This is a genomic window from Hymenobacter rubripertinctus (assembly GCF_003583925.1).
Classification (GTDB): Bacteria; Bacteroidota; Bacteroidia; order Cytophagales; family Hymenobacteraceae; genus Hymenobacter; species Hymenobacter rubripertinctus.
Genome location: NZ_QYCN01000012.1, coordinates 1 through 182,136 on the forward strand (window position 1 = coordinate 1; position 182,136 = coordinate 182,136).

157 protein-coding genes and 3 tRNA genes are annotated in these 182,136 nt (G+C 61.8%); 91 read left to right on the plus strand and 69 right to left on the minus strand.

What is annotated here, in order from left to right:
* Positions 1–129 precede the first annotated feature (129 nt).
* Entirely contained in the window at positions 130–513 is a 384-nt protein-coding gene (locus D0T11_RS09285; protein WP_147374588.1) for a hypothetical protein, read from the minus strand.
* A 29-nt stretch (positions 514–542) separates the two neighbouring features.
* Between D0T11_RS09285 and D0T11_RS22090 the strand changes: the two genes are divergently transcribed.
* Positions 543–1,061, plus strand: coding sequence for a hypothetical protein (locus D0T11_RS22090; RefSeq protein WP_147374589.1), 519 nt, complete (start codon positions 543–545; stop codon positions 1,059–1,061).
* Between the two features lie 292 nt (positions 1,062–1,353).
* Here the strand turns inward: D0T11_RS22090 and D0T11_RS09290 are convergent, their stop codons facing one another.
* The 5 genes from D0T11_RS09290 to D0T11_RS09310 all read right to left on the minus strand — a co-directional run bounded on the left by D0T11_RS09290 (position 1,354) and on the right by D0T11_RS09310 (position 6,915).
* Complete coding sequence (locus D0T11_RS09290) at positions 1,354–2,673, minus strand: SIR2 family protein (RefSeq protein ID WP_119655515.1); 1,320 nt, start codon at positions 2,671–2,673, stop codon at positions 1,354–1,356.
* Positions 2,674–2,829: 156 nt separating this feature from the next.
* Positions 2,830–3,210: a glycoside hydrolase family 92 protein gene (locus D0T11_RS09295; RefSeq protein ID WP_262681973.1), complete on the minus strand. Its 381-nt coding sequence runs from the start codon at positions 3,208–3,210 to the stop codon at positions 2,830–2,832.
* Complete coding sequence (locus D0T11_RS09300; RefSeq protein ID WP_119655517.1) at positions 3,153–3,692, minus strand: nuclear transport factor 2 family protein; 540 nt, start codon at positions 3,690–3,692, stop codon at positions 3,153–3,155. Before D0T11_RS09300 ends, D0T11_RS09295 begins: the two co-directional genes overlap by 58 nt.
* A 143-nt stretch (positions 3,693–3,835) precedes the next feature.
* On the minus strand, positions 3,836–5,575 hold the full coding sequence (locus D0T11_RS09305) for a M3 family oligoendopeptidase (protein ID WP_119655518.1): 1,740 nt from the start codon (positions 5,573–5,575) through the stop codon (positions 3,836–3,838).
* Positions 5,576–5,805: 230 nt separating this feature from the next.
* Positions 5,806–6,915 carry a ferredoxin--NADP reductase gene (locus D0T11_RS09310; protein WP_119655519.1) on the minus strand — a complete coding sequence of 370 codons (1,110 nt, stop codon included), beginning with the start codon at positions 6,913–6,915 and terminating at the stop codon, positions 5,806–5,808.
* A 200-nt stretch (positions 6,916–7,115) separates the two neighbouring features.
* Here D0T11_RS09310 and D0T11_RS09315 point away from each other — a divergent pair, with 200 nt between their 5' ends.
* Positions 7,116–7,802: a peptidoglycan DD-metalloendopeptidase family protein gene (locus D0T11_RS09315; protein ID WP_119655520.1), complete on the plus strand. Its 687-nt coding sequence runs from the start codon at positions 7,116–7,118 to the stop codon at positions 7,800–7,802.
* Between the two features lie 115 nt (positions 7,803–7,917).
* On the opposite strand, the gene D0T11_RS09320 is transcribed toward D0T11_RS09315, so the two are convergent.
* Positions 7,918–9,132, minus strand: coding sequence for an ABC transporter permease (locus D0T11_RS09320; protein ID WP_119655521.1), 1,215 nt, complete (start codon positions 9,130–9,132; stop codon positions 7,918–7,920).
* Positions 9,133–9,183: 51 nt separating this feature from the next.
* On the opposite strand from D0T11_RS09320, the gene D0T11_RS09325 reads away from it, so the two are divergent.
* From D0T11_RS09325 to D0T11_RS09335, 3 genes are all read left to right on the plus strand, one after another.
* Entirely contained in the window at positions 9,184–10,428 is a 1,245-nt protein-coding gene (locus D0T11_RS09325) for an exo-beta-N-acetylmuramidase NamZ family protein (protein WP_119655522.1), read from the plus strand.
* A gap of 151 nt (positions 10,429–10,579) precedes the next feature.
* Positions 10,580–11,524, plus strand: a complete 945-nt coding sequence (fmt, locus tag D0T11_RS09330; RefSeq protein ID WP_119655523.1) for a methionyl-tRNA formyltransferase — start codon at positions 10,580–10,582, stop codon at positions 11,522–11,524.
* 304 nt (positions 11,525–11,828) lie between these two features.
* Positions 11,829–12,314 (plus strand): dihydrofolate reductase, encoded by a 486-nt coding sequence (locus D0T11_RS09335; RefSeq protein ID WP_119655524.1) that lies wholly within the window; start codon positions 11,829–11,831, stop codon positions 12,312–12,314.
* A 392-nt stretch (positions 12,315–12,706) separates the two neighbouring features.
* On the opposite strand, the gene porU2 is transcribed toward D0T11_RS09335, so the two are convergent.
* Complete coding sequence (gene porU2, locus D0T11_RS09340) at positions 12,707–17,278, minus strand: putative type IX secretion system sortase PorU2 (protein WP_119655525.1); 4,572 nt, start codon at positions 17,276–17,278, stop codon at positions 12,707–12,709.
* Positions 17,279–17,343: 65 nt separating this feature from the next.
* Positions 17,344–18,441, minus strand: a complete 1,098-nt coding sequence (locus tag D0T11_RS09345; protein WP_119655526.1) for a putative type IX sorting system protein PorV2 — start codon at positions 18,439–18,441, stop codon at positions 17,344–17,346.
* Between the two features lie 445 nt (positions 18,442–18,886).
* Between D0T11_RS09345 and D0T11_RS09350 the strand changes: the two genes are divergently transcribed.
* Positions 18,887–19,255 carry a PadR family transcriptional regulator gene (locus D0T11_RS09350; RefSeq protein ID WP_119655527.1) on the plus strand — a complete coding sequence of 123 codons (369 nt, stop codon included), beginning with the start codon at positions 18,887–18,889 and terminating at the stop codon, positions 19,253–19,255.
* A gap of 47 nt (positions 19,256–19,302) precedes the next feature.
* Positions 19,303–21,951 carry a PspC domain-containing protein gene (locus D0T11_RS09355; RefSeq protein WP_119655528.1) on the plus strand — a complete coding sequence of 883 codons (2,649 nt, stop codon included), beginning with the start codon at positions 19,303–19,305 and terminating at the stop codon, positions 21,949–21,951.
* Between the two features lie 514 nt (positions 21,952–22,465).
* Here D0T11_RS09355 and D0T11_RS09360 read toward each other — a convergent pair.
* From D0T11_RS09360 to mce, 6 genes are all read right to left on the minus strand, one after another.
* On the minus strand, positions 22,466–23,476 hold the full coding sequence (locus tag D0T11_RS09360; protein WP_119655529.1) for a DUF4249 domain-containing protein: 1,011 nt from the start codon (positions 23,474–23,476) through the stop codon (positions 22,466–22,468).
* Between the two features lie 155 nt (positions 23,477–23,631).
* The gene (locus D0T11_RS09365) at positions 23,632–26,037 is read right to left on the minus strand and encodes a TonB-dependent receptor (RefSeq protein WP_119655530.1); all 2,406 of its coding nucleotides are present in this window, start codon (positions 26,035–26,037) and stop codon (positions 23,632–23,634) included.
* A 390-nt stretch (positions 26,038–26,427) separates the two neighbouring features.
* A complete protein-coding gene (locus D0T11_RS09370) occupies positions 26,428–27,843 on the minus strand; it encodes a CCA tRNA nucleotidyltransferase (protein ID WP_119655531.1) in 1,416 nt (471 codons plus the stop codon).
* 97 nt (positions 27,844–27,940) lie between these two features.
* The gene (locus D0T11_RS09375) at positions 27,941–28,210 is read right to left on the minus strand and encodes a hypothetical protein (protein WP_182888319.1); all 270 of its coding nucleotides are present in this window, start codon (positions 28,208–28,210) and stop codon (positions 27,941–27,943) included.
* A 95-nt stretch (positions 28,211–28,305) separates the two neighbouring features.
* Positions 28,306–28,887: an L-threonylcarbamoyladenylate synthase gene (locus D0T11_RS09380; RefSeq protein WP_119655532.1), complete on the minus strand. Its 582-nt coding sequence runs from the start codon at positions 28,885–28,887 to the stop codon at positions 28,306–28,308.
* 166 nt (positions 28,888–29,053) lie between these two features.
* Entirely contained in the window at positions 29,054–29,482 is a 429-nt protein-coding gene (mce, locus tag D0T11_RS09385) for a methylmalonyl-CoA epimerase (protein ID WP_119655533.1), read from the minus strand.
* 158 nt (positions 29,483–29,640) lie between these two features.
* Between mce and D0T11_RS09390 the strand changes: the two genes are divergently transcribed.
* The 4 genes from D0T11_RS09390 (at position 29,641) to D0T11_RS09405 (ending at position 32,327) form a co-directional block, all read left to right on the plus strand.
* Positions 29,641–30,855 (plus strand): IscS subfamily cysteine desulfurase, encoded by a 1,215-nt coding sequence (locus tag D0T11_RS09390; protein ID WP_119655534.1) that lies wholly within the window; start codon positions 29,641–29,643, stop codon positions 30,853–30,855.
* 108 nt (positions 30,856–30,963) lie between these two features.
* On the plus strand, positions 30,964–31,380 hold the full coding sequence (gene iscU, locus D0T11_RS09395; protein ID WP_119655535.1) for a Fe-S cluster assembly scaffold IscU: 417 nt from the start codon (positions 30,964–30,966) through the stop codon (positions 31,378–31,380).
* 114 nt (positions 31,381–31,494) lie between these two features.
* A complete protein-coding gene (locus D0T11_RS09400; RefSeq protein ID WP_119655536.1) occupies positions 31,495–31,905 on the plus strand; it encodes a hypothetical protein in 411 nt (136 codons plus the stop codon).
* A gap of 95 nt (positions 31,906–32,000) precedes the next feature.
* Positions 32,001–32,327, plus strand: a complete 327-nt coding sequence (locus D0T11_RS09405; protein ID WP_119655537.1) for a HesB/IscA family protein — start codon at positions 32,001–32,003, stop codon at positions 32,325–32,327.
* A gap of 204 nt (positions 32,328–32,531) precedes the next feature.
* On the opposite strand, the gene D0T11_RS09410 is transcribed toward D0T11_RS09405, so the two are convergent.
* The 5 genes from D0T11_RS09410 to D0T11_RS09430 form a co-directional block, all read right to left on the minus strand.
* Positions 32,532–36,125 (minus strand): T9SS type A sorting domain-containing protein, encoded by a 3,594-nt coding sequence (locus D0T11_RS09410; RefSeq protein ID WP_119655538.1) that lies wholly within the window; start codon positions 36,123–36,125, stop codon positions 32,532–32,534.
* A 118-nt stretch (positions 36,126–36,243) separates the two neighbouring features.
* Positions 36,244–37,572 (minus strand): DNA/RNA non-specific endonuclease, encoded by a 1,329-nt coding sequence (locus tag D0T11_RS23105; protein ID WP_119655539.1) that lies wholly within the window; start codon positions 37,570–37,572, stop codon positions 36,244–36,246.
* A 346-nt stretch (positions 37,573–37,918) separates the two neighbouring features.
* Positions 37,919–42,106, minus strand: a complete 4,188-nt coding sequence (locus D0T11_RS09420; protein WP_182888320.1) for a lamin tail domain-containing protein — start codon at positions 42,104–42,106, stop codon at positions 37,919–37,921.
* 950 nt (positions 42,107–43,056) lie between these two features.
* Positions 43,057–46,182, minus strand: coding sequence for a beta strand repeat-containing protein (locus D0T11_RS09425; RefSeq protein WP_119655541.1), 3,126 nt, complete (start codon positions 46,180–46,182; stop codon positions 43,057–43,059).
* 853 nt (positions 46,183–47,035) lie between these two features.
* Positions 47,036–47,112, minus strand: a tRNA-Ile gene (locus tag D0T11_RS09430).
* 275 nt (positions 47,113–47,387) lie between these two features.
* Between D0T11_RS09430 and D0T11_RS09435 the strand changes: the two genes are divergently transcribed.
* The 3 genes from D0T11_RS09435 (at position 47,388) to D0T11_RS09445 (ending at position 50,106) form a co-directional block, all read left to right on the plus strand.
* On the plus strand, positions 47,388–48,026 hold the full coding sequence (locus D0T11_RS09435) for an HAD family hydrolase (protein ID WP_119655542.1): 639 nt from the start codon (positions 47,388–47,390) through the stop codon (positions 48,024–48,026).
* A complete protein-coding gene (locus D0T11_RS09440) occupies positions 48,010–49,308 on the plus strand; it encodes a site-2 protease family protein (protein WP_245990706.1) in 1,299 nt (432 codons plus the stop codon). Before D0T11_RS09435 ends, D0T11_RS09440 begins: the two co-directional genes overlap by 17 nt.
* Before the next feature lie 147 nt (positions 49,309–49,455).
* Positions 49,456–50,106 carry a hypothetical protein gene (locus D0T11_RS09445; protein WP_119655543.1) on the plus strand — a complete coding sequence of 217 codons (651 nt, stop codon included), beginning with the start codon at positions 49,456–49,458 and terminating at the stop codon, positions 50,104–50,106.
* An 89-nt stretch (positions 50,107–50,195) separates the two neighbouring features.
* Here D0T11_RS09445 and D0T11_RS09450 read toward each other — a convergent pair whose 3' ends face one another.
* Positions 50,196–51,389: a phosphoglycerate kinase gene (locus D0T11_RS09450; RefSeq protein ID WP_119655544.1), complete on the minus strand. Its 1,194-nt coding sequence runs from the start codon at positions 51,387–51,389 to the stop codon at positions 50,196–50,198.
* A 228-nt stretch (positions 51,390–51,617) separates the two neighbouring features.
* On the opposite strand from D0T11_RS09450, the gene D0T11_RS09455 reads away from it, so the two are divergent.
* From D0T11_RS09455 to D0T11_RS09515, 13 genes are all read left to right on the plus strand, one after another.
* Positions 51,618–54,428, plus strand: coding sequence for a D-alanine--D-alanine ligase family protein (locus D0T11_RS09455; protein ID WP_119655661.1), 2,811 nt, complete (start codon positions 51,618–51,620; stop codon positions 54,426–54,428).
* Positions 54,429–54,536: 108 nt separating this feature from the next.
* The gene (locus D0T11_RS09460; RefSeq protein ID WP_119655545.1) at positions 54,537–55,322 is read left to right on the plus strand and encodes a PASTA domain-containing protein; all 786 of its coding nucleotides are present in this window, start codon (positions 54,537–54,539) and stop codon (positions 55,320–55,322) included.
* 130 nt (positions 55,323–55,452) lie between these two features.
* The gene (locus tag D0T11_RS09465) at positions 55,453–57,315 is read left to right on the plus strand and encodes a T9SS type A sorting domain-containing protein (RefSeq protein WP_119655546.1); all 1,863 of its coding nucleotides are present in this window, start codon (positions 55,453–55,455) and stop codon (positions 57,313–57,315) included.
* A 93-nt stretch (positions 57,316–57,408) separates the two neighbouring features.
* Positions 57,409–57,708 carry a rhodanese-like domain-containing protein gene (locus tag D0T11_RS09470; protein ID WP_119655547.1) on the plus strand — a complete coding sequence of 100 codons (300 nt, stop codon included), beginning with the start codon at positions 57,409–57,411 and terminating at the stop codon, positions 57,706–57,708.
* A gap of 168 nt (positions 57,709–57,876) precedes the next feature.
* On the plus strand, positions 57,877–58,335 hold the full coding sequence (locus tag D0T11_RS09475; protein ID WP_119655548.1) for a MarR family winged helix-turn-helix transcriptional regulator: 459 nt from the start codon (positions 57,877–57,879) through the stop codon (positions 58,333–58,335).
* A 43-nt stretch (positions 58,336–58,378) separates the two neighbouring features.
* A complete protein-coding gene (locus D0T11_RS09480) occupies positions 58,379–58,816 on the plus strand; it encodes an organic hydroperoxide resistance protein (protein WP_119655549.1) in 438 nt (145 codons plus the stop codon).
* 122 nt (positions 58,817–58,938) lie between these two features.
* Entirely contained in the window at positions 58,939–59,934 is a 996-nt protein-coding gene (locus tag D0T11_RS09485) for an NADP-dependent oxidoreductase (RefSeq protein WP_119655550.1), read from the plus strand.
* Positions 59,935–60,035: 101 nt separating this feature from the next.
* A complete protein-coding gene (locus D0T11_RS09490) occupies positions 60,036–61,193 on the plus strand; it encodes an iron-containing alcohol dehydrogenase (RefSeq protein WP_119655551.1) in 1,158 nt (385 codons plus the stop codon).
* Between the two features lie 142 nt (positions 61,194–61,335).
* Positions 61,336–61,653: a putative quinol monooxygenase gene (locus D0T11_RS09495; RefSeq protein WP_119655552.1), complete on the plus strand. Its 318-nt coding sequence runs from the start codon at positions 61,336–61,338 to the stop codon at positions 61,651–61,653.
* A gap of 49 nt (positions 61,654–61,702) precedes the next feature.
* Entirely contained in the window at positions 61,703–62,383 is a 681-nt protein-coding gene (locus tag D0T11_RS09500; protein WP_119655553.1) for a type 1 glutamine amidotransferase domain-containing protein, read from the plus strand.
* 269 nt (positions 62,384–62,652) lie between these two features.
* Positions 62,653–62,883, plus strand: coding sequence for a hypothetical protein (locus tag D0T11_RS09505; RefSeq protein ID WP_119655554.1), 231 nt, complete (start codon positions 62,653–62,655; stop codon positions 62,881–62,883).
* Between the two features lie 358 nt (positions 62,884–63,241).
* Positions 63,242–65,164, plus strand: a complete 1,923-nt coding sequence (locus D0T11_RS09510) for an ABC-F family ATP-binding cassette domain-containing protein (RefSeq protein WP_119655555.1) — start codon at positions 63,242–63,244, stop codon at positions 65,162–65,164.
* Positions 65,165–65,316: 152 nt separating this feature from the next.
* The gene (locus tag D0T11_RS09515) at positions 65,317–65,841 is read left to right on the plus strand and encodes a DUF2911 domain-containing protein (RefSeq protein WP_119655556.1); all 525 of its coding nucleotides are present in this window, start codon (positions 65,317–65,319) and stop codon (positions 65,839–65,841) included.
* A 75-nt stretch (positions 65,842–65,916) separates the two neighbouring features.
* Here D0T11_RS09515 and D0T11_RS09520 read toward each other — a convergent pair whose 3' ends face one another.
* The 3 genes from D0T11_RS09520 to D0T11_RS09530 all read right to left on the minus strand — a co-directional run bounded on the left by D0T11_RS09520 (position 65,917) and on the right by D0T11_RS09530 (position 68,315).
* Positions 65,917–66,645 (minus strand): hypothetical protein, encoded by a 729-nt coding sequence (locus D0T11_RS09520; RefSeq protein ID WP_147374590.1) that lies wholly within the window; start codon positions 66,643–66,645, stop codon positions 65,917–65,919.
* Between the two features lie 103 nt (positions 66,646–66,748).
* A complete protein-coding gene (locus tag D0T11_RS09525) occupies positions 66,749–67,096 on the minus strand; it encodes a DUF952 domain-containing protein (protein WP_119655558.1) in 348 nt (115 codons plus the stop codon).
* A gap of 832 nt (positions 67,097–67,928) precedes the next feature.
* On the minus strand, positions 67,929–68,315 hold the full coding sequence (locus D0T11_RS09530) for a hypothetical protein (protein ID WP_119655559.1): 387 nt from the start codon (positions 68,313–68,315) through the stop codon (positions 67,929–67,931).
* A gap of 201 nt (positions 68,316–68,516) precedes the next feature.
* On the opposite strand from D0T11_RS09530, the gene hppD reads away from it, so the two are divergent.
* Together hppD and D0T11_RS09540 are read left to right on the plus strand one after the other, a co-directional pair.
* Positions 68,517–69,650, plus strand: a complete 1,134-nt coding sequence (gene hppD, locus D0T11_RS09535) for a 4-hydroxyphenylpyruvate dioxygenase (RefSeq protein WP_182888321.1) — start codon at positions 68,517–68,519, stop codon at positions 69,648–69,650.
* Positions 69,651–69,830: 180 nt separating this feature from the next.
* The gene (locus D0T11_RS09540; protein WP_119655560.1) at positions 69,831–71,567 is read left to right on the plus strand and encodes a phospho-sugar mutase; all 1,737 of its coding nucleotides are present in this window, start codon (positions 69,831–69,833) and stop codon (positions 71,565–71,567) included.
* A 101-nt stretch (positions 71,568–71,668) separates the two neighbouring features.
* Here D0T11_RS09540 and D0T11_RS09545 read toward each other — a convergent pair whose 3' ends face one another.
* The gene (locus D0T11_RS09545) at positions 71,669–71,875 is read right to left on the minus strand and encodes a hypothetical protein (protein ID WP_119655561.1); all 207 of its coding nucleotides are present in this window, start codon (positions 71,873–71,875) and stop codon (positions 71,669–71,671) included.
* Between the two features lie 194 nt (positions 71,876–72,069).
* On the opposite strand from D0T11_RS09545, the gene D0T11_RS09550 reads away from it, so the two are divergent.
* Positions 72,070–72,600, plus strand: a complete 531-nt coding sequence (locus D0T11_RS09550) for a hypothetical protein (RefSeq protein WP_119655562.1) — start codon at positions 72,070–72,072, stop codon at positions 72,598–72,600.
* A gap of 21 nt (positions 72,601–72,621) precedes the next feature.
* Here the strand turns inward: D0T11_RS09550 and D0T11_RS09555 are convergent, their stop codons facing one another.
* The 8 genes from D0T11_RS09555 to D0T11_RS09590 form a co-directional block, all read right to left on the minus strand.
* The gene (locus tag D0T11_RS09555; RefSeq protein ID WP_119655563.1) at positions 72,622–73,689 is read right to left on the minus strand and encodes a hypothetical protein; all 1,068 of its coding nucleotides are present in this window, start codon (positions 73,687–73,689) and stop codon (positions 72,622–72,624) included.
* Positions 73,690–73,891: 202 nt separating this feature from the next.
* Complete coding sequence (locus D0T11_RS09560; protein WP_119655564.1) at positions 73,892–75,580, minus strand: ABC1 kinase family protein; 1,689 nt, start codon at positions 75,578–75,580, stop codon at positions 73,892–73,894.
* Positions 75,581–75,702: 122 nt separating this feature from the next.
* Positions 75,703–76,218, minus strand: coding sequence for a phasin family protein (locus tag D0T11_RS09565; protein WP_119655565.1), 516 nt, complete (start codon positions 76,216–76,218; stop codon positions 75,703–75,705).
* 180 nt (positions 76,219–76,398) lie between these two features.
* Positions 76,399–77,334: an alpha/beta hydrolase gene (locus D0T11_RS09570; protein ID WP_182888322.1), complete on the minus strand. Its 936-nt coding sequence runs from the start codon at positions 77,332–77,334 to the stop codon at positions 76,399–76,401.
* 43 nt (positions 77,335–77,377) lie between these two features.
* Complete coding sequence (locus D0T11_RS09575; protein WP_119655567.1) at positions 77,378–78,562, minus strand: lysophospholipid acyltransferase family protein; 1,185 nt, start codon at positions 78,560–78,562, stop codon at positions 77,378–77,380.
* 77 nt (positions 78,563–78,639) lie between these two features.
* Positions 78,640–79,920, minus strand: a complete 1,281-nt coding sequence (locus D0T11_RS09580) for an aspartyl protease family protein (protein ID WP_119655568.1) — start codon at positions 79,918–79,920, stop codon at positions 78,640–78,642.
* A 69-nt stretch (positions 79,921–79,989) separates the two neighbouring features.
* Positions 79,990–81,060: an o-succinylbenzoate synthase gene (locus tag D0T11_RS09585; protein ID WP_119655569.1), complete on the minus strand. Its 1,071-nt coding sequence runs from the start codon at positions 81,058–81,060 to the stop codon at positions 79,990–79,992.
* A gap of 139 nt (positions 81,061–81,199) precedes the next feature.
* Positions 81,200–81,430 carry a con-10 family general stress protein gene (locus D0T11_RS09590; protein WP_119655570.1) on the minus strand — a complete coding sequence of 77 codons (231 nt, stop codon included), beginning with the start codon at positions 81,428–81,430 and terminating at the stop codon, positions 81,200–81,202.
* 274 nt (positions 81,431–81,704) lie between these two features.
* Here D0T11_RS09590 and egtB point away from each other — a divergent pair, with 274 nt between their 5' ends.
* The 6 genes from egtB to D0T11_RS09620 all read left to right on the plus strand — a co-directional run bounded on the left by egtB (position 81,705) and on the right by D0T11_RS09620 (position 88,113).
* Positions 81,705–83,033, plus strand: a complete 1,329-nt coding sequence (gene egtB, locus D0T11_RS09595) for an ergothioneine biosynthesis protein EgtB (protein ID WP_119655571.1) — start codon at positions 81,705–81,707, stop codon at positions 83,031–83,033.
* Positions 83,034–83,170: 137 nt separating this feature from the next.
* Entirely contained in the window at positions 83,171–84,187 is a 1,017-nt protein-coding gene (gene egtD, locus D0T11_RS09600; protein WP_119655572.1) for an L-histidine N(alpha)-methyltransferase, read from the plus strand.
* Positions 84,188–84,459: 272 nt separating this feature from the next.
* Complete coding sequence (locus D0T11_RS09605; protein ID WP_119655573.1) at positions 84,460–85,566, plus strand: pyridoxal phosphate-dependent aminotransferase; 1,107 nt, start codon at positions 84,460–84,462, stop codon at positions 85,564–85,566.
* Between the two features lie 97 nt (positions 85,567–85,663).
* Positions 85,664–87,043: an MATE family efflux transporter gene (locus tag D0T11_RS09610; protein WP_119655574.1), complete on the plus strand. Its 1,380-nt coding sequence runs from the start codon at positions 85,664–85,666 to the stop codon at positions 87,041–87,043.
* A 62-nt stretch (positions 87,044–87,105) separates the two neighbouring features.
* Positions 87,106–87,660 (plus strand): DUF922 domain-containing protein, encoded by a 555-nt coding sequence (locus D0T11_RS09615; RefSeq protein WP_119655575.1) that lies wholly within the window; start codon positions 87,106–87,108, stop codon positions 87,658–87,660.
* A 120-nt stretch (positions 87,661–87,780) separates the two neighbouring features.
* On the plus strand, positions 87,781–88,113 hold the full coding sequence (locus D0T11_RS09620) for a tRNA-binding protein (RefSeq protein WP_119655576.1): 333 nt from the start codon (positions 87,781–87,783) through the stop codon (positions 88,111–88,113).
* Positions 88,114–88,220: 107 nt separating this feature from the next.
* On the opposite strand, the gene D0T11_RS09625 is transcribed toward D0T11_RS09620, so the two are convergent.
* Positions 88,221–88,607: a DUF4296 domain-containing protein gene (locus D0T11_RS09625; RefSeq protein WP_147374591.1), complete on the minus strand. Its 387-nt coding sequence runs from the start codon at positions 88,605–88,607 to the stop codon at positions 88,221–88,223.
* 37 nt (positions 88,608–88,644) lie between these two features.
* On the opposite strand from D0T11_RS09625, the gene D0T11_RS09630 reads away from it, so the two are divergent.
* The 5 genes from D0T11_RS09630 (at position 88,645) to D0T11_RS09650 (ending at position 93,036) form a co-directional block, all read left to right on the plus strand.
* Positions 88,645–89,544 (plus strand): DUF58 domain-containing protein, encoded by a 900-nt coding sequence (locus D0T11_RS09630; protein ID WP_119655578.1) that lies wholly within the window; start codon positions 88,645–88,647, stop codon positions 89,542–89,544.
* Positions 89,537–90,487, plus strand: coding sequence for a hypothetical protein (locus D0T11_RS09635; protein ID WP_147374592.1), 951 nt, complete (start codon positions 89,537–89,539; stop codon positions 90,485–90,487). Before D0T11_RS09630 ends, D0T11_RS09635 begins: the two co-directional genes overlap by 8 nt.
* A 118-nt stretch (positions 90,488–90,605) precedes the next feature.
* Positions 90,606–91,643, plus strand: a complete 1,038-nt coding sequence (locus tag D0T11_RS09640; protein ID WP_245990708.1) for a vWA domain-containing protein — start codon at positions 90,606–90,608, stop codon at positions 91,641–91,643.
* Positions 91,644–91,807: 164 nt separating this feature from the next.
* Positions 91,808–92,470 carry a YggS family pyridoxal phosphate-dependent enzyme gene (locus tag D0T11_RS09645; protein ID WP_119655580.1) on the plus strand — a complete coding sequence of 221 codons (663 nt, stop codon included), beginning with the start codon at positions 91,808–91,810 and terminating at the stop codon, positions 92,468–92,470.
* Between the two features lie 188 nt (positions 92,471–92,658).
* On the plus strand, positions 92,659–93,036 hold the full coding sequence (locus D0T11_RS09650; RefSeq protein WP_119655581.1) for a DUF423 domain-containing protein: 378 nt from the start codon (positions 92,659–92,661) through the stop codon (positions 93,034–93,036).
* Between the two features lie 80 nt (positions 93,037–93,116).
* Here the strand turns inward: D0T11_RS09650 and D0T11_RS09655 are convergent, their stop codons facing one another.
* The 3 genes from D0T11_RS09655 to D0T11_RS09665 all read right to left on the minus strand — a co-directional run bounded on the left by D0T11_RS09655 (position 93,117) and on the right by D0T11_RS09665 (position 95,815).
* The gene (locus D0T11_RS09655; RefSeq protein ID WP_119655582.1) at positions 93,117–93,653 is read right to left on the minus strand and encodes a DUF1573 domain-containing protein; all 537 of its coding nucleotides are present in this window, start codon (positions 93,651–93,653) and stop codon (positions 93,117–93,119) included.
* Between the two features lie 144 nt (positions 93,654–93,797).
* Positions 93,798–95,222 carry an ATP-dependent DNA helicase gene (locus tag D0T11_RS09660; RefSeq protein ID WP_119655583.1) on the minus strand — a complete coding sequence of 475 codons (1,425 nt, stop codon included), beginning with the start codon at positions 95,220–95,222 and terminating at the stop codon, positions 93,798–93,800.
* A 164-nt stretch (positions 95,223–95,386) separates the two neighbouring features.
* A complete protein-coding gene (locus D0T11_RS09665; RefSeq protein WP_119655584.1) occupies positions 95,387–95,815 on the minus strand; it encodes a PaaI family thioesterase in 429 nt (142 codons plus the stop codon).
* Between the two features lie 127 nt (positions 95,816–95,942).
* On the opposite strand from D0T11_RS09665, the gene D0T11_RS09670 reads away from it, so the two are divergent.
* The 4 genes from D0T11_RS09670 (at position 95,943) to D0T11_RS09685 (ending at position 98,647) form a co-directional block, all read left to right on the plus strand.
* Complete coding sequence (locus tag D0T11_RS09670; RefSeq protein WP_119655585.1) at positions 95,943–96,449, plus strand: NUDIX domain-containing protein; 507 nt, start codon at positions 95,943–95,945, stop codon at positions 96,447–96,449.
* A gap of 83 nt (positions 96,450–96,532) precedes the next feature.
* The gene (locus D0T11_RS09675) at positions 96,533–97,420 is read left to right on the plus strand and encodes a DUF3822 family protein (protein WP_119655586.1); all 888 of its coding nucleotides are present in this window, start codon (positions 96,533–96,535) and stop codon (positions 97,418–97,420) included.
* Positions 97,421–97,573: 153 nt separating this feature from the next.
* Complete coding sequence (gene coaD, locus D0T11_RS09680) at positions 97,574–98,044, plus strand: pantetheine-phosphate adenylyltransferase (RefSeq protein ID WP_119655587.1); 471 nt, start codon at positions 97,574–97,576, stop codon at positions 98,042–98,044.
* Between the two features lie 63 nt (positions 98,045–98,107).
* Positions 98,108–98,647, plus strand: a complete 540-nt coding sequence (locus D0T11_RS09685; RefSeq protein WP_182888323.1) for a helix-turn-helix domain-containing protein — start codon at positions 98,108–98,110, stop codon at positions 98,645–98,647.
* A 223-nt stretch (positions 98,648–98,870) separates the two neighbouring features.
* Here the strand turns inward: D0T11_RS09685 and D0T11_RS09690 are convergent, their stop codons facing one another.
* Positions 98,871–99,350, minus strand: a complete 480-nt coding sequence (locus D0T11_RS09690) for a hypothetical protein (RefSeq protein WP_147374593.1) — start codon at positions 99,348–99,350, stop codon at positions 98,871–98,873.
* A gap of 25 nt (positions 99,351–99,375) precedes the next feature.
* On the minus strand, positions 99,376–100,083 hold the full coding sequence (locus tag D0T11_RS09695; protein ID WP_119655590.1) for an NUDIX hydrolase: 708 nt from the start codon (positions 100,081–100,083) through the stop codon (positions 99,376–99,378).
* A gap of 188 nt (positions 100,084–100,271) precedes the next feature.
* Here D0T11_RS09695 and D0T11_RS09700 point away from each other — a divergent pair, with 188 nt between their 5' ends.
* A complete protein-coding gene (locus tag D0T11_RS09700; protein ID WP_119655591.1) occupies positions 100,272–100,787 on the plus strand; it encodes a metallophosphoesterase family protein in 516 nt (171 codons plus the stop codon).
* A 184-nt stretch (positions 100,788–100,971) separates the two neighbouring features.
* Here the strand turns inward: D0T11_RS09700 and D0T11_RS22505 are convergent, their stop codons facing one another.
* Positions 100,972–101,142, minus strand: coding sequence for a hypothetical protein (locus D0T11_RS22505; RefSeq protein WP_176900016.1), 171 nt, complete (start codon positions 101,140–101,142; stop codon positions 100,972–100,974).
* Between the two features lie 100 nt (positions 101,143–101,242).
* Between D0T11_RS22505 and ltaE the strand changes: the two genes are divergently transcribed.
* From ltaE to D0T11_RS09730, 5 genes are all read left to right on the plus strand, one after another.
* Entirely contained in the window at positions 101,243–102,268 is a 1,026-nt protein-coding gene (gene ltaE, locus D0T11_RS09705) for a low-specificity L-threonine aldolase (RefSeq protein ID WP_119655592.1), read from the plus strand.
* Positions 102,269–102,350: 82 nt separating this feature from the next.
* Positions 102,351–103,613 carry a cation:proton antiporter gene (locus tag D0T11_RS09710; RefSeq protein ID WP_119655593.1) on the plus strand — a complete coding sequence of 421 codons (1,263 nt, stop codon included), beginning with the start codon at positions 102,351–102,353 and terminating at the stop codon, positions 103,611–103,613.
* A gap of 147 nt (positions 103,614–103,760) precedes the next feature.
* Positions 103,761–104,420: a metallophosphoesterase gene (locus D0T11_RS09715; RefSeq protein WP_119655594.1), complete on the plus strand. Its 660-nt coding sequence runs from the start codon at positions 103,761–103,763 to the stop codon at positions 104,418–104,420.
* Positions 104,421–104,444: 24 nt separating this feature from the next.
* Positions 104,445–105,071: a DNA-3-methyladenine glycosylase family protein gene (locus D0T11_RS09720; RefSeq protein WP_119655595.1), complete on the plus strand. Its 627-nt coding sequence runs from the start codon at positions 104,445–104,447 to the stop codon at positions 105,069–105,071.
* Between the two features lie 254 nt (positions 105,072–105,325).
* Positions 105,326–106,672, plus strand: a complete 1,347-nt coding sequence (locus D0T11_RS09730) for a YfcC family protein (RefSeq protein WP_119655597.1) — start codon at positions 105,326–105,328, stop codon at positions 106,670–106,672.
* Between the two features lie 95 nt (positions 106,673–106,767).
* Here D0T11_RS09730 and D0T11_RS09735 read toward each other — a convergent pair whose 3' ends face one another.
* On the minus strand, positions 106,768–107,157 hold the full coding sequence (locus tag D0T11_RS09735) for a DUF6960 family protein (protein ID WP_147374594.1): 390 nt from the start codon (positions 107,155–107,157) through the stop codon (positions 106,768–106,770).
* Positions 107,158–107,387: 230 nt separating this feature from the next.
* Between D0T11_RS09735 and D0T11_RS09740 the strand changes: the two genes are divergently transcribed.
* From D0T11_RS09740 to trpS, 7 genes are all read left to right on the plus strand, one after another.
* Complete coding sequence (locus D0T11_RS09740; RefSeq protein ID WP_245990712.1) at positions 107,388–109,205, plus strand: alpha-amylase family glycosyl hydrolase; 1,818 nt, start codon at positions 107,388–107,390, stop codon at positions 109,203–109,205.
* A 139-nt stretch (positions 109,206–109,344) separates the two neighbouring features.
* A complete protein-coding gene (locus tag D0T11_RS09745) occupies positions 109,345–111,189 on the plus strand; it encodes a glycosyltransferase (RefSeq protein ID WP_119655600.1) in 1,845 nt (614 codons plus the stop codon).
* A 56-nt stretch (positions 111,190–111,245) separates the two neighbouring features.
* Positions 111,246–112,076 (plus strand): DUF4198 domain-containing protein, encoded by an 831-nt coding sequence (locus D0T11_RS09750; RefSeq protein ID WP_119655601.1) that lies wholly within the window; start codon positions 111,246–111,248, stop codon positions 112,074–112,076.
* A gap of 101 nt (positions 112,077–112,177) precedes the next feature.
* Positions 112,178–112,552, plus strand: a complete 375-nt coding sequence (locus D0T11_RS09755) for an STAS domain-containing protein (protein ID WP_119655602.1) — start codon at positions 112,178–112,180, stop codon at positions 112,550–112,552.
* A 173-nt stretch (positions 112,553–112,725) separates the two neighbouring features.
* Positions 112,726–113,643, plus strand: a complete 918-nt coding sequence (locus D0T11_RS09760) for a ribonuclease Z (RefSeq protein WP_119655603.1) — start codon at positions 112,726–112,728, stop codon at positions 113,641–113,643.
* Positions 113,644–113,762: 119 nt separating this feature from the next.
* Positions 113,763–114,512, plus strand: coding sequence for a queuosine precursor transporter (locus D0T11_RS09765; RefSeq protein ID WP_119655604.1), 750 nt, complete (start codon positions 113,763–113,765; stop codon positions 114,510–114,512).
* 103 nt (positions 114,513–114,615) lie between these two features.
* Positions 114,616–115,593, plus strand: coding sequence for a tryptophan--tRNA ligase (gene trpS, locus D0T11_RS09770; protein WP_119655605.1), 978 nt, complete (start codon positions 114,616–114,618; stop codon positions 115,591–115,593).
* Between the two features lie 72 nt (positions 115,594–115,665).
* Here the strand turns inward: trpS and D0T11_RS09775 are convergent, their stop codons facing one another.
* The 5 genes from D0T11_RS09775 to D0T11_RS09795 all read right to left on the minus strand — a co-directional run bounded on the left by D0T11_RS09775 (position 115,666) and on the right by D0T11_RS09795 (position 119,135).
* Positions 115,666–116,523, minus strand: coding sequence for a hypothetical protein (locus D0T11_RS09775; RefSeq protein ID WP_245990714.1), 858 nt, complete (start codon positions 116,521–116,523; stop codon positions 115,666–115,668).
* Positions 116,524–116,659: 136 nt separating this feature from the next.
* Entirely contained in the window at positions 116,660–117,778 is a 1,119-nt protein-coding gene (locus tag D0T11_RS09780) for a CaiB/BaiF CoA transferase family protein (RefSeq protein WP_119655606.1), read from the minus strand.
* A 133-nt stretch (positions 117,779–117,911) separates the two neighbouring features.
* Positions 117,912–118,583, minus strand: a complete 672-nt coding sequence (locus D0T11_RS09785) for an ATP-binding cassette domain-containing protein (protein WP_182888324.1) — start codon at positions 118,581–118,583, stop codon at positions 117,912–117,914.
* Positions 118,583–118,918, minus strand: coding sequence for a hypothetical protein (locus D0T11_RS09790; RefSeq protein WP_119655608.1), 336 nt, complete (start codon positions 118,916–118,918; stop codon positions 118,583–118,585). The genes D0T11_RS09785 and D0T11_RS09790 overlap by 1 nt, the downstream gene beginning before the upstream one ends.
* Before the next feature lie 141 nt (positions 118,919–119,059).
* Positions 119,060–119,135 (minus strand) — tRNA-Lys (locus tag D0T11_RS09795).
* Positions 119,136–119,330: 195 nt separating this feature from the next.
* On the opposite strand from D0T11_RS09795, the gene D0T11_RS09800 reads away from it, so the two are divergent.
* Complete coding sequence (locus D0T11_RS09800; RefSeq protein WP_147374595.1) at positions 119,331–119,930, plus strand: SH3 domain-containing protein; 600 nt, start codon at positions 119,331–119,333, stop codon at positions 119,928–119,930.
* Positions 119,931–120,010: 80 nt separating this feature from the next.
* Here D0T11_RS09800 and D0T11_RS09805 read toward each other — a convergent pair whose 3' ends face one another.
* A complete protein-coding gene (locus D0T11_RS09805) occupies positions 120,011–120,817 on the minus strand; it encodes an SDR family oxidoreductase (protein ID WP_119655610.1) in 807 nt (268 codons plus the stop codon).
* A 219-nt stretch (positions 120,818–121,036) separates the two neighbouring features.
* Here D0T11_RS09805 and D0T11_RS23455 point away from each other — a divergent pair, with 219 nt between their 5' ends.
* From D0T11_RS23455 to D0T11_RS09830, 5 genes are all read left to right on the plus strand, one after another.
* The gene (locus D0T11_RS23455) at positions 121,037–123,277 is read left to right on the plus strand and encodes a GEVED domain-containing protein (protein WP_119655611.1); all 2,241 of its coding nucleotides are present in this window, start codon (positions 121,037–121,039) and stop codon (positions 123,275–123,277) included.
* 69 nt (positions 123,278–123,346) lie between these two features.
* Positions 123,347–128,446, plus strand: a complete 5,100-nt coding sequence (locus D0T11_RS09815) for a T9SS type B sorting domain-containing protein (RefSeq protein ID WP_147374596.1) — start codon at positions 123,347–123,349, stop codon at positions 128,444–128,446.
* Between the two features lie 197 nt (positions 128,447–128,643).
* Positions 128,644–130,053, plus strand: a complete 1,410-nt coding sequence (gene rlmD, locus D0T11_RS09820) for a 23S rRNA (uracil(1939)-C(5))-methyltransferase RlmD (protein WP_182888325.1) — start codon at positions 128,644–128,646, stop codon at positions 130,051–130,053.
* Positions 130,054–130,110: 57 nt separating this feature from the next.
* Positions 130,111–130,392, plus strand: a complete 282-nt coding sequence (locus D0T11_RS09825; RefSeq protein ID WP_119655613.1) for a GIY-YIG nuclease family protein — start codon at positions 130,111–130,113, stop codon at positions 130,390–130,392.
* Between the two features lie 113 nt (positions 130,393–130,505).
* The gene (locus D0T11_RS09830; RefSeq protein WP_119655614.1) at positions 130,506–130,880 is read left to right on the plus strand and encodes a hypothetical protein; all 375 of its coding nucleotides are present in this window, start codon (positions 130,506–130,508) and stop codon (positions 130,878–130,880) included.
* Between the two features lie 155 nt (positions 130,881–131,035).
* Here D0T11_RS09830 and thiL read toward each other — a convergent pair whose 3' ends face one another.
* Positions 131,036–132,055 carry a thiamine-phosphate kinase gene (thiL, locus tag D0T11_RS09835; RefSeq protein ID WP_119655615.1) on the minus strand — a complete coding sequence of 340 codons (1,020 nt, stop codon included), beginning with the start codon at positions 132,053–132,055 and terminating at the stop codon, positions 131,036–131,038.
* Positions 132,056–132,292: 237 nt separating this feature from the next.
* Positions 132,293–133,366 (minus strand): T9SS type A sorting domain-containing protein, encoded by a 1,074-nt coding sequence (locus tag D0T11_RS09840; protein WP_119655616.1) that lies wholly within the window; start codon positions 133,364–133,366, stop codon positions 132,293–132,295.
* A gap of 224 nt (positions 133,367–133,590) precedes the next feature.
* Here D0T11_RS09840 and D0T11_RS09845 point away from each other — a divergent pair, with 224 nt between their 5' ends.
* The 8 genes from D0T11_RS09845 to D0T11_RS09880 all read left to right on the plus strand — a co-directional run bounded on the left by D0T11_RS09845 (position 133,591) and on the right by D0T11_RS09880 (position 139,952).
* Positions 133,591–134,181, plus strand: coding sequence for a TetR/AcrR family transcriptional regulator (locus tag D0T11_RS09845; protein WP_119655617.1), 591 nt, complete (start codon positions 133,591–133,593; stop codon positions 134,179–134,181).
* A gap of 134 nt (positions 134,182–134,315) precedes the next feature.
* Entirely contained in the window at positions 134,316–135,305 is a 990-nt protein-coding gene (gene paaA / locus D0T11_RS09850; RefSeq protein WP_182888326.1) for a 1,2-phenylacetyl-CoA epoxidase subunit PaaA, read from the plus strand.
* Positions 135,306–135,461: 156 nt separating this feature from the next.
* Entirely contained in the window at positions 135,462–136,085 is a 624-nt protein-coding gene (locus D0T11_RS09855) for a phenylacetic acid degradation b (protein WP_119655618.1), read from the plus strand.
* Between the two features lie 140 nt (positions 136,086–136,225).
* Complete coding sequence (gene paaC, locus D0T11_RS09860) at positions 136,226–136,975, plus strand: 1,2-phenylacetyl-CoA epoxidase subunit PaaC (protein WP_119655619.1); 750 nt, start codon at positions 136,226–136,228, stop codon at positions 136,973–136,975.
* Between the two features lie 318 nt (positions 136,976–137,293).
* Positions 137,294–137,779, plus strand: a complete 486-nt coding sequence (gene paaD, locus D0T11_RS09865) for a 1,2-phenylacetyl-CoA epoxidase subunit PaaD (RefSeq protein ID WP_119655620.1) — start codon at positions 137,294–137,296, stop codon at positions 137,777–137,779.
* Positions 137,780–137,900: 121 nt separating this feature from the next.
* On the plus strand, positions 137,901–138,488 hold the full coding sequence (locus D0T11_RS09870; RefSeq protein WP_119655621.1) for a hypothetical protein: 588 nt from the start codon (positions 137,901–137,903) through the stop codon (positions 138,486–138,488).
* A gap of 141 nt (positions 138,489–138,629) precedes the next feature.
* Complete coding sequence (locus D0T11_RS09875) at positions 138,630–138,947, plus strand: ArsR/SmtB family transcription factor (protein WP_245990717.1); 318 nt, start codon at positions 138,630–138,632, stop codon at positions 138,945–138,947.
* 369 nt (positions 138,948–139,316) lie between these two features.
* A complete protein-coding gene (locus D0T11_RS09880) occupies positions 139,317–139,952 on the plus strand; it encodes a class I SAM-dependent methyltransferase (protein ID WP_119655622.1) in 636 nt (211 codons plus the stop codon).
* Positions 139,953–140,025: 73 nt separating this feature from the next.
* On the opposite strand, the gene D0T11_RS09885 is transcribed toward D0T11_RS09880, so the two are convergent.
* The 11 genes from D0T11_RS09885 to D0T11_RS09935 form a co-directional block, all read right to left on the minus strand.
* Positions 140,026–141,555, minus strand: a complete 1,530-nt coding sequence (locus tag D0T11_RS09885; RefSeq protein ID WP_147374597.1) for a carboxypeptidase regulatory-like domain-containing protein — start codon at positions 141,553–141,555, stop codon at positions 140,026–140,028.
* A gap of 66 nt (positions 141,556–141,621) precedes the next feature.
* The gene (csgH, locus tag D0T11_RS09890) at positions 141,622–141,984 is read right to left on the minus strand and encodes a curli-like amyloid fiber formation chaperone CsgH (protein ID WP_119655624.1); all 363 of its coding nucleotides are present in this window, start codon (positions 141,982–141,984) and stop codon (positions 141,622–141,624) included.
* A 142-nt stretch (positions 141,985–142,126) separates the two neighbouring features.
* On the minus strand, positions 142,127–142,711 hold the full coding sequence (locus tag D0T11_RS09895) for a hypothetical protein (protein WP_119655625.1): 585 nt from the start codon (positions 142,709–142,711) through the stop codon (positions 142,127–142,129).
* Between the two features lie 342 nt (positions 142,712–143,053).
* The gene (locus D0T11_RS09900; protein WP_147374598.1) at positions 143,054–144,007 is read right to left on the minus strand and encodes a hypothetical protein; all 954 of its coding nucleotides are present in this window, start codon (positions 144,005–144,007) and stop codon (positions 143,054–143,056) included.
* 220 nt (positions 144,008–144,227) lie between these two features.
* Positions 144,228–145,634, minus strand: coding sequence for a CsgG/HfaB family protein (locus D0T11_RS09905; protein ID WP_119655627.1), 1,407 nt, complete (start codon positions 145,632–145,634; stop codon positions 144,228–144,230).
* Between the two features lie 18 nt (positions 145,635–145,652).
* Positions 145,653–146,087 (minus strand): curli production assembly/transport component CsgF, encoded by a 435-nt coding sequence (locus tag D0T11_RS09910; RefSeq protein WP_119655628.1) that lies wholly within the window; start codon positions 146,085–146,087, stop codon positions 145,653–145,655.
* A 41-nt stretch (positions 146,088–146,128) separates the two neighbouring features.
* The gene (locus D0T11_RS09915) at positions 146,129–146,752 is read right to left on the minus strand and encodes a CsgE family curli-type amyloid fiber assembly protein (protein WP_119655629.1); all 624 of its coding nucleotides are present in this window, start codon (positions 146,750–146,752) and stop codon (positions 146,129–146,131) included.
* A gap of 285 nt (positions 146,753–147,037) precedes the next feature.
* Complete coding sequence (gene murI / locus D0T11_RS09920; protein WP_119655630.1) at positions 147,038–147,874, minus strand: glutamate racemase; 837 nt, start codon at positions 147,872–147,874, stop codon at positions 147,038–147,040.
* Between the two features lie 111 nt (positions 147,875–147,985).
* Positions 147,986–149,914 (minus strand): RecQ family ATP-dependent DNA helicase, encoded by a 1,929-nt coding sequence (locus D0T11_RS09925; protein WP_119655631.1) that lies wholly within the window; start codon positions 149,912–149,914, stop codon positions 147,986–147,988.
* A 109-nt stretch (positions 149,915–150,023) separates the two neighbouring features.
* Complete coding sequence (locus D0T11_RS09930; RefSeq protein WP_119655632.1) at positions 150,024–150,827, minus strand: hypothetical protein; 804 nt, start codon at positions 150,825–150,827, stop codon at positions 150,024–150,026.
* 467 nt (positions 150,828–151,294) lie between these two features.
* On the minus strand, positions 151,295–151,957 hold the full coding sequence (locus tag D0T11_RS09935) for an ABC transporter ATP-binding protein (protein WP_119655633.1): 663 nt from the start codon (positions 151,955–151,957) through the stop codon (positions 151,295–151,297).
* Between the two features lie 138 nt (positions 151,958–152,095).
* Between D0T11_RS09935 and D0T11_RS09940 the strand changes: the two genes are divergently transcribed.
* The 3 genes from D0T11_RS09940 (at position 152,096) to D0T11_RS09950 (ending at position 155,711) form a co-directional block, all read left to right on the plus strand.
* Positions 152,096–153,223 carry a glycoside hydrolase family 113 gene (locus D0T11_RS09940; protein WP_147374599.1) on the plus strand — a complete coding sequence of 376 codons (1,128 nt, stop codon included), beginning with the start codon at positions 152,096–152,098 and terminating at the stop codon, positions 153,221–153,223.
* Between the two features lie 274 nt (positions 153,224–153,497).
* The gene (sucC, locus tag D0T11_RS09945) at positions 153,498–154,700 is read left to right on the plus strand and encodes an ADP-forming succinate--CoA ligase subunit beta (protein WP_119655635.1); all 1,203 of its coding nucleotides are present in this window, start codon (positions 153,498–153,500) and stop codon (positions 154,698–154,700) included.
* A gap of 126 nt (positions 154,701–154,826) precedes the next feature.
* Positions 154,827–155,711: a transglutaminase-like domain-containing protein gene (locus D0T11_RS09950; protein WP_119655636.1), complete on the plus strand. Its 885-nt coding sequence runs from the start codon at positions 154,827–154,829 to the stop codon at positions 155,709–155,711.
* 96 nt (positions 155,712–155,807) lie between these two features.
* On the opposite strand, the gene D0T11_RS09955 is transcribed toward D0T11_RS09950, so the two are convergent.
* The gene (locus D0T11_RS09955) at positions 155,808–156,260 is read right to left on the minus strand and encodes an organic hydroperoxide resistance protein (RefSeq protein WP_119655637.1); all 453 of its coding nucleotides are present in this window, start codon (positions 156,258–156,260) and stop codon (positions 155,808–155,810) included.
* Between the two features lie 150 nt (positions 156,261–156,410).
* Between D0T11_RS09955 and D0T11_RS09960 the strand changes: the two genes are divergently transcribed.
* From D0T11_RS09960 to D0T11_RS09970, 3 genes are all read left to right on the plus strand, one after another.
* A tRNA-Arg gene (locus D0T11_RS09960) sits at positions 156,411–156,482 on the plus strand.
* A 169-nt stretch (positions 156,483–156,651) separates the two neighbouring features.
* Positions 156,652–157,377, plus strand: a complete 726-nt coding sequence (locus D0T11_RS09965) for a fasciclin domain-containing protein (protein WP_317127262.1) — start codon at positions 156,652–156,654, stop codon at positions 157,375–157,377.
* A 190-nt stretch (positions 157,378–157,567) separates the two neighbouring features.
* The gene (locus D0T11_RS09970; protein ID WP_119655638.1) at positions 157,568–159,898 is read left to right on the plus strand and encodes an endonuclease; all 2,331 of its coding nucleotides are present in this window, start codon (positions 157,568–157,570) and stop codon (positions 159,896–159,898) included.
* Between the two features lie 107 nt (positions 159,899–160,005).
* Here the strand turns inward: D0T11_RS09970 and D0T11_RS09975 are convergent, their stop codons facing one another.
* Positions 160,006–160,884 carry a universal stress protein gene (locus D0T11_RS09975; protein ID WP_182888327.1) on the minus strand — a complete coding sequence of 293 codons (879 nt, stop codon included), beginning with the start codon at positions 160,882–160,884 and terminating at the stop codon, positions 160,006–160,008.
* A 292-nt stretch (positions 160,885–161,176) separates the two neighbouring features.
* A complete protein-coding gene (locus tag D0T11_RS09980; protein ID WP_119655640.1) occupies positions 161,177–161,455 on the minus strand; it encodes a GNAT family N-acetyltransferase in 279 nt (92 codons plus the stop codon).
* 153 nt (positions 161,456–161,608) lie between these two features.
* On the opposite strand from D0T11_RS09980, the gene D0T11_RS09985 reads away from it, so the two are divergent.
* From D0T11_RS09985 to D0T11_RS09995, 3 genes are all read left to right on the plus strand, one after another.
* Positions 161,609–162,088 (plus strand): hypothetical protein, encoded by a 480-nt coding sequence (locus tag D0T11_RS09985; RefSeq protein ID WP_119655641.1) that lies wholly within the window; start codon positions 161,609–161,611, stop codon positions 162,086–162,088.
* A 45-nt stretch (positions 162,089–162,133) separates the two neighbouring features.
* Positions 162,134–162,427, plus strand: coding sequence for a hypothetical protein (locus tag D0T11_RS09990; RefSeq protein ID WP_119655642.1), 294 nt, complete (start codon positions 162,134–162,136; stop codon positions 162,425–162,427).
* 254 nt (positions 162,428–162,681) lie between these two features.
* The gene (locus tag D0T11_RS09995; RefSeq protein WP_182888328.1) at positions 162,682–163,503 is read left to right on the plus strand and encodes a universal stress protein; all 822 of its coding nucleotides are present in this window, start codon (positions 162,682–162,684) and stop codon (positions 163,501–163,503) included.
* A 326-nt stretch (positions 163,504–163,829) separates the two neighbouring features.
* On the opposite strand, the gene D0T11_RS10000 is transcribed toward D0T11_RS09995, so the two are convergent.
* Positions 163,830–165,944 carry a TonB-dependent receptor gene (locus D0T11_RS10000; protein WP_119655644.1) on the minus strand — a complete coding sequence of 705 codons (2,115 nt, stop codon included), beginning with the start codon at positions 165,942–165,944 and terminating at the stop codon, positions 163,830–163,832.
* Positions 165,945–166,063: 119 nt separating this feature from the next.
* Between D0T11_RS10000 and D0T11_RS10005 the strand changes: the two genes are divergently transcribed.
* The 3 genes from D0T11_RS10005 to D0T11_RS10015 all read left to right on the plus strand — a co-directional run bounded on the left by D0T11_RS10005 (position 166,064) and on the right by D0T11_RS10015 (position 168,845).
* Positions 166,064–166,756, plus strand: a complete 693-nt coding sequence (locus D0T11_RS10005; RefSeq protein WP_119655645.1) for a hypothetical protein — start codon at positions 166,064–166,066, stop codon at positions 166,754–166,756.
* A gap of 37 nt (positions 166,757–166,793) precedes the next feature.
* A complete protein-coding gene (dctA, locus tag D0T11_RS10010; protein WP_119655646.1) occupies positions 166,794–168,044 on the plus strand; it encodes a C4-dicarboxylate transporter DctA in 1,251 nt (416 codons plus the stop codon).
* A 252-nt stretch (positions 168,045–168,296) separates the two neighbouring features.
* Entirely contained in the window at positions 168,297–168,845 is a 549-nt protein-coding gene (locus D0T11_RS10015) for a hypothetical protein (protein WP_119655647.1), read from the plus strand.
* A gap of 87 nt (positions 168,846–168,932) precedes the next feature.
* On the opposite strand, the gene D0T11_RS10020 is transcribed toward D0T11_RS10015, so the two are convergent.
* A complete protein-coding gene (locus tag D0T11_RS10020; RefSeq protein ID WP_147374600.1) occupies positions 168,933–169,415 on the minus strand; it encodes an energy transducer TonB in 483 nt (160 codons plus the stop codon).
* Positions 169,416–169,604: 189 nt separating this feature from the next.
* On the opposite strand from D0T11_RS10020, the gene D0T11_RS10025 reads away from it, so the two are divergent.
* Entirely contained in the window at positions 169,605–169,928 is a 324-nt protein-coding gene (locus D0T11_RS10025) for a hypothetical protein (protein ID WP_119655649.1), read from the plus strand.
* A gap of 52 nt (positions 169,929–169,980) precedes the next feature.
* Here D0T11_RS10025 and D0T11_RS10030 read toward each other — a convergent pair whose 3' ends face one another.
* A complete protein-coding gene (locus D0T11_RS10030) occupies positions 169,981–171,168 on the minus strand; it encodes an alginate lyase family protein (RefSeq protein ID WP_119655650.1) in 1,188 nt (395 codons plus the stop codon).
* Between the two features lie 298 nt (positions 171,169–171,466).
* On the opposite strand from D0T11_RS10030, the gene D0T11_RS10035 reads away from it, so the two are divergent.
* The 4 genes from D0T11_RS10035 (at position 171,467) to D0T11_RS10050 (ending at position 174,893) form a co-directional block, all read left to right on the plus strand.
* Positions 171,467–172,426 (plus strand): alpha/beta fold hydrolase, encoded by a 960-nt coding sequence (locus D0T11_RS10035; RefSeq protein ID WP_119655651.1) that lies wholly within the window; start codon positions 171,467–171,469, stop codon positions 172,424–172,426.
* Between the two features lie 146 nt (positions 172,427–172,572).
* Complete coding sequence (locus tag D0T11_RS10040; protein ID WP_119655652.1) at positions 172,573–173,658, plus strand: sensor histidine kinase; 1,086 nt, start codon at positions 172,573–172,575, stop codon at positions 173,656–173,658.
* 104 nt (positions 173,659–173,762) lie between these two features.
* Positions 173,763–174,497 carry a LytR/AlgR family response regulator transcription factor gene (locus D0T11_RS10045; protein ID WP_119655653.1) on the plus strand — a complete coding sequence of 245 codons (735 nt, stop codon included), beginning with the start codon at positions 173,763–173,765 and terminating at the stop codon, positions 174,495–174,497.
* Between the two features lie 132 nt (positions 174,498–174,629).
* Complete coding sequence (locus D0T11_RS10050; RefSeq protein WP_147374601.1) at positions 174,630–174,893, plus strand: hypothetical protein; 264 nt, start codon at positions 174,630–174,632, stop codon at positions 174,891–174,893.
* Positions 174,894–175,032: 139 nt separating this feature from the next.
* On the opposite strand, the gene paaN is transcribed toward D0T11_RS10050, so the two are convergent.
* Positions 175,033–176,703 (minus strand): phenylacetic acid degradation protein PaaN, encoded by a 1,671-nt coding sequence (gene paaN, locus D0T11_RS10055; protein ID WP_119655655.1) that lies wholly within the window; start codon positions 176,701–176,703, stop codon positions 175,033–175,035.
* A gap of 282 nt (positions 176,704–176,985) precedes the next feature.
* On the opposite strand from paaN, the gene D0T11_RS10060 reads away from it, so the two are divergent.
* Both D0T11_RS10060 and D0T11_RS10065 read left to right on the plus strand, forming a co-directional pair.
* Positions 176,986–179,793: a S8 family peptidase gene (locus tag D0T11_RS10060; RefSeq protein ID WP_182888329.1), complete on the plus strand. Its 2,808-nt coding sequence runs from the start codon at positions 176,986–176,988 to the stop codon at positions 179,791–179,793.
* Positions 179,794–179,996: 203 nt separating this feature from the next.
* On the plus strand, positions 179,997–180,245 hold the full coding sequence (locus tag D0T11_RS10065) for a hypothetical protein (RefSeq protein WP_119655657.1): 249 nt from the start codon (positions 179,997–179,999) through the stop codon (positions 180,243–180,245).
* A 179-nt stretch (positions 180,246–180,424) separates the two neighbouring features.
* Here D0T11_RS10065 and D0T11_RS10070 read toward each other — a convergent pair whose 3' ends face one another.
* Together D0T11_RS10070 and D0T11_RS10075 are read right to left on the minus strand one after the other, a co-directional pair.
* The gene (locus tag D0T11_RS10070) at positions 180,425–181,141 is read right to left on the minus strand and encodes a carbonic anhydrase (protein WP_119655658.1); all 717 of its coding nucleotides are present in this window, start codon (positions 181,139–181,141) and stop codon (positions 180,425–180,427) included.
* A 71-nt stretch (positions 181,142–181,212) separates the two neighbouring features.
* Positions 181,213–181,914 carry a TIGR02117 family protein gene (locus D0T11_RS10075; protein WP_119655659.1) on the minus strand — a complete coding sequence of 234 codons (702 nt, stop codon included), beginning with the start codon at positions 181,912–181,914 and terminating at the stop codon, positions 181,213–181,215.
* Positions 181,915–182,136 lie beyond the last annotated feature (222 nt).

The window sequence follows — 182,136 nt, forward strand, 5'->3', positions numbered from 1 at the left end:
GTGGCGGCCCAGCGGATGAGGTTTGGGCGTGTGCACGGGCAGCAGGGGCGAGAGGCGCGCCCAGAGCGTATCGGAAATCGTGAATTCTTGCGTCGTGGCCATGCCGCGAAAGTACCACTTCTTTAACTCCTATTCGGATAGACTCTTAAGCACTTCGGCCCGCACCTTGGCCAGTTGGGCGGCTACGGCCTGGGGGTTGTTGTAATCGAAGCCGTGCCGCTCGCGGGCCACATCGAGGCCCAGCATCACGGTGAGGCCGTTTTGGCGGGCTTCGGCCAGCACCTTCTCGGCTCCGTTGGTGCTCCAGGTGCGCAGCGAGTTGCCCCCGTAGGCCCGCACCCGCTCGGGAAACTGCCCCCCACCCGCGCCCTTGATGAAATACGGCTGCCCCCCGCGCCGCAGCTCGTAGCGGCCGTTGGTCTGCCGCACCTCCACCTTAACGGGGCCGGTTTGAGCGTAGGTGGCAGTGGTGAGGGTGAGTAGGGCGAGGGTGAGGGTGAGGAGTGGTTTCATCATTATCAAGAATTCCGTATTTTTGCTATATGAAAAAGGCACTTTTTATTCTAATTCTACTCGTTGTAACAGCTAATGTTAGCATTGCGCAAAAAAGTATGCGAGATGAGCTTGCCAATATTCCAGCACTACCAGATGCCATCACGCTTATTCCATCATATTTAAGTATGAGTTTACCCGACTTACTATGCTACATACCTGAAGCTGGGCTATTCAAATTCGACCATGCTCTAAAAGGTGATGCGATGAGCCCTAATCAACATATCATCATATTTACTTCTGAAAAATTTACGTTAAGTATCTTTTTAGATAACCAACATGTGTTCGGCGCAACACTATATCCAGGTGGAAAAGACGAGGCACTGCAAGTATTCAAATACTTATATGAAAATGGCTTCAAAGTTGAGAACGAAAGCGCGTATATACTGCGCGATGTAAAAGTTAGCATGGCTATCGAATCAGATGGTGCGGCGTCATATAGTTATTTGAAAGTCAATATGGTTAAAGAGCCTCTAGTGAAAAAGCCACAGGTAAGACGCTTAAAATAGATTACACCACTCCCACACTCACGCCTTTTTCACCATTCCATATACCAATCATCTTTCCTATGTCACCTTATTACGGATTATTTTATTTTTATTTTAAATTTATAACTACGTTTAGAAAATAATCTAAGAGAAATCAGTGCTTCTTATTCAATGCGTTCAGGTGTGCTTGATACACCAAATAACTCATCTTCAAGGTCGTTGAAGGCAATTATTCCTAAAGGGGATTCCTGATATGTTATCAATTTAGCTGACTTCTTTTTAGCAGTACTCATTAGATTTTTTGATGAAATATTTAAGAGCCTGCCTTCAGCAGCGTTTCTAGTTCCGAAAAATCGTAATCTTCTAAGCCGCCGGAGCGGAACATAGCAGGTGTTACGGCTGGGAAGTATTCAGGCATCTCGCGACCGATAACAACTACTTTCTTTTCGGGGTCGTTTAAGCTGGGCATTATTAGCCGGTTAATGCCTTCATCGCGAAAGCCATAGCCAACAATTACCAGTATGCTGGAATCAGATAGATTGGTTTCAAACAGTTTCAGCAGTCTACTAAAAAGTATTGGGTCGGTGTACTGTTCTAATTTAGCAGTGGTGCCACTTAGGAAGAGCGAATGTGAGTTATGGAAGTCGCGTCGATAGCAGAAGGCACCGTTGGATTCGACCTCTCGATAGAGATTTAGATGCGGAATCCAAGGTTGCTTGCGTATCACTTGAGGTTCATACAGGCCGCTATCGTGGCTTTCAACTCCAAAACTCCAGTAATCTAAGCTGCCATGTAGCTTCAAAAGTTGCACCGGGCTATCATACTCGCCGGTGTAGCGAGGCATTCGCACATTTGCGTAGTTAGGCCGCTTACGGAGATAAATAGGAAGTTCGTAACCAAAGTCCAAGCGACCATAGTAAGGCGAGCCAAATTCGCTGAACCCGTCACTGTAGGTAATGGCTTCTACTCCATTCTCGTCATGCAAATAATCCTCAACCAATTCGTCATGGTTGAGAGTATGGATACAGAATTCATGGCCTAATTTAGGTTCGTCGAATATACTTTGGGATGGGCGAGGAACATTATTTCGTATCAGATTAAAGAAACGTTGATAAGCCTCGCCCGCACCTGGCGAGGCAGCAGTTGGATTCAAAGCAAGCAGCTGCTCAAGGAGTTGTGGAAACAGCCGAAATGCTGTAGGTAATGCTTGATACAAATGATTTTCGTGACCTTCACGAGTTGGATTGATATGCAGACCACGCTTCTCGTACTCCCGCACAAACTCTGGCGCATTTATGAGCCGGGGTTCCATCTGGTAATATGTATAAAGTTCATCGTAAAAATCCTCATAATTAGTGAGTTCGTGGGTTAGGCCATACGTAACCAGAACAGCTTCCAAGGCCATAACACCTCCCCTGTGTGACCAAGTAAAATCATCATCGGCTTGAATGAATTCTGACTCATTTCCTACTTTCAAATGAGCTAAGAATTCGGGACGCAGCCGTGCTTGTCCATTAGTATAAGTAGCAATGCCACTGGCCTGAAGACGCAGAATTTGGCTGCTTAATTCAGAAGCCAGAGGATAACCCGCAGGCCGAGAAAAACCAGCACCCAACAGAAACGAAACCTTCATGATTGATACAAAAGAGCAAGTTCAATAAACTTCATCCTGCATAACGTCCAAAAGCGTATTTCGACCTAATATTCCGCGTCATATCTACAGAATTGCCAAGTTGTCATTATTAAACAGTATAAAGAACTTCGCTATAACGACACTTAGACTTCTACCTCACGGCTTTCCCGCCATCGTGAACACCAACTCCCCGCCATCCACAATGGCCTGGTGGCTTAGAAACGGGCGGGTTAGCCGTTGGCCGTTGAGACGGGCTTCCTTGACGTAGACGTTTTTGGCGCTCTGATTTTTAACCCGGATGCGGAAGGTTTTGCCATTTTCGAGGCGCAGGGTGGCGGCGTGGATGGCGGGGCGGCCAAGGGCGTACTGGGGCGAGGCGGGCGCCACGGGGTAGAAACCCAAGGCCGAGAAGATATACCAGGCGCTCATCTGGCCGCAGTCGTCGTTGCCGCCGAGGCTATGGCACTTCGCGCTACCCCTCAATGCCCATAGCTCACAACCCGCGTTACCTGCCAGCGGCCCTCTTTCAGCCGCCACACCATCAGGTTCTTGAAGGTGCCGCAGTCGTCGCGGCCGTTTTCTACGTGGCAGAAGCGGTGCTCGTAGGTTTCCACGGCCCCGTAGCCGTTGATGGGAAAGACTTCCAGGGTGCCGGGCACGAGTTGGCGGTTCAGGCCCGTGGTTTTGTTCTGGTCGAACATGCGGCGGAAGGCGTCCATGGTCTGCCGGAAATCGGATAGGCCGCCTTTGTCGTGGTAGAACTCCAGGTCTTCGGCGAAGTAGGTTTGCAGCTTGTCCGCGTCGTGCTCATTGAAGGCCACGAACATGGCACTATCGAGCCGGGCAATGGTGCGGTAGAGCTCCGGCGAAACGGACGCTTTGGCCGCTGCCGCTACTGCGGGAGCCGGTGGTTTTACCGTGGTACAGGCGCTGCTTCCAGCCAGGGCCACGGTTGCCAGGAAGGTGCTGAGACGGCTGAAGTGGTTGCGGCCGGTTGGGGAGTGCAGGTGGTTTTGCATGGCGCAAGAAAAGGATTCGAAGGCAATTGCGTCCTCCTATCCTTTGCTTCCCGACTCACCTGGTAGTTGACGGAACCGCCCATAAAAGAAGAAGCGGCGCCCGAATCATTCGGTCGCCGCTTCTGCGTTAATCGGTGGCAGGCTCAGAGCTTGTCCATTTCGTCGCGCACGAAGTCGGCGAGGGTGCGCAGGTATTCGGTGCTAAAATCGAAACGGATGTCGGCGGCGGCGTAAATGTCGCCGATGGGCGCGGTGTAACCCAGGGCCAGGGCGCGCTGGTAGCCAGCGAGGGCTGCCTGCGGGTTCTGGCGGTAATTGCGCCACACGGCAATGGCTCCGAGCTGGGCCATAGCGTACTCGATGTAGTAGAAGGGCACTTCGTAGAGGTGGAGCTGCTTCTGCCAGAGGAAGGGCTTGATGTGCTCCAGCCCCTGCCAGCTCACGGTGCGCTGGTTGAACTCATCAAACAGCTGCACCCACTGCTGGTGGCGCTCCGCCTCGGTGTGGGTCGGGTGCTCGTATATCCAGTGCTGAAACTTGTCGATGGTGGCCACCCAGGGAAAGGTTTCGAGCACGCTTTCGAGGTGCGTTTTTTTGGCCCGGCGCAGCTCATCGGCATCGGTAAAAAACACGTCCCAGTGGTCGAGGCTGATGAGCTCCATGCTCATGGAGGCCAGCTCGGCCACTTCGGAGGGCGGGTGCTTGTCGGCGGCCAGGGGCAGGCGGCGGGTCAGGAAGCTGTGCACGGCGTGGCCGCCCTCGTGGAGCATCGTCACCACGTCGCGCAGGGAGCTGGTGGCGTTCATGAAGATGAAGGGCACCCCCGTTTCATCGAGCGGGTAGTTGTAGCCGCCCGGGGCCTTGCCCTTGCGGCTTTCCAGGTCGAGGTTGCCCATCTGGCGCATCGTGCGCAGGCACTGGCCCAGGAAGGGGTCGAGGCGGTCGAAGACGGTGATGGTTTTTTCCAGCAGCTCCGCCCCCGTTTCAAACGGCCGCAGCGGGGCCTTGCCCGACACGTCCACGTCGAGGTCCCAGGGACGCAGCTCGGCCAGGGCCAGGTCCTGGCGGCGCTCCAGGTCGAGGTTATCGATGAGCGGCACCACGGTTTCGCGGATGGCGCGGTGGAAGTCCAGCGTATCCTGGGGCGTGTAGTCGAAGCGGCCGAGGGCGGCGAACATGTAGTCGCGGAAGTTGGCGAACCCGGCATTCAGGGCCACCTGATGGCGCAAACCGATGAGGCGGCTGAACAGCTCATCCAGCGGCTTCGCGTCCTGGAGGCGGCGCTCCTGAATGGCCCGCCAGGCGGTTTCGCGCACGGTGCGGTCGGGGCTCTTGAGGCGGTCGGCGGCCCGGGGCAGCGTTATTTCCTCCCCGTCGAGGGTCACCGTCATGGCCCCGGCCAGGGCGGCGTACTGCTGCTGCTGGGTGCTGATTTCGGTTTTGAGCGGAATATTCTCGGGCCGGTAGATAGCCAGGGCCTGGCGCACCGAGCGGATGAACACCCGGTAGCGCGCCGGGTCGAGGCCGGGCAGCAACTCGGAGGCCATCATCTTCTCGTTCAGGGCGTGGTCGTAGGGAGCCACGTTAGGCTCGATTTCGTTCACGAAATACTGAAACGCCTCGGTACGGCCCTGGTCCTGGGTGTCGCAGGTCATGCGGATGTAGCGCCAGGCCAGGTCCTCGCTCAGGGCGGCTTCCAGCTCCGAGCGGCTGAGCAGCCACCGCTCCAGCTCCGCCGCCGACCCGATTTCCCGGTCGCGCAGCTCCATAAAGTAGGGCTCAATGGTGGCCCAGTCGGTCACGGTGAAGGTCTCGGGCAGGTAGTGACGGGGCGGGCGCTGGGTATCGGTGGCCAGGTCCGGGGATGGAGCAGTAGGAGTCATACTGGGGAAGCTAGTAAGAATTGGCGTAGCCGTTGGGAAAGTAATACCTGAAAAGCTACGGCTGGATTGGCAAAAGAATCGACGGCAACGAAACTGGCGGAAACCGCACTGTCATTCCGACGCAGGAGGAATCTGGGGTAAGCCATTGAACTTTCCGTTCGCTGACGTTGACCCAGATTCCTCCTGCGTCGGAATGACAGTGCGGTTTCCGTCAAACTTCCTGCCAGCAGTTACCCGATTTCAATCACCACGTCGGCCGTGAGGGGGTGGCCTACGCAGGTGAGCACGTAGCCCTGGTTCATTTCGGAGTCCGAGAGACCCTCGCGCTCATCAAGGTGTACTTTGCCCGAGAGGCACTTGCCCCGGCAGGCGGTGCACAGGCCGGCCTGGCAGCTGTAGGGCAGGTCGATGTCCTGGTCGAGGGCGGCTTCGAGAATCGTCTGGTTGGGCTCCACGGCGAACTGGTACTCCGAGCCCTCGTAGTGAATGGTCACGGTGCGGGTGCCATCCTGGCCCTCATCCTCGGCGGCCGATACGTCACCGTGGCCGTTGGGCTGACCGGCGGCAGTTTCGGCCGACTCGGCGGCGGCCACGAAACTCTCGCGGCGGATGCGGCTGGCCGGCACGCCCAGCAACTCCAGGGCCGACTGTGCCTCCACCATCATGCCATCGGGGCCGCAGAAGAAATACTCGGCCTGGGCCGCCGGAAACTGGTGGCGCTGCTCCAGAATGCGCAGCAAGGTGGTACGGTTGAGGCGGCCGGTGTGCTTGTGCTCCGACGACGGGCGCAGCGGCTGGCTGAACACGTGCTCCAGCTGGAAGCGGCCGGCATACTGCTGCTCCAACTGGGCCAGCTGAGCGCCGAAAATCACCGAATCCTCGTTGCGGTTGCCGTACACGAGCAGCACGTGGCTCTTGGGCTCCTCGGCCAGAACGGCTTTCAGCATGCTCATGAGCGGGGTGATGCCCGAACCGGCGCCCACCAGCACAATGGAGCGGGCGGCATTGGGCTGGGGCGCGAGCGTGAAGTTGCCCAGCGGGGCCATTACCTCCAGCTGCTGGCCCACCTGCACGGTATCGAGCAGGTAGTTGCTCACCAGCCCGCCCGACACGCGCTTGACCGTGACGGCCAGGCGCGGGGCTTCGCCGGGGGTGCTACTCAAGGAATACGCCCGGCGCTCCTTCTTGCCGCCGGGGCCGCAGGGCAAAATCAGGGTCAGGAACTGGCCCGGCTGACAGGCCACCGGCTGGCGGTCGGCCCGCTCGAAATGGATGGTAACAGCATCAGGCGTTTCCTGGGTGAGCTCAACAACATTCAGCGTCAGGTAAGGGCTACTCATAGCGGGAATCGGGGCTTGCGGGTGGATTTCAAAGACAAAGTTCGGTATTCATTGTTCGTTTTTCGTTGTTTGTTTTTCGTTGCGCGGTTTTAAGAAGCGTAAAAGATACCGGTGGTAGCTGCTGCTTTCCGCCATTGCAGTACGAATGGCACAAAATCCAGTCAACGAAAAACGAGAATCAAACACCGAAAAACGAATAAATGCTCGCTGATCTGCTCCGCCGCCACCAACCCGAATTCGGCCCCGTGCTACCCCTTGACCTGAGCGCGCCCGACGTGGCCCGCCTCGATTTCACGGCCGCCAACCCCGCCCTCCAAAACGCCGACCTGCGCGACACCACCGCTTTTGAGGCCCTGGTCACGCGGCTGCTGGCCGCCCAAAACGCGCGTATCGGCGTGGGCGGCTACCTCGAAAACCGCGTCATCTACCGGCGCAGCCCCGGCCTGTTCGGCGACCCGGCCGTGCCCGCCCGCTCCCTCCACCTGGGCGTAGACGTGTGGCTGCGCGCCGGCACCCCCGTGCTGGCCCCGCTCGACGCGGTAGTGCACAGCGTGCGCGACAACGCCGGTTTCGGCGACTACGGCCCCACCGTCATCCTCCAGCACGCGCTCGACGGCACCCCGTTCTACACCCTCTACGGCCACCTCAGCCGCCGCGAAACAAACCTGCTCCGCCCCGGCCTGACCATTGAAAAAGGCCAGACCTTCGCCGAAGTCGGCCCCGCGCCGGAAAACGGCGACTGGCCGCCCCACCTGCACTTCCAGATAATGGCCGACATGCAGGGCCGCGTAGGCGACTTCCCCGGTGTAGGACTGGTTGCGGAGCGCGACACCTGGGCCGCCCTCTGCCCCAACCCGAACCTGATTCTGCAAAGCCGCTGGCTCTAACGGGTTCCCGCAGAGGACGCAGAAGAAAGCGCAGAGGGCGCAGTGCCGTTATTTGAACAGCACTGCGCCCTCTGCGCTTTCTTCTGCGTCCTCTGCGGGAACCCGCTACCAGAACCTAATCGAACTTAATGGCCGTAACGGGCTTGATGCGCGATATCAGGTAGGTCGGAATCAGCACGGCCAACAGCGACGTGACGAAGGTGGCCACGTTGAGCACCACGATGATGAACGGGTCCCAGTGAATTGGCACGCGGTCCATGTAGTAGTTCTCGGGGTCGAGGGGGATGGGATGGAAGAAATACTGGATAGCGCAGAAGCCCAGCCCGATGACGTTGCCGTAGAAAATACCGCGTATTGCCAGACTCATGCCCCGGAAGAAGAACATACTCCGGATTTGATTGTCGGTGGCCCCAATAGCCTTGAGTACCCCAATCATGTTGGTGCGCTCCAGAATCATGATGAAAATGGTGGCCACCATGTTAAACGTCGCCACGAAAATAATCAGGATCAGGAAGATGACCACGTTGCGGTTGAGCAGCTGGAGCCAATCGAAGAGCTGGGCGTACTGGTCCGTTATTTTATCCAGCTTGAGGTCGTAGCGCAGGTTCTCGTAAAGGTTATCAGCCACTGGATCGAGGCGGTTGAAGTCCTTGAGCGTGATTTCCATGCCGCCCACCAACGAGTCGGGCCAGGCGTTCAGGTCGCGGATCTGCTGGAGGTCGCCGATGACGTAGGCTTCGTCGAACTCGTCGAGGCCGGTCTGGTAGATGCCACTCACGGTGAACTGGCGCACCCGGGGTGGGTTCTGGATAAAGTAGAACAGGGCCTTGTCGCCGGGCTTCAGCCGCAGTTTGTCGGCCACCTTGCGCGAGAGCAGGATGTCGTTGCTGGCCGCCGAATCGTTGAAGGCAATGAACTTGCCGGCCACCAGGTTCTGGCGCATCGAGGACGGACTCAGCTTCTCATCTACGCCCTTAATCACCACGCCCAGCACCTCATCCTTGGTTTTGATGATGGCCGTTTTGCGGGCGAAAGCCTGCATAGACGCTACCTGCGGGTCGCGGCGCAGTTCCTGCACCAGGCGCGGCCCGGCAATGGGTTCCACTTCCAGCGAGTTGTTGGTGTCGTACTTGCTGATTTGCAGGTGGGAGCCGAAGGAGAAAATCTTGTTCTGGATTTCATTCCGAAACCCTTCCAGAATAGCAAAGGACACCACCATCACCGCCAAGCCCATGGCAATGCTGATGATGGCTATCTTTGTCACCGACGAGGTAAACGAACCCGCGTCGGCCCCGTCAATCTTATTGGATATGTACTGCGAGACGTTCACTGGCGTAAAGCTAGATGAATCCCGTTAGTTTTCCCGTTCTCGTTCCGCGCCATGTCATCTTTCCTTTCCGTGGGCCTCATCAGCCTCTCCGTTTTCCTGGCCGACTGCACCCGGCCGTCCCAGTCGGCCCCCGCCGCCGCGCCCGATACCACGCTGCGCCAAACGGTGGCCTCGCCCCCGCAGGTGCTGCTGCCGGCTGCCGCGCCACTCCAGGTAGGGGCCGCCCAATTCGATAAATACCTGCCCCTGCTCCGGGGCAAGCGGGTAGGACTGGTGGTAAACCAAACGGCCCGGGTGGGCGCGGCTTTTCTGGTGGATACGCTGCTGACCAAGGGTGTGGCGGTAAAGGTGATTTTCGGGCCGGAACACGGTTTTCGGGGCGAAGCGGCCGACGGGGCCACCATCAAGGACGGCAAGGACGCCCGCAGCGGATTGCCCGCGCTGAGCTTATACGGGGCCACCAAAAAACCGACGCCCGAAATGCTGCGCGACGTTGATGTGCTGGTCTTCGATATCCAGGACGTGGGCGCGCGCTTCTACACCTTCATCAGCACGATGCACTACGTGATGGAGGCGGCGGCCGAGCAGAACAAGGAAGTCATCATTCTCGACCGGCCCAACCCCAACGGCTGGTACGTGGATGGGCCGGTGCTGGAGCCCAAGTACAAAACCTTCGTGGGTATGCACCCGATTCCGGTGGTCCACGGCCTCACGGTGGGCGAGCTGGCCCAGATGATCAACGGCGAAAAATGGCTGGCCGGCGGCCGGCAGTGCCGCCTGACGGTGATTCCGGTGGCCGGCTACACCCACGCCACGCGCTACGCGTTGCCGGTGCGCCCCTCCCCCAACCTGCCCACCCCGCACAGCGTGGACCTCTACCCCAGCCTCTGCCTGTTCGAGGGCACCGACGTGAGCGTGGGCCGGGGCACCGACCGGCCGTTTGAACTCATCGGGGCGCCCACCCMGCCCGCCAGCCGCCCGTTCAGCTTCGTGCCCCGGCCCAACCCCGGCTCCACCACCCCACCCCAGAACGGCCAGCGCTGCTACGGCCAGACCCTGGAAGACGTGGGCGAAATCGGCTTCACGCTTTCGTATTTAATTGACTACTACAACCAGAGCACCGACAAGGCCCACTTCTTCACCTCCGGCTTCGAGCGCCTGATGGGCACCGCCGACACCCGCCGGCAAATCATAGCCGGCCAGTCGGAAGCCGATATCCGCGCTTCCTGGGAGCCCGCGCTGGGCCAGTACAAGGCCCTGCGGAAGAAATACCTGCTGTATCCGGATTTTAACTGAGTTGGTGAACCTCTGAACTGTCATTCCGACGAAGGAGGAATCTGGGTTAACGATACCGAACTTCATCGTTCAGTAACGTACTCCGGATTCCTCCTTCGTCGGAATGACAGTCCCTCTACTCATTCACCGGCTCACTCATTCACTCCTTGTCATGCTGAACATCATCTTCATGGGCACCCCCGAATTCGCGGTGCCCACCCTCGACGCTTTGGTGAACTGGGCCGGGTGCCGGGTGGTGGCCGTGGTAACGGCCCCCGACAAACCGGCCGGCCGCGGGCGGCAGCTCCAGGGCTCGGCCGTGAAAACCGCCGCCGAAGCCCACGGCCTGCCCGTGCTCCAGCCCACCAACCTCAAGGCCCCGGAGTTTCAAACGGAGCTAAAAAGCTACGCCGCCGATTTGCAGGTGGTGGTGGCCTTCCGGATGCTACCCGAAACCGTGTGGAACATGCCCCCGCGCGGCTCCATCAACGTGCACGCCTCCCTGCTGCCCCAGTACCGGGGCGCGGCCCCCATCAACTGGGCCCTCATCCACGGCGACACCCAAACGGGCGTGACCAGCTTCTTTCTGCGCCACGAAATTGACACCGGCAACCTCATTTATCAGGATGCCGTGGACATTGCCCCCGAGGACGACTTCGGCTCGCTCTATGAGAAGCTGAAAGCCGCCGGCGCGGCGCTGGCCCTGCGCTCGGTGCAGGCCATTGCTGCCGGCGAGGCCCCCAGTATTCCGCAGCCGGAGCTGCCCGAGCTGCGGCCCGCCCCCAAGCTGACCAAGGAAACCGGCCGCCTCGATTTCACCGAATCGGCCCCGGCGCTGGCCAACCGGGTGCGGGGCCTCTCCCCCATCCCCACGGCCTTCACTCAGTTCCCCGACGGCCGCACGCTCAAAGTCTTCAAGGCCCAGCCCTTCAGCGACGAAGAAGCCAGCGGCCCCGACACGGGTGGCGCGGGTCACTGGTTCACCGACGGCCGTACCTACCTGCGCGTGCAAACTGCCGACGGCCTCCTCGACCTGCTCGACGTGCAGCTCGAAGGCAAGAAGCGCATGCCCGTCCAGGATTTCCTGCGCGGGTTTGACGCGAAGCTGCTGGGTTGAGTTGCCGGTTGCCAGTTGCCGGTTGCCAGTTGCCGGTTGCCGGTTGTCAGTTGTCAGTTGTCAGTAAAAAGAACGTCATTCCGAGCAGAGGCGAAGCCGGAGCCGAGGAATCTCGCGTGCTGACGTTGTAATGGTAACCAGCTAGTTTCGCGTGCTGATGCTACTATGGCAACCTGACAGCAGGATTAGTTTGGCAACGTCAGCACGCGAGATTCCTCGGCTCCGGCTTCGCCTCTGCTCGGAATGACGCTCTATTAATCCCCAACCACACATTCACCACTTCACGCATTCACCACTTCACCGCATGACCGCACTCGTTGTAGCCGTGGCCGATAACGGCGTAATCGGGGGCGAAAACCGCCTGCTCTGGCACCTGCCCCTGGACCTGAAGCATTTCAAGCAGCTCACCCAGGGCCACCCCATCATCATGGGCCGGCGCACCTATGAGAGCATCGGGCGGGCCTTGCCTAACCGGCGCAACATCGTGGTTACGCGCCAGGCCGACTGGCAGGCGGAGGGTTGCGAAACGGCCGCTTCCGTACCCCAGGCCCTGGAGTTGGCCCGCACTACCGACGAGGATATCTTCGTCATCGGGGGCGGCGAAATATATCAGCAAGCCCTGCCCGCCACCGACGTCGTGTACCTGACCGAAGTGCACCACGCCTTCGAGGGCGACGTGACGTTCCCGGACCTGCACCCCGGCGAGTGGCGCGAGGAAGCCCGCGAACGGCACGAGCCCGACGAGAAACACGCCCACGCCTTCAGCTTCGTCACGCTACGGCGGCGGTAAGAGCCGCCGGTGGCGAGACGCCGCTAAACGTTTTTGGGGTTCCCAACTCTTCGCCGCTGTGGTCGGCTGACAGGGGTAAACAATTTTGGGGTAAACAATTTCAAATTGTTTACCCCAAAATTGTTTACCCCTGTCAGCTAACTGTACAGTAGCCCCCGAAGTGGGGTGGGCACGCACTTGTTCGTGGAGGAGAAAACGTCGCGGCTGACAACGGTAGCCCCCGAAGTGGGGTGGGCACGCACTGACATGGCGCAGCCTGAACGCTGCCAGCGTCTCCCCCATACCCAGACAAAGCCCCTGACGAGTACACGCCAGGGGCTTTGTCTGTACAAGGATTGCGTAGCGGGAGTAGCCCGGGCTACCCCGTTCTTCCCCCGCATTAGTCGCTTGCCTTACTTGAGCAGCACCAGCTTGCCCCAGTCCTTTTTGAAGGCTTTATCAGCGGCAGTTTTGCGCTGCTTGAACTCGCCGTCGGGGTCATCGAGGACGACGCGGTAGAGGTAGGTGCCGTTGGCCAGCCGGTCGCCGAAGTCATCGGTGCCGTCCCAGGCATACTCCGTGATGTTGTTGCCGATGCGCAGCGGCCCCATATCGGCCATCATGATTTCCTTCACCACGCGACCCGTGAGGCTCACGATCTGGATTTTCATGTTGCGCGGTGGGGTTGAGCCGGTGAGCGTGAACACGAACTTGGTCTTGCTCGTCACCGGATTCGGGTACGGGAACACGTGGGTGATGCCGGAGCTGGTGATAACCTCAAACGTGATGCGGTAGGGCTGCGTGCCGGCCAGATTGCCCGCGCCGTCTTTGCCCTGTACTTCCAGCGTGTACACGCCCGCGGTCAGCGGCTTGTCTTTGCCCGGCTGGTACTCCAGCCGCGCCGTGCCCTGGGCCGAGTCGGCCACGAACACGATGCCGGCATCGTTCAGGTTGACGGCCGTGCCCGCGCCGCCGGGGCGGGTGAGCACGAGCAGGAAGTTGTTGCGGTCGGTGATGGGGCGCAGCTTGTCCACGTCGCGCAGCTGCACGCTGATGACGGGCTGGGGCGACACGATTTCGCCGTTGAGCAGGTGGCGGCCGTCGAAAGCCACGTCCAGCACCGGCGGCGTATCGTTGCTGACGACCTCGAAGGCCGGAATACTGAGCTGGTTGTTGAAATAGTTCTGCTCCAGCTGGCGGCGGGGGTTGAGCACCACCTCGCCCGAGAGCGTGCCGGAGAGCCCGCGCACATCCAGCGTAACCGGGAAGGTTTGCTGGGTATGGGCCAGCAGCGCCGGATTGGGCAGCGGGTAGTACCGTTCCCGGGGAGCCCCGGCCGAGCCGGAGCGCAGCACGATGTAGCCCACCAGCGGGGCCTGGAAGTTGAAGTCGGCCACGTTCTGGAAAGGCACCTGGATGGTCACCTTACCCGTCTTCTGAGCCTGGTCGGTGAGGTCGGCGGCAGCCAGCGGAGTAGCCGGCGGGCGGACCACACCCTCGGGCACGCCCTGGTAGGTCACCAGCCACTGCTCCAACTGGGGCGGGGTAGCGGCCAGGGCGTCAGTAAGGGTAGCTTCCAATTGCAGATAGGGGTATTTTTTGGCCGATACCGCGCTCAGCGGCAACGCCCGGTTGGTCACGTCCGGGTTCAGCACTGTGGTGCCCCCCAACGTATCAATGCCCAGCAGGCGCAGCGTGTAGCCGCCCGTGGCGCTGGTGCGGATGGTGTGGTAAAGCGTTTCCCACTGCCGGGCCGGCCCGACGCGGGTGGAGGTGACGGTGCCCTGCTGGCGGGTGGCGTCGAAGGTCCACTGCCCGCCGGGCACGGCTACTTCCACGCCGTTGCGCTCGTCGCGGCGGAACTGGCCCGGGTGGCTCTGCGACCAGCCGCCCTGGGTGCGGCCGGTGATGACGCGGAAGGAGCTTACGGCCCAGTCCGGGCTTTCGTCGCCCTGGGGGGCGTGCAGGCGCACGCGCCAGTACCACACCACGCTGTCCTGGCCGGGGGTGGCAGGCAGTGTGGGCGTCCATTCGGGCACCATCACGGCGCTGAGGCGCGTCTGACGAAGCGGGTTGGTGAAGGTCTGGGTCGTGTCCAGTTCCAGGTCGTACTCCCGGCTGGTGCTGGTGGCCACGTTGCTCTGAGCCACCAAACGTACAGCGTTACTACCCACGATGGCAAATTCCGGGGGGCTGAGCGTAGTCACGCCGCCGGTCAGGAAGGTGTAATTGAGGGTAGCGCGGTTGTTCGTCTCGTCGAGTTCGGCAATCAGGTTATCGGGGTCGATATCAACCTGAAACGTGTTCTGGCCGGCCACGCTGCCGGTGGCCGGGTTGGCCAGGGCCAGCGTGTAGGTGGTATCCTGGCGGGCCTGGGGCACGCTGAAGTTGAATATGGTGGTGGTGCTGCCCACCGAGCGCGTCACGCGGATGGCCAGCGGGCCGGTCGTGATTCTGCCGGGGTTGCTCACGCCCAGTTTCAGGCTGAACGGCGTGCCGGGCAAAGCCGGCACCACGGCGGGCGCAATCTGCAAGCGGCTATCGGCGGTCTGGAAATCGGGCTGAAGCGGCGAGAACAGCTTCAGGGCAGGGTCGCCCTGCCAGATAGTGTTCATCATAGCGGCTATTTTACGATCCGTTAAGCCCTGCGTCTGCAAACGGCGGACCGCCTCCTGCTGCACGGCTGCCACCGGTTTGCCATACCAGGTATTATCGGCGAAAAGCAATTTTGCTATTTCGGCGTGCAACTCATGCAGATCCGGATCGAAGCCCAAATCAGAATCAGCTAGAAATCCGATAATCCCTTTTTCGGCAGCTAATAAGTAATTCTCGCCCCCAAATGAGCCAGCGGCTGTGAACGAATTACCGGCGGAGCAGCCACTCACATACCAGACTGGGTATTTCCCTTTGTTATCAAACCCTGAAGCAGCTTGGCGGATATCAGGAATTGTGAATTCTAGCGTGTTTGGCCCACCGTGTCCGAAATAGGAGATAAATCCTACCCCTGCATTGAAGTCAGGGGCCAGATTCAGGAAAGCATCACCGGGTAAAGTTCCGGGGAAATTCTCGCGTCGGTATAGTTTGATAACCTTGCCGGCGAAAGGAGGCTTCTCTACATAATTGGCGTATGTGTTCAGATAACCGGTAAACAATGCATCTTCAAAAGAATCCCCTTTTTTGCTGCCAGCTATGTGAATCACGTTCTTCCGCCACGCAGCATATCCCAGACTCTCGTGTTCCTTCAATTTATTGAGGTAGTTCAGAACTTGTTGCGCCGATTGAGCCGCAATCCGGCCCGTTATCATGCGCGGTTGATAGTCGCCGGATTGCCAGTTGGCGGTGAAGAATATGTCCGAAATGCCCCGGGTACTGGCCGGCACCAGATTTAGGACCGGATTCGCGCCCGAACAGTCGCCGTACAGTCTGGGATATTGGCGATAGTAGGCTGCACCACCCGGTACGCTACCACAGCCCGTTGCTTCCCCAACGCCAATCCCTTTCCCCAGCAACAGCAACGACTGCGGCCGACTGCTGCCGGCCAGCATCCACTGCGCAAACTGGCGGATAGCCAGTGCTGACCGCTCCCCGTAGTGGAACTGGTCGTAGAGCTGTTCAGAGGTAACGACCAGCGTGTCCCMCCCCCCCCCGAGCGTAGACGCCCGGTAATCCGCGTAGGCCCGCACCGCGTTGGCAGCAGCAGCAGGGCCGCTACCGGCGGGCTTCATCAGCACCCGGCTGGTTACGATCAGAAAGTTGTGGGCCGCCGGCGAAATCGGGCGAAAAACTACCTGGCGGGCTCCTTCCGGCACCAATAGCCGTTGGGCGTCGGCCAGTAGCAGGCGGCGGGTGCGGCCGTTGGCCTCCGCGAAAACGAAGCGCCGCTGCGTAGCCGTTGGGCCCGCTGTTCCTTCCACCCGCTGCACGTTGTAGGGGTCCGTCACGTCGTAGCCCCGCACGGTGGCCGGAATTGAATCCAACTGGTAGTACGCCGGCCCCGCCAGGGTGGAGTCGTTGGCGAAAAGCAACTGGGTCTGGGCCTGGGGCCAGTAGCTGGTTTGCGCGTAACTCACCCGCAGAAAGGCTACCCGGGCCTGGTCGCCGCGTGATTGGTTGGACGTATTGCCGAGCAGCTGCTTAACCAGAATGGTCACCCGGCCATTAGCATCCCGGTCGGTCGGCAGCAGCGTGTAAGTGCCGCGGGCATAGTCAAATTGGGCATAGTTCAACGTTCCGAGCACCCGCGAGCCGCCGCCGGGCAACGATACGCTTACCTGGCTGCTGTGCTGTCCGGTCGTGGCGCCCACCACCTGAATCTGCGCCTGCATCGCCTGACCAGCCGGGGCTACCTTCCATACCGAGTCGATTGCGAACGTGGCATCGGAGCCTGCGAAGTTGGCACTCATAAACCCCTCTCCCCGCTCCGCCCACGCCTGATACGTGTTGCTTTCGTCGTTGACAACATTGTAGCGGAACGACTGCACCTGTAAGGGCTGGCGGACGCGGCTGGCGTGGGGCGTGGTGGTGGCGGCCGGGTTGGTCTGGGCCATGCGCTTGCCCTGGGCCGCGTTCGATGTGGTCAGGAAGTAAGAGGCCGTATCGGTGAACAGGCTGTAGTACGGGTTGGCCTGATCGGTGGCGTTGATGTACATGCCCCGGTCCAGGGCCGCGTCGTTGCGCTGGCCGAAGAACTCGATGACCGTGGTGGCGTCCAAGGCGCTGGCGTTACCGCCCACGTGAATGGCTACTTCCTTGCCGCGCCGCCAGAGCTGGAGGCGGCGGGGGTCGGTGCTGCGGAGGCCGGCCTGTTGCAGGTACTGGTAGTCGAGACGGTAGAGGCCGTCGCGGGCTACTTTGATTTTATAGTACTGCTGGCCCGGTACAATCCACTCGTTGCCGTAAGGACCCGACTGGGCCAGCGCCGCCGGGGCACTCAGCAAGCCAAGGAGAACTACCAGCCAACGGAGGGTTTGGTATGCCTGTTTCATAGATAGTGCTTAAAGGATACTCTGATGCACGGCCGTCCCCCAAGGGCAGCGGCCGGCGTTAGCTGTTACTTAAGGCCGTAACCCAGCGAAACAATGATGGAGGTGGGCTGGGAGCTTTGGCCCAGCTTTTCCACGGCCAGCCGGGCCAGGGCCAGATCGAGGCGCAGTCCGCTCAGGGCCACGCCCACGCCCAGGCTGGGCTGGGCTTTCCAGGCCTCGGAGCCGGTGAAGGTTTGCACCTGCTGCACGTTGCCCACGCCCCCGCGCAGGTACACCAGGTTCTTGTAGCCCAGCTCCAGGCCCGCGCGCGGATCCAGGTTCAGGGCCTTGCCCGAAACGAGGGTGTTGCGCTGACCGTCGGTGCTGAGCTCCACATCCAGGGCCGCCAGGGCCGTAAACTCGCCGGGCAGCTTGAACAGGCGGCTGCCCCCGAACACGAAGAGGGGCAGCGTGATTTCGGTGCTGTTTTCAGGAATCTTGTCCAGGGCATTGGCCGAGCCCTCGAACTGGTCGCGGTGGATGGTCCAGACGTTGTAGGTAGTCGTGATGTCGCGGGCCATGAGGGCCAGTCGCCAGTTGTTGCGCTGGTATTGCAGGCCGGCATCGAGGCCGAAACCCCAGGCGTCGGCGAAGGAGCCGATGTTGCGGTACACCACTTTGGCGTTGGCCCCCACCTGCAAGCCTTCCACGCTCCCGATCTGGCGGGCGTAGGAGAGCAGCACCGCGTAGTCGGCCACCGAGAAGTAGCGGATTTTGTCGTAGTCGATGTAGCCGTACTCGTTCACCAGGTTGCGGGTGTCGGCAATATCATCCACGCCCAGCCGGATGAGGCTGGCCCCGAGGGCGCTCTTCTCATCGAGCTTCATGCTGAAGGCGGCGTAGTCGTTTTTCACGATGCCCGAAAACAGCTCGGAGTGCATCAGCACGCCGTCGTACTTGGTTTTCTGGTTCACCAGGCCGGCCGGGTTCCAGTAGCCGGCCGTGGCGTCATCCGCCAAGCTGACCTGTACTTTGCCCATGCCCAAGGCCCGGCCGCCCACGCCCACGTTCAGAAATTCGTTGCTGTACTTGGGCGTTTTGGTTTGGGCCAGGGCCGGATTCAGGGCCGATACACTCAGGCCCAGACCCAGCAGAAGGGCGGCGCTACGGAAAAAGTGGGGCATAGAGGGTAAAGCCAAATGCAAACGTAGAGAAGAAGAGGACTGACGCGGCTGCAACGCAAGATACTTGCTAATAGTGCGCTTCGGATTCAGGTTATCGATTCACCGGTAAGTACAACGGCCAAAGATACGCCGCTTTCCGGGTCATGCATAACCGAAATAGCGTCTTTGTCCCGCCTTGGGGACGGGCGCAAAATCGGCTCCGATTAAGGGCCTGGACCTAGACTACGCCATTCCACCAGCTGCTCCGCCCGGCCGGCTCCCTTATCCGGAGTCAGTGCAGGAATCCAAGTACCCAAAAATGCGCTGGATATACTGCTAGTTGATCTTCAAATAGGCTTAAAGGACCGGGAAACGCGACTTTAATAATTATTTCTAACAGTACCTTGCGTCGCATAGTACCTTTTGCTACCTTTGACTTATTCTTCACCGAAATCTGCCTCAGCCCATGAAAGTCGAGAACACCCAAGTGCAGATGCGGAAGGGCATCCTGGAGTTCTGCATTCTGGAAATCATTGCCCGCGGAGAGGTCTATGCGTCAGACATGCTCGAAGAGCTCACCGCGGCCCGCATGATTGTGGTCGAAGGGACGCTCTACCCGCTCCTGACGCGCCTCAAGAACGCGGGCCTGCTGGACTACACCTGGAAGGAATCGACCAGTGGCCCGCCCCGCAAGTACTACACCCTCACCGAGGCCGGCCAGGAGTTTCTCCACCAGCTGCGCCTCACGTGGGAGGAAGTCCAGGACTCGGTCCGCATCATCCGCCAGAAGCCCCACGCCGGGGGCAGCGCCCCCCTTTCGGAACCGCCGCTTTAGGCCCCGCTTCCGCTTCCCGTTATTGTTGAATTGTTGCAGCAACTGAGATGAAAAAGAACATCAGCATCAACCTTCAGGGCATGATCTTCCACATTGAGGAAGACGGTTACGAAGTCCTGAGCCGCTACCTGGCGGAGGTGAAAGCCCACTTCAGCGGCTACCGTGGCCACGAGGAAATTGTGGCCGACATCGAGGGCCGCATTGCCGAGCTCTTCGCCGCCCGCCTCTCCCCCCTCAAGCAGGTCATCAGCCTCGACGACGTGGAAGCCATGACGGCCAAAATGGGCCGCGTCAGCGACTTCCAGACGGCCGACGAAGCGGAAGACGACGAGGACCTGCTGGCCGCCGCCGTTGCCAACGGCAGCGCCGAAGGAGCCTATACCGGCTACTCCGGCAGTTCCCGCAGCACTGGCTCCGTGCCGCCGCCCACGCCCGAAGCAGAGGCAGCGCCCGGCACCAAGCGCCTCTACCGCGACATGGCCAACCGCAAAGTGGCGGGCGTGGCAGCCGGCATTGCCCGCTACTTCGCCGTCAATCCGCTCTGGATCCGGCTGGGTTTTGTGGCGCTGCTACTCATCAAGCCGCTGGTGCGGGGGGCCTTCGATTTCGACGGCGACGACTTTCACGTGCGGGGGTTTGACTTCGGCGGTTTCGCATTCCTGGTGTACGTAGTACTCTGGATTGCCCTGCCCAAGCGCTACGACGCCACGCCGGCCGACGAAGACCCCACCTTCAAAAAGCTCTACCGCGACACCGACAACGGCAAAGTGGGCGGCGTATCGGCCGGCCTGGCCGCTTATTTTAAGGTCGATGTGGTGCTGGTGCGGATTCTGTTCCTGGTCGGCCTGTTCGCCGGCGGCTTCGCCTTCCCGCTCTACATCGTGCTGTGGGTACTCTTGCCGGAAGCCAAAACGGCTTCCGACAAGCTCCGCATGCGGGGCAGCGCCGTTACGCTCTCGGCCCTCGACAGCAACCTGCGCAACAACCCGTACGCGGCGGGCTCCGAGGAGGGCACGCCCAATAACCGGCCCGTGGGCATGTTTCTGGAAGAATCGTTCAGCAATATCCGACCCCTGCTTAACGGCGTCGGCAGCATCATCCGAGCCGTGGTGGGCGGCATTCTGGTCCTGACCGGGTTCAGCCTGCTACTGGCCATTCTGATGGGCGTGGGCGTGGGTGTAGGCCTCATTTCCTCCCCCGACCGGGTTGATTTCGGCCCCTTGGAGCCCTTCCTGCTCTTCAACGACATCTCCCTGTGGGCAGTACTTTCCTTCTTCCTGCTGGTGGGAATTCCGGCCCTGGCTTTGCTGCTGACCGGCCTCGGGTTGCTGCTACGCCGCTCGGTATTGTCGCGGGCCGCTAACCTCACCCTGCTGGGCCTCTGGCTGCTGGGCATGGTGGGCAGCATGGTGGCCGGCATTCGGGTGAGCCGGGAGTTTCAGCGCGAATCGGAAGTAACCCAGACGGCTTCCCTCAGCGGCCTGACCCGCCCCCGCCTGCTGCTGGAGCGCCGCCAGCTCGATAATGACCAGTGGGTGGACCTCGATATGATCGGTATCGATAGTGCGCAGGCCCCGCGCCTGGAGCGCATCATCTCGGCCAAAGGCGCCACTGATTCCCTGGCTCGTCGCACTGCCGCCACCTCCACCGTGCACCAGTTGCGGATGCTCAACGACTCCACCCTGAGCGTGGATGACCACTTCACCTACCAGCCCAGCGCCCGCCTGCGCGACCAGCAGATGCGCCTGCGCCTGCTCATGCCCCGCGACCGGACGTTCCGCATGACGGAGGATTTTGCCACTTGGCTCAACGACGACGACTACCTGAATGGCCGGGAGCCCTACCAGCCCGAAAATTATGTGTACCGGATGCGGGGCAACAAGCTGGAGTGCCTGAGCTGCGCCGATGCCGATCTGCGCAGCGGCAACGACGATGAGCGCGAAAGCGACCGGGAAGACGGCGACGACTACGAGGCCGGCCGCTCCGACGTGAACATCCACCTCGATTATGGCCAGGTACGCCCCTTCGACACGAATGAGAACAGCTACGGCGCGGCCCGCCGCACCTACGACGAATCGGACTTCGACCACATATCGGTGGCCGGCCCTTACCGGGTGGTGGTGCGCCCGGGCAGCCGCTACCAAATCAGCGCCGCCGGCTCTGATGAGGACCTGCGCAACCTGGTAGTGGAGCGCGATGGTGGAGAACTGACCGTGCACCCCCGCAACCGCAACGTATTCAGATTCGGCCGCCGGAACAACACCAGCCACGTGCTGGTGACCATTGAGATGCCCGAGCTCAACCACCTGGAGCTGGTGGGCGGTACCCAGGCCCAGGTAAGCGGTTTCCGCACCGGCGACCTGCGCGTGGAGCAGGCCGGGGCCAGCCGGCTCAGCCTGGACGGCCGCTTCGACGAACTGAACCTGGAACTGGCCGGCGGCTGCCGCGCCGCTCTCAAAGGCGCGGCCGACGAGCTGAAGATAGATGCCGCCGGAGCCTGCGAAGTAGCTGCGGCCGACTTCACGGCCCGCCGCGCCGATGTGGGCGCAGTAGGGGCCAGCAAGGTGCGCCTGCGCGTGACCGATGAGCTGAAGGCCGACGCCGTGGGGGCCAGCGTGGTGGAGTACAGCGGGCCGGTGCGCAACGTGCGGCGGAACTCGGTGGGCGCTTCCAGCATCCGGGCGGTGCAGAACTGAACCGGACAAGCAGGCACACTACCCGTCCGCACACCGGCGGCCGGCCCGCCAACAATATCTTTTGGCGGGCCGGCTAAAAAAAACAGAAACGAATCGGGCGGGCACCAGGCCGTTTTCCAGGGCCTGATGCCCGCTTATCCGCCCTGACAGTCCGGCAGTTAGCCACTTACTGGTGTAACCCTCAGCCAGTTCATTCGTTTCATATCACAGAGGCATCAGGTTGTCGGCACGCTTTTCGTGAGGCAACCGTGGTCCGGCTTTTCGCATTCAGTAGTTCGAAAGCAAGGCGCGCATACAAGGGTCCATTTGTGAGTGAAAAAGGTGAGACCCGAAGGAAGCCCTGGCCAGTACTCCCGCTGCAACGGGATGGTCGGAGCTTCCTTCATTTTGTTTTTGGCTGGCTCCGCCGCTACAACGTCCACGGCCCCCGAACGATACTCGTTTGGGGGCCGTGGACGTTGTAGCCAATGCATCTTCATCAACTGCTTCCGGCAGCTTTTGCGGTAGGGCAGCGCTACAGCTTGATGCGGTACACCACGTCGGTAGCTCCGCCGAACAGGCCATAACCGGGGCGGATGTTGGAGTGCAGCGGGGCAGGCTCGGCGAAGGGGTTGCCATCGGTATCATAGTAGCGGCCCAGCGACTGGTAGAAGCGGTAGGTATCGGGCGTGATGCTGCTGACGATGACCTCCAGGTAGCCCGGCTCCGGCGGGGTGGGGTTGTTCGGGTTGTAGCCGCCCTGGTAGAACAGGCGCACATCCGTTCCAAACGCCACGCGCTGCCCGTTGCTGCCCGCGTCGCTGTACGGATACTGGCCATAGGAGCTGCCGGGTTCCGAGAGCTGGAGGCGGCTCAGGTTGATATCGGTGCCGGAGCGGTTGTAGTCGCGCGCAACGTTGCCCCAGTAGTTGCCCTGCCGGTCGAGCACCCGGGCGTAGGTCAGGTAGTAATCGGTGGTGGCGGCGTTGTCGGCGATGCTCACGCTCAGGCGGCCGGCGTTGTACGTGTACCCGCCGCCGCCATTGGGGTTGCCGGGCTGGGCCACGTACCCGGCCGATTCGATGACCGGCACCGGGGGCAGCGTGAGCGTGGCTTCTACGGCCGCAACGCCCGGGGCCGAAGCCCGGAGCGTGTAGGTGCGGCCGGGCACGCCCGCAAAGCCCCGGACTGGCACGTAGTTTCCGTAAACGCTATCGGTTTTCGAGCCCGAATACGAGTAGCCCGGCTGCGCCTTCGAGCGGAACAGCTCCACTAGCTGCCCGCTGTCATCAAAGAGCTGCACGATGGCGTCGCCGCGGCCCCGGGGCTCTTTGGTTTCAAGCACGCCCTGGCTGGTACTCACGAACAGATTACGGACGCTGAAAAAGGATTGGCTGGTCGCCGCCGGCGAATTGCTGAGCGTGTAGCTCAGCGCCAGCCGGGGCACATGCGGCGGCGCATCCACATCCACAATCGTCTCGCACCCGCTCACCCCCACCACTCCGGCACTTAAGGCAACCCCCAGAAATAACGTCAGATTTTTCATAATACGAAATCAAAAAAGTCCTATCAAAAAGAAGAGCATCAGCACCAAAATTCCCCGGTATCAGGCAGGGCAAAAACCACCGTTAGCAACGAGTAATTCTCCTGGATGAGTGGCTAAAAGTCAGCGGTGTCGTTGCCGTCAGCGCCCATTAGTGCTCAAAACTTAAATGCCTTGCTAAAGGAGGGAATGATGGGAAACAACGACACCTGGCGGTAGGTGGGTTTTTCCCGCACGTTGCCCTCGAAGTCGGTGTAGCCGCGCTGGTAGTAGAGGTAGTAGGGGTTGCGGCGGCTGTACACGTTGTAGATGCTGAAGCTGTTCACGATTTCACCCCACTTCTTTTTCTTGGTTTTGCTCAGGTCCAGGTCGAACCGGTGGTAGGCCTGCATCCGGAACGAGTTCCGGTCGCCGTAGTCGTCGAACTCCTGCCCTCCCCCCAGCAGAAACCGCCCCTGCGAAAGCGTGGTGGCGTTGCCGGTGCCGTACACCCAGGTGCCCGACAACGTGAACGTAGGGCTGAAATGGTGGATGGCCACCACCGACACGTCATGGCGCCGGTCGTATTTGTAGGGGAAGATGCGCCCCTGATTGAGGTCGGGGAAGCGGCGGGTGCTCCAGGCCAGCGAGTAGCCGATCCAGCCGGTGGTGCGGCCGGTTTTCTTCTGCAAAAACAACTCACCGCCGTAGGCCCAGCCTTTGCCGCTGGTTACCTTGGTTTCCCAGTCGCTGTCTACGGTGCCCAGGAAGCTGGCTCCCTCGCGGTACTCAATGAGGTTGCGCATGGGCTTGTAGTAGGTTTCGAAGCTCAGCTCGTAGTTTTCGTCCTTGAAATTGAGCGTGCGGGCCGCGCCCAGGCTGAACTGCTGGGCCCGCTGGGGCTTGATGAGCGGCGTGGCCGGCACCCACAAGTCGGTGGGCAGGCCGATACCGCTGTTGGTGAGCAGGTGGATGTACTGGGCCGTACGGGCGTAAGCAGCCTTCAGCGCCCACTGCTCGGTTAGCAGGAAGCGGGCCGCCAGGCGGGGCTCAATACTGGGGTAGAACGTGCCGCGCACCAGAAAACCGTTCAGGCGCAGGCCTCCGTTCACTTTCAGGCGCTCGGTCAGGCGGTAGTCATCCTCGGCGTAGAGCGACATTTCGCTGGCCAGCGTTCGGGTGCCCTGGTTGAGCTGGTTGTTCTTGCCATCAAAATTATCCTTCTGCTGCAAGGCTCCGGGCCGGAACGAGTGCAGAATGTACTGGCCGCCGAACCGGATGTAGTGGTCGGGCGAGGGCGCGTAGTCGAGGTCGGTTTTGAGCGTCAGGTCGCGGATGTTGGAGAAGTAGCGCAGCGTGTACTTCTCGGTGCGGTTCTGGCCGTTGCTGCCGGTGTAGCGCTGCTCGTCCTCCTGGCCCACGTTGAACTGGTACTTGCTGTAGGTGAAGTGGGTGTTCATGAACAGTTGGTTGTTGAGCACCCGGTTCCAGCGTAAACCGGCCGTCAGGTTGCCCCAGCCCAGGTTAGCGGCCGTGCGGCTGTAGTCGCGGCTGCTGTTGGGCTGCTCGCGTACCCGGGCGTAAAACTTGTCGTAGCCGGTGTAGGCACTCAGATACAGCCGGTCGCGGCCGCTGAGCTTCCAGTTGAGCTTGGCGTTGAGGTCGTGGAAAAAATAGCCAATCGAGCCCTTACTGCCCTCGGCCGATAGCTGCGACTTAATGAAGGGCTGAGCCAGCACGTCGAGGTAAGTGCGGCGGGCCGAAATCAGAAAGGAGGCCGTATCCTTCTTGATGGGTCCTTCCAGGGTGAGCTTACTGGCCACAATGCCCACGGCCCCCTCGCCATGAAACTCCTGCATGTTGCCCTCTTTCATCGAAATATCGAGCACCGATGAGAGCCGGCCGCCGTAGCGGGCCGGGAAGCCGCCCTTGATCAGCTCTACGTTGTTGAGCGCGTCGGCATTGAACACCGAGAAGAAGCCGAACAGGTGGGAGGCATTGTACACCGGCGTGCCATCAAGCAGAATCAGGTTCTGGTCGGGCGAGCCGCCCCGCACGTACAGGCCGGTCTGGCCCTCGCCCCCGCTCTGCACCCCGGGCAGCAGCTGGAGCACCTTGAGCACATCGGTTTCACCAAACAGCTTGGGCAGGCTCTTGATCTGGGCAATGGGCACATTGATGGTGCTCATGCGGGTACTGCGCTCGATGCGCTCCTCCCCGCCCCGGTTGCCCACGATTTCCACGCCGCCCAGCTCGCTGCTGATGCTGCGGAGCCGGAAGTTGTGGCTGACGTTGGCCGTGCCGGGGGCCGCCCAGCGGCTGCGCTCGTAGCCCAGGTAGCTCACCAGCAGCCGCACCGAGTCGGTGGGGGTAGGGAGCGTGAGCGAGTAGAACCCGTACGTGTTGGTGGCCGTGCCCTCACCGGTGTCGGGGTTCACTACGGCTACCCCAATCAGGTTTTCGCCGGTAGCCGCGTCGCGCACGTAGCCGCTGAGGGTGATTTTGGCCGTTTGCTGGGCCTGGGCGGCCCCACTGACCCCTAGCACCGTGCCGGCTAGCAGCAACGGGCGAAATAAAAAACGCATAAAAGTTGGGTTATAACAGAAGATTCAGAAACAAAAGCAATAGCCAAGACGACCCTCCAGGTACCGGTCAGGATTCGCGCTAACCGGAAAAAGTTGCAAAATCGTCTCAAAGCCGGGAACAATTTTTCGGCCACACTCGTTGAGGCGGCCCTTTTTTCGCGGCTATACTTTCAACTAACTGACAATGAAGATAAATATTGTGCGTCTTAGGTTGGGCAGCTGAAAATAAAGTAATGCGTTGCTGCTGGTTTGCTGGTTTCTGCTGGCCGGGCTTCCGGCAAGCCGCCAGTAGCTCTACTACGGTTTCGCAAGCGGTAGGCTTTACCCCATTCGCAAAACCGCTTGGGGTTCTGCGACTCTAGTTTGTGCTTTGCTGGGGCTTGAAGCGCCCTATTCTGCCGCCACGAGGCCCTTTTGCCGGCCTAGTTCCAGCAGCAGCGCGTAAGCCTCCTCATACTCGTTGCGGACTTTGCCCTCCAGAATAGCCTCCAGCAGGGCCTCCTTCAATTCGCCTACTTCGCGGCTCGGCCGCAGGCCAAAAGTTTCCATAATGATTTCGCCGGTTATCACGGGCTTGAAGTTGCGCAGGTGGTCCTTTTCCTCCACTTCCTTGAGTTTCTGCTCCACCACATCGAAGTTGCGCAGGTAACGAGCCACGCGCTGGTGGTCCTTGCTGGTGATGTCGGCCCGGCAGAGCAGCATGAGGCGGTCCACGTCGTCGCCGGCCTCGAACAGCAGGCGGCGCACGGCCGAGTCGGTCACGACTTCCTTCACCAGCGCGATGGGCCGCAGGTGCAGGCGTACCAGCTTTTGCACCTGCCGCATTTCTTCGCCCAGGGGCAGCTTGAGGTCGGTGAAAATGCCCGGTACCCAACGCGCACCCTTGTCCTCGTGGCCGTGAAAGGTCCAGCCCACCCGTTTGTCGTGGCGCTTGGTGGCGGGCTTGGCAATGTCGTGCAGGATGGCCGCCCAGCGCAGCCACAGGTCGCCGCCAGCGGCCACCACATTATCGAGGACCTGCAAGGTGTGGTAGAAATTATCCTTGTGGGCATGCTGGCCCACTTTTTCCACGCCCTGGAGCTGGGCCATGCGCGGGAAGATGAGGTGGAGCAAACCGCAGCTAAAGAGCAGCTTGAAGCCATAGCTCGGCTTCGGAGCCATAATAATCTTGTTCAGCTCGGTCGTGATACGCTCCTGCGACACGATGCTGATGCGCTCCTTGTTGCGGGCCAGCGCATCAAACGTGTCGGGGGCAATATCGAAATCGAGCTGGGTGGCAAACCGGATGGCCCGGAGCATCCGCAGCGGATCGTCGGAGAAGGTAATATCGGGGTCGAGGGGCGTGCGGATGAGCTTACGCCCGATGTCGCCCAGGCCGTCGTAACGGTCCACAAGTGTCCCGAAATCAGCCGGGTTCAGGCTCAGCCCGAGGGCATTGATGGTGAAGTCGCGGCGGGCCAGGTCCTCTTCCAGGGTGCCTGCTACCACTTCGGGCTTGCGGCTCTCGGCGCGGTAGCTTTCCTTGCGCGCGCCCACAAATTCCACTTCGATGTCGGAGGTGGGCAGCATGGCCGTCCCGAAGTTCTTGAAGACCGTTACGCGGGGTTTTCCGGGCAGGCGGCGGCCCACTTGCTGGGCCAGCTGAATGCCGTCGCCCACGCACACCACGTCCACATCCTTGCTGGGTCGCCCGAGCACCAAATCCCGCACGTAGCCCCCGATTACGTAGGCCGGGTAGCCCAACTCGCCGGCAGCATCGGCAATGGTTCGGAACAGGGGCAATTCGGGCAGGCGCGGGTTTTCCATGCCGCAAAGGTAGCACGGGGCAGAATACAGGCCCGCAAAAAAGCTCCCCCGGAAATCATCCGGGGGAGCTTTTTCAACTGTTGGAGCGGGCTGGAGCCTACTTCTGGGCGGGCATCTCCTCTACCATTCCGTTGGTGGTGCGGTTCTGCACAACGGCCGTATCACCGGGCTCGGGAGCCATTTCGGCGGCGGCGTTGTCGGCCGTGTTCTCAATGGCGTTGCCGGCTGCATCCGTCGCGTTGGCCGCGTCGTTGGCCGCGCTTTCGGCGGTAGCCTCAGCGTTGTCCTGGGTTTTCTCGGAGCACGAAGCCAGGGCGAAAGGAGCGAAGGCGGCCAGTACGAGCAGGGATTTGAACGAGAATTTCATAATCAAAAAGCAAAAATGTGGAGGATGGATTTGCCCTTTATACCGGTAAAGCTGAAAAGTAACCCCCTGTTAAGCTTAGTTTTCTGGCATGCGGTTCACGCGCGCAAAACGGCCAGCGTGCCATCTGCCAGCACCCGCACTACCCGCGACGGGGCGGCCCGGGTGGTGTCATCCTGCCGCCAGCTCACCACGTAGCCGGCCTCCCGGCTGATTTCCGGCGCTATCTCACTGTAGATGGCCGCAGTGGGCTGCCCGCTCTTGTTGGCCGAAGTGGAAACCAGCCCGTGACCCAGCCGGCGCAGCACCAGCCGGCAGAACTCGTCGTGGAGCACTACGCGCAGCCCGATAGTACCATCGGGCGCCAGCAGATTGGGGGCCAGATGGCGGCTACCCGGCACCACGTAGGTAGTGGGCCGCTCTTGGGTGGCCAGCAGCTCCGGCAGGCTGGGGGGCACCACGGCGGCGTAGCGGGCAAACATGGCTTCGTCGGCTACCAGCACGATACAGGCCTTTTCGGCGGGCCGCGCCTTGAGCTGGTAGAGCGCCTCCACGGCCCGGGGCGATTCTGCATCGCACCCCAGGCCCCATACCGTGTCGGTAGGATACAGAATCACCTCTTGCAGCAGCAGCGCATCCACGGCGGCGTCGGCTTCGGAGCGCAGGAATTTATGGTTCATAGTCGGGGGCTTGGAAAACTGGTTGGATCGGAACTAGGGATGGGCAAAGGCAGGATCACCCTGGGCAGTGAAAAGGTCGTTGCCGGTTTGAAGCCGCTTGGAATAACTGACCCAGACAGAACCTGACAACGCTCTTTGCCTTGCTAAAAATGACGGCGCATCATCCCTAATGCTCAGTTTGCGGGTGCTCTGCCCCCACCGACTGGCATAGCTCAATCAGTACGCCGGTAGCCGATTTGGGATGGATGAAACACACAAGCTTATTGTCGGCGCCGCGCTTGGGCTCCTCGTTGAGCAGCACGAAGCCTTCGGACCGCAGCCGCACCATTTCAGCCCGGATATCGTCGACCTCAAAGGCCACGTGGTGAATACCTTCCGGCTTTTTGGCTAGGTATTTCGTGATGGCACTGTCGGGCGAAGTGCCGGCCAACAGCTCGATCTTGGAGCCGCCGACCTGGAAAAACACCGTGTCCACGGCTTCGGAGGCTACGTGCTCCCGCTTGTAAGGCGGATTTCCCAGCAGGCTGGTGTAGAGGGCCGTAGCCGCTTCGAGGTCGTTGACGGCCAGGCCGAGGTGTTCGAGGTTGGTAAACATGACGGGAGGGTGAAAAGCGCCGGCTACGGCATAGCGCAGCTTGTTTGGATTTGTTCTACTTTTGTAGCTACAAATGTGGGAAGAATCGTAAACCTGTTTCCCGGTTCGCGTGTTCTACCCGCGAAAGATTCTCCGCTGCAAAACCAGAACTCCGAGCCATGCTCAAGCTACCTATTTACCTCGATAACAACGCCACCACGCCCCTCGACCCGCGGGTTCTGGAGGCTATGATGCCGTACCTGACCGAGGTATTCGGCAACGCGGCCTCCCGCAACCACCCCTTCGGCTGGGCAGCTGAAGAGGCCGTTGATTACGCCCGTGAGCAGATTGCCGGCCTCATCAACTGCGACCCGAAGGAAATTATTTTCACTTCCGGTGCTACCGAATCCGACAACCTGGCCATCAAGGGGGTGTTCGAGATGTATGCTCAGAAGGGCAACCACGTCATCACCACCACCACCGAGCACAAAGCCGTGCTCGACACCTGCAAGCACATCGAGAAGCTGGGCGGCAAGGTAACTTACCTGCCCGTGAATGCCCAGGGCCTCATTAGCCTGGAAGAGCTGGAAGCCGCCATGACGCCGGAAACCATTCTGGTGAGCATCATGTACGGCAACAACGAAACCGGTACCATCCAGCCCATCCGCGAAATTGCCGCCATTGCCCACAAGCACGGCGCGCTGTTCATGACCGATGGCACCCAGGCCGTAGGCAAGATTCCGGTAGACGTTATTGCCGACGGCATTGACCTGATGGCCTTCACGGCCCATAAAATGTACGGCCCCAAAGGTGTGGGAGCCATGTACGTGCGGCGCAAGAACCCGCGGGTGAAGGTGACTGCCCAAATGGACGGTGGCGGCCACGAGCGGGGCATGCGTTCCGGCACGCTCAACGTGCCCGGCATTGTGGGCCTAGGCAAGGCCTGCGAGCTGGCCAAGAAGGAAATGGCGGCCGACGCCGAGCGTCTGAGCACCATGCGCGACCGGTTGGAAAAAGAGTTGCTGAATCTGGAAGAAAGCTACGTGAATGGCTCGGTGGAACGCCGCCTGCCCCACGTGGCCAACATCTCCTTCAAATACGTGGAAGGCGAAGGCCTGATGATGGGTGTAAAAGACCTGGCCGTATCGTCGGGTTCGGCCTGTACTTCGGCTTCGCTGGAGCCTTCTTACGTACTCAAGGCCCTGGGTCTGAGCGACGACCTGGCCCACAGCTCCCTGCGCTTCGGCCTGAGCCGCTTCACTACCGACGAGCAAATCGATTACGCCATCGGCCACGTAAAAGAAGCCGTGACGAAGCTCCGCGAAATGTCGCCCCTCTGGGAGATGTTTAAAGAAGGCATCGACCTCGATAAAATCGAGTGGGCCGAACATTAATAGTGTCTGGGGCTTAGTTGTTAGTGCTTAGTTGATTCTAGACATTAATAGTTAAGCATTTTCCTGGGTACTAAGCACCATCAACTAAGCACTAACAACAACAAAGCCATGGCTTACTCCGATAAAGTAATCGACCATTACAGCAACCCCCGCAACGTGGGCACGCTGGACAAGAGCAAGAAAAGCGTGGGCACGGGCCTCGTGGGTGCCCCCGAGTGCGGCGACGTAATGCGCCTGCAAATCGAAGTAGACGAAGCCACGAATACCATCACCGACGCTAAATTTAAAACCTTCGGCTGCGGCTCGGCCATTGCTTCCTCGTCGTTGGCGACGGAGTGGTTGAAAGGCAAAACCGTGGATGAGGCCCTGGCCATCGACAACATGGAAATTGTGGAAGAGCTGGCGCTGCCGCCCGTGAAAATCCACTGCTCGGTACTGGCCGAAGATGCCATTAAGTCGGCCATCAACGATTACCGCGTGAAAAACGGTCTGCCCGAGCTGGAAACGGCTAAGTCGCACCACTAATTTTTCAGCGACCAGCCATAAGCTGCAAGCGGTAAGAGCTCACTCCGGTTACTGCCGGGCTGAATTCTTACCGCTTGCAGCTTATGGTTTGTAGCCAACTAACCTTGCAAGCACATGGACCTCTCCCCCACCGACGTACACGTAGAAAGTGCCCGGATTCAGCGGCAGATTGAGCATTACCTGGGGCTGGGCGCAGGTAACCTGGTCTTTGAGTTCCGGCAGCTCGACGGGCTCACGCGCCTGGACCTGATTACGGTGAATCCGCGTCATCACCAGAGCTTCCTGTTCCGCTACGAAAGCGGGCACGACAAGCTGGATGCCCTGCGTAAGATGCTCGCCTATGTGCAACGCTACCGCGACGAGGAAAGCTCTTACACCATCCAGTGGCGCACCCGTGGCGACAAGGAGCTACAGACCTCCTATTTCCGGGCCCACAACGTGTTCGAAGCTCTCGATAAGCTTTATTATGGCCGTGACCTGAACACGATTACCGTTTTTAGCGTGGTGCTAAATCCCAGTTCTTAGAATGTTTCTGAACAAGCACTGTATCTTTGGTGTTCTGTTGCTGAAATATCCCGCTGTCGGCCGTCTGGCCGCCGCTACGTCTAGCCTCCCGCGCCATGATTACCGTTTCTGATAAAGCCAAGGATAAAGTTGAGAAGCTCATGCATGATGCGGAGCTGGACGAAACCTACCGTTTGCGCGCCTCGGTGGCCGGCGGCGGCTGCTCGGGCCTGAGCTACAAGCTTGACTTCGATAATGAAGTAAAGCCGATGGATCAGGAGTTCGAGGACAAGGGCGTGCGGGTAGTGGTAGATATGAAAAGCTTCCTGTACTTAGCCGGTACTGAACTCGACTTTTCGGATGGCCTCAACGGCAAGGGCTTTTACTTCGATAACCCCAACGCTTCCCGCACCTGCGGCTGCGGCGAGAGTTTTTCGGTCTAGCTTCTTCCCTTTCTGCCATCAAGCCCGCGCGACGTTTCCCAATTCGGGGAACGCCGCGCGGGCTTTTCCAGCCTAGTTACTACTGCTAAGGCTGGAATCGGACCAGAGCAATGTGCCTTACCAACTACTCCGGCATGGCTATAAAACAGCAGGGCCACTCGATTACGAGTGGCCCTGCTGTTTTGCGGCTGACTTGTAAAACGATTAACGGATGAGCAGCAGGCGGGTCTGGAGGGGCTCTTCGCCGCCGGTAATCCGCACCACGTACACGCCAGCCGGTAGGGTAGCTGGTAGCGTCAGCGGCACCTGCGCCGCGTTGGTTGCCGGGCGGAATGCCTGCGTAACCTGCACCCGGCCCAGATTATCGAGCACCGTGAGCTGCAGCAACTGGCCGGCCCGGCCCGTAACCGTAAGGTGCACCGGGGCTCCCACCGTTACCGGGTTGGGAGCTGCCACCACGGTGGCCGCCGAAGTGGCCGGCCCGACTAGCACGACGCTGCTGTATGCCAGCGTACCGTCTTCATCCACCTGTTCGAGGCGGTAGTAAATGGCCCCGGCCATAACGGGCGGCACATCCTGGGTGGCGTAGCTGTGGGCCTGGTTGCTGGTACCGGCTGCCGCCACGGTGGCTACTGTTCCGAAGGTGCGGCCATCCGTGGAGCGTTGCACCCGGAAGGCACGGGCGTGGAGCTCCTGGGCCGTCTGCCACCGGAGTTGCACAAACGCGTTTTGCCGAACGGCCGTGAAGCTGGTCAGCTGCACGGGCAGCGGCGCGGACGCGGTGGGCCGCACCAGGCTGTAAGCCGTGGCGACCCGCAGCTCGTCCACCGTCATCGGCGACTGGTTGCTTCCCTGGCGCAGGGCCACGCTCCCGATATTACCGGGCGCGAGCGAAGCAGCATCCGTGGTAGTGGCATCGGGAGTGGTGGGCTCCGTGGCGGGCGGATTCACGTAGAGGCGGGTTTCGGTACCGGCCGGGCCGAATACGTAACGCATAACCAGCTGGTAGGTCATGTTCACATCATATTCGGCGGCGGCATAAACTGGCGTAGCCCCGCTCCCGCTCACGCCAAACTGCACTTTACCACTGGTGGCAGCCGCTTTTACCAGCAGCCGGACCCGGTACGTAGTTCCCAGCGGACTCGGGCCCAGGTGGAAGAAGTAGTCGGCGGAGTTAGCCGTGCGCACATTTACCAGCAGGGAGGCGTAGACCGGCGTATCGGCCTCAACAGCCGTGAACGAGCGGTTTACATCTTCGCCCGTAGCCGTGAGCTCAGCGGCCCCGCTGCCGGCGGCGGGCCGGTTCGTACCCCGCGTGAGGGTTGTGGCACTCACCAGAATCGGGTTGCTACCGGCACCGCTGTGGGCAGTCCAGCCGTGGTTGGTGAGCCGGTCGCCGGCGGGGTAGTTGAACAGTTCCTCTACCAGCAGCTGCGCCGGCATAGCCGGGGTGACCAGCGTAAGTTTACCCGGGTTCAGCAGCAGGTAGTTCTCGGCTCCGGCCGTATCGTCATCATTATATTCGAAGACGGCAAACGTGTATTCCGTAGCCGGCTGCAAGCCCGTTACGGCAATGCTGCGGGCCGTACCGGCCTGCAACACCGTAACCCCGGTTGCCAACTGGTCGCCTTGGCCAAAAGCAGGGTTTCCGACGTAGGTGGCGCGGTCGGTGGGGGCGGCCGTGAGGTCCGGGGCCGCCGTGGCCAGCACCAGGTGCTTGCTGCCGTCGCCCCCGTTCAGGGTCAGCGTCAGCGAAGTATAGGACACATCGGTGGCGGTAAGCGTAGCCGAGGTGGTGGGTTCCGCCGCGAGGGGCAGGCTGAGCGTCTGCAACGTCTTTTCGTTGCCGTACACGGTGCCGGCCGCATTCACGGCGTAGGCGCGCACGTAGTAGGTGCTGGCCGGTTGAAGTTGGCTGAGGTCAACAGAGAAACTCACGGAGCCGCTGCCTTCCACCACGCTGTTGTCGGCGAGGGTAGGCGTGGCGTTGAGCGCGTACACCACGCCCCGTTCCGTTACCGCGCTACCGCCATCAGCGGTTATGCTACCGCCGGCCGTGGCGGTGGTAGCCGTTAGGTTGGAGGGGGTAGCGGTGGTGAGCGTGGCCGGATACACGGGGGCCAGGCCCGTACCGGATACGGCTACCGGCGCCTGGGAAGGCTTATCAGTCGTCGTCACGGCAATATTATCGGCGTAGATCTGGGCCACCGTGGGCACGAAACGCACGTCGAACGTAGTGGCCGTCAGCGTCCCGGCCTGCGGCGTGAACGTGAGGGCGCAGGCCGCGAAAGCGCCGCTGCCGGTTCGCACCTCGAAACCGGCGGGCGGCGTAACGGTTACCGGCTGGGTCAGGTACCGGCCGCTCAGGCTCACCGATTGGGAGCCCGAAGCCGTTCCGAGATAGAAGGTACCGAAGTCCGGCAGGGTCAGCGGGCTAACCGTCAGCTCCGGGGCTGGGGCCGCAACCGTGACGGTAACGGGGGCACTCGTGCCCACTACGCCACCGCAGGTACTGGTAGCGCGGGCCACCAGGTAATACGTACCCGCGCCCGCGAAATCACTACCCTGGAGCACGTAGCTAGCGGCGGTAGCCGTGCTGATAGTGGAGCTGAACGGGCCACCGGCCGCCGTACCGTACGCCCAGGCATAGGTCGAAGGAGCTTCGGGCGTAGCCGTGAGCGTGGCCCCGGTTCCGGTGGTGGTCAGGGATTGGCTACCCGCGGGCGAAACCGTTATGCTATTACTCGCGGGGGGCGCCGTTACCACCAGGTCCTGTCCGTTATCGGAGCCCGCCGTGGCAGAGGCCACGTGCACGACCCGCACCCGGTAGCCGGTGCCCGCCGCCGTACCGGCCGGCAGGGTGGCAGCCACTGGCGAAGCCGTGCCGGTGCCGATGCTATTCTGGCTCAGGTCAGCGGAAAAGCTCCCGGTGGCGCTGGAAAGCTGTGCGCTGAAAGTACCCGTGAGCCCCGTGCTGGTGAAGGGCACCGCTACCGCTGTGCCGGTACCCGCTGGCACGCAGAACGGGCTGCCGATGATGGTGCCGGTGCTGACAGTGGGTGTGGGGGGAGTAGATGAGAGGGTGGGCGTCAGGACCAGATTGTCCAGGGCCAGGCCCTGCCCGTTGGTGCTGCCCCCACTCCCGACGTAGGACCAGCGCAGGTACAGTAGTTCGCCATCGGGCAGATTCAGGTTGTTCAGGGTAACGCTTTTGCTACTGGTAGTTACTGGATTTACTACCGCATTGGCCCCATCAGCCGCGAAGCTCTCACTTGCCGCCGTTTCCTCAGTCCAAGTAGTTCCATCCCTGCTGGTGTAGCACTGCCAGCTAAAGGCGCGGGTACCGCTACGGTATTTTTCGATGTCAAACGCAATTTGCAGGCTGGCAATGCCAGTGCCCGACGTATTTTTCAGTGCCAGCAAGATATGGCGGGGCGAGGGGTACCCCGAGGAGGAAAGAAAGCCGAGGGCCCGGTCGGTGGCCGAAGCCGTTAGGCCGGGGGCGAAGTTGTACGCTCCCCCGGTGGAGCTGCCCGTGATGGCCCCCGTGCCGGAAGTACCGGCCGCCTGGGTTACTGCCGCCGTGTTGGCAGCGGCCCCGTAAACCGGGGCCGTACCGTTGGCAAGCTGGAAACCGGCGGGTAAGCTCGCCGTGCTACTACTGGCGAGGGAGGCAAACGTTTCAGAAATGGGGTTCGCGCTGGGTAGGGCCAGTTGGGCGTGCCCCACCAGGGGCAGCAGCCCTCCCAGCAGCAACAGCAGCCGGAACGGGTTCAGTAAAAAGAAGCGAGAAAACATGGCAGAGTGGGCCCGATGGGCCGCGCAAGAAGGTGTGTGGAGATGAGCAGACGGGCGCTTCGCCAGGCAGCGAAAGCAACTGACACAGCCGAACCGGCCGCGGGAATTGGCCGGAGCCCTACTTGGTGGGGCCGTTGTCGACTTTGGCCTCAACGGCTTCCTGCACGCTCAGCGGCAGGGCCGACAACAGGTCGAGGCCGGTAGCGGCTTCGATGGCATCCACGCTCACGCGGTACTGCCCCCAGTCGGTGGTAGCACTCTGGTCGTTGGGCGCGTCAATGGCAATAATGCGGGTGCTACTCGAAACCCGGCTCACGTCGTTGGTGCCCACGGGCAGCACCACTATCACCTTCCACACCCGGTTAGGCACCCGAATCCGGCCACCGTCAATGGTTGCAGCGTACCCGTTCGTGCCCGTGCCGCCCAGGCCGTAGCTGCCCATGATGATGTAGAGCTCGTTGCCGGCGTCTACCAGCGTGCGGCTATAGCCCTCCTGCGTCGCCCACGTTTTCTGGTTATTGGCGGGCGACTGGGGAATCATGTTGGTCATCAGGAACGTGGCCGAGTTGTCGGCTACCGTGCTGGTGCGGTCGGCCGAGGGGCAGTTGTGCCCCCGGTCGAAGCCGGAACCGGAGTAGCTGCTGCTCCCCACCTGGTACCAGCCGGCGGGCAGGGTGTTATCGGTCCGAAAATCGTTCTGGCGGGCCGCCGTTCCGGTCCACACGTCGGCCAGGTACCAGCTCACCCAGTTAGGCTTGCCCTGGTCGCGGTTGTAGCTCACCGCGTACTGGGGCTTGCTGAGCAGGTAGTTGGTGGGCTGATTGATGTCGGCCACGGCCCCGCTGGGGTTGCCCATCGTCAGGTGGTCGTTCTCTGGCCCAGTGGCCGGGGGCGGCGGCGGTGGGGTGCTGGCAAAGGGGGCAACCACAAAGTCGTCGAGGTTGAGCCGGGCCGTGCCACCCGATACCTTGCGCAACTCAAACCGCACCTGGCCGGGCACGTTCACGGCGAAGGAAGCCGTCTGCAAATTAGGGGCGTTGGTGATTACCGTACCGCCCACCTTAATCCAGGTGCCGGGGCTGCATACCTGGCTCTGATACCAAAGCTCGAAGCCGCTGCCGCCATCGGTGCCGTAAAGGGCGTGGCGCACCGTTACGGTAGCAGCCCCGTCGGGCAGAAAAAACTCCATCGTGAGCCGCCCGGCATTGCGGATGCGGGCGGCTTTAACACCAGCAACGTGGTCGTTGGCATCACTGCCCAGCAGAGCATCATCGAAGGTCCAGGACCCGGAGCTGAGCGTTACGGAAGCCGCCGCATATCCGGCTTTGGAGCCCGAATCGAACGATTCGGTCGTGGTGGTTTGGGCCAGTGCTGCCGGTGCAGTCAGGCAAAGGCCCACCAGCAACGTCCATACGCGGACGCGCCAGCTAGTGGTAAAAAGGAGCATTGAACGGGCAAAAGGTGTGTAAAGAGGTAGTGCAGAAGCAGATCGTATCCCAAATCTAGGGTTTTATCAAGGATTTATCACTTTATATATATATCAGTTAACCTAATGGAAGCATTGCCCGCCCACGGCTTCCGGGCTGGTTCGTCAGCCTGAATAACGCAAGCCGCAAGCTCCACCGTAGCTTTTCTGGTCCGTCCGAAGCTGGGCCCGCTTTTTGGCGGCCTGGCCCCTGGTCCGGCAGTGAAGTTGGGACTGTTGCCAGGCGCTAAAAAAAGGCAAGGGCTCCGCTGGTTTACCAACGGAGCCCTTGCCTTTTTTTAGCGCCTGCCTACTTGCGGCGGCGGGCTTACTGCTTGATAAACTTCCGCATGCTCCAGCCGCCTTCCGTAGTTACTTCCAACTGGTAGAGGCCGGTGGGCAAACCAGTTACGTCGAGCCGGGCGGCCCCGTTGGTTACGGCGCCTTCCAGCACGGTGCTGCCCAGCACACTGATAACGCGGTAGCGGACCGCCGTAGCGGGTACCCGCAGGTTCAGTTCCCGGGTAGCGGGGTTCGGATACAGCACCAGCTCACCCGGGGCCGTTACGGCCACCACTCCCGAAAAGGCTTCCTGACCGTCGGCATCTACCTGGCGCAGCCGGTAGTAGCTGGTGCCGGGCAGCGGCTGCCGGTCGAGGGTGGTGTAGGCGTGGGCGCTGGCAGTGGTACCCTGCCCTGCTACCGTCGCCACGGCATCAAACTGCTGTCCGGTTGCGGAGCGTTGCACTTCAAAGCGGGCATTATTTCTCTCCGAAGCCGTGGCCCACTGTACCCGTACGGCTGCGCCCTGCCGTTCTGCCGTGAAGCGAATCAACTCTACGGGCAGCGGATTGGTACCGGGCGTCTGGTTGCCGAGCGTAAAAATGTTCTGCGCCACGAAATCCTGGGTGAGCAGCCTGGACGTGATGCTGCCCGACGGGGAGCCTGAGCCGCCCGTAGTAGGCCCTTCATCAGTATAATCCTGCCCGTTGCGGGAGTTCAGAATCCGCAGATATGCCGGGTCGTTTACGCCATCATCCGCCCCGTAGCTAAGGCTGATCTGGCCGCTGGTGGCCGTGGGCGTGCCGGCAATGCGCTCCACTACGTAATAGCGGATCTGCGAGCGGCGGGTGATGTTGGTGGGCAGCGCGTAGGCCGGCGCGGGCTCGTTGAGCAGTTCCAGGCGGTAGGTTCCCACGCCCGATTGCGCGATGTTGAGCGTAACGGGCCGAAATACGCCGTCGCGCCCCAGCGGAAAGGTATTGGTCTGGTTATTCAGGTACTCCCAGGCCAGTGGGCCATCTACAAAACTCGCGGCAGTACCGGCGCTGGTGGTTGCGCTGTTGCGCAGTGTGAGCAAACTGGCGGCCGTGGTTACCAGTACTCCCTGGGTAAGCGTCAGCTGACTTTCAATCTGCACTTTGCCCGCCACGGCCACGGTAGAGGCAGCCGTGGGCAGGTTGATTTCAACATCATAATAATTGCCTGCCTTCAGGCTGAACTGCTCATCGATGAAGCGGGGCCGCCCAACCACGGCTCCCCMGCCCGTACCCACCCGCAGGCCATCTACTACAAGGCGCTGGGAGCTGTTGTATTGGCGCAGCAGTACCGCCGCCGGGTTGATTTCAGCCTGGATGCCGGGGGCCATCAGGTCATTTACTTCGGGCACGAGCGGCTCGGTTAGCGGCGTGGTATTGTCGAATACGTAGAGCCGCACCTGGTCATCGGCCGCGTCGGGCAGTTTGCGGTAACGCATCACGGCCAGGTATGTATGGTTGGCCTCGTAGTCGATCAGGGAGCCGCCCGCATCGGTGGCGTACACCGGCGAACCACTCGTGAAGCTCAGCCCGATATTGATGCGGCCGGCCGTGGCCGGACTGTTTCGGACGACGACCCGGCCCGCGTAGCTGTTGACATTACCGCCGGGTGTGAGGGCCAGGAAATACTGGTCGTTGCTGCCCACGTCGGCAATCTGCACCTCGAAGGCCACATACACGTCGCCGCCCGCAACAGCCGGCGCAAATTCCCGAATAACGTCTTCGCCGGTATTTACCAACGAAGCCGCCAGCCCTACGGTGCTGGGCGAACCGTACATGTTGGTAGCCAGCGAACCACTGGCCGCCTGCACCGGATTGGTGCCGGCCCCGGATACCGCCTGCCAGTTGCCGGTGCTGGTAAGCACCGTACCCGCCGGGTAGTCGAAATCTTCTTCCAGCAGCAGTTGGCCCGGGCCGGTAGTAGCTACGGCCGTTGTGGTAGTGACACTGTTCACGTTGGTGGTCGTGGTTTGGTAGTTGGTGGTGCCGCCACTGCCATTGTACTCGTAGAGTTTGAAAAAGTACTGCGTACCGGGCACCAGTCCGGCCACCGTAACGCCGGCCGCCCCGCCCCGGAGCACCACGTAATTCAGGGTACCGATTTCACTTCCGGCCCCGTAAGCCGCGCTGGCCGTGTAGGTAAGGCCATCCGCCGGGTCGGCATCTATGCTACTCCCCTCCCGCACCACCAGCAACCGCCCCGAACCGTCGCCGGCCGTTACGTTCACCCGAATGGAGTTAGCCGTAATGGTGCCGAAAGATATGGTACCGACCGTCGTGGGCTCGGTGGCCAACGAGCCCGTAGTTACGGTGCCGCTCAGGGCCACGCTTCGCGCCAGTGCACCACTCACGTTGGAAACTCCGCCGGAGTAGGAACCAGTGCTCAGATTGTCGCGCAGGCGCACGTAGATGGTAGCGGCAATTGCGCCGCCGCTCAGGGGCAGCTGTAGCGTGGAGGCGTACGGGCCACTCACGGCCGTGGCCACTTCGTAACCCACCGGAGCCGCAATAGCTACGGCATCAGTCAGGTTGCTACCCATCAGTTGGTAACTCTGGGAAGGCGAATTCTGCCCAACGGTGGCGACGAAGCCACTCAGCGAAGCGGGCGAAACGGTTAGCGTACCAGCCGGCGTTACGGAACCCGATACCGCCACCAGTACCGTGGCGGCAATGGCACTCGTGTTTTCCACGTTGCCGTTGAAGGCACCCTGATTGGTCCCCGTGAGGCGCACATAAACAGTGGTGGTGGGCACGTTGCCCGCGTTGTTCGGGGCCAGCGTTTGGGTAGCCGCATAGCCGCTGGCTGCACTCAGGCTGACTTCGTAATTGGCGGGGGCGGCTACCGTGAGGTTGGCAGTGCCCAGGCCGTCGCCCCGCACCGTGTAGCTTTGGCTGGCCGAAGGCGTGCCCTGCATGGAGCCAAAGCCCGTCAGGCTCGTGGGGGCCGCTACAATGAGCGGAGTCGTCACGGTGAATACCGGGCCAGGATACGTGGCACTCCCCGCCGTAAGCGCGACGGCTCCCGTAGTGGTGCCCGCACTCACGGTGGCCGTGATGGTTGTGTTGGCGGCATTAGTGGTAAAGCTGGCCGCTGGAGTACCGTTAAAATTCACTCCCGTGATGGTGCCGAAGTTAGCTCCGGTAATGGTTACTACCGTTCCGATGGGGCCGCTGGTGGGCGTAATAGCGCTGATAACCGGATTGGTTGATACCGAGCCGCAAGGCGCAGGAGCTACGGCCGAGTTGCGTGGGGCAGCCGCTGCCACCGCAAAATCCGCTGCATTATCGTCGGTATCCTGGCAGCCGTTGCTTTTTCGAAGCGCCGCCGTGGAAGCAGCCAAACCGGCCGTAGGGGCTGTCCCTTCAGAACAATCAGCCGTACCTACGCCCACGAAATCCACTGCCAAAGCTTTGGGGCAGCCGCCCGTCAGCGGGGTCGTCGTATTCATCAGGGCCACCTTGAAAGCCCCGGCTGCCATGGAGATGGTTCCAATAGCATCGGGCGCGGGTAAACTGGTGGTTCCGCCGTTGCCGGCGGCCTCCTGAATCAAATAGTACCCTCCGGCCGGAATGGTTACGTTCGTCAGCGGCGTCACTTGCCAGGTGGTACCCGTAGCCGACGCATACTGCACCGACCAGCCCGCCAGTGAAACCGGTGCGCTGCCCCGGTTAAACAGCTCAATAAAGTCGTTTTTGTACGTGCTGCCTGCGTTTCCGCCCCCACCGTACACCTGGCTTATCACCACCAGATCAACGGTGAAGCTGGTGGTGGTGGTCGCCGTATTACTGCCGACCGTGACGGTAACCGGCCCACTGGTGGCCCCTACCGGTACCGTAGCCAGCAGTTGGCTGGCACTCACGAACGTGACGGAGGTTGCGGCGGTGCCATTGAACCCGACGGTTGCCGTGTTGGTAAAGCCCGTTCCGTTGATGGTTACACTACGCCCGACCGGACCATTAGCCGGGGTGAAGCTGGTAATGGTGGGTACGGGAGCCATGAGGGTGGTTACCGCTACTTTACTTGGGCCGGCCTGCAGATTTGGCACTGCATCCTCGGCCACCAGATATACCTCGTACGCCGTATTGGCCGCGAGGCCGCTGACGACGGCCGTAGCGGCAGCGTTGGCCGTCGGGTTGGCAATGCTGCCCCTCAGGTTAACGGCTACTTCCGTCCCGGCATTATTCTGTCCGGCTTTCACCTGCGTCGCAGAAGGGGCCGCCGCACCGTTGGCTAGTACAACGAAGTACGTTTTGCCGACCTCATCAAGGGCAGAAGAAAGCGTGAAACCGTCGCTGCTGACTCCCAAAACAGCGGGAGAGCCATTGGCGAATACGGGTGGCGTCGTATCGGAGCTGGTAGTTGCTGCCAGCTGCACGTTATCAAGCCCAACGTTGGTACCGCTAACCTTAATGGAAAGAATAAAGCGGATGTACCGCGTCGTACCCTTCGGGCTGCCGGAATACGGCGCGCCACTCGCGGCCGTTGATGGGTTGCCAACGCTTACCAGCGTGGTATAGGTAGTGCCATCATCAGATTCTTCTACCGCGAAAACAGTACCTGCTCCGCCACCGTTTGATTTGGCTGAGAAGCTCAGTGACGCAGCCGGTACAGAAAAGCTTATAACCAGATTATCCCCCTGCGTATCGAATTTGGCGGAGCCGCCCGAAGTGCTGCCGACCAGCTCTGTAGTATAATCAGCGCCTAATCCGGTCTGGGACCATCCAGCAGGCAGGGAGTTGCTGGCCGCCCACGGACCCTGATGAGCACTTGGCAAAGAAGCCTGGGTCCACCCCGTTAGAGGCAACCCAAAAGCCAATAAGCAGCAGAACCACCGCAGTAAGGCCAACCGGCGGCGGTACAGGGAGGAAGCAACGTAAAGGTTCGCCATAGCACAATTAGTTAGTTGATACCTGTGGGCAGTCAGTCAGCAGAACCTCCACAAAGCTGCACGCTGCATGAAGTTGGGCGGTGTTCTTTCCAGTAGCTGCCTATATTTTGTGGCACAGCGCTACAGATTGAGCAATAGTGAATCTAATAATTTCAAGGCTTATATCATATTTAAACTGGATTTAGCAATAATTATATAAACGCAAAAAAGGCCTCCCGGTAACGGGAGGCCTTTTCGCTGAGGCAATCAATACGGGGTGATTACTTCTTCACAATGCGGCGAGTGACTTTTGCTTCACCCTGACCAACGGTTACCAGATAGGTACCGGTCTTCAGGCTAGCCATGTCGAGCGTACCGTTGGCGGCCAAGGCCTGCGTGGTAATTACACGGCCCATCATGTCGGTCACCGTAACCTGCATTCCTTCGGTAGCACCAGCCAGGCTGATGGTCAACTGATCCTCTACCGGGTTAGGGTACATCGTCAGCTCACTAGCCTTCAGGAAGCTAATAGTTACCACGCTGCTGTAGCTGAACGTTCCGTCCAGATCTACCTGCTTGAGGCGGTAGTACGACACGCCATTCAGCGGGCTGTTGTCAGCTTCGTTGTAAGTAGAAGACGAATTGGTGGTACCCTTACCGGCAAGAGTCACGATGGTTTCAAATGCGCGGCCATCACGGCTCCGCTGAACTTCAAACTGCTTGTTGTTCAGTTCGGCAGCCGTAACCCAAGTCAGAGCTACCTGCGTGCCCTTCACTTTGGCAGTGAAAGAAACCAACGTAACCGGCAATGGCGAAGGCGCGATGATGCCTCGGATAATCTGCGGAACAGGAGGAGTCAGGTAATTCTCCGCACCACTGATCTGCACATTGGATGCATCATCAATGTTGTTATACTCGAACGTGTAGAAGTAGTACGTGGTCCCGAGATCCAAGCCGTCAATGACCACGCTATTGTTGGATCCTGAGTAAACTACGAAGTAGCCAGGAGCAATTTCCGGACCGGCACCATACGTCTGGTTACCCGTCTGGTAAGACACACCGTCTTGAGGACGAACCATTGTAGGGAAAGTCGAACGCTCACTGGCCACAATCAAACGGCCTTCACCAAAGCCAAGAGAGGCATAGTTAGCGGGCAGGTTGAACGTAACCGTGGCCGTCGTATTGTTCCGGGTTACGGTCGCCGTGCTGCGCTCAGTTGGCTCAGTGTCAATGGAGCGACCCGTGAGCAAATCATTTACGCCAAACGACTGGGTAGAATTATTGGAGAAGTCGTTGCTCTGGAATTGCAGCGTAGACTGGCCCGTGCCCAAGTAAGTTGGGGCATACCGAACATAAATAGGCTGGTCGATTCTGTAAGTAGTAGAATTAGGCGTCAGCGTAACGGAACTCGAGAACGTTACATCGTCCAGCGACAATTCGAACTGCTGAGTTCCACTTGGGTTAAGCGGGTTGGACGTAAGCAGCTTGGTGATGGTGATAGGCTGCAATACCCGCTGGGCATTAATAGTGAGGGCCTGCGAATCCGACTTCGTATTGATAACTACGGTGCGTACTTCCTGGAAGGCGTTAGCAATCTGAATAGTAGGCTCGCTGGTACCGTTCACCTGAATAGCCTGCGAAGTAGCGGGGCTGCTCGAGTTCACGATGATCGACGTAGTGCTCAGGGCAGAAGGGGGCAGGAAACGAACGTAAATCGTAGTAGTCGGAACATCACCGGCCGGTCCCTGAGCAATCACAAAGGAATTACCCGTTCCCGTCACGCCTGTGAAGTTAGCGTTCAAAGAAACCTGGAAGTACTGGGGAGCAGCTACCGTAATACCTTGCAGCAGGTTAGTACCCGAAACAGTGTACGTCTGTACATCAGAAGCAACACCCGGTACGGTAGAAAACTGGTTGAGAAGGCCCGAAACGTTAATCGTGGAATTTCCACCCGTGCTGTTAGCTGTAATGGTTACGACTTTATCAGCAGCGCCTGCACTGGAAGCAGTGATGGTTCCAGTGAATGTACCGCTGCCCACTGGAGCAACCAGCCGTACCTCAATGTCGCGGATGGATACAGTTCCATCAGGAGCAGGCGTGATGGTAATTGGACCGTTAACGAAACTCCCACCGGCCGAAGCATCCCGGAAAACAATGTTGTTGTTGGAACCTGTCAGCACCAACGGGGCCGTCAGGTTACCCGCGTTGATGGAGAAAGCGAGGGTTTGGGCGGAACCACTGTTGGATACCGTACCGAAATCCAAAGCTGAAGGATTTACGACAATAAATGGACCCGTAGGAGCTGCAGTAGCAGTACCCGTGACGGCAACTCCCGTCGAAGCTCCACCATTACCCGCGGTAGTCGCCGTGATAGTAGAGTTGTAGTTGCCCGCCGACGAAGGAGCGAAGCGCGCCTGGAACGTAGCATTTACCGAGTTATTGACCGGGCTGACCACAATAGTCTGAACGAAGTTGCCCGAGGTACCCTGACGAATCAGGTAGCCATTAGGAGCGCTTACTGTTACGTTAGAGGTGACGTTGCTGCCGGTAATGGTGAAGGCCTGGGTAGCAGATACCTGCCCGGCCTGAAGAGTACCGAAGTTCAGTTGCGTAGGACTGGCCGACAACGAAGCGGGTGGCAAGGTACCAACGCCTGAAACACCCACATTGCGGGTTGTGGCACCGGTGCTGGCAAACGTAACCTGACGCGAATACTCTGTCGCTACGGTGGGCACAAACTGAACGTTTACTACAGCATCGGTAACGCCACCCGCACCATTCAGCGGAATTGAAGCCGTAGCACCATAAGCACTACCATTGTAGCTGACCTGAAAACCATCAGGAGCGGTAACTGTGATGGGGGCCGTCAGCGAAGTAGCATTCACGGTCACGCTCATGGCCGAGGAGGTAGTGTTGACCTGCTGACTGCCAAATGCAAGCGCCGTTGGCATCACGCCAATCATTGGAGCACCGGCAGTACCGGTACCGCGGAGGTAGATATTCGTGAAGGCAAACCCACCGTTGTTGTTAAAGAGAAACAAATTCTCATCTACCTGACCAACTGCGGAAGGTTTGAATCGCACGAAGAAAGTGCCTCCAGTAGCTGGAATCGATACGTTCTGGCTGTACGTATTACCGTCCGTGCTGCCTTCAAACGAAGGAGCATTGCCAAAACTCACAATAGTAGGCCCATTAAAACCGCTACTTGTTACGGTATACTGCACAGGTGTGCTAACAGTGCCAACAGCAACAGAACCATAATCAGTAGGACTGGCTGGGGTAGAAGCCGGAGTTACTACCAAAGTTTGTGCCTGCGTGATGAATGGGGCAAAGAGCCCAAACAGCACCATTAACCACACCCACGGGCGGTTAACGAGAGCATTTCCATTCAAGTAAGGTTTTTTCATGATTATGATAAGAAGAGAAAGGTTCTGAAGAAAGTTGAAAGGGTTCGGGCAGGTGAATTAGCTACCGTCCGAGTTGGTGAGCTTTACGAAAAAACTTGAAGCCCGGATTATGATTTTTTGTAGTTGACGTATGATTAATTAAATCATACGTCGTTCAATAATCGACATGACGATTTTTCATCATAATTCGTGCCATTAAAATCCTTATATTAAATATTAATCATTTACATTGCTGTTTAGATGCTCTACATCCTCCTCCAAGGGGTGCAACAGGTATGTTGCGGTTGGGCTATTCGAGCAATTATCCGCGTAAAATTACTTCGCAAACCTGATACTTTAGCTTAATAGTTCATGTCAGGCAATCTATCTTTGGTTATGCCCTGTTCCTGCAAGCATAACAGGAGTGTAAACTCGGAACATACTTGGCAATAAGCAGTGTCCATATATCTCACAATCAGACATATAGGTATATTATAGCTATCCGACACTCGTCAGGATGATGTAGTGAAATCGTGATACTGATTTTTGTTGATCAGTATATAATTTTACATATACTTGACATGATGGGGATGTCCCAGAGGTGGGCAGCAGGTAGACAGGCTATTGTAAGCTTCCCGCTGAGTGGTCGAGTAGAGAACGGAAGTGAGGCTAGTCGTGCTCATAAAGTGGAGCGCTTGGTGCGGGCGCAACCAATGCTCATAGCTGGCTCCGATAACCTCATCGTCGCAGCCGATTCTGGCCCGTACAGAACCGCATGAACCAACGCAATACCCTGGACTTACACTGCTCTTTTGCCCATACAACGACAAACAAAAAACCGGACTTAATACCTCAGAAGGCACTAAATCCGGTTTGGTGGGCCCAACTGGAATCGAACCAGTGACCTATTGATTATGAGTCAATTGCTCTAACCAATTGAGCTATAGGCCCTTGCGAAACCGACGGGTTAAAATAATTGGTTTCGACTCCACAAACTTCGAGGTTCGCAGGCATATTTCCAACCTTACCGCTAATCGGCTCACCGATTTCGCGTTTCCTGGACGCGTGGCGAATCGTTCAATGGCGTAGGGGCGGGCCCTTTTGCGTCTAACTGTTGCCCGGTAACCGCTCTGCTAATAGCTGTACCGGCAGCGGCTGTTCAATGCCGAAACGCGACCCTTCGCATTTGAGCGGTACGTTTCCCGACTTCTTCAATACTTTACTACATGCCCCACAAGCTTCCCCATCTGCTGTTCGATTTCGGCGGCGTCATCATCAACATCGACTACAACCGCACCCTGGAGGCCATGCGGCAGCTGGGCAGCGGCATCGAATTCACGCAGGCGGCCCAGGCCAAACTGTTCGATGAGTTGGAAACCGGCCATATTTCGGCCGACCAGTTCCGGGCCGGGTTGCGGGCGCACTACGGCCTGACGGCCACCGACGCGCAGCTAGACGAAGCCTGGAACGCCATGTTGCTGGATGTGCCGGCCGGGCGGCTGGCCCTTATTGCGGAGTTGCGGGTCCAGGGCTACCAGACGGCATTGCTCTCCAATACCAACCAGCTGCACATCACCGAAATCAACCGGCGCCTTAAGGAACAGTACGGCTTGCAAAATGGTATTGCCGACTGCCTCGACCGGGTATTTTACTCGCAACACGTGGGCCTGCGCAAGCCGGGCGAGGAAATATTCCGGCACGCGCTACGCGAAATGAACTGGGAGGCCGCCGATACGTTATTTATCGAAGATAGTCCCCAGCACATTGAAACGGCCCGCCGGCTGGGGCTGCATACGCTTTTCCTGACTCCGCCCCTAACTTTGCAGGACGCCCTGCCCGCCGCCCTCCGTGCCTTTCCCGCCTGACCCCATTCGGCCCGAGCCGACCTCTTCTGACCAATCCTGCCCCCTACCCCTGCCGTTCCCCGATACGGCCGGGCTACCCGCCTTTTCGGCCGCCAGGGCCGCTGCTGATGCGCAGGGGGGGGGTCAACGATATGAGCGCCCGCCCTGGCCCCGGCCAGCCCGGTACGGCCTGCACCTGCTGCTGTTTCTGGTAACGTTGCTGACTACTACGCTGGCAGGCGTTACGCTGGCACGCAACACCTTCCTGAGTGCTTACCTATTGCCTTTTGAGCTGCTGAGGCAGCCCCTGGCGCAGGTCTGGTTGGCGTTGCGGCCGGGACTGTGGTACGCGGGACCATTTCTGGCCGTCCTCACGGTGCACGAGTTCGGCCATTATTTCACGGCCCGCTACAACCGTATTGGGGCGACGCTGCCGTACTTTATTCCGCTGCCGCTGGGCTTCGGCACGTTTGGGGCCGTTATTCGCATTAAGGACCGGATTTACTCGCGGCGCGAATTTTTCGATGTGGGGCTGGCCGGGCCGCTGGCCGGGTTTGTGGTGGCCGTGGCCGTGCTGGCGTATGGCCTCACGCACCTGCCACCGCTGGATTACCTATTCCGGATTCACCCTGACTACCGGATCTATGGGACCGAATATGCCCGCCACGCCTACCAGAACCTGCCGGCCGGCAGCGTCCTGACGCTGGGGCAGCCGCTGCTGTTTCAGGGCATGGCAGCCCTGCTGGCCGACCCGGCCCGACTGCCCCACCCCAACGAGGTGCTACATTACCCGGTGTTGGTAGCGGGCGTGTTTTCGTTGTTCTTCACGGCCCTCAACCTGTTGCCCATCGGCCAGCTCGATGGAGGGCACATCGTTTACGGTTTACTGGGGACCCGCCGGGCGGCGCGCGTATCCTTGGTACTGTTCGTGGGCTTCATTTTTTATGCGGGCCTGGGGCTGTTTTCCCTGACTTCGGACACCGACACCTGGCTCTACGGAGCCGGGCCGTATGCCCTCTACCTGTGGGCGGTATTGCGGCGGGCCATGCCCACGGCCCGCCGGGCGTTGCTGCTGGCGGCGGCCGTGTGGCTGGGGCAGATTGCCTTGTCGTCGGGCTTTCCGGGGTTGGAGGGCAACCCGGGCTGGCTACTGTTCGGGCTGTTGCTGGCCCGGGCCACGGGCATCTTCCACCCGCCCGCCCCCGATGAGCGGCCGCTTTCTGCGGGCCGGAAAGTACTGGGCTGGGTAATGCTGGTTATTTTTGTGCTTTGTTTCGCTCCTTCTCCTGTCGTAATCCAGTAAGTTATTCCGGGAAATGAGCCCGGAAGTGAGTTCTGGCAAGTTCGCCAAGCCCTCAGCTTGCCCCCATTTTTACCGGTATACCACCTTGCCCCACTTCCCGCTTTATCCTGGCCGGCTAGCGTTGCGTACGGGCTTCGGCTCTTCTGAATGACTGCACCTCAATTCGCCCAAACCCACCTGCTGCGAGGCTCTACGCTGCTGCTATTCCGGCAGCACGGTTTGTATGTGAGCCAGCGCCGGCGCAACGGTACGGCGTGGCTGGAAACTGAAATCCCGTACGAAGAACTGCTGCCCGTAGGCCTCGAATACCAGACGGCGGCTCCACTCCGCATTCCGCCGGCCGGTATGTGGGTAGCCATCTGGGTGATCTTACAGGGCCTGAGCCGCTTGCTCAGCAAACAAGCGGGCCTCTCTACCGAGCTATGGGTGGCCTGCGGCGGTTTTCTGCTGGGGTTGCTGGGCGTGTACGTCGCCCGCCGCTACTGGGGGCGCACCGTTACGCTGGCCACCAACCGCATCCGGCTAAGCCTGCACGACCGCCCTGGCCAGCACGATGCCCTGGCCACCTTCACCGATGCCCTGCGCCTACGAGCTCATGCCTACCTGCGCGAGGAGTACGCCCAAGTGAACCCCCTGGGGCCTATTGAGCTGCAACTACACCGCCTGCACTGGCTCCACAACCTGAATGTGCTCAGCGAACAGGAGCTGCGCATCCTCAGCACCCGCCTCACGGGCCGCCTCTCCCTGGAGCCCGTCAAGCTCATGGGCCAGGACCTGGAAACGCCTTATTTGAATTAGCGCTTTGCCGCTGGTACATGGGGCGAGGAAAAAGAACGTCATCCTTCCTTCGTCAGGATGACGTTCTTTTTCTTGAAGCGCTGGGCTCTCTATTCCGCCTCCAGCGCGGCCACGCCAGGCAGTTGCTTGCCTTCCATGTACTCCAGCAGCGCGCCGCCGCCAGTGCTGATGTAGCTCACCTGGTCGGCGAAGCCGAGCTGGTTGACGGCCGCCGCTGAGTCGCCGCCGCCGATGAGGCTGAAGGCTCCCGATTCGCGGGTAGCGTCGGCAATGGTTTGGGCTACGGCCGTGGTGCCTTTGGCGAACGTGGGCATTTCAAACACGCCCATCGGGCCGTTCCAGAGGATGGTTTTGGAGTTGCGCACCACCTCCGTGAAGGCTTTGATAGACTCGGGGCCGAGGTCGAGACCCAGCCAGCCGTCGGGAATCTGGTCGTTGGCGGCCACTTTGGTGCTGGCGTCGTTGGCGAACTTGTCGGCAATGAGGCTGTCGGTGGGCAGCAGCAGGTTTACGCCTTTCGCTTTAGCCTTCTCGATGAGCTCCAGGGCCAGGGGCATTTTGTCTTCTTCGAGCAACGAGCTGCCGATGCTGCCGCCCTGGGCCTTGGCGAAGGTGTAGGCCATGCCGCCCCCGATGAGCAGGTTATCGACCTTATCGAGTAGCTGTTCGATGATGAGGATTTTATCGGAAATCTTGGCCCCGCCCATGATGGCGGTAAAGGGCCGCTCGGCTTTTTCCAGCACCTTCTGGGCATTGTCCAGCTCGCTCCGGAGCAGGTAGCCGCCTACCCGGTCGGCGGGCGCGAAGCTGCCGGCCATGATGGCCGTGGAGGCGTGGGCGCGGTGGGCCGTGCCGAAGGCGTCGTTCACATACACGTCGCCGAGCTTAGCCAGCCGGGCCGCGAATTCGGGGTTGCCTTTCTCTTCTTCGGGATAGAAGCGCACGTTTTCTACCAGCAGCACCTGACCGGGCTTCAGGTTTTTGGCCTGCTCTTCGGCTTGCAGGGCATCATCGGCAAACTGCACCGGCTGGCCGTATTCCTGGCTCAGGCGGCTCACGATGTGGCGGAGCGAGTACTTGTCCTCGGGGCCGCCTTTGGGCCGGCCCAGGTGGGAAAGCAACACCACGGAGCCGCCGTCCTGGAGGATCTTCTTGATGGTGGGCGTGGCGGCTCGGATGCGGGTGTCGTCGGTGATGGCGAAGCTTTTGTCCAGCGGCACGTTGAAATCTACGCGCACCACGGCGCGCTTGCCGGCGAAGTTGTACTGATCGAGGGTTTGCATGGAATGGAAATAGGGTTGGCGGAGGGACGAAGATAGGTGGTCAGGGAAGAAAGAACGTCATTCAGAGCGCAGCGAAAAATCTCGCTTGCCATGCCAATTCTGGCGTCTGGCCAGCATTACAACGTAGGCAGGCGAGATTCTTCGCTGCGTTCTGAATGACGTTTCCCCCCATTCCCCCCAATGGCCGCTTTCTCCTGCAAGCCCCAAAGTCCTACCTTTGCCTCCGATATGAAAATAGGCATCTTCTTCGGTGGCCCGTCGCGTGAGCGGGAAATCAGTTTCGCGGGCGGCCGCACGGTGTACGACAACCTCGATAAGTCCTTGTTTGAGGTCGTGCCGGTATTCGTGGACAGCTGCGGCAACTTCATCCTGCTCAACTGGGAATACCTATATAAAGGCACCATCCGCGACTTCTACCCGCCCGTATCGGCGTTGGCACCCACGTCGGTGCCGGTGCAGATGTACTTCGAGAGCCTGGGGGAGCTGAGCGCCGATGAGCAGGACCGCATCATTGCCGAGGTGGGCCGGCGCGTAGAACCCCGGGAGCTGGCCACGCTCATTGACTTTGCCTTCCTGGCCCTGCACGGGCCGGGCGGCGAGGACGGGGCCATTCAGGGCCTGCTGGAGTGGTACGGCATTCCGTATTCGGGCTCCGGTATTTTGCCTTCGGCGTTTGGCATTGATAAAGTTGCCCAGAAGAAGTTGCTCAAGGCCCTCGACCGTCCCACGCCCGACTTCCGCCTGATTACGGCCGAGGAGTGGGACGCCGCCGACCCCCAGGCTACGCTGGACCACTTGGTGCGCGAGCTGGGGCTGCCGCTGGTGTTCAAGGCCCCGCGCCAGGGCAGCAGCATCGGCATCAGCATCCTACGCGAAGCCAGCGTACCCCAGTTTCAGGCCGCCGTGGAGCGCAGTCTGTTCCGCAAAACCGTTACCCAGGCCGAATGGCAGGGCCTCTCGGATGCCCGGAAGCTAACCTGGCTGCAGCAGCTGGTCGATATCCGCGACGGAATCGGGCTGCCGGTTGTTTTGTCTTCAGCTGATAGCTTGGAGCTGCTAGCTGCTAGCTCTTCGTTGAACGAAGCTAACGGCCAACAGCTACTAGCTGATAGCTCAGAGATAATCTACCAGCCCGAGGAGCTGCTGAACGCCCTGAATGAGCACTTGGCCCGCGCCCAGAGCGTGCGGCTGACCAGCGTGGAAGGCGAAGTGCAGGTACTGGTGGAAAGCTTCGTGCAGGGGCGCGAGTTCTCGTGCATTGTGGTGGAAGACGAAAACGGCCAGCCCCTGGCCCTACCGCCCACCGAGATTGTGAAAGGCGAGGAAATGTTCGACTACCGCTCGAAATACCTGCCCGGTCTGGCCCGCAAAATCACGCCCATCGACCTGCCCGAGGCCGACATCCAGCGCATCCGCGAAGCCTGCGAGGAAATGTTCGTCACCTTCGGCTTCCAGGTATATGCCCGTTTGGATGGCTTTATCAGTGGCCAGCCAGTTGCCCGTAGTGAGGCCGACCAGCACGCCACTGGCAATTCCATTTTCCTCAACGACCCGAACACGACTTCCGGCATGTTGCCGGCCTCGTTCTTCTTCCATCAGGCGGCTGAAATTGGGCTCAACCCCTCGCAGTTCCTCACGTTTCTGATTCGCACGTCGCTGGCGGCGCGGCGGCGCGGCGGGCTGCGGCCGGTAAAGCTGGCGGGCCTGCTGGCCCGGCTGGATGCGGCCGTGGCGGCCCGGGCTGCGGACGAACGCACGCGCACCAAAGTGGCCGTAATTATGGGCGGTTACTCCTCGGAGCGGCACATTTCGGTGGAGAGCGGGCGCAACATCTATGAGAAGCTCAGCTCCAGCATCAAGTACGAGCCGGTGCCGGTGTTCCTGACCGGCAACAGCCAGGAATTCCGCCTCTACGTACTGCCCATCAATGTGATGCTCAAGGACAACGCCGATGATATCCGCGAGAAAGTGGAGCATCTGGAGGCCGGCCACGGGCTGCACCCTATTCTGACGCGCATCCGCCGCGAGGCGGCGGGCATCACCAGCACCTACGCCGGCCAGCCCACGGCCCAGCCCCGCCGGGTGAGCTTCGGGGAGCTGGCCGGGATGGTAGACGAGGTGTTTATTGCCCTGCACGGCCGCCCCGGTGAGGACGGCGCTTTGCAGCAGCAGCTCGAAGCGCTGGGACTGCCCTATAACGGCTCGGGCGTGGCCAGTAGCCAAATCACCATCAACAAGTTTGAAACCAACAAGCGCCTGCGCGAAGCCGGTATGCGCGTGGCCGAACACCGCATGGCCGCCCGCCAGGAGTGGGAGGCCGGCCCGGAAAGCTTCTTCCGCAGCCTCGAAACCCAGTTCCCCTACCCCTTCATTGCCAAGCCCGCCGACGACGGCTGCTCCTCGGCGGTGAAGAAAATCAAGAACCGGGCGGAGCTCGAAGCCTTCACCCAACTCATTTTCCGGGACCAGGAAGACCTCTTGCCCGCTGCCGCCACTACGCTTAGTCTGGGTTTTAAGGAGGAATTCCCGCAGAAGGAGGCCTTTTTGGTGGAAACGCTCATCAGCCGCGACGGGGCCGCCCACTTCCTGGAAGTTACCGGCGGTTTGCTCACGCACTGGGCCGAAAACGGCGAGCTGCGGATTGAGGTGTTCGAGGCGTCGGAGGCGCTGGCCACGGGCGAGGTGCTGAGCCTGGAGGAGAAGTTTCTGGCCGGCGAAGGCCAGAACATCACCCCGGCCCGCTACGCTCCCGAGGCCCACGAGCGGCAGCGCATTTCGGAGCAGGTGAAGCAGGAGCTGCGCCGGGTGGCCGAAATCCTCAACATTCAGGGCTACGCCCGCATCGACGCCTTCGTGCGGGTGCGCCAGAATGGGGCCGTGGAGGTGCTCATCATCGAGGTGAACTCCCTGCCTGGCATGACACCCGCCACCTGCATTTTCCACCAGACCGCCCTGGCCGGCTACACACCCTACGACTTCATCGACCGGATTCTGGAATTCGGGAAGCAGCGCACCGAACTGATGGTGGCCGGTAGTTAGAAACTGGCACCTCTCCTTTCCGGGAGGAAAACTGGTTTCTAGTCCTTAGCTTCTAACTTTACCCCGCTTCTGCCTTCCGGCTTCTTCCTCCTAGCTTCTTCTCAACGAATGTCCTTTTTCCGCTCCGATACTCCGGCCGACCTGCTCAAGCACCTGTTCATTATCGTGGTGCTCACGGGGGCGCTGGTCATCGGGTTTTTCTACGTGTACCTGCCCATTACCACCAACCACGGCGAAACCATTGTGGTACCCAAGGTGACGGGCATGAACCAGGCCGACCTGGAGGACTACCTCGATGAGCGGAACCTGGACTACTTCGTGGACGACAGCACTTACAACGCCAGCATCAAGCCCGGCACGGTGCTCATGCAGGAGCCCAAGGCGGGCGAAAAGGTGAAGGAAGGCCGCAAGATTTACGTGTCGGTTTCGATGAAGAACCCGCCCGTTATCAAGATGCCCAAGCTCACCGATGGCTCGGTAAAAAATGCCCAGATGATCCTAAAAAGCTATGATCTGGTGGTAGGACAGCTCCAGTTCGTGCCCAACATTCAGAAGGATGCCGTGCTCCGGCAGCTGGTAAACGGCCAGGAAATAGCCGCCGGCGACCCCATCACCAAGGGCACCCGCGTAGACCTGGAAGTGGGCGACGGCCTCGGCAACCAGGAATTTCCGGTACCCAACTTAGTGAACATGCCCGCCGATGAGGCGACGACGCTGCTCGTGGGTCAGGGCCTGCAAGTGGGCGAGATATTCTACCAGCGCGCCCGCAATGGCGAAACCGAAGGCATGGTGGTGAAGCAGCGCCCGGTGCCGGGTCCCAACACGACCATCCGCATGGGCCAGCTCGTGGATTTGTGGGTGGCCGGCTCCGAGCCGCTGAAAAGCATTGAGTAATCCCGTGCTGAAATAGAACGCAAAAAGGTTCGTTGTGCCCCAACGAACCTTTTTGCGGTTTTAGCCGTGAGGATGTACCCCTCGCGGCCGGCGGCCCTTCCCTATCCGGTCCTTTCCTTATTCTTACTCCATGATTCGTCTTGTACGCGTATTCGGGGCCTTGCTGGGGCTGGGCCTGCTGCCGCACCTGAGCCCGGCCCAGGTGGTGCAGCCCCTGGGCACCGAGCCGGCTCACGCGCCTATCCGGCCGGCGACCACGGCGGCCCGGCCAGCCGCCCTGGCCCTGCCTTTTTTCGATGACTTCTCGCGCCAGCCGGAAGGCCAGCCCAGTACGCAGCGCTGGACAACCCACGGGGGCGGACTGGTGAACAACCGCTTCCCCCGCCGACCGATTTCCCGCAACGTGGTTACCCTCGACGGGCTCGATGAAAAGGGCCAGCCCCGGGGCGCGGTTTCCCGGGTCGGCGATGCCGATTCGCTGACTTCCCAGCCCATCGACCTGAGCGGCCTGAAGGCGACGGACAACGTGTTTCTGAGCTTTTTCTGGCAGGCGGGCACTTTGCGCGGCCGGCCCGAGGCCAGCGGTAGCCGGCCCATTGCCCTCTACGTGGAGTTCAAAACCCAGAGCGGCCTCTGGCAGGAAGTGTGGCAGCTGCCCAGTCCGGCCGATACCACCAACTTCCGTTTCAAGGCCCTGCCCCTGAACCAGGCGGCCTACTTCCACCCGAACTTCCAGTTCCGCATCCGCGTCAGCGGCTACCTCTACAATGCCCGCGACGCCTGGAGCGTGGACTACGTGCGCCTGGACCGCAACCGCACGGCCACCGACTCCACTTTCCGCGACATTGCCACCAGCAAACCGTTGGGCAGTGCCCTGAAGCGGTTCACGGCCATGCCGGTGGCCCAGTTCAACCTGAACGCGTCCCAGGAGCTGGCCACCCGCTCGGCTACCAGCATCAACAACCTCGATGCCGGCCCCGCCCCCACCCCCATCACCTGGAACGGCTACCTCGACGTACTGCCCGGCAACGGCACGTCGCGCTACCTCAACGGCGGCATTTCTTTCGATGCCAACCGGCGCCAGCAGCCCATCATCGGCAACCCGGCCCTGGCCACCGTGCCCCTCACGCCGGCCGCCAAGCACTTGCGCCAGCGCGTGGTAATTTCGACCGGCGAAACCAACCCGCTCACCCTCGGCAACGACACCATCAGCCGCCTCACCGATCTGACCGACTACTACGCCTACGACGACGGTACCGCCGAGGCGTCCATTTCCCTGGCGCCGGCTGCTACCGGTCCGGCCAGTTTTTACGCCCTGCGCTTCGACCTTAACCGCCCCGACCAGATCCGGGCCATCCGCCTGTATCCGGTGCTGGGCACGGCGGCCGGGCGGTTCGTTACGGTGAACATCTGGGATGATAACGGGCAGGGACAGCCCACCGACCAGCCCAAAGCCAGCAAGGGCTTCACGGTGCCCGCCACCCTGCCCGCCGGCCAGACCTACGTGGAAGTGGCCTTCGACGCGCCGGTGCCGGTGAGTGGGAAGTTTTATGCCGGCTACGGCCACGCGCCCACGCCCCAGTTCGTGGAGTTCGGCCTGGATTTGAACAATGCCCCGCCCGCCGGCTACTTCCAGCTCAACACCCAGGGCACCTGGGGGCTGGCCACCACAGCCACCAATTACAGTCCGGCTGGGGCGCTCATGGTCCGGCCCCTCACGACCGGTGTAATAACCGCTACAACTCCCCTGGCCGCTGCCGGGCAGCCGCGCCTCTACCCCAACCCCACTCCCGACGGCCGGGTACGCGTGTCTGTGCCCTACGCCCGCGCCACCGTGCTCGACGCGGTCGGCCGCGTGGTCTGGGAGCAGCCGGCCAGCCGGGCCGGAGAGCCGCAACTGGTGCTGCCATTGCCAGCAGGACTGTATTTCGTGCGCCTGACGTTGACTGATGGTCAGACAGTTACCCAACGACTGGCCGTCGGCGGGCGATAAAACACATTTTTCCCGGTTTATTGCTAACCTTGCAGACCGGGCACCATTCCCCCGCTCCTTTTTTTTTCCTTCCTCATTCCGCTCCTTTCCGCTATGACAGACATTACCGCCACCGAACTTAAAGAACGACAAAGCCAGCATACTGCCCCCGTCATTATTGACGTGCGCGAAACCTGGGAAAACGAAGAAAGCCGCATCGAAGGGAGTCGCAACATTCCCCTGGGCGAGTTACCCGGCAAGCTCGACGACCTGAAGGATCTGCGTAACGCCGAAGTAGTGGTGCACTGCAAGGGTGGCGGACGCTCGGCTTCAGCCAAAGCGTTCCTGCAGCAGCAGGGCTTCACCCACGTGCGCAACCTCATTGGCGGTATTCAGGGTTATCAGGCCGGCTGAAGCGGTTTGTTATTTTTGCTGCTGAGAAAAGGGTTTGCTGGTTCTGGTCCGGCAAACCCCTTTTTTATGCCCTTTTTCAACTGATAGGCAAGAATCTACAATATTTCAGGAAATTTTAATTTCACACAATTAAACATTACACAACCTTTATCCGTTTACTTAGCAACGATGCCTGACCTACCTATCCCTTCTACCGACGCGCCCAACCCGCTGCTCCAGCTGGAAAACCAGTTGTGCTTTCCGCTCTATGCGGCCTCCCGGATGCTGACCAAAGCTTACCAGCCCCTGCTGCAGGAGCTGGACCTGACCTACCCGCAGTATCTGGTGCTGCTGCTGCTTTGGGAGCATGAGGAGCTAACGGTGAAGGCCTTGGGCGAGAGCCTGCTGCTCGACTCGGGCACACTCACGCCCTTGCTCAAGCGCATGGAGCAGAAGCAGTGGCTCAGCCGCCGCCGCGACCCGCGCGACGAGCGTTCAGTCATCATCGGGCTGCTGCCAGCCGGCGCCGCATTGCGCCAACCGGCCTGCCGGATTCCCGAGCAGCTACTGGCCCGCCTCAACATGCCTCTGGCCGAGTTTGAGGCCTTGCGCACTCAGCTCAACCAGCTACTTATCCGGCTCCAGTAACCGGTTCTGTTTTCCCATTTCTTCCCCTCTTTTTTTCTCTTTTATGAAACTGACCAACAAAGTGTTCACGGCCCAGGCCAAAGCCAAAGGTGGCCGCGACGGTGCCATCAGCACCACCAACGACGCGCTGACTCTCACGCTGAGCATGCCCAAAGAAATGGGCGGACCCGGCAAAACCGGCGCTACCAACCCCGAGCAACTGTTCGCGGCCGGTTACGCGGCCTGCTTCGAGGGCGCGTTAGGCGTTGCGGCCCGTCAGGCCGGCGTAAAGCTCCAGGACGTGACGGTGGAAGCCCTCATCGGTTTCGGCCAGGCCGAAGACGGCGGCTACGGTATTTCAGCTGATCTGCACGTGAACCTGCCCGGCTTCTCCCAAACCCAGGCCGAGCAGCTTGTGGAAGCCGCCCACGGTATCTGCCCCTACTCCCGCGCCACCCGCAACAACATCGAAGTCAACCTGACCACAACCACCGCCGCTTAAGTAGTTGTCAGTTTTTGGTTGTCAGTTGTCAGTTGTCAGTTGTCAGGGCAACGGCTCGTTGACAATCACCAGTCAAAAACTGACAACTAAAAACTGACAACCGACAACTAAAAACCACTGCTATGAAAACCAACACCATCCTGCTAGCCAGCCGCCCCCAGGGCGAACCGACCGAAGCCCAGTTCAAGTTTGAAACCCGCGAGCTGCCCGCCCTCAAAAGCGGCGAGGTGCTGCTTAAAACCCGCTACGTGAGCGTCGACCCCTATATGCGGGGCCGGATGAGCAGTGCCAAATCGTACGTGGCGCCGTTTGAGGTGGGCGAGCCGATTGCCGGGGGCGTGGTGGCCGAGGTGGTGGAAAGCCAGGCCGACCAGCTGCCGGTGGGCAGCATCGTGGTGGGCAGCCTGCCCTGGCAGGAGCACAGCGTGGCCCCGGCCAAAACGTTGCAGCAGGTGCCCGCCGACCAGGCCCCCATCAGCTACTACCTCGGTTTGCTGGGCATGACGGGTCTGACCGCCTACTTCGGGCTGCTCGACATCTGTGACCCCAAGGCCGGCGAAACGGTCGTTGTATCGGGTGCCGCTGGTGCCGTGGGTATGGTGGTGGGCCAGCTGGCCAAAATCAAGGGTGCCCGCGTGATTGGTACGGCTGGCACCGATGAGAAGGTGGCCTACCTCAAGGAGCTCGGCTTCGATGAGGCCATCAACTACAAAACGGCCGACGTGCCCGCGGCCCTGGCGGCCGCCGCGCCCAACGGCGTGGACTGCTACTTCGACAACGTGGGCGGCCCCATTACGGATGCCGTGTACGACCTGCTCAACAAGCACGCCCGCATTGCCATCTGCGGCCAGATTTCGATGTACAACGCCACCGAAGTGCCCATGGGTCCGCGCCCCGAAAGCAAGTTGCTCAAAACCAGCACCAAGCTCCAGGGCTTCATCGTGAGCGACTACCTGGACCGCTGGCCCGAGGGCGTGAAGCAGCTCGGCGAGTGGTACGGCCAGGGCAAGCTGCAGTTCGAGGAAACCGTCACCGAGGGCTTCGAGCAGATTCCGGCCGCCTTCCTGGGTCTGTTCCAGGGAGACAACACCGGCAAGGCCGTGGTGAAAGTGGCGTAACGGCCTCCCGCTTTCTATTTTTCAACTTTTTCGCGGCTCTGCGGAGCTGCCCCGGGCATACGCCGCCGGCCCGCGCAACGGCGCACCTTTTTCCCCAACCCATGAAGAATTTTCAGTTCTATAATCCCGTTCGCATTTTGTTCGGCAAAGGTCAGATTGCGGCCCTCACGGCCCAGATTCCGGCCGGCGCTAAAGTGCTCATCACCTACGGCGGCGGCAGCATCAAGCAAAACGGCGTGTACGACCAGGTGAAAGCCGCGCTGGCCGATTTCGAGACCGTCGAATTTGGCGGCATCGAGGCCAACCCGCACTACGAAACGCTGCTGCGGGCCGTGGAGCTGGGCCGGACCGAGCAGGTCGATTTCCTGCTGGCCGTGGGCGGCGGCTCGGTGCTCGATGGCACCAAATTCATTGCCGCCGCTATTCCGTTCGAGGGCAATGAGCCCTGGGACATCCTAGCCGACAAAGCCAAAGTGGCCCGCGCCGTGCCGTTCGGGGCCGTACTCACGCTGCCCGCCACGGGTTCCGAAATGAACTCGGGCGCCGTCATTACCCGCGTTTCTACCCAGGAAAAGCTGGCGTTCAGCTCCCCGCTCACGTTCCCGAAATTCTCGGTCCTCGACCCCGAAACGTGCTTCACGCTGCCCCCGCGCCAGATTGCCAATGGCATTGCCGACGCCTTCACCCACGTGCTGGAGCAGTACCTGACCTACCCCATCAACACCCCGCTCCAGGACCGGCTGGCTGAGGCCGTGCTGCTGACGCTGATTGAGGAAGGCCCCAAGGTGCTCGACAACCCCACCGATTACGACGCCATGGCCAACTTCATGTGGAGCGCCACCAATGCCCTCAACGGCACGCTGGCGGCCGGCGTAGTCACCGACTGGAGCACGCACTACGTGGCCCACGAACTAACGGCCCTCCACGGCATCGACCACGCCCGCACCCTGGCCATTGTGTTGCCCTCCATGCTGCGCTACCGCCAGGCCGGCAAGCTCGATAAGCTGGTGCAGTACGGCCAGCGCGTCTGGAACATCACGGCTGGCACCGACGAGGAGCGTGCCGAAGCCACCGTGCAGGCCACCGTGGCCTTCTTCGAGCGCCTCGACATCAAAACCCGCCTCAGCGACTACGACGTGGGCCCCGACACCATCCGCCAGATTGTGCAGCGCTTCACCGAGCGCGGCGTGAAGAACCTGGGCGAGCGGCAGGAGTTGCAGATTGCCGACGTCGAAAAGATTCTGACCATGGCCCTGTAAGGAGCTTTCCGAACGGTTTTTGTCATTCCGACGCAGGAGGAATCTGGAGATAGTCGTTGAGCCAGTTTGCTCAGATGCCTCCTCCGTCGGGATGACACCGACCCATTCAGTTATCCTTTAGGCCCGCTTTCCCCTCCTGATTATGTCTGATTCCCCCTCCACCATCATCTGCGTGGCCGCCGAGTGGCGCGTGCAGCCCGGCCACGAGGCCGAGGTGCTGCGCCTGATGCAGCAGGCCGCCGCCACCGTGCGCCGCCTGGAGCCGGGCAACCTCGTGTACACCGTGCACGTCGACCCCGCCGATGCCACCCACCTGTTCATGTATGAGCAGTACGCCGATGAAGCCGCGTTGCAGGCTCACATCGACTCCGACCACTTCCAGCAAATCGTAGTGGGCCAGATTGTGCCCGTGCTGGCCGAGCGCAAGGTTGCGCGTTACGGTTTGGCCGCCACAGTCTAGCGTTTCTGCCTGCTGGCTTTTTTTCTTTTACCCCTAAAAAACGATTCCCATGAAAATTCTGATGGTTCTTACCTCGCACGATAAATTGGGCAACACCGGCGAAAAAACCGGTTTCTGGCTCGAAGAATTCGCCGCGCCCTACTACGTGTTCAAAGATGCCGGCGCGACGCTGACCGTGGCCTCGCCCAAAGGCGGCCAGCCGCCCCTCGACCCCAAAAGCGACACCGCTGACGCCCAGACCGAGTCCACCAAGCGCTTCAAAGCCGACAACGACGCCCAGAAAGTGCTGGCTTCGACCGTGAAGCTCGACTCGGTTTCGGGGGCTGATTACGACGCCGTATTCTACCCCGGCGGCCACGGCCCGCTCTGGGATTTGGCCGAGGACAAGAAGTCGATTGAGCTGATTGAAAGCATGTACGCCGCTGGCAAGCCCGTCGCGGCCGTCTGCCACGCGCCCGGCGTGCTGCGCCACACCAAGGCCGCCAACGGCGAGCCGCTGGTGAAAGGCAAGTCGGTGGCCGGCTTCACGAACTCGGAAGAGGAAGCCGTACAGCTGACCGACATCGTGCCCTTCCTGGTGGAAGACATGCTGAAGGAAAACGGCGGCAACTACTCGAAGGGCGCCGATTGGGCTCCTTACGTGACCCAGGCCGGCAACCTCATCACGGGCCAGAACCCGGCCTCCTCGGAGCCGGCCGCCGAAGCCCTGCTGAAGATGCTTAAGAAGTAACCGGCTGCTTTTTGCAGTCGTCAGGCGGCCCCCGCTACTCCGGCCGGAGTGGTGGGGGCCGCTTTTTGCGGTTTAGGTTCTGTACCCTATTCAGATTTTTTTCAGGAATAAGGTACAAACGTGTACCTTATTCCTGAAAAAAATCTGAATAGGGTACACGCCATCTCACGGGGAGTATAGGCACAGCACTTGCGCCGGCAGCAGAGGGTTGGGGGCCAGAAATCCGCACATATTTCTATATTCCCCCCACATACCCGCTTTTCTGAGCTATGAGCAAAATTCTGGAAGAAATTGACCAGGCGCTGGCCACCTTCGACTCCAGCCTCGGCCGCCCCGTTGCCATCGAGCTGGGGGAGCGCAAGTACACCCAGCTGGTACTCGACATGGCCCACCGCTACGAGGGCGACGGCCTGACCCACAACACCGGCCGCCCCCTGGCCTACAAAGGCCTCGAAATCCTGCGCGACGACACCCACCGCGACCGGGTGCGGGTGATTTAGGGCCGTGAAAAAGAACGTCATGCTGAGCGCAGCGCAGCCGCAGTCGAAGCATCTCCTGGTTCGTAGCACAGGTACATCAGTCAAGTTGCGGCGCACGGTGTAGGGGCGGGGCTTGCCCCCGCCCGCCGCTGGAACGAGGCGTTGTGGGCCTTTATTCAGCGTTCAACGGTTCTGTGCAACGGCGGGCGGGGGCAAGCCCCGCCCCTACACCGTTCTTCCCAAACCATTTCGCAACGCGGATTAAGTAGCACCACAACGAAGCGGGAGAGATACTTCGGCTCCGGCTGCGCCTTCGCTCAGCATGACGTTCTTTCATTCAGTTCTCCCATCTCACTTCGCCGAAGGTTACCTTTGCGGCATGAATCTCCTCTCTGCCGAAAATCTTTCGAAGAATTATACCGACCGGTGGCTGTTTAAAGACCTGAACTTCGGGCTGCTCCAGGGCCAGCGCGTGGCGTTCGTGGGCATCAACGGCACCGGCAAAACCACCCTCATGCGCATTCTGGCGGGCCTCGAAGCCCCCGACACTGGCCTGGTGAGCGTGCGTAAAGGCATCCGGGTGACGTACCTGGGCCAGCAGCCGGTTTTCGATGAAAGCCTGAGCGTGGAAGAAACCATCTTCGCCAGCCAGAACGACACGCTCAAGGCCATCAAGGAGTACGAGCACGTGGTGAACGACCCCGACCACAAATCCGACGATTTGCAGCGGGTGCTGGAGCGCATGGATGCCCTCAACGCTTGGGACTACGAGGCCCAGGTGCAGCAGATTCTGAGCCGGCTGGGCATTCTGGGTGAGCTGCTCACGCGCAACGTGAGCCAGCTTTCGGGCGGGCAGCGCAAGCGCGTGGCCCTGGCCCGGGTGCTCATTGAGGAGCCCGACGTGCTGCTGCTCGACGAACCCACCAACCACCTCGACCTGGCTACCATCGAGTGGCTCGAAAACCGCCTCTCCTCCCCCAGCCTCACGCTGCTCATGGTCACCCACGACCGGTACTTTCTGGATAGCGTGGCCAACGAAATCGTGGAGCTCGACAAGGGCCAGATGTACCGCTACCAGGGCAACTATGCTTATTTCGTGGAGAAAAAGGCCGACCGCGAAATGCGCCAGGCCACCGAAGTAGAGAAGGCCCGCCAGCTGTTCAAGAAGGAGCTCGACTGGATGCGCCGCATGCCCCAGGCCCGCGGTACCAAGCAGAAGGCCCGCATCGACGCCTTCTACATTACCAAGGAAAAGGCCAGCACCAACCTGAGCAAGCAGAACGTGGAGCTGAGTGTGAAAACCACCCGCCAGGGCGGTAAAATCATCGAAGCCAGCCACCTCAACAAGCAGTTCGGCGACAACGTGGTGCTGGATGATTTCAGCTACGTATTCAAGAAAAAGGACCGTATTGGCTTAGTAGGCCCCAACGGGGCGGGCAAATCCACGCTGCTCAACATGCTCACCGGCAAGCTCGCCCCCGATTCCGGCACCATTGAGGTGGGCCAGACCACCGTATTCGGCTACTATACCCAGACGGAGCTCGAATTCGACCCCACTCAGCGCGTGATTGACATTGTGAAGGAAGTGGCTGAAGTGGTGGAGCTGGCCAACGGCGACGTGCTCACGGCCAGCCAGTTCCTGAGTTTGTTCCTGTTTCCGCCGGCCCAGCAGTACACGCTGGTAAACAAGCTCAGCGGGGGCGAGAAGCGCCGGTTGCAGCTGTTGCGGGTGCTTATCAAGAACCCCAACTTCCTGATTCTTGACGAGCCTACGAATGACCTCGATCTGGGCACGCTCAACATCCTGGAAGATTTCCTGCTCCACTTCGGCGGCTGCCTGCTCATCGTCAGCCACGACCGCTACTTCCTCGACCAGCTGGCCGAGCACCTGTTCGTGCTCGAACCGGGCGGGGCCGTGCTCAACTTCCCCGGTAACTACACCGACTACCGCGAGTACCTGGCCGAACGCGAAACCGAAGCGGCGCTGGTAGAAGAAGAAAAAGCCGCCAAAACCGCCCGCGCCGCTGCTAAGGTAGCGGCCGCCGCGCCGGCCCCGGTAGCCGCGCCGGCCGCGCCGAAGCCAGCTACCCGCAAGGCCTCGTTTGCCGAGAAGAAGGAGTACGAAACCCTGGAAAAAGAGCTGGCCAAGCTGGAAGCCCGCAAGCAGGAGCTCATCGAAGGCCTTAACTTCGGCACCGGCTCCCACCAGGAGCTGGCCGACTGGGCCGCCGAGCTCAAGCGCACCGAAACTGCCCTCGACGACAAAGGCATGCGCTGGCTGGAACTGGCCGAGTTGGGGTAAATGAGCGCGCAACCAGCACGTTGGGCGTGGGCAAATGCTGAGCCCAGCGGATCTGACGGCTTCCCGAAAACAATTGAGCAGCCGGACCGCTTAGCTGCAACTTCCTGGCAGTTGATGCTTCTTTCTCCCAACCTCACCATTTCCTTACTTCCATGAAATCAATTCGCTTTTTCAGCTTTTTGCTGCTGCTGCTGCTGGCCGTGCTGAGTACTGTGCCGGGTGTTGCCCAGGATCAGAAAGGGCCGCCCGCCAGCCCACCGGCCACGGCCACCGGTAAAATCGGCAAGGCCACCGTAGCAGTGGCCTATAGCAGCCCCTCGGTGAAGGGCCGCCCGGTTTGGGGCCAGCTAGTGCCCTACAACGAAGTATGGCGCGCCGGAGCCAACGATGCCACCACCTTCACCACCGACCAGCCCCTGAAAGTGGAAGGCCAGGTGCTGCCCGCCGGCACTTACAGCCTGTTTGCCATTCCCACCGAAAAGCAGTGGACCATCATTTTCAACAAAACGGCCAAGCAGTGGGGCGCATACAAGTACGACGCCAAGCAGGATGCCCTGCGCGTAACTGTAACGCCAAAAAAAGTCACTACGTCCGCCGAAAAGCTCCTGTACGACGTGACGCCCAAGGGCCTGGTGCTACGTTGGGAAAACCTGGAAATTCCGGTTGCCCTCAGATAGCATCCGGTTTTCATTACACCAAAAAGGCTCTTTCCTGAATTGGAAAGAGCCTTTTTGGTGTAACGAAAATCTTTATCAGAGCACTTTTTGAGTGAAGTAGTACTGCAACGGGCGCTCATCAAAAAAGAGGACGAACTCCAATTGCCTGGCCGAATCGAGGCGGGGAAAATAGACGAGGCCGCGCACCTGGTCGCCGGGTTGCAGGGTAGCCTGGCGCAGCATGCTGGTGGCCTGCTGCGCCACAGCGGTGTGCAGGGCCTGCGCTTCGTCGGCATGGCCGGCCCGCTGGCTGTCGAAGTAGATCTGGTCGTCCTGGTGACGGGCTTCGCGAGCCTCCTCCTGGGCCTTGGTTTCGTCCTTTTTGATGCTGGCGACATCCTCGACCGTGTTAACGACCATCGTCAGCAGCTCAAACCAGCTCGATCCGTTTGCCTTGGCGGCTTCCTGGTCGCGGCGGGCCGCCAACGTTGTAAGGAAGGCTTCCGGGTCGCGGGCCGGGCGGCGGCCCAGGGCAAGGGCGTGGAGGCTATCGGGCCGTGGCTGGTAGTAGAACGTGGCCGGATTCACCGTCACGGCGTGGGCGCCGGCATTGCTGAACTCCGCCTGAAACACCAGCTCCTCCTGCTCCGCCCGCAAAAACCAGAAGCGCACGTACACGCTGTCGGGGTGGCTTACCAAGTCGCGGGCCGGGCCACTACCCCCGCCGGTGGGCTGCAAGCTCAGCACCCGGGTTGGAGCGCAGGCCGTGAGCAAGCCCCCCGCAAGAACGGGCCGCGCCCACCGCAATAAAACACGAATCAGCATCAGGCAAAAGCAATAACGTTGACGATAAGACAAACCAAACGCCGACCCAATAATTGGTTCGGCGCTATATAGACGCTGCTGGCAATAATAGGGCCTGTTTCGGCTACTTCAGCACCAATGGCAACCGCGCGGCCCCGGCCGCATCCACCGGAAAAGGCCAGGTACGGCGCACGGCCATCAGCGGAATGGCCCCGAACAGGTGCGGAAACCAGGCCTGCCGCCCGGCGGCCCATTCCCGCTCCACCCGCACGCCGGCCGCATCCAGAACGGCTTCATCCAGCTCCAGCAGCACCGTGCCGGGGCTGGCGCGGTAATAGAGCCGGGCCGTTTCCAGCACCTGCCCCAGCTCGGATGCGTGAATGAACCCCTCGGCGACCAGATCGGCGCTGGCGAAAAAACCGGTTTCTTGGGCCTGCTGCCAGTCGGCAGGTTGGGCGATGCGGTAGATCAACTGGAATTAAAAATTAAGAGTGACAAGTCAGCACTGTAGCGGTTTCGAGAACGGTGGCCCAGTCGGTTGTAGAGACGCATCTTGGCATCTGCTCGTGGAACGAAACCAGCCGAACAGCGCGGACGCCGAGACGCAATGAGGCCTCTCTACGGCGCGGGTTTATGGTTCGCCAAACTCGCTACATAGGCGCGAACAACGAGCCGCAGCTAGGCGGCTCTATTGCAACCGGATGAACTGTTCACGAAATGGGAATGGCATTCAAACGCACGTCGGGAATAAACGAGCCACATGGACTGTCGTCCTTTAGAAAAGACAGAACAAACGCATGAACGGTAGGTCCTGTCATTTTCAGCGTCCAGGGCTACTGTAGCGGTGAGCGTTTCCAAAGCCGCACGCTCATCACAGTGCCCTCAGACGCGGCCAAAGCATTCGGCTGTTTGGTCAGGCGTTTGCCCTGCAAAAAAGGTAGGTTATTTTTCTGTGCTAAAAAAATAACCTACCTTTTTTGAAACATCCCCTATACGGGACACCCGGTTGTCGAGCCGCCTGGTTGCGGCTCGTCGTTCGCGCCGTGGTTACGTCGTGGTTCAACTGTGTCGTTCAACGCCGGACCGCAACCAGGCGGCTCGACAACGACCCGGTGCATCGTTCACGAAATGGCTGTAGCCGAACGTTGTGGCAGCGCGACTTACCCGCTCCCCGATAAACCCGACCGGTGTCATTGGAAAAAAATGCGCGAAGCCTCTGCTTCGCGCCACAAAAAAAGGGAGCTGGCGACATGTGCCGCCAGCTCCCTTTTACAATTTTTCACTTCTGTTTTTCAACTGAAATGCTACGCTTTCCAGACTTCCTGCTGCACGGCTTTACCCACGGTGAGCAGCAGGCGCACGGGCGTGGGCACCAGGGTCAGGCGGGCTTCTTTGCCGGAATATTTTTCCGAATCGATCCAGACGCCTTCCTTGGGGCCGGGCTTACCGCTGGTGTTGGCCGGCAGGTAAGCCGTGGGCAGCAGCACATCGGTGTCGGAGCTCAGCTCGTCGTGGACTTTTTCGAGGGCCGTTTCCAGGAACGTGCCGTACTCATCGTTGAAATCGTCTTCGAGGTCGTGGAGTTCTTCCTCTACGTCGTCGTAGCGGGCATCATCGTAGGTGAGCTTGTGCAGCTCGGCTTTTTTCTCGATGATGGTTACGAGGGCGCGGTTCAGCTCTTCCGAATTCATAAGGCTAAGGCAATGGGTTCAGCTGCAAAGGTGGGGAGGATTCGGCAGTTTCGCACATCTTTTCCCCTTAGCGGGCGTACGAAAACCAGGCACTTTTGGCTTAGTGAAGCCAACAAATTGACCAATGCCGGAATCATTTGTCCGAAACCAGTAGTTTTACCTGACTGAATTTCCTCCGCCCCACCCCTCTTTCTACTCACTATGCAAACCATGACCTCCCCGGCCGTTCAGGCCCATCCCGCCGACGATTTCCTGCCCCTCAACGGCACCGACTACCTCGAATTCTACGTCGGCAACGCCAAGCAGTCGGCCTATTTCTACCAGGCTGCCTTCGGCTTCGAGCTGGTGGCCTACGCCGGCCCCGAAACCGGCGTGCGCGACCGGGCCAGCTACGTGCTCCAGCAAAATAAAATCCGGCTGGTGCTCACCACTTCCCTGCTGCCCGACTCCGACATTACGCGCCACGTAGCCCAGCACGGCGACGGGGTGAAGGTGATGGCCCTGTGGGTGGACGACGCCCGTAAATCGTTCGAGGAAACCACCAGGCGCGGCGCCAAAGTGGCCTTCGAGCCCTACGTTATCGAGGATGAGCACGGCTCCGTGACGCTGGCCGGCATCTACACCTACGGTGAAACCATCCACACTTTTGTGGAGCGCAGCGCCTACTCCGGCCCTTTCCTGCCGGGTTTCGTGGCCCGCAGCAGCGGCATTCCGCAGGGCAACCCCGTGGGCTTGCAGTACGTGGACCACTGCGTGGGCAACGTGGGCTGGGGCGAGATGAACCAGTGGGTGAAGTTCTACGAGGACGTGCTGGGCTTCAAACTACTCATCACGTTTGACGATGACGACATCTCGACCGAGTATTCGGCCCTGATGAGTAAGGTGGTCAGCAATGGCAATGGCTTCGTGAAATTCCCTATCAATGAGCCCGCCGAAGGCAAGAAGAAAAGCCAGATTGAGGAGTACCTCGACTTCTACCACGGCCCCGGCGTGCAGCACATGGCCCTGCTCACCCACGACATCCGCACGACGGTAACCGAGCTGCGCCGCCGCGGCGTGGAGTTCCTCAACGTACCCAACACCTACTACGACGACCTGCTGGAGCGCGTGGGCCACATCGACGAGGACCTGGACAGCATCCGCGACCTGAATCTGCTTGTGGACCGCGACGAGGAAGGCTACCTGCTCCAGATTTTCACAAAGCCCGTGGAAGACCGGCCTACCGTGTTCTACGAAATCATCCAGCGCAAGGGCGCCAAGAGCTTCGGCAAAGGCAACTTCAAGGCCCTGTTTGAAGCCATTGAGCGCGAGCAGGACCTGCGCGGCAACTTGTAGTTGAGTGCATAGCTGTTAGTGCTTGGTGCTTAGGCTGGTGATTGAACCTTGCGTTCGGTTGTTCGGCCTAGGCACTATACATTAGCAGCCCATAACGAAACCAACTTTTTCTTTCCCGCCGCCACCCCGCACCGGCTGACCCGACCTAATTACTACGCACCAACAACTAAGCACTAAACAATGGCCCTCTCCCCCGACCTGCAAACCAAAATCAACACCTGGCTGACCAACGATTACGACGCGGCCACTCAGGCGGAAATCCGGGACCTGCTGGCCGGTAACCAAGACGACCAACTCTCCGACGCGTTTTACCGCAACCTCGAATTTGGTACCGGCGGGCTGCGCGGCATCATGGGCGCGGGCTCCAACCGCATGAACCGTTACACGCTGGGCATGGCCACCCAGGGCCTGAGCAACTACCTGCTCCAGCAGTTCCCGGGTCAGGAAATTAAGGTGGCCATTGCCCACGATTCGCGCAACAACAGCCCTGAATTTGCACGCATCGCGGCCGATATTTTTTCCGCCAACGGCATCACCGTGTTTCTGTTCGATGCGTTGCGGCCCACGCCCGAGCTGTCGTTTGCCATCCGCTTCCTGGGTTGCCAGAGCGGCTGCGTGGTCACGGCCTCGCACAACCCCAAGGAGTACAACGGCTTTAAAGTGTACTGGAACGATGGGGCCCAGGTAGTGGCGCCCCACGACCAGAACATCATCCGGGAGGTGGAAGGCATCCAGTCGGTGCGGGAGGTAAAGTTCCAGGCCGACCCGGCGCGCATTCATCTGGTGGGAGCCGAAATTGATGCCGCCTACCTGGCCCAGGTGAAACAGCTCAGCATCAACCCGGCCGCCGTGCAGCGCCAGCACGACCTGAAAATCGTGTACACGCCTTTGCACGGCACGGGCATTACGCTGGTTCCGGCGGCCCTGGCCCAGCTCGGGTTCGATAACGTGCACATCGTGGCCGCCCAGGCCACGCCCGACGGCAACTTCCCCACCGTGCTCTCGCCCAATCCCGAGGAGAAAGTAGCCATGCAGATGGCCCTCGACGAAGCCCAGCAACTCGATGCCGACCTCGTGCTGGCCACCGACCCCGATTCCGACCGCGTGGGCATCGCCCTGAAAAACAACGCCGGCGAGTGGGTGCTCGTCAACGGCAACCAGACGGCTGCCCTGCTCACCCACTACCTGCTCTCGGCCCGCCAGCAGGCCGGCAAACGCACCGATCAGGATTTCATCGTCTATACCATCGTGACCAGCGACGTGCTCGGCGACATTGCCCGCGCCCAGGGCGTGAAGGCCTACCAGACGCTGACCGGCTTCAAGTACATTGCCGGCATTATCCGGGAGCTGGAGGGCCAGGAAACCTACATCGGGGGCGGCGAGGAAAGCTACGGCTACATGATCGGCGACTTCGTGCGCGACAAGGACGCCGTTTCCGCCTGCGCCCTGCTGGCCGAAATGGCTGCCGTGGCCAAGGACCAGGGCCACACCCTGTACCAGGAAATGGTACAGATGTACCTGACCTACGGTTTCTACAAGGAGCACCTGATTTCCATCACCAAAAAGGGCCAGCGCGGAGCCCAGGAAATTCAGGAGATGATGCGCGAGTTGCGCGCCACCCCACCCGCTACCATCGCGGGCCAGCCCGTAGTAGAGCTGCGCGACTACAAAACCGGCAGAATCAAGAACCTGCGCACCGGCCTCGAAACCGAAACCGGCCTCGAAAGCAGCAATGTGCTCCAGTTCATTCTCGAAGACGGCAGCAAAATTTCGGCCCGGCCCAGCGGTACCGAGCCCAAAATCAAGTTCTACTTCAGCGTTAAGCAGCCCCTGGAATCGGCCGTGGACTTCGACCTGGCCGACCGCCTGGCCGGGGAGAAAATTCAGGCCATTATCGCGGACATGCAGCTCCAGTAGCCGCCTCATACTTCTCTGGTACTAAAGCAGAAACGCCCCGCACAACAAGTGTGCGGGGCGTTTCTGCTTTAGTACCAGGAGGGTGCCAAAAGCGGCGGGGCCTACTTCTTGTCCTGGTCGTCTTTAGCAGCTTTGCGGATAGCCGACTCGTCTACCTGGTCACTGATGGGCGCGGCAGCGTCGGTTTCGCCATCGGTGGCGGTGGTCATTTTCTTGGTAGCACCAGTCAGGTCGGTGGCGGTGCTGCCGGTTTTGGTCGAATATACTTTGTCGTCGTTCTGGTCGGAGGCTTTCTTGGAATCGGTCATGGAATGGGAAGTTTAGGAACTAAAAAGAGTAAAAGAGCGGGTGGCCGGTGCAGAACCTAGCCCCAAACCGGCCACCTGCTGCTTAATGATACGGGTAGCGGACGGGCCAGGGTTTAACTTACGAGCCGAATACCACTATTTTGTGGTATTCACGCCCATTTTAACTGGTTTCCCTCTGCTAAATATCCGTTGCTATGTCCCGCTCGCCCGCAGTAGCTATTACCCGCCCTGCTCGCTTCGTACTGCAAGGCCCCAGCCTGCTGATGATGGCAGTGTTTATTGGGCTGGCAGCCTGGGTGGGTTACTACGGGGAAGTTGTTTTACTCATTCCCGCCCTGCTCCTGGCTTTGTTTTACGGCACCGGCAAACGCACGCTCGAAGTTGACGCTGGCCGTCGGCGTTACCGGCTGGGGATAGAATTGGCGGGCTTCAACCCGGGGCGCTGGCACCCGTTACCGGCGGTTCAGCGCGTTGTCCTGCGCTACTACTCCGACCTTGCTGTTTCCAGCGGCGACGGGGGTGGACTGGAATACAACCAGGATGCCCGTTATCTGGTGTTGTTATCGGTTCCAGGCAGCCCCCGCGCCTACCGCCTCTTCAGCACGGCCACCTATAAGCTGGCATTTCAAGTGGCCTGCTACTTGGGTCAGGCACTCCGGGCACCCGTGCTGGGCTACGACCAGTTGAAACAGGAAACGGTTTTGCAGAAAGCGGAGGATGAATAGTCCCGGTGGCGGGCGGAGCGGCTAAAAAACGAAGCTGAAGGAAGCCTGGTACAGCAGCCCGCGCAGGTCGCGGCTGCGCTTATCGAGCGGAATAAAGTAGCTGGCTTTGTTGTCGAGCAGGATGTGGCGGGTCTTAACCAGTTCCAGGCCCAGACCTAGGTTCAGGTTGGGGATGAAGTCGTTCTTCTGGTCGTCGTTGCGGTTCAGGATGAAACCCCCAATCTGGTAGCTGGTGTAGAGATTGAGGAACTGCCGCCGGCCCCGGCCGAAGTTGCGCGGGTAAAAATCCTGCCCGAAGTTGATGACGAACAGCTCGTTGATGAAGGTAGAGTCGGTGGCGTTTTTTTCCGTGGGCTTATACACGCCCAGGTTGAAATAGCTTTTGCCCCGGGTGAAGTGGTATTTGATGGAGTAGCCCTGGTACGCTTTACTGGTGAGGCCGGCGCGGGGGTTGTCGAGGCGCAGATAACCGTACTCTACCCCCGGCATGTTCACGAAAGCCACTTTGTGGTTGCCCGTCGGGAAGCTGACTTCATCGTAGAGGCGCAATACCACGTAGGTTTGCCCCTGGTGAGTCCGGAGCCGCTGCTGCTGCTGGCGGGCATGCGCCAGGCGACTTTCCAGATTCGCGGCTTCCGTTACCAGCGTTTCGCGCTCCTCAGCCGGCAGTTGGGGAGCGAGCAGGCGGGTTTTAGTGTACTCCAGCTGCATCGTGAGCCGTTGCTCATCGGCTGCCAGCTCCTCCAAGCGCGCGGTTAGGTTGTGGGCGTTCAGGTTGTTTTCGAGCACGAAACCCAGGGTAGCCACCAGTGAGTCGAGCGCGGGCAGCGCAGCGGTTGGCAGCACGAATTCGGCGGTGAGTTGCTCCGGGGTTTCCTCCTGCTTCTGCACCCGCGCTGCCCGGGTCCGAATGAAACCGGTGACGGCTCCCCGGGCTTCGGCGTACTTGGTGACGCCCACCGTCAGGCGTTTCTGAGATTCGTAGGTTTCCTGCTCCGTGCTGCTTTGAGCGGCCGCGCCGGAAATACTGCCGAAGCTCAGTAACAGGAAGAGTCCCAGCCAGGAAAAAGAACGGGAGAAAAAGCGCATGATTCAGAAGTTAGCCGTAAGCCCTTCCTAATAGTAGAAGGCCCCGGCAAGTTGGTCGGTTGTGCTTCTAAAAACAGCTCAATATTATCCCCCGTCAGACTTTTCCAGAAAGTCAAAACATGCCAATAATCATCCTCTCCCACCGCAAAAAGCCGTTAGGCCTTTTAGCTACCTGACTTTTCAAACAGGCAACGAGAGTTCTTTATTCCTGCCGTCGGGGTCGGCGGGTACCCAGCAGCAACAGAATCAGCAGCTCCAGCGCGGCAATGGCGAGGCTGTACCAGGTGATGACAGGCAGGCCCCGGTAGTAAGGCATGGCCGGCGAGTAGTGCCCCAATAAGCTCAGACCCGCAAACAGGATGGTGGCTACCGTTACGGCGGCCAGGATGCTGCGGCTTACCAGCTCGTCGGCCTTGCGCAGTAGCAGCTGGTAGCCGCTCAGTTCCACGCGCACCCGCAGGTCGCCGCGCGAGATTTTGCGCACGATTTGCCGGATATCGGTGGGCAGGGTCTGGAGCAGGGCCAGCAGCTGGGTACCGGTGTAGAGGGCTTCGTTCTGGATGTTTTCCCGCGAGTACTGCTCGGCCACGATGCGCGCCCCGTAGGGCCGCACGAACTCGAAGGTGTTGAAGCGCGGGTGCAGCACCTTGCCGATACCTTCCAGAATCACCAGGGCTCGCAGAATCAGGAACACCGCCCCCGGCACCTGCAACTTGTAGCGGTAAATGACGCCCTGCAACGAATCGGCCAGGTCCGACATGCTCATTTCCTTCACGTCGAGGGTCGCGAAATCCTCAATCAGCTGGGCCAGGTCGGCCTCGAAGGCCCGCATATCGGGGATTTCCGAGGTCAGGGCCAGGCGGCGGAAGTTGAGGGCCATACTGCGCGGGTCCTGCCGGGCCATGCCGATAAACACGCCCGCGAAGGCGTACTTCTGCTGCTTGGTCAGGCGGCCCACCATCCCGAAATCAATCAGCACTACGGTACCGTCGGGGCGCACCAGCACGTTGCCCGGGTGGGGGTCGGCGTGGAAGGCCCCAAACTCAAAGATCTGGGTCAAGTAGATGTCCATACCGGTTTCGGCCACCTGCTCCGGACTCAGGCCCCATTCCAGCAACTGAACTTTGTCGGTAATCTTGCAGCCGCTCACAAATTCGATAACCAGCATCCGGTTCGTGCTCAGCTCCCGGTAGGGCCGCGGAATGTAGAACGTGTCGTAGTCCTGGTAAAGCGTGCGGAACTGCTCCATGCTGCGGGCCTCGGAGGTGTAGTCCAGCTCCTTGGTCATGCTCCGCTCGAAGGCATCCACGATGTCCTGGGGGTTGCTCAGCCCCTGCTTGCGCAGGAAGCCAGCCGTCAGGCGTACCAGCTCATGGAGCAGACTCAGGTCGGTGCGCACTTTCTCCTGCACATCGGGGCGCTGCACTTTCACCACCACTTTTTCGCCCGTCCGCAGCCGCGCGCCATGCACCTGCCCAATGCTGGCCGAGCCCAGCGGCACTTCGTCGAACTCATCAAACACGTCTTCCAGCGGGCAGCCCAGCTCCTGCTCGATAATCTGGCGGGCCTGGGTCACCGGGAAGGGCGGCACATTGCTCTGGAGCTTCTCAAACTCGTCGATCAGGGCCTGGGGCAACAGGTCGGCGCGGTTGCTCAGCGCCTGGGCCAGCTTGATGAAAGTGGGGCCCAGCTCCTCGATTATCATCCGGATCCGCTCCCAGCGGGTGGTTTCAAACACCGCCTGCTCGCCTTCCCGCCAGGAGCGCCGCCGACTCTGGGGCACCAGCCGCCGCAGGGCCGTGCTGGTTACCACATCCTCAAAACCGTAACGGATCAGCACTTCGGCCACCTGCCGGATGCGAGAAAGGTTGGATATGGTGTTCTTGAACATGGGCAAGGCAAGTTACGGCCGGTAGATTGGTGAATAACGCTCTTCCCTGGTCATTCTTCCCGAAAAAAAATCCCCGCCCGCAAAGTACGGACGGGGATTCTGCACGACTACAGCGGCTGAGCTTACGATTTAGCGTCGGCGGCGTCGGCCTTGTTCTCCGCTTTCTTGGCGGCACCGGCCGAGCCGGCGGCCGATTTCTGGGTTTTGCCGGCGGCGGCGCTGGTTTTGTCGGCCGCCTTCTTCACGGTGCTGGCCGCCTTGCTCGTGGCGCTGGCAACGGCTCCTTTAGCGGCACTGGCGGCCTTCGAAGGCGCGGTCTTCTTGCTGCCCGACGCGGCGGCACTGCCCGAGGCCGATTTACTGCCGGCCTTGCTGCTGCGCTTAAGCTCCTCCAGCTCCGAGTTCGGCGCTACGCCTACCGTTTTCAGCATTTTAGAAGCCAGGCTCTGGGCCTGCTTCTCCAGCTCCTTGCGCTTGGCATCGGTGTTCTTCTTGAGGTCGTCCATGATTTTGGCGCCTTCTTTCTCCGACAACTTGCTTTCCTTCACCAACGAATCAATAGTTTTTTGCACCCGGTCGTTGGTCAGCGACACGAAGCCCACACCGGCATTAACGAACTTCTTGAACAGATCTTCCATAAGGAGTTGGGGTTGAATGAGTGGAAAGTGAAGGAAAGCAATGAAAAACCGCCCGCCCGAAGCCAACGGGCCAAAAATAGTATGCAAGCCTACTATTTTTCACAAACCTACGAAATACCTGCTATATAGTTAGGCGGCAATCTGATTTTTCTTGCCTGATGAGGCTCATTTTCAGACTGCTTACCGGGCTGGCAGGGGTAGGACCGGGGCCATGGCAGCAGTAGGAGCGAGTTCGGCCTGGGTCCATATCTGCCGGGTGAAGTCGGCTACCTGGCCGAGGGCTTGGTCGGCTTCGGGCACAAAGCGCCAGAACAGGTGCCACCAATGTACCAGCCCAGCAAAAATCTGCAGCGTAACGGGCGTACCCGCCGTGCGGGCCTTGTCGGCGAAGCGGCGCACATCGTCGCTCAGCACCTCGGCGTCGGAAATCTGCAGCAGCAGCGGCGGCAGCCCGTGCAGCGCGGCGCGGGCCGGCGAGAGCAGCGGATGGCTCAGGGGGGTATCGGCGGCGTAGAGCGGCCCCCAGCTCCGGATTTCCAGCGCCTCCAGCAGCATACCCTCGTGGTGGCACACGCTGCGCAGCGTACCGGCGGGCAGTTTCAGGTCGGTCCAGGGCGAGAGGCCTACGGCGGCGGCGGGCAGCGGCTCGTCGGCGTCGCGCAGGGCCAGCAGTACCGCCAGGGCCAGCCCGCCCCCGGCCGAGTCGCCGGCCACGATAATATCGGCGGGTGCGTAGCCCTGGTTCAGCAGCCAGTAGTAGGCCGTTAAGGCGTCTTCGAGGGCGGCCGGAAACGGATACTCGGGGGCTTTGCGGTAGTTGATGGCCAGCGCCGTGACGCCGCACTTCTGGGCCAGGCGGCCCACCAGTGCCCGGTGGGTGTTGAGTGAGCCGAGCACGTAGCCGCCCCCGTGCAGGTAAAGCAGCACCCGGCCCGCGGCCGCATCGGCCAGCCGCACCCACTCGGCCGGAATGCCCTCCACGTCGGCATCTTCCACAAACACATCCCAGGGCATAAACTGCCCGAAGGCCAGCAGCTCGGCAAACAGGCGCATAGCCGGCAGTTGGGGCCGTCGCTCGGCCAGCGGCCCCGTCGCCGCCACCAAAAACTGTTTCAATACTGCGTGTTGGGGCGAGGCCATTCTCTTTATTAATTAGGAATTAAGAATGCTGCTGGGGCGGCGGCGGCGCTTGCTGCTTGTTAATCCGGTGGTTGCGGTAGCCGCGGATGGCGATGGGAATCCAGCCGAGCAACGGAATGAAGAAGCTGATGGTAAAGGGGTTGCGCCAGAGCATGCGCCAGTAGGCGCCGGGCGTGCGCAGATCGAGGTCGAAGTGGCGGCGGCCGGCGCGGATGTACTGGCGCTCAAACTCCTGGTACATGGCGGGCCAGGCCCAGGGCAGAAAAAAAGGGAAGTAGCGCCAGTTGGTTTTGATGCGCTGCCACAGCTCGCCCCAGCGGTAGGGCTGCTGCCCGTATTTGGTCACGGCGGCGTCCAGCTCGGTTTGCATGCGGGCGCGCAGCTGCTCCGAAATGGCCCGGTAATCGTCGCGGGTGAGCTCGGCGGGGGCTTTGTCGGTCAGCTCGTAGGGCTTCACGCGGCTGCCCAGTACAAAGGTGAGCTTGGCCGGGAACGCCATGTAGAAAAACCAGGGTTGCAGCAGCACCAGCAGCAGCACCGGCCCCACCGGAATAAATGGAATACCGATTTTCTTGCTCAGCCGGTTCACCCATTCCCAGCTATAGGTGTGGGGGTTGAGGTACTCGCCGTTGATGGTGTAGAACGGGATGATGTCGGTGCGGTGCTCGATACCCAGGCGCACGATGCTGGTGGCCAGGCGCTGGAGGCGGTACTTGTTGTTGAACCCTTTGCCGATGCCCGGCACCCCCTCGGGGTACAGCATCAGGTTATGGTCGTTGTAATACATCATCGTCTCGAAATTGAGCGTCGTGGCATCCACGCAGCCGGCCCGCTTCCAAAAGTCTTTTACCAGGAACGGGTTCATCAAAATCGACTGCGAGAGCATGGGCGCCGACAGTGGCCGGGGCAGGTCGCGCAGATCGGGCAGGTGGCGCCACAGGTGGGCCAGGGCCACCATGGCATCCCAGGGGAAGGCCATGCCCGAGTGGTTGGAGGCAAACAGCAGGGGCCGGTCGGGGCGGTTGCGCTGGGGGTAATCCTCGAAGCCCACCAGCTCGGAGCGGAACCACACCCGGTCGAGCAGCTGCATGATGTTCTGGTCGAGCGTTTCAACGAACTGCTCGTCGAAATAGTCGGTGTAAATGTGCTGGTTGGCCCGAATGGCGGGCGGCGGCGGGGGCAAGGCAGCGGGAGTCGGGGCCATGGGGTGGCAGGAGGGAGTACGGACGGGCTCCTAATGTACTGATTTTGCCCGTTTCCGGCCACGCGGGGCAGACGGGCTCATATCTGACGCTTCAGGCGCACGGTGGCCGTGTACAGCTCCCCATCGGGCCGGCGCACCACGAACAGCAGTTGGCGGCCATCCTGGGAATGCAGCATCCGGCTCAGCTGACTCATGTTGAAAAACTCGACCGGCAGCAGGTTGATGGACGTAATTTCGTCGCCCGGTTTGAGGCCGGCCTGGTCGGCCGGGCTGCCCTCTTCCACCCGCAACAGGCGGTACTGGCGGTATTGCGGCCCGAAGGCCAGCACGTCGAACCCGCACATATCATGCTCGAACGGGTCGCGGAAGGTGCTATTGGGCCGGAGCAAGAGCTGGTTGCGGCGGTAGTCGATGATGATGGTGAAGCGCTTGAGCAGCTCGAAGCCCAGGTTGCCATTGCGGGGCGTGTCGGCCCGCAGGGCCACATCGGTGGAGTCGGGGAACGAGGTGAGCAGGGACGGAATCCGGTAGCGGCCCAGTTGCAGGGCCGCTACCCGCCCCAGGTAGCCGTTGATATTGCCGTTGAGCCCCCGGCCCAGCTGGGTGCGCAGGTGAGCGGCGGGCAGGGTTAGCCGGGGGTCAGAGGTGGTTTCCAGCGACAGGGCGTGGCCCGCGCCGGTATCGAGTACGAGCTTTGCGGGCATGGAAAGCGCGGCGCTGAGCTGCACCGGCACCGTCAGGTAAGCTTTGCGCCCCTCCATATCGAGGCCGAGCCGCGCCCAGCGCCGGCCGCGCGGCACCTTGTAGCGGGCCGGGTCGTGGAAAGTCAGCTGCTGCTGCTCGGGTTCGATTTCCACCACGAAGCTCCGGAACACATCCGAGCCCAGCAGGCCGTGAATGGGCATTCCCACGTAGCCCGAAAGGTTGAGCACGTCATCGGAGAGCAGCAAAAACGACGCCTGCGGGGCCTGCACGCCGTTGGCCAGCACCACGGATACGTCGTTGACCTGGTAGGCTTCGAGGGGGCGCTCCTCCCCCGCCCCGGCCACCAGAAACCGCCCCTGAGTACGCAGATTCAGCTCCTGGCCCAGGTACGGATCCGTGATAAGCGAGCTGCTGATTCCGGTATCGAGCAGAAAATTGTACGGCCCCTTGCCATTGAGCGTGGCCCCGATAACGATGAGGTTGCGCTGGAGCAGAAACGGCAGCCGCGCCCGCTTAGCCGCCGGCCGCTGAAACCGGTATACGGCCGGCTGGGCCTGGCTCTCGCCCAGGCCGGCTACCAGCAGCAAAGCGCCAAGCATGGTCCACCGGCCGCCTTTGGCTAACAGCAGTAAAATCCGGATTCGCACCCACATAGCCTGAGAAAATCGTCTCAGGGAAGATACTGAAAAATCCTATTGGGGGGGCATTGCGGGCGCGGCTGTTTAGCCCGGCTCCTCCCAGAGGCCGGCGGGCTCGTGGTAGAGGCGGCCGTTGCGGATGCTGAGCGGAGCCGCCAGGTTGTTGTGGTAGAGCTGACCGGTGCCCAGGCCCTGCGGAAGGCCCGGCTGCGCGTAGGTGCCCGCCAGCTGACTGATAGCGCTCAGGCCCACGTTGGACTCCAGGGCCGAGGTCAGCCACCAGCCGATGCCCTGGCTTTCGGCCTGGGTCAGCCAGTCGTGGCTGGCGCGCAGGCCGCCCAGCAGCGTGGGTTTGAGGATGAGGTAGGCCGGGTGCGTGCGCTCCAGCAGCTCCCGCTGGCGGGCGGGGTCGGTGAGGCCGATCAGCTCCTCGTCGAGGGCAACGGGCACCGGCGAGTGGCGGCACACCCGGGCCAGCTCAGGCCACTGCCCGGCCGCAATGGGCTGCTCGATGGAGTGCAAATCGTAGCGGGCCAGCTGCTCCAGCTTGCCCAGGGCCTCGGCCGGACTGAAGGCCCCGTTGGCATCCACCCGCAAGGTGAGCTGCCCGGGGCCGGCCAGCGCCCGGATGTCGGCCAGGATGCGGAGTTCAGCGGCAAAATCGAGGCCCCCGATTTTCAGCTTAAGGCAGTTGTAGCCGGCCGCCAGCTTGTGTTCGATTTGCTCCCGCATGAAGGCGGCCTCGCCCATCCAGACCAGCCCGTTGATGGGCAGGCCGGCTTCCCCCCGGCTGAAGGCGTTGTCGTAGAGCTGGTGGTGGCTGCCCCGCTGCAAGTCGAGGGCGGCCGTTTCGAGGGCGAAGCGCAGGGCCGGCCACTCCGGACCGACGAAAGCGGCGGCTTCTTCGGGCAGCAATTCCCGCAGCTGACGGCGGTTGAACTCCCGCACGAAACCGTCCAGGGTGGCTTCAAAGTCGGGCCGGTGGTCGGGGCTCAGGCCCGCCAGCGGGGCCGCCTCGCCCCAGCCGGCCTGCCCGGGCGCAGCTTCGTCGTAGAGGTGCAGGTAGTGGGCCGTATGCTCGGTGAGGGCGCCGCGGGAAGTACGGGCGGGGAAATTGAACCGGAGGATTCGGCGGCTGTGGCGCAGTTGGAGCATACGGAAGGCGGAAGGGCGGAAGGCGGCAATATACGCCCGGGGATGAAACCGGAATGCCGCCCATCCCCCGGCAGACCGGTTGATGGGCGGCCCAGTGCCGGCACCGCAGTACCCGGCCCGTTGTGGCCGGAGCTGCCGATCAGGTGGCTACGCTGGTCGGCAAACCGGTGCTCCGGCTGGCCTGTCCCCCTTTGCGGCCGGCCTCCCGGGCTTCTTCCGAAGTAAAGCGGTGGCCCCGGCCGCTCAGGTGCGAGGCGCGGCCGCCTTCGCTGGCAATGCGTCGTTGGGTGGCGGGGTCCATGGCGGCAAAACCGCGCGGCCGCTTGGTAACCGGCTGGTCGGTACCGGTAGTGGAGGTGGCAGATTTCATATGGTTAGCCTTTGGGAGGGTGGAGGAAAGCAAGGGCCCGGCATTGGTGCGGAGCGTGGTTATCCTACGCCGAAAAAGCCGCCCGCAGTTATCTGCGAGGGGGGTAATTCAGGGGTAATGCCCCAAAATACCGCTTTCTACGGAGGAGCTATTGCGTATAAATACGGAGTTGCTTCGGCAAACCCTGATCTGCGTTGTTGCTCGGCTGGCCCGCAAACTACCGGGCCGGTTTGCCGTTACACCTATACCTTCGGTTTCTTACTCATTGCCTCTTATGCCTGTTTCTTCTGCTCCCGTGCTGGCCCCGGCGGCCCCGCTTGTTTCCTCACTCCGGTCCCGGTTCGAAGCCGTGCGCCGGCAGTCGGTGGCCCTATGCGAGCCGCTGCTGCCCGAAGACACGGTGATGCAGCCCATGCTCGATGTGAGCCCTCCCAAGTGGCACCTGGCCCACACCACCTGGTTTTGGGAAACGTTTCTGCTGCGCGAATACCAGCCTGGCTACCAGGTGTTCCACCCCGACTACGCCTTCCTGTTTAACTCCTATTATAACTCCCTGGGCTCGCGCGTGAACCGGGCCGACCGAGGCACTCTTTCGCGCCCGCCCCTGGGCGACGTGTACGCCTACCGCACCGCCATCGATGCCCAGATGCACCAGCTGCTGGAGCGGGCGGATGCTTTGCCGCCCGCCTTCCGGGAGCTGGTGGAGCTGGGCCTCCAGCACGAGCAGCAGCACCAGGAGCTGCTGGCCACCGACATCAAGTACATCCTCAGCACCAGCCCTTTGGCGCCGGCGTATCTGAGTGAAAAATTGCCGGCAAACGGCGCGGCCGGCGCTACGTTACCTGCTCCTTCCCACTTGCCGCCGCCGGCCACCTGGCTGCCGGTGCCGGGCGGGGTCTACCGCATCGGGTTTGAGGAGGAGGGCTTTTGCTTCGACAACGAGCAGGCCCCCCACGATACCTACGTGGCCGATTTCGAGCTGCAAAACCGCCTCGTGACCAACGCCGAATACCTGGAGTTTATGGAGGCCGGCGGCTACCGCGACTTCCGGTTCTGGCTGGGCGAAGGCTGGGATTTGGTCCAGCAGCAGGGCTGGGAAGCGCCTTTGTACTGGGTGCTGCGCGACGGAGGCTGGCACCGCTTCACCCACCAGGGCCTGCAACCCGTGAACCCGGCCGCGCCGGTCACGCATGTGAGCTTCTACGAGGCCGATGCGTACGCCCAGTGGCGGGGTTGCCGCCTGCCCACCGAACAGGAATGGGAAATAGCGGCCCGCCGCTTCAACCCCGATAAAGCGGCCGGCACGTTCCTGGAAAGCTGCCTTTTCGACCCCCAGCCCCTGGCGCCCGATGCCGCCCCCGACCAGTGCCACCAACTGCTCGGCGATGCCTGGGAGTGGACGTACTCGGCCTACCACCCCTACCCTGGCTACCAGCGCGCCGCCGGAGCCCTGGGCGAGTACAACGGCAAGTTCATGCTCAACCAGCTGGTGCTGCGCGGGGGCTCCTGCGTCACCCCCGAAAGCCACATCCGCCTCACTTACCGCAACTTCTTCCACGCCGATAAGCGCTGGCAGTTTACCGGCATCCGCCTGGCTCGCTGATTCTTTGGCTGGTAGCTGGTAGCCAGAAAGCTATTGGCCAATGCTATCAGCTATCAGCTATCAGCTATCAGCTATCAGCTTAAAAAAACCTCCTGGCGCTGCCGTAGTTGTAGCCTCTCTCTCCTCTTGCCTCTCTCATGCCTGCACCATCTACCTCGCCTGCTCCCGCTTTGCCCGTTACTGCTGCTCCTGAACTGCCGGACCCGAACACGTTTCTGCGCCAGCACGTGCGCGAGGGCTTGAGCCGGCCGTTCAAAACGCTGTCGTCGATGTATTTCTACGACGACGAAGGCAGCCGGCTGTTCCAGCAGATTATGGCCCTGCCGGAGTATTATCCTACCCGCACCGAGTTCGGTCTGCTAACCCATCACCGGGCGGCCATCAGCCGGGCGCTACGCCCCCAAGACCCGGCCGAGTCGTTTTTTCTGCTCGAACTCGGGGCCGGCGACGGGCTCAAAACCAAGATTCTGCTGCGCGAGCTGCTCGAAACCGGGGCCAGCTTCACCTACGTGCCCGTCGATATTTCGGCGGCGGCCCTTGAGGGGCTGGCCACCAGCCTCCGGGCCGAGCTGCCCGAGCTGCGCGTGGAGCCCGTGGTGGCCGATTACGCCGACGCGCTGCGCCTGATGGCCGGCCGGCCGGGCCGCAAGGCGGTGCTGTTTCTGGGCTCCAACATCGGCAACTTCCTGCCGCCCGACCGCCACCGCTTCCTGCTCAACCTGGCCCAGCCCCTCACTTCCGATGACCGCCTGCTCATTGGCTTCGACCTCCAGAAAGACCCGCGCCGGATTCGGGCCGCCTACGACGACAGCCAGGGCGTAACGGCCGCCTTCAACTTCAACCTGCTCCGCCGCCTCAACCGCGAGTTGGGGGCCGATTTCGACCTCGGCCACTGGCAGCACTACACCGATTACGACCCGCTGGATGGAGCCGTGCGCTCGTTCCTGGTGAGCACCCGCGCCCAGACGGTACGGTTCGCCAAGCTGGAATGGACCGTGGAATTCCGAGCCTGGGAGATGATTCATACCGAAAACTCCTACAAATTCACCGAGGCTATCATTGGTGAACTGGCCGAAGAAGCCGGCTTGCGGGTCGCGGATTTCTTCACCGACGAGCAGGATTTCTTTGCCGATGTGCTGTTGCGCCGTGCTTGAGAATTAACCAAACGCCTCGTAAGATTTCCCCTGACGGAGGACTTAAACAATTTGGGGGTAAACAATTTCAAATTGTTTACCCCCAAATTGTTTAAGTCCTTTGCGGGACGTGCAAAAGTCGGCCAGCAGCCCGCAGCCGTTGCCGGATGCGGCGGGCTCCCGCCCCATTGGCGAAACCCTTTTTCCTGGTGTACTCCTTGGAAGAAACCGATGCCCGTACTTGCGGCACAAGGGAAAAAAGTCCTCCTTTCGCTTAATCAAACAAGCTTCTGATGCACAAAACACCGATTTCCCTGGCCTCCGGATATGGCAATTTCGTGGTGCCGGCCGCCGCCACCCGGGCCGCCACCGATTTGCTGGGCAGTGGTTTGCTCGAAGTGCTGCCCGCCGCCGGTTCCGAGGCCCTGCGCACGGCCCTGGTGGCCCCGGCCCGGCCCGCCGGCGCGGGGCCGTTGAGCGCCGATAACGTGGTGATTACGCCCGGTGCGAAGGCGGCCCTGTTTGCCCTGCTGAAAACCGTGCTCCGCCCCGGCGATGAAGTGCTGCTGCCCACGCCCAACTGGTTCGGGTTTGCCGCGCTGGTGGAACAGGCCGGCGGCACCCTGCGCACCCTGCCCCTGGACCCGGCCGATGACTACGCCCTGCGCCCCGACCAGCTCCGCGCCGCCCTGTCGGACCGCACGCGGGTGCTGCTGTTTTCGAACCCCAACAACCCCAGCGGCCGCCTCTACCGCCGCCCCGAGCTGGCCGGGTGGCTCACCGTGACCCGGGACTTCCCGGACCTGTTCGTGCTCAGCGATGAGATTTATAACCTCATCAACTTCGAGGCGGAACCCACCCCGTCGCTGCTCGACTTCCCGGACCCGCACGGCCGGCATTTGGTCGTGAACGGGTTCAGCAAGTCGCTGGCCCTGATTGGGTGGGGGGCGGGCTACCTGGTAGCCCCGGCTGCCGTGGCCCGCGCCTGCGCCGAGTGGCAGCATGCCACCGGCTGCGCCGTGCCGGCCCCCACCCAGACGGCGGCGCTGGCCGTTACCCGGCAGGCCCCCGCAATAGCCGCCGAACTGCTGGCCCAGCTCCGGCCCAACCGGGCACGGCTGCTCGATTTTCTGGCCGCCCAGGCCGCCATTCCGCCCGCTCTGCCCACGGCCACCTACTACGCCTACCCCGACCTGCGCGCCTACCTCCGCCCCGACCTGCCGCCCGCCGAAGCCGCTGCCGGCCTGCTAAACCGCCTCCGCCAAGCCGGCGTGGATGTGGTGGACGGTACCGGCTGCGGCACCCCCGGTTTCGCCCGTATTTCCTACGCCGTTTCCGAAGCCGACCTCACCGAAGCCCTCCGCCGTCTGGGTGGGGTGCTGGGTGGGGCGAATGGATAGATGGGGGATTGGGTAGATGGGGGAACTGTCGCCCAACAATTCCCTCATTTCACCGCCCACCAACTCGTACCTTTACGGCTCATTTCGTTGCCGCCGTATGTCTGCTACCCCGTTTCGTTCCCACCTCCGGCCCACGCTGGCCTTGGCTTACCCCGTAATGCTGAGTCAGCTCGGGCACGTGCTGGTGAACGTGGTGGACAGCATGGTGGTGGGCCAGACGGGCAAGGTGCCGCTGGCGGCCGTGTCGCTGAGCGTGAGCGTGAGTACGGTGGTGATGGTGCTCGGCCTGGGCCTCACGATGGGCATTACGCCTTTGGTAGCCGGGGCCGACGGCCGCCGCGACGTGGCCGGCCTGGGCCGCCTTCTGGTAAACGGCGTGTGGCTGAGCGCGGTGGCCGGGCTGGTGCTGGCGGCCCTCGGTCTGCTGGTGCCGCTGGCTTTGCCCCACCTGCGGCAGGCCCCGGCCGTGGTGGCGCTGGCCGCGCCCTGGGTGAAGGTGATGTTCCTGTCGTTTTTCCCGCTGATGATTTTCCAGGGCTTCAAGCAGTTTGCCGAGGGGCTGGGCCTCACCCGCCAGGCCATGTTGCTTTCGGTGCAGGCCAACCTGCTGAACGCGGTGCTCTGCTACGGCTTCGTGTTCGGGAAGTTGGGGCTGCCGGAGCTGGGCATGATGGGCGCGGCCTGGGCCACGCTTATAGCCCGCGTGCTGATGGCCGTGCTCATGGCCGCCTACGTGCTGCGGGCCGCCCGCCTGCGCCCCTACCGCGAAGCCGCCGCCCTCAACCCGCGCCCCGATGCGGCCGGGTTGCGCCGCCTGCTGAACCTGGGCGCGCCCATCGGGGTGCAGATGACCTTCGAAATGGGTGCCTTCAGCTTCTCGGCCATCATGATTGGCTGGCTGGGGGCCACCCAGCTGGCCGCCCACCAGATTGCCATCAACGTGGCCTCCGTAACCTACATGGCGGCCAGCGGCATCGGGGCGGCGGCTACCATCCGGGTGGGCAAGTTTTTCGGAGCCCACGATGCCGCCGGTGCCCGCCAGGCCGGCCTGATGGCTTACCTGCTTACCCTCGGCTTTATGGGCCTGATGGGGCTGGTGCTGGTGCTGGCCCGCCACGCTATTCCGCACTACTACAACCACGACCCGGTAGTGGTGGCCCAGGCGGCCAGCCTGCTGCTGGTGGCCGCCGCATTTCAGATTTCCGACGGCTTGCAGGTGGTGGGCCTGGGTGCGTTGCGGGGGCTGGAAGACGTGAAGGTACCCTCAGTGGTGGCCCTGCTGGCCTACTGGGCCGTGGCCCTGCCCCTGGGCTACGTGCTGGGCTTCTGGCTGCACTGGGGCGCATTGGGCGTGTGGCTGGGGCTGCTTACCGGCCTTTCGCTGGTGGCCGGGGTGCTGCTGCTGCGCTTCTACCGCTGGCCGGTGCTGGCCTCCGCCGTCGCCACCGTGAACGAACCCGCCCTGGCCCTGCGTTAACCCAGCGAGCAACGCCGCAACAAGTGCGGCGGCTTCTTTATTTCGCTTCCGTTCAGCCCCATATGTCGCTTCCGTTTGCTCCCATCTGGCTCCTGAGTCTGTTCTTTCCCGTTACCAACCCGTCCGTGGCCCAGGTAACGCCGCCGGCCCCGAAGCTGGAGTGGCACGCCGACCGGCTTCTGACCTGGGACGACTTCAAGGCCCGCCCCAATACCGACCGCCTGGAGGCCCTCACGTCTTCGACTATTGATGCCACCATCGGCTGCATCGACTACGCGTTTTCGGGGCAGGTGCGCGCCGTATTCACACCTTCCGAGTCGTGGGTGCGCAACGCGGCCCGCGCCACCCCGGCTCTGTTGCGCCACGAGCAAGTCCACTTCGACCTGACGGAAGTACACGCCCGCCTGCTGCGCCAGAAGCTCACGCTCATCAAGTTCGACTGCCTGCACCTGCAACCGGCCTTCAACAACCTCACGAAAGTGGCCTTCCTGACCTGGCAGCGCGACGAAGCCAAGTACGACCAGGAAACCAACCACGGCCTCAACGCCCCCAAACAGCAGGAGTGGGACCAGAAAACCCAGCAGCGCCTCCAGGCCCTGGCCGCTTACGCGAAGTGAGTTTAGAAGGCAATGACTTTAAAAGTCAGCAAGTCTACGCTATGCGGTTCAGGCAGAAGACAGGGTACTATTTACGGCCTGTTCACTTTCTGACTGCTCAACTTATTACCTTCTAAACGCATGATAACCTGGGCTGATTTCGAGCGGATTGACATCCGGGTGGGCACGATTGTGGAGGCCCGCGAATTTCCAGCGGCGCGGCGGCCGGCCTATCAGTTGCTCATTGATCTGGGACCCGAAATCGGCCTGAAAAAGTCCAGCGCCCAGCTCACCCACCACTACCAGCCCACCGATTTGCCTGGCCGCCAGGTGCTGTGCGTGGTCAACTTCCCGCCCAAACAAATCGGGCCTTTCCTCTCCGAAGTGCTGGTTACCGGCGCGCCGGATGTCAACGGCCACATTGTGCTGGCCACCCTCGCCGCCCCCCTGCCCAACGGCAGCCGCCTGGCGTGAAGGAGTAGAACTGTCATTCCGACGCAGGAGGAATCTGGGTCAGGTCGTTGAACAGCACCGTTCGAAGATTTGCCCCAGATTCCTCCTGCGTCGGAATGACAGTTTCCTTACCGATGCTCCGGCGGGGCGTCGGCGGGTTTGCGGCGGGCTTCGCGCTGGGCCAGGCTGTCGACGACCGTTGAATAGATGCCGTCCAGGTCCTGGTTGTGGGTGGCGTAGTAGCGGTAGCTCTGCATGAAGGTCGAGTCCGTGACCTCGAACTGCCAGTAGATTTTCTTCTGCTCCTGCCGGAACAAGGCCCGGGTGGAGTCCAGGGGCAGGCCCGAGCCATCGGTGCGGGCCTCCAGCGTGTGCAGCTCCACCAGCAGGCGCACCATCTTCTCCGAATCGATGAGCTGGGGCGGGGCGGGCACTTCTTCAGACTTCTGGCAGGCGCTAACTCCCAGAGCGAGGGCGCTTAGGACCGTGAGCAGGAAAATGGAATGTCGTTTCACGGGGGCAAAGTTAGGCGGATGCCGTAGTTTAGTCGGAATGAAAGCCGCCGATTCTCCTTTTCAGCAACTTGTGCGCCGGCTCCGGCAGATGGAAATCCGCATTCTGAAGGCCGTCGACGCGCAGTTGCAGGGCAATTTCCACTCCGTGTTCAAAGGTACCGGACTGGAGTTCGACGACGTGCGCCTCTACCAGTACGGCGACGAAGTGCGGGCCATCGACTGGGCCGTGTCCAGCAAGGGCCACGGCACGTTTGTAAAAACCTACAAAGAGGAGCGCGAGCAGCAGGTGCTGTTACTGCTCGACGTGAGTGCGTCTCAGCAAGTGGGCGCGGCCGGCCGGCGCAAGCTCGACGTAGCCCGCGAAATCTGCGGGGTGCTGGCCCTGGCCGCCGCCCGCCAGGACGCCCAGCTCGGCCTCCTGGCTTTCTCCGATCAGAAGGAGCTTTACCTGGCCCCCGGCAAGGGCACCAACCACGCCTACTCGCTCATCAAGCGGCTGTTTGCCCTGGAGCCCCACAGCCGCCAAACGGCCGTGGCGGCCGGCATCAAGCAGGCCCTGGGGCTGCTCAAGCGCCGCACCATCGTGCTGCTGATTTCCGATTTTATTGATGCCGAGTACGAGCGGGAGCTGACCATGCTGGCCCGCAAGCACGATTTGGTGGTGATGCAGCTCCTCGACCAGCGCGAGCGGGAGTTTCCGCCCCTGGGCATCATTCCGCTCCACGACCAGGAGTCGGGGCGCACGGTGTGGGTGAACACGTCGTCGGCATCGTTCCGGGCCAGCTACCGCGCCACCTACGAGCAGAACCGGGAGCAAATCGGCCAGATCTGCCGCCGCCACCGCACCGAATACCTCTCCATTGCCACCGACACCGACTTCATCCCCCAGCTGGTGAACCTGTTCCGGCGGCGTAACCAGCGCGGCAGCCGTGGGTAAGCCCCTTTTGCCAACGATGCCCGGCGGCGCGCGCGGCGGATGGCTGGTGGCCCTGCTGCTGCTGCTAGTGGCCGGCGCGGGTTCGGCCCAGGCCCAGAATGGCTTGCCGCTCGATTCGGTGCCCCGGGGCCGGTTCCGGCAGCCTACGGTGCGGGTGGGCGAAATCGTGGAGTACGAGCTGAGCTCCCGGCACGCCCCCCGCCAGGAGGTCATCTTCCCCGACTCGGCCGCCGACTTCGCGCCCTTCGAATACGTGGGCCGCCGCTACACCCCCACCCGCACCCGCCAGGGCCGCAGCCTCGACCAGGCCACCTACCGCCTGCGCACCTTCCGTCTCGATTCGGTCCTGACCCTGACGCTACCCGTCACGGTGCTGCGGGGCCGCGATACGCTGCTCGTGCCCACGGCCCCGGCCAGTATCCGGCTGGTGCGCACGGCGCCGGCCACGCCCATATCCGGCCCGCCGGTGCTGCGCCAGAGCCTGGCGTTGCGGCCCGTGCCGGCCCGGTTCAACTACCCCTACTGGCTGGCGGGGCTGGCGGGCGGACTGCTGCTGGCCGGCGGGCTGGTGCTGGCCTTCCGGAGCCGGCTGCGCCAGCGCTACCGCCGCTACCGCCTGCGTAAGAACCACGTGTACTTCCTGGCCCAGTACGCCCGCCATGTGGAGCGTTTCACCCTGTCCCGCTCGCTCACCAACATGGAGCGCGCCATCACGCTCTGGAAAAACTACCTCTCCACCCTCGAACACACCAACATCACCAGCCTGACCACCCGCGAAATCGTGGCTCGCTACCAGCACGATGCCGATGTGCGCCTGGCCCTGCAACTAGCCGACCGCGTCATCTACGGCAACCTGTTCACCGAAGACGACACCGAAACCGACCTCGCCTTCGTGCTGCTGCGCAACTTTGCCGAACGCCAGTACGCGGAGGTAAACGCGTAAATTGTCATTCCGACGAAGGAGGAATCTGGCTAAGTCATTGAACAGTATCACAACGCTCTGAGCCAGATTCCTCCTTCGTCGGAATGACAGTCCATCTATTCAACCATTCAACCACCTCATGCCCGATTTGCTGACTGCGGCCTTGGATAGTGTGCGGTATGCCACGCTGGCCAGCTACAGCTGGGAGCAGCCGCGCCTGTTGCTGCTGCTGCCGCTGCTGCCGCTGCTGTTCGTGCTGCGCTGGGCGCTGGCGCGGCGGCGGCGCTCGAAGCTGGGCGTGGCCTTCGTGGCGGGCCGAGTGCCGCGCGACTGGAGCACGGGGCTGCGCTTCTTGCCCGATATGGTGCTGGTGCTGAGTTTGTGCTTCGGGGTGGTGGCCCTGGCCCGGCCCCAGCGCGTGGATGAGCGCGTGGTGCAGACCGGCGAGGGCATCGACATTCTGCTGGTCCTGGATGTGTCGGGTTCCATGGAATTGCAGGATCTGCGGCCCAACCGCCTGGAGGCGGCCAAGCGCGTGGCCCTGGAGTTCCTCCACGGCCGCCGCGGCGACCGGGTGGGACTGGTGGTATTTGCCGGCGACGCCTACTCTCTGGCCCCGCTCACCACCGACTACGAGCTGCTGCGCGAAAACATCGAAAGCCTGCGTCTGGGTATGATTCCTAACGACGGCACGGCCATCGGCACGGCCCTGGGCGTGGCCACCAACCGCCTTCGCGACTCGCCCTCGCACACCAAAGTGTGCATCCTGCTCTCCGATGGCGAAAACACGGCCGGCTCCCTCGACCCGCTTACCTCGGCCCAGCTGGCCCACGCCTACGGCCTCAAGCTCTACACCATCGGGCTGGGCCAGGACGGCACCGTGCCCTTTTTCACCGAGGCGTCCGGCCAGACCCGCTTCGTGGAAACCCGCCTCGACGAAACCACTATGCGCCAGATTGCCCAGGCCGGCGAGGGCCGCTTCTTCCGGGCCACCGACAACGCCGGCCTGCGCCAGATTTTCCAGCAGATCAACCGCTACGAGAAGTCCGAAATCAAGCAAACCCGCTACCGCAACACCCAGGACTACTACCGCCTCTACCTGTTCTGGTGCCTGGGCCTGTGGCTGGTCTGGCTGGCCCTCAAAAACACCTTCCTCACCAACGCGCTGGAGGACTAAACCGCTGATTCGTTCACGCTGTTCCGGTGCTGAATTTGGCCCTTGGAGCAGAACCCGGGGGAACTTGGGCGGTTGTTGAGCTAACCAAAACAGGGTACCGTTTCATCCGTTGCTGACGCTGCATTCAAAAATCGGCAGCAGCAGCAAAAAATCTGTGAAAATCTGTGATTAAGGACAACCTGCACCGCATCGAGCAAACCCTGACCGGCACCAATGCCCGGCTGGTAACCGTGACCAAAACCCACCCCGTAGAAGTACTGCGCGAGGCCTACGAGGCCGGAGCCCGCCTTTTCGGCGAGAACCGGGCCCAGGAAATGGCCGCCAAGCAGCCCGAGCTGCCCGCCGACGTGGAGTGGCACCTCATCGGCCACCTGCAAACCAACAAGGTCAAGTACATTGCCCCCTTCGTGCACACCATCCAGAGCATCGACAGCCTGAAACTGCTGCTCGAAATCGAAAAGCAGGCCGCCAAGTCCGACCGGATTATCGAGGGCCTGCTCCAATTCCAGATTGCCGACGAGGATACCAAAACCGGCCTCAGCCTATCCGAAGCCGAAGAAATTCTGGGCTCCGCTGAGTACCGCGCCCTGCGCCACGTGCGCCTGACCGGCGTGATGGCCGTGGCCACCAACACAACCGACGAGGACCAACTGCGCCGCGAGTTTCGCCAGCTGCGCGGCTACTTCGACAAGCTTAAAAGCCTCTATTTCGCCGATGAAGACACGTTCCGGGAAGTATCGATGGGCATGAGCTCCGACTACCCGCTGGCCCTGCGCGAAGGCAGCACCCTGATTCGGGTGGGCAGTGCTATTTTTGGGAGCCGGTAACCGGACCCGCATCGTACGGAACCTGCCGTCCACGCAGCTGAATCCCCTCTATCCGAGTGCTAGTCTAGCTCGTCTGGCTCCCCCTCTCCTTTTCGGAGAGGGGGCCGGGGGGGAGGTAGCGCGTTGAACAAAGCGACAGGAAGGCTTTAGCCACCCACCAAAAAACCAAACACCAAAAACCACCTGCCATGACTGCTCGCATCATTATTCAACTGGCCGCTATGCTCGGCGCTCTAAGCGTGGGCATTGGGGCCTTCGCAGCCCACGGGCTGCGCAAGAGTCTGGAAGCCGCCGGGCGCTTCGAGACGTTTGAAACGGCCGTGCGCTACCAGTTTTTTCATACGCTGGCGCTGCTGGGCATTGGGCTGCTGCTGCTGGCGCGGCCCGAGCTGCGGAGCCTGAGCACCGTGGCCTGGCTGTGGCTGGGCGGCATTCTCGTGTTCAGCGGCTCGCTCTACGTGCTCTGTCTGACGGGCATCACCAAACTCGGGGCCGTTACGCCCATCGGGGGCGTGCTCTTCATTGCCGGCTGGATTGTGCTGGCGCTGGCCGCCCGCCAGCTGTAGGGCAAATTCTGCGCTTCAGCCACAAAAAAAGCGCCTCCCGGTTTGGGAAGGCGCTTTTTTTAGTAGCAATAGTTGCCGCCTTACGACTTCTTCTTGACCTTGATTTTCCGGTCGTCCATTTTGACTTTCTGCTTGCCGTCGGGCGCGTCGCTGTTCACGGCGGCTTCGGCGGCGTTGGCGGGAGCGGCGGCCTGCAAGGTGGCACCGACTTCCTTCACATCACCCACCAACGATACCATGGCGTTGCCGCTGGCCGAGTTCGACTCGATGGTGAGCACTTTGTTCTGGATTCCCATTTTACCGGCCGAGTTGAATTTGGCGGTAATGGTGCCGCTTTTGCCGGGCATGATGGGCTCCCGGGTCCAGTCGGGGGTGGTGCAGCCGCAGCTGACGCCGATGTTGGAGATGACCAGCGGCTGGGTGCCCACATTCTTGAACTTGAAGGTATGGTCCACGATGTCGCCGGTGTGAATGGCGCCGAAGTCGAACTTCATTTCCTCGAACTGAATCTGCGGGCCGGCCACTTTGGCCTGGGCATTGGCGGGCTGTACCGACTGAGCCTGAACACTCAGGCCCATCACCGACAGCGAGAGGGCCAGAAAAAGGACTTTTTTCATGATGCGGACATATAAAAGACGGTGAAAAGTAAGCAAAAATCCGGGGCTGTTCCCGCAGCCAAGTTTCGGGCCAGGTTGGCGGCCGGCTGCGGTAGCTGGCACAACTAGCAACACCCGCCCGGGCCGTTCTGGTTCAGCCCGGCCCTACTCCTCGGGCTCGTCGCCGATGAGCTTTTGGTTGAAGTTGAGCAGAAACAGCTTCTCGGAGGAGCGCGTGATGGCCGTGTAGAGCCAGCGGGCGAATTCGGAGTTCACCATCTCATCCTTCAGGTAGCCATGATCCACGAACACGGCCTGCCACTGGCCGCCCTGGGCTTTGTGGCAGGTAAGGGCGTAGGCGAATTTCACCTGCAAGGCGTTCAGGAACGGGTCTTTGCGCAGGGCCGCGCTCCGGTCTTTCTTGGTGGTGAGGTGGTCGTAATCCTGGCCCACCGCCTCGTAGAGGGCCTTGTTGCGGTCGGCGGGCAGGGCCGGGCTTTCCGTGTGCAGGGTGTCGAGCAGCAGCTTTACTTCCAGGTCGGGCTCGTCGGGATAGTCCACGAGGCGCACGCGGGCATCGGCGAAGCGGAAGCCGAACTCCTCGGTAGTCCGGATGATTTTGACCACCTGCACGAAGTCGCCGTTGGCCAGGAAACCGATGTCGGAGTCCTTGGGCAGCCAGTAGTAGTTGTTGCGCACCACCATCAGGTAGTCGCCCGACTCAATCTCGTCCTCGGCCTCGAACAAAATGCGCCGGATATACTGGTTGTACTGGTTGGCGTTCTTGTTGGAGCGGCAGATGATGGTGCTGTTCTCGTGGCCGAAGTTCTTATAGGCCCAGCGCAGGCCGTCTTCGAGCTTATCGGTGCCCATCGAGAAGATGTCGGGGTAGCCTTTGGTGAAGAACTGAATGCGCGGATTATCCTCGCGCAGCTCCTCCCGCAGCACCGTGGCGTTCATCAGAATGCCCGACTCCTCGGCCTGGCGCATCACCTGGCGCAGCTCCACCGAGCCCACCTCGGCCCGGAACCGGTCGCGCAGCAAGTCGGGGTCGAGGGCGGGGCTGAGCAGCTGGCCCACCGGCGGCAGCTGAGCGGTATCGCCAATGAAGAGCAGGCGGTTGCTGGGCTTCTCGAACACGAAGTTCATCACGTCATCGAGCAGCCCGTTCACCCCGAAGGCCTTCTCATCGGAAATCATGGAGGCCTCATCCACAATGAACAGTGTGTCCTGGGCGCGGTTGGGCTGGCGCTGAAACGTGAGGCCCTGGGAAGGCGAACCGCTGGTCTGGCGGTAAATTTTCTTGTGGATGGTGCTGGCCGCCACGCCCGAGTAGGTGCTCATTACTTTGGCGGCGCGGCCGGTGGGGGCCATCAGCACGTATTTGCGGCCCATCTGGTGCAGAAACTGCACGAGCGCACTCACCACGGTGGTTTTGCCGGTGCCCGCGTAGCCGCGCAGCACAAATGCCTTGCGCCCCGGCAGCGCATCGCCCAGAAACCCATCGAGCTGCCGGAACAGCGTGGCCTGGTCCTCGGTGGGCTCGAAGGGAAAGTAGTCGCGGATGGAAGGAGTTCTGACGGTTAGCATACGGGGCAAAGGTACCGCTTCTTTGAGCTGATAGCTGAAGGAACGTCATTCAGAGCGCCGCGAAGAATCTCGCGTGGAAATCGTCAGGGTATTCCTCCTATCGTCAGCACGCGAGATTCTTCGCGGCGCTCTGAATGACGTTCCTTGAGCTAACAGCTATCAGCTCAAGAGTGGGGCTCAATCACGGCCATCGTGGCGGTGGCTTTGGCAATCAGCTTGTCGTCGCACCACACCTCCGACTCGCAGAAGTGCAGGCGGCGGCCGGCCTTGAGCACCCAGCCCACGGCCCGCAGGCGCTGGCCCACGCCGGGGTGCAGGTAGCTGGTTTTGAGCTCCACCGTGACCACGCCCGTACCTTCGGGCACGAGGGTAACGGCCGCGAAACCGGCCACTAAGTCGGCCATGGTGGCCACCAGCCCGCCGTGGGCGAAGCCGGTGTGCTGCTGGTGCTGCCGCTCCAGGGTCAGCTCGGCCTCGATGCGGCCAGGCTCGATGCGGGTGAGGTTGGCCCCGATATGGTGCATGAAGTGCTGGCGAACGAGCTTGCGGCGGATGCGGGCTTCGAGGGATTCGGAGGATTCAGGCGTTGTCATGACGCGAAATTGGCGTTTTTTGGGCGAGGCTGCCCCATAAGCCGGGCGACGAAGGCAAATATCGGGGGCCGATGGGGCGTTCTACTTTGCGTACCGTAGCTTTGCTCACCTTCCAGCCCGCTCGCCTATGACTTCGTTTTCCTCTTCCCAGCCCAACGAATTGCTGCAAGCCTACGCCGGGCTGGCCCGGGTGCGGGTGTGTGGCCTGCTGGTGCGCGAGGGCACGCTGCTGCTCACCGCCCACCGGGGCCTGCTGCCCGATGCGCTGCCGTTCTGGTCGCCGCCGGGTGGGGGCTGGCAGTTTGGCGAAACGTTGCAGCAGGGCTTGCAGCGGGAGTTTGCCGAAGAAACCGGCCTGGCTGTGCGCGTGGGCCGCTTCCTGCACCTGCACGAGTACCGGGAACCGGGCTTGCAGGCGTTGGAGCTGTTTTTTGAAGTAACGCCCCTCGACGCCCAGGCCCAGCCCCAACTCGGCCGCGACCCCGAACACGGCCCCGACGAGCAGCTGCTGACCCACCTTGAATTCGTGTCGCCCCGGCAGCTGGGCCGGCTGCTGCCCCAGCAGGTGCACCCGGTGCTGCGCGACCTGATCAGCACCGACGACGTGTTCATCCCCCAGACGCGGTTTCAGTAGCGGGCCGCTTTTGTATCTTTAGCGGCCGAAACGGTGCCTGAGTGCCGGGGCGGCCTTTTTTCTGCCTTTCCCTTTCTTTGCTTATGTCGTCCACCGTTCCTGCTGCTTCTCTGGCCCCGGCGGCCCTGCACCGCCTGCGCGATGAAACGCTGGACCCCGGGCAGCTGGCGGCCTACAACCTCTACCTCACGGCCGGCCCCGCCGGCCTGCGCCTGGGCGTGGCCGATGTGCAACGCAATAAGTTTCTGGTCCTCGAAGAGTACGCCGCGCCCGAAGCCGGCACCACGCTGGCCCAGCAGGTGCAGGCCCTGGCCGCCGAACACGATTTGCTGGGCCGCCCCGGCTGGAACCGGGTGCGGCTGGCAGTGCACAACCGCGCCTTCACGCTGCTGCCCGCCCCCCTGTTCCGCCCCGGCGACGAAACCGCCTACCTGCGCCTGCACCACGCCCTCGATGGCCAGCACGAATCGGTGCACGCCTACACCCACAAGGGCCTGGATGTCGTGAGCCTGTTTGCCGCCGAAAAGCCCCTCACCGACTGGTTTGCGCGCACCTACCCGGCCGGCCGCCTCGTGCACCGCACCAGCGCCCTGCTCCAGGGCGTGGTGCAGCAGAGCGAGCAGAACGGCCCCGCCCGGGTGTACCTGAGCATTGGTCCCCAGCAGCTGACGGTGCTTGTGATGCGGGGTAAGCGGCCGGAATTCTGCAACGTGTTCCCCTACAGCACGCCCGAAGACCTGATTTACTACACCATCCTGGTGATGCAGGAACTCCAGCTCGACCCCGACCAGGACCTGGTGATGGTGTGGGGCGACCTGATGCACGATTCGGAGCTGTTTACCATCCTGCGCAAGTACATCCGCAACCTGCGCTTCGGCAACCGCCCCTTCGACCTCAGCTACAGCTACCGCCTCAACGACCTGTTCGAATACCGCTACTTCGAGCTCTTCGCCCTCCACCTCTGTGAGTAGATGACATAGTGAGGTGGTGAACTGGTGAGTTGACGTGCGGGAAAGCTGCTTGCGCGCTATGCACTATTGGCACCTTAGCTCAATTCGCGCCACTCACGCAGTCGGGTCCTCCGCACGTCAACTCACCAGTTCACCACCTCACTATTACACCGCATGCGCATTGCTCTGTTTCCCGGCTCTTTCGACCCTTTTACCAACGGCCACCTCGATGTGGTACGGCGCGGCACGGAGCTGTTCGACGAGGTGATTATTGCCATCGGCAACAACAGCAGCAAGCAGCGCTACCTGCCCGTAGAGCAGATGATGGAAATGATTGAGGGCGTGTTTCAGGACGAGCCCCGGGTGTCGGTGCAGGCTTACAAGGGCCTGACGGCCGACTTTGCCCGCGAAACCGGAGCCCGGTTCCTGTTGCGCGGCCTGCGCAACACCACCGACTTCGAGTACGAAAACACCATTGCCCAGGCCAACCGCCACGTCAACCCGGCCCTGGAAACCGTGTTTCTCATCACCTCCCCCGCCCTGGCCGCCATCAGCAGCACCATCATCCGCGAAATTCACCGCTTCGGGGGCAACGTCGATGATTTCGTGCCTTTCGCGCTGCCCTCCTACCCGGGTCAGGCGTAGCCGGCCGGTAGCTGCTGGCGGCCAGCCCCCATTACCCCGCTGACCACAACAATAACCTGGTGGTTGTCTCGTTCTCTTCGCCTGGCGGCCGTCCCGCACTACCTCGCCCTGATCCGGGACGGCCTGGGCCTGACTCAGGAGCAGCTGGCCGGGGCGTTGGGCATTTCCCGGCACCTGGTTACCAAGATAGAAGCCGGCCAGCGGGTACTCCCCGCGTCGGCCGGCCAGGCGGTGCTCTGGCTGACGCAGGCCCTGCCGACGGGCCGTTTGCCCGCGCCCCTTCTGTTGCCCCTACCCCCCACTGGCCCGCTACCAGCCCGCGCGGGGGCCGTGGCCTACGAAATTCAACGGCTCAGCCGCCAGCTGGCCCGCGAGCTGGTGGGGGTCCGGCGCGCCACCAACTGGCTGCGGGCAGCTCCGGCCCTGGGGGCAACCCTGCCGCCGGCAGCGGAGCGCCAGCAGCTCTGGCTGGCGGCCACCACGGCCGAAGCCGAAGCCGCCCTGGCAACCAGCGGCAGCCCGGCCCGCCAGCAGCTGCTCGAAGCCCGGCTGGCGGGCCTGCGGGCCGAGGCCGCCGCCCTGGCCGCCTACCTGAACCCGTGAGCGTACGCGCGCCGAGGTAAGGCGCTACGGTAGTGCCAGCAGAGCGGCACAGCGGCAGAAAAGAGGATTCGTTGCGGCTAAAGCCCCCACGAAACGGCATTATCACGCAACACTGTGTGCGGCCCACCCGGGCTTTTGCCGGCGACACCAGCCCCAACGAAAAGCCCCCCCGAGACACTCCGTTAAGAGAAGTTCGGGGGGGCTTCTGCCGGTGCGCGCCGACCTACTTGCGGTCTACTACGCGCATACCGATGATTTCGCGGTTGTTGCTGGGGTTGGCCACGGGCAGCACCATGTAGTTGGGGGCGGTGAGGCTCAGGTTGGCCCGGCGCAGAATTTCATCCTCGTCGCTGCCTACCACTACCAGGTCGCGCACTTTGCGGCTGCGGGCGTTGAAGGTGGCAACAATGGTCAGGCCGTTCTGCTCGAAGGTATTGATCCAGTCCTGGCCCTTGGTGGATTGCATCTGCTCGGCGGTGGGCTCCAGACCAATTGCCTGCTCCTTGCTTTCACGGGGAGCGCCCAGCTTGCGCCGGACCTGGTCGATGTTGCGACCCATCAGGTCCGGCAGGTCCACGGTGGCCATTCGGGCGGCTTCCACACTGCCCGTGGTAGGGTTGCCACGCTCGGAAGCAGTCTGGGAACCGCTACAGGCAGCAGTGCCGGCTAGTAATACAAAGGCAGCGTAACGGAACGGGTGCATAGACGGGGGGGTTGGAGGGAAAAAATCAGGCGGTTGGTTCCTCCTGACTGACGACGGGCTGCTGGCCAGCCATTTTGCTCAGGTAATGGCGCACCACCAGGGCAATGCTGGCGTAGGATGCTTCCAGCACGTCAAGCGCTTCCTGGGGCGACATCCAGCGGACTTCCTCAATATACTCTTCGGCCTGGGGCTTCATGCGCGAGTCGTCGAGGCAGCGCATGATATACCAGTTCGTTTTTTTCAGGATTTTGTTGCCGTTGTAGGCGTACGAGTGCCAGGTGCTGGGCAGTTTTTCGCCCAGTTCCACCTGCACGCTGCACTCCTCCTCCACTTCGCGCAAGGCACCCAGGGCCGGATCTTCGTCCTTCTTGAGCTTGCCCTTGGGCAGGTCCCACTTGCCGAGGCGGAAAATCATCAGCACCATACCGTCCTTTTCCACTAAGCCGCCGGCGGCTTTCACAATCCGGAACTGGTCTTTGAGGTGGAGGATGAGGCGCTTTTTTTTGCGGGCCAGCAAGGTGAGGGAGGTCAGTTTTTTCAACTTTTTCACCTCCATCAGGCGCAGCAGCCGATCCACAAACACATCCGTCACGTCGCGCACCAGCACGTCGCCCACCAGATCCTTGGATATAAACTCATCCTCGGGGTTCAGAATCAGGTCGTACTTGTGCTTGTAAATCTTTTCGCTGTTTTTTTTGATAATCAGCGGAATATCGTTGATGAAAACGTTCATCGCGGGGTAATCTGGAGGACGAAAAGGGACTGAGGCGGGTTGCCGTAAAGCACAGCATATTTCCCCGGAAACGAAAGCGGCCGGGGGCCGGGCAAGATACGGGATGTGAACGGTTGTGTTGTATAAGGGCCGCCAGCACCAGTCGTTCCGTTCGCTCCGCTCCCCCTCTCAGCCTTTACCTTCGCCCCATGAAAAAGATTGGCTTGCTCTCCGACACCCACGGCTACCTCGATGCCCGCATCCGGCACCACCTGCGCGACTGCGACGAAATCTGGCACGGCGGCGACTTCGGCACGGCGGCCGTGGTGGAGGAGCTGGCCCAGCTGGCCCCGCTGCGGGGCGTGTACGGCAACATCGACGGGCGCGACGTGCGCCTGACCCAGCCCCTGGTGCAGTGCTTCGAGGTGGAGGGCCTGCGCGTGCTCATGACCCACATTGGGGGCTACCCGGGCCACTACAGCCCCGCCGGCCGCGCCCTGGTGGCGGAACACCGGCCCGGCCTGTTCATCAGCGGCCACTCCCACATCCTCAAAGTCATGCCCGATAAGGCCCGCCACCTGCTCCACCTGAACCCCGGCGCGGCCGGCCGCCACGGCTTCCACACGGTGCGCACGCTTCTGCGGTTTGAGGTGGAAAACGGCAAGGTGCAGCAGCTGCAAGCCGTGGAGCTGGGCAGCCGGGGCAGCGAGGGCAAGGGCGAATGAGCCAACAGCGCCCACCCAGCGCCCGGACCACGGCTTGCCGCTTCGCTCGGCGGGGCAATTGCCCTGCTCCCGCCCGTTGCTTCAATAAAAAAAGTGCCTTCCCCAGCGTGGGAAAGGCACTTTTGTGAAGGCTGACTTAAAAACCCACCGACGCCGGGACGGGGTAAGCCAGGGGAAGCACTGCTTAGGCAGCGGCTTCGGTTTTGGCTTCGCTCTTACCGAAGCGGGACTTCAGTTCGTCGAGGTCCACGTTCTTGAGAACGGGGGTCAGGAGGAGTTGCTTGATGATGCGCTGCTTGTTGTTGGCGCGAGCAATGTTTTTGCGGTGCTTCCGCTTCAGACGGGTAACGCTCATTTTTCCGGGTCGGTTAAAGTCTTCTTGTAAATGAGGGGCAAAAGTAACGACTAAATTTGACACCGGGAAACCTTTCCCGATTTTATCCCTTCTTTCGTCCATGACACACTCCGTAATCGACCTGCGTTCCGATACCGTTACCCGTCCCACCCCGGCCATGCTGGAGGCCATGTTCCGCGCCGCCGTCGGCGACGACGTGTACGAGGAAGACCCCACCGTACGGGCTCTGGAGCAGGAAACGGCCGCCCGCTTCGGCCTCGAAGCCGGCCTGTTCTGCCCCTCCGGCACCATGACCAACCAGATTGCTATCAAGGCCCACACCGAGCCGATGAGCGAAGTTATCTGCGAGCAGACGTCGCACATTTATTTGTGGGAAGTGGGCGGCATTGCCTTCCATTCGGGGGCTTCGGTGGCCTTGCTGGCCGGCGACCGGGGCCGGCTGACGGCCCCGCAGGTGGAGGCGGCCATCCGGCCCGCCAACGTGCATTACCCCATTACCCGCCTCATCTCGCTCGAAAACACCCACAACCGGGGCGGCGGCAGTTGCTACGCGTTTTCGGAGCTGGCAGCGGTGGCTGAAGTGGCCCGCCGCCACCAGCTGCCCCTGCACCTGGACGGGGCCCGCATCTTCAACGCCCTGGTGGCTACCGGCCAGGACGGGCGCGAGTACGGCCGCCTGTTCGATACCATTTCGGTGTGCCTGAGCAAGGGGCTGGGCGCGCCCGTGGGTTCGGTGCTGCTGGGCAGCCGGGCCTTCATCGAGAAAACCAAGCGCATCCGCAAGGTGATGGGCGGGGGCATGCGCCAGGCCGGCTACCTGGCCGCGGCCGGCCTTTACGCCCTGGAACACCACGTGGCCCGCCTGGCCGACGACCACCGCCGGGCCAGGGAACTGAGTACCGCCCTAACCGCCTGCCCCCACGTGGCCGAGGTGCTGCCCGTGGAAACCAACCTCGTTATCTTCCGCCTCCACGACCAGCAGCCCGCCGCCGCGTTTCTGGCCCACCTGAAGCAGCACGGCATCCGGGCCACCTCGTTCGGCCCCCAGCTGATCCGGTTCGTGACCCACCTCGACGTGGACGACACCGTGCTGGCCCGCGTGGAAGCGGCGCTGGCGACGCTCTAGGCCGGGCAGAAAGCCCGGCTACGGCTGGGCTTTCTGCCGCTAATTCGCGTCTTTTACGGAATCAGTCCTCTTTTGCCCCCGCATGGAATTATACAATACGCTGACGTTACTGCTGGTCATTGCCGCGGCTTTCGGCTACATCAATCATCGTTTTCTGCGCCTGCCCTCCACCATCGGCCTCATGGTGCTGGCCCTGGTTTCGTCGCTTATCGCCATTGCACTGGGCCGGCTGGGGGTGCCCTGGCTGCTGACGGCCAGCAAGCTGGTGCGGGGCATCAACTTCCACGATGTGCTGATGGAAGTGATGCTGAGCTTCCTGCTTTTTGCCGGGGCCCTGCACGTGGATGTGCGCACGCTGGGCAAGGAACGGGGCTCGGTGGCCGCTATGGCCGTGGCCGGCACGCTGCTCTCCACCCTGATTGTGGCCGTGAGCACCTACTACGTGCTGCCCCTGTTTGGCATCGCCACCCAGTTTATTTACTGCCTGCTGTTCGGCGCCCTGATTTCGCCCACCGACCCCATTGCCGTACTCGGCATTCTGAAGCAGGCCAAAATCAGTAAAAACCTGGAAATCAAAATCGTGGGCGAGTCCTTGTTCAACGATGGCATTGCGGTGGTCGTTTTCGCCAGCCTCTACGAAATTGCCATCTACGGCACCGACAAAGCCACGCCCGCCCTCATCGGCAAGCTGTTTTTGCAGGAAGCCCTGGGCGGCGTAGTGCTGGGCGTGGCGCTGGGCTACGTGACGTACTGGGCTTTGCGCACCATCGACAACTACAAAGTGGAAGTGCTCATTACGCTGGCCCTGGTGATGGGCGGCACGGCCCTGGCTTCGCAGTGGCATACCTCGGGGCCGCTGGCTATTGTGGTGGCCGGCCTGATCGTGGGTGATAAAGGCCGGGAGAAGGGCATGTCGGACCTCACCCGCGAGTACGTGGACAAGTTCTGGGAGATGCTCGACGAGATTCTGAACGCCGTGCTCTTCGTGCTCATCGGCCTGGAAATGCTGGTGCTCGATATCAGCAACACGGTGTTGCTGGTGGGTGTGATTTCCATTTTCCTCACCCTGCTGGCCCGTCTTATTTCGGTGGCCCTGCCCCTGAGTCTGCTCAAGCACTACTCCGATTTCAACGCCCCTACCCTGCGCGTGCTGGTCTGGGGCGGCCTGCGCGGCGGCATTTCGGTGGCCCTGGCCCTGTCGCTACCCGATACAATGCCCCGCGACCTGATTGTGGGGGCCACCTACGTAGTGGTCGTGTTCAGCATCATCGTGCAGGGCCTCACCATCGGCCCGTTGGTGAAAAAGCTCGGCCTGAGCACCGAAGCCGAGCCGGGTATGCATTAATTGTTAGCTGTTAGCGAAGGAATATCACTCCGAGCGAAGAACCCCGCATGCTGGTGGTGCAAGGCCAGCTATTCGGCTACCTCACGCGGGATTCATCCGCTTCACTTGGCATGACGTTCCTTCGCTAACAGCCAAAGCCAAAAAAAAATGGATCTATTCGTTATCGGCGATGTGCACGGCTGCCAGCACACGCTGCGCGAGGTGGTGGGGCACTGGCGGCCCGCCACCGAGCTGCTGGTGCAGGTGGGCGACCTGATAGACCGGGGCCGCTTTGCCCCCGAGTGCGTGGAGCTGGCCCGGGAGCTGGAGGCCGCCCACCCCGGCCGGACGGTGTTTCTGCGGGGCAACCACGAGCAGGAAATGCTCCGCCACTACGGCCCCCAAGGGCCCAACCCCCGCTGGCTGACCTGGGGTGGCGACGCGACCGTGCAGCAGTACCAGGGCCGCCGCACCCTGCTACGCGAGCACCTGCTCTGGCTGGAACAGCGCCCGTTGTGCTGGCAAAACGAGCACCTGCTCATCAGTCACGCCGGATTTGCCAACACGCTCAGCCCCCTGGACCCCGAAGACCCCGACGGCGTACTCTGGCGGCGCGGCCCACTGCTGAACCTGGGGCGGCGGCAGGTGGTAGGCCACACGCCCACGCCCGCCGGCGAAACCGTTTTCGACCCCGTCGCCAACGCCCTTTACGTGGATACCGGGGCCTACCTGGGCCAGTACCTGACGGGCGTGCGCCTCTCGGCCATCGGGGAGCTGCTGGCCGAGTTTCCGGTGCCCACCTCCCGCCTCGATATTGCCCTGGTGTAGCCCCGTTTTTCTGCGCTTCCGCCCATGTCTGCCGCCCCCCCTACTACCCCTGAAGCCGCCCTGCGCCACCTGCGCGCCGCCGACCCGGTGCTGGCCCGCCTCATTGCGGCGGGCCGCCCCATCGTGCCCGCCGCCCACGAAGACCTCTACCTGGGCCTGCTGCGCGCCATTGTGAGCCAGCAGATTTCTACCAAAGCGGCGGCGGCCATCTGGCGCAAGTTCCAGGCGCTGTTCGCGCCCGAGGGCTACCCCGAGCCGGCGGCGTTGCGGGCTTTTTCGGATGAGGAGCTGCGCACGGCCGGCCTCTCGCGCCAGAAAGCGGGCTACCTGCGCGCCATTGCCGACTTCGCCCTCCAGGACCAGCTCGACCACGCCCACCTCAGCCAGCTCAACGAGGAAGAGCTGAGCCAGCACCTGACCCGCATCAAAGGCGTGGGCCGCTGGACGGCCCAGATGCTGTGCATGTTCGCCCTGGACATGCCCGACGTATTCCCGGAGGGCGACCTGGGCATTCAGAACGCCATGCGCCGTCACTACGGTCTGGAGGAAACCGGCCGCGCCCTGCTCCGGCGGATGCAGGAGCTGGCCGAACCCTGGCGGCCCCACCGTACCCTGGCCAGCAAGTACCTCTGGCAGTCGCTGGACGGATGAGTGGTTGTTGGTTGTTGGTTGTTGGTTGTCAGTTGTCAGTTGTCAGTTGTCAGTTGTCAGTAAAAGAACGTCATTCCGAGCGCAGCCGAGGAATCTCGCGTGCAATAGCACTCCTTGTGCTTGGTCATTTTGCTGGCGCAACGTCAGCACGCGAGATTCCTCGGCTCCGGCTACGCCTTCGCTCGGAATGACGTTCCTTTTCCCTGACAACTGACAACTGACAACCAAAAACCACGAACGCCTACCTTCGCGGGATGAAGACGATTCGCTTTCCGCATCCGCTGGTTTTATTGGTGGGGTTTATTTTGCTGGCCTGCCTGCTGAGCTACGTGCTGCCGGCCGGCGTGTTTGAGCGCCACCCCGACGTGGCCACCGGCCGCGACGTGGTGGTGGCCGGCTCCTACCACCGTGTGCCCGCCTCGCCCGTCAGCCCCCTCCAGGCCCTGGTGGATATTCCCAGGGGCCTGATTGATGCGGCGGCCGTGATTTTCCTGGTGTTTCTGGCGGGCGGGGCCTTCACCGTCGTGGACCTGACGGGCGCTTTGCGCCGGGGCGTAGATTGGCTACTGGAGAAGTTCCGGGGCCGCGAGGCAGTCGTGATTCCCATCATTTCGGTGCTGTTTGCCACCATGGGCGCGCTGGAGAACATGCAGGAAGAAATTGTGCCCCTGGTGCCGGTGCTGCTCATCCTGATGCGGCGCATCGGCTACCCCACCATTACGGCGGCGGCGGTCAGCATCGGCTCGGCGGCGGTGGGCGCGGCGTTCAGCCCCCTCAACCCGTTCCAGGTGGGCATTGCCCAGAAACTGGCCCAGCTGCCCCTGCTCTCGGGCGGCGGCTTCCGGCTGGTGTTCCTGCTGCTGGCCCTGCTCATCTGGATTGGCGGCACCGTCCGCCACGCCCAGAAGCACCGCGTAGCTCCCGAATCAGCCGTTTCTGCCGACCCGGGGGCGTTGGCGGCGGGCCGCAACCACGGCATCGTGCTGGCGCTGCTGTTCGGGGGTTTCGCTTTCTTCGCCTACGGGGTGCTGAAGCTGGGCTGGGAGTTTGAGCAGATGGCGGCCCTGTTTTTCACCCTGGGCGTGGTGGCCGGGCTGGTGGGCGGCCTGGGCCTGACGGGCACCGCTGAGGGCTTCATTGCCGGCTTCCGCGACATTGCCTTCTCGGCCCTGCTCATCGGGTTTGCCCGCGCCATTTTCGTGGTCCTGGAGCAGGGGCAGATTGTGGATACCATCGTCAACAGCCTCTCGGCTCCGCTGGCGGGCCTGCCGGCCTGGGTAGCGGCCCTGGGCATGATGGGCGTGCACACGGCCCTGCACCTGCCCGTGCCCAGCGTGAGCGGCCAGGCCGTGCTCACCATGCCTTTGCTGGTGCCCCTCTCCGACCTCATCGGCCTCTCGCGCCAAGTGACGGTGCTGGCCTACCAGTACGGCGCGGGCCTGTGCGAACTCATCACGCCCACCAACGGTGCGCTCATGGCTATCGTGGCCGCCTGCGGTGTGCGCTTCGACGAGTGGTGGAAGTTCGTGCTGCCCCTCTACCTGCTGCTGCTGGCCCTGAGCGCAGTAGCCATCGTAGCGGGGATTCTGGTGGGCGTGTGAGGTGAGGTGGTATTTGGTGGCGTGGTGAGAGATGCTGTCATCCTGAGCGGAGCGAAGGACCTACTTACGGCAGCACCGCTCACCACGCCACCAAATCACTCACTCACCAACTCCTCTGCCTCAAACACGCGCTGCACTTTGCGCTTCTTCTCGACTAGCTGGAAGCGGAACGTATCGTCGGCTTCGTGGAAGAACACGTCGGATACGAGGCCCTGGTGGAGCGGCAGGACGGTGGTTTTCACCAGGTCGCCGAAGCTGAAAGCGGGCTTCTGGTGGATTTCCTTGAACAGCTCGGAGCTTACCAGGAACTGCTGCTCATCGTAGCGCAGGCTGATCCAGTCATCGGTTTCGTCAATCTTCTCGAACACTTTGCCCACCGGCTCCAGCCACTCGAAGGAACGGCGGTTGGCGGGATGGATGTAGCGGTAGCCGTAGTCGGGCGTCCAGGCGTAGAGGCCGAACACAACAGGTTTGGGTCGGGGCACGGAAAGGAGAATTAAGAGGGTAAAAGACGGGCACATAACCACCGCCAGGCCGGTGAGGTTCGGGGCAAAGCTACGGGGCAAACACCGGCCCGCCGGCGCCCGCTTACCCCGGCCCGACCGAGCCACCTAACAGTCAGCTGCTTACCCGGGTTCGATAACCTTGCGCAGACACTCGCAGTAAAGAAAGCTCAGCCGCCGGGTTCCGGGGGCTGCTTTTTTGTACCCGCTACATGCCAACTACCAATACTTCCTCACCGGCCGCCCCCTTGCAAGGCGGTATGGGAGCCGTGCCGCACGCCCGGGGCACCACGTTCCGGGTATGGGCCCCGGCGGCCACGGCCGTGGCCCTGGTAGGCCCGTTCAACCAGTGGAACTCCGCCACCCATCCCCTCACCCACGAAACCGACGGCTACTGGGCCGCCGATTTTGCCGACCTCGGCCCGGGCACCGAGTATAAGTTTCGCCTCATCACGCCCACCGGCGAGCTCACCAAGAACGACCCCTACGCCCGCGAAGTCACGCACTCGGCCGGCAACTCGGTGGTCCAGGACCCCCACTTCGACTGGGAGGACGACCACTTCCGGATGCCGGCCTGGAACGAGCTGGTGGTGTACGAGCTGCACGTGGGCACCTTTTACGCCCCCGACCCTTCCCGCCCCGGCACGTTCTACGACGCCATCGGGAAGCTGGATTACCTGCGCGAGCTGGGCATTAATGCGGTGGAGATTATGCCCGCCACTGAATTTCCGGGCAGCCTGAGCTGGGGCTACAACCCGGCCCACCCCTTCGCCATCGAAACCGACTACGGCGGGGCCACGGCCTTCAAGGAGTTCATCAAGCAGGCCCACCGCCGCGGCATGGCCGTGGTGCTGGACGTGGTCTACAACCACTTTGGCCCCGGCGACCTGGATTTGTGGCAGTTTGATGGCTGGCAGCAAAACGACGGGGGCGGCATCTACTTCTACAACGACTGGCGCGCCGAAACCCCCTGGGGCCACAACCGCCCCGACTACGGCCGCGAAGCCGTGCGCCGCTACATCCGCGACAATGCCCTGATGTGGCTGGAGGACTACCGCCTCGACGGGTTGCGCTGCGACGCCATTGCCCACATCCGTAACGTGAACGGCACCACCGACCCCGCCCACGACCTGCCCGACGGCTGGAATCTGATGAAGTGGATCAATGAGGAAGTGCGGGAGAAAATGCCCTGGAAAATTATGATTGCCGAGGATTTGCTCGGCGACGAGTTCATCACCCGCGCCCCGGAAGAGGGCGGCCAGGGCTTCTCCAGCCAGTGGGATGCCCGCTTCGTGTACCCCATCCGCGACGCGCTGGTAACGCCCGCCGATGCCGACCGCAACATGCACGCCGTGGCCCAAGCCGTGGCCCACGCCTACAACCACGACGCCTTCCAGCGGGTGGTGTACACCGAAAGCCACGACGAAGTAGCCAACGGCAAAGCCCGCGTACCGGAAGAAATTATGCCCGGCGCGGCGGCCTCCTGGTTTCCCAAAAAGCGCTCTACCCTGGGGGCGGCCCTGGTGCTCACAGTACCTGGCATTCCGATGATTTTCCAGGGCCAGCCCATGCTCGCCGACGGCTCGTTTTCCGACGACCGGCCCCTGAACTGGGACCGGGCCAGCGAGCATGCCGGCCTCGTGCGCCTCTACCACGATCTGATCCGGCTGCGCCGCAACCTCGACGGGCACACCCGCGGCCTGCTGGGCCAGCATGTGGAGGTGCACCACATCAACAACGACGACAAGCTGCTGGCCTTCATCCGCCGCGACCAGGGCGGCCCCGGCGATACGACGGTAGTCCTGTGCAATTTCGCCGACCGGGCCCACGAAAACTACCGCCTCGGCCTGCCCCGTAAGGGCCGCTGGCGCGTGCGCTTCAACTCCGACTGGGAAGGCTACGACCAGGAATTCGGCAACTTCGAGAGCGTCGACTGCCACGCCGAAGAGGGCATTTACGACGACCAGCCCTTCCACGGCACCTTCGGCCTGGCCCCGTACTCGGTACTCATTATCTCGCAGGAAGCATAGTTTGAGCGGCAAGTTGTCAGCCACAAGCGGTAAGCTGATGTTCAAACGTCAGCTTGCCGCTCCTGGGTTGCCACTCAGAAGAAAGCTTGTAGCTTGCAACTGACCTCCTGTAGCTCCATTTTTGATACTTCCTGCTCCTATGCCTCATTCCGTACCCGCTGCCCCTGCTCCTGCCGTTGCCCCCGATGCCTTGCTGGTTGAAGTTGCCTGGGAGGTCTGCAACCAGGTGGGCGGCATCTATACCGTGATCCGCAGCAAAGTGCCCGCCACCATGCAGGACTGGGGCGACCGGTACTGCTTGCTCGGGCCTTATTTTGCCCAGCAGGCCCAGAGCGAGTTTGAGCCCTACACCGATGCGCAGCTGGCGGACTTCACCGATCCGTTTGCCGGGGCCGTGCGCGCCATGCACGCCCTGGGATACGAGGTGCAGCTGGGCATCTGGCTCGTGACGGGCCGCCCCCGGGTGGTGCTCATCGATCCGTTCCAGGCGTATCCGCGCCTGCATCAGATCAAATCCGACCTCTGGGACCACCACCACATTCCGGTGCCCGAGCACGACGACCTGCTGCACCAGGTGGTGGCTTTTGGGGAGCTGACGAAGGTGTTTCTGAAGATTCTGGCCGCCGAAGTAACGCCGCCCCAGCGTCTGGTTGCCCATTTCCACGAGTGGATGACGGGCGTAGCCATTCCGGCCCTGCGCCGCGAGCAGGTGCCGGTCCACCTGGTGTTCACTACCCACGCCACGCTGCTGGGCCGCTACCTGGCCATGAACGACCCCAACTTCTACGACCACCTCATGCAGGTGGAGTGGCAGGCGGAGGCGCGCCACTTCAACATCGAGCCCGCCGTGACCATGGAGCGCGCCGCCGCCCACGGCAGCCACGTGTTCACGACGGTAAGCGAGCTGACGGTGCGCGAGTGCATCTACCTGCTCGACCGGATTCCGGACGCGGTGCTGCCCAACGGCCTCAACATCGAGCGGTTCGTGGCCCTGCACGAGTTCCAGAACCTGCACCAGCAGTACAAGAGCAAGATTCATGAGTTCGTGATGGCGCACTTCTTCCAGTCGTACTCTTTCAACCTCGATGAAACCCTCTACCTGTTCACGAGCGGGCGCTACGAATACCACAACAAGGGTTTCGACCTGACGCTGGAAGCGCTGGCCCGCCTCAACTACCGCCTCCAGCAAAGCGGCCTGGCCACCAACGTGGTCATGTTCTTCATCACCAAACGGCCGTTTCACAGCATCAACCCGCAGGTGCTGCAAAGCCGGGCCGTGCTGGAGGAAGTGCGCGAAACCTGCGCCGCCATCGAGCAGCAGGTGGGCGAACGGCTGTTCTACGCCGCCGCCGCCTCCGACGACCACCGCCTGCCCGACCTGAGCACCATGGTGGACGACTACTGGAAGCTGCGCTACCGCCGCACCCTGCAAAGCTGGAAAACCAAGGCCCTGCCGCCCGTTATCACCCACAACCTCGTCGACGATACCGACGACGACATTCTCAACTTCCTGCGCCGCTCCAACCTGGTGAACAACGAGCACGACCGGGTGAAAATCGTGTATCATCCCGACTTCGTGTCGCCTACCTCGCCTTTGTTCGGCATGGAGTACGGGCAATTCGTGCGGGGCTGCCACCTGGGCATTTTCCCGAGCTACTACGAACCCTGGGGCTACACCCCCCTCGAATGCGTGGCCCGCGGCGTACCAGCCATCACCAGCGACCTGTCGGGCTTCGGCGACTACGTGCTGCAGACCGTGCCCCACCACGAGGACAAAGGCATTTTTGTGGTCCAGCGCCAGGAAAAGAGCTTCGACGAAGCTGCCGAGGAGCTCACCGACATGCTTTGGGAATTCGTGCAGCTCAACCGTCGGGAGCGAATCATGCAGCGCAACAACGTGGAAAGCTCGGCCGAAATGTTCGACTGGAAAAACCTGCGCGTGCACTACGACCACGCCTACCAGCTGGCCCTGGAGCGGGGCTGAGTAGGGAGTAGGGTACGCGGAACCCGGGGCGGGAAGCCTTGCCGGCAAAACCRTCCATGAAACGCGTCCTCCCGCTGCTGTTGCTGCTGCTTGCTACTACGGCACTGGCCCGCGAATTCTGGCTGGCCCCGGCGCAGTTCTGGGTGGTGCCCGGCGCGGCCGTGTACCTGCGGCGGCTGGTGGGCGACAACTTCGCGGGCACCCCCTGGCCCGGCCGGAGCGCCCGCCTCACCGCGTTCCGCCACTACGCCCCCGGCCAGCCGCCCGCCGATTTGCTGACGGCCGCCGGCCCGGTCGCCGATACTATCCGGAGCACCGTAACGCTCGGCCAGCCCGGCACGCACCTGGTGGCGTTGCAAACCGACTACGCGCTGGTTACGCTGCCCGCCGACCAGTTTACGGCTTACCTGCACGAGCAGGGTTTCGGCTATGCCCTGGCCCAGCGCGCGCAGCGGGGCCAGACCGCCGCGCCCGGCCGCGAAGCCTACCGGCGCTGCGCCACTACGCTGGTGCAGGCCGGCGCTTATGCGGCCACCGATACGGCCCGCGCCTGGGGCCGGCCGGCGGGTTTGGCCCTGGAGCTGGTACCCGAGCAGAACCCGTACGGGCTGCGGCCGGGGGCCGCCCTCACGGTGCGGGTGCTGGCAGCGGGCCAGCCGGTGGCCGGGCTTTTGGTGCGGCTCTGGCAGCGCGGGGCGCGGGGCCCGGTTCTGCTCGGCAAGCTCCACAGTAACCAAAACGGCCGCGTCCTGTTACATTTGCCCACGGCCGGCAGCTACCTCATCAGTTGCGTGGAAATGGCATCGGCCCCGGCTGCCTCCGCAGCCCACTGGCACAGCACCTGGAGTACGCTCACCTTTGGCATCGCAGATAAAGAGCGTCCTTAGCCCCTAAAGGCACGCCGGTTTGTGGGCTTCATTAGAGGTTCACACCCGAATAGTTTTTTTGTTACCTTCGCAACTCCCATAATCACCGAACGACCTGCGGTATGAAGTACTCCATAGATAAAAAAGAAACCTACACGATAATCACGATTGACGAGAAGAAGCTCGACACGACTGTTGCGCCGGATCTGAAATCGGAGTTCGTGAAGCTCAACGCGGAGGGTATCAACAACTTAATCCTGGACCTGAGCAACGTAAAGTACACCGACTCGTCGGGCCTCAGCTCCATCCTGATTGCCAACCGCCTGTGCAACTCCACTGGCGGGCTGCTGGTGATGACGGGCCTCCAGGACCACGTGATGAAGCTCATCACCATCTCCAAACTGGAGTCGGTGCTCAATATTCTGCCCACGGTAGAAGAAGGCATCGACCGCATCTTCCTGCACGCCATCGAGCGGGACCTGACCAGCAAAGAGTAGCTTTTTTGAAAAGCTGTTAGCTGTTGGCTGTTAGCTGTTAGTTTTCAACTGATAGTTATCAGCCAGCAGCTTTTTCTTTTCCGCTCAAAAGCCTCGCAGCCGTCTTCGGAACATCTTTTCTCACCATCATAAAAAAGGCTAACGGCTAACAGCTGACAGCTAGCAGCTACATTTTGGAGTTTGAGCTGAAAATTCTGGGCAGTGCCTCGGCCACCCCGTTTCAGGACCGCCACCACACGGCCCAGGTGCTGACCGTGAACGGCACCCAGTACCTGATTGACTGCGGGGAAGGCACCCAGCGGCGGCTGATGGAGCAGAAAATCCGCCCCCAGCGCCTCCAGACCATTTTCATCAGCCATCTGCACGGCGACCATTTTTTCGGGCTTTTTGGGCTGCTGGGCACCATGAACCTGACGGGCCGCACCGAGCCGCTGCGCCTGTTCGGGCCGGCCGGGCTCGATGAAATCCTGACGACCCAGTTCCGGCACTCCCACTCCCACCTCAACTTCGACCTCGAGTTCACGGCCGTGGACACCACCCGGCACGCCCAGATTTTCGAGGACAAAAACCTGACGGTGCACACGCTGCCCATGCGCCACCGGGTGCCCTGCTGCGGCTACCTGTTCCGCGAAAAACCCAAGCGCCGCCGCCTGCTGGCCGACCAGCTCCCCGAGGGCCTCGCGCCCGCCCAGCTCGCGGCCCTTACCCTGGGCGAGGACGTGCTCGACGAAGCCGGCCAGCTGCTGGTGCCCAATGCCCGGGTTACCACCGAGCCCAAGCGCGCCCGCAGCTACGCCTTCTGCTCCGACACGCTCTACACCGAAAGCCTGGCCGACCTGGTGCACGGCGTGGATTTGCTCTACCACGAAGCCACTTTCCTGGACGATATGCGCGAGCGGGCCGCCGTAACGCACCACAGCACCGCCCGCCAGGCCGGCCTGCTGGCCCGCCGGGCCCAGGTGCAGCGCCTGCTCATCGGCCACTTCAGCAGCCGCTACCGCGACCTGGAGCCCCTGCTGGCCGAGGCCAAAACCCAGTTCGCCTGGACCAGCCTGGCCCTGGAAGGGCTGTCGTTTTCGGTGACCGAGTGAGGGTCAGCAGCCCTCCCTGTTCATTTCGATAAAGGAGCAATCCGGGGTATACCACTCACCTGTTCCAAGACCGTACCCCCGATTCCTTCTTCATCGGAATGACAAGTAGCGCGCCCCTTATGGCCAAAACCTTCGCCCACAAAAAGCAGCAGCTCTACCTCGTGCTCAGCGGTATTTTTATCGTGAATGCGCTGCTGGCCGAAATTATCGGGGTGAAGATTTTCTCGGTGGAAGCCGTGCTCGGGTTGCCCGGCAACCTCACGGCGGGCGTCATCATCTGGCCCGTAGTGTTCATCACTACCGACATCATCAACGAGTACTTCGGGCGAGCGGGCGTGCTGCGCGTGAGCTTCCTCACGGTGGGCCTGATTCTGTACGCCTTCCTCGTGATTCTGGCCACCACCAAACTGCCCCCGGCCCAGTTCTGGCTCGACGTAAACAGCCAGGATGCCGAAGGGCGGCCGTTCAATATTGAATTTGCCTACCAGCGCATTTTCCGGCAGGGACTGGGTATCATCATCGGCTCCGTTGTGGCCTTTATCATCGGGCAGGTGCTCGATGCCAGCGTGTTTCAATGGTTCCGGCGCGTGGCGGGCGGGCGCTACATCTGGCTGCGGGCCACTGGCTCCACCCTCATTTCCCAGCTCGTCGATTCGGTGGTGGTGCTGTTCGTGGCCTTTTATGTGTTCGGCAACTGGACGCTGGAACAGGTGCTGAGCGTAGCCAATACCAATTACTGGTATAAATTTGCGGCGGCCATCCTGCTCACGCCCGTCCTCTACCTCGCCCACTACGTCATCGACCGGTACCTGGGCCAGGAGGAAACCGAAGTGTTGCAGGAGCAGGCCGAAGCCGATGGGGCCGTATAACGCTGAGCTATTCGCTTACCGCTTCTGGCTACTAGCCGACCTTCTACTGATCATTCACTAAAAAGCTAATGGCTAACAGCTGTTAGCTAACAGCTCAAAATACATGTCCCGCATCCTTACCGGCATTCAGAGTACCGGCCGCCCCCACCTCGGCAACCTGCTCGGGGCCATCCTGCCCGCCATCGAGCTGTCGAAGAACCCGCAGAACCAGTCGCTGCTTTTCATTGCCGACCTGCACTCGCTCACGACGGTGCGCGACGCTGAGCTGCTGCGCCAGAACACCTACGCCGTGGCGGCGGCCTGGCTGGCCTGCGGTTTCGATACCGATAAGAACCTGCTCTACCGCCAGTCCGACGTGCCCCAGGTGACGGAGCTGGCCTGGTATCTGAGCTGCTTCACGCCCTTCCCGATGCTGGCCAACGCCCACAGCTTCAAGGATAAGAGCGACCGGCTTTCCGACGTGAATGCGGGCCTGTTCACCTACCCCGTGCTCATGGCGGCCGACATCCTGCTCTACGACGCCGACTCGGTGCCCGTGGGCAAGGACCAGGTGCAGCACCTGGAAATCACGCGCGACATTGCCGCAGCCTTCAACAGCCGCTACGGCGAAACCTTCGTGCTGCCCAAGCCCCGCGTGGATGAGCAGGTGATGCTCGTGCCCGGCCTTGATGGTCAGAAGATGAGCAAGAGCTACGGCAACATCATCGATATTTTCGTGGATGACAAGGCCCTGCTCAAAACCATCCGCAGCATCATCTCGGACAGCACGCCGCTGGAAGCGCCCAAAAACCCCGATACCGACACCACGTTCAAGCTGTTCTCCTTGGTGGCCGAGCCCGCCCAGGTGGAGGAAATGCGCCAGCACTACCTGAATGGCAACTACGGCTACGGCCACGCCAAACAGGCCCTGTTCGAGGCCATCCGCACCCGGTTTGCATCAGAGCGTGAGCAGTTCAACTTCTACATGAATAACCTGCCGGAAGTAGACCGCAAGCTGGCCGAAGGAGCCAGCAAAGCCCAGGCCTATGGCACCGAAGTCCTCAACAAAGTCCGCGAAAAAGTAGGCTACCTGAAACGGTAATTCGGTGAATGAGTGAAGTGTTGAATGGGTGAAAAAATGGTCAGGATGAAAGGGCCGCACTCATTCACTCATTCAATACGGTAGCCCGTCGATGTTGTGGGGTTGCTGCTGGTGGGAGAAGCTGAAGCCCAGCTTACTACCGCGGCTGACCTGCTGGTTTTCGAGTTTCTGCTTGACGGTAATTTTCTGGATTTCGCTCATGGGCGGGGCTACCAGGTCGTTATTGACGGCCGCAATCATGGCGCTTTCCACAAACAGGCGCAGGCTGTCGTCCGTCACGGGGCTGTCCGACATGTCGTTGTCGGGCAGTTCCAGTTGCTGGACGCCTTCGAGGAAGTAATGCCGGTCGATGTTGATGAGCAACCGGCCTACCAGGTAGCCCGGGTCGTTGAAGCGCTGGTATTTGATGCTGTCGGCCATAAAATTGTAGGCCATGATATGGCCGAAGAACCGCCGCCAGAAGTCGGCCTGCACATACTTGGTGGGCATGGGGCCGTAGTCGTCGGCGAAGGTGACGATGTTGGAGTGCAGCACGAATACCAGCAGGTCGCCGCTGAAGCGGATGTGGAATTCCATGTCGTTCACGGGCCGGTACTCAATCACTACCGACGAATCCACGGGCGTAATACGGCGGCTTAGCTCCACCACCAGCTCCTGCGACACGTGCCGGAGCAGATCGAACGTGGCTACGGTGCTGCGGTAGATGGCCTGTTTGGCCGATGATTTCTGCTGGAGGCCGTCAAAAATCTGGTCGAGCCGGTCGGTGGGGGAAGCAGCGGGGGCACCGGGGGCGTTGGGGCGGTTGCCGTCGGTATTGGGGGTACTGCCGATAGCAGGCTCCGTGTTGTTTTTCCGGGCTTTGGCGCGGGGCGCGGCTTGTTCGGCGGCAGCGGCGGGGCGGGCATCGGTGTGGGGCAATTCGTCTTCCATGCAGAATAMGGGGGTCGGAGGTAAGGTACCCGCCGGGCGCGCCGGTCAGGGGCAGCGGCGGAGCTGTATCTACGCAAAGTACGCCCCCGCGAGTTTTACAGCGCGGATGGCTGCTGGCCTGGCGGCGGCTCTTGGCTCACTGTTGAGCCAGTTCGGGCGGCGGCGGCAGCTCGGCCGCCACGGGCCAGCTGCTGCTGCGGAACGCTACCGTACGCAGCCCCTTGTGCGGAAAAGCAGTAGTCGGCGGTAGCTGCATCGGCCGGGCCGCCGGTTGCGCCAGCGCCTCCCCCACCGTGCGCACGGCCCCGGCGGGTACGGCGCGCGCCGCCAGCGCCGCCAGCAGCCCAGCTCCCGGCACTTCGGCCAGGCGGGCGCGCAGCAACTCTTCCAGCTCCTGGCGGTGCGCTACCCGGGCCGGATTGGTGCTGAACCGCGCATCGGTGGCCCACCCGGGCCGGGCCAGCACGGCGCAGAGCTGGCGAAACTGCCCATCGGAACCCACGGCCAGCAGGAGCCGCGTACCATCAGCGGCCCGGTATACGGTGCCGTAGGGCACAATGCTGGGGTGGCCCGAACCCAGCGGCTGCGGGTCGTGGCCCGTGACGAGGTACGTAGCCGCCTGATTGGCCAGCGAGGCCAGGGCGCTGTCGTGGAGGGAAACTTCGAGCAGGCTGCCGTGGCCGGTTCGTGCGCGCTGGTAGAGAGCCAGCAGCACTGCCTCTTTGAGTTGGTGGGCCGTAAGCACATCGAGCAGGGCCACCGGCATTTTCTGGGGCAGTTGGCCAGGACCGGGGGCATTCAGGTGCATGAAGCCGGTTTCGGCCTGGAGCACGGCGTCGTAGCCGGACCGGGGGCTGGCGGGGCCATAGCCGGTGATGGAGCCGTAAATCAGGCGCGGATTGCGGGCGGCCAGGGTGGCGTAATCGGCGCGGAGCTTTTCGGCGTCGCCGGGCTTGTAGCTGGTCAGCACGATGTCGGCGGTGGCGGCCAGCGCGTGCAGCTCCTGCTGACCGGCGGCGGTGGTCAGGTCGAGAATACGGCTGCGCTTGCCCCAGTTAGCGCTGCTGAAGTAAGCCGTAACGGTACTGTCGGCCGGCTCGGCGGCAGTGCGCCAGGTGCGGGTCACGTCGCCGGCCGGGGCTTCGAGCTTGAGCACGTCGGCACCCAGCTCGGCCAGAAACTGGCCTACCTGCGGCCCGGCCAGCACCGACGCCAGCTCCAGCACCCGTAGCCCGTGCAACGGTAATTCGGACATGAGAAGTGAGAAGTGAGAAGTGAGAAGTGAGAAGTGAGAAGTGAGAAGCGGTACGGAAATCCGGGTTTCAAAGAACGTCATTCCCCGGCTCCGCTCGGAATAACGTTCGTTCTCACACGTAACTTCTCACCTCTTATTTCAGATACCCCCGGTCGCGGAGGCCGGAGAGCGGATCGGGCAGACATTCCAGGCGGCCGTCGTGCAGCAGGTAAACTACGTCGCAGAGGGCCAGCACTTCGGCGTAACGGTGGTCGGTGAGCAGGATTCCTTTGCGCTGTTTTAGGTCGCGGATTACCTGGGCCAGCGCGTCGATGTGCACGGGCATGACGCCGGTGAAGGGCTCATCCAGGAGCGAGAAGGCCGTATTGGTGTGCAGCAGCAGCAGTACCTCCAGCAGCCGCGCGGTACCGCCCGACAGCTCGCCCACGGGCCGGTGCCGCTGTTCGAGCAGCTCCGGAAAGGCAGCCAGGGCCTGCTCAACATCAACGCCCAGCAGGCGGGCGGCCCCGGTGGCGGTAAGATGAGCGGGCAGCAGGGGCACCTGGGGCAGGTAACTGAGCAGTCCCGGCTGGCGGTAGGCCGGCACCACCCGTCGGCCATCCACGCGCACCGAGGCATCGGCCACCCGCTGGGTTCCGAACACGGCTTGGAGCAGGGTGGATTTACCGCAGCCATTGCGACCCAGCAGCCCCACCACCTGCCCCGTTGTTACGCGCAGATACACGTCCGACAGCAGCACGCGCCCGCCCAACGTGAGCTGAATTCCATCGGCCTCCAGCAAGTGGGGCGTTGAATTCCTCTCCATCAGGCCCATAGTTGATTCAGTAGGCCAACGAATGCCCCGAAGCCCACCGTATCGAGAACCAGCACCGGTGCCCACAGCTGCCCGGGCGAGAGGTGGAGGTTCCGAAAAAGCCAGTGCTGCTCCGGCCGCAGGCGCTGTCCCAGATAGGCCACGACCGGAAACGTGGCCAGCTTCATCAGAACAAGCCCCGGACCCAGCCGGGGTGGCCAGGGCGTATTCAGCAGGCCCGCTCCCAGCCAGGTAGCCCCCAGCACCACGGCCGAAAGCAGCGCGGTCTGGGGCAGTAGCAGTCGGTAGAACAGGGCCAGCGCCCGCAGATAGTTGAATAGCGTCATGATAGCAGCCGTGAAATCCGCTGCTCCAACGCGGCCGCAGGCGGATTAGTATGTCGGGGAGGCCGGCCGGTAGAATGGACAGTCCCACTCACGGCCCTACTAACGAAAAAACCCCTCACCACGAAGCGTAGTGAGGGGTTTTGGTGATCCCGCTGGGATTCGAACCCAGGACCCATACATTAAAAGTGTATTGCTCTACCAGCTGAGCTACAGAATCCTTTACTTTGCAACCGGCGTCGATTATTCGCTGATTGTGGCACAAAAGTAGAGGCCCAGACTTAACCGTGCAACTGTTTTGCGTAAAAAAGCCTTCCTTTTTTTCTTATTCCTGATGGTGGTTGCTCAACCTATTCAGGCCCAAAAAGTTAGTTTCGCGCTTCAAAAGGCGGATTCTCTGTTTCAGGCTGGTCAAGTGGCCCAGTCCTACCCCTGGTTCCGGCAGGCCCGGGAGCAGGATGGCATCCAATCGGCGCGGCAGTTGCTGCGCATGGCTTACATTCAGGAAACGCTGGGGCACTATCCGGCGGCACTCTACTACCTGAGCGTGGCCCAGGTCTGGCAGCCCCGGTATGGCACCTGGCGCAAGATGGTTGCCCTGGCTCAGGAGCACCGCCTGATTGGCTATCCTGATACCTGGCGGCAGAGCCTGCTCATTACCCTGCACCGGTACTATTACCGCCTGTTACAGGGTTCGTTGCTGCTGGCCATTGTGGGCGGAGCCGCCCTGCTGGCGCGCCGCCGCACCGCCGACCGGGCCTGGTGGGGCATTTATGCCGCTTACCTGGTCGGAATCGGGCTGTTTCTGAATCTGCTGGCTCCGGTTCGGGTAGGACTGGTAGCCCGCGCCCGCGCCCCCCTCATGGCCGGCCCCAGCGCCGGATCGGCCTGGCTGACCACGGCCGCCGCCGGCGACCGGTTTGAGGTGCGCGGCCACCAGGATATCTGGTACCGCGTGCAGTGGCAGGGCCGCGACGCCTACATCCGCCGCCCCGATCTGCTGGTAGTGGAGTAGCATATCCAGTTGCCAGTGTCCAGTTGCCAGTGTCCAGTTGCCAGTTCGTTCTCAACACTGGCAACTGAACACTGGACACGCTATAGGTTGAAGTCGGGCTCTTCCTTGCGAAAGTGCTTGAGCACGAGTTTGTCGGCCAGGCCGGGTAGTAGCTTGTTGAGCAGTACGGTGAGTTTGCCCTGGCCGGTAAGTACCAGGTCGCGGCGGCGCTGGACCACGGCCGTGAGCAGGTGCTGGGCCACTTCTGCGCTGCTCATCATCTGCTGCTCGTTGCGGGGCGACTCGCCCTGCGGGGAGCCATCGGCGGCCAGGGCCACGTTGCGGATGTTGGAGGCCGTGAAGCCGGGGCAGGCCAGCAGCACGTGTACGCCCTGGGGCAGCAGCTCGGTGCGCAGGGCTTCCAGAAACCCGTGCATGGCAAACTTGGAAGCCGAGTAGCCCGTGCGCCCCGGCAGCCCCCGGTAGCCGGCAATGCTGCTGATGCCCACAATCGAGCCCCTGACGGCCGTGATATGGGGCAGGGCAAACTTGGTGGCGTAAACCGTGCCGAAGAAATTGGTTTGCATCAGCTGGCGAATCACGTCCAGGTCGGCGTCGCGGAACAAGGCGCGCATACTGATGCCGGCGTTGTTGATGAGCACATCGAGGCGGCCGAAAGCGGTTACCGTTTCCTGCACGGCCCGCGCCGAATCCTGCTCCACGCCCACGTCGGCCCGGATGGTGAGGTGAACGATGCCGAGGCGCGTGAGTTCCCGGGCGGTTTCGCGAAGGCGCGCCTCATTGCGGCCCGTGATGGCCACCCGGGCTCCGGCCTGGCCAAAGGCCAGGGCCGTGGCCCGGCCAATGCCGGAGGTACCACCCGTAATGAGCACTACTTTATCTTTCATAATCCGGGGAAAATACGAGAAGGCCGAAGCCCTGCGTGAGGCCCGCAAACCTACGGCAAATTCCCCCGATCTGCCCGCGCGCTGCCCTGCTTGGCCGCCCGTAGCACCCGGCAAAACTATTCCTGTGCCTCGTAAAATCGCCCCCCCGGAAAGCGTATTTTGTCCCGGATTGCGGTTACCTTCGACCTTTGTCTTACGCCCGCTTCTATTCCGATTTATATGAACCAACCTGTACCCCTGCTCCGGGGTGGGAAAACCGGGTTTGCCACGGCCGTTCTGGCCCTGGTACTGCCGTTGTTTCCACTGCTGACGCAAGCCCAGAGCTGCCCGGCCGCTCCCAGTAATTGCACGCCCGGCAACGCGCCCACCGCAAATGTGGCCTACGGCATGGGTATTTTCAACGTGACCCTGGGCAGCCTCAACAATACCACCTCCGGGGCTCAGGAGGGCTACAAGGACTACTCCTGCACGCTGGCGGCGGCTACGCTGGCCGTGGGCACCGATGTACCGATCAGTATCCGGACCAACAACAACGCCGACGAAACCGTGCGGGTATGGGCCGACCTGAACAACGACGGCGTGTTCAACACCACCACCGAGCTGCTGTTCAGCTCCGATGCCAAGCGCCTGCACACCGGCACGGTGCGCCTGCCCGCTACCACCGTACCGGGCGTGCGCCTGCGCCTGCGCGTGGCCGCCGACTACGCCAACGCCCCCGTGCCGGCTCCCTGTTCTACCCCCCAGTATTCCCAGACCGAGGATTACGCCCTGATTGCCACCAGCAGCACCCAGACCCCGGTGGCCGACTTTCAGGCCGCCCCCACTCAAACCTGTTCCGGAGTGGTGCAGTTTACCGACCTGAGCCAGAACGGCCCCACCAGCTGGCTCTGGAACTTTGGCGACGGCACCACCAGCACCCTGCGCAGCCCTTCGCATTCCTACGCCACGGCGGGCACATTCACGGTGATGCTCACGGCTACCAACGCGGTGGGCAGCAGCTCGAAAACCCGCGCCAGCTACATCACCTACGACAACGTGGTGCCCGTGGCGGCTACCTGCACCCCGGCTACGGCGGCCTACTGCTGCGGCTACGGCATCACGCAGTTCACGCTGGGCAACTTCACCCAGGCGTCGGCCAACGGCCAGGTGGGCTACCAGGATTTCACCTGCTCCGGGAAGGCGGAAGTGACGGCTGGCAACCGCTATCCGGTGAGCCTGACTACCGGCCCGAGCAACCCCCAGGATACCCGTATATGGCTGGATGCCAACAACGACGGCATTTTTGGGGCCACCGAACTGCTCTACGAGGCCCTGAATACCACCAGCCCCGCCGGCACGCTCCAGATTCCGGCCACGGCCGTGCTCGATAAGCCGCTGCGCCTGCGGGTGATATCCGATTTCGTGGGTTCGGGCTTTACGGCCTGCGGCGGTATTCAGTACGGACAGGCCGAAGATTACACCCTCACGGTGCGCGTGAATGCGTTTCCGCCCACCCCGGAATTCACTTCCGATTACGTGGCCGGCAGCTGTCAGACCGGCATCCGCTTCACCGACCTGAGCCAGAACGGCCCCACCAGCTGGCGCTGGGATTTTGGCGACGGCACGACCAGTACCCTCCAGAACCCCACCCACACCTACGCCACCACCGGCACCTACACGGTAGCCCTGGCCGCCACCAATGCCTACGGCACGGCAACCAGCACCCGCGCCAACTACGTGGTCGTGACGGTGCCCTGCCTGCAATACTGCGCGGCCTCGGGCCTCAACTCGGCCTTCTGGATTACCAACGTCACCCTTACCACCCCCCAGTCGGCAGCCTTCGTCAACAACTCCGCGGCCGACGCCAACGGCTATGGCAACTACGCGGGCCAGGTGATGACCGTACGCCAGGGCCAGAACTCCACTCTCAGCGTAACGACCAACGCTGCTTTCCAACGCGTGACCAGCGTGTGGGTCGACTGGAACCGGGACGGCTTTTTCGCTACATCGGAACTGGTGTCCAATGCCATCAGCACCAACCCGGCCAGCATTGTGCTCACCGTACCGACCACCCAGGGGCTGGCCGGCATCACCCGCATGCGCATCATGGCCCGCCTCGACAACAACACGGCCGTGGCCTGCACGGGCACTCAGCCCCGCAACAACAGCGAGATTGAGGATTACAGCGTGCTGGTAGTACCCGTTACGGCCACCACGGCGGCCCTTTCGCTGCCCACGCTGGCCGTGTATCCCAACCCTACCCCCGACGGCCGGCTCCGGCTAACGGAAACCAGCGCCCCCGACACCTACACGGTGGAGGTGGAAAATGTGCTCGGAGCCCGCCTCTACCGGGGACAGCTTCGGCTGGGGGCCGGCCTGGAAACCAGCCTCGACCTGAGCCAGCTGCCCCGGGGCCTGTATGTGCTGCGCCTGCGCGGCACCCACGGCCAGAGCGCCGTGCGCCGCCTCGTGCGCGACTAATTTTCGTTGTCTTTGCTTTTTACGCCGGATCGCGCAGCGGTCCGGCCCTCTCTTTTCTTATTCTGATTTATGCACCCTCGTTTACTGCGTATTGGGTTTCTCGTGTTTTGGCTGGCACTGCTGGCCGGGGCGCGGCCAGCGGCGGCCACTCACCTGCTGGGAGGCGAAATGAACTATAAGTACCTCGATGCCAACGGCCCGGCCAGCGCCCCGTTTCGCTACCAGGTAACGGTACTGGTGTATCTGAACAAGGAAGCCGGCTCCGTTGCTCCCGACGGCCGGCCCAGCGTGGACATTTCCTTTTATAATAAGTCGCAGAGCGGGGCGCGCATTATGGTGGTAACGGTGCCGCGCACCAGCTTCGCGGAAGTGACGCCGCCTAGTCCGGTCAGCTGTACGCTGCCCAACAGCCAGCCGCCCCGCGTGACGCTGGCTAAGTACGTGACCATCGTCAATCTGCCGCTCTCGTTTGATGGCTACTACGCCGTGTACACGGACCTGGCGCGCAACGTGGACGTGACCAACCTCCAGAACCCGGGCAATACCAACCTGACCCTGTACACGGACATGGCCCCGCCGCTGTTGCCCAACACCTCCCCCGTTTTCTCCGATACGGCCGTGGCCGTCATCTGCCAGGGCGATACCAGCTTCATCCTCAACAACGCCTACGATGCCGACGGCGACCGGCTGATTTACTCCTTCGGCACGCCCTACCAGGGCCAGGCGCCCTTCGGTAATTTCACCCCGCCCCCGCCCTCGGTGGTGTATGCGTCGGGCTATAGCGCCACCCAGCCCTTCGGGCCGGGCAGCTATGCCGCCCTGAACGCCAGCACCGGCCTGAGCCAGTACGCGGCCCCCATGCAGGGCAAGTACGTGGTGGCCGTTGATGTGAAGGAGTACCGGACCATCAATGGCCGGGAGGTGCTCGTGGGCACTACCCGGCGCGACATTCAGCTGGTGTCGCGCCCCTGCCAGGCCAACCAGCCTCCGGTGTTCACCCCACCCTCAGTAGCGGTGAAAAATTACACCGTGGAAGAAGGCCGGCCCCTGAGCTTCAGCGTAACCGGCACCGACCCCGAAGGCAAGTCGCTGACCATGAAAGTGAGCAGCCCGCTGCTGGATGGCACCGGGCCGTTTGACTTCAGCGTAAACGGCAGCCAGGGTACCGTGCCGGTGAACAACCCGATTGGCAGCGTGAGTGTAACGGCCACGGCAAGCGTAACGGGCCAGTTTCAGTTCAACTCCCACTGCGGCGATGCCCGCGCCACGCCCTACGACGTGGTGGTAACCGTGACGGACAATACCTGCGGCAGCAAGAGCGTATCGGACGTGTTCCGCATTACCGTAACCCGGGCTGCCGGCCCCACCGGCATCGTGGGCGACTCCACGGTATGCGACCGGGGGCAGGTGCGCACTTATACCGCCACCGGCCCCGCCGCCAATACTTACCGCTGGACGGTGCGGGGCGGCACCATTCAGGGGCCGGCTACGGCCGGCAGCATCCAGGTGTTGTGGGGTAACAGCGCACTGGGCACCGTTACTTTACGGGGCGTTTCGGCCGTGGGCTGTCCCAGCGACTCGGTGTCACGCAGCATTACCTTCGACCAGGGTACGCTGAACGTGACCCCCAACGTGAGCATCTGCGCGGGGGCCTCCACCACCCTCACCGCCAGCGGCGGCCAGACCTACACCTGGACCGGCGGCGGCCAGACGTTCACCGGAGCCAGCATCACCGTTTCGCCGACCCAGACCACCACTTACACCGTCACCACCACCGGCACAACCTGCGTGCTGACCCGCCAGGTAACGGTGAGTGTGAATGCCGCGGGCATCGCCAACGCGGGGGCCAACCGCACCGTGTGCGTGGGCGAAACCACGATGCTCGGCGCGGCCGCCCTCACGGGCTACACCTACCAGTGGAGTCCGGCCACCGGCCTGAGCAGCGCCACCGCTGCCCAGCCCGTGTTTACGGCTGCCACCCCCGGCACCTACACGTTCACGCTTGTAGCCACGGCTCCGGGCAATTGCACGGCTACCAACACGGTAACGGTGACGGTGAACCCGGCCGCCGTAGCCAATGCCGGGGCCAATCAGGCCCTGTGCTCGGGCAGCGCCGTGACGCTGGGTTCGGCCGCCCTCACGGGCTACACATATCAGTGGAGCCCTGCTACCGGCTTGAGCAGCGCCACCTCTGCCCAGCCCACGCTCACGCTCGCCAACACCACCAACGCGCCCATCACGGCTACCTACACGCTCACGGCCACCACGGTCCAGGGCTGCGCGGCCACCAGCACCGTAACGGTGACGGTGAACCCGGCCGCCGTAGCCAATGCCGGGGCCAATCAGGCCCTGTGCTCGGGCAGCGCCGTGACGCTGGGTTCGGCCGCCCTCACGGGCTACACCTATCAGTGGAGCCCGGCCACCGGCCTGAGCAGCAGCACTACGGCCCAGCCCACGCTCACGCTCGCCAACACCACCAACGCGCCCATCACGGCTACCTACACGCTCACGGCCACCACGGCCCAGGGCTGCGCGGCCACCAGCACCGTAACGGTGACGGTGAACCCGGCCGCCGTAGCCAACGCCGGGGCCAGCCGGGCCATTTGTTCGGGCGAAACCACGATGCTCGGCGCGGCTGCTCTCGCGGGCTACATCTACCAGTGGAGCCCGGCCACTGGCCTGAGCAGCAGCACTACGGCCCAGCCAACGCTCACGCTTGCCAATACCACCAACGCGCCCATCACGGCTACCTACACGCTCACGGCCACCACGGTCCAGGGCTGCGCGGCCACCAGCACCGTAACGGTGACGGTGAACCCGGCCGCCGTAGCCAACGCTGGGGCCAGCCGGGCCATTTGTTCGGGCGAAACCACGACACTCGGCGCGGCCGCCCTCACGGGCTACACCTATCAGTGGAGCCCGGCTACCGGGCTGAGCAGCCCCACCGCTGCCCAGCCGGTAGTTAACCGGGTGAATTCCGGCCCGACGCCCATCACGTACACCTACACGCTCACGGTCACCACGGCCCAAGGATGCGCGGCCACCAGCACGGTTGCCGTCACCATCAACCCGGCCGCCGTGGCCAACGCCGGGGCCGATGCCGCGCTGTGCGACGGCCAGCAGCGGACCATCGGTTCGGCCGCCCTCACGGGCTACACCTACCAGTGGAGCCCTGCTACCGGCCTGAGCAGCAGCACCGCCGCCCAGCCCGTGTTTACGGGCCGCAATACCACCGCCACGCCCCTCACCCTGACCTACGTGCTCACGGCCACCACGGCCCAGGGCTGCGCGGCCACCAGCACGGTACGCCTGACGGTGAACCCCCGCCCCGCCCCCGACAGCATCCGGGGCTCGGTTTCGGTCTGCCCCACGGTACAGGGCGTGGCCTATAGCATTCTGAACCCCACCAACACCGCCTACCAGTGGCAAGTAACAGGCGGCACCATTGCCAGCGGCCAGGGCACCCCTGCCATTACCGTAAACTGGGGCGCGGCTACCCCCAACGCCTCGGTGCGGGCCTTCCAGTTCAACTCCTTTGGCTGCTCCTCCGATACCATTGCCCTGCCGGTGCGGGTGAATCAGCAGCTGGCCACGGCCCGGCCCACCGGCCCGCTGCGCGTCTGCCTCGCCGACGGCCCTTTCACTTACCAGACGCCCTACACCAACGGCTCGGTTTATGGCTGGCAGATTGTGGGCGGCACCCAGATCAGCTCTACTCAGTCTTCGGTTCAGATTCGCTTTACCCAGCCCGGCATTGCTAAGCTGGTCGTAACCGAATCGAGCAACCCGGCCGGCGGTGTCTGCCGGGGCCAGAGCGATACGCTCTACGTGACGGTGCTGCCTTCACCGGCCACCACGCTGGCCGTAGCCGGCCCCGACCGGGTGTGTGCCAACAGCGGCAACCTCACCTTCACGCTGCCCGGAGCCGCCAATTCGGCCTACCTCTTCACCCTGAACGGGGCAACCGTAACCGGCACCGGCACAACCGTAACGCTGCCCGTGCCGCCCGTGAGCGCCACGCCATACACGCTCACCATCCGCGAAACCAATGCCAGCGGCTGCGCGGGTCCGCTCTACACCAAAACGTTCCTGGTAGTACCGGCCCTGGCCATTGCCGGTCCGGCCAGCTACTGCCCCGAGACCCGCACGGGGCTGCGCTTCACGGTGCCTACCTACACCGGCAGCCAGCTACAGTGGACGGCCCCCGGGGCGACCATTACGGCCGGCCAGGGCACTAACACCGTGACCCTCGATGTACCGGCGGGCACCACTACCGTTACGCTGAGCGTAGCCGACGCCAACCCCGCCGTCCGGAGCTGCGCGGCCACCTTCACCCTCCGGCCCGATAACGCCGCCGTGGCCCTGAGTACCGCTTCGGTAGAAGCGGCCAGCCAGGACCGCAGCATCACGCTGGCCCTGGCCGTGCCCAATAATACTGGCAACGGCAACCGGGTCCAGATTCTGCGGCGCGACGCGGGCAGCACTGCCGCCTACGTGGCCGTGGGCAACGTGGCCAACACGGCTGCCACCTTCACCGATACCGGCGTGGATGCCGATGCCCGCGCCTACCAGTACCGCCTCGACCTGACCAACGCCTGCGGCACCGTGCTCAGCAGCCAGGAGCACACCACCATCCTGACCAAGGCCGCCGCCACCGAAAGCTCCGACACCCGCCTCCCCGGCCAGGTGAAGGTGAGCTGGACGGCTTACCAGGGCTTCGCGGTGAAGGAGTACCGCATCAGCCGGGTGGCCGATAACGGCACGGCCGAATTGGTGGCGACGGTAAGCGGCACCACCCTCAGCCTGGAGCAAACCAGCAGCACGGCCGGTTTCAGCCAGTGCTTCCGGGTGCAGGCAGTGAGTACCGATGCCACCGCCCGCGCGGCTTTCTCGAACGACGCCTGCGTATCGTTCGACAACAAGCTGGGCTTCTACAACATCATCACGCCCAACGGCGACGGCAAGAACGATTTTCTCGTCATCGACAACGTGCAGCTCTACCCCAGCAATACGCTCACCGTGTACAGCCGCTGGGGCAAGCAGCTGTACGAAACCCGCAACTACCGCAACACCTTCGGCGGCGAAGGGTGCAGCCCGGGCATGTACTACTACCTCTTCAAGCTCGATAACGGCACCAGCTACAAGGGTTGGTTCGAGATTACCCGCTAGCGAATACTGACTTACCCTGAAAGGGCCGTTCGGAGCTTCCGAGCGGCTCTTTTGCTTTACCGGCTTCGTACCTTCTGTGGTGCGGCCCCTGGCCGTCCGACCAGGTTCCAGGGCGTGGCACCACCCCTGCTTACCACCGCTCACAAAATCCGCGCAATCCCGAAAATCCGCGGCAATCCGTGATTACCTTTGTGCCCGTGAGGAAATCCGTTAAAAACATCCCCGCGGAGCTGCTCCGCGAAGTCGAAATTACCAACATGGTGGCCGAGGGCAAGTGCCTGGTGCGCCGCGAGAATCTGGTGATATTCGTGACCCAGGTAGCGCCCGGCGACGTGGTGGACCTGCGCGTGACCAAGGCCAAGAAGAACTTTCTGGAGGCCGTGCCCACCAAGTTTCATAAGTATTCCGAGCTGCGCGTAACGCCGTTCTGCGAGCATTTCGGCACCTGCGGGGGCTGCAAGTGGCAGCACTTGGGCTACGAAACCCAACTCAAGTTCAAGCACCAGCAGGTGGCCGACACCTTGCAACGCATCGGCAAAGTGGCCCTACCCGAAATCCTGCCCATCACGCCCTCGCCCGACCAGACCTATTACCGCAACAAGCTGGAATACACCTTCAGCCACAACGGCTGGCTGACCAACGAGCAGATTGCCAGCGGCCACGATTACGAGCGGCGCGTGCTGGGCTTCCACACCCCCGGCCGCTTCGATAAGATTCTGGACGTGAACCACTGCTGGCTCCAACCCGACCCGAGCAACCAGATTCGGCTGGCGGTGCGCGACTATGCCCTGGAGCACGAGCTGCCCTTCAACAACCTCGTGACCCAGGAGGGCTTTTTGCGCAACCTCATCATCCGGACGGCCAACACCGGCGACCTGATGGTGATTTTGCAGTGCTACTACGCCCACGACGCGCTGGTGCCGCTACTGGATTTCCTGGCCGAGCGGTTCCCGCAAATCACCTCCCTCAACTACGTGCTCAACGAAAAGGGCAACGAAACCTTCAACGACCTGGAGGTGGTCTGCTACCGGGGCGAGCCACACATCCACGAGGAAATGGAAGGCCTGCGCTTCCGCGTGGGGCCAAAATCGTTCTACCAAACCAACTCGGAGGGCGCCTACAACCTCTATAAAATCACCCGCGACTTCGCCCAGCTTACCGGCTCGGAACTGGTGTACGACCTCTACACCGGGGCCGGCACCATTGCCAACTTCGTGGCCCGGCAGGCCCGGCACGTGGTGGGCGTCGAGTACGTGGAGTCGGCGGTACAGGACGCCTACCTCAACTCCGAAATCAACGGCACGACCAACACCGAGTTCTACGCCGGCGACATGAAGGACGTGCTCAACGCCGAGTTCATTGCCAAGCACGGCCGCCCCGACGTCGTCATCACCGACCCGCCCCGCGCCGGCATGCACCCCGACGTGGTGGCCCGCCTGCTCGAAATGCGCGCCCCCCGCATCGTCTACGTCAGCTGCAACCCCGCCACCCAGGCCCGGGATTTGGAGCTACTGGATGAAGCGTACAGCGTGGTGAAAGTGCAGCCCGTGGATATGTTCCCGCACACCCACCACATGGAGAACGTGGTGCTGCTGGAGTTGCGGTAACCACCTATCATCCTGAGCGGAGCGAAGGACCTTATCACGCTCAGACATGTCGTTGCTATGTCCTACTATGTGTACATCACTACAAACCCAGCGAGGAAAGTTTTGTACATCGGCATTACCAACGACCTTGCAAATCGAATGGCTCAGCACTATGCTAATCGTGGTTCAGCCCAAACTTTTGCAGGCAAGTACTTCTGTTATAATCTGATCTACTTTGAAGAGCATCAGAATAGCAAAGCTGCTATTGCCCGTGAGAAGGAATTGAAGGGCTGGACGCGAGCAAAGAAAGAAGCATTGATTGCAGTTGACAACTCTAACTGGGTCTTTCTAGAAACGTGAATATTTACCTGTCATCCTGAGCGGAGCGAAGGACCTTATCACGCTTGAACGTATCGTTTACACGTGATAAGGTCCTTCGCTCCGCTCAGGATGACAGATGTACACCATACCACATGGACTACACCAACGACCCCGAACTGAACGGCAAATACCTCGGCACCATCACCAAGGATTTCGCCACCGTGTCCGATACGCTCAGCGAAGCCTCGTCGCAAATCCGCAAGCGCGACATTTCGAAGTACCCCATCTTCGTGTTTGCCCGCCAGGAAGTACCACTGGGCGGCCTGCTGGTAAATGCCGATGAAATGGACCTGGAGTGGCACGTTTTCGCCAGCTACCTGGAGTTGTTTGTGCAGCAGGGCATCATCAGCGAAGAAGGCATCGAAGCCTTCCAAAGCACCTACCGCGACGCCAATGAGTACTGCTGCCTGTTCGTGCTCGACGAGGAGTTTACCAACTTCGTATATATCCCCTACCCGGAAGACTAAATCACAGATGTTGCTGATGTTGCTGATGAAAAAGGATTCGTTCTGACGCTGGATTTGTTCGACAATCAAATTTGCTGACTTCAGAAATCTGTCGTTGAACGAATCTACTAGCAGAACGAATCCATTTTCATCTGCAACATCTGCAACATCTGTGATTAAAAATGGCTAAACCCCTGCGCCTTCAACGGCACAGGCTGGCCGGCTTTGGTGATGAGGTTGGCCCCTTCGCTCTTGTCCACCATGTGGCCGATGATGGTGATGTCGGGGTGGTTTTTGAGCTTGGCGTGGTCGGCGAGCGGGACGGTGAACAGCAGCTCGTAGTCTTCGCCGCCGTTGAGCATGCACATGATGGGGTCGAGGTTGAATTCTTCGGCCACTTCCAGCGTGGGGTTGGCAATGGGCAGGTTCTCGGTGAAGATGCGCGCGCCGGTGCCGCTGGCCTGGCAGAGGTGGAGCACCTCGGAAGCCAGCCCGTCGGATACGTCAATCATGCTGGTGGGCGTCACGCCCAGGTCGCGCAGCTCGTGGATGACGTCCATGCGGGCCTCGGGACGGAGCTGGCGCTGGAGCACGTAGGGATACTTATCCAGTTCAGGCTGGGTTTCGGGGTCGGCCTGCCAGGCCAGTTTTTCGCGCTCCAGCACCTGCAAGCCTAAGTAGGCCCCGCCCAGGTCGCCGGTTACGCAGAGCAAATCGTTGGGGCCAGCCCCGCTGCGGCGCACAGCCTGGCCGGCCTCGGCCTGGCCCAGGGCCGTAATGCTGATGGTGAGGCCGGCGCGGCTGCCGGTAGTGTCGCCGCCCACTAAGTCCACGTTGTAGGCTTCGCAGGCCAGCTTTACGCCTTCGAAGAGCTCTTCCACGGCTTCCACCGTGAAGCGGGCCGGAATGCTGACCGCCACCACAATCTGGGTGGGCAAGGCATTCATAGCGGCAATGTCGGACACGTTCACGGCCACGGCTTTGTAGCCCAGGTGCTTAAGGGGGCAGAACGTAAGGTCGAAATGCACGCCTTCCACCAATAAGTCGGTGCTGATGACGAGCTCCTGCCCGGCGGCCGGAGCCAGAATGGCCGCGTCGTCGCCGATGCCGAGGATGGTACTGGGTTGGGTGAGCTGCACGGTTTCCTGAATCCGACGGATCAGGCCGAACTCACCTACTTGGTCAAGGGGCGTCATAGTAATCACGGAGTATGTTGATTGCTCACTGATTTCGCTGATTCGGACGGCGCGGGTCCGTTGCCAACGAGTAGGCACAAAGGTAAGGTCCCCAAAGACAAGTGCCGCACCAGCTGCTTGCCTGGCCCCTCCCCCCTGCCAACCAGAACAAAAGAGGCCGCCCGTATAGGGCGGCCTCTTTGTTTATCCTAAGCCAATAATCAAGAACATCAGGATCAATCAGCGGGTATCCGTGCGTTACTTCACCAGCAGTTCCTTGTATACTTTCAGCTGGCCATCCTGGGAGATAAACTGCACGAAGTACAGGCCGGGGGAAAGGCGCGAGATGTCGAGCTTCACGGTCTCCTCGTTCAGGCCCCGGGGCTGGGCCATAATGGTTTGGCCCACCGAGTTGAGCACCGTGATAGAGCCCACTTTGGCCCCTTTGATTTCTACAATGGCCTGGCCGCTGGCCGGGTTCGGGTAAATGCCGATGGACGAGTTGAACTTCGCAAGCGTTTTGAGGGGCGCGTAGGCGCCGTACGGGCCGTTGTAGTCGTTGTGCTCGCCCAGGCGGGCGTAGCTCTGGGCCGCCGGATCCTGCACCCCGCCGGGGAAAGCCGTAGAGTACGAATCCCACTCAGTGGAAATGTTGTAGCCGGTACGCGCCTTCGGATCATTACCGCCCTGGGGCTGGGGGTTCACTTTGGTACCCGCCGAAACGGAGGGGCGGCGCATCAGCGACTGGTTAGCCGAGGTAACCAATACCCCGTTCGCATCTTCCGCCGACCACGAGATACCCGGATCCTGGCCGATTACGCCGAAAATGTCCACCAGAATGCCCGTGCCCTGACCGGCCGTAGCACCCGTCCAGCGCACCAGCGCCAGCGCATCGTTGCCGTTGAAATAGGCAATGCCGCTCTTGGTAATCGTGTTGGGGCCAACCGTACCGTAGGGCGAGGCGCCCAGCTGATCCACCACGTTCAGAATGGCGGGCAGGGTCGATTCGCCGTTGGCGTACACGAACACGTCGGCCGAGTTGAGCACGTTGGAGCCCGTGGTGCGCTTTAGTTTTTCTTCCTCCGAAGGCGTGCTGGAGCCGTTGGAATAGCGACGAACCGAATACTTGTCGAGGCTGACGCCGGCTACGGTCGGGTTGAACACCTCAATAGCCCGCTCGTTACCGGTTGAAGGAGTTGTACCGCCGTAAGTAGTGCCCGACTGGTGAGCGCCCTCGATATATTCTGAGAAGAACAGCTCAGTTCCTTGTCCAAACGAAGTAGTGGCCGTCGCCAGCAGCAAGGCCGAAGCCAGAATGTAGTTCTTTTTCATGCGTACAAATGGTAAAGGTGTGATTTAACCGACCGCTAAGATAAGGCTTTTGGGCCGGTCGTGGGCAATACGTGCATCAGAAAATGGATAACGCCTCCTCGCATCACCCTTGGCAGAGCCGCTGACTGTCTGGGCACTAGCCAGTGAAAAGCTTTAAACTTTTTCTTGCTAACGAACGTTAGCAATGGTATATTTGGCTTTCCTTTCCCACCCGCCCTCTTCCCATGGAAACCGCCCTGCTTTCCCGCAAAGACCAGATTGACCACACGGCCACGGTACTGTTCCGGGCTCGGGGTTTTGCGGCTACCAGCATGCGTGAACTGGCCACGGCCCTGGGCATTGAGGCCGGTAGCATTTACTCGCACATCCGGAGCAAGGAGGAAATCCTGCACCGCATCTGCTTCCGCCTGGCCGACCAGTTTTTTGCCGGTTTCGAGGACGCCACCCAGAACAACACGCTGCCGATAGCCGATAGCCTGCGCCGGGCAATAGAGAGCCACGTACAGGTTCTCACGGCAGACGTTGCCGCTTCGGCCGTGTTCCTGCACGAGTGGCGGCATTTGTCGGAGCCAGCCCGGACGGAGTTCCTGGCCCTGCGGGAGCAATACGAAGCGGGGTTCCGCCAGCTACTGATCAACGGGGCGGAAACCGGCACCCTGTACGCCCCCGACCCGGCCTTTGCCTCCCTCACCCTACTGGCTTCGCTCAACTGGCTGCCTACCTGGTACGCGCCCGGGGGCAAACTAGCCCCCGCCGATATTGCCCACCGTCTCGCCAATCAGCTCCTGTTTGGGCTGGAAGTGCGGGAAAATTAGAAGTGAAAGATTATAGAGGGGCGCAGGTGAGAGTAGCGTGCTACCATGCACCCTGCTTTCCCCCTTCAGCTACCTCTTCCGTCTGACCACTTCATCATCTCAGTTCTCACATCCCACCTCTAACTTCTCCAGCTATGTACGGTTCCGCTTCCACCCACGATATTCCCGCCAAGGCTACCACCGGCCTCGAAAATGAAGACCCGATTCTGCTGGCCGAGTTTGAGGCCCGCATTGCCCGGGGCGAGAAAATCGAGCCCACCGACTGGATGCCTCAGCTCTACCGCAAGCAGCTCACGCGCATGATCGAGCAGCACGCGCACTCCGAAATCATTGGCTCGCTGCCCGAGGGCACCTGGATTACCCGCGCCCCCGGCTTCCGCCGCAAAATGGCCCAGATGGCCAAGGTGCAGGACGAAGTAGGTCACGCCCAGCTGCTGTATTCGGCCGCCGAAACCTTGGGCAAAACCCGCGAGCAGATGCTCTCGGACCTGGTGAACGGCAAGAGCAAGTACAGCAACGTTTTCAACTACCCCACGCCCACCTGGGCCGACTCGAACGTAATTTCCTGGCTCATTGATGCCGGCGCCATCGTGAATCAGCTGGCCAACGCCAAGGGCAGCTACGGCCCCTACTGCCGCGCCCTCGACCGGATCTGTGCCGAGGAAGCTTTTCACCTCAAGTACGGCCACGACGCCGTGGTGCACATGGCCACCGGCACACCCATTCAGCGGAAGATGATGCAGGAGGCCCTCAACCGCTGGTGGCCCGCCATTATGACCTTCTTCGGCCCCTCGGACAAAATGAGCACGCACACCGAAATCCTGATGCGCTGGAAGGTGAAGATGGCCACCAACGACGCCTGCCGCCAGCAGTTTCTGGATATGTACGTGCCCAAAATCTGGGAAATCGGCCTGACGCTGCCCGACGCCAACCTGCGCAAGAATGAGGACGGCGTGTGGGAATTCTCGGAGCCCGATTGGGAAGACTTCAAACGCGTCATCAACGGCGACGGCCCTTGCAACGCCGAGCGCATTGCCGTGCGCCGCGCCGCCGAGGAAAACGGTGCCTGGGTGCGCCGCGCCATGCAGCAGCCCCAGGCCCGGTACGTCCGCCCGCTGGCTTAATGGGTAGTGAGTATTCGTCACGCTGAGTGCAGCAATGCAGAGTCGAAGCATCTCTACCACCATGGTACTTCTGACTACCGCACCGAAGCGGTAGAGATGCTTCGACTCCGCTCCGCATGACACTCCCAGACACGTTTAATTTTTAATTCCTTCCCTTTGCTTTCTTCCTTCGACCCGCGCATCAACCGGCTGGAACTGCCAGACGCCCCCTCGATTCCTACGGATAAGGTGGCCCTGGACCAGTTTCCGACTTACGAGGTATTCCATCAGCGCAAGGAAAACGCGGCCTACGCCTACGTGGGTCCGGTGCACGCGCCCGAAGCCGACGTGGCCTTCTTGTTTGCCAAGGAGCAGTTCAGCCGGCGCTTCCCGTGCACGGGTATGTGGGTGGCTCCTACCAGCGCCATTCAGGTAACGCCCTACGGCAACGACCAGGAATCGGTGTACAACTTGCTGCCACTGCTACCTGTGGAGTCTGCGACGGCCGACGCAACCGGCCAGCAGGCGTACGACATCTTCCACCTCAAAAAACGCGGCAAGGCCCACGCCCACGTGGGCCAGGTGTCGGCTTCTTCGCCCGAAGCGGCCCTGCAAGCTGCTAAAGCTGCTTTCGGCGACCAGCGCCCGGTAGTCAACGTGTGGGTCATTCGCAGCGCCGACCTGCTACGCTCCGACGACGAGGACCGCGACATGTGGACGACTACGCCCGACAAGAAGTACCGCGAAGCCATTTCCTACAAAGTCCAGGACCGCATCGACCGGTTCAAGCAGGAAGGCTAGATTCTGGCTGACACGAAATTACTTGTCATCCTGAGCGGAGCGAAGGATCTTGTCATGCGAAGACGAATTGCCCTTATCCGATGAGGTCCTTCGCTCCGCTCAGGATGACAACTAGCTGCACATTTCCCCCATTCCCAAGAATGAACCCCACCCTCGACCTCCTTTACCGCCTCGCCGACGACCAGTTGATTCTGGGCCACCGCAACTCCGAATGGAACGGGCTGGGTCCGATTCTGGAAGAAGACATTGCGTTTTCGAGCATGGCCCAGGACAAGCTCGGCCACTCGTTGCAGCTCTACACGCTGCTCCACGAGTTGGGCGAAGCCGAGCCCGACACGGTGGCCTTCACCCGCAACGCCCCCCAGTTTCATTGCTGCCAGCTCACGGAGTTGCCCATCGGCGAGTACGATTTCAGCCTGATCCGGCACTTCCTGTTTGATCATGCCGAGCTGCTCCGCTTCGAGGCCCTGGCCGACAGCTCTTACGAGCCGCTGGCCCTGGTTGCCCGCAAGATCAAGGGCGAGCTGAAGTACCACGTACTGCACGCTAACACCTGGGTGAAACGCCTGGGCACGGCCACTGAAGAGGCCATTGAGCGCATGCAGGCGGCCCTGGAATTCACGCTGCCCTACGCCCTGGGCATTTTCGAAACTACCGACGCCGAGCCCGAAATCATCAGCAGCGGCCTGTTTATCGGCGAGAAAGAACTGCAAACCCGCTGGGAAGCCAGCGTCAGCAAAGTGCTGGCCCAAACCGCCCTTACGTTACCCGACTTGCGCACCCTCACGCCCGTAGCCGGCGGCCGCCACGGCCAGCACACCGAGCACCTGCAACCGCTCCTCGACGAAATGGCCGAGGTATTCCGCCTTGACCCTACGGCCGATTGGTAGGCTGGCGCGATGCGAAGAAACGTCATGCAGAGCGAGCCGAAGCATCTCGCGTGTTAACGTTGCAAGAGTAACTAAATGTCAGCACGCGAGATGCTTCGGCTCGCTCTGCATGACGTTTTTCAAGCAAATTCTCCTGAAGCTGTTTAGAAAGTCAAAAAGTCTGTCATCCTGAGCTTGCGAAGCACCTCATCGCGTCCGCACAACTCGGAAAGAAGGTGAAATACGCCCACGTAATAAGGCCCTTCGCAAGCTCAGGGTGACAGCTAACCAACAAAGCAGACATTCTAAATAGCTTCCCTAACTAAGCACCCACCCGCCATGCCCACTGAAACCCAGATTCTCGACTGGCTTCAAGCCGTGACTGACCCCGAGATTCCGACGATTTCGCTCGTGGACCTCGGCGTGATTCGGGAGGTGCGGGTGGAGGATGACGGCGGCGTGTACGTGCGCCTCACGCCCACCTTCGCCGGTTGCCCGGCCATGGACTACATGCGCCGCGATGTGGAAACGACGCTCAAAGCCCACGGCATCCCGCGCGTAACCACCGAAATCAGCCTGCGCGACCCCTGGACCTCGGATATGGTGACCGACCGGGGCCGGGAGGGCCTGCGCCGCCACGGGCTGGCCACGCCGCCCAAGCTCAACGGCGGCCTCCTCGACCTCGATATTCTGGAGTACGCCGAGTGCCCGCGCTGCCACACCACCAATACGGAGCTGCGCACGCCCTTCGGGGCCACCCTCTGCCGGGCCGTGCACTACTGCCACGACTGCCGCCAGCTCTTCGAGCAGTTCAAACCCATCTAACAACATGCTCCCGGGTGCCTTCCGGGAGCGGGCTGGTGGGCGTTTTTTTTGGAGTTAGACTGATTGATTTTCGGGTTGTTTTCGTTGGGCTGCTACACGCTCTTTTCTTGTCTGCCTTTTTATGAAGCGCTTTACCTCGCTGCTGCTGCTGGTGGCGGCCCTCGTTTTTGCCAGCTGTAACCGTACGCCCAAACCCCTCGATCCGGCTTCGGCGGAAGCAGTAAAGGTGCAACTCAACATTCTGCGCGACACCGTGGCGGCCAACTGGAGCGAAATGCTGGAATCCGACGATGCCAAGCTGCGCGATACCCGCCGGTTGCTGCGCGAACTAACCACCCAACCCGGTACCGACCGCGCCCGGGTAGCCCAACTGCAATACGCCAACGACAAATTACCCAAGCGCCGCTACACCCAGCAGACGATGGCCGAATCGGCCCGCATTGATGCCTACGATGCTGCCCAGGACTCTTTATTGCGCGTTGTTTACGCCCTGGCACTACCCGAAAACCGGGAGCCGGCCCCCATCATCCGGGAACTGACCGAGCGTATCCAGACCGCTGATGTGGACCTGATTGCCTACCGCGTGCACTACGATCAGTCGGTGACCCGCTTCAACAATTACCTGGTGGTACACGCTCAGGAGTTGCAGCAGCTCGGCGGTACGTACGCCAAGCTCCAGCCCCTGCCCCTGTTTACCATTGTGGAGTAGTAGCCGGAGTGGTTAGTTACTGTCTTCCGGTGATAAGTGGAGTGCATTACGGGTATGGGAGCGGTGTTTTCTACCTGGAGGGAACAACTCCCCCAGGCGTTTTGTACTTATGAATAAATGATCATAGATTTACAACACGTTATGACAACTCCCATCTCCTCCGCTGAGTTAAACATGTCCATTGAGAAGATGGAAAAGGTGGCGTTTATTCTCAAAACCACCGCCCACCCTACCCGCATTGCCATTGTGCAGCTCCTCGCCCAGCACGAGAGCTTATCGGTGAACGATATCTGCGAACGGCTGACCATTGAGCAAAGCCTGGCTTCCCATCATTTGTCGGGCATGAAGCTCAAGGGTATCCTGAGCAGCACCCGCGAGGGCAAGCACGTGTTCTACTCGCTCAAAATGCGCGAAGTGGTGGACGTGATTCAGTGCCTGGCCGCGTGCACGTTCCTGTAGGGCGGTGCGGCTTTTTTTACCTCAACACATGAATGCCCCTTCATTATTTCATGCGTTTTTTTCTCGCCCATAGTTTGCTCCTACGGCTATGGTGCGGCCTTCTGCGCTGGTCTTTCCTCTGGACACCACGGGCGGCGGCCAGTACGGCTCAATACCGTCCTGTAGCACCCGCCTGCCACCTCCTGATTGCATGCTCAACTTTCTGAAACCTTCCACTTGGGCTCACCAGAGCCGCAAATCCGCCAGGTTCTCCGTACACCTGTGCTAACCCGGCGTGTTGCTGCCCAATGTGCGCCGGCCCGATGCGTGTGCCAGCGGCTACCTGCGCGGCAGCGTGTTCAACTGGTCCCAAACCCTAATCCACTAACTATGGCCACCCCCAATTCCAAGCAGCACTGGGAAACCGTATATGGCACCCGTCAGCCCCACCAGGTCAGCTGGACCGAGACGGTACCCGCCACCTCGCTCGAATTCATTCACGATTTCCGGTTACCCCGCCAGGCGCCCATCATTGATGTGGGCGGGGGCGACAGTCGGCTGGTAGACCATCTGCTGGCCGAGGGCTACGAGAACCTAACGGTACTCGATATTTCGGGGGCGGCGCTGGCGCGGGCCCGCCAGCGGCTGGGGCCGCTGGCCGCGCGGGTGCACTGGGTGGAAGCCGATGTGCGCGACTTCGAGCCCGCCCAGCCTTATGCGCTCTGGCACGACCGGGCCGCGTTTCACTTCCTGACCACCGCCCCCGACGTGGCCCGTTACCTCACGCTGGCCCGGGCGGCAGTGGCCCCCGGCGGCTACCTCACCATGGGCACGTTTTCGCCCACCGGCCCTACTTCGTGCAGCGGTTTGCCCATCCGCCAGTACAGCGAGCAGGAGTTGAGCACGCAGCTGCAAACCGGCTTCACGAAGCTGCGCTGCCGCACCGAGGACCACTGCACGCCCTTCCAAACCACCCAGAATTTCCTGTTTTGCTCCTTCCGTCGCCAGCTGCGCGACGTGGCTTAAGGACTTACTATTTCCCTGATTTTTTCCTTGACCGACAAGCAAGGGCCAGTTGAAAACAGCCTGCCGGCCCGGCCTATTTCCAGTCGGGCAACGTGGCGTTCTGGAACAGCCGTACCCGGTTGCGGCCATCCAGGTCCATCACCCAGGTATCCGGCACCGACTGCGCGACGTTGTTCACCTGCACGAAAATAATGCGCGCCCCGTCCGGGGCGTACCGGGGCAGCACATCATTAAACCCCAGTGGCTTGCCCGACGTGGTGGTGCCACTCACTCCGGCCGATACATCGACTAGGCCGGTGCCGTCCAGGTTTTGGGTGAACACGTGGGCATTGAGCTGGCGGCCGGTGCCGTCCTCGTACCCGTCCACGTCGCGGGTGTAGAGCAGGCGGCGGCCATCCACGCTGAAGGAAGGCGAATCGAGCCGGCCGGGCTGGTTGCTGACGGCCAGCGTAGGGTTGGTGCCATCGGCGTTGAGCAGGTAGATTTCCGCATCGTAGACGCTCACGCCCACCGTTTGCACGGCAATGCGGTTGCCCAGCGCCGTCCAGTCGCACTCCCGGAAGTGGCGGTTGGCGGGGGCCGTGGCCAGCAGCGTCAGGCCGGTTCCGTCGCGGTTGATGCGGTAGAGCTTGTTGTAGCTGCTGTAAATAAGCTGCGCCCCGTCGGGCGACCACCGGTAGCCGATGCCCTGGTTGAAATAGCCATCCACGGGCAGTAGCGTTACCTGGCGGCTATCCGAGCCGTCGCGGTTCATGGTGTAGAGCTGAAACTGGCCGGTAGCATTGGACGTGTACGCCACCCGGTCGCGGTTGGGGCTGAGCTGGGGGGCCGTTTCCACGAACGGCGAGGACGTGAGTCGGAGCAGGCTGGCCCCGGTTTCGTCGGACGAGTAGATGTCGGTGTTGCCGTTTTGGGTGCGCGCAAACAGGTAGCGGTTGTCGGGCTGGCTCTTGGTCTGGAAGCTCCAGACGTCGCCCCGCACGGTTTCGCCGGCCTTGTCGCGTACGGTCACCTGCCAGAAATAGGTAGTGTTATACTTCAGATTTGTCGCACTCACCGTCGTGTCGCGGGAGTTGGTGAGCAGCTGGCGGCGGTCGGTGGAGTTACTTTCGTAGAGCAGCACGTCGTTGCGGAGCGTGTCGCTCTTACCATCGGGGTCACTCACCCGCCACTTCAGCGTGAGGGTAGTGTTCTGGTCGGTGGCCTTGTCGGCGGGGCTGGGGCTGGCGGGCACGTTCGGTCGGCGGTTGGTGCCCGCCGATTTCTCCAGGATAACCCTTACCTCCGTGGTAGCGCCCAGGTTGACCTGCACGTTCACGGTCTCCTGCTTGTAATCGGTCTTCTTAATGCTCAGCGCGTATTTGCCCACCAGCAGGCTGGGAATGTCAAACCGCCCCTGCGCATCGGTCGTGTAAGATGAGGTAGCCGGATTAGTGGTAATGGCCACGTTGGCCAAGGGCTGATTGTCTTTACTATCGAGCACCACGCCCGTGAGGCCGCCGTTCCGGGCCGGTTCAATCGTCGTATCCTCACATCCCAACAGGGCTTGCACGCATAGTACAACCATCAGCAGCCGGGCTGCCAGGCGCAGATAAGAAAACATCAGCAGGGGAAAACGGGTGGGAAACAAGCGAAAAAAATCGGGGAGCAGGAGCGGAAATCGGGCCAATCAGGGCCGGATGAGGGAATCCTGGGCGAGCAGGCGGTTATCGGCCCCAAACAGGCGCAAGTGCACCGCGTAGTGGTCGGCCTCGCCCACATTCATGGTACTCTGCGAAAGCACGCCGCTTTCCCGGGCCGCAACGGTCACGTACCCCGACTGGGCGTTGTGGCTGGTGCCCGCCGCGCCGCGCTTGTCGGTCACCATTTCGTAGCGCACCTCCATGGGCTGGTCAGAAGTATTCTGACAATGGCCGACCAGCGTCAGCAGTTCGCCCGTACGCTGGGCGTCAAGGCGCGCCTGACAGGGGCCGGTGGGCTGCGGCCACATACCGGCCAGGGGCGTCAGTAATACGAATAGCAGAGGGTACATACAAAAGGAGTTTAGCCAGGTGAGGTGAACCGCAGGAGGCACCCGAGAACGGTATCCCGGTACCGTCATCTGCCGAGAGCGCAGCAAGAGGTGAACCGCAGGAGGCACCCGAGAACCCCCCGAATGCCTCCGAAACGGGGTTTCAGGGTTGCGCCGAGACTCGGCCCTGCTCAATCATTACCTTGATGCCGTTGCCGTGCATCGTCACGTTGTAGCCCGGGGCATTGCCCCCGGTTTCGCGTTGCAACAGGTTGTTGCCGTTGCCCTGCTGCTCCACCGAATAGCGCTGATTATCCCGTACCAGTTGCTGATTCACCTGATTAAGGTTACCGGTCTGCGAAATGGTCGATTCCGTGTTGTAGCCCGTCACGTCGCTGACGACCACATTGCCCGCTCCTACCTGCGTGATGGTAGTGCGGTTGGCCAATCCGGTTTGCAGGGCAGCAGCGGCGTTGCCGTTACCGGTTTGCAGAATGGTTGCCACGTTGCCCCGACCGGCACTCAGCAGTTGCTGCTCGATGGTGGCCTGGTTGCCGTTGCCCTGCTGATTCAGAATGGCCTGGTTCTCGGTGGCACTAGCCGCTGCCCCCCCCTGCATGGTGCCGCCCTGCTGAATCAGTTGCTGGCCCGTGCTGATATCGGCCGGGTCCTGACGACTCTGGGCCTGGGCCTGCGTGGCGACCAGCAGCGCCAGGCCCCAGAACAAATACTTGGATGATGGTATCATAGCTCACAAGATTGAATGCGTGGAAGAAGAGGTTGACTACCCGATAATGGCCGGTAAGTACGTGGATAACGGATGGCACGTATAAAAATAAGGTTATTTATTAACAATAAAATTATAATGCAAATTATATTCATAAACCACAAAAGCACCAGCCGGCTACGTGCAGCGGCATGGTGCTTTTATAGGAGAGAACGTACGCGCAGACAACTGCAATCAGTGCGCTATCGGTTGGCAGGCACACGAACCGGGGCGGTTGGTGGAGGCCCGGACTGAGCCGACGGAACCCCGCCGGGCCACTCTGCACCTCCCCGGCGCACCAGCCGGCTGATTAGCAGACCCCGATTACGGATGGTTCTGCTTCACCAGGCTATTGTTGTTGTTACCCAGTTGCAGCACGTCGCTGGAGTTGCCGCTCATGCCTTGGTAGGTTGAGGCCGCGTTGCCGGAGCCCAGCTGGCGCTGACGGGCATAATTCGAGCTGCCATCCTGATCGATGTAGGCGCTGTTACCGGGCCGGAAGTCGGCGGCGGCACTTTGTTCCTGCACGGCCGTATTGCTGAAGCCATCCTGCTCAATGCGGGCGTTCTGCTCGTCCAGCAGCTGGGTCTGGGAGGCGCGGTTGTTGCCCCCGATCTGCTCCACGTAGGCCCGGCTGTTGAAGCTGTGAATCAGCCCGCCCTGGGTTTGGGTGGAGGTGTTCTCGTAGCCGCTTTGAGTGGCCGTAGCCTGGTTGAGCAGCCCGCGCTGATCCTGATCCGCGTTATTGGCGCGGCCAATCTGCGAGATGCTGGCCTTGTTGTCGAAGGCCCCGTAGTCCAGCGAAGCCCGCTGGCGCTGGCGCGCCACGTTGCTCTCGCTGCCACTCTGGAAGATGGTGGCCTCATTGTTGGCCCCGGTCTGCTCCTGGGTGGAGCGGTTGAGGCCGCTGAGCTGGGTGGCCGTGGCTTTATTGCCGTTGCCGTTCTGGGTCTGGGTAGCCACGTTACCGTTGTCGAGCGGAATGAAGTCCCCCTGCGTTACCCGAGCCTGGTTGTTGCTACCCGTCTGGGTCTGGGTTGAGGTCTGAAAACTGTTCTTCTGATCCGAAGAAGCTAAGTTGGATGAGCCGGCATTCTGCGTTTGGGTAATTTTATTGCTGTTGCCCGTCTGGGTACCCAGAGCCGTACTGGAGCTGCCGGATTGGGTAACGGTTACATTGTTACTGCTACCCGTAGAAGTGGAAGACTGCGTATTGCCCTGGGCAAAAGCGCCTCCGGCAATGAACAACGATGCGGCGAAGAAAGAGAGCTTTTTCATGATGGGAGTGGGGTTTGACGTTAACTTTTCTTGCATTAAAATTCTATTTTCTTATTACCTCCGGAGTAATAATACAAATCTATATAGTTAAAATTAAAAGTCAAGTGTTATCTAATAAAAAAAGTTAAAATATTATTTGAAATAATCATAAAACAGACCAACAGTTACCCAACCCAACTTAACTTTCTGATAACCAGTTGAAAAACCCGTATTTTAGCACTTAACGAATAGGCTCACTCCGGCCGGCCGGGTTGCGGCCCAGGTAAAATGTAAGCCCGGCGCGTAATGTGCCATAGGAATCGTTATACTTCCCCAGCGTAATTCTATCCAACTTATCCGTGAGGAAGTAGCGGCCCTCCACGCCCAGGCTCAGTCCCAACCGGTCGGTGGCCAGATACTCCATCCCTGCTCCGGCCGTCAGGTGGGTCAGGGCAGTGCGCGTACTGTTGCCCTGGGCGCGGGCCGTAACGCCTCCCCCCGCCAGCAGGAACGGCGTGAACCGGTCCTGGGGAAACAGCCGATACTGCCCGCAAACTTCCAGGTAGTTGAACGTTTCCCGGTAGAAGTCGCCGGCCCCCAGCTCGAAGCGGCCCACGCTCACGGTCGCCGCCAGTTTAGGGTTGGCGGCCTGGTAATGCAGGCTGAGCTGCCCCCCGGCCCGTAGCTGCGGGCTTTTGAAGTCGCCGTTGTAGCGCGTGACGGCCCCGCTCAGGCCAATACCCAAACGGCCGCGCCGTTCCCGCTGGGTCCGGCCCAGCACGTCGGTTTGCTGGTTTTCTTCTTTTTCGCGCAAGTAAGCGGCCACGGCGGGGCCTTGTCCATCGGCTTCCTTGAGCGGGAACCACAGATTGTCGCGGATTCCCTCGTACACCATGGCTTCCACCGATTTCTCAATGGCTTCCTTCACAGCCATTTCAGTAGGCTCATTGTAGGTGAAACCGGTTTCGGTTTCCAGCAGACGCTTGAAGTTCACGAACCGGAACAGGCTGGCATCCACCTGCTGGGAGAGGATGGTTTTGGAGGTGTACACGGTTTTGAGGATTTCGCCCGTGCTGGTGCTGATGGCCCGCAGGTACACCGTCACGCGGTCCTGGCGGTACTGGCCCGAGGCCCCGGCCCCGAAGTAGCGCAGGCCCGCCCCGCCGGTAATCACGTTGGCATCGTAGGAGACCACCCCGCCTTCGAGCAGAATGCCGGCGAACAGCAGCGAAGGCAGCGCCGGCTGCCGCTGACCGGTCAGGTCCTGGTACTCGGCCCGACTGGAACGGATGATTTTGCGCTCATTCAGCAGGTTGCCCAGGTTTTCGCGCTCAATGGGGTTGAACCAGCGCGACTCTTCCAAAGCCCGCAGCAGAATGCTGGTACTGCCCTGGGTAATGGCCGTCGAGAAGCTCGACCCGTTCTGGCTGGGCTTGTACTGGCCGGTCTGGTCCCGGAACTTGTACACGGCGGCCACAATCCGTTCCCGCGGCGGGGGCAGCTGGTAGAGGGAGCGGTTGGCATCCGCGTCGGCCCCCAACCGGGCTTTCTCCTGGCTAAACGGCTGATGAAAAAACGGGGCGCAGGCCGTAGCGCACCCCCAAACCCCCACTCCCAACAACACCCGACGACATGCGGAACGTACCATAGGTAAGAGTTGGCAGAATTAGAAATAAGGCACCGTAACCGTGGTCTGGTTACCGGTGTTGGTGTCCGTTATCTGAATAGAAAAGCCCCCGCTGGAGGGCACCACGTTGATCTGGTAGGAGCCCACGTTGTAGTTGCCCGCCTGCAAGCCCTGCCCGGCACTGCCGAACTGGTTGCCCACCAGCTTTTGGGCCAGCTGCCCCAGAATCTGCTGGTTCAGGTTCTGCTCGAACTGCTTGATCGGGTCCTGCTGAAAGGGGTTGGAGGTGGCGGCGGCCGGGTCGGCAATGGCGTTCTGGGACTGGGCCGAGCTCAGGAGCCAGGAATAGTTGAACGTGTTGCCGCCCCCAAAAGCGGGGTTTTTGGGCTCATACACGAAATCCTGGGCCAGCGCGCAGTGAGAAACCAGGGCCAGCAGCGCCACCAGCGCAGCGCGGAGTACGGGAGAGTTCATAACGATGGGAATAGTGGGAAGAACAGAGCAGAATCGGCATTTCAGAAAACTTCGGGCGGCACCCGGCCCCCATGCTCCAGCTGGCGACTTTCCTCGCGGGCCTGGATCAGGAAGCTCTGCGCCACCGACAGGGCATAGGCGGCCAGCTCTTCCACTACTTCCGCCTTGGGCTGGAGCGGCAGTTCGAGTAGCTCGTTGTCGTTGACTTCCAGCGAAATCAGGGTGCTGGTGCCCCGGGCGGGCTTTTCGCGCACTACAATGGTGAAATCGGTCACGCCCGGCGGCACTTCCCAATGGGTGTAAAACTGGTCGTAGAAGTCGTGGCCGAATTTGGAAATCGTCTGGTCCATCACCAGCCCATCGATTTCGGTGGCCTTGAACTGCCGCCGCGCCTGCCCCGCCGACGAATCGGAAACCACCTGCAAAAGCAGGCGCAGGGCTTCTTCCAGCTTCTTGGGTGGCAGCGCGGCCGCCTCCGATTCCTTGACTACGGCCTCTTTGGGCGGCGACGGCGGCGGCGGGAGTTCGGGGGACGCTATCTGCGCCTCTGCCGTTGCACTCAGCAAACAGAGCAGCAAGCAGCACACACCCCACACCCACGGCCGCCACCACAGGGAGCAAACGATGGGGTGAGCAGTAGCAGGCGGCGGCGGGGTTGCGGGCATAACGAGCGGGGACCAAGCAGGTACATAGCGGGCCAACACAGCCAGATTCGTTAGTTGAATCTTATCAAGTAGCAACCGCCATTAAATCGACATAAATGTAATTATATAATAAAATAATACAAATCAATATTCTTCCCGTTATGGTCCCTTCTTCTTGGTTGGAACCGAAAAGCGGCTGTACGGTGCTGTCAGCCAACTAATGGCGCACATAAAAAGTAATACCCGGTTGACCGCCGGAGCGCCAACCGGGTACTACACCCGTTCGGAAATTGTGTGTCGCAACGGCTACTCCCAGAGCGGGTAATGCTCCAGTTGTACCTCCTGCCCGAAGAAAATGCGGGTGCTCTCCTCGAAGGAGCGCGTGAAATCCGATACGTAGAAGTGGTGGCGCGGGGGTGTGGGGCTGGTTTCGGCCAGCAACTGCCGGCCTTCGAGGTAACTACGCACGTGCCGGGCCACTACGTCGGAGGCGTCAAGCACCTCGGTGCCGCCCTGGTAAAAGGCAGTAATCTGCTGCTTGATGAGCGGGTAATGGGTGCAGGCCAGCACCAGCGCCTCAATGCCGTCGAGGGCCGGGTTGGAGAGGTAGGTTTCGATGACGTTGCTGGCAATGGAGCCGTTGAAAAAGCCTTCCTCAATCATGGGGGCCAGCAGCGGGGTAGCCAGGCTGCGCAAATCAACGCCCGCATCCAAGTCGTCGATTTTCTTCTTATACACGTTGCTGTTCACCGTTTGCTTGGTCCCAATCAGGCCCACCGTGCGGCCGGCGTACTGCTGCCCTACGTGCTCTACGATGGGGTCGATGACGTTGAGCACCCGCGCCTTGGAACCCACGTACTCGCGCACCAGCTCGTAGGCAGCCGCCGAAGCCGAGTTGCAGGCAATGAGAATGACTTTGCACTGCTGGCGCAGCAGCAGGTCGCAGATTTTAACCGCGTACGCCTGAATGGCGGCCGTGCTTTTGTCGCCGTAGGGCAGGTGGGCCGTGTCGCCGAAGTACACCAGTCGCTCGTGGGGTAGCGCCTGGGCCACCGCCCGGGCCACGGTGAGGCCGCCAATGCCGCTATCGAAGATACCGATGGGGCGGGTAGTCAGGTCGGAAGGGGAGGAAATTGCTGCCATTGGGTAGCGAAGATACAAGATGCGGACAGGGTTCTGCGGCAATGTGATCATGCGCTTTTGGTAGGTTATTTTCCTGCACCAGCAAAATAACCTACCAAAAGCAGTGAGTTCCTATCCACTCAGCCGGCCGTCGGCGGTGTAGCGCAGTTCGCCCAGCTCCACCAAATCGCGCAGCAGGGCCGTAATGGCCGAAGCCTGACCGGGGGCATAGTGCGCGAGCACCTCGCGGGGCGTCTGGGGCGTGACCCTCACCAACTCCAGCAGCTGGGTCCGCAACTCGGGCAGCGGGGTGGCATCCTGGCGGGCCTTTTTGCGGGCCAGGCAGAAATCGCACACCCCGCAGGCCGGCGCGTCGAGCTCCCCGAAATACTCCAGTAGCAGCTGCTGGCGGCAGCGGCTGCCGGCAGCGTACCGAATCACGGAATCGGTTTTGTGAATGGCCAGGTCGCGCTGCTGGTGCAGGCGCTTCTGCTCCAGCGGCAGCTTGTCGGCGTCGTGGCGCGGGGTGGTGAACAGGGCCTGGGGCGACTCGTGGCGGGGCTGGAACTGGATGATGCCCGAACGGTGCAGGAACACCAGCATCTTGCGCAAATCCACCACGCTCAGGCGCAGGTGCTGGGCGATGCTGTTTTCGGAAATCCGCTGGAAACCGGCGAACATCTCACCCCCGTGAAAGCGCAGCAGGCTCTTGATGAGCTGATCGTGCTGGGCATTGGCTACCTGGAAGCGGTAGAGGTCGGTATGGTCGATGGGGATGTGGACCCGGGCGGGGTTGCTGACGGCTTCGTTGAGCTGCACGAACCCCTCGCGGGCCAGGGTGCGCAGGCTGTTGTGGGCGTCGAGGGCCCGGATGCGGTAGGTTTCGGCAAACTGCTGCAAGTCGAAATCGAAGGCCACCAGCTCGCCCCCGCCCACGGCCGTGCGCGAAAAATTGGCCAGCGCCTGGTACACCCGCCGCACGGTATCCAGCGGCGGGAAGCTCAGGCGGGTGCGGCGGCGCAGCTCGTCGGCGTCGTTGGGGCCGGTCAGCAACACGGCAAAGGCATATTTCTCGTCGCGGCCGGCGCGGCCCGCCTCCTGGTAGTAGGCCTCCAGGTTATCGGGCGCGTCGAGGTGGACTACCAGGCGCACGTCGGGCTTATCGATGCCCATGCCGAAGGCGTTGGTGGCCACAATGCAGCGGGTTTTGTTCTGCATCCAGTCCTGCTGCACGCGGGTGCGCTGGTCGGAGGGCAGGCCGGCATGGTAGGCGGCGGCGGCAATGCGCTGCTGCTGCAAATAGTGGGCGGCGTCCTCGGTCTGGCGGCGGGTGCGGGCGTACACGATGCTCGTTTTCTCGGCCCCCACCCCGCGCACCACTTCCAGCATCCGTTTCAGCTTGTCCTCGGTACTCAGCACTGAGTACGACAGGTTGGGCCGGGCGAAGCTCTGCTGAAAAACGCGGTGTGTGGCCCCGAACAGCAGCTTTTCCACAATATCGAGGCGCACCTGCTCGGTGGCGGTAGCCGTGAGGGCGATGCAGGGCACCCCGGGTAGCAGTGCCCGCAGCTCGGCAATGCGCAGGTAGGGCGGCCGGAAATCGTAGCCCCACTGGGAGAGGCAGTGCGCCTCATCAATGGCCAATAAGCTCACTTTCATCTTCGACACCCGGGCCCGGAACATATCGGTCAGCAGGCGCTCAGGACTCACATACAGGAACTTCACCGGCCCGTACACGCAGTTGTCGAGGGTCTGGTCGATTTCCTGGTGGCTCATGCCGGCGTACACGGCTTCGGCCTTGATGCCGCGCTGGCGCAGGTTTTCCACCTGGTCCTTCATCAGCGCAATCAGCGGCGACACCACCAGGCACAGCCCCGGCCGGGCCAGCGCCGGCACCTGGAAGCAGATGCTTTTGCCCCCGCCGGTGGGCAGCAGCGCCAGCGTATCCTGCCCCGCCAGCACCGCCCGGATAATGTCTTCCTGCAAGGGCCGGAACCGGGTGTGCCCCCAGGTCTGGCGCAGCACGTGCAGAATATCGTCGGTCGCGAGTTCAGAGGGCATGGGGCAAAAGTACAAACCCCACCCCGGCCTTCGGGGAAGCATTAGGAAAGGAACCCAAAAAAGCCCGATTCCTTGCGGAACCGGGCTCTTGTAAGGCAGTGTCAGCGGATTAGGCGGCCACGGCCGTCGGTCCGTTCTCACGGTCGTCGATGGCCTTTTTCAGCTTGGCAATGGCCTGGGTGGCGCGCTCCTCGTCAAGGCGGTTGATGTTGAGCAGCATTTTGGTCTTCTCGGCCCGCGTAACGACCGGGTGATTCAACAGGCGAATGATTTCCTCCTTCTGCGAAGCCGAGGCATACGCCAAAGCCGCAGGCTCCGAAACAGCCGCGACGGCCGACTCAGCGGGAACGGCCTTCATGGCGACGGCAGCAGGAGTTGCAACCGGCTGGGCCACCGGAGCGGGGGGCGTTTCAGCTACGGCGGGCATGTTGTTGCCGTAGTCCATTTCCTCGGCCGGGGTGGGCTCGTAGCCGGCGGCGCGGATAATCCAGGCCAGAATGTTGCGGTAGGCCTTGCCAATGGCGCGGGTCTGGGCCATGCTCATGATGGCAAACTCCTGGTAGAATTTCTTGCCCTGCTCCTTGCTGGAGCACACTGCAAAGCCGGCACCTACCGTCTGCCCGCTTTTCAGATCGAAGAGGATGACTTTGGCCTGGTACTTAATTTCCTGGTCGTTGCTCACGTTGATGACGTGCTCAACCACGGGCACGATGCCCAGGCGGGAGCCGGCGTACTGCCAGCCTTCCACATTCACGAACTCCTTGCCCTGGACGTTGGTCGTAAGCTTGTTTTCCTTGATGAACTTAGCCAGATCCGTGGCCAGATGCAGCGTCTCATCGGAATGCGACAAGTCGTAGCTTTCTACTTTGGGCTTGCGGATGGGCTCTTTGGGGGCTTTCACTGCTTGGCTCATGGTGTTTTCCGTTAGGTTCCTGTAATACCGTACTTGTTTACGTAAATATAACCGAGCCAGTCCGTAAAACGTGCAATAATTAGCAGGTTTTTATATAATTTTTATCGTTGATATACAGACACTTACAAATAATATTACCAATCAGGTTAGCCGAAAGTATTTTCATCCAATCCAGCTAACCTGATTTGCACCGACCGACCCCTTTCCACCAAACTGAAAACCCGCAGCCCCGTCTGCTTGCGCATCAACGGAAGTGCGGGTTACTTGGCACGGCACGGTCCGGCTCTGAACGGACGCGTAACCGGGGTCGAATACAGGCTAAACCCCAGCGCGCCTTTGCTTAGTTGCCCAACAACCGGCACAAAATACGGGGCTGCTTGTCAGCAACTCAGCGGCCTGTTGGCCCATGAAAACGCCGGCTCGGGGCCGGCGTTTTCCGTTGCGCAGGGCGTGCCTGACTTCTGCTATTAATGGTCGCCCTCCCAGATGTTACCATCCTTCATCGTAATGGTACGGTCGGCCATTTCGGCCAGCTGGTCGTTGTGGGTGACGATGACGAAGGTCTGGCCCAGCTCTTTGCGCAGCAGGAAGAAAATCTGGTGCAGTTCGTGGGCGTTCTGCGAGTCGAGGTTGCCGCTGGGCTCATCGGCGAAGATGATTTCGGGCGAGTTGATCAGGGCCCGGGCCACGGCCGTGCGTTGCTGCTCACCCCCGCTCATTTCCGAGGGCTTGTGGTCGGCGCGGCGCTCCAGGTTCAGCATTCCGAGCAGTTCGCGGGCCCGCACCCGGGTTTCCTTCTCCGAGCGCCCTGCCAGGTAGGCCGGCAGGCACACGTTTTCGAGGGCCGTGAACTCGGGCAACAGGTTGTGAAACTGGAAGATGAACCCAATGTGGCGGTTGCGGAACCGGGCCAGATCGGAGCGGCCCAGCGAACTGACCGACTCGCCATCGAAGAGCACTTCCCCCGAGTCGGGGTTGTCGAGCGTGCCCAGAATATGAAGCAGCGTGCTTTTACCGGCCCCCGACGAGCCCACGATGGATACGATTTCCGACTTTTCGATGGTCAGGTCGATGCCTTTGAGCACCTCCAGCGTATTGTAGCTTTTACGGACGTTGATGGCTTGCAGCAAAACGGAGCGAGGGGTAAAGTGAGCCGGAGTACGGAAAACAAATCTACGGAATGTCGGGCGTTGCGGTGGTAAATAAGCAGGAGTTGTGCGTGGCATGCGCCCAAACGCTTCGGAATTCGCCTATCTTCCCTCCTACCTATGCCTGTTGCCACCTTGTCAAACCGTTTTCTCGTCTTTTCCCGGCTACTGCTGGCAGTGCTGCTGCTACTGGCCCTGGGCGCGGGCTGGTGGCTGCGGCCCCGCTTGGTTCCGGGCTCGCCCGTAGCCGCAACTACATCCGCCGCTGCCGCGCCCGGGCGCTTCCCGGAGCGGATGCGGGGCGTGAGTTGGGTGGGCACCGACTCGGTTTCGTCCCTGGATATGGCCCCGCTTACCCGGGCCGGCGTCAGCTGGATTGCCCAGACGCCCTTCGGCTGGCAGGCCGGTGCGGCTACGCCCGCAGTGCGCCTGAGCATCGGCAAAGGCAACCGCCACTACTGGGGGGAGAGCGACGCGGGTCTGATTGCAACGGCGCAACGGGCGCGGGAGCAGGGCATCCGGACGCTGCTCAAACCCCACCTGTGGCTGCGCGGCGGGGGCGGCACCTGGCCCGGTGATGTAAAAATGACCTCCGAAGCCGACTGGCAGGCCTGGTTTGCCAGCTACTCCACGTTCATCCTGCACTATGCCCGCCTGGCTGAATCGGCGCAGCTGGACGGCCTGTGCATCGGCACGGAGCTGGCCCAGACGGTGAGCCACGAGGCCGAGTGGCGGGCCCTGATCAAGCAAATCCGGCAGGCGTACCATGGGCCGCTCACGTACGCGGCCAACTGGAGCGGGGAGTTCGAGCAGGTCGGTTTCTGGGACGCGCTGGACTTCATTGGCGTGCAGGCCTACTTCCCGCTCAGCACCACGGAGCGGCCCACGAAGAAGGCCCTGCTGGTGGCCTGGCGGGAGCCGCTGCGCCGGCTGGAAGCCGTGCAGAAGAAGTACGGCAAGCCCCTCGTGTTCACCGAAATCGGCTACAAAACCACCCCCGACGCCGCCGTGGAGCCCTGGGCCTGGCCCAACCACCTGGACGTGCTCACGCCCCCCGACGAGGCGACCCAGGCGGCCTGCTACGCGGCCATGTTCGAGACGTTCTGGCCCCGGCCCTGGTTCGGGGGTCTGTTCATCTGGAAGTGGTACCCCGCCCTCCAGCCCGACGGCCCCGCCCGCCGCCACCTCGATTTCACACCCCAGCACAAACCCGCCGAGCACATTATGGCCGAGTGGTTTCGGAAGTGAGAGGTGGTACGGAGGAATGAGCAAAAAAGAGCTTGTCATCCTGAGCCTCTCGCGCATCAAGCGAGGGCGAAGGATTTTATCACGTTAGAACGGCTGCATCAACGGCTCGTTCTAACGTGATAAGATCCTTCGCTCCGCTCAGGATGACCCGGTTTTGACGCTTCTACCTGCGGCCAAGCCCCAACTATTCCCGCGCCTTTACCAACTCCCAACTCAATTCTCCCTACTTTCGCGGTTAGAAAACACCCCCATAACGGATCCATAACTGACCTCTATGAACATTCACGAGTATCAGGGCAAAGACATTCTGAAGCGCTACGGCGTGCGCGTGCAGGAAGGCCTCGTGGCCGATACGGCCGAAGAAGCCGTGGCAGCGGCCCAAAAGCTGACGGAACAAACCGGCACCAGCTGGTACGTGATCAAAGCCCAGATTCATGCGGGCGGCCGCGGCAAAGGGGGCGGGGTGAAACTCGCCAAAAGCCTGGAGCAGGTAAAAGAAATTGCCGGCCAGATCATCGGCATGCAGCTCGTTACCAAGCAAACCGGCGCCGAAGGCCGCAAAGTACACAAGGTGCTGGTAGCCCAGGACGTGTACTACCCCGGCGAGTCGGAAACCAAGGAGTACTACATGAGCGTGCTGTTGGACCGCGCGACCGGCAAGAACGTGATTATCTATACCACCGAAGGCGGCATGGACATCGAGGAAGTTGCCGAAGCGCACCCCGAGAAAATCCACCGCGAGCACATTGACCCGCGCGTGGGTCTGCGCCCCTTCCAGGCCGCTAAAATCGCCTTCAACCTGGGCCTGACCGGTCCGGCGCAGAAGGAGATGGTGAAGTTCGTAATGGCCCTTTATAAGGCTTATGACGAAACCGACTCGGCTATGTTCGAAATCAACCCCGTGTTGAAGACCTCGGACAACAAAATCCTGGCCGTGGACGCCAAGGTAACGCTCGACGAAAACGCCCTCTACCGTCACAAGGACTTCATCGAGCTGCGCGACACCAACGAGGAAGACCCGCTGGAAGTAGAAGCGTCGCTTTCCAACCTCAACTATGTGAAGCTCGATGGCAACGTGGGCTGCATGGTGAACGGCGCTGGCCTGGCCATGGCCACCATGGACATCATCAAGCTCAGCGGCGGCGAGCCGGCCAACTTCCTCGACGTAGGGGGTGGAGCCAACGCCCAGACGGTGGAAGCCGGTTTCCGCATCATCCTGAAGGACCCCAACGTAAAAGCCATCCTGATCAACATCTTCGGTGGCATCGTACGTTGCGACCGGGTTGCCAACGGCGTAGTGGAAGCCTACAAGAACATCGGCGACATTAAGGTGCCCATCATCGTGCGTCTGCAAGGTACCAACGCCGAAGAAGGAGCCCGCATCATTGATGAGAGCGGCCTGAAGGTATTCTCGGCCGTGTTGCTGAAGGATGCGGCCCAGAAAGTGAAGGAAGTTCTGGCAGCCCAGAGCATTTAACTCAGCTTTTTTCGACTAGTTTGCTAAACGAAAAGCTCGTCCGTTCCTCGGGCGGGCTTTTTGTTTGCCCGCTTCTCAACCCGCACCCGCCCGCCCGCGTTAAGAGCAGCTCATTGGCTTTATTTTATGAAAAGCAAGACTTTTACCCTGCTGCTAACCGCGCTGAGCCTGACGTTTGCTGCTCAGGCTCAGGACGCTAACGTGAGCAACCGGGAACACGACTACCCTTACCTCACCACCCTCGACCCGGTAGCGTATCCGTTTGAGTTCAGTTCATCGGGTACCCCTTACCTGACCCGCTTCCGGGAAATGTTCGGGCTGAAAGGCGTCGTTGCCAAAGAAACCTCCGATTTAGGCCGCGCCCGCGCCCTGTGCGAATGGGTGCACTTCCGGCTGGAACACGACGGGCACAAGACGTTCAAGTCCCAGGACCCGTTCGCCATCCTGAAAGCCGCCCAGGCTGGGCAGGAAGTGCAGTGCGTGGAATATGGGCTGGTTCTGACGGCAGCCTTTAACGCCGTGGGCATTCCGGCCCGCCCCTTGTACCTGAAGTCGGCCGATGTTCAAACCCGCAGCTCCGCCGCCGGCCATGCCCTGGCCGAAGCCTGGCTCCCCGACCTGGGCAAGTGGGTCATGGTTGATGCCCAGGCCAATATCATTCCCATGCTGGCTGACAAGCCGCTGAATGCCGTGGAGTTGCAACAGGCGTTGCTGGCCAAGAACGACGAGCTGACCGTACTCAGCTCCACGAACGCGCGGGCCGGCTCCTACTTCCGATGGGTAAATCAATACCTGTTCTACTTCGATACCGTGATGGACAACCGCTACGATGTAAAGTCGGCGCGCACAGGCCTGATGCTGGTACCGGTGGGTGCCCATAAGCCCGTGGTGTTCCAGCGGACCGAGTCCATTCATAACATCCGCTATACCAATTCCGCCGCTACTTTTTATGCGTCGCCTTCCCAGTCAGATCTGCCCACGGCTAAGTCGGCCAGTGCGAATGGGCTGTAAACGCGAATAGCTGATTGCAGCGCCCGAATGCCCGAACGGCCCCGGAATCCTAAGGTTCCGGGGCCGTTCGGGCATTCGGGCGCTGCAATCAGGCAGTTAGCCTGCCACGGGCATGAGTTCCCCCTTCACGCGCAGTTCTACTTCCATATTGCCGCGGGTACCCACGGAATACGGGCAGATCTGGTGGGCCTGGCGAACCATGTCCATCGTTTTCTGCTCGTCAAAGGCTTTCAGGTCCACGTCGAGCACGGCGCTCAGGCCGTAGCCCTCTCCCTGCTGAAACAGAGAAACGGCGCATTTCACTTCGGTCTGGGGGTCGAGTTTGTCGCCGGCGCGCTGGGCAACAACGAGCAGGGCCTGCTGAAAACAGGACGCGTAACCGGCAGCGAAAAGCTCTTCGGGATTGGTAGCGCCTTTTTTGCCCCCCAGTCCTTCGGGTACCGACATATCCATGTCGATGAGGCCGGTGGCGGAACGGACGTGGCCACTCCGGCCGCCAATGGCGGTGGCATCGGCGGTGTACAGGGTCTTCTTTTCAGTGCTTGCCATAAGGGGAATATGTAGTCAGAAAGTGGTTTTGCGTAAATAACTCTGCTGAGTACCGGAAGGTTACCTTTAGCAGGTACAGGATTTCGCAGAAAAAGGCAGTGCTGGTTTGGCAAACGAGTGTTTTCTATCTAGTTTTGCCCCTCACTACCGGGTTGCGTAGTACAACGGATAGTATGGGAGCCTCCGAAGCTCTAGATCTAGGTTCGATTCCTAGCGCGACCACTAAAAAGCTTTTCTGCATTGCGCAGAGGAGCTTTTTTTCTTTTCCGGCATCCCTTGTCCAGGGTATAGCGCCGGTATAGGCATTGCCCGGTTTATATCTTTATCCGGCGGATAAGCGTACAAGGCGGGCACTTACCTGATGTGCATCCTCACTTTACCCCCCTCCGCCATGAATAAGTACCTGCTCTCCGCTTTGGCCCTCTCGTTTACCCTGACTACCGGCTCGGCCGTAGCTCAGGGGAAGACGAAAAAGAAATCGGATGATGAGAAAACCAAAGTCACAACCGATGATGGCATGATGACCAAGACCAAGGTAGCCGACGACGGCAAGACCAAGGTGAAAGGCAAATCGGCCAACGGAGCCAAAATGAAGGCCACCACCAAGCCCCGCGAAGGTTCTGATATGGCCGATATGAAAATGAATACCCCAGCCGGTGTGATGGTTGGCGGAGCCATGATGACGGCCGATAAGGATATCGTGGATAATGCCGTCAACTCGGCCGACCATACTACGCTGGTGGCGGCCGTAAAGGCTGCCAACTTGGTTAGTACGCTCAAAAGCGACGGGCCATTCACCGTTTTTGCTCCGACCAACGCCGCCTTCGACAAGCTGCCGGCCGGTACGGTAAGCGCATTGGTCATGCCCGAGAACAAGATGAAGCTCACTACCATTCTGACCTACCACGTGGTGCCCGGCCGGTTGCTGGCCGCCGACCTGAAGGACGGCCAGATGCTGACAACCGTGGAAGGGGAACAGCTAACCGTGCACCGCAGTGGCAACATGGTTATGATTCATGATGCCAAAGGAGGCATGGCCAACGTAGTTGTGGCCGATGCCGTGTCGAAAAACGGGGTTACGCACGTTATCGACACCGTTCTGATGCCGACCAAATAAGCTAACCGAATTTCACTGATGCACGACTGCCAGCCCTCACCGGCTGGCAGTCGTGCGTTGTGCCCCTGCCTTGGCGCAAAATTCAGCGCTGGCCGGGGCATAATGCACTACCTGGGGGCCACTGGACCAATGCTGAAAGTTTCCCGATATTTGAAGTCGGTTCTTTTTCACACACCTGATCCACTGGTTCATGAAACACTTCTTTACCCGGATGCTGGCCGTTGTCCTGAGCTTCGGCCTGGCTACTGCTACGGCCCAAACCCTGCCAGCCGCCCCTGCCACCAGCCTGCAAGGTCAGAACCTGAAAGACTGGCTCCGCCAGAACTGGTACGACGGCAAGCGGGTGGAACTGAGCTACAGTGCGGCCCGGGGCAAGATGTATAACTACGTGGATAACCAGAGCGGCCGCGTAGTATGCGTGTACTCGGGTTATACTGAAACCGTCAAACTGGATTCTTCAAATACGAGCCCCGGCGTAGTGAGCCGCATCAACTGCGAGCATACGGTGCCGCAGTCGTGGTTCAATGAGGTGGTGCGGATGCGCTCCGATATTCACCACCTGTTTCCGACCTACGATACCTGGAACTCGAACCGGGGCTCCGATCCGTTTGCCGAGATTCCGGACGCGCAAACCCAGCTCTGGATGCGCAATACGCAGAGTCAGACGGCCATTCCTACCAGCAATATCGATGAGTACAGCGAGGATACCAACTCGCAGTTCGAGCCCCGGGAAGACCATAAAGGCAATCTGGCCCGGGCCGTTTTCTACTTCTACACCATGCACCAGAATCAGTCGTTTGATCCGGGCAAGGGAGTAATTACGGCCGCTGCCGACCTCAACACGCTCTACCAGTGGCACCTGGCCGACCCAGTGGATGCCCGCGAGCGGGAACGGAACCGGCGGGCAGCTAAAAGCCAGGGCAACTTCAACCCCTACGTGGCTTATCCGGACTTGGTGGCCCGTGCCTGGGGCTTCCAGGTGCTGCCGACCTTCTCGTTTGCTACCGCTACGGGCAGCATTCTGGAGGGCAACTCCGGCACGGCTGCCTACACCGTTAACGTAACCATTGCACCAGCCCCCACGGCGGCGCTGACGGTGCAGGTGGGCTTCGAGGCGGCTAATTCCACGGCTACCAGCGGCCAGGATTTCACCTTCAGCTCACCCCAAATCCTGACCTTCGCGGCGGGCCAGACTTCGCAGCCGGTGACGGTGACGGTGAATGGCGACACGACGCCCGAGGCCGACGAAACCGTTGTGCTGGCGCTGAGCAACCCCTCCAGCGGGGCGGCCGTAGGTGGCCCCGCCCAGCACGAACTCACCATCACCAACGACGATGGCGCGGCCCCAACTATCCGCTTTGCTACGGCGGCGGGCAGCATTCCGGAAGGCAACGCGGGTACCAGCCTCTACACGGTCAGCGTGACGCTGAGTGGCAGCGCTCCTTCGGCGGCCGTGACTATTCCGGTAACGGTAAGTGCCAGCGGCACCTCGGCCACCAGCCCCGATGATTACGTGCTGAACACCACCTCCCTGACCTTCAGCGCGGGCCAGGCCAGCCAGACGCAGACCGTAACTGTAACCATCGTGGGCGACACGCAGCCCGAACCCAACGAAACCGTCCGGCTGGTGCTGGGCACGCCCACCACGGGAGGGGCCATCCTGGGTTCTCCGGCGGCTCACGTACTCACCATCGCCAACGACGACCAGGCCCCCGCCAACTCCCCCTGCACCGACCTCTACTTCTCGGAGTACGTGGAGGGCTCGGCCACTAATACCAAGGCCCTGGAAATCTACAATCCGTCGGCCGCGCCCATCAGCCTGAGCGGTATTGAGGTGCGGCTGTTTGCCAACGGGGCCACCACTCCCACCGCTACCCAGGCCCTGACCGGCATCATCGCCCCCGGCGACGTGTACGTTATTGCCAATACCGGCGTGGCATCGCCCATCGTTCAGGCCCAGGCCGATCTGCAATCCAGCGTGTGCTTTTTCAATGGCGATGATGCCCTCCTACTCATGGACGGCACCGATACGCTGGACATCATTGGGGTAATCGGCCAACAGCCGGCGGGCGGCTGGCAGCTGCCGGGCGGCGGCAGCACCACCAACGCCACCATCGTGCGCAAGGCCAGCGTGCAGGGCGGCCAGAAGCGCTGGAGCAACGCGGCGGGCGAATGGCAGTTCCTCGGCACCGATGTGTACACCAACGTAGGCAGCCACACCAGCACCTGCGCCACCGTTACGGCCGCCACGCAGGCCGCTCCGCTGAATCGTGGAATCGAGGTATTCCCGAACCCGGCCGTGGGCAGCCTACAAGTGCGCCTGCCGGGCCTGCGGGGCCGCCAGACGGCCGTTATCAGCCTCTGCAACGCTCTGGGGCAGGAAGTGCTGCACTATACGCAAACCCTTACCGCCACCGAGGCCGCGACGCTGGATGTGCAGGCAGTAACCAGCGGACTGTACTTCGTACGCGTTACGGCCGCCGGCGTGCGCTACACCAGCCGCGTAGCCATACAACGCTAACTGGCCACCGGCTTTCCCCTTGATTAGGCCCTACGCCCCGGTTTCCGCTCTGGAAGCCGGGGCGTAGCACTTATCGGGCCATCGGGCCATCTGAGCGCGGTGAACCGTCAGGCTTCGGGCACGGCCAGGACCGGAATCCGGCTGTGGGCCAGCAGGCCGGCCGTGACGCTGCGCAGAAACCGGGGGCCGGCACAGGTGCGCTGCCGGGCGATAAAAACCAGCAACTCGGCCCCGTGGCGCATAGCGGCGTGGCGGATACCTTCTTCGACGCTGGAATGGCGCACCGTAGCAACGGTATGGGCCAGGTCGCTTACCAGTCCCGTCTGCCGGATCTGGTGGGCCGTTTCCCGCAATTCCGGCGCTTTTTCACCGGTATACACGTGCAAACCGAGAATAGCCGGAATAACCTGTTGCAGCAGGTGGTCCACATCGGCAGGTAGGTGGGTAAGGGTGAGCGGGCGGGGTGAGGCCGTAAGCCGGGCCAGCAGAGCCGCAATGGTCTCGGCAGTTACCGGCACCCGGACCGCCCGGTGGTCGGTGTCCAGCACAATCCGGCGCGGAATGCCTCCCACCCGATACGTCAGCGGCACGACCAGCAGAGGGTGCCGCATCGTCCGGATGAGATGGAGGGCAGTGCTGGTTTCCGCCGAACTCACAGACTTGATGGGGCGGCTATTGCCAACGACCAGCACGTGGTGGGCCGGGCCGCCACCGGCAGGGGCAGCCAGGTCGTGAAGCGCGGCGGCAGATATCAGGGCGGCCTGGCAAGGCACCAATCGGTTGACCTGCCGGCTTTGCTGCGTGAGTAGTTGCAGGGCTTGCGCAGGCGTCAGGGGTTGGGCAGGCAGCGAGAAATAAGCCGTTGCCACTGCCCCGATTCCCGCATCCGCTGCAATGTGCCAGAGTTGAATCCGGGCTCCAACGTACTGCGCCAGCACCACCGCATAATGCAGCGCGTTGGCCGCAGCGCCAGAAAAATCGGTCAAGACATTAAATATCAACATACTGTCGTAATGAAGATGCAGTTTAAAGGCTCCCCGATCAGACAATATATCAGTTTATCGGATGGAAGGAGGCGCTAATCCATTAAATTTTTTCTTGACATAATATAGTTTAATCAAGATTTACCGCTACTCTCCAGCTTCCAAGCGGTCTGCCGGCGGGGATTCTCTCCAACGAAAAGGGGCGGCCATACTGCGCCCAGTACCCGGGCTGCCGCAGCCAACAAGTAGCCGCCGCGCCGCATTGTCCCACGTATTTCGTTCGTTTAGGCGGCTTTTACTCCAGCAGGGAACTGTACTCCGCATGAGCGGCAACAAACTGGCGCATGAACGAGCAGCTGGTGCGCACCCGCAGCTGGTGCTGACGGGCATATGCCAGGCCGGCATGGGCCAGCTGCTGCCCCACCCCCTGCCCGCGCAGGGCTTCATCGACGAAGGTGTGCGTGAAGTCCATGATTCCTTCAGCAGGCACGCTGTACGCTAACTCGGCCGAGTGGCCGCTTTTGGTAGTGGTAAACTCCTGGTTTTGGGGGTGGTGCTGAACAGTGGCGGACATAAGAAAGGGAATAGCGGAGACGGGCCGGTGAGCGGAGCATTCCGGGGGAAATTTGCCGGACACCGCCGTTTGCCGAGGTTTTACGTATGCAGAGCTACGGTGGCCGTTTACCCGGCGGCTTCTTTTCTATTCTTCTCTCCTACGCTCCATCTCATGCAGAACAACGCGCCCAATTCCCCCGCTACGCCCGAAAACGCTTCCAACGGCCACGATACGCCCAACTATGGGGAGTTTGGCAAGCCCGAAAACGCTACCCCGGCTACTCCCGACGACAGCGTTACCCAGGGCGGACAGGCCGCCCCGTCCATCGCTTTTGCCGAGCAGCGCGGTAGTACCCCCCAGAACCTCGACCCGGCCGCCGTGCGTGCGGTGCAGGACGCCGAATACGAAGAGCAGCGCGAAGGCTGGGCCAAGGACGACCCGCGCTACGGTGGCGGTACCCGCAACTGGCCCACCAACGAGCCCGCCAACCACACCGATGCCCCCGCTCCCGAGGGCGACGAGCACCGCGAAAACCCGAACGTGGGCAAGAACGACAACCCTGACGAGTTCAGCGCCTTCCGGCCCGACGAAGGGCGCGGTATTCCCGGCTCCGGCAAAGGCGATGAAATGCCCAAGCCCGACAAAGAGTAGGCGCATCGTCTTCCCTGTTTCCGTTCACCCCTGACTGACTTTACTATGAGCACTGATAAAAAGAAAGAATCGGCCCCCCAACTCAACCAGGATCCTGCGGCCGCCCTGGATGCCGAGAACAGCAACCTGACCGAGGAGCAGCTCAAGCACCGCCGTGAGCTTTACGGCTACAAGCGCGACGAAGAAGGCACGCTGGACACGTCTACCCGCCTCGAAAACGCCATGTCGGGTACCCCGGCCGGCAGCGCCACCACGGGGCCGGATCCGGATAACTCCAGCATGACCGATGAGATAATGAATCCTGGGTTCAACAACCCGATCGACGACAACAACCGCTAATCACGGGTCGGCCTTCATCCCGTATCAGGAGCCCTCCTACCGAGTGTAGGGGGGCTTTTTTGACGCCTGCTCCTCCTCTACACCGAACTTCACGGCTTCACCGGCCCCGGGGCCGACCGGGGGCGGAGTCCTGCGTACCGCGCGTTGGCGGCAGAGGCAGCTTTTTTTGCTGGTTCCGACGGTCTAGCGCGGGTTTTTACGTATACTGCTCCCGGCATATACACCGTTTTTCTCACGCTTAATTCGTTATGCTTATGGCTACGTCCTTCCTCGTCCTGACTGATTTCACCCCAGCCGCCGACCAGGCGCTACGTTATGCCGCTGCCCTGGCGGTGCCCGTGAAGGCGGCGCTGGTCGTGCTGCATATCCGACGCGAAACCCTGCTCGACCCCGATACTTTTAATGGGAGTATCCGGCACCTGAGCGAGGGCGAAGTAGCTGCCGCTTTGCAGGAGCGCGTGAAGGCGCTGGCCGTTCCGGTAACCGTGGAATCGACGGTGGACAGCGTGGAGGACGCGCTGGCGGAGGCCGTGCGCCGCTATGCGCCGGCCCTGGTGGTACTGGGCAAACCCAATACCGAAGGCACCCCCGACGAACTGGTAAGCAGTACATCCCTGAAATTGCTGCGCGCTACCCACACGCCCTTGCTGGTGATTCCTCAGGACAGTGCTGCCACCGCCCCGCCCCGGCGGCTTAACATTGCGGCCGATAACTCCCCCATTCATTTTGGAGTGCCGCCGGAAGGGGTGCGGGAGCTGCTGCGGGTGCTTCAGCCCCACCTGACGGTGACCCACATAGCCGCCCCCGAATACAGTGATACCTGCACCGCCGCCCTGGATGCCGTGACGACCAGCGGGCTGGTTACCGGACTGGCGACCCGGCTGCATGCCCACGGCACCCGACACCGGAGTGTGCCGGCCGGCATTTTGCAGGCCGCCGCCGAAACCCACGCCGATCTGCTGGTGCTCATAGCCCGTCGGCGCAGTTTTTGGGGGCAGTTGTTTAACCGGAGCGTTACCTCCCAGGTTATTCTGCACGGCCGCCTGCCCATGCTGCTGCTGCCTACCGCAGACTAACGACATGCACCGCTCCGAAATACGGGGCACCCCAGGCGGCTGGGGGTGCCCCATTGCCTTGCGTGCTGAACGTGTAGCTGCGCGGCAATGACTCTGCGGTATGAACAGCCGCTGCTGGCGGATACTGCGGGGCCGGCAGCCGGTGATTTCAGGCAGAAGACGGGTAAAAGGCCTACACCACTCTGGGGCCGGCTACTGCCCCGGAAGCAGCGCGGCCGGCGGCCGCAGTTCCCGCAGCAGGCCCCCGCACTCCCGGCCGGTTGGCACAGTACGCCGGGTTCGGCACCTGAACGGCGTGTGAAGGGGCGAATTCCGCGCGTTCTACCTCACCATTTTACTGCCACCCCGGCGTACCAGTTGCGGGCGGGGGCGGGCTGGAAGTAGCGGCCCCCGAAGGCATTGAGGTCGTTGCCGAGCGAGTAGCGGCGGTCGGTCAGGTTTTCGCCGCCCCCGAACACGTCCAGTACCAGCGGGCCGAGGCGGCCGCGCCAGCCGCCCCGGCCGCCGAAGGTCCAGTAGCCGGCGGCGTACTCGGTGTTGGCATCGTTGAGGGGCAGGCGGCTTTGGTGGTTGACGGTGGGACTGAGGTAGAAGCCCTGGCGTTGGCTGAAATCGAGGCCGGCCGTGAGCGTATGGGGGGCGGTGCCGGTGAGGCGGTGGCCGCTGAAATCCTGCCCGGCCCGCTGATAGCTGCCGAAGCGGTAGTGGTTGTAGGCATAGCTCACGAAGGCGCGCAGGCTAGATTCAGTACGGGTCTGCTGATGTGAACCTCCCGAAAAGTATTGGTTTCGTACCCAACGGCGGCGCCATAACAACCCATTCACGGCCACCTCCACCCCGCGCTGGCGGGTGGTGCCGGCGTTCAGGAACAATTGGGTGCCCAGGTCGGTGGTGCGGGTGGTGATGGTCTGGCGCTGGCGCTGGTCGTAGAGGGCCACCTCGTAGCGCAGGCGCTGGTGCCAGATGGTGCCCCGCGCCCCTACTTCGTAGCTGGTGGCCCGCTCGGCCTGCAACGCCCGGTTGATGGAACCATCGGAGGGCCGGATTTCCTCTTCGGTGGGCGGCGAGAAGCCCGTGCTCACGCTCCCGTACACCGCCAGGGCCGGCCCAAATTCGCGCAGCAATGCCACCCGGGGCGACACCTGGGGCCGGAAATCGCGCGTCAGCTCGTAGCCGGTAGGGTTGGTGGCGGCATCGGATAAGCGGCTGATGCGGTAGCGGAGGCGGTTGTAGCTGGCCCCGGCCGTGAGCAGCAATCCGGCGGGCAGTTCGTAGTCGGCCTGGGCGAAGGCGAAACCCGTGAGGGTGCGAATCTCGTCGTCGTAGCGCAGGGCACCGGGCTGGCCGGCGCGGTTCTGGTAGCTGCGGGCGCTTTCGAAACCACTTTGCCCCTCGGCCCCGGCCTGGAGGCGCAGCGTGCGGCCGGCCAGGGCCGTGCGGTAGCTGAGCACCGTGCGCCCGCCCCCGCCCAGCAGGGTGTTGCGCTCGAAATCAATCAGGTAGGGCGTGTTGATGCGGCTGCCGCTCAGGTAAAGCACCGAGCGCAGGCTGAGCCGTTCGGTGAACCGGGCTTCGTGGGTAGCCCCGAGCAGGGCCGTGCGCGAGGCGTAGTAGGTGCGCTGGGCCACCGTGCCGGGGGCCGTAGCGGTACCCGGCCGGGCCTGGCGCGGGTCGGCCGCGAACTGCGCCCGGGTAAGGCCGCCGGGCAGCTGGTAGTCGATATCGGTGTAAAGTGCGTGCAGGCCTACCGTTTGGCGGGTGGTGGGCTGCCACTCGCCATCCATGGTAAGTACGTCGCGGCGCAGGGCGCTTTGCTGGCGGTAGCCGTCGAGGGTCTGGCGGGCGTAGGCGGCGCGCCAGTAGCCGGTGGCGGTGCCCGTTTCGACGGCTGCCGTGGTGCGCCGCAGCCCGAAGCTGCCAGCCGTGAACCCGGCCGATACGTGGGTTTCGCCGGCGGCCGGGCGGCGGCCGGTGAGCAGCACCGCCCCGCCGGTGCCGGCCCCGTACACGCTGGCGGCCGGCCCCTTAATCACCTCTAGGCCGCCCAGCAGACTGGGGTCGAGCAGGTTGAGGGGTGTACTGCCGCTGGCTTCGGTGAACGGGATGCCCTGGTAGTATACCTTGGTGTTGCGTACTCCGAAGGGCGAGCGGAGCGTGCTGCCCCGCACGCTGAGGCGGTAGCTGGCCGTGGCCCGCTCCTCCAGCCGCACACCGGGCAGCGTGTTCACGGCCTGGGTGAGGGCGTTCTGCGGAAACCGCTCGAAATCGGCCTGGCTCAGCACGCCCACGGCGGCGGCCGTGCGGCGGAGCGGCAACTGCTGGCCATAGCCCGTGATGGTAGCTTCGGGCAGGGCTACGGCCCGGGTAGTATCGGGCGGGGCGGAAGTTTGGGCCAGAGCCGGCAGAGGGAAGAGTAGCAGCGCGGCGGAACGGTAACGCATCAAGAGGAAAAACAGGTAGATTGAGTCGTACTAACCCCAAAATTACCCCCGGAGTTGGTTTCGCCCGAACATCGGCCCGAAACCGTCTATTCATTCCTGATTATCTGCCCCCTAGCTCTGTGCTCCTGTTACCCCTACCCCGCCGCCACCGCCGCCGCCTGCTGCTCCCCCCGGGCCTGCTGGCGCTGGCGTGGCTGCTGTGGCTGGGCTGCGTGGCGGTGCCGCAGTTGCGGGGGATGAAGCAGCAGACTGTCATGCAAATTACAATGCCTCCCTTATTGGAGTCCGGCAATCTGTCTTGGGGACGCCCTTACGATGCTTCCGTGCTGGAGCTGGAGCATTTTCGTCCCTGGCAGAATTTCAAACTTACCGGGAATCTGTGGCTTGACTATTTTGACTTACGCACATTACTTGCGGCGTATCGCCAACTCCATAGTTTTCCGAATGACGAGGATGGAATCCGCGTAACGCTCGGCCCGCAATCCACTTATGGGCACTTGGTTCAACTCTACGACTGGGCCAATCAATACGAACTCAAGAGATATTGGCTGGACATAAGACATGAACCAATCACGTTCTATTTATACACCGTGAAAGGCAGCACTGCTGGTATTGCTCTTTGGAATGACGTAGTGAATATCGACGCGCCGCCACCAGTACGGCCTACCTCAAAAGCAAGAATTCTCAACTGGCTGAGCTTGATTTCTGCTCCTGCCACCTACATCCCACTCCTCACCCCCGACTGGCGCAACTCCCTGCTCCTGCTGCTGCTCATCGGGAGCCTGAACGCCGTGCGGATATGGCGTAGGTAGGGGGAATTCGGCGGCGGGTGGCTTATTTTGCCGGGGTATGCCGAAACTGTTTCGTAACCTCACCGTGCAGGTGCTCGTGGCCATTGGGCTGGGCGTGCTGGTGGGCGCTTTCTTTCCCGCCTTCGGGGCCGGCCTCAAGCCCCTCGGCGACGCCTTCATCGGCCTCATCAAAATGCTCATTGCCCCCATCATCTTCCTCACGGTGGTGCTGGGCATGGGCAACATCGGCGACCTGAAGAAGGTGGGCCGCCTGGGCGGCAAGGCCCTGCTCTACTTCGAACTCGTGACCACCCTGGCCCTCATCATTGGGGTGGCTGCCGCCAACCTCATCCAGCCCGGCGCGGGCGTGGATACCGGCCCGGTGGCCGCCGGGGCCGCCGCCACCCGCCAGTACACCGAAAAAGCCGCCGACATGGACTGGCTGGCCTTCTTCACCCACATCATCCCCGATAACTTCCTGGGGGCCTTCACCAGCGGCGAGGTGTTGCAGGTGTTGCTGGTGGCCGTGCTGTTCGGGGCGGCGCTGGCCCGCGTGCCGGTGGCCGTGAGCGGGCCGCTGCTGGGTACGCTGGAGCGCCTGAGCCGGGTGTTTTTCGGCGTGCTGAGCCTCGTGATGAAGCTGGCCCCGCTGGGCGCGTTCGGGGGCATGGCCTTCACCATCGGCAAGTACGGGCTGGCGGCGCTGCGGCCCCTGGCTTTGCTCATGGGCTCGGTCTACCTGACCATGTTCGTGTTCATTTTCGGAGTGCTGGGCGGTATTGCGCGCTTTTACGGGTTCAGCTTGTGGCGGCTACTGGTCTTCATCCGGGAAGAGCTGCTGATTGTGCTGGGCACTTCGTCGTCGGAGTCGGCGCTGCCGGGGCTCATGGACAAGCTCACGGCCTTCGGGTGCGCCCGGCCGGTGGTGGGCTTGGTGGTGCCCACGGGCTACTCCTTCAACCTCGATGGCACTACCATCTACCTCTCCATGTGCAGCATTTTCCTGGCCCAGGCCTTCCACGTGCCGCTTACACTGGGCCAGCAGCTCACCATTATCGGCATCCTGATGCTCACCAGCAAGGGCGCGGCGGGCGTTACGGGTTCGGGCTTTATCGTGCTGGCCTCCACGCTGGCGGCCATCAAAGTTATTCCGGTGGAGGGCATGGCGTTGCTGCTGGGCGTGGATCGGTTCATGTCGGAAGCCCGCGCCATTACCAACCTCATCGGCAACGCCGTGGCCACCGTCGTCATCGCCAAGAGTGAGGGCGAGTTCGACGAGGACAAGAACCGGCAGGCTATTGGCGCATGAGTGACTGCTGTTAGGCGGCAGTTGCCCAAGCATCTGCTTTGGTTGTGGGTTGCCTTTCTGCCGTCCGCGTATCAAGCTACCCGCCCGAAAAAGTTGTATGGGTATTTTCAGTTTTCTAAAAATACCCATACAACTTTTTCGGCGCGATGCCGCGTCGTTCTTTCTTGTCCGCCGCTTGGCACGGCGCAGAGCAGCGGGCGGATTGTTTCGCTTCGCTCGCCCAAACAGCACGCATCTTCATCCGTTTGCCCTATGCCCGCCCTCTCCCCCGACCTGCGCAAAGCCCTGTTGAACCTTCCGCAAAAGGAAAAAGACCAGTTGCTGGCCCGCCTCGTGGCCCAGGATGCCGTGCTGACCGAGCAGCTCGCGTTCCGGTTGCTGGAGGGCGAAGACGGGCTGGAGCTGCGCCGGGAGCGGCTGCGCCAGCAGGTGGACGACCCGGTGCGCGGCTTCCACCAAACGCCCAACGACCTGCTCCACATTCTCCGCCAGCTCCAGCAACGGCTGAACTACCACGCCAAAATAACGGGCGACGTGCCCGGCGAAATCGAGCTGACGCTGCGGCTGCTGCGCAACGTGTTGCACCACCAGCCCGGAGCCACCCGTCGCCTGCACGGCCCCACCCAGCCCCTGCTCCAACACCTGGTTCGCCGTACCCAGGAGGTGCTCGGGGCCATCGGCAAGCGCCACGAAGACTACCAAGTGGAGTACGCCCCCGCCGTGAACGAGCTGCTGGCCCTGCTCTACGCCTCGGCCGCCGCCCCCCTGGCCCGGGAGCTGGGTATACCGGTGAGGTGGTGAGTTTGACGTTCCGGAATCCTTACTGCGCGGCAAAAATAATCTGCGCCATTCGCGCAATCAGAACGTCAAACTCACCATCTCACCACCTCAATTAAGAGCCCGGAAGGTGATGGGCAACGTGTAGGACAGGCGCACGGGCTGGCCGCCGATGCGGGCGGGCGTCCACCAGGGCATAATGCGCACCAGGCGCAGGGCCTCTTCGTCGAGGCCAGCACCGAGGCCCTTAACCACTTCCGCGTCCTGGATGTGGCCGGCTTCGGTGATGAGAAAGCGCACGTACACCCTTCCCGACAGCCCCTGACGCAGGGCCGACTCGGGGTAGTGCAGCTCCTTGCTGAGAAACTTCTGGAGGGCGGCCGGGCCGCCTGGGAAAGCGGGCGGCAGCTCGGCGGTATGGTACACCGGCGGCGCCGTTGCGGCGGGTGCCGTTGCGGCGGGCGCGGGGTCAGCTTCGGGTGCGGCGGGTGGTATAGTATGGCCGCTGTCGACGAGGGCAACGGGGCCAGTCTGGGCCAGTGTGCCCGAAGGTAACGCCAGGCCCAGGGCGGCAAGCAGTAGTTTTGGCAGCATAATCATCTGAATGATAACAGGTACCGACAAAGCTAGAAAACATGCCCGGGAGCAGCATGAGCGTATTATTATGGCTATATTGTTGAATTGTTAGTGCTATAGGCTGCATCCCTTTTCATCCGCCTATAGCACTATTTACCAGCCTTGCCGCTGCCTGGCACGCGCCCCTCCTACCCGTCACCGCTTTCTATGGCTACCACTCCCGCCCCCGACCACATGCGCGCGCCGGCCAACCTCAGCCCCGACGCCCTGCACCAGGCCCTGACCGAGCTGGACGCGAAAATCCGGACCCTGCACAACCGGGCTCACGCCACGGTGGCCGGCTCCACGGCCACCTACCACCAGCACGCGGTGGCCCTGGAAGCCAAGCGCGCCCTGCTCGTGAAGCGCCTGCACCAGGCCATGCCGCCGGCCCCCAATGCCCACGCCATCCCCCAGCAGGACCACAATGCCTGGGACGAAATCTGGCGCGGCATCGAGAACCTGCGTCAGGACCTGCGCGACATTTTTTAGCCGGACTCGGCTCCCGCAGTAAGCCGGACCGGAAAAGCGGGTGCTTTCTCTCCTATTCGAGCCAGAGGAGCGGGTGGCGTACGGGCAGATTGCGCAGTACCTCCGCCACCCGGGGCGAGTGGTCGAGGCGCTGCCAGGTGGCCAGCCACTGGCAGTTGCGGAACTGCACCGCGCCCAGTACCAGCGCGGGCGGGGCCACGGGCCAGTTTTCCCAATACATCACATCGGGGGCGAAGGGCCAGCGGCTTTTGTCGCTGAGGTAGGGATGCAGGAACTCGATGCCCCGGCGAATACTGCGGCCGTCGGGGGTCTGGTAAGTCCAGAGGTTGTCGGTGGGCGTGCTCAGGATGGCACAGAGCGTGGTGAAGGCATCGAGGTTGAAGAGGGAGTAGCCGTAGGGCTTGGTGCGCTTGAGCTCCAGCGGGAAGCTGCCGTCGGCGGCCATCTGGGTGGGCAGCAGCACCGTTTTGTACCGTTCCCGGCAGAAGCCTAGCAGCTCCTCGTTGCCGGTGAGGCGGGCAAAGGCGGCCACCTGCATGGTCCAGCAGGTACCGTGGTTGTTGGCCGCGTTCCTCTCGTCCTGGCCGTAGGGGTGGGTGGTGAGCCAGGTCAGGTAACGGCTGAACCAGTCCTTTATGCCAGCCACATCGGCGGCCCCGAAGCAACGGGCACCCTCAAAAACGCGCACGCCCTGGGCCACCTCCAGCAGCTGAATGGTGTCGATGATACCAATGCCGCGCCCGGTAAAGCGCCCCGAAATAGCCTGGGCGTAGAGCAGCGACGGATGCATACGCGTGGCCGGATCGAGGAACCAGGCCCGCAGGTGCACCAGGGCGTGGCGGGCGTATTTTTCCCGGTGCGTGAGCTGGTAGGCCGAGGCCAGCGCCCCCACAATGCGGCTGAACCGGATCATGGCCCGGCGGTGAGCCCCGAAGTTGGCGGGGTTGGTCTGGCCGTCGCGCTGCACGTAGGGGCCGCCGGGATGGGCCGGGTCGGGCCACCAGTAGTCGCCTTCGGAGAAGAAGTCGTGGGGGCCGCCCGCGCTCCGGGCCGCCACGCTGTCGGTTACGGTGCGCGGCGCCTGTTGCAAAGCCCAGGCGGCTTCGGCCAGCACCGTGGCCCGCAGCGTGCGGACTACGGCCGGCCGCAAACCGGACGCCGCCGACTGGTGGGGCAGGCCGGCAGCGGGCCGGAGCAGGCTCAGCCAACAGGTGAGCAGCAGCGTGAAGTGGACAAGCATGAACGGGGGGATTCGGATGGGCGGAACAACGGCCCGGACCAGCGGCCCGGAACCTCAAGTTGCGCACTTTCCGGCGGCCTGCCGGGCACTATCAGCAGTTTATCTACGCAAACGATTACGGCTCCGACTCCAGCCCGGACCCTTTTGCGGACTCCGGCGGCCAACCATTCGGCGGGGCTTCCGCACCGTTCGGCCGCCGCTGGTACCATTCGCCCAAAAACCGTTTCCCGGCGCGGCCGGCAGTAGTAGGTTTGACTCATTCTTCCGCCTCAATCCTCGCTTTTAACCGCTTTTCGCCATGAAACTGACCGCCTTCCTCCGCCCCCTGACTGCCGCCCTGCTCCTCAGCGCCGCGCTGCCCCTGGCCGCTACCAACGCCGCCGCTGCTACCGCCGGCCACCCCGCCGCCGCCGTGGCCCAGCTCACCGATAACCCGGCCGACCACCCCAACTTCACGGTGCGGGTGGTGGGCAAGGGCCGGCCGATGCTGCTGATTCCGGGCCTGACCTGCCCCGGTGCGGTCTGGGACGAAACCGTGGCCCACTACCAGAAGCAGTACCAGTGCCACATCATCAGCCTGGCCGGGTTCGGGGGCAACGCCGCCCCGGCCAGCCCCGACCACCTGCTGCAAAACGTGCGCGACCAGCTCCTGGCCTACGTTAAAACCCAGAAGCTCAGCCAGCCGACCGTTATCGGCCACAGCCTGGGCGGGTTCATGGCCCTCTGGATGAGCAGCACCGACCCCGGGGCGCTGGGGCCGCTGGTTATCGTGGATTCGCTGCCCTTCATCGGGGCCATTCAGAACCCGGCCGCCACCGTGGAGCAGGTGCGGCCGATGGCCGAAAACATGCGCCGCCAGATGAGCCTGGGCGGCATGAGTCCCGCCCAGCAGCGCCAGATGGTGGCCGGCCTGGTCACCGATACGGCCCGCATCAGCCAGGTAGCGCGCTGGGGCCAGGCCTCCGACGCGGCCACCGTGGGCCAGGCCATGTACGATATGTACGTCACCGACCTGCGCGCCGAGGTGGCCCGCATTCAGCAGCCGGTACTGGTGCTGGGCGCCTGGGCCGCCTACCAGGCCTACGGCTCGACCAAGGAGAGCACCCGGGCCATTTTTGAGCAGCAGTACGCCAAACTGCCCCAGCACCGGGTGGAAATGTCGGAGGCCGGCCGCCACTTCCTCATGTACGACGACACCCAGTGGTTTTTTCAGCAGGCCGATGCTTTTCTGAAGCAGCCTTCGGTGGCCCGGAAGTAGGGCGGTTTGCCCGGTGCTACACCGGGCAAAAACCCTCTGCTGATGCTGGCCGGCTTACTTTTCGTTTCTTACCGCCGCAACGTCCGCGCCTACAACCAGCTACCGGAACAGCCCCGGGTCGCTGCCTGATTATCTTCCCGCCTCTTATGCTCTCCTTCGCTTCCGTGCCCGCCCCCAGCCGGGCCTACTGGTACTGCCAGGCCCTGGGCTGGACGCTGTACGCGGGGTTCAACCTGGTGCTGTTTTCCGCGTTTGGCCGGTTTTCCCTCGATTCGGTGGCTATTACGGTGGCCATTGTGCTGCCGATAGCGGCGCTTACTCATGCGCTCCGCTACTGTATCCGGGCGCGGGACTGGGCCAGCCTGTCGCCGCTGCCGCTGCTGGGGCGGCTGCTCGTTACCAACCTGGTATTGTCGGTGCTGAGCCAGGTAATTATCTGGGCCCTGATTTACTGGGTAGTGCGGCCGGCCCCCGACGGGCAGCCCCACGGCTGGGGCCAGTTTGTGGGCTACGTGCTCAACGTCAACTTCATTCTCTGGCTCTGGGAAGGATTCTACTTCGGCTGGCACTACCTGGGCCGCTACAAGCAGGCCGAGGTGGACAAGTGGAAGCTGGCCGCCGCCGTGCGGGAAGCCGAAATGCGCACTCTCAAGGCCCAGATCAACCCCCACTTCATGTTCAACGGGCTCAACAATATCCGGGCCCTGGTGATGGAGGACCCGGCCCGGGCCCGCCACATGATTACCCACCTCTCCGATTTGCTGCGCTACTCCATTCAGCTCAACAGCACCGAACAGGTACCCCTGCGCCGGGAGCTGGAAATTGTGGAGCACTACCTGGCCCTGGAAGCCATTCAGCTGGAAGAGCGCCTGCACTACTGCCTCGACGTGGACCCGGCCGCCCTCGACGTGGCCATTCCGCCCATGACGCTCCAGCTGCTGGTGGAAAACGCCATCAAGCACGGCCTCGCGCCCCGGCCAGCCGGGGGCACCATTCAGCTCACGGCCCAGCTCAACGACTCCAACACGCTGCACATTACCGTGCGCAACACCGGCCACTACGCCCCTGCCTCAAGCCACCCCGGCGTGGGCGTGCGCAACGCCCGCGAACGGCTGGCCCTGCTCTTCGGCCCCGCCGCCCACCTGCACCTGGCCAACGACCCGCACACCCCCGATACCGTAGTAGCCCACCTGCAACTGCCGGTCAGGGGAGAAGTGAGAAGTGAGAAGTGAGAAGTGAGAAGTGAGAAGTGAGAAGTGAGAAAAGAACGGACGCATGATCTTCCTTGCCAAAGAAAGTCAGTGAAATCAATTCAATCAGCGCTAATCAGTGATTCATGAAGGTTCTGCTCGTTGACGATTCCCGGTTGGCCCGCACCGAGCTGCGCCACTTGCTGACGGCTTTTCCGGAGGTGGAGGTAGTGGGCGAAGCGCGCCACGCCGGGGAAGCCCGCGCCCAGCTCCAGGCCCTGAAACCCGAGGTGCTGTTTCTCGACATTCACATGCCCGGCGAAACCGGCTTCGAGCTGCTGGCCTCCCTCGACGAAGCCCCCCAGGTCATCTTCACTACCGCCTACGACGAGTACGCGCTGCGGGCCTTCGAGGTGAACGCGCTGGACTACCTGCTCAAGCCCATCCAGGAAAACCGCCTCGCCGCCGCCCTCGAAAAAGTCCGGCCCCGGCTCGCAGCCCCGGTTCTGCCGGCCAGTCCGCCGGCGGAGGCCGCTGCCACGCCGCTCGGTGCCCAGGATCAGGTGTTTGTGAAGGATGGGGAGCGGTGCTGGTTTGTGCGGCTGGCGGAAGTGCGCCTGTTTGAAATCAACGGCAGCTACACCCAAATCTATTTTGAGGACCACCGCCCCCTGATTCCGCGCACCCTCCAGCACCTGGAGCTGCGCCTCGATGCGCGGGTGTTTTTCCGGGCTAACCGCCAGCAGATCATCAACCTGGAGTGGGTGGAAAGCATTGAGCCCTGGTTCAGCAACACGCTCAAAATCCGGCTGCGGGGCGGCCCCGAAGTGGAAGTTTCGCGCCAGCAGTCGGGCCGTTTCCGGGAGCTGCTGAGCCTGTGAAGTGAACAGAATTCTGGCAGGATTATTCCGGTTTAGGTGTATCCTTTTGGCTTTCATCGGAGTACACGGACGAGTACGTAGCTGATTTCCCGCCGGAATCAACTGCCAGTCATCCCCGTATTGCCGTTCCGTATGAAAGCTTCCCTACTCTGCTCCGCCCTCGTTTTATTGTTTCTAGGTACCTCCTGCTCGGGGGAGGACAAAATGATGGAGCGCACCAGCCGCTACGGCACCGTTTCTACCCACCGCAACAAGCGCAGCAACGACAAATCGAGAGCCTATAAAAGACGCCAGAAAGTAGGGCTGGGCCTCAACCTCGACCTGAACGCCAAGGATGCGCAGAAACACCGCACCGTGGACGCGCCTAAAAAGTACAAGTACAGCAAAGGCCACTGATTTCCTGAGCTGTTAGCTGTTAGCTGTTAGCTGTTAGCGAAAACGAACAAGGCCCCGTACTCGATTGAGTGCGGGGCCTTGTTTTATGCGGAAAATCTATTTTCATCCGAACGAAAGCGAATAGCTCTCAGCGAACAGCTCAAGAAACCGGTTCGCGGAAGCCCACCCAGGTGAAGCGCTTAATCACGAACTCGGGGTTGGTAAACGAGGCGTTACCGGCCGGATTACCGCCCGTCACGTGGAAGTCGGAGAAGCCCGCGTTCTGGTTCACGTAGATGCCGCCGGTCAGGTTGAAGCTTACCGGCGTGCCGGCCAGGCTCATTTCGTCCATGATCTGCTCCTTGATGTCGGGGTCGGTGGTGTAGGCGCCGCAGGAAATGGCGCCGTGCTCGCGGGCCAGCTGGGCGGCCAGCCGGATGCTCTCCTGGGTGTTCTGGGTTTTGATCACCAGCATAATAGGCCCGAACAGCTCCTGGCTGAACTGCTCCACCCGGCTGGCATCCAGTTCATGAATGCTCGTGGAGCAGGTCCGCGCGTTCTGGAACACGGGGTTGTCTACGGTGCCGTGGGCCAGGATGCTGCGGCCCCCGTCGAAGGCCAGCTGCTGCACCCGCTCCTGGGTGGCGGCGCTCTGAATAGCGCCCAGCACGTGCGGGCCGGCCTTGGGGTTCTGGGCCAGGCCCGTTACGGCGGCCGAGAGCTTCTGCACCACGTCCTCGTAGGGCACCAGTTCGCCGGCCACGGTCACACCATCCTGCGGAATGAAGAAGTTCTGGGGGGCCGTGCACATCTGCCCCGAGTACAGGCTCACGGAGAAAGCCAGGTTCTGGGCCACCTTGTCGAGGTCGGCACAGGAATCCAGGATGATGGAGTTGACGCCGGTTTTCTCGGTGAACACCGTTTTGCCCTTCAGGCCTTCGATGTACTCGCCGAAGGCCGAGCCCCCGGTGTAGTCGATGAGTTTTACGGCGGGGTTTTCGGCCAGCTCCTTGGCAATCAGGCGGTCGTCGGCATCCACGGCCAGCTGGCAGATGCGCGGGTCGAGGCCGTGGGCGGCCAGCACCTTCTGCACCTCGGCCACCACAATAGCAATGGGCAGCACGGCCTTGGGGTGGGGCTTGATGATAACCGGGTTGCCGGTTACCAGCGAGGCATACATGCCGGGCACCGTGTTCCAGGTCGGGAACGTGGAGCAGCCGATAACCAGGGCCACGCCCTTGGGCACGGCCCGCCAGGTTTTGTTGAGCGTGATGTTGTACTTGCCCATGGGCTTCTCCCAGCGGGTTTCCTCCGGGAAGCGGGTCTGCTCCTCGTAGCCAGCGGCAATGGCTTCCAGGGCGCGGTCGGCGGCGTGGGGGCCGCTGGCCTGGAACGACATCATGTAGGCCTGGCCGGTGGTGTGCATGGTGGCGTAGGCAATTTCAAAAAACCGCTCCTTCATGCCTTCCAGGCTCTCGGTGAGCAGGGCCGCGCGCTGGGCCGGCTTCAGCTTGCGCCACTGCCCAAACACTTCCTGGGCGTTGGCCACCAGCGTATCGGGGGCGAAAAACGGATAAGTGGTGCCCAGGGGCTGCTGCTCGTAGGGGCTTTCCTCCTGGCCGGCCCAGGCGGTGGGCTCGCCCTGCTGCAACTCGGTAAAGCGTTGGTTGCGGTGCGTTTTGAATTTCTCGCGCCCTTCCTTGTCGGCATCAGCCCCGTAGATGTCGGGCGAGGGGTTTTCGGGGAAGGCGGCGAAGAACGTACGGCCGTGCAGGGCCGCTACGGCCGCGTCGAGGGTAGCCTGGTGCTTCTGGGTGGTTTCGGTGGTCATAAGTAGGAGTGGGATGGGAAAATGAAGTTCGGGCGAAGGGCGGCCCCGCCCGGCGTGGTAACAGGAAAGCGCAGCCCTTGGCAAGCAAAACCAACGCGTTAGTCGAAACATCCGTTTTCCAGGGGGCCAGCGGGCTTCGAAGTGGCTAAATTTACGTAATCACCCCCGAACCGTTCCGCCCAAACCTCTTAGGGGTGCTACTGCGTTTGTACTGATGCTGTTATGGCCGGCAACGTGCTGGCGCGCCATAGCTGGCGGCTCCTTTTCTCTTCGCCTCTCCCCATGCTGCTACCCTTATTCCGGACTGTATTTTTCTGTGCGCTGCTGCTAGGCGGTGGTTTCGGGCTGACGCTGCCCGCCCGGGGGCAAACTGGTCCGCCGCCCGCCAAAACGGTGCTGCCAGGCCGCCTGGTGTTTAAGCTCCGGCCGGGCACCACCACCTTCCCCCCTGCCCTCACGGCCACGCTGCTCCGCCTGGGCGCGGGGGCGGCCCAACCCAAATTCCCGCACAGTCGCCCCCCGGGTCCCGACCAGCCCGAAGCGGTGAACCTGGGCCTGATCTACCAGGTGCAGCTGCCGGCCAGCGTAGGCGTGGAAGCCGCCGGCCAGGCCCTGCGCAAAACCGGCGCCGTGGACTACGCCGAGCCGCTCTATGGCTACCCGGTGCTGGAGCAGCCCAACGACCCACTGGCCGACTCCACCCGGGCCGGGGGCCAGTACCACCTCAAAAACATCCGGGCCTACCAGGCCTGGGACGTGACCAAGGGGGATACCAGCCTCGTTATCGGTATCATCGACGGTGGCACCCGCCTCACGCACGAAGACCTGGCCACCCAGTTTCAGCCCAACCGCCAGGACCCGGTGGATGGCCTCGACAACGACGGCGACGGGTACGTGGATAACTACGCGGGCTGGGACTTCGCCGATAACGACAACAACCCGGTGCGGGAGCCGGGCAGCGTGCACGGCATTCTGGTGGCCGGCTGCGCCGTGGGGGCCACCAACAACGGCAAGGGCATTGCCGGCGTGGGCTACCACTGCCGGTTTTTGCCCCTGAAAATATACCCGAGCACACCCACCGGCTCGTTCGGGGGCTACGAGGCCATTGTGTACGCCGCCGACCACGGCTGCCGGGTCATCAACCTTTCCTGGGGCGCGCCGGGGGGCTATTCCCAGTACGAGCAGGACGTTATCACCTACGCCGCCATCAACCAGGATGTGGTAGTGGTAGCCGCCGCCGGCAACACCCCCGCCGACCTCGACTTTTACCCCGCCAGCTACGCGCACGTGCTGTCGGTGGCTACTACTTCGGCCACCGACGAGCGGAGTGCTAATGCCACTTACAGCCGCCGCGTCGATTTATCGGCCCCCGGGGTGCAGATTCTGACCACGTTCGGCAACACCGATTCCGACTATATCGCCGTGGGCGGGTCTTCGTTCGCGGCCCCGCTGGTGGCGGGCGCGGCCGGCCTGGTTCGCACCCGGTTTCCGCAGTTTACGGCCGCCCAGGTAGCCGCCCAGCTCCGCCGCACCACCGACAACATTGATGCCCTGCCGGGCAATGCCGCCTACGCCGGCTTGCTCGGCTCAGGCCGCCTGAACGTTTACCGGGCCGTAACGGAAACTCAGCATTCGGCCCGCATTCAGCAAACCGACTATGCCCCCGAGCGCTACGCTTACGGGGCCGGCGACACGCTCCGCCTGAGCGTGCGCGTGCAGAACCTGTTGCAGCCGCTCAGCAACCTGAGCGTCACGCTCACCTCCCTCTCCGCTCACCTGCTTGTGCGCCAGGGCACGTTTGCGGTGGGGCCGCTGGCTACGCTGGAGCAACGCGCCAATACCAGCGCCCCTTTCCGGCTGGCCGTGGCTGCCACCGTCCCACTCAACACCCGGGCCGTGCTCCGCTTCCGTTTGCAAGACCCGGCCACCGGCTACCAGCAGGATCAGTACGAAACCGTGCTGCTCAATCCCAGCTACGTGGTGGTGGCCGCCAACAACCTGAGCCTGACCCTGACCGGCCGGGGCAACATCGGCTACGAAGGGCTGAACACGGCGGTGGGCCAGGGCGTGAGCTACCGCCAGGGGCCACCGCTGCTGGCCGAGGGCGGCCTGCTGCTGGGCACTTCTGCCACCCGCGTTTCCGATAACGTGCGCACGGTCCCGGGGATGAGTAATACGGACTTCGCGACCCTGGCGGCGGTGGCTTACCTGCCCACGCCGCCCCGCGCCGACCAGGAGGCCGTGGGGGTGCTGCGCGATGCCCTGCCCACCATGGCCCAGCCCCGGGCCGTGGGCGTGCGTATCCGCCAGCACGCCTACGCCTGGGCCGCCGCCTCGCACCAGGACTACGTTCTGCTGGAGTATCGGCTGACCAACCTTACCGCCGACACCCTGCGGCCTCTCCACCTGGGGCTGTTCATGGATTGGGACCTGCCCGGCGAGGCGGCCCGGAACGTGGCCGCCTGGGATGCTTCCCGCCAGCTCGGCTACGTTTTCGACCCGGCCGCCCCCCGCCAGTACGCCGGGGTGCAGCTGCTGGCCGGCGGCGCGGCCACGGCCTACGCCATCGACAACCAGGCACCGGCCGGCACCGAAATCCGGCTGGCCGATGGCTTCAGTACCCCCGAGAAATGGCTGGCCCTCAGCAGCGGCACTACCCACGCGGCCAGCAGTCCGGCCGGAGGTACCGATGTGTCGCAGGTAATCGGGGCGCGGCTGCCCTACCTGGCACCCGCCGATTCGGCCACGGTGGCCTTCGCCGTGCTGGCGGCCCCTTCACTGGCCCAATTACAGGCCGCCGCCGATGCCGCCCGTGCCCACTACCAACAGGTGTTGCCGGTACGGGCCGCCGCGCCGCTGGCCGGCGTGGTGCTCTACCCCAATCCGACGGCCGGCCTGTTGCGGCTCACCCTGCCGGCTGGCCCGACTTCTGTGCAGGTGCTCTCGGTGCTGGGGCAGGAGTTGGGCACGTATTCGCTGAATCAACGAGCGGCTACACTAGACCTAAGTCCATACCCGGCTGGAGTCTATCTGATCCGCATCCGGAACGACCGGGGCGCGGCCACTTACCGCGTAGTCCGGCAGCCCTGATTCAGTTGCTTTTTCAACTACCCTGTTTAGCTATTATAGATATTTATAGATAATTAATATATAGTATAAAATCATTTTATGAAATTCATCAATATGGACCTCATCCCAATATCGAGTCTTTATTGACTGAATTTCATTGGTTTCAGATGAAAAATTACAACTAACTTAGTTAGTAAAAAGCATCAATATTCGTACCTTTACATATGTCCAAAACCAAGCTTCCTATTCCTCTCCCGGTGCAGCAGTACGCGCGTTGCATTGATGCCCACGGACGCCCCGCCGACCACATCGGCGACTGGCCCGCCGCCGGGCAGGTATACCCTATTGAAATGCGGTGCAACGCCCGTACCGGCCAGGTGCAGGTTCACGTGCTGGGCTTCTACGCCGAGCGGCCCTACGGGGCCTTCGCCCGTCGGCGCTTCGAGCCCGTGGCCCAACTCTGGCTGAACTAGCCGCTTTTTTCACCCTTTGGCAGGCTGCTTCCGGAAACCGCTCCGGAGGCAGCCTTTTTTTGCGGGCCGCCGGGCCTGCCACAGCGCTTTATTCCCCGAAAAAGCCGTCGTACCCTTGAGCCTATTCAAGGGTACGACGGCTTACCACGCCAACTGAAGCTACTTTTTTCGGTGCTTGTTTAGAGCCGCTCCGATTCGTCTTTACCCTGCCTGGCAATTTCCTCGGCGGGGCTTTCGCCTTCCTCGTACACAAATAAGGGCTGGTCGCTCAGGTTATAGATGGCCTGAATATCGTGCAGCATCTTTTCGTAATCCAGCTTCAGATCTTTCAGCAAACCGGTTTTCAGGTCGAACACCCAGCCGTGTACTGCGGGCTGCTGCCGCTTGAGGTAGCTTTTCTGCACTACCGCCGTTTTGAGAATGTTGGCGCACTGCTCCTGCACGTTCAGCTCTACCAGCCGGTCGTAGCGGGCGTCGGCGTCGGCAATGGCATCCAGCTCCACATGGTGCAGGCGGTACACGTCGCGGATGTTGCGCAGCCAGGGGTTCAGAATCCCCAGATCCTGGGCCTGCATGGCGGCTTTCACGCCCCCGCAGCCATAGTGGCCGCACACCACAATGTGCTTGACGTGCAAGTGGGCCACGGCGTACTCAACCACCGACATAGCGTTGAGGTCGATGTTGATGACCAAGTTGGCCACGTTGCGGTGCACGAATACTTCCCCGGGGGCCAAACCCATGAGTTCCTCCGCCGTTACGCGCGAGTCGCTGCACCCGATGTAGAGGTAGTCTGGCTTCTGGTCGGCGGCCAGGCGCTGGAGGAAGTCGGCGTTGGTAGCCGTATTCGCGGCCACCCACTGGCGGTTGTTGTCGAAGATTTCGTCGTACGTTGTCATAAGAAGTTCCTGCGTTTTTGCGCCCGTCCAGATGCACGGCCGTATGTTTTTGTGGCTAAGCTAACCCGGTTTCAGCGATACTGCCAGAAGATACCGAAGTCGAAGGGCGTCCAGAGCGCCGCTTTCTGGCCCGCGACCTTAAGGCCTTCATTTGCCCAGGTGTTGCAGGTATAAAACAGGTTGTAGGTGCGGCGGGCTTCGTAAAAAGCATCGTGCCGGCCGTAGCTGTGGCCGGCAATGTGCTGGGGCCGGCCAGCGGCCCCGGGGGCAAAGCTGGCCTGAATGAAATGAATCAGGCGGGCATATTCGGCGGGCGTCAGACTCAGGCGCACGCAGTCTTCGCCTACGGCGGGCCGGTGGTGGAAGGTGGTGTGCATGGCCGTGCTGCTGAGCCAGAACATGGCCTTCAGGCCGGTGCTGAGCTTGAGCTCGGCCCAGGTGGGCGTGTCGAGGTAGAACCCCTTATCGCCCCACCCAAACCCGATAAACTCCCGGCTCTGGTCGGCGGCGGGCGTATCGGCGTAAGGCAGCAGGCGCGACCAGTCGATCTGGCGGGTACGTACGGGCACTACCAGGTCGGTGTGCACGCCGTTGGAGAGGATATAGGCTTCAATGGGTTCCTCACCGGGGGCTAGCCCGGCTTGCCCGCCGGCCACCGGAACAACCGACAGCGCGGCCGAAGCCACCAGGTAGAGCGCCACCGTGCCCACCACGCCGCCACCTGCCCAGGCCAGGGTTTTTGCTGCTTTCTTGATCAGATCGGACGTATTCATGCGGGACAGAAGGTTACGGGTTGGGCTCCCTATACGCAGCCTACCCGAAAAAGCTGGCCTACGGGGCGGGGCACCAGGGCAAACGCATGAAGCCTACGTGAGGATTTGTTTGAGGTAGTGAATGTCGTAGGCCGCTTTCACGCGCCGTTTAGCCAGACTTAAGCCGTCGCGTTGTTGGGTGAGCACTTGCAGGGTGAGCTTGCGCAAAGTAGCCAGGTTTTC

Excerpts from the sequence above, each read along its gene's own strand:
- D0T11_RS09610 (WP_119655574.1), top strand. The coding sequence starts at position 85,664 with ATGTCTGCTACCCCGTTTCGTTCCCACCTCCGGCCCACGCTGGCCTTG.
- D0T11_RS09905 (WP_119655627.1), bottom strand. The coding sequence starts at position 145,634 with ATGGTACGTTCCGCATGTCGTCGGGTGTTGTTGGGAGTGGGGGTTTGG.
- D0T11_RS09360 (WP_119655529.1), bottom strand. The coding sequence starts at position 23,476 with ATGAAAAATCTGACGTTATTTCTGGGGGTTGCCTTAAGTGCCGGAGTG.
- D0T11_RS10020 (WP_147374600.1), bottom strand. The coding sequence starts at position 169,415 with ATGCTGCCAAAACTACTGCTTGCCGCCCTGGGCCTGGCGTTACCTTCG.
- D0T11_RS09370 (WP_119655531.1), bottom strand. The coding sequence starts at position 27,843 with ATGGAAAACCCGCGCCTGCCCGAATTGCCCCTGTTCCGAACCATTGCC.
- D0T11_RS09470 (WP_119655547.1), top strand. The coding sequence starts at position 57,409 with ATGACAGACATTACCGCCACCGAACTTAAAGAACGACAAAGCCAGCAT.
- D0T11_RS09615 (WP_119655575.1), top strand. The coding sequence starts at position 87,106 with ATGTCGCTTCCGTTTGCTCCCATCTGGCTCCTGAGTCTGTTCTTTCCC.
- D0T11_RS09485 (WP_119655550.1), top strand. The coding sequence starts at position 58,939 with ATGAAAACCAACACCATCCTGCTAGCCAGCCGCCCCCAGGGCGAACCG.
- D0T11_RS09515 (WP_119655556.1), top strand. The coding sequence starts at position 65,317 with ATGAAATCAATTCGCTTTTTCAGCTTTTTGCTGCTGCTGCTGCTGGCC.
- D0T11_RS09720 (WP_119655595.1), top strand. The coding sequence starts at position 104,445 with ATGTCTGCCGCCCCCCCTACTACCCCTGAAGCCGCCCTGCGCCACCTG.
- D0T11_RS09480 (WP_119655549.1), top strand. The coding sequence starts at position 58,379 with ATGAAACTGACCAACAAAGTGTTCACGGCCCAGGCCAAAGCCAAAGGT.
- egtB (WP_119655571.1), top strand. The coding sequence starts at position 81,705 with ATGCCTGTTTCTTCTGCTCCCGTGCTGGCCCCGGCGGCCCCGCTTGTT.
- D0T11_RS09620 (WP_119655576.1), top strand. The coding sequence starts at position 87,781 with ATGATAACCTGGGCTGATTTCGAGCGGATTGACATCCGGGTGGGCACG.
- dctA (WP_119655646.1), top strand. The coding sequence starts at position 166,794 with ATGCCGAAACTGTTTCGTAACCTCACCGTGCAGGTGCTCGTGGCCATT.
- D0T11_RS09780 (WP_119655606.1), bottom strand. The coding sequence starts at position 117,778 with ATGTCCGAATTACCGTTGCACGGGCTACGGGTGCTGGAGCTGGCGTCG.
- paaN (WP_119655655.1), bottom strand. The coding sequence starts at position 176,703 with ATGACCACCGAAACCACCCAGAAGCACCAGGCTACCCTCGACGCGGCC.
- sucC (WP_119655635.1), top strand. The coding sequence starts at position 153,498 with ATGAACATTCACGAGTATCAGGGCAAAGACATTCTGAAGCGCTACGGC.
- D0T11_RS09630 (WP_119655578.1), top strand. The coding sequence starts at position 88,645 with ATGAAAGCCGCCGATTCTCCTTTTCAGCAACTTGTGCGCCGGCTCCGG.
- D0T11_RS09745 (WP_119655600.1), top strand. The coding sequence starts at position 109,345 with ATGCCTCATTCCGTACCCGCTGCCCCTGCTCCTGCCGTTGCCCCCGAT.
- D0T11_RS09545 (WP_119655561.1), bottom strand. The coding sequence starts at position 71,875 with ATGACCGATTCCAAGAAAGCCTCCGACCAGAACGACGACAAAGTATAT.
- trpS (WP_119655605.1), top strand. The coding sequence starts at position 114,616 with ATGTCCCGCATCCTTACCGGCATTCAGAGTACCGGCCGCCCCCACCTC.
- D0T11_RS09285 (WP_147374588.1), bottom strand. The coding sequence starts at position 513 with ATGAAACCACTCCTCACCCTCACCCTCGCCCTACTCACCCTCACCACT.
- D0T11_RS10015 (WP_119655647.1), top strand. The coding sequence starts at position 168,297 with ATGCCCGCCCTCTCCCCCGACCTGCGCAAAGCCCTGTTGAACCTTCCG.
- D0T11_RS09980 (WP_119655640.1), bottom strand. The coding sequence starts at position 161,455 with ATGTCCGCCACTGTTCAGCACCACCCCCAAAACCAGGAGTTTACCACT.
- D0T11_RS09830 (WP_119655614.1), top strand. The coding sequence starts at position 130,506 with ATGGACTACACCAACGACCCCGAACTGAACGGCAAATACCTCGGCACC.
- D0T11_RS09765 (WP_119655604.1), top strand. The coding sequence starts at position 113,763 with ATGGCCAAAACCTTCGCCCACAAAAAGCAGCAGCTCTACCTCGTGCTC.
- ltaE (WP_119655592.1), top strand. The coding sequence starts at position 101,243 with ATGACACACTCCGTAATCGACCTGCGTTCCGATACCGTTACCCGTCCC.
- D0T11_RS09995 (WP_182888328.1), top strand. The coding sequence starts at position 162,682 with ATGGCTACGTCCTTCCTCGTCCTGACTGATTTCACCCCAGCCGCCGAC.
- D0T11_RS09740 (WP_245990712.1), top strand. The coding sequence starts at position 107,388 with ATGCCAACTACCAATACTTCCTCACCGGCCGCCCCCTTGCAAGGCGGT.
- D0T11_RS09930 (WP_119655632.1), bottom strand. The coding sequence starts at position 150,827 with ATGAGCCAAGCAGTGAAAGCCCCCAAAGAGCCCATCCGCAAGCCCAAA.
- D0T11_RS10000 (WP_119655644.1), bottom strand. The coding sequence starts at position 165,944 with ATGCGTTACCGTTCCGCCGCGCTGCTACTCTTCCCTCTGCCGGCTCTG.
- D0T11_RS09900 (WP_147374598.1), bottom strand. The coding sequence starts at position 144,007 with ATGAAAAAGCTCTCTTTCTTCGCCGCATCGTTGTTCATTGCCGGAGGC.
- D0T11_RS09700 (WP_119655591.1), top strand. The coding sequence starts at position 100,272 with ATGAAAAAGATTGGCTTGCTCTCCGACACCCACGGCTACCTCGATGCC.
- D0T11_RS09990 (WP_119655642.1), top strand. The coding sequence starts at position 162,134 with ATGAGCACTGATAAAAAGAAAGAATCGGCCCCCCAACTCAACCAGGAT.
- D0T11_RS09580 (WP_119655568.1), bottom strand. The coding sequence starts at position 79,920 with ATGTGGGTGCGAATCCGGATTTTACTGCTGTTAGCCAAAGGCGGCCGG.
- D0T11_RS23105 (WP_119655539.1), bottom strand. The coding sequence starts at position 37,572 with ATGCTCCTTTTTACCACTAGCTGGCGCGTCCGCGTATGGACGTTGCTG.
- D0T11_RS09575 (WP_119655567.1), bottom strand. The coding sequence starts at position 78,562 with ATGGCCCCGACTCCCGCTGCCTTGCCCCCGCCGCCGCCCGCCATTCGG.
- D0T11_RS09520 (WP_147374590.1), bottom strand. The coding sequence starts at position 66,645 with ATGCTGATTCGTGTTTTATTGCGGTGGGCGCGGCCCGTTCTTGCGGGG.
- paaA (WP_182888326.1), top strand. The coding sequence starts at position 134,316 with ATGTACGGTTCCGCTTCCACCCACGATATTCCCGCCAAGGCTACCACC.
- D0T11_RS09310 (WP_119655519.1), bottom strand. The coding sequence starts at position 6,915 with ATGAGTAGCCCTTACCTGACGCTGAATGTTGTTGAGCTCACCCAGGAA.
- D0T11_RS22505 (WP_176900016.1), bottom strand. The coding sequence starts at position 101,142 with ATGAGCGTTACCCGTCTGAAGCGGAAGCACCGCAAAAACATTGCTCGC.
- D0T11_RS09425 (WP_119655541.1), bottom strand. The coding sequence starts at position 46,182 with ATGAAAAAACCTTACTTGAATGGAAATGCTCTCGTTAACCGCCCGTGG.
- D0T11_RS09915 (WP_119655629.1), bottom strand. The coding sequence starts at position 146,752 with ATGCCCGCAACCCCGCCGCCGCCTGCTACTGCTCACCCCATCGTTTGC.
- D0T11_RS09840 (WP_119655616.1), bottom strand. The coding sequence starts at position 133,366 with ATGAAAAAGAACTACATTCTGGCTTCGGCCTTGCTGCTGGCGACGGCC.
- D0T11_RS10030 (WP_119655650.1), bottom strand. The coding sequence starts at position 171,168 with ATGCTTGTCCACTTCACGCTGCTGCTCACCTGTTGGCTGAGCCTGCTC.
- D0T11_RS09925 (WP_119655631.1), bottom strand. The coding sequence starts at position 149,914 with ATGCCCTCTGAACTCGCGACCGACGATATTCTGCACGTGCTGCGCCAG.
- D0T11_RS09750 (WP_119655601.1), top strand. The coding sequence starts at position 111,246 with ATGAAACGCGTCCTCCCGCTGCTGTTGCTGCTGCTTGCTACTACGGCA.
- D0T11_RS09550 (WP_119655562.1), top strand. The coding sequence starts at position 72,070 with ATGTCCCGCTCGCCCGCAGTAGCTATTACCCGCCCTGCTCGCTTCGTA.
- D0T11_RS09655 (WP_119655582.1), bottom strand. The coding sequence starts at position 93,653 with ATGAAAAAAGTCCTTTTTCTGGCCCTCTCGCTGTCGGTGATGGGCCTG.
- D0T11_RS09895 (WP_119655625.1), bottom strand. The coding sequence starts at position 142,711 with ATGATACCATCATCCAAGTATTTGTTCTGGGGCCTGGCGCTGCTGGTC.
- D0T11_RS09565 (WP_119655565.1), bottom strand. The coding sequence starts at position 76,218 with ATGGAAGATCTGTTCAAGAAGTTCGTTAATGCCGGTGTGGGCTTCGTG.
- D0T11_RS09450 (WP_119655544.1), bottom strand. The coding sequence starts at position 51,389 with ATGCAAACCCTCGATCAGTACAACTTCGCCGGCAAGCGCGCCGTGGTG.
- D0T11_RS09375 (WP_182888319.1), bottom strand. The coding sequence starts at position 28,210 with ATGAAATTCTCGTTCAAATCCCTGCTCGTACTGGCCGCCTTCGCTCCT.
- D0T11_RS09505 (WP_119655554.1), top strand. The coding sequence starts at position 62,653 with ATGAGCAAAATTCTGGAAGAAATTGACCAGGCGCTGGCCACCTTCGAC.
- D0T11_RS22090 (WP_147374589.1), top strand. The coding sequence starts at position 543 with ATGAAAAAGGCACTTTTTATTCTAATTCTACTCGTTGTAACAGCTAAT.
- murI (WP_119655630.1), bottom strand. The coding sequence starts at position 147,874 with ATGGCAGCAATTTCCTCCCCTTCCGACCTGACTACCCGCCCCATCGGT.
- D0T11_RS10050 (WP_147374601.1), top strand. The coding sequence starts at position 174,630 with ATGAAAGCTTCCCTACTCTGCTCCGCCCTCGTTTTATTGTTTCTAGGT.
- D0T11_RS09875 (WP_245990717.1), top strand. The coding sequence starts at position 138,630 with ATGACAACTCCCATCTCCTCCGCTGAGTTAAACATGTCCATTGAGAAG.
- fmt (WP_119655523.1), top strand. The coding sequence starts at position 10,580 with ATGCTGAACATCATCTTCATGGGCACCCCCGAATTCGCGGTGCCCACC.
- D0T11_RS09660 (WP_119655583.1), bottom strand. The coding sequence starts at position 95,222 with ATGCTAACCGTCAGAACTCCTTCCATCCGCGACTACTTTCCCTTCGAG.
- thiL (WP_119655615.1), bottom strand. The coding sequence starts at position 132,055 with ATGACGCCCCTTGACCAAGTAGGTGAGTTCGGCCTGATCCGTCGGATT.
- D0T11_RS10070 (WP_119655658.1), bottom strand. The coding sequence starts at position 181,141 with ATGACAACGTACGACGAAATCTTCGACAACAACCGCCAGTGGGTGGCC.
- D0T11_RS09300 (WP_119655517.1), bottom strand. The coding sequence starts at position 3,692 with ATGCAAAACCACCTGCACTCCCCAACCGGCCGCAACCACTTCAGCCGT.
- csgH (WP_119655624.1), bottom strand. The coding sequence starts at position 141,984 with ATGTACCCTCTGCTATTCGTATTACTGACGCCCCTGGCCGGTATGTGG.
- D0T11_RS09585 (WP_119655569.1), bottom strand. The coding sequence starts at position 81,060 with ATGCTCCAACTGCGCCACAGCCGCCGAATCCTCCGGTTCAATTTCCCC.
- D0T11_RS09410 (WP_119655538.1), bottom strand. The coding sequence starts at position 36,125 with ATGTTTTCTCGCTTCTTTTTACTGAACCCGTTCCGGCTGCTGTTGCTG.
- D0T11_RS09805 (WP_119655610.1), bottom strand. The coding sequence starts at position 120,817 with ATGAAAGATAAAGTAGTGCTCATTACGGGTGGTACCTCCGGCATTGGC.
- D0T11_RS10025 (WP_119655649.1), top strand. The coding sequence starts at position 169,605 with ATGGCTACCACTCCCGCCCCCGACCACATGCGCGCGCCGGCCAACCTC.
- D0T11_RS09985 (WP_119655641.1), top strand. The coding sequence starts at position 161,609 with ATGCAGAACAACGCGCCCAATTCCCCCGCTACGCCCGAAAACGCTTCC.
- D0T11_RS09845 (WP_119655617.1), top strand. The coding sequence starts at position 133,591 with ATGGAAACCGCCCTGCTTTCCCGCAAAGACCAGATTGACCACACGGCC.
- D0T11_RS09380 (WP_119655532.1), bottom strand. The coding sequence starts at position 28,887 with ATGAACCATAAATTCCTGCGCTCCGAAGCCGACGCCGCCGTGGATGCG.
- D0T11_RS09640 (WP_245990708.1), top strand. The coding sequence starts at position 90,606 with ATGCCCGATTTGCTGACTGCGGCCTTGGATAGTGTGCGGTATGCCACG.
- D0T11_RS23455 (WP_119655611.1), top strand. The coding sequence starts at position 121,037 with ATGAACCAACCTGTACCCCTGCTCCGGGGTGGGAAAACCGGGTTTGCC.
- iscU (WP_119655535.1), top strand. The coding sequence starts at position 30,964 with ATGGCTTACTCCGATAAAGTAATCGACCATTACAGCAACCCCCGCAAC.
- D0T11_RS09815 (WP_147374596.1), top strand. The coding sequence starts at position 123,347 with ATGCACCCTCGTTTACTGCGTATTGGGTTTCTCGTGTTTTGGCTGGCA.
- D0T11_RS10065 (WP_119655657.1), top strand. The coding sequence starts at position 179,997 with ATGTCCAAAACCAAGCTTCCTATTCCTCTCCCGGTGCAGCAGTACGCG.
- D0T11_RS09605 (WP_119655573.1), top strand. The coding sequence starts at position 84,460 with ATGCACAAAACACCGATTTCCCTGGCCTCCGGATATGGCAATTTCGTG.
- D0T11_RS09495 (WP_119655552.1), top strand. The coding sequence starts at position 61,336 with ATGTCTGATTCCCCCTCCACCATCATCTGCGTGGCCGCCGAGTGGCGC.
- D0T11_RS09490 (WP_119655551.1), top strand. The coding sequence starts at position 60,036 with ATGAAGAATTTTCAGTTCTATAATCCCGTTCGCATTTTGTTCGGCAAA.
- D0T11_RS09500 (WP_119655553.1), top strand. The coding sequence starts at position 61,703 with ATGAAAATTCTGATGGTTCTTACCTCGCACGATAAATTGGGCAACACC.
- D0T11_RS09880 (WP_119655622.1), top strand. The coding sequence starts at position 139,317 with ATGGCCACCCCCAATTCCAAGCAGCACTGGGAAACCGTATATGGCACC.
- D0T11_RS09825 (WP_119655613.1), top strand. The coding sequence starts at position 130,111 with ATGTCCTACTATGTGTACATCACTACAAACCCAGCGAGGAAAGTTTTG.
- D0T11_RS09785 (WP_182888324.1), bottom strand. The coding sequence starts at position 118,583 with ATGGAGAGGAATTCAACGCCCCACTTGCTGGAGGCCGATGGAATTCAG.
- D0T11_RS10035 (WP_119655651.1), top strand. The coding sequence starts at position 171,467 with ATGAAACTGACCGCCTTCCTCCGCCCCCTGACTGCCGCCCTGCTCCTC.
- D0T11_RS09455 (WP_119655661.1), top strand. The coding sequence starts at position 51,618 with ATGAAAATAGGCATCTTCTTCGGTGGCCCGTCGCGTGAGCGGGAAATC.
- D0T11_RS09445 (WP_119655543.1), top strand. The coding sequence starts at position 49,456 with ATGACTGCACCTCAATTCGCCCAAACCCACCTGCTGCGAGGCTCTACG.
- D0T11_RS09305 (WP_119655518.1), bottom strand. The coding sequence starts at position 5,575 with ATGACTCCTACTGCTCCATCCCCGGACCTGGCCACCGATACCCAGCGC.
- D0T11_RS09910 (WP_119655628.1), bottom strand. The coding sequence starts at position 146,087 with ATGAACTCTCCCGTACTCCGCGCTGCGCTGGTGGCGCTGCTGGCCCTG.
- D0T11_RS09965 (WP_317127262.1), top strand. The coding sequence starts at position 156,652 with ATGAATAAGTACCTGCTCTCCGCTTTGGCCCTCTCGTTTACCCTGACT.
- D0T11_RS09955 (WP_119655637.1), bottom strand. The coding sequence starts at position 156,260 with ATGGCAAGCACTGAAAAGAAGACCCTGTACACCGCCGATGCCACCGCC.
- D0T11_RS09355 (WP_119655528.1), top strand. The coding sequence starts at position 19,303 with ATGAAAAAGAACATCAGCATCAACCTTCAGGGCATGATCTTCCACATT.
- D0T11_RS09540 (WP_119655560.1), top strand. The coding sequence starts at position 69,831 with ATGGCCCTCTCCCCCGACCTGCAAACCAAAATCAACACCTGGCTGACC.
- paaD (WP_119655620.1), top strand. The coding sequence starts at position 137,294 with ATGCCCACTGAAACCCAGATTCTCGACTGGCTTCAAGCCGTGACTGAC.
- D0T11_RS09690 (WP_147374593.1), bottom strand. The coding sequence starts at position 99,350 with ATGCACCCGTTCCGTTACGCTGCCTTTGTATTACTAGCCGGCACTGCT.
- D0T11_RS09650 (WP_119655581.1), top strand. The coding sequence starts at position 92,659 with ATGACTGCTCGCATCATTATTCAACTGGCCGCTATGCTCGGCGCTCTA.
- D0T11_RS09710 (WP_119655593.1), top strand. The coding sequence starts at position 102,351 with ATGGAATTATACAATACGCTGACGTTACTGCTGGTCATTGCCGCGGCT.
- D0T11_RS09755 (WP_119655602.1), top strand. The coding sequence starts at position 112,178 with ATGAAGTACTCCATAGATAAAAAAGAAACCTACACGATAATCACGATT.
- D0T11_RS09885 (WP_147374597.1), bottom strand. The coding sequence starts at position 141,555 with ATGTTTTCTTATCTGCGCCTGGCAGCCCGGCTGCTGATGGTTGTACTA.
- D0T11_RS09675 (WP_119655586.1), top strand. The coding sequence starts at position 96,533 with ATGTCGTCCACCGTTCCTGCTGCTTCTCTGGCCCCGGCGGCCCTGCAC.
- D0T11_RS09790 (WP_119655608.1), bottom strand. The coding sequence starts at position 118,918 with ATGACGCTATTCAACTATCTGCGGGCGCTGGCCCTGTTCTACCGACTG.
- D0T11_RS10045 (WP_119655653.1), top strand. The coding sequence starts at position 173,763 with ATGAAGGTTCTGCTCGTTGACGATTCCCGGTTGGCCCGCACCGAGCTG.
- D0T11_RS09405 (WP_119655537.1), top strand. The coding sequence starts at position 32,001 with ATGATTACCGTTTCTGATAAAGCCAAGGATAAAGTTGAGAAGCTCATG.
- D0T11_RS09870 (WP_119655621.1), top strand. The coding sequence starts at position 137,901 with ATGAAGCGCTTTACCTCGCTGCTGCTGCTGGTGGCGGCCCTCGTTTTT.
- D0T11_RS09775 (WP_245990714.1), bottom strand. The coding sequence starts at position 116,523 with ATGGAAGACGAATTGCCCCACACCGATGCCCGCCCCGCCGCTGCCGCC.
- D0T11_RS09940 (WP_147374599.1), top strand. The coding sequence starts at position 152,096 with ATGCCTGTTGCCACCTTGTCAAACCGTTTTCTCGTCTTTTCCCGGCTA.
- D0T11_RS09435 (WP_119655542.1), top strand. The coding sequence starts at position 47,388 with ATGCCCCACAAGCTTCCCCATCTGCTGTTCGATTTCGGCGGCGTCATC.
- D0T11_RS10060 (WP_182888329.1), top strand. The coding sequence starts at position 176,986 with ATGCTGCTACCCTTATTCCGGACTGTATTTTTCTGTGCGCTGCTGCTA.
- D0T11_RS09970 (WP_119655638.1), top strand. The coding sequence starts at position 157,568 with ATGAAACACTTCTTTACCCGGATGCTGGCCGTTGTCCTGAGCTTCGGC.
- D0T11_RS09510 (WP_119655555.1), top strand. The coding sequence starts at position 63,242 with ATGAATCTCCTCTCTGCCGAAAATCTTTCGAAGAATTATACCGACCGG.
- D0T11_RS09460 (WP_119655545.1), top strand. The coding sequence starts at position 54,537 with ATGTCCTTTTTCCGCTCCGATACTCCGGCCGACCTGCTCAAGCACCTG.
- D0T11_RS09530 (WP_119655559.1), bottom strand. The coding sequence starts at position 68,315 with ATGAATTCGGAAGAGCTGAACCGCGCCCTCGTAACCATCATCGAGAAA.
- D0T11_RS09555 (WP_119655563.1), bottom strand. The coding sequence starts at position 73,689 with ATGCGCTTTTTCTCCCGTTCTTTTTCCTGGCTGGGACTCTTCCTGTTA.
- D0T11_RS10040 (WP_119655652.1), top strand. The coding sequence starts at position 172,573 with ATGCTCTCCTTCGCTTCCGTGCCCGCCCCCAGCCGGGCCTACTGGTAC.
- D0T11_RS09730 (WP_119655597.1), top strand. The coding sequence starts at position 105,326 with ATGAAGACGATTCGCTTTCCGCATCCGCTGGTTTTATTGGTGGGGTTT.
- egtD (WP_119655572.1), top strand. The coding sequence starts at position 83,171 with ATGCCTGCACCATCTACCTCGCCTGCTCCCGCTTTGCCCGTTACTGCT.
- D0T11_RS09365 (WP_119655530.1), bottom strand. The coding sequence starts at position 26,037 with ATGCGTTTTTTATTTCGCCCGTTGCTGCTAGCCGGCACGGTGCTAGGG.
- D0T11_RS09715 (WP_119655594.1), top strand. The coding sequence starts at position 103,761 with ATGGATCTATTCGTTATCGGCGATGTGCACGGCTGCCAGCACACGCTG.
- D0T11_RS09475 (WP_119655548.1), top strand. The coding sequence starts at position 57,877 with ATGCCTGACCTACCTATCCCTTCTACCGACGCGCCCAACCCGCTGCTC.
- D0T11_RS09350 (WP_119655527.1), top strand. The coding sequence starts at position 18,887 with ATGAAAGTCGAGAACACCCAAGTGCAGATGCGGAAGGGCATCCTGGAG.
- D0T11_RS09950 (WP_119655636.1), top strand. The coding sequence starts at position 154,827 with ATGAAAAGCAAGACTTTTACCCTGCTGCTAACCGCGCTGAGCCTGACG.
- D0T11_RS09560 (WP_119655564.1), bottom strand. The coding sequence starts at position 75,580 with ATGTTCAAGAACACCATATCCAACCTTTCTCGCATCCGGCAGGTGGCC.
- mce (WP_119655533.1), bottom strand. The coding sequence starts at position 29,482 with ATGTTTACCAACCTCGAACACCTCGGCCTGGCCGTCAACGACCTCGAA.
- coaD (WP_119655587.1), top strand. The coding sequence starts at position 97,574 with ATGCGCATTGCTCTGTTTCCCGGCTCTTTCGACCCTTTTACCAACGGC.
- D0T11_RS10075 (WP_119655659.1), bottom strand. The coding sequence starts at position 181,914 with ATGAATACGTCCGATCTGATCAAGAAAGCAGCAAAAACCCTGGCCTGG.
- hppD (WP_182888321.1), top strand. The coding sequence starts at position 68,517 with ATGCAAACCATGACCTCCCCGGCCGTTCAGGCCCATCCCGCCGACGAT.
- D0T11_RS09335 (WP_119655524.1), top strand. The coding sequence starts at position 11,829 with ATGACCGCACTCGTTGTAGCCGTGGCCGATAACGGCGTAATCGGGGGC.
- D0T11_RS09290 (WP_119655515.1), bottom strand. The coding sequence starts at position 2,673 with ATGAAGGTTTCGTTTCTGTTGGGTGCTGGTTTTTCTCGGCCTGCGGGT.
- D0T11_RS09315 (WP_119655520.1), top strand. The coding sequence starts at position 7,116 with ATGCTCGCTGATCTGCTCCGCCGCCACCAACCCGAATTCGGCCCCGTG.
- D0T11_RS09465 (WP_119655546.1), top strand. The coding sequence starts at position 55,453 with ATGATTCGTCTTGTACGCGTATTCGGGGCCTTGCTGGGGCTGGGCCTG.
- paaC (WP_119655619.1), top strand. The coding sequence starts at position 136,226 with ATGAACCCCACCCTCGACCTCCTTTACCGCCTCGCCGACGACCAGTTG.
- D0T11_RS09345 (WP_119655526.1), bottom strand. The coding sequence starts at position 18,441 with ATGCCCCACTTTTTCCGTAGCGCCGCCCTTCTGCTGGGTCTGGGCCTG.
- D0T11_RS09695 (WP_119655590.1), bottom strand. The coding sequence starts at position 100,083 with ATGAACGTTTTCATCAACGATATTCCGCTGATTATCAAAAAAAACAGC.
- D0T11_RS09665 (WP_119655584.1), bottom strand. The coding sequence starts at position 95,815 with ATGACAACGCCTGAATCCTCCGAATCCCTCGAAGCCCGCATCCGCCGC.
- D0T11_RS09390 (WP_119655534.1), top strand. The coding sequence starts at position 29,641 with ATGCTCAAGCTACCTATTTACCTCGATAACAACGCCACCACGCCCCTC.
- D0T11_RS09670 (WP_119655585.1), top strand. The coding sequence starts at position 95,943 with ATGACTTCGTTTTCCTCTTCCCAGCCCAACGAATTGCTGCAAGCCTAC.
- D0T11_RS09590 (WP_119655570.1), bottom strand. The coding sequence starts at position 81,430 with ATGAAATCTGCCACCTCCACTACCGGTACCGACCAGCCGGTTACCAAG.
- D0T11_RS09400 (WP_119655536.1), top strand. The coding sequence starts at position 31,495 with ATGGACCTCTCCCCCACCGACGTACACGTAGAAAGTGCCCGGATTCAG.